Annotated in this window: 199 protein-coding genes and 4 pseudogenes (2 of these 203 only partly in view); 117 read left to right on the top strand and 86 right to left on the bottom strand. The window is 53.6% G+C overall.

The window, feature by feature from the left end:
• Positions 1 to 578, top strand: partial view of a creatininase family protein gene (locus tag AC07WB_RS21100; RefSeq protein ID WP_400457771.1) — the 3' portion only. The gene continues 250 nt to the left of window position 1, outside the view; the window shows 578 of its 828 coding nt (coding positions 251–828); its start codon lies off the left edge, out of view; its stop codon occupies positions 576 to 578.
• A 48-nt stretch (positions 579 to 626) separates the two neighbouring features.
• On the opposite strand, the gene AC07WB_RS21095 is transcribed toward AC07WB_RS21100, so the two are convergent.
• Entirely contained in the window at positions 627 to 1,526 is a 900-nt protein-coding gene (locus AC07WB_RS21095) for a LysR family transcriptional regulator (RefSeq protein WP_097097874.1), read from the bottom strand.
• A 106-nt stretch (positions 1,527 to 1,632) separates the two neighbouring features.
• Between AC07WB_RS21095 and AC07WB_RS21090 the strand changes: the two genes are divergently transcribed.
• The 8 genes from AC07WB_RS21090 (at position 1,633) to AC07WB_RS21055 (ending at position 10,106) form a co-directional block, all read left to right on the top strand.
• Positions 1,633 to 2,643: a BMP family protein gene (locus tag AC07WB_RS21090; RefSeq protein WP_345830756.1), complete on the top strand. Its 1,011-nt coding sequence runs from the start codon at positions 1,633 to 1,635 to the stop codon at positions 2,641 to 2,643.
• 16 nt (positions 2,644 to 2,659) lie between these two features.
• The gene (locus AC07WB_RS21085; RefSeq protein ID WP_494941250.1) at positions 2,660 to 4,213 is read left to right on the top strand and encodes an ABC transporter ATP-binding protein; all 1,554 of its coding nucleotides are present in this window, start codon (positions 2,660 to 2,662) and stop codon (positions 4,211 to 4,213) included.
• A complete protein-coding gene (locus tag AC07WB_RS21080) occupies positions 4,197 to 5,312 on the top strand; it encodes an ABC transporter permease (RefSeq protein ID WP_494941249.1) in 1,116 nt (371 codons plus the stop codon). Before AC07WB_RS21085 ends, AC07WB_RS21080 begins: the two co-directional genes overlap by 17 nt.
• Positions 5,309 to 6,247 (top strand): ABC transporter permease, encoded by a 939-nt coding sequence (locus AC07WB_RS21075; protein WP_494941248.1) that lies wholly within the window; start codon positions 5,309 to 5,311, stop codon positions 6,245 to 6,247. Before AC07WB_RS21080 ends, AC07WB_RS21075 begins: the two co-directional genes overlap by 4 nt.
• 3 nt (positions 6,248 to 6,250) lie before the next feature.
• Positions 6,251 to 6,673 (top strand): cupin domain-containing protein, encoded by a 423-nt coding sequence (locus AC07WB_RS21070; protein WP_345830764.1) that lies wholly within the window; start codon positions 6,251 to 6,253, stop codon positions 6,671 to 6,673.
• A gap of 1 nt (position 6,674) precedes the next feature.
• Positions 6,675 to 7,448 carry a cysteine hydrolase family protein gene (locus AC07WB_RS21065; RefSeq protein ID WP_097097868.1) on the top strand — a complete coding sequence of 258 codons (774 nt, stop codon included), beginning with the start codon at positions 6,675 to 6,677 and terminating at the stop codon, positions 7,446 to 7,448.
• Positions 7,445 to 8,830, top strand: coding sequence for an amidohydrolase family protein (locus tag AC07WB_RS21060; protein WP_494941247.1), 1,386 nt, complete (start codon positions 7,445 to 7,447; stop codon positions 8,828 to 8,830). The genes AC07WB_RS21065 and AC07WB_RS21060 overlap by 4 nt, the downstream gene beginning before the upstream one ends.
• Before the next feature lie 172 nt (positions 8,831 to 9,002).
• A complete protein-coding gene (locus AC07WB_RS21055) occupies positions 9,003 to 10,106 on the top strand; it encodes an NADH:flavin oxidoreductase/NADH oxidase (RefSeq protein WP_494941246.1) in 1,104 nt (367 codons plus the stop codon).
• 54 nt (positions 10,107 to 10,160) lie between these two features.
• Here AC07WB_RS21055 and AC07WB_RS21050 read toward each other — a convergent pair whose 3' ends face one another.
• Entirely contained in the window at positions 10,161 to 11,381 is a 1,221-nt protein-coding gene (locus AC07WB_RS21050; protein WP_494941245.1) for an aromatic amino acid transporter, read from the bottom strand.
• A 285-nt stretch (positions 11,382 to 11,666) separates the two neighbouring features.
• Between AC07WB_RS21050 and AC07WB_RS21045 the strand changes: the two genes are divergently transcribed.
• Positions 11,667 to 13,010 (top strand): MFS transporter, encoded by a 1,344-nt coding sequence (locus tag AC07WB_RS21045; RefSeq protein WP_097097864.1) that lies wholly within the window; start codon positions 11,667 to 11,669, stop codon positions 13,008 to 13,010.
• A gap of 58 nt (positions 13,011 to 13,068) precedes the next feature.
• Here AC07WB_RS21045 and arnF read toward each other — a convergent pair whose 3' ends face one another.
• The 7 genes from arnF to arnB are packed head-to-tail and all read right to left on the bottom strand — an operon-like array spanning position 13,069 to position 20,421.
• Positions 13,069 to 13,434, bottom strand: coding sequence for a 4-amino-4-deoxy-L-arabinose-phosphoundecaprenol flippase subunit ArnF (arnF, locus tag AC07WB_RS21040; protein ID WP_097097863.1), 366 nt, complete (start codon positions 13,432 to 13,434; stop codon positions 13,069 to 13,071).
• On the bottom strand, positions 13,431 to 13,763 hold the full coding sequence (gene arnE, locus AC07WB_RS21035; RefSeq protein WP_097097862.1) for a 4-amino-4-deoxy-L-arabinose-phosphoundecaprenol flippase subunit ArnE: 333 nt from the start codon (positions 13,761 to 13,763) through the stop codon (positions 13,431 to 13,433). The genes arnF and arnE overlap by 4 nt, the downstream gene beginning before the upstream one ends.
• Positions 13,760 to 15,421, bottom strand: coding sequence for a lipid IV(A) 4-amino-4-deoxy-L-arabinosyltransferase (gene arnT, locus AC07WB_RS21030; protein ID WP_494941244.1), 1,662 nt, complete (start codon positions 15,419 to 15,421; stop codon positions 13,760 to 13,762). Before arnT ends, arnE begins: the two co-directional genes overlap by 4 nt.
• 18 nt (positions 15,422 to 15,439) lie before the next feature.
• Positions 15,440 to 16,324 carry a 4-deoxy-4-formamido-L-arabinose-phosphoundecaprenol deformylase gene (gene arnD / locus AC07WB_RS21025; RefSeq protein WP_494941243.1) on the bottom strand — a complete coding sequence of 295 codons (885 nt, stop codon included), beginning with the start codon at positions 16,322 to 16,324 and terminating at the stop codon, positions 15,440 to 15,442.
• Positions 16,321 to 18,300 carry a bifunctional UDP-4-amino-4-deoxy-L-arabinose formyltransferase/UDP-glucuronic acid oxidase ArnA gene (arnA, locus tag AC07WB_RS21020; RefSeq protein WP_494941242.1) on the bottom strand — a complete coding sequence of 660 codons (1,980 nt, stop codon included), beginning with the start codon at positions 18,298 to 18,300 and terminating at the stop codon, positions 16,321 to 16,323. The genes arnD and arnA overlap by 4 nt, the downstream gene beginning before the upstream one ends.
• Complete coding sequence (gene arnC / locus AC07WB_RS21015) at positions 18,297 to 19,283, bottom strand: undecaprenyl-phosphate 4-deoxy-4-formamido-L-arabinose transferase (protein ID WP_345830782.1); 987 nt, start codon at positions 19,281 to 19,283, stop codon at positions 18,297 to 18,299. The genes arnA and arnC overlap by 4 nt, the downstream gene beginning before the upstream one ends.
• 1 nt (position 19,284) lies before the next feature.
• The gene (gene arnB / locus AC07WB_RS21010) at positions 19,285 to 20,421 is read right to left on the bottom strand and encodes a UDP-4-amino-4-deoxy-L-arabinose aminotransferase (protein ID WP_494941241.1); all 1,137 of its coding nucleotides are present in this window, start codon (positions 20,419 to 20,421) and stop codon (positions 19,285 to 19,287) included.
• 492 nt (positions 20,422 to 20,913) lie between these two features.
• On the opposite strand from arnB, the gene AC07WB_RS21005 reads away from it, so the two are divergent.
• The 21 genes from AC07WB_RS21005 to AC07WB_RS20905 all read left to right on the top strand — a co-directional run bounded on the left by AC07WB_RS21005 (position 20,914) and on the right by AC07WB_RS20905 (position 46,559).
• Positions 20,914 to 21,123 carry a hypothetical protein gene (locus AC07WB_RS21005; RefSeq protein ID WP_494941240.1) on the top strand — a complete coding sequence of 70 codons (210 nt, stop codon included), beginning with the start codon at positions 20,914 to 20,916 and terminating at the stop codon, positions 21,121 to 21,123.
• A gap of 150 nt (positions 21,124 to 21,273) precedes the next feature.
• Positions 21,274 to 22,047 carry a prepilin peptidase gene (locus AC07WB_RS21000; protein ID WP_176519234.1) on the top strand — a complete coding sequence of 258 codons (774 nt, stop codon included), beginning with the start codon at positions 21,274 to 21,276 and terminating at the stop codon, positions 22,045 to 22,047.
• A 209-nt stretch (positions 22,048 to 22,256) separates the two neighbouring features.
• The gene (locus AC07WB_RS20995) at positions 22,257 to 23,642 is read left to right on the top strand and encodes a diaminobutyrate--2-oxoglutarate transaminase (protein WP_097097854.1); all 1,386 of its coding nucleotides are present in this window, start codon (positions 22,257 to 22,259) and stop codon (positions 23,640 to 23,642) included.
• Between the two features lie 12 nt (positions 23,643 to 23,654).
• Positions 23,655 to 25,121 (top strand): pyridoxal phosphate-dependent decarboxylase family protein, encoded by a 1,467-nt coding sequence (locus AC07WB_RS20990; RefSeq protein ID WP_494941239.1) that lies wholly within the window; start codon positions 23,655 to 23,657, stop codon positions 25,119 to 25,121.
• 888 nt (positions 25,122 to 26,009) lie between these two features.
• Positions 26,010 to 26,948 carry a type VI secretion system protein TssA gene (locus AC07WB_RS20985; protein ID WP_494941238.1) on the top strand — a complete coding sequence of 313 codons (939 nt, stop codon included), beginning with the start codon at positions 26,010 to 26,012 and terminating at the stop codon, positions 26,946 to 26,948.
• Positions 26,949 to 26,969: 21 nt separating this feature from the next.
• On the top strand, positions 26,970 to 27,518 hold the full coding sequence (gene tssB, locus AC07WB_RS20980) for a type VI secretion system contractile sheath small subunit (RefSeq protein WP_494941237.1): 549 nt from the start codon (positions 26,970 to 26,972) through the stop codon (positions 27,516 to 27,518).
• Positions 27,519 to 27,577: 59 nt separating this feature from the next.
• On the top strand, positions 27,578 to 29,038 hold the full coding sequence (gene tssC, locus AC07WB_RS20975; RefSeq protein ID WP_494941448.1) for a type VI secretion system contractile sheath large subunit: 1,461 nt from the start codon (positions 27,578 to 27,580) through the stop codon (positions 29,036 to 29,038).
• Positions 29,039 to 29,135: 97 nt separating this feature from the next.
• On the top strand, positions 29,136 to 29,654 hold the full coding sequence (locus AC07WB_RS20970) for an Hcp family type VI secretion system effector (protein ID WP_097097850.1): 519 nt from the start codon (positions 29,136 to 29,138) through the stop codon (positions 29,652 to 29,654).
• 67 nt (positions 29,655 to 29,721) lie between these two features.
• Positions 29,722 to 30,156, top strand: coding sequence for a type VI secretion system baseplate subunit TssE (locus AC07WB_RS20965; protein WP_097098332.1), 435 nt, complete (start codon positions 29,722 to 29,724; stop codon positions 30,154 to 30,156).
• A 13-nt stretch (positions 30,157 to 30,169) separates the two neighbouring features.
• Positions 30,170 to 32,008 carry a type VI secretion system baseplate subunit TssF gene (gene tssF / locus AC07WB_RS20960; RefSeq protein ID WP_494941236.1) on the top strand — a complete coding sequence of 613 codons (1,839 nt, stop codon included), beginning with the start codon at positions 30,170 to 30,172 and terminating at the stop codon, positions 32,006 to 32,008.
• Complete coding sequence (tssG, locus tag AC07WB_RS20955; protein WP_494941235.1) at positions 32,001 to 32,939, top strand: type VI secretion system baseplate subunit TssG; 939 nt, start codon at positions 32,001 to 32,003, stop codon at positions 32,937 to 32,939. Before tssF ends, tssG begins: the two co-directional genes overlap by 8 nt.
• Before the next feature lie 105 nt (positions 32,940 to 33,044).
• Positions 33,045 to 35,201: a type VI secretion system Vgr family protein gene (locus AC07WB_RS20950; RefSeq protein WP_494941234.1), complete on the top strand. Its 2,157-nt coding sequence runs from the start codon at positions 33,045 to 33,047 to the stop codon at positions 35,199 to 35,201.
• Positions 35,202 to 35,210: 9 nt separating this feature from the next.
• Positions 35,211 to 37,367 (top strand): DUF2169 family type VI secretion system accessory protein, encoded by a 2,157-nt coding sequence (locus AC07WB_RS20945; RefSeq protein WP_494941233.1) that lies wholly within the window; start codon positions 35,211 to 35,213, stop codon positions 37,365 to 37,367.
• Positions 37,364 to 38,461, top strand: a complete 1,098-nt coding sequence (locus AC07WB_RS20940) for a pentapeptide repeat-containing protein (RefSeq protein ID WP_494941232.1) — start codon at positions 37,364 to 37,366, stop codon at positions 38,459 to 38,461. The genes AC07WB_RS20945 and AC07WB_RS20940 overlap by 4 nt, the downstream gene beginning before the upstream one ends.
• Positions 38,454 to 39,023: a DUF3540 domain-containing protein gene (locus AC07WB_RS20935; RefSeq protein WP_494941231.1), complete on the top strand. Its 570-nt coding sequence runs from the start codon at positions 38,454 to 38,456 to the stop codon at positions 39,021 to 39,023. The genes AC07WB_RS20940 and AC07WB_RS20935 overlap by 8 nt, the downstream gene beginning before the upstream one ends.
• 3 nt (positions 39,024 to 39,026) lie before the next feature.
• Entirely contained in the window at positions 39,027 to 39,392 is a 366-nt protein-coding gene (locus AC07WB_RS20930; protein WP_097097842.1) for a PAAR-like domain-containing protein, read from the top strand.
• A gap of 16 nt (positions 39,393 to 39,408) precedes the next feature.
• Positions 39,409 to 39,885 carry a hypothetical protein gene (locus tag AC07WB_RS20925; protein WP_494941230.1) on the top strand — a complete coding sequence of 159 codons (477 nt, stop codon included), beginning with the start codon at positions 39,409 to 39,411 and terminating at the stop codon, positions 39,883 to 39,885.
• Positions 39,886 to 39,889: 4 nt separating this feature from the next.
• The gene (gene tssK, locus AC07WB_RS20920; RefSeq protein ID WP_494941229.1) at positions 39,890 to 41,245 is read left to right on the top strand and encodes a type VI secretion system baseplate subunit TssK; all 1,356 of its coding nucleotides are present in this window, start codon (positions 39,890 to 39,892) and stop codon (positions 41,243 to 41,245) included.
• Positions 41,242 to 42,735, top strand: coding sequence for a type IVB secretion system protein IcmH/DotU (gene icmH / locus AC07WB_RS20915; protein ID WP_400457813.1), 1,494 nt, complete (start codon positions 41,242 to 41,244; stop codon positions 42,733 to 42,735). Before tssK ends, icmH begins: the two co-directional genes overlap by 4 nt.
• Positions 42,736 to 42,748: 13 nt before the next feature.
• Positions 42,749 to 46,183: a type VI secretion system membrane subunit TssM gene (tssM, locus tag AC07WB_RS20910; RefSeq protein WP_494941228.1), complete on the top strand. Its 3,435-nt coding sequence runs from the start codon at positions 42,749 to 42,751 to the stop codon at positions 46,181 to 46,183.
• A 25-nt stretch (positions 46,184 to 46,208) separates the two neighbouring features.
• On the top strand, positions 46,209 to 46,559 hold the full coding sequence (locus tag AC07WB_RS20905) for a DUF6277 family protein (RefSeq protein WP_494941227.1): 351 nt from the start codon (positions 46,209 to 46,211) through the stop codon (positions 46,557 to 46,559).
• A gap of 59 nt (positions 46,560 to 46,618) precedes the next feature.
• Here the strand turns inward: AC07WB_RS20905 and AC07WB_RS20900 are convergent, their stop codons facing one another.
• Positions 46,619 to 47,524 carry a LysR substrate-binding domain-containing protein gene (locus tag AC07WB_RS20900; RefSeq protein WP_494941226.1) on the bottom strand — a complete coding sequence of 302 codons (906 nt, stop codon included), beginning with the start codon at positions 47,522 to 47,524 and terminating at the stop codon, positions 46,619 to 46,621.
• A 97-nt stretch (positions 47,525 to 47,621) separates the two neighbouring features.
• Between AC07WB_RS20900 and AC07WB_RS20895 the strand changes: the two genes are divergently transcribed.
• Complete coding sequence (locus AC07WB_RS20895; RefSeq protein ID WP_345829993.1) at positions 47,622 to 48,479, top strand: aldo/keto reductase family oxidoreductase; 858 nt, start codon at positions 47,622 to 47,624, stop codon at positions 48,477 to 48,479.
• Between the two features lie 88 nt (positions 48,480 to 48,567).
• On the opposite strand, the gene pdxR is transcribed toward AC07WB_RS20895, so the two are convergent.
• Positions 48,568 to 50,052 (bottom strand): MocR-like pyridoxine biosynthesis transcription factor PdxR, encoded by a 1,485-nt coding sequence (gene pdxR / locus AC07WB_RS20890; RefSeq protein WP_176519231.1) that lies wholly within the window; start codon positions 50,050 to 50,052, stop codon positions 48,568 to 48,570.
• 110 nt (positions 50,053 to 50,162) lie between these two features.
• Here pdxR and gabT point away from each other — a divergent pair, with 110 nt between their 5' ends.
• Both gabT and gabP read left to right on the top strand, forming a co-directional pair.
• Positions 50,163 to 51,425, top strand: a complete 1,263-nt coding sequence (gene gabT, locus AC07WB_RS20885) for a 4-aminobutyrate--2-oxoglutarate transaminase (protein ID WP_097097834.1) — start codon at positions 50,163 to 50,165, stop codon at positions 51,423 to 51,425.
• A 102-nt stretch (positions 51,426 to 51,527) separates the two neighbouring features.
• Positions 51,528 to 52,922 (top strand): GABA permease, encoded by a 1,395-nt coding sequence (gene gabP, locus AC07WB_RS20880; RefSeq protein ID WP_494941225.1) that lies wholly within the window; start codon positions 51,528 to 51,530, stop codon positions 52,920 to 52,922.
• A gap of 32 nt (positions 52,923 to 52,954) precedes the next feature.
• On the opposite strand, the gene AC07WB_RS20875 is transcribed toward gabP, so the two are convergent.
• A complete protein-coding gene (locus AC07WB_RS20875) occupies positions 52,955 to 53,281 on the bottom strand; it encodes a hypothetical protein (protein WP_494941224.1) in 327 nt (108 codons plus the stop codon).
• A 333-nt stretch (positions 53,282 to 53,614) separates the two neighbouring features.
• Here AC07WB_RS20875 and AC07WB_RS20870 point away from each other — a divergent pair, with 333 nt between their 5' ends.
• Positions 53,615 to 54,805: a glycoside hydrolase family 10-like protein gene (locus AC07WB_RS20870; RefSeq protein WP_370659822.1), complete on the top strand. Its 1,191-nt coding sequence runs from the start codon at positions 53,615 to 53,617 to the stop codon at positions 54,803 to 54,805.
• 65 nt (positions 54,806 to 54,870) lie between these two features.
• Here AC07WB_RS20870 and AC07WB_RS20865 read toward each other — a convergent pair whose 3' ends face one another.
• A complete protein-coding gene (locus AC07WB_RS20865; protein WP_097097830.1) occupies positions 54,871 to 55,791 on the bottom strand; it encodes a LysR family transcriptional regulator in 921 nt (306 codons plus the stop codon).
• 145 nt (positions 55,792 to 55,936) lie between these two features.
• On the opposite strand from AC07WB_RS20865, the gene AC07WB_RS20860 reads away from it, so the two are divergent.
• The 9 genes from AC07WB_RS20860 (at position 55,937) to AC07WB_RS20820 (ending at position 64,813) form a co-directional block, all read left to right on the top strand.
• Positions 55,937 to 56,890, top strand: a complete 954-nt coding sequence (locus AC07WB_RS20860) for a PDR/VanB family oxidoreductase (RefSeq protein ID WP_494941223.1) — start codon at positions 55,937 to 55,939, stop codon at positions 56,888 to 56,890.
• Entirely contained in the window at positions 56,887 to 58,086 is a 1,200-nt protein-coding gene (locus AC07WB_RS20855) for an amidohydrolase family protein (protein ID WP_494941222.1), read from the top strand. The genes AC07WB_RS20860 and AC07WB_RS20855 overlap by 4 nt, the downstream gene beginning before the upstream one ends.
• Complete coding sequence (locus tag AC07WB_RS20850; protein ID WP_097097827.1) at positions 58,076 to 58,531, top strand: RidA family protein; 456 nt, start codon at positions 58,076 to 58,078, stop codon at positions 58,529 to 58,531. The genes AC07WB_RS20855 and AC07WB_RS20850 overlap by 11 nt, the downstream gene beginning before the upstream one ends.
• Positions 58,532 to 58,545: 14 nt before the next feature.
• Positions 58,546 to 59,424 (top strand): creatininase family protein, encoded by an 879-nt coding sequence (locus tag AC07WB_RS20845; RefSeq protein ID WP_345830004.1) that lies wholly within the window; start codon positions 58,546 to 58,548, stop codon positions 59,422 to 59,424.
• Between the two features lie 9 nt (positions 59,425 to 59,433).
• The gene (locus AC07WB_RS20840; protein ID WP_400457836.1) at positions 59,434 to 60,405 is read left to right on the top strand and encodes an ABC transporter substrate-binding protein; all 972 of its coding nucleotides are present in this window, start codon (positions 59,434 to 59,436) and stop codon (positions 60,403 to 60,405) included.
• Positions 60,402 to 61,235, top strand: a complete 834-nt coding sequence (locus AC07WB_RS20835) for an ABC transporter ATP-binding protein (protein ID WP_097097824.1) — start codon at positions 60,402 to 60,404, stop codon at positions 61,233 to 61,235. Before AC07WB_RS20840 ends, AC07WB_RS20835 begins: the two co-directional genes overlap by 4 nt.
• Entirely contained in the window at positions 61,232 to 62,032 is an 801-nt protein-coding gene (locus AC07WB_RS20830) for an ABC transporter permease (RefSeq protein WP_097097823.1), read from the top strand. The genes AC07WB_RS20835 and AC07WB_RS20830 overlap by 4 nt, the downstream gene beginning before the upstream one ends.
• Before the next feature lie 89 nt (positions 62,033 to 62,121).
• Positions 62,122 to 63,510 carry an FAD-binding oxidoreductase gene (locus AC07WB_RS20825; RefSeq protein ID WP_097097822.1) on the top strand — a complete coding sequence of 463 codons (1,389 nt, stop codon included), beginning with the start codon at positions 62,122 to 62,124 and terminating at the stop codon, positions 63,508 to 63,510.
• A 31-nt stretch (positions 63,511 to 63,541) separates the two neighbouring features.
• Positions 63,542 to 64,813 carry a TonB-dependent receptor gene (locus AC07WB_RS20820; protein ID WP_494941221.1) on the top strand — a complete coding sequence of 424 codons (1,272 nt, stop codon included), beginning with the start codon at positions 63,542 to 63,544 and terminating at the stop codon, positions 64,811 to 64,813.
• A 42-nt stretch (positions 64,814 to 64,855) separates the two neighbouring features.
• On the opposite strand, the gene AC07WB_RS20815 is transcribed toward AC07WB_RS20820, so the two are convergent.
• Together AC07WB_RS20815 and AC07WB_RS20810 are read right to left on the bottom strand one after the other, a co-directional pair.
• Positions 64,856 to 66,709, bottom strand: coding sequence for a putative phage tail protein (locus tag AC07WB_RS20815; RefSeq protein WP_494941220.1), 1,854 nt, complete (start codon positions 66,707 to 66,709; stop codon positions 64,856 to 64,858).
• A gap of 342 nt (positions 66,710 to 67,051) precedes the next feature.
• Positions 67,052 to 69,031 carry an autotransporter outer membrane beta-barrel domain-containing protein gene (locus AC07WB_RS20810; RefSeq protein WP_494941219.1) on the bottom strand — a complete coding sequence of 660 codons (1,980 nt, stop codon included), beginning with the start codon at positions 69,029 to 69,031 and terminating at the stop codon, positions 67,052 to 67,054.
• A 416-nt stretch (positions 69,032 to 69,447) separates the two neighbouring features.
• Between AC07WB_RS20810 and AC07WB_RS20805 the strand changes: the two genes are divergently transcribed.
• The 5 genes and pseudogenes from AC07WB_RS20805 to AC07WB_RS20785 all read left to right on the top strand — a co-directional run bounded on the left by AC07WB_RS20805 (position 69,448) and on the right by AC07WB_RS20785 (position 74,438).
• The gene (locus AC07WB_RS20805; RefSeq protein ID WP_097097819.1) at positions 69,448 to 70,734 is read left to right on the top strand and encodes a methyl-accepting chemotaxis protein; all 1,287 of its coding nucleotides are present in this window, start codon (positions 69,448 to 69,450) and stop codon (positions 70,732 to 70,734) included.
• Between the two features lie 298 nt (positions 70,735 to 71,032).
• Positions 71,033 to 71,944: pseudogene (locus AC07WB_RS20800) on the top strand (metal ABC transporter substrate-binding protein).
• Between the two features lie 11 nt (positions 71,945 to 71,955).
• Positions 71,956 to 72,762, top strand: coding sequence for a manganese/iron ABC transporter ATP-binding protein (locus tag AC07WB_RS20795; RefSeq protein WP_494941447.1), 807 nt, complete (start codon positions 71,956 to 71,958; stop codon positions 72,760 to 72,762).
• On the top strand, positions 72,746 to 73,609 hold the full coding sequence (gene sitC, locus AC07WB_RS20790) for an iron/manganese ABC transporter permease subunit SitC (RefSeq protein WP_494941218.1): 864 nt from the start codon (positions 72,746 to 72,748) through the stop codon (positions 73,607 to 73,609). The genes AC07WB_RS20795 and sitC overlap by 17 nt, the downstream gene beginning before the upstream one ends.
• Entirely contained in the window at positions 73,599 to 74,438 is an 840-nt protein-coding gene (locus AC07WB_RS20785; protein WP_494941217.1) for a metal ABC transporter permease, read from the top strand. The genes sitC and AC07WB_RS20785 overlap by 11 nt, the downstream gene beginning before the upstream one ends.
• A gap of 63 nt (positions 74,439 to 74,501) precedes the next feature.
• Here the strand turns inward: AC07WB_RS20785 and AC07WB_RS20780 are convergent, their stop codons facing one another.
• Together AC07WB_RS20780 and AC07WB_RS20775 are read right to left on the bottom strand one after the other, a co-directional pair.
• Entirely contained in the window at positions 74,502 to 80,450 is a 5,949-nt protein-coding gene (locus tag AC07WB_RS20780; protein ID WP_494941216.1) for an autotransporter outer membrane beta-barrel domain-containing protein, read from the bottom strand.
• A 337-nt stretch (positions 80,451 to 80,787) separates the two neighbouring features.
• Positions 80,788 to 81,693, bottom strand: a complete 906-nt coding sequence (locus tag AC07WB_RS20775; RefSeq protein ID WP_494941215.1) for an AraC family transcriptional regulator — start codon at positions 81,691 to 81,693, stop codon at positions 80,788 to 80,790.
• Positions 81,694 to 81,792: 99 nt separating this feature from the next.
• Between AC07WB_RS20775 and AC07WB_RS20770 the strand changes: the two genes are divergently transcribed.
• Complete coding sequence (locus tag AC07WB_RS20770) at positions 81,793 to 82,539, top strand: SDR family oxidoreductase (RefSeq protein ID WP_345830023.1); 747 nt, start codon at positions 81,793 to 81,795, stop codon at positions 82,537 to 82,539.
• Here the strand turns inward: AC07WB_RS20770 and AC07WB_RS20765 are convergent.
• The gene (locus AC07WB_RS20765) at positions 82,536 to 83,138 is read right to left on the bottom strand and encodes a helix-turn-helix domain-containing protein (protein ID WP_494941214.1); all 603 of its coding nucleotides are present in this window, start codon (positions 83,136 to 83,138) and stop codon (positions 82,536 to 82,538) included. The genes AC07WB_RS20770 and AC07WB_RS20765 overlap by 4 nt on opposite strands.
• A 43-nt stretch (positions 83,139 to 83,181) precedes the next feature.
• Here AC07WB_RS20765 and AC07WB_RS20760 point away from each other — a divergent pair, with 43 nt between their 5' ends.
• Together AC07WB_RS20760 and AC07WB_RS20755 are read left to right on the top strand one after the other, a co-directional pair.
• Positions 83,182 to 83,877, top strand: coding sequence for a B3/B4 domain-containing protein (locus tag AC07WB_RS20760; protein ID WP_400457854.1), 696 nt, complete (start codon positions 83,182 to 83,184; stop codon positions 83,875 to 83,877).
• A gap of 51 nt (positions 83,878 to 83,928) precedes the next feature.
• Positions 83,929 to 84,300, top strand: coding sequence for a RidA family protein (locus AC07WB_RS20755; protein ID WP_494941213.1), 372 nt, complete (start codon positions 83,929 to 83,931; stop codon positions 84,298 to 84,300).
• Here the strand turns inward: AC07WB_RS20755 and AC07WB_RS20750 are convergent.
• The 3 genes and pseudogenes from AC07WB_RS20750 to AC07WB_RS20740 form a co-directional block, all read right to left on the bottom strand.
• Entirely contained in the window at positions 84,287 to 84,715 is a 429-nt protein-coding gene (locus tag AC07WB_RS20750) for a nucleotide triphosphate diphosphatase NUDT15 (RefSeq protein WP_494941212.1), read from the bottom strand. The genes AC07WB_RS20755 and AC07WB_RS20750 overlap by 14 nt on opposite strands.
• Before the next feature lie 193 nt (positions 84,716 to 84,908).
• Positions 84,909 to 85,151 (bottom strand): annotated as a pseudogene (locus AC07WB_RS20745) (DUF1543 domain-containing protein); the annotation flags it as partial.
• 111 nt (positions 85,152 to 85,262) lie between these two features.
• The gene (locus tag AC07WB_RS20740; RefSeq protein WP_097097809.1) at positions 85,263 to 86,411 is read right to left on the bottom strand and encodes an MFS transporter; all 1,149 of its coding nucleotides are present in this window, start codon (positions 86,409 to 86,411) and stop codon (positions 85,263 to 85,265) included.
• Positions 86,412 to 86,658: 247 nt separating this feature from the next.
• On the opposite strand from AC07WB_RS20740, the gene AC07WB_RS20735 reads away from it, so the two are divergent.
• Both AC07WB_RS20735 and cybB read left to right on the top strand, forming a co-directional pair.
• A complete protein-coding gene (locus AC07WB_RS20735) occupies positions 86,659 to 87,147 on the top strand; it encodes a MarR family winged helix-turn-helix transcriptional regulator (RefSeq protein WP_494941211.1) in 489 nt (162 codons plus the stop codon).
• Between the two features lie 91 nt (positions 87,148 to 87,238).
• Positions 87,239 to 87,778, top strand: coding sequence for a cytochrome b561 (gene cybB / locus AC07WB_RS20730; protein WP_345830031.1), 540 nt, complete (start codon positions 87,239 to 87,241; stop codon positions 87,776 to 87,778).
• Positions 87,779 to 87,801: 23 nt separating this feature from the next.
• Here cybB and AC07WB_RS20725 read toward each other — a convergent pair whose 3' ends face one another.
• The gene (locus AC07WB_RS20725) at positions 87,802 to 88,155 is read right to left on the bottom strand and encodes an MmcQ/YjbR family DNA-binding protein (RefSeq protein WP_097097805.1); all 354 of its coding nucleotides are present in this window, start codon (positions 88,153 to 88,155) and stop codon (positions 87,802 to 87,804) included.
• 126 nt (positions 88,156 to 88,281) lie between these two features.
• On the opposite strand from AC07WB_RS20725, the gene AC07WB_RS20720 reads away from it, so the two are divergent.
• Positions 88,282 to 89,397 carry a metallophosphoesterase gene (locus AC07WB_RS20720; protein WP_494941210.1) on the top strand — a complete coding sequence of 372 codons (1,116 nt, stop codon included), beginning with the start codon at positions 88,282 to 88,284 and terminating at the stop codon, positions 89,395 to 89,397.
• 35 nt (positions 89,398 to 89,432) lie between these two features.
• On the opposite strand, the gene AC07WB_RS20715 is transcribed toward AC07WB_RS20720, so the two are convergent.
• Positions 89,433 to 90,044, bottom strand: coding sequence for a TetR/AcrR family transcriptional regulator (locus AC07WB_RS20715; protein WP_494941209.1), 612 nt, complete (start codon positions 90,042 to 90,044; stop codon positions 89,433 to 89,435).
• A 137-nt stretch (positions 90,045 to 90,181) separates the two neighbouring features.
• Between AC07WB_RS20715 and AC07WB_RS20710 the strand changes: the two genes are divergently transcribed.
• Entirely contained in the window at positions 90,182 to 91,402 is a 1,221-nt protein-coding gene (locus AC07WB_RS20710; protein WP_494941208.1) for an MFS transporter, read from the top strand.
• Here AC07WB_RS20710 and AC07WB_RS20705 read toward each other — a convergent pair.
• Positions 91,374 to 92,015, bottom strand: coding sequence for an HD domain-containing protein (locus AC07WB_RS20705; protein ID WP_494941207.1), 642 nt, complete (start codon positions 92,013 to 92,015; stop codon positions 91,374 to 91,376). The two genes, AC07WB_RS20710 and AC07WB_RS20705, sit on opposite strands and share 29 nt — an antisense overlap.
• A 116-nt stretch (positions 92,016 to 92,131) precedes the next feature.
• On the opposite strand from AC07WB_RS20705, the gene AC07WB_RS20700 reads away from it, so the two are divergent.
• Positions 92,132 to 93,094, top strand: coding sequence for a GlxA family transcriptional regulator (locus AC07WB_RS20700; RefSeq protein WP_494941206.1), 963 nt, complete (start codon positions 92,132 to 92,134; stop codon positions 93,092 to 93,094).
• Between the two features lie 34 nt (positions 93,095 to 93,128).
• On the opposite strand, the gene AC07WB_RS20695 is transcribed toward AC07WB_RS20700, so the two are convergent.
• A complete protein-coding gene (locus tag AC07WB_RS20695) occupies positions 93,129 to 93,965 on the bottom strand; it encodes an alpha/beta fold hydrolase (protein WP_400457868.1) in 837 nt (278 codons plus the stop codon).
• 266 nt (positions 93,966 to 94,231) lie between these two features.
• Here AC07WB_RS20695 and AC07WB_RS20690 point away from each other — a divergent pair, with 266 nt between their 5' ends.
• Positions 94,232 to 95,218, top strand: coding sequence for a GlxA family transcriptional regulator (locus AC07WB_RS20690; RefSeq protein ID WP_494941205.1), 987 nt, complete (start codon positions 94,232 to 94,234; stop codon positions 95,216 to 95,218).
• Between the two features lie 30 nt (positions 95,219 to 95,248).
• On the opposite strand, the gene AC07WB_RS20685 is transcribed toward AC07WB_RS20690, so the two are convergent.
• Positions 95,249 to 97,189 (bottom strand): methyl-accepting chemotaxis protein, encoded by a 1,941-nt coding sequence (locus AC07WB_RS20685; RefSeq protein ID WP_494941204.1) that lies wholly within the window; start codon positions 97,187 to 97,189, stop codon positions 95,249 to 95,251.
• A 265-nt stretch (positions 97,190 to 97,454) separates the two neighbouring features.
• Complete coding sequence (locus AC07WB_RS20680; protein ID WP_320204518.1) at positions 97,455 to 99,923, bottom strand: membrane-bound PQQ-dependent dehydrogenase, glucose/quinate/shikimate family; 2,469 nt, start codon at positions 99,921 to 99,923, stop codon at positions 97,455 to 97,457.
• Positions 99,924 to 100,263: 340 nt separating this feature from the next.
• Here AC07WB_RS20680 and AC07WB_RS20675 point away from each other — a divergent pair, with 340 nt between their 5' ends.
• Entirely contained in the window at positions 100,264 to 101,370 is a 1,107-nt protein-coding gene (locus AC07WB_RS20675) for a Fic family protein (RefSeq protein ID WP_494941446.1), read from the top strand.
• Positions 101,371 to 101,472: 102 nt separating this feature from the next.
• On the opposite strand, the gene AC07WB_RS20670 is transcribed toward AC07WB_RS20675, so the two are convergent.
• The 11 genes from AC07WB_RS20670 to AC07WB_RS20620 form a co-directional block, all read right to left on the bottom strand.
• A complete protein-coding gene (locus tag AC07WB_RS20670) occupies positions 101,473 to 101,835 on the bottom strand; it encodes a YebG family protein (protein ID WP_494941203.1) in 363 nt (120 codons plus the stop codon).
• Positions 101,836 to 101,908: 73 nt separating this feature from the next.
• The gene (locus AC07WB_RS20665) at positions 101,909 to 102,703 is read right to left on the bottom strand and encodes an SIR2 family protein (RefSeq protein ID WP_008108794.1); all 795 of its coding nucleotides are present in this window, start codon (positions 102,701 to 102,703) and stop codon (positions 101,909 to 101,911) included.
• The gene (locus AC07WB_RS20660) at positions 102,700 to 103,260 is read right to left on the bottom strand and encodes a non-canonical purine NTP pyrophosphatase (RefSeq protein ID WP_009128449.1); all 561 of its coding nucleotides are present in this window, start codon (positions 103,258 to 103,260) and stop codon (positions 102,700 to 102,702) included. The genes AC07WB_RS20665 and AC07WB_RS20660 overlap by 4 nt, the downstream gene beginning before the upstream one ends.
• Before the next feature lie 543 nt (positions 103,261 to 103,803).
• Entirely contained in the window at positions 103,804 to 104,709 is a 906-nt protein-coding gene (locus AC07WB_RS20655) for an ABC transporter substrate-binding protein (protein WP_494941202.1), read from the bottom strand.
• Positions 104,709 to 105,506, bottom strand: a complete 798-nt coding sequence (locus AC07WB_RS20650) for an amino acid ABC transporter ATP-binding protein (protein WP_097097794.1) — start codon at positions 105,504 to 105,506, stop codon at positions 104,709 to 104,711. The genes AC07WB_RS20655 and AC07WB_RS20650 overlap by 1 nt, the downstream gene beginning before the upstream one ends.
• Positions 105,490 to 106,413, bottom strand: coding sequence for an amino acid ABC transporter permease (locus AC07WB_RS20645; RefSeq protein WP_097097793.1), 924 nt, complete (start codon positions 106,411 to 106,413; stop codon positions 105,490 to 105,492). The genes AC07WB_RS20650 and AC07WB_RS20645 overlap by 17 nt, the downstream gene beginning before the upstream one ends.
• A 9-nt stretch (positions 106,414 to 106,422) precedes the next feature.
• Positions 106,423 to 106,935, bottom strand: coding sequence for a GNAT family N-acetyltransferase (locus AC07WB_RS20640; protein ID WP_400457883.1), 513 nt, complete (start codon positions 106,933 to 106,935; stop codon positions 106,423 to 106,425).
• A gap of 9 nt (positions 106,936 to 106,944) precedes the next feature.
• A complete protein-coding gene (locus AC07WB_RS20635) occupies positions 106,945 to 107,877 on the bottom strand; it encodes an ABC transporter substrate-binding protein (RefSeq protein WP_097097791.1) in 933 nt (310 codons plus the stop codon).
• A 16-nt stretch (positions 107,878 to 107,893) separates the two neighbouring features.
• Complete coding sequence (locus tag AC07WB_RS20630) at positions 107,894 to 109,207, bottom strand: LLM class flavin-dependent oxidoreductase (protein WP_494941201.1); 1,314 nt, start codon at positions 109,205 to 109,207, stop codon at positions 107,894 to 107,896.
• Between the two features lie 82 nt (positions 109,208 to 109,289).
• Complete coding sequence (locus tag AC07WB_RS20625; RefSeq protein WP_494941200.1) at positions 109,290 to 110,447, bottom strand: amidohydrolase; 1,158 nt, start codon at positions 110,445 to 110,447, stop codon at positions 109,290 to 109,292.
• Between the two features lie 22 nt (positions 110,448 to 110,469).
• Positions 110,470 to 111,465: an MsnO8 family LLM class oxidoreductase gene (locus AC07WB_RS20620; protein WP_494941199.1), complete on the bottom strand. Its 996-nt coding sequence runs from the start codon at positions 111,463 to 111,465 to the stop codon at positions 110,470 to 110,472.
• A gap of 582 nt (positions 111,466 to 112,047) precedes the next feature.
• Between AC07WB_RS20620 and AC07WB_RS20615 the strand changes: the two genes are divergently transcribed.
• Both AC07WB_RS20615 and AC07WB_RS20610 read left to right on the top strand, forming a co-directional pair.
• Entirely contained in the window at positions 112,048 to 112,362 is a 315-nt protein-coding gene (locus AC07WB_RS20615) for a hypothetical protein (RefSeq protein ID WP_494941198.1), read from the top strand.
• 265 nt (positions 112,363 to 112,627) lie between these two features.
• Entirely contained in the window at positions 112,628 to 112,942 is a 315-nt protein-coding gene (locus AC07WB_RS20610; protein ID WP_097097786.1) for a hypothetical protein, read from the top strand.
• On the opposite strand, the gene AC07WB_RS20605 is transcribed toward AC07WB_RS20610, so the two are convergent.
• On the bottom strand, positions 112,939 to 113,757 hold the full coding sequence (locus tag AC07WB_RS20605) for a DUF4225 domain-containing protein (RefSeq protein ID WP_494941197.1): 819 nt from the start codon (positions 113,755 to 113,757) through the stop codon (positions 112,939 to 112,941). The genes AC07WB_RS20610 and AC07WB_RS20605 overlap by 4 nt on opposite strands.
• 499 nt (positions 113,758 to 114,256) lie before the next feature.
• Here AC07WB_RS20605 and AC07WB_RS20600 point away from each other — a divergent pair, with 499 nt between their 5' ends.
• The 9 genes from AC07WB_RS20600 to AC07WB_RS20560 all read left to right on the top strand — a co-directional run bounded on the left by AC07WB_RS20600 (position 114,257) and on the right by AC07WB_RS20560 (position 124,145).
• On the top strand, positions 114,257 to 115,879 hold the full coding sequence (locus tag AC07WB_RS20600; protein ID WP_494941196.1) for a TIGR04028 family ABC transporter substrate-binding protein: 1,623 nt from the start codon (positions 114,257 to 114,259) through the stop codon (positions 115,877 to 115,879).
• Between the two features lie 12 nt (positions 115,880 to 115,891).
• The gene (locus AC07WB_RS20595; protein ID WP_494941445.1) at positions 115,892 to 116,836 is read left to right on the top strand and encodes an ABC transporter permease; all 945 of its coding nucleotides are present in this window, start codon (positions 115,892 to 115,894) and stop codon (positions 116,834 to 116,836) included.
• On the top strand, positions 116,833 to 117,690 hold the full coding sequence (locus AC07WB_RS20590; RefSeq protein WP_494941195.1) for an ABC transporter permease: 858 nt from the start codon (positions 116,833 to 116,835) through the stop codon (positions 117,688 to 117,690). The genes AC07WB_RS20595 and AC07WB_RS20590 overlap by 4 nt, the downstream gene beginning before the upstream one ends.
• Positions 117,687 to 119,297, top strand: coding sequence for a dipeptide ABC transporter ATP-binding protein (locus AC07WB_RS20585; protein ID WP_494941194.1), 1,611 nt, complete (start codon positions 117,687 to 117,689; stop codon positions 119,295 to 119,297). Before AC07WB_RS20590 ends, AC07WB_RS20585 begins: the two co-directional genes overlap by 4 nt.
• A complete protein-coding gene (locus AC07WB_RS20580; protein WP_494941193.1) occupies positions 119,294 to 120,283 on the top strand; it encodes a putative FMN-dependent luciferase-like monooxygenase in 990 nt (329 codons plus the stop codon). The genes AC07WB_RS20585 and AC07WB_RS20580 overlap by 4 nt, the downstream gene beginning before the upstream one ends.
• Before the next feature lie 93 nt (positions 120,284 to 120,376).
• Positions 120,377 to 121,480, top strand: coding sequence for an alkylhydroperoxidase domain protein (locus AC07WB_RS20575; protein ID WP_097097780.1), 1,104 nt, complete (start codon positions 120,377 to 120,379; stop codon positions 121,478 to 121,480).
• A 2-nt stretch (positions 121,481 to 121,482) separates the two neighbouring features.
• Positions 121,483 to 122,634 (top strand): amidohydrolase, encoded by a 1,152-nt coding sequence (locus AC07WB_RS20570; protein WP_494941192.1) that lies wholly within the window; start codon positions 121,483 to 121,485, stop codon positions 122,632 to 122,634.
• Positions 122,635 to 122,657: 23 nt separating this feature from the next.
• Positions 122,658 to 123,506, top strand: a complete 849-nt coding sequence (locus tag AC07WB_RS20565) for a VOC family protein (RefSeq protein WP_494941191.1) — start codon at positions 122,658 to 122,660, stop codon at positions 123,504 to 123,506.
• Positions 123,507 to 123,611: 105 nt separating this feature from the next.
• Positions 123,612 to 124,145, top strand: coding sequence for a GNAT family N-acetyltransferase (locus tag AC07WB_RS20560; RefSeq protein ID WP_494941190.1), 534 nt, complete (start codon positions 123,612 to 123,614; stop codon positions 124,143 to 124,145).
• 73 nt (positions 124,146 to 124,218) lie between these two features.
• Here AC07WB_RS20560 and fetB read toward each other — a convergent pair whose 3' ends face one another.
• Positions 124,219 to 124,980, bottom strand: a complete 762-nt coding sequence (gene fetB, locus AC07WB_RS20555) for an iron efflux ABC transporter permease subunit FetB (RefSeq protein ID WP_494941189.1) — start codon at positions 124,978 to 124,980, stop codon at positions 124,219 to 124,221.
• Positions 124,967 to 125,635 (bottom strand): iron efflux ABC transporter ATP-binding subunit FetA, encoded by a 669-nt coding sequence (gene fetA / locus AC07WB_RS20550; RefSeq protein WP_494941188.1) that lies wholly within the window; start codon positions 125,633 to 125,635, stop codon positions 124,967 to 124,969. The genes fetB and fetA overlap by 14 nt, the downstream gene beginning before the upstream one ends.
• 321 nt (positions 125,636 to 125,956) lie before the next feature.
• Here fetA and eptA point away from each other — a divergent pair, with 321 nt between their 5' ends.
• Entirely contained in the window at positions 125,957 to 127,600 is a 1,644-nt protein-coding gene (gene eptA, locus AC07WB_RS20545) for a phosphoethanolamine transferase EptA (RefSeq protein ID WP_494941187.1), read from the top strand.
• Between the two features lie 163 nt (positions 127,601 to 127,763).
• Here the strand turns inward: eptA and AC07WB_RS20540 are convergent, their stop codons facing one another.
• Positions 127,764 to 128,540, bottom strand: a complete 777-nt coding sequence (locus AC07WB_RS20540) for an ABC transporter ATP-binding protein (RefSeq protein WP_097097773.1) — start codon at positions 128,538 to 128,540, stop codon at positions 127,764 to 127,766.
• Positions 128,541 to 128,733: 193 nt separating this feature from the next.
• On the opposite strand from AC07WB_RS20540, the gene AC07WB_RS20535 reads away from it, so the two are divergent.
• The 3 genes from AC07WB_RS20535 (at position 128,734) to AC07WB_RS20525 (ending at position 131,985) form a co-directional block, all read left to right on the top strand.
• On the top strand, positions 128,734 to 129,807 hold the full coding sequence (locus tag AC07WB_RS20535) for an ABC transporter substrate-binding protein (protein WP_345830093.1): 1,074 nt from the start codon (positions 128,734 to 128,736) through the stop codon (positions 129,805 to 129,807).
• A 10-nt stretch (positions 129,808 to 129,817) separates the two neighbouring features.
• A complete protein-coding gene (locus AC07WB_RS20530) occupies positions 129,818 to 130,825 on the top strand; it encodes an ABC transporter permease (RefSeq protein ID WP_494941186.1) in 1,008 nt (335 codons plus the stop codon).
• A 110-nt stretch (positions 130,826 to 130,935) separates the two neighbouring features.
• Positions 130,936 to 131,985 carry a PLP-dependent cysteine synthase family protein gene (locus AC07WB_RS20525; protein WP_494941185.1) on the top strand — a complete coding sequence of 350 codons (1,050 nt, stop codon included), beginning with the start codon at positions 130,936 to 130,938 and terminating at the stop codon, positions 131,983 to 131,985.
• A gap of 147 nt (positions 131,986 to 132,132) precedes the next feature.
• Here AC07WB_RS20525 and AC07WB_RS20520 read toward each other — a convergent pair whose 3' ends face one another.
• The 7 genes from AC07WB_RS20520 to AC07WB_RS20490 are packed head-to-tail and all read right to left on the bottom strand — an operon-like array spanning position 132,133 to position 138,622.
• Positions 132,133 to 133,455, bottom strand: a complete 1,323-nt coding sequence (locus AC07WB_RS20520) for a M20 family metallopeptidase (protein WP_097097769.1) — start codon at positions 133,453 to 133,455, stop codon at positions 132,133 to 132,135.
• 3 nt (positions 133,456 to 133,458) lie between these two features.
• On the bottom strand, positions 133,459 to 134,403 hold the full coding sequence (locus AC07WB_RS20515; protein WP_494941184.1) for an ABC transporter permease: 945 nt from the start codon (positions 134,401 to 134,403) through the stop codon (positions 133,459 to 133,461).
• Positions 134,400 to 135,341 (bottom strand): ABC transporter permease, encoded by a 942-nt coding sequence (locus tag AC07WB_RS20510; RefSeq protein WP_345830101.1) that lies wholly within the window; start codon positions 135,339 to 135,341, stop codon positions 134,400 to 134,402. Before AC07WB_RS20510 ends, AC07WB_RS20515 begins: the two co-directional genes overlap by 4 nt.
• 11 nt (positions 135,342 to 135,352) lie before the next feature.
• Positions 135,353 to 136,324, bottom strand: a complete 972-nt coding sequence (locus AC07WB_RS20505) for an autoinducer 2 ABC transporter substrate-binding protein (RefSeq protein ID WP_494941183.1) — start codon at positions 136,322 to 136,324, stop codon at positions 135,353 to 135,355.
• A gap of 29 nt (positions 136,325 to 136,353) precedes the next feature.
• Positions 136,354 to 137,121, bottom strand: coding sequence for an ATP-binding cassette domain-containing protein (locus AC07WB_RS20500; RefSeq protein WP_097097765.1), 768 nt, complete (start codon positions 137,119 to 137,121; stop codon positions 136,354 to 136,356).
• The gene (locus tag AC07WB_RS20495) at positions 137,118 to 137,777 is read right to left on the bottom strand and encodes a TenA family protein (protein ID WP_097097764.1); all 660 of its coding nucleotides are present in this window, start codon (positions 137,775 to 137,777) and stop codon (positions 137,118 to 137,120) included. Before AC07WB_RS20495 ends, AC07WB_RS20500 begins: the two co-directional genes overlap by 4 nt.
• Positions 137,777 to 138,622 (bottom strand): BtpA/SgcQ family protein, encoded by an 846-nt coding sequence (locus AC07WB_RS20490; RefSeq protein ID WP_494941182.1) that lies wholly within the window; start codon positions 138,620 to 138,622, stop codon positions 137,777 to 137,779. Before AC07WB_RS20490 ends, AC07WB_RS20495 begins: the two co-directional genes overlap by 1 nt.
• Before the next feature lie 28 nt (positions 138,623 to 138,650).
• On the opposite strand from AC07WB_RS20490, the gene AC07WB_RS20485 reads away from it, so the two are divergent.
• Complete coding sequence (locus AC07WB_RS20485) at positions 138,651 to 139,520, top strand: PfkB family carbohydrate kinase (RefSeq protein WP_494941181.1); 870 nt, start codon at positions 138,651 to 138,653, stop codon at positions 139,518 to 139,520.
• Between the two features lie 4 nt (positions 139,521 to 139,524).
• Here AC07WB_RS20485 and AC07WB_RS20480 read toward each other — a convergent pair whose 3' ends face one another.
• A complete protein-coding gene (locus tag AC07WB_RS20480) occupies positions 139,525 to 140,475 on the bottom strand; it encodes an ABC transporter substrate-binding protein (RefSeq protein ID WP_097097761.1) in 951 nt (316 codons plus the stop codon).
• Between the two features lie 571 nt (positions 140,476 to 141,046).
• On the opposite strand from AC07WB_RS20480, the gene AC07WB_RS20475 reads away from it, so the two are divergent.
• From AC07WB_RS20475 to AC07WB_RS20450, 6 genes are all read left to right on the top strand, one after another.
• On the top strand, positions 141,047 to 142,075 hold the full coding sequence (locus tag AC07WB_RS20475) for a LacI family DNA-binding transcriptional regulator (RefSeq protein ID WP_494941180.1): 1,029 nt from the start codon (positions 141,047 to 141,049) through the stop codon (positions 142,073 to 142,075).
• A gap of 369 nt (positions 142,076 to 142,444) precedes the next feature.
• Complete coding sequence (locus tag AC07WB_RS20470) at positions 142,445 to 143,191, top strand: ATP-binding cassette domain-containing protein (RefSeq protein WP_176519248.1); 747 nt, start codon at positions 142,445 to 142,447, stop codon at positions 143,189 to 143,191.
• An 18-nt stretch (positions 143,192 to 143,209) separates the two neighbouring features.
• Positions 143,210 to 144,211 (top strand): ABC transporter permease, encoded by a 1,002-nt coding sequence (locus AC07WB_RS20465; protein WP_494941179.1) that lies wholly within the window; start codon positions 143,210 to 143,212, stop codon positions 144,209 to 144,211.
• A gap of 3 nt (positions 144,212 to 144,214) precedes the next feature.
• On the top strand, positions 144,215 to 145,294 hold the full coding sequence (locus AC07WB_RS20460) for a phosphotriesterase family protein (protein ID WP_494941178.1): 1,080 nt from the start codon (positions 144,215 to 144,217) through the stop codon (positions 145,292 to 145,294).
• Positions 145,295 to 145,308: 14 nt separating this feature from the next.
• Entirely contained in the window at positions 145,309 to 146,064 is a 756-nt protein-coding gene (locus AC07WB_RS20455; RefSeq protein ID WP_097097756.1) for a glutamine amidotransferase, read from the top strand.
• The gene (locus tag AC07WB_RS20450) at positions 146,064 to 147,182 is read left to right on the top strand and encodes a M20 family metallopeptidase (protein WP_494941177.1); all 1,119 of its coding nucleotides are present in this window, start codon (positions 146,064 to 146,066) and stop codon (positions 147,180 to 147,182) included. Before AC07WB_RS20455 ends, AC07WB_RS20450 begins: the two co-directional genes overlap by 1 nt.
• 162 nt (positions 147,183 to 147,344) lie before the next feature.
• On the opposite strand, the gene fhuE is transcribed toward AC07WB_RS20450, so the two are convergent.
• Positions 147,345 to 149,549 (bottom strand): ferric-rhodotorulic acid/ferric-coprogen receptor FhuE, encoded by a 2,205-nt coding sequence (gene fhuE / locus AC07WB_RS20445; protein ID WP_494941176.1) that lies wholly within the window; start codon positions 149,547 to 149,549, stop codon positions 147,345 to 147,347.
• Positions 149,550 to 150,140: 591 nt separating this feature from the next.
• Between fhuE and AC07WB_RS20440 the strand changes: the two genes are divergently transcribed.
• Entirely contained in the window at positions 150,141 to 150,542 is a 402-nt protein-coding gene (locus tag AC07WB_RS20440) for an H-NS family histone-like protein (protein WP_494941175.1), read from the top strand.
• A 110-nt stretch (positions 150,543 to 150,652) separates the two neighbouring features.
• Here the strand turns inward: AC07WB_RS20440 and AC07WB_RS20435 are convergent, their stop codons facing one another.
• Genes AC07WB_RS20435 through AC07WB_RS20425 form a run of 3 tightly spaced genes read right to left on the bottom strand, consistent with a single transcriptional unit; the run spans position 150,653 to position 154,273 of the window.
• Positions 150,653 to 151,852, bottom strand: coding sequence for an aminotransferase class I/II-fold pyridoxal phosphate-dependent enzyme (locus AC07WB_RS20435; protein ID WP_494941174.1), 1,200 nt, complete (start codon positions 151,850 to 151,852; stop codon positions 150,653 to 150,655).
• Positions 151,853 to 151,869: 17 nt separating this feature from the next.
• Complete coding sequence (locus AC07WB_RS20430; protein ID WP_345830118.1) at positions 151,870 to 153,171, bottom strand: LLM class flavin-dependent oxidoreductase; 1,302 nt, start codon at positions 153,169 to 153,171, stop codon at positions 151,870 to 151,872.
• 31 nt (positions 153,172 to 153,202) lie between these two features.
• The gene (locus AC07WB_RS20425; protein ID WP_097097750.1) at positions 153,203 to 154,273 is read right to left on the bottom strand and encodes an iron-containing alcohol dehydrogenase family protein; all 1,071 of its coding nucleotides are present in this window, start codon (positions 154,271 to 154,273) and stop codon (positions 153,203 to 153,205) included.
• 476 nt (positions 154,274 to 154,749) lie between these two features.
• On the opposite strand from AC07WB_RS20425, the gene AC07WB_RS20420 reads away from it, so the two are divergent.
• Genes AC07WB_RS20420 through AC07WB_RS20410 form a run of 3 tightly spaced genes read left to right on the top strand, consistent with a single transcriptional unit; the run spans position 154,750 to position 157,756 of the window.
• The gene (locus AC07WB_RS20420) at positions 154,750 to 155,295 is read left to right on the top strand and encodes a GNAT family N-acetyltransferase (RefSeq protein ID WP_097097749.1); all 546 of its coding nucleotides are present in this window, start codon (positions 154,750 to 154,752) and stop codon (positions 155,293 to 155,295) included.
• On the top strand, positions 155,292 to 156,443 hold the full coding sequence (locus tag AC07WB_RS20415) for an amidohydrolase (RefSeq protein ID WP_345830123.1): 1,152 nt from the start codon (positions 155,292 to 155,294) through the stop codon (positions 156,441 to 156,443). Before AC07WB_RS20420 ends, AC07WB_RS20415 begins: the two co-directional genes overlap by 4 nt.
• Positions 156,443 to 157,756: an MmgE/PrpD family protein gene (locus AC07WB_RS20410; protein WP_494941173.1), complete on the top strand. Its 1,314-nt coding sequence runs from the start codon at positions 156,443 to 156,445 to the stop codon at positions 157,754 to 157,756. Before AC07WB_RS20415 ends, AC07WB_RS20410 begins: the two co-directional genes overlap by 1 nt.
• Here AC07WB_RS20410 and AC07WB_RS20405 read toward each other — a convergent pair.
• The gene (locus AC07WB_RS20405; RefSeq protein ID WP_345830126.1) at positions 157,753 to 157,977 is read right to left on the bottom strand and encodes a hypothetical protein; all 225 of its coding nucleotides are present in this window, start codon (positions 157,975 to 157,977) and stop codon (positions 157,753 to 157,755) included. The genes AC07WB_RS20410 and AC07WB_RS20405 overlap by 4 nt on opposite strands.
• A 113-nt stretch (positions 157,978 to 158,090) precedes the next feature.
• Complete coding sequence (locus AC07WB_RS20400; protein ID WP_255438391.1) at positions 158,091 to 158,213, bottom strand: hypothetical protein; 123 nt, start codon at positions 158,211 to 158,213, stop codon at positions 158,091 to 158,093.
• Positions 158,214 to 158,670: 457 nt separating this feature from the next.
• Between AC07WB_RS20400 and AC07WB_RS20395 the strand changes: the two genes are divergently transcribed.
• Positions 158,671 to 162,384 (top strand): FAD-dependent oxidoreductase, encoded by a 3,714-nt coding sequence (locus AC07WB_RS20395; protein ID WP_494941172.1) that lies wholly within the window; start codon positions 158,671 to 158,673, stop codon positions 162,382 to 162,384.
• A 198-nt stretch (positions 162,385 to 162,582) separates the two neighbouring features.
• Here AC07WB_RS20395 and AC07WB_RS20390 read toward each other — a convergent pair whose 3' ends face one another.
• From AC07WB_RS20390 to AC07WB_RS20365, 6 genes are all read right to left on the bottom strand, one after another.
• Positions 162,583 to 162,948 (bottom strand): type II toxin-antitoxin system PemK/MazF family toxin, encoded by a 366-nt coding sequence (locus AC07WB_RS20390; RefSeq protein WP_097097744.1) that lies wholly within the window; start codon positions 162,946 to 162,948, stop codon positions 162,583 to 162,585.
• Positions 162,948 to 163,220, bottom strand: a complete 273-nt coding sequence (locus AC07WB_RS20385; protein ID WP_097097743.1) for an AbrB/MazE/SpoVT family DNA-binding domain-containing protein — start codon at positions 163,218 to 163,220, stop codon at positions 162,948 to 162,950. The genes AC07WB_RS20390 and AC07WB_RS20385 overlap by 1 nt, the downstream gene beginning before the upstream one ends.
• A gap of 87 nt (positions 163,221 to 163,307) precedes the next feature.
• Entirely contained in the window at positions 163,308 to 165,593 is a 2,286-nt protein-coding gene (locus AC07WB_RS20380) for a molybdopterin-dependent oxidoreductase (RefSeq protein WP_494941171.1), read from the bottom strand.
• Between the two features lie 161 nt (positions 165,594 to 165,754).
• Complete coding sequence (locus AC07WB_RS20375; RefSeq protein WP_400457936.1) at positions 165,755 to 166,516, bottom strand: amino acid ABC transporter ATP-binding protein; 762 nt, start codon at positions 166,514 to 166,516, stop codon at positions 165,755 to 165,757.
• Positions 166,509 to 167,432: an amino acid ABC transporter permease gene (locus AC07WB_RS20370; RefSeq protein ID WP_097097740.1), complete on the bottom strand. Its 924-nt coding sequence runs from the start codon at positions 167,430 to 167,432 to the stop codon at positions 166,509 to 166,511. The genes AC07WB_RS20375 and AC07WB_RS20370 overlap by 8 nt, the downstream gene beginning before the upstream one ends.
• Complete coding sequence (locus AC07WB_RS20365) at positions 167,429 to 168,325, bottom strand: ABC transporter substrate-binding protein (RefSeq protein WP_345830140.1); 897 nt, start codon at positions 168,323 to 168,325, stop codon at positions 167,429 to 167,431. The genes AC07WB_RS20370 and AC07WB_RS20365 overlap by 4 nt, the downstream gene beginning before the upstream one ends.
• 501 nt (positions 168,326 to 168,826) lie before the next feature.
• Between AC07WB_RS20365 and AC07WB_RS20360 the strand changes: the two genes are divergently transcribed.
• Positions 168,827 to 170,998, top strand: coding sequence for a TonB-dependent siderophore receptor (locus AC07WB_RS20360; protein WP_494941444.1), 2,172 nt, complete (start codon positions 168,827 to 168,829; stop codon positions 170,996 to 170,998).
• 137 nt (positions 170,999 to 171,135) lie between these two features.
• On the opposite strand, the gene AC07WB_RS20355 is transcribed toward AC07WB_RS20360, so the two are convergent.
• The gene (locus tag AC07WB_RS20355) at positions 171,136 to 172,050 is read right to left on the bottom strand and encodes an alpha/beta fold hydrolase (protein WP_494941170.1); all 915 of its coding nucleotides are present in this window, start codon (positions 172,048 to 172,050) and stop codon (positions 171,136 to 171,138) included.
• Positions 172,051 to 172,267: 217 nt separating this feature from the next.
• On the opposite strand from AC07WB_RS20355, the gene AC07WB_RS20350 reads away from it, so the two are divergent.
• Positions 172,268 to 173,185, top strand: coding sequence for a DMT family transporter (locus tag AC07WB_RS20350; protein ID WP_494941169.1), 918 nt, complete (start codon positions 172,268 to 172,270; stop codon positions 173,183 to 173,185).
• Here AC07WB_RS20350 and AC07WB_RS20345 read toward each other — a convergent pair whose 3' ends face one another.
• A complete protein-coding gene (locus tag AC07WB_RS20345) occupies positions 173,186 to 174,076 on the bottom strand; it encodes a MurR/RpiR family transcriptional regulator (RefSeq protein WP_494941168.1) in 891 nt (296 codons plus the stop codon).
• 369 nt (positions 174,077 to 174,445) lie between these two features.
• On the opposite strand from AC07WB_RS20345, the gene AC07WB_RS20340 reads away from it, so the two are divergent.
• The 4 genes from AC07WB_RS20340 to AC07WB_RS20325 all read left to right on the top strand — a co-directional run bounded on the left by AC07WB_RS20340 (position 174,446) and on the right by AC07WB_RS20325 (position 179,136).
• Positions 174,446 to 176,575 (top strand): TonB-dependent siderophore receptor, encoded by a 2,130-nt coding sequence (locus tag AC07WB_RS20340; protein WP_494941167.1) that lies wholly within the window; start codon positions 174,446 to 174,448, stop codon positions 176,573 to 176,575.
• 58 nt (positions 176,576 to 176,633) lie between these two features.
• Complete coding sequence (locus AC07WB_RS20335; protein WP_494941443.1) at positions 176,634 to 177,719, top strand: ABC transporter substrate-binding protein; 1,086 nt, start codon at positions 176,634 to 176,636, stop codon at positions 177,717 to 177,719.
• A gap of 117 nt (positions 177,720 to 177,836) precedes the next feature.
• Positions 177,837 to 177,989: a KGG domain-containing protein gene (locus AC07WB_RS20330; RefSeq protein WP_008110189.1), complete on the top strand. Its 153-nt coding sequence runs from the start codon at positions 177,837 to 177,839 to the stop codon at positions 177,987 to 177,989.
• 250 nt (positions 177,990 to 178,239) lie between these two features.
• Entirely contained in the window at positions 178,240 to 179,136 is an 897-nt protein-coding gene (locus AC07WB_RS20325) for an SDR family oxidoreductase (RefSeq protein WP_097097732.1), read from the top strand.
• 45 nt (positions 179,137 to 179,181) lie between these two features.
• Here the strand turns inward: AC07WB_RS20325 and AC07WB_RS20320 are convergent, their stop codons facing one another.
• On the bottom strand, positions 179,182 to 180,102 hold the full coding sequence (locus AC07WB_RS20320) for a LysR family transcriptional regulator (RefSeq protein WP_345830147.1): 921 nt from the start codon (positions 180,100 to 180,102) through the stop codon (positions 179,182 to 179,184).
• A 146-nt stretch (positions 180,103 to 180,248) separates the two neighbouring features.
• Here AC07WB_RS20320 and AC07WB_RS20315 point away from each other — a divergent pair, with 146 nt between their 5' ends.
• Positions 180,249 to 180,995 carry an SDR family NAD(P)-dependent oxidoreductase gene (locus AC07WB_RS20315; protein ID WP_097097730.1) on the top strand — a complete coding sequence of 249 codons (747 nt, stop codon included), beginning with the start codon at positions 180,249 to 180,251 and terminating at the stop codon, positions 180,993 to 180,995.
• Positions 180,996 to 181,103: 108 nt separating this feature from the next.
• Here AC07WB_RS20315 and AC07WB_RS20310 read toward each other — a convergent pair whose 3' ends face one another.
• Positions 181,104 to 182,276: an ROK family protein gene (locus tag AC07WB_RS20310; RefSeq protein ID WP_494941166.1), complete on the bottom strand. Its 1,173-nt coding sequence runs from the start codon at positions 182,274 to 182,276 to the stop codon at positions 181,104 to 181,106.
• A gap of 153 nt (positions 182,277 to 182,429) precedes the next feature.
• On the opposite strand from AC07WB_RS20310, the gene AC07WB_RS20305 reads away from it, so the two are divergent.
• From AC07WB_RS20305 to AC07WB_RS20285, 5 genes are all read left to right on the top strand, one after another.
• Entirely contained in the window at positions 182,430 to 183,749 is a 1,320-nt protein-coding gene (locus AC07WB_RS20305; RefSeq protein WP_494941165.1) for an MFS transporter, read from the top strand.
• A 10-nt stretch (positions 183,750 to 183,759) separates the two neighbouring features.
• A complete protein-coding gene (locus AC07WB_RS20300; RefSeq protein WP_494941164.1) occupies positions 183,760 to 185,403 on the top strand; it encodes a GMC family oxidoreductase in 1,644 nt (547 codons plus the stop codon).
• On the top strand, positions 185,396 to 186,475 hold the full coding sequence (locus tag AC07WB_RS20295; protein ID WP_494941163.1) for a M24 family metallopeptidase: 1,080 nt from the start codon (positions 185,396 to 185,398) through the stop codon (positions 186,473 to 186,475). The genes AC07WB_RS20300 and AC07WB_RS20295 overlap by 8 nt, the downstream gene beginning before the upstream one ends.
• Before the next feature lie 10 nt (positions 186,476 to 186,485).
• Positions 186,486 to 187,265, top strand: coding sequence for an SDR family oxidoreductase (locus tag AC07WB_RS20290; RefSeq protein ID WP_494941162.1), 780 nt, complete (start codon positions 186,486 to 186,488; stop codon positions 187,263 to 187,265).
• Positions 187,266 to 187,443: 178 nt separating this feature from the next.
• Positions 187,444 to 188,334, top strand: coding sequence for an oxidoreductase (locus AC07WB_RS20285; protein WP_494941161.1), 891 nt, complete (start codon positions 187,444 to 187,446; stop codon positions 188,332 to 188,334).
• Between the two features lie 199 nt (positions 188,335 to 188,533).
• Here AC07WB_RS20285 and AC07WB_RS20280 read toward each other — a convergent pair whose 3' ends face one another.
• The 3 genes from AC07WB_RS20280 to AC07WB_RS20270 all read right to left on the bottom strand — a co-directional run bounded on the left by AC07WB_RS20280 (position 188,534) and on the right by AC07WB_RS20270 (position 191,368).
• Positions 188,534 to 189,313, bottom strand: coding sequence for a MipA/OmpV family protein (locus AC07WB_RS20280; RefSeq protein ID WP_494941160.1), 780 nt, complete (start codon positions 189,311 to 189,313; stop codon positions 188,534 to 188,536).
• Positions 189,314 to 189,401: 88 nt separating this feature from the next.
• Positions 189,402 to 190,670, bottom strand: coding sequence for a HAMP domain-containing sensor histidine kinase (locus AC07WB_RS20275; protein WP_494941159.1), 1,269 nt, complete (start codon positions 190,668 to 190,670; stop codon positions 189,402 to 189,404).
• Positions 190,667 to 191,368, bottom strand: coding sequence for a winged helix-turn-helix domain-containing protein (locus tag AC07WB_RS20270; RefSeq protein WP_345830162.1), 702 nt, complete (start codon positions 191,366 to 191,368; stop codon positions 190,667 to 190,669). Before AC07WB_RS20270 ends, AC07WB_RS20275 begins: the two co-directional genes overlap by 4 nt.
• Before the next feature lie 324 nt (positions 191,369 to 191,692).
• Between AC07WB_RS20270 and proP the strand changes: the two genes are divergently transcribed.
• From proP to AC07WB_RS20240, 6 genes are all read left to right on the top strand, one after another.
• A complete protein-coding gene (gene proP, locus AC07WB_RS20265) occupies positions 191,693 to 193,132 on the top strand; it encodes a glycine betaine/L-proline transporter ProP (RefSeq protein ID WP_494941158.1) in 1,440 nt (479 codons plus the stop codon).
• 259 nt (positions 193,133 to 193,391) lie between these two features.
• Positions 193,392 to 195,176, top strand: coding sequence for a malto-oligosyltrehalose trehalohydrolase (gene treZ, locus AC07WB_RS20260; protein WP_494941157.1), 1,785 nt, complete (start codon positions 193,392 to 193,394; stop codon positions 195,174 to 195,176).
• Positions 195,173 to 197,659, top strand: a complete 2,487-nt coding sequence (gene treY, locus AC07WB_RS20255) for a malto-oligosyltrehalose synthase (protein ID WP_494941156.1) — start codon at positions 195,173 to 195,175, stop codon at positions 197,657 to 197,659. The genes treZ and treY overlap by 4 nt, the downstream gene beginning before the upstream one ends.
• A gap of 35 nt (positions 197,660 to 197,694) precedes the next feature.
• Complete coding sequence (glgX, locus tag AC07WB_RS20250) at positions 197,695 to 199,770, top strand: glycogen debranching protein GlgX (RefSeq protein WP_097098321.1); 2,076 nt, start codon at positions 197,695 to 197,697, stop codon at positions 199,768 to 199,770.
• 19 nt (positions 199,771 to 199,789) lie between these two features.
• Positions 199,790 to 200,005, top strand: coding sequence for a hypothetical protein (locus tag AC07WB_RS20245; protein ID WP_494941155.1), 216 nt, complete (start codon positions 199,790 to 199,792; stop codon positions 200,003 to 200,005).
• Positions 200,006 to 200,015: 10 nt separating this feature from the next.
• Complete coding sequence (locus AC07WB_RS20240) at positions 200,016 to 201,659, top strand: methyl-accepting chemotaxis protein (RefSeq protein ID WP_494941154.1); 1,644 nt, start codon at positions 200,016 to 200,018, stop codon at positions 201,657 to 201,659.
• Positions 201,660 to 201,729: 70 nt separating this feature from the next.
• Here the strand turns inward: AC07WB_RS20240 and AC07WB_RS20235 are convergent, their stop codons facing one another.
• Entirely contained in the window at positions 201,730 to 202,206 is a 477-nt protein-coding gene (locus AC07WB_RS20235; RefSeq protein WP_097098319.1) for a cold-shock protein, read from the bottom strand.
• Between the two features lie 192 nt (positions 202,207 to 202,398).
• On the opposite strand from AC07WB_RS20235, the gene AC07WB_RS20230 reads away from it, so the two are divergent.
• Positions 202,399 to 203,097 carry an RluA family pseudouridine synthase gene (locus AC07WB_RS20230; RefSeq protein WP_494941153.1) on the top strand — a complete coding sequence of 233 codons (699 nt, stop codon included), beginning with the start codon at positions 202,399 to 202,401 and terminating at the stop codon, positions 203,095 to 203,097.
• 25 nt (positions 203,098 to 203,122) lie between these two features.
• Here AC07WB_RS20230 and AC07WB_RS20225 read toward each other — a convergent pair whose 3' ends face one another.
• Both AC07WB_RS20225 and eptB read right to left on the bottom strand, forming a co-directional pair.
• A complete protein-coding gene (locus AC07WB_RS20225; RefSeq protein ID WP_494941442.1) occupies positions 203,123 to 203,662 on the bottom strand; it encodes a DUF2058 domain-containing protein in 540 nt (179 codons plus the stop codon).
• A 139-nt stretch (positions 203,663 to 203,801) separates the two neighbouring features.
• Positions 203,802 to 205,460, bottom strand: a complete 1,659-nt coding sequence (gene eptB, locus AC07WB_RS20220) for a kdo(2)-lipid A phosphoethanolamine 7''-transferase (RefSeq protein WP_494941152.1) — start codon at positions 205,458 to 205,460, stop codon at positions 203,802 to 203,804.
• A gap of 290 nt (positions 205,461 to 205,750) precedes the next feature.
• On the opposite strand from eptB, the gene AC07WB_RS20215 reads away from it, so the two are divergent.
• The 4 genes from AC07WB_RS20215 to AC07WB_RS20200 all read left to right on the top strand — a co-directional run bounded on the left by AC07WB_RS20215 (position 205,751) and on the right by AC07WB_RS20200 (position 208,974).
• Positions 205,751 to 206,077 carry a gamma-glutamylcyclotransferase family protein gene (locus AC07WB_RS20215; RefSeq protein ID WP_097098315.1) on the top strand — a complete coding sequence of 109 codons (327 nt, stop codon included), beginning with the start codon at positions 205,751 to 205,753 and terminating at the stop codon, positions 206,075 to 206,077.
• Positions 206,078 to 206,485: 408 nt separating this feature from the next.
• Complete coding sequence (locus AC07WB_RS20210; RefSeq protein ID WP_345830172.1) at positions 206,486 to 207,469, top strand: DUF1852 domain-containing protein; 984 nt, start codon at positions 206,486 to 206,488, stop codon at positions 207,467 to 207,469.
• A gap of 25 nt (positions 207,470 to 207,494) precedes the next feature.
• Positions 207,495 to 208,526, top strand: a complete 1,032-nt coding sequence (locus AC07WB_RS20205; protein WP_494941151.1) for a methionine synthase — start codon at positions 207,495 to 207,497, stop codon at positions 208,524 to 208,526.
• Positions 208,527 to 208,698: 172 nt separating this feature from the next.
• Positions 208,699 to 208,974 (top strand): putative quinol monooxygenase, encoded by a 276-nt coding sequence (locus AC07WB_RS20200; RefSeq protein WP_494941150.1) that lies wholly within the window; start codon positions 208,699 to 208,701, stop codon positions 208,972 to 208,974.
• A gap of 102 nt (positions 208,975 to 209,076) precedes the next feature.
• On the opposite strand, the gene AC07WB_RS20195 is transcribed toward AC07WB_RS20200, so the two are convergent.
• Positions 209,077 to 209,472 carry a VOC family protein gene (locus AC07WB_RS20195; RefSeq protein WP_494941149.1) on the bottom strand — a complete coding sequence of 132 codons (396 nt, stop codon included), beginning with the start codon at positions 209,470 to 209,472 and terminating at the stop codon, positions 209,077 to 209,079.
• Between the two features lie 241 nt (positions 209,473 to 209,713).
• Positions 209,714 to 210,070: a nuclear transport factor 2 family protein gene (locus AC07WB_RS20190; RefSeq protein WP_494941148.1), complete on the bottom strand. Its 357-nt coding sequence runs from the start codon at positions 210,068 to 210,070 to the stop codon at positions 209,714 to 209,716.
• Between the two features lie 194 nt (positions 210,071 to 210,264).
• On the opposite strand from AC07WB_RS20190, the pseudogene AC07WB_RS20185 reads away from it, so the two are divergent.
• A pseudogene (locus tag AC07WB_RS20185) lies at positions 210,265 to 210,468 on the top strand (transposase); the annotation flags it as partial.
• A 143-nt stretch (positions 210,469 to 210,611) separates the two neighbouring features.
• Positions 210,612 to 211,103 (top strand): hypothetical protein, encoded by a 492-nt coding sequence (locus tag AC07WB_RS20180; RefSeq protein ID WP_494941147.1) that lies wholly within the window; start codon positions 210,612 to 210,614, stop codon positions 211,101 to 211,103.
• Positions 211,104 to 211,303: 200 nt separating this feature from the next.
• Here the strand turns inward: AC07WB_RS20180 and fliD are convergent, their stop codons facing one another.
• Positions 211,304 to 212,716, bottom strand: coding sequence for a flagellar filament capping protein FliD (gene fliD / locus AC07WB_RS20175; protein WP_494941146.1), 1,413 nt, complete (start codon positions 212,714 to 212,716; stop codon positions 211,304 to 211,306).
• Positions 212,717 to 213,010: 294 nt separating this feature from the next.
• Between fliD and licT the strand changes: the two genes are divergently transcribed.
• Positions 213,011 to 213,874 carry a BglG family transcription antiterminator LicT gene (gene licT, locus AC07WB_RS20170; protein WP_494941145.1) on the top strand — a complete coding sequence of 288 codons (864 nt, stop codon included), beginning with the start codon at positions 213,011 to 213,013 and terminating at the stop codon, positions 213,872 to 213,874.
• A 79-nt stretch (positions 213,875 to 213,953) separates the two neighbouring features.
• Here licT and AC07WB_RS20165 read toward each other — a convergent pair whose 3' ends face one another.
• From AC07WB_RS20165 to AC07WB_RS20150, 4 genes are all read right to left on the bottom strand, one after another.
• The gene (locus AC07WB_RS20165; RefSeq protein ID WP_494941144.1) at positions 213,954 to 215,348 is read right to left on the bottom strand and encodes a glycoside hydrolase family 1 protein; all 1,395 of its coding nucleotides are present in this window, start codon (positions 215,346 to 215,348) and stop codon (positions 213,954 to 213,956) included.
• 15 nt (positions 215,349 to 215,363) lie between these two features.
• Complete coding sequence (bglF, locus tag AC07WB_RS20160) at positions 215,364 to 217,226, bottom strand: PTS beta-glucoside transporter subunit IIABC (protein WP_494941143.1); 1,863 nt, start codon at positions 217,224 to 217,226, stop codon at positions 215,364 to 215,366.
• A 206-nt stretch (positions 217,227 to 217,432) separates the two neighbouring features.
• On the bottom strand, positions 217,433 to 218,155 hold the full coding sequence (locus AC07WB_RS20155; RefSeq protein ID WP_097098307.1) for a YoaK family protein: 723 nt from the start codon (positions 218,153 to 218,155) through the stop codon (positions 217,433 to 217,435).
• A gap of 64 nt (positions 218,156 to 218,219) precedes the next feature.
• Positions 218,220 to 219,674 (bottom strand): sugar porter family MFS transporter, encoded by a 1,455-nt coding sequence (locus AC07WB_RS20150; RefSeq protein ID WP_097098306.1) that lies wholly within the window; start codon positions 219,672 to 219,674, stop codon positions 218,220 to 218,222.
• A gap of 232 nt (positions 219,675 to 219,906) precedes the next feature.
• Between AC07WB_RS20150 and AC07WB_RS20145 the strand changes: the two genes are divergently transcribed.
• Both AC07WB_RS20145 and map read left to right on the top strand, forming a co-directional pair.
• On the top strand, positions 219,907 to 220,152 hold the full coding sequence (locus tag AC07WB_RS20145; RefSeq protein ID WP_097098305.1) for a ParD-like family protein: 246 nt from the start codon (positions 219,907 to 219,909) through the stop codon (positions 220,150 to 220,152).
• Positions 220,149 to 220,931 (top strand): type I methionyl aminopeptidase, encoded by a 783-nt coding sequence (gene map, locus AC07WB_RS20140; protein ID WP_097098304.1) that lies wholly within the window; start codon positions 220,149 to 220,151, stop codon positions 220,929 to 220,931. Before AC07WB_RS20145 ends, map begins: the two co-directional genes overlap by 4 nt.
• Positions 220,932 to 220,937: 6 nt before the next feature.
• Here map and AC07WB_RS20135 read toward each other — a convergent pair.
• Both AC07WB_RS20135 and AC07WB_RS20130 read right to left on the bottom strand, forming a co-directional pair.
• Positions 220,938 to 221,120, bottom strand: a pseudogene (locus AC07WB_RS20135) (LysR family transcriptional regulator); the annotation flags it as partial.
• 203 nt (positions 221,121 to 221,323) lie between these two features.
• Positions 221,324 to 221,830, bottom strand: a complete 507-nt coding sequence (locus AC07WB_RS20130) for a DUF892 family protein (RefSeq protein ID WP_400457186.1) — start codon at positions 221,828 to 221,830, stop codon at positions 221,324 to 221,326.
• Between the two features lie 456 nt (positions 221,831 to 222,286).
• Here AC07WB_RS20130 and AC07WB_RS20125 point away from each other — a divergent pair, with 456 nt between their 5' ends.
• Entirely contained in the window at positions 222,287 to 222,490 is a 204-nt protein-coding gene (locus AC07WB_RS20125; protein ID WP_064740224.1) for a con-10 family general stress protein, read from the top strand.
• Positions 222,491 to 222,807: 317 nt separating this feature from the next.
• Here AC07WB_RS20125 and AC07WB_RS20120 read toward each other — a convergent pair whose 3' ends face one another.
• Positions 222,808 to 223,893, bottom strand: a complete 1,086-nt coding sequence (locus AC07WB_RS20120; protein ID WP_400457188.1) for an aldo/keto reductase — start codon at positions 223,891 to 223,893, stop codon at positions 222,808 to 222,810.
• A gap of 335 nt (positions 223,894 to 224,228) precedes the next feature.
• Here AC07WB_RS20120 and AC07WB_RS20115 point away from each other — a divergent pair, with 335 nt between their 5' ends.
• The gene (locus tag AC07WB_RS20115; protein ID WP_494941142.1) at positions 224,229 to 225,035 is read left to right on the top strand and encodes an OBAP family protein; all 807 of its coding nucleotides are present in this window, start codon (positions 224,229 to 224,231) and stop codon (positions 225,033 to 225,035) included.
• A 127-nt stretch (positions 225,036 to 225,162) separates the two neighbouring features.
• Here AC07WB_RS20115 and AC07WB_RS20110 read toward each other — a convergent pair whose 3' ends face one another.
• On the bottom strand, positions 225,163 to 225,735 hold the full coding sequence (locus tag AC07WB_RS20110; protein ID WP_494941141.1) for a pyridoxamine 5'-phosphate oxidase family protein: 573 nt from the start codon (positions 225,733 to 225,735) through the stop codon (positions 225,163 to 225,165).
• A 591-nt stretch (positions 225,736 to 226,326) separates the two neighbouring features.
• Positions 226,327 to 226,581 carry a hypothetical protein gene (locus tag AC07WB_RS20105; protein ID WP_097098299.1) on the bottom strand — a complete coding sequence of 85 codons (255 nt, stop codon included), beginning with the start codon at positions 226,579 to 226,581 and terminating at the stop codon, positions 226,327 to 226,329.
• 213 nt (positions 226,582 to 226,794) lie between these two features.
• On the opposite strand from AC07WB_RS20105, the gene AC07WB_RS20100 reads away from it, so the two are divergent.
• Positions 226,795 to 226,881, top strand: coding sequence for a SymE family type I addiction module toxin (locus tag AC07WB_RS20100; protein WP_370659834.1), 87 nt, complete (start codon positions 226,795 to 226,797; stop codon positions 226,879 to 226,881).
• A gap of 50 nt (positions 226,882 to 226,931) precedes the next feature.
• Here the strand turns inward: AC07WB_RS20100 and AC07WB_RS20095 are convergent, their stop codons facing one another.
• Positions 226,932 to 227,228 carry an immunity protein CdiI family protein gene (locus AC07WB_RS20095; protein WP_345830194.1) on the bottom strand — a complete coding sequence of 99 codons (297 nt, stop codon included), beginning with the start codon at positions 227,226 to 227,228 and terminating at the stop codon, positions 226,932 to 226,934.
• Positions 227,225 to 230,686, bottom strand: partial view of a hemagglutinin repeat-containing protein gene (locus tag AC07WB_RS20090; protein WP_494941140.1) — the end only. 7,422 nt of this gene lie beyond the right edge of the window; only the last 3,462 of its 10,884 coding nucleotides appear in the window; its start codon lies off the right edge, out of view — the gene reads right to left on this strand; it ends in the stop codon at positions 227,225 to 227,227. The genes AC07WB_RS20095 and AC07WB_RS20090 overlap by 4 nt, the downstream gene beginning before the upstream one ends.

Below are 230,686 nucleotides of genomic sequence, written 5' to 3'. Positions count from 1 at the left end.
ACCCCGGCACGCTTTCATTGCCCTACGAAGTGTTAGGTAAGGTGTGGTTTGAAGTGGCAAAAAGCGCGTGGCGTGCTGGCATTCGTAAACTGATTTTCTGGAATTCACACGGCGGCCAGCCACAGCTGATGGAGATCGTCTGCCGTCAGTTACGCATTGAACTGGGCATGTTTGCCGTCGGCGCCAGCTGGTTTCACACCTTTGATGCTTCCGACTTGTATAGCGCACATGAACTCAATCACGGGATTCACGGCGGAGAGTCCGAGACCAGCATGATGCTGCATCTCCATCCACAATTGGTGCAGATGCAGCACGCAGATAATTTTGTGTCCACGTCGGTGGCGCTCGAAGCCCGCGGCGGTATTTTGACGCCAGAAGGCGGTATTGGTTTTGGCTGGATGGCACAGGACCTGCATCTTTCCGGCACCACCGGCAACGCAGCGGCCGCCGATGCCGAACGCGGAAAGATCGCCACCGATCGCGCCGCACATGCGCTGCTGAAACTGGCGCGCGAGGTGCAGAGTTTCGATCTTGGTTTTCTTACTGAGCGAACCGCATACCAGCCGCTGAACCTGTAGGGTTGCCATTCATGGCGACCAGGTGCGCATTAATGCGCACCTTACAGGCTACACAAGTCCTGACATCATGCCTTTGATGGTTTCAGCAAACACGCTGCCAATCGCGCTGGTGCCGCGATCGTGACCGATCAGCATCAGCGTTTGCGTATGCTGGGCCAGTTCTCGTACCGGAATATAGATCAAGCGGCCGCTGCGCTGGTCAGATTCAATATCGATTGGCGTGAGAAACGTCAGCGTTTGATCCATCATCGCCGACTGGCGCATCACCTCGATCGAGTTAGTTTCGATGACCGCTTGTAAAGTGATCGAGGCGCGTGCAAACACTTCATTCAGATAAGGGCGAATGACCATTGATTTATCGGCAATCACCACCGGATAAGGCAGGCAATCACTCAGGCGTAAACTGGATTTCTCCGCCAGCGGATGTCCCGATCCTACTACCGCACCTAACCGCACCGGTACGCTAGCAATATTGCGGTGGACCGGCTGCAGTTCAAAATCAAAGCCAATACCCAAATCCGCCTCACCGCTTGCCACCGCGTTAGTGATATTTTCACCGGTGGTGAGCTGTTGTAGCAGCAATTTTACCCGCGGATTGGCGCGTCGGAACTCTGCCGCCACGCGCGGAATCAGGTTTGCCGCCAATCCACTCATCATTGCCACGGTGACTTCGCCACGCCGCAGTCCTTTCAGCTCTTCGATTTTCATCTGCGCAATTTCAATCTCTTTGAAACTCTGCCGTACGTGGTGAATCAGCGCTTCACCGGCGGCCGTGAGGATCATTTTACGGGGTAAACGTTGAAACAAAGGCGTACCCAACTCCTCTTCCAGCGCAATCAATTGGCGGTTTATGGCCGATGCGGAGATATGCAGACGCTCGGCAGCTTTGCGGATTGAACCGCTGCGCGCGATCTGGTCGATATAAACAAACAAACGGTGCTGAAGCATATTCCATCCTGCGTTGCCTTTTAGGCATCGGTAAGTGCTAAAAATGATGCTTTTAAGATAATGCTCTTCCGGTGATTAATACATCAAAACCACACCAGGAGAACACATGATGGCAGACGTATCCCGCAGAAAATTTGCGAAGTTAGTGGCTGGCGCGCTGTTGTTACCCGCGCTGGCACCCATGTTGTCGCGCAAAGCCATGGCAGCGAATAACAATATAAAAATCGCCCTGCTGCTGCCCGGTTCGGTTGCCGATGGCGGCTGGAGTTCGCTGGCGTATGTTGGCTTGCAAAGCCTGCAAAAAGCCGGTTTTACCGTCGCCCATAGCGAAAGCATCACCCAGGCGCAGATGGATCAAACCATTCGCGGCTACGCCGATGATGGTTACACCTTGATCATTGGGCACAGTTTTGAATACGGCTCAGCCTTCGCTGAAATCGCCCCCGAATATCCGGATACCTATTTCTTCGCTTCCACCTTTAAGCCCGATGAAAAAGCGCCGGGTAACGTGGAGTACATCGATCTCGCCTATGTGCAAGGTGCTTATGCTGCAGGTGCGCTAGCCGCGCTGATCTCTGATAACGGTAAAGCAGTAGGATTTGTCGGCGGCGGCGATAACCCCACACAGCAGGCGATGATGCGAGCCTTCATCCAGGCGGCAGAGAAAACCCGCCCGGGTATGAAAGGCTTGGGCGTGGTAACCGGCGATTATGATAACGCCGCGAAAGGTCGCGAGGCCGCAACCACCATGATCGGCAACGGTGCGGATGTGATCTGGCATGCGGCAGACGTCACGGGGCTTGGAGCCATACAAGGCGCGGCGGCGGCGAAAGTCAAAGTCCTTGGTTGTTATGTGGATCAGCGTAGTGTCGCGCCGGATTACGTTGCCTGCAGTTTCCGCCAGAATCTCGATTGGATGGTGGAGCAAGTGGGTGAATCGGTGGCCAATAAAACCTTTAAAGGTGGCCAGGAGTGGCAGCCTACGGTGGGCAAAGCCTGGTCAATAGTTAACGGCAGCGAGCGTTATAACGCCAAACTGGTGAGCACCAGCGCCTGGGATAAATTCCAGCAGATCTGGCAACAGCTGGACAACGGCACACTGAAGCCAGTGGTTTGATAAGCGGAATCGACTCATGACAGTAACGGCAAACATACGCGTCGCGCTTAACAACATCACCAAACGCTTCGCACGCGTGGTGGCAAATGACGATGTGTCACTCAGCATTAAAGCCGGAGAAATTCACGCGCTGCTGGGCGAGAACGGCGCAGGCAAAAGCACGCTGATGCAGATCCTGTACGGTTTGTATCAGGCCGATGAAGGCAGCATTGTGGTGGATGGCAAAGCGCAGCGCTTTCGCGATCCCAGCGATGCTATCGCCTGCGGCATCGGCATGGTGCACCAGGAATTTATGCTGGTACAGCCTATGAGCGTGGTAGAGAACGTGATACTGGGGCTGAAAGAGAGCGTCAGCGGCGTACTCAATTTGCATGCTGCGGCAGCGCGTTTGCAGGCGCTATCAGATAAACACGGTCTGGCGATTGATCCCTGGGCAAAAGTACAACATCTGCCCATTGGCGTGCAGCAGCGCGTGGAGATCCTCAAGCTGCTTTATCGCGATGCGCAGGTGCTGATTCTGGATGAACCGACTGCGGTGCTCACGCCGCAAGAGAAAGCAGGTTTGTTTGCCACGCTGAAATCGCTGTGTGCTGAAGGCCGTTCGGTGGTGATCGTCACGCACAAACTGTACGAAATCATGGCCATTGCCCATCACGTTTCGGTGATGCGCGGCGGAAAAATGGTGGATTCAGTCGATATTAAAGACACCTCTGAACGCGACCTGGCACGCCGTATGGTGGGCCGCGATGTGGTGCTGCGTATGGAAAAAACGCCGTGCCAGCCGGGTAAAACCGTGCTGCAAGTTGATAACATCGCGGTGCGCGACGCCAGCGGACAGCAGAAAATCTGGCGCGTTTCGCTGAGCGTGGTCGCGGGAGAAATCCTCGGCATTGCCGGCGTGGAAGGCAATGGGCAATCCGAGCTGGCAGAAACGCTGCTCAATCTACGCGAGCTGGAAGCCGGCCGTATTCTGCTCAACGGTGAAGATATCAGCGATGATTCCCCTGCTACACGCCGCAGTAAAGGTATCGGTTTTATTCCGGCGGATCGGCGCGGCGTTGGATCAGTTACCGATCTTTCGATCACCGATAATGCCCTGCTTGGTCGCCAGCGCAGTTTTACCCGCGCGCGAGGATGGCTGTTGGATCGCCAACGTATTCGCCAGCACGCACGGGATATCATCGCGCGCTTTGCAGTGCGTACGCCAGATGCCGATTTTGAAGCCGGAAAACTCTCCGGCGGTAATTTGCAAAAGCTGATTCTGGGCCGTGAAGTCGCCAGCAATCCCTGCCTGCTGATTGTGGAGCAACCGACGCGCGGGCTGGATGTGGGTGCGATTGAGAGCGTATGGCAAGGATTAATGGACGCGCGCGATCGCGGCTGCGCCATTCTGATGATCTCCGCCGAGCTGGAAGAGATTATGAATCTTTCCGATCGCATCGCAGTGATGTACAGCGGCCAGATCGCCGGGGAAATGAACGCCGTCGATGCTTCTCCAGAACGCCTCGGCGAGCTGATGGCGGGCGCACATCTCAAAAAAGGGGCAGGCAACCATGAAGAAGCTGCTTGAGCGGCGTCTGGCTCCCGCTGAATCCACCAGCGCACTGATGTTAACCAGCTGCTGCGGGATCGTAACGGCGTTTGTGATTGCTGGGCTGCTGTTTATCCCTTTCGGCGGTAATCCATTGTCAGCGTATGGCTTCCTGTTTGACGCCGCGTTTGGCTCATTGAGTAGCGTAGGCCTTAGCATCGTGCAATCCACACCGTTAATGTTGATTGCGTTGGCAACCATCGTGGTGTGGCGTGCTGGATTGGGCTACATCGGCTTTGAAGGTTGCTTTCTGCTGGGTGCCGCGGCGGCCAGCTGGATTGCGCTCTCCGGGACGCCTCAGGGTTTTCCGTGGGCCGTTCCAGCGCTGCTTTATTGGCCACTGGTGCTGATCGCCGCTTTCCTCGCCGGGGCGATTTGGGCCGGCTGGGTTGGCGCGTTACGCGTCAGGTTTGGCGGCAATGATGTACTGATTTCCCTGATGGCCAACTACGTGGCGCTGTTCATAGTGCAATATTTGGTTTCTGGTCCAATGCGCGCGCCCGGCGACCTGCCACAAACGCCACGCTTACCGGTGGATAGCTGGTTGCCGTTTGTCATGACTGGCATGCGCGCACACTGGGGCATCGCCATTGCGCTGGTTGCGACCGTCTTTGTCTTCTGGCTAATGCGCGCCACACCCGCCGGCTTCGAAATCAAAATCGCCGGGCTTAATGCGCGCGCCGCACGCTACAGCGGCGTTGATGTCAATCGTCGGCAAATGGGCGCAGTGCTGCTCGGCGGTGGATTGGCGGCGCTGGCAGGATTGTGCGCGGTACTTGGCGTGCAGCATCGGCTGATGGAAGGCATCTCTGGCGGCGTCGGGTTTATTGGCGTGGTCGTCGCCTTGCTGGCACGCCTCAATCCTCTGCTGGTGATCCCTACCGCAATTCTCTATGGCGGTTTAGAAGTCGGCGGCAGTGCGATGCAGCGTCAAACCGGTTTGCCGACGTCAGTAGTGCTGATTCTGCAAAGTTTAGTGGTGTTACTCATTCTGGCAGGTGATTTGCTGCGCTATTACCGTATCAACCTGCCCATTCTGCGTAAAACCCGCAGCCCAATGGTGGAGGAGCAATCATGAGTTTGTGGGCTAATCTCGATACCGCGTTCTTTGTCAGCTGGCTGGCTGCAGCGGTGCGGCTTGCCGGTCCCGTGTTGTTAGCCGCACTGGGCGAAATCTATGGCGAACGTTCTGGCGTGTTAAATATTGGCATCGAAGGCACCATTCTGCTGGGTGCGCTCTCCAGCTACATGGTAGCGGTAGCAAGCGGCTCAACGGCACTCGGCTTCATCGCCGGTGGCGTAGGAGGATTACTGGTCGGCTGCGTGCTGGCGGCGCTCTATCTGCGTGCCCACGCCAGCCAAATTGTGGTCGGCATCGTTTTCAATATTCTTGCCGCTGGCCTTGCCACCTGGATTTATGCGCTGGTGATGGGCAACGAATCATCGCCAACCATTCCCATGCTGGAACCCTGGCATGTGCCGCTGCTCTCCTCATTACCCTTCATCGGTCCGATTCTGTTCCAGCAGCCACTGCCGCTCTATTTAACTTTACTACTGGCGGCACTGGCGCATTTTGGCCTGTTCCATACCCGCTTCGGCCTCTCTTTGCGCGCGGTGGGTGAAAATCCGCGCGCGGCCCATGCAGCCGGGCTTAACGTAGTAAAGATCCGCACGTGGGGAGTAATGTTCTCCTGCTTAGGAGCGGGTTTAGCCGGCAGCTATCTGGTGACCGCCCAGATTGGCTTGTTCCGCGACAACATCGTCAGCGGGCAAGGTTTTATCGCACTGGCCATCGTTATCTTTGGCCGCTGGAGTCCGCTCAAGGCGGTGGTGGCTGCCTTTATTTTTGGCGCAGCCGATGCATTACAGCTGTCGCTACAGCTGTTTGAAAACACGCTTCCTCCGCAGGTGCTGCTGGCCCTGCCTTATCTTCTCACCATCCTGGCAATGTCCGGCGTAGTAGGACGCACATTGCAACCCGGCGCGCTAACGCAGCCTTATCGAAAGGAATAACTGATGAAATCGTTTCGTTTCAACCCTCTTGCGGATGTGAAGGCGTTCCGTATTAGTCCCGATAGCAGTAACTATTTCGCCATTTTGTTCGACAAACCGCTCGATGGCATTGAGAACATCTTTGTGGTGGAAATCTTCAACGTGGGCGGTGCTACGCCGCCCAATGAACACGCCACCGCGCATGAGTTTTTCTATGTGCTGCATGGTGAAGGCGTCGCCCGCTGCAACGATGAGGAGTTAGTGATTAAGAAAGGCGATTCCCTGCTGTTGCACCCGGGTAATGATCATGCAATCCGCAACACCGGCAGGTGCAAGCTCTATACGCTGACGGTCATGACGCCCAATGAGGGATTCTCCGAACTGATTCGCAGCGGTGACCCTGTCACGCTGGATGAGGAAGATTTGCGCATCTTAACGGGAGCCTGATATGGGAGAAAACGTTTTAGGCAGCAGTCGGCAAAATCAGTGGCGTGTCTCCGCGCAGGTCATTGATATGCGACGCCCGGAGCAACCCGTGCGCGCAGTAAAGCTCGGCACGCGCGACCGATCGGTGATCTTTGATTTACAGAGTACTGCAATCATCGTAGTGGATATGCAGAACGATTTTTGCCATCCCGACGGCTGGCTCGGACACATTGGTGTGGATGTCACGCCCGCGCGCGCACCGATTGCGCCGCTACAAGCGTTATTGCCAGCATTGCGTGCCGCCGAGGTGCCCGTTATTTGGCTCAACTGGGGCAATCGCGCTGACAAACTCAATCTCAGTCCGGCTTTGCTGCACGTTTATAATCCGTATGGCACCGGTGTGGGTTTAGGCGATCCGTTACCGGTTTCCGGCGCGCCGGTATTGCAGGCGGGTAGCTGGGCGGCCGAGGTAGTGGATGAACTCATGCCGAACGATACGGATATTCGCGTCAACAAATACCGAATGTCCGGGTTTCATGACAGCGAGCTTGATAGCATCCTGCGCAATCTCAACGTCACCACGCTGTTGTTTGCCGGCGTCAATGTCGATCAATGCGTGCTCTGCACTTTGCAAGAGGCCAACTTCCGCGGTTATGACTGCCTGCTGCTGGAAGATTGTAGCGCGACGACCTCGCCCGACTATTGTCGCGATGCCACGCTGTATAACGTACAGCAGTGCTTTGGTTTTGTGGTGAATGCCGCAGAGTTACAACAGCAGCTGGAGAGCAACATATGAGTTACTTGCTGGCTGACGGCTGGATCATCACCATGAATCCGCAGCGCGAGATTCTGGAACAGGCCAGTTTACTGATTGAAGACAACCTTATCGCCGCCATCGGCACGCGTGATGCCTTGCAGCAGCGCTATCCGGAAGCGGAAATCATCAACTGCCGCGAGCGTATTATCATGCCGGGAATGGTGAATACGCATACGCATCTGTTTCAGACGCTGCTAAAAGGTCTCGGTGACGACATGGTGCTGAAGAAGTGGTTCACCTGCATGACCGGTCCAAGCGCCGTGGCGCTGACGGAGGAAGACGTCTACGCCGCTGCGCTGCATGGCTGCGTGGAATCGCTGCGTTCTGGCGTCACCTCGCTGGTTGATTTTATGTACGCCCACCCGCGTCCAGGCTTGACGGCTAAAGTGATTGACGCTTTTGAAGTCAGCGGCATTCGCGGCCATGTCTGCCGCGGTTTCCTCACCAGCGGCATTGAGCACGGCATTCCCGCTGAACTGATTGAAACGCCGGAGCAGGCGCTAGCCGATGCACGTAATGTGATTCAGCGCTATCACAAGGCGGATGGACGGGTAAAAGTTGGTCTCGCGCCAAGCATGATTTGGGCGCTGGATGAAAAAGTACTGCGTGGCACACGGGCGCTGGCGAATGAAACCGGCACACTGATCACGACCCACGTCGCAGAAACCGATTTTGAAATCGAGCAGGCTAAGCTGCGCTTTCAGGCGACCGATACGGAGTTCCTTAGCGATATCGGTTTCCTCGGCCCGGATGTGCTGGCGGTACACTGCGTGCAGTGCAGCTCCCGTGATATCCGTGCGCTGAAGCATCACGACACACGCGTCTCACACAATCCGTGCAGCAATCTCTACCTTGCCTCGGGTGTGGCGCCTATTCCCGAAATGCTTGCCGCCGGATTAACCGTAGGGTTAGGCTCCGACGGCCCCGCCAGCAGCAATAACCACAATCTGTTTCAGGCCATGAAAGTGGCAGCGCTGCTGCCAAAAGGCGTGCATCGCGATCCCACAATAATGACCGCTGAAAAAGTGCTGGAGATGGCGACCATCGACGGCGCGCGCGCCATTGGTCTTGAGCATCTGGTCGGCTCGCTGGAAGTGGGTAAACGAGCGGATGTCGTGATTGTGGATACCTCGCATCCTGCGATGACGCCGATCCACCATCCTGTCTCATCTTTGGTCTACTCCGCTTTGGGTCACGAAGTCAGTGATGTATTTGTGGATGGTGCTTATCTGTTGCGGGCGGGAGAATTTACCCAACTTAACCAGCGGGAAGTGATGGCGCGTTCACAACGAGCGGCGCAGTCACTGGCGGTACGCACCGGCAATGATAAAACACGCGGTTGGCGTTCAGCCGCGTTTTGATGGGGCACAGTGGCGAGTTAGGCTTTTCACCGCGCGAACGATGCTGTTCGGTTAACAGCGGCACATTCCGCTTAACTTACTTTTTGCTACAACATTCAAACTCATACCACTCTGCAAAATGCGCTTTTAGCCCTAAGCTTTAAGGCATCTGGCCACTGTTAATGAGGTTACAATGAGTTTACTTTTTAGCGCAACGCAACTGGGTAAGTTAACGCTCGACAACCGCATCGTGATCGCCCCGATGTGTCAATACTCCGCGCAGGATGGCAAAGCCAGCGCCTGGCATCGCATCCATCTTGGCCAGCTCGCACTTTCGGGAGCGGGTTTGCTGATTATCGAAGCAACGGCGGTTGAAGCCGCAGGGCGGATTTCGCCGGGCGATCTGGGGTTGTGGGATGATGCAACCGAAGCCGCGCTGGCTAGCGTGCTGGAGGATATTCGCCACTATTCTGATATCCCTATCGGCATTCAGCTCGGTCACGCCGGGCGTAAAGCCTCATGCGCAGCACCGTGGCTGGGTGGTCACCAGCTGGCACTGAATGACGGTGGCTGGCAAACGGTAGCCCCCTCTGCACACGCTTTTAACCCAGAAGACCGTGCACCGGTGGCACTGGAAAAACAGGATTTGGAGCGACTAAAATCCGCTTTCGTCGACAGCGCGCAGCGCGCCGCGCGTCTTGGCATCCAATTGATTGAGCTTCATGCCGCCCACGGCTATTTGCTGCATCAGTTCCTGTCGCCATTGAGCAACCAGCGTCAGGATGAATACGGCGGTTCACTGAAAAATCGTCTGCGTTTCCCGCTTGAAGTTTTCCACGCGGTACGCAGCGCATTGCCCGATTCAGTTACAGTTGGGGTTCGCCTTTCAGCTACAGATTGGGTTGAGGGCGGCTGGGATGTTGAGCAATCCATCACCTTCAGCCAGCAACTGGAAACTGCAGGTAGCGATTATGTGCATATCTCCAGTGGGGGACTTTCACCGCAGCAGCAGATTACAGTGGGGCCCGGCTATCAGCTGCCGTTCGCGCATGATATCCGTAAGCAGGTGAAGATTCCGGTGATTGGCGTGGGCTTGATTACCGACCCGCAGCAGGCTGAAAATGCATTACAGAAAGACGATGCCGACCTGATCGCACTCGCCCGCGCGGTACTCTATGACCCACGCTGGCCGTGGCATGCCGCTGCAGCACTGGGCGCACAAGCGAAGGCTCCCCCGCAGTATTTGCGCTCCGAACCCCATGGGTTGAAAGGGACGCTGGTCGCGAATAAGGGCTGAAAATCATATCCAGGTGCGCATCCAAACGCACCTGGATATCCCTAACGGCGACCGTTACTCCGCTACAAACTCTGGCAGCAGCTTAAACCAGCTCAGCATCCATGCCAGAATATTCAGTAGACCAAATGCAAAGAGTAAAACGACCGCGATCGAACAGCGCTGCTGCGATCGCCAGGCGAGCATCGCCGGAACGATCACCGCCCACAGGGTGGCAAATAAACCGGCAAAGCCAATCGCTGCCACAAATCCACTCGGCCAGCAAATCGAGGCCATTAACGGCGGCAGAAACGTCAGACAAGCGGTTTTAAAACGCGCAGTCGGTGAATGTCCTAAGCCCAGACGATCGGCAATGAAATCAAACAAGCCGGCCGTGACGCCAAGAAATGAGGCAATCACCGCGAAATGCGAAAATATCGACATCATTAATGACAACGCATTGACGTGCAGTTGCGCACGCAGCGCGGCCATCAGCGCCGCAATATCGCCGCCCTGTTGCACAATTTCAGGGAACGCGCTGCGCGGCAGGTTGCCCATGGTGCTGGTAAGCCAAAATACATACAACGCCAGTGACAATAGCGTGCCCAGAACCAACGCTTGTGTAATGTGCTTTTTGTTACCCGCATAATAGCTCACCAGCCCGGTGATATTGCCATGATAGCCAAACGAGGCCAGACAAAATGGCAATACCCCGAGTGCGTAGGGCCAGTAACGCTCCCCTGCGCCTGGCGCCTGAAGCAGCGACGGTACATTGACCTGCGTGAGCAATCCCCCAAACAACAGGATCAAAAGCAGAATCTTGGCCAGCACGCAAAAGGTCATCAGCCGACTCACGCCGGTTGTGCCGAGCCACACCACTGCTGCCACGCCGATTGTTAACAGCACTTTTGCTTCTGCGGTGGAAATCGGCACACCCGCCTGATTAAGAGAGTGCTGATACACCGGGCCGCTAGCCGAGATATAGGCGTAGGTAAGAATGCCAAGCACAAATAAGATACTGAGCCCATTCAATATCGCCCAACCGCGCCCCAGCAGATCTTTCGTTAAGGTGTCATAGCCCGCGCCTGGCGGATAGCTGAGGCTGACGCGCATAAAAAGTAAGCCTGAAAGCAGCATGCCGCCCCAGCTGACCAGTAGCATGATCATCGCCCAACCAAACCACGCGCCCGCCATCACCACCGGCAGCGTAAACATCCCTGCACCCACTACGGTGCCGCAAATAATCATCGCGCCCCACCACACGGAAGGCTGGCGGCGGGACAATGTCATCTCCGTCATCATTTATTCCCTACAAAACCGCTTAAAGGCGGCGATGATACACGGGATAACGCTAAGAAGAGAGTTACAAGCAACAGAAAGTGCGACGGTAGATGGCTGGGGTGACAATGCAAAGATGCATTACCACAGGTTTCGCCGTCACGGCAGCGGGTTGTCGCGCAGTTAAAGCCAGATTGATTAACCTGCGCCGTACTGTTTACCCCCTTCAATATGTGATCATTTTCGCAACAACCTTTTAAACATCCTTGTATGGTAGTAGAACATTAACCCTCAGGGACTTTTGCTATGGCCTCTTCCACCCTTACCCAAACGCCAGCGATCGAGAAAGATCATGCTTCACTCATCAAACGAGTAGCAAGCGCATCCGCCATTGGCACCGCGGCAGAGTATTACGACTTCTTTGCTTATGGCACCGCTGCCGTCTTGTTCTTTGGCCATCTGTTCTTTCCCAGCCACGATCCGCTCATCAGCACCCTCGCCGCTTTTGCCACTTATGCGGTGGGCTTTCTCGCTCGTCCTATCGGCGGCATCGTTTTCGGACACATTGGCGACAAAGTTGGACGTAAAAAAGCCCTGGTGGCCACCATCCTGATTGTTGGCCTTGGCACGTTTTGCATCGGATTGCTGCCGACTTACGAAAAAATCGGCATCTGGGCTCCCGTGCTGTTGATTTTGATTCGCTTGTTGCAAGGCTTTGGTGTGGGCGGCGAGCAAGCGGGTGCGGTATTGATGACCGCAGAATATGCACAACCCGCACGTCGTGGTTTCTTCGCCAGCTGGGTACAAATTGGCGCGCCGGTGGGTTTCCTGCTGCCGCTGGCGCTGTTTGCCGTTCTTAATGCCACGCTCTCCCCGGTTCAAATGATGGATTGGGGCTGGCGCGTTCCGTTTTTACTCAGCGCATTACTGGTGATTGTTGGGCTGTTTATTCGCCTGCGCATTGATGAGTCGCCGGTGTTCGCCGCTATTCGCGAAACCAAAGCAGCAGAATCACGCCCGTTAAAAGAGGTGATGCGCGGGAATCCACGCCTGGTCATTAACGGTGTCGCCGCCAAACTGATTGAAGCCTGTGCCTTTGCCCTGTTCACGGTGATTATTCTGGCGTGGGGCAAAGCTAACAATCTCGATTCTGGCATTCTGATGAATAGTATGATCGTGGCGGTGATTCTCGAGGTGTTTGCTATTCCACTCATGGGCGCGTTGTCAGACAAAATTGGCCGCAAGCCGGTATATATGATGGGTACGTTGCTGATTGTCATTGCCATCGTGCCGTTCTTCCTTGCCCTGCAGCAAAACAGCTATTGGCTGACGCAAATTGCGATGATTGTCGCCCTGACACTGGGTCACAGCATGTGTTACGCGCCGCAGGCATCGTGGTTTCCGGAGCTGTTTCCCACTCACATTCGCTGCAGCGGTATTGCGGTGATTTGGCAGGTGGGCTCGCTGATTGGCAGCGGCGTGCTCGGTTTGGTCGCCGTAAAAATCCTGCAAATGACCGGCGGTCACTGGTACGGCCTGGCGCTGTATGTTGCGGTATTAGGGGTGATTTCCGTTATCGGTCTCATAAGGCTGCCTGAAACTGCACCGCGCCGTCGCAACGGCGAATATCATCAATGGCAGCAACATTAATTTGTTGAGCAGAGCGGCAGAATGCCGCTCTGTCGCGTGGTCATGTGATATCAGAGAATCATTTCCGTCTCGGCAGCGAAACCATGAGCAAGCCAATGACAATTAACACCACGCCAGCAAAGCTGCTCCAGCGGAACGACTCCCCCATAATCGGCAATGAAATCGCTGCCAGCCAAACCAGCACATAGCTCAAACTCAGCAGTGGATAGAGCCGATTGAGCGGCAAATGGCGCAGCGCCAGCATCCAGCACACCATTGAGAGCGCATATGCGCCTAGTCCGATGGCTAACAGCAGCAGTGGCTTGAGGTGCTGTAAATTGATCAACTCGCGCAGCGGCGGAAAATCCAGCATCGCCGTGCGCAGCACCAACTGTGCCAGCGACACCAGCAGTACGCTGCACAAGGCCAGCATTAGTCCTTTCATAGATGACTGCCCATCAGCGCCACGCCCGCCATTATCACCAGCGTGCCGATCCACTGTTGCAAGGTGAAGGTTTCGCGCCAGATCAGCCGCGCGGCTAATGCGACCAGCACAAAGTTAAGACTCATCATCGGATAAGCAATGCCGACAGGCACCATGCGCAATACCATCAGCCACAGCAACATCGCCACGCCGAGCAGCAGCACGCTCAGCGCAATCCATAATATCAGCCGCTTTTTACCCTGACGGCTGCCAAGATACGCCGCCTGCTTTTGACACAGTTGGGCGGCGCAGCTCAGCACACTTACCAGTAAGATCAGCACAAGATTCATGGTGTGGCATCATAGCCGTAATAGACTAAACGGCCCTGACGATAAACATCATCGGGTTCTGGCAAGTTTTTATCCGGCGTGTTGTCACCTGAATTCAACATCAGCACCAGCGAAACTTTCCCCTGGCGACGATGCACGCGCAGCCAGTCAGCAAATCCGTCCGCATCAATAAAGTGAGATTGTGCATCCGGATAGCTCAGGCCGTATTGCAACTCCCCTTTGGCATCGTAGAAGTTGATATCGCTACGCTGCAACGCCCAGGCAACCGTTGACGCCACGCCGGGATTGTTGGCTAACAGATAACGACTATCCGCCAGCTGGTCGTGCACTGCGCTAATAAAACTCTGCGGCTGCTTGGAATCGCGTACCTTTTGGGGGATGGCAAAACCGACCAGCAGCGCCAGCACCAGTGGGCAAAGGGCGGCTAACTGCCAGCGGCCATTTTCCGGTTTGCGACTCATCCAACCCAATATGCCCCAGCCAGCAAAAGCCAGTGCTGCACACAATACGCGCTGCAGTTCATCGCTGGCGTACAGCGGACGGTGCGCTACGCCCCACGGAGCCAGAACAATGAGAACAACCAGCGTCGTCACGGCGCCGAACAGTAAGTTGATCCAGCCATTCACTTTAAACGCCTTAACGACAGAGGCAGAACCGCTGTGGGCATAATGCGCCATCAGCAGCGCCAGCGGGGCGAAGCAAGGCAATATATAGGTTGGTAGTTTGCCCTTGGCGATACTGAAAAACAGCAGCGGTAGCAGTACCCAACTCAATAAATAAACCGCACCAGCATTTTGACCGCGTTGACGCCATGCACCCGCCAGCGATCCCGGCAGTAGTGCCAGCCACGGTAAACATCCGCCTAGCAGCACCGGTATGTAATACCAGAAAGGTGCTTTGTGCTGGGCATCTGCCTCGGCAAAACGCTGAATATGTTCAACCCAGAAGAAGTAGTGCCAGAAGTCCCCTTCCTGCCGATTAATGGCCAGCGCCCATGGCAAACTGAGTAGTGCAGCAATCACCATGGTCAATGGTCCCCAGCGCAGCAACTCGGTGAAACGCCGCTGCCAGATGGCCCAGGGCAAAATCGCCAATACCGGGACCGCCAGAGCAAGGAAACCTTTGGTCATAAAACCCATGGCGCACGCGGCCCCGAGCAGCACATACCCGCACGCGCGCTGTTGCGTAGATGTTGCCTGCGCCGCCAGCCAAAAGCTGCACATCGCCGCAACCAGCCACAGCATTAAGATGGGATCGAGCACGGCGTAAGTACCAATGCCATAGACCAACAGCGAGGTGAGGAAGATGACGCTGCTGCTTAACGCAACTTTTTGACTGGCGAACATTTTTTTAGCCAGCCAGTAGATAAGTAACGCACTTAATGTGGTACTGATAATCGCGCCAGCGCGCACGCCAAAGTTGGTATGGCCAAACAGTAACTGGCCGATGTTATTCACCCAATACCCGGCAATTGGCTTCTCGAAATAGCGCAAATCAAAGAAGTGCGGTACTACCCAATTACCGCTGAACAGCATTTCGCGGCTGATTTCAGCGTAACGGGCTTCGTCCGGCTGCCATAAGGCGCGGAATTCAATGGGGATCAGATAATAAAGCGCAAAGAGTGCTATGAGCAGCGCGGTTTTGGTGCCTGTTCGCATCCGTGAGTCCTGTAAAAATTAACGTTGGCAGCCTAACCAGCCTTCGCGCCCGGCAATATGTCCGCGCACCACGTTACCCTGCGGCAGCGTGCTGAGATCGTCTGGCAATAAGGCACTCAACGGGCAGAATTGAATGTTGTGTTGTTCAGCGCGCTTCAACAGATCGGCGAACGCCTTTAACCCAACGATTCCTTCCACTTCGGCATGAATGGTGTAAACCGGCGAACCGGTTGCAGCGAGCATTTTTTCCAGAATGTAGTCATTAAAGTCGGCAGCGCTGACCGCTTGTCCTACCACTTCATCCCAGGTTGGCAAGGTGACTGGAATTTGTACGGTGCCTACGCTGCCATTACTTAAAAGCGGCAGGAATGGCCCGGAGCCGCGACAATCGCTGTTATAGCGAAAGCCAAATTCCTCTTTGGCAGCCACCACGCGGCCATCTGCGCGCCAGCCTGCCACGGCAGAACAGGTGACGTTGTCACCAATAATCGCTTCCAGCGTACTCTTACCTTTTGCTATCTGCTCAACCAGCTTTTCCTGCGGCCAGACCCCCGCCCAGGTTTGCCATGCAAAGTGGTCCCAGGCATGTAAACCGACTTCATGGTGATCGGCGGTGGCACTGATGATCTCCTCAAGGCCACGACCAATTTCACGTCCTGGCCAGGCGGTGCCGGCCAGTAAAATATCCCAACCGTAAAGTGATGCTGCGCGGGAACGCAGCATTTTCCACAAGAAGCGCGGCTTCATCAGGCGCCATAAGTGGCGCCCCATGTTGTCGGGCCCTACGCTAAAGAAGAAACTCGCCTGCATTTGATGCAAACTGAATTGCTCCAGCAACGCCGGGACACCCAGTTTGGTGCCACGCCAGGTATCGACATCGACGCGCAAACCTATTTTCTTCATGGCTTATCCTGCAGCTCAACGGTGCGCAGGAAGAAGTCCAGCGTGTTATCGATGGTGGTTTCCATCTCAACTGTTGGCGTCCAATCCAGCAAGCGACGGGCGTTTTTAATCGATGGCTTACGATGTTCAACGTCCTGATAACCTTTGCCGTAATAGCTGCTGCTTTCCACTTCGCGGAAGCCCGCAAACGGTGGGAAATTGCTACGCAGCGGATGGCGCTCAAAACTGGCCAGCAGGCGCTCAGCCAGCTCTTTAATGCTGGCTTCGTTTTCCGGGTTGCCGATATTGACGATTTGACCATCACAGTTATTCTGCTTGTTCTCGATAATGCGGAACAGCGCTTCAATACCGTCGCGAATATCGGTGAAGCAGCGCTTCTGCGCGCCGCCGTCAATCAGCTTGATCGGGGAACCTTCCACCAGATTAAGGATCAACTGCGTGATAGCGCGTGAACTGCCGATACGCGCGGCGTTGAGGTTATCGAGGCGCGGCCCCATCCAGTTAAACGGACGGAACAGCGTAAAGCGCAGGCCCTCTTTCTCACCGTATGCCCAGATTACGCGGTCAAGCAGCTGTTTGGAGACCGAGTAGATCCAGCGCTGCTTGTTGATGGGGCCAACAACCAGATTGGAGTGATCCTCATCGAAATGCTGATCGGTGCACATGCCGTACACTTCGGACGTCGAGGGGAAAATAATGCGCTTTTTGTACTTCACGCAGTCGCGAATGATTTTGAGGTTCTCTTCGAAATCGAGTTCAAACACGCGTAGCGGATTACGGGTGTACTCAATCGGCGTGGCAATTGCCACCAGCGGCAGCACCACATCACACTTCTTGATGTGATACTCGATCCACTCGGAGTGAATACTGATATCGCCTTCGACAAAGTGGAAGCGCGGCTGCTCGAGAAAACGGCTGATGGCATCAGAACCAATATCTAAACCGTAAACTTCGAAGTTATCATCCTGTAGTAAACGCTCAGTTAAATGGTTACCGATAAAGCCATTCACGCCGAGGATCAGCACGCGCGTACGGCGCTTCACCGCCGCCACCGGCTGAGAATAAAGCAATGCCCCTTTCACCATGCCAAGGCTCTGCGCCAGCTGGCTGCCGTTCATATAGACACCGTTATCGACTTGCCCGGTAACCACTTCCAGCGCGCCTTCTCCACAGGCGATCATAAACGGCTCAACGGATAAGACGGTGCCCGGCTTTGCCTGATGCTCAGCGCTATGAACGCGCCCTTTCCACACCACAAATTTAACCGTACCGGCAAAGGCAAACGCGCCCGGCCACGGATCGGTTACCGCCCGCACCAGGTTGTTGATCGATTTCGCAGATTGCTCCCACTTGATGCGGCCATCCTCCGGCGTACGGCGTCCTACCATCGTAGCCTGGCTATGATCCTGTGGCGTTGTGACAATGTCACCTTGCAGCAACGCTGGCAGCGCCTGCTCCAGCAACTGGGTAGCGCAGGCCACCAGTTTTCGATGTAACGTTAAAGCGTTGTCCTGCTCGTCAATGGCCACGCGCTGCTGCGCCACAATGTCACCCGCATCGGCGCGTTTCACCATGCGGTGTAGCGTGACGCCCGTTTCTGTTTCACCGTTGACCAGCACCCAGTTAAGAGGCGCACGACCGCGATATTTCGGCAGTAGCGAACCGTGCAGGTTAAAAGACCCCACGCGTGCGCAATTGAGGATGTTGTCGCTTAATAACTTGCGATAGTAAAACGAAAAGATGAAGTCGGGCTCCATCGATTTGATGCGGTCAACCCACAGTGGATGATCGGCATCTTCCGGTGCATACACGGCAATGCCATGTTCAGCGGCCAATCGTGCCACCGAAGGGAAAGCGTGGCTCTCAGGCGAGGTGTCCGCATGGGTGAAAATAGCGTCGATCTCAAAACCAGCGTTCAGTAAGGCAGAAATACCAGCACAGCCCATTTCGGCGTAGGCGAAGACGATTGTTTTCATTGCTCAATTTCCTGTACAGAAGAGGCATCTTTCTGTGAATTAATAACACGTTGTATGAAGTAGCGCGGACGGGCACGAACATCGTTATAAATACGCCCGATGTATTCGCCGAGTAAGCCCATACCGATAAACTGGGCGCCAACAAAAATAAACAGCACCGCGAACAGCAGGAATACGCCATCACCCGCCCAGGCTGCGCCAAGGAACAAACGCAGTACAATCAGCACCAGAGAGAAGGCAAAACCGAGAAGCGCGATCAAGCTCCCTACAATACTCAGCAGACGCAATGGCGTGGTGGTTAAACAGGTGACGAGGTCATACATCAGGTTAATCAGCCGCATAAAGCTGTACTTTGAGTCACCAAACTCGCGCTCGGCGTGAGCTACGGGTAATTCAATGGTGCGGCGGGCAAAGGTGTTCGCCAGAATGGGAATAAACGTGCTGCGCTCATGGCAGTTCAGCATCGCATCGACGATATGACGGCGATAAGCGCGCAGCATACAGCCATAATCGCCCATCGCTTTGCCGGTTACGCGCTGAATCAATTGATTGATGGTGCGCGAGGCGCGGCGACGGAACCAGCTATCCTGACGGTTCTGTCGCACAGTTCCTACCACGTCATAGCCTTGCAGCGCCGCGTTGACCAGATTGGGGATTTCTTCTGGCGGATTTTGCAAATCGGCATCCAGCGTAATAATCAAATCGCCGCTCACGTGGCTAAATCCCGCCATGATCGCCGAGTGCTGGCCATAGTTACGATTGAGTAATACGCCCACCACATGGCTGCCCGGCACAGTGGCAGCGTCAGAGATCATCTCGCCTGAGCGATCGCTGCTGCCGTCATCCACCAGCAAAATCTCATAATCGAGCCCAACACTTGCACAGGCAGCATCGGTTCGACGCACCAGTTCGGGCAGGCTCTCCTCTTCGTTGTACACCGGGATTACCACGGAGACTTTACGAATGGTTTTTTCTTCCAGCATGTCAAACTCCAGCGATCTGTCGCAAAGCACTTATCACGCGATCAACGTCCTCATCGCGCATATCAGGGAACAACGGTATTGAGCAGATGCGATCGCTATTCCATTCCGTATTGGGCAGGGAAAGATGCGGATAGCGCTCGCGATAATATTTATGGGTATGCGCAGCGCGGAAATGCAGACCAGTGCCAATATCCTGTGCTTTCAAGGCTTCCATTAATGCATCGCGGCTTAGGCCACAGGTGGCTTCATCAACACGAATAATGAAGAGATGCCAGGCATGCTGATGCGGCCAGTGCGGTTGAACTAACGGCATATAAGGCGTATCGGCTAACCCGACGAGATAGCGTTGCGCAATGGCGGCGCGGCGTTCATTGATGGCAGGAAGTTTCTTCAACTGGACCAGCGCAATAGCGGCACTGATATCAGGCAGATTGTATTTAAAGCCCGGCATGATCACTTCCGCCTGCGGCTTGCGCCCGTGCGTATGACGATCGTAAGCATCAACACCTAAACCGTGGAATTTCAGGCTGCGCATACGATCGGCCAGCTCATCATCATCCGTGACAATCAGGCCGCCTTCGGCACAGGTCATATTTTTGATGGCATGGAATGAGAAAATCGCCGTGCCCTGGTTGCCAACATGCTGCCCCTGGTAATAACACCCTGCCGCATGGGCGGCATCCTCTATTACCGGAATGCCATGACGCTCGCCAATGGCGCGTATGGCAGCAAGATCGGCTGGCGCACCGGCGTAATGCACGGGAATGATGGCGCGCGTTCGAGGCGTAATTGCCGCTTCGATTTGTTCAGGCGTAACCATCAGGGTATCGCGATCAATATCAATCATGACCGGCGTGGCGCCCAGCAAGGTAATGATGTTGATGGTAGAGACCCAGGTAAGGGATGGCGTAATCACTTCGTCGCCCGGCTGAATATTCAGTGCCAGCAACGTGACATGCATTCCTGCAGTAGCAGAGCTAACCGCAATTGCATGCTTATTACCCGTTAGCTGGCAAAAAGCCGCTTCAAGAGCTGCGTTTTGTGGCCCGGTAGTGATCCAGCCGGATTCAAACACTGCTTTAACGGCTGCTAACTCTTCGTCGCCCAATGATGGACGCGAAAATGGGAGGAAATTCATAAACTCACCTTAACGTTTAACGCCTTGAACTACCTGTATTAGGGCCAGCTGCAATATGCGGCTAAGTGTTTCCATCACTAACATTAAGTAACCTGCTGTTTAAACGTAGGTTAAACCACGCAAATTGCGTAGCACGAATTGTTAATAATCGATTCAGTAGGAAAAACATAAATTTTGTTGCTTTATCGCCCTGTGTAACAAAATACGGATGAATACTTAACGGAACATTAAATGGGTCGTTAACTTAGTGGCTTTTTTCTGAGATGTTGAAGATTGGTAGAGGAAGGAGGGAATGTGGCCTTATTTAAGCAATAGCCAGGTTGCATCTGTGTGACGGGGAGCAGAACGCACTGCATGAACATGAGTCGATACTAATAAAACGCTTTGAAACAATAAGTTAACTTATAAACTATACTCTTCTTAAGGTTATGTTAAGGTTGTGACCTCACACTATGTCAGGATATGCCGACTAATCTTTTGGAGGAGAGTGCGATGAGAACAGCGACAGACAGACTTTCTCAGGCTGCGTTGCGCCGCCATCACATTGGCGTTAAAACCAAAGGACTGCGCTATCGCGGCGATCTGTACGTTTTTCGCTACAATGCCGGTCAATATGATGTGTACCTCAATAATAACTGTGTTATGTCACTTGCCACCAGTAACGTACAGGAGGCGATTCAACTGTTTAAACAGCAGTCGTGACACGTTGACCTTGCCCTGTTTTTTACCAAATTCTGGATCCCGATCGGCAATTTTGCTGTAACTCCCTGTAATCTCGTCTTTCCGCTCGCCGCTATGCACGCTTCGGCGTAATGTCTCTCGCCATCAACAAGCCTGGACGGCATAAGAGGAATGACAATGGAAGTGGCGTATTGGTTGATAGGCGGTTTAATGGCTTTGGCCATCGGCAGTTTTCTCAACGTGGTGATCTCTCGCCTGCCGTTACAATTGCAGCAAGATGAAGTAGCGGCCACCCTGTTTTATCCCGCCTCACACTGCCCACAGTGCAAAACGCCTCTGCGCTGGCGCGATAATATCCCGGTACTGAGCTGGCTGTGGTTGCGAGGTCAATGCCGTTACTGTGGGTGCGTGGTGAGCATGCGTTATCCACTGGTGGAAATACTCACCTCACTCTCTGCGCTGTCGCTTACCTGCTATTTACCCTTCGATAAACATTTAGTGCCAGCACTCTTGTTTATCTGGTCGTTACTGGTGCTGGCGTGGATCGACATCGAGCATTTTCTGTTGCCAGATGTTATTACTCTGCCGTTGCTATGGGCTGGACTGCTATTTAAAACAATGGGCTGGCTAGCGGGACCGTTAAACGAAGCCGTTATAGGTGCTGTGGCGGGATACCTCTCTTTATGGCTATTGGCTAAAATTCATCAAAGGCTAAGAGGGTTTGAAGCCCTGGGCATGGGAGATGCCAAATTGCTCGCCGCGATGGGCGCGTGGCTGGGCTGGCCTCTTTTACCCTCTGTGCTTTTGTTCGCTTCTAGTGGCGCTATTTTATGTGTTTTGATTTCCAGAATGGCCTGGCAGCGAGAGGTTAATCACGTCATTGCTTTTGGCCCGTGGATTGCTCTTTCAGCGATAAGTCTCTTTATTCATTCGATTATTTTTTAACCAGTTCATTTTGTGGTAGCAAAACAGGCGGCCAATTATTGGCCAACGCCCTGATTCATATATGGAAAGAGTAAACAATTCTAAACAAAATTAATCATTGTGATGTAGGTCAAAAGGCTCTATATTGGCCGCGTTTTTTTCACGGTTGTTACTTTTTTATTCAATTAGTCAATCGGCAAGCCAATGCGAGCCCCGGTTGAAGGAGAGATATGATGACGGATAAAGTCCGTATTGATAGTTTTGGTGCCAACTCATTCAACGGAAACAACGACGCATTCCTGGCCCGTCAGGCCGAGTTTGAATCAAACGTCAGGAGTTACCCGCGCAAATTGCCTTTAGCGATCGCTAAAGCCCATGGCGTGTGGATCACAGATGTTGAGAATAAACAATATCTTGACTGTCTGGCTGGCGCAGGGACGCTGGCACTGGGTCACAACCATCCTGATGTTCTGCAGAGCATACAAAATGTCATTACCAGCGGCTTGCCGTTACATACTCTAGATCTGACTACGCCTCTGAAAGATCAGTTCTCTGAATCCTTGCTGTCGCTGCTGCCAGGCCAGGGCAAAGAATACTGCCTGCAGTTCACCGGCCCTTCTGGCGCCGACGCCGTTGAAGCCGCGCTGAAACTGGCGAAAAAAGCCACTGGCCGTAGCGGTGTCATCAGCTTCTCTGGCGGCTACCACGGTATGACGCACGGTGCCTTGTCCGTCACCGGTAACCTGTCACCGAAAGAAGCGGTAGACGGCATGATGCCAGAAGTCCAGTTCATGCCTTATCCGCATCAATATCGCTGCCCGCTGGGCATCGGTGGTGAAGCTGGCGTAAAAGCGCTGACCTACTACTTTGATAACCTGATCAATGACGTGGAAAGCGGCGTACGCAAGCCTGCCGCGGTGATCCTCGAAGCCGTTCAGGGTGAAGGCGGTGTTAACCCGGCGCCGGCTGAGTGGCTGCAGCGCATCCGCAAAGTCACCCAGGAACACGGCATCCTGCTGATCCTTGATGAAGTTCAGGCTGGATTTGCCCGTACCGGTAAATTCTTCGCCTTCGAACATGCGGGCATTGAGCCAGACATCATCGTCATGTCTAAAGCGGTTGGTGGTGGTCTTCCACTGGCAGTATTAGGCATCAAAAAGCAGTTTGACGTTTGGTCACCTGGCCATCACACCGGCACTTTCCGCGGCAACCAGCTGGCGATGGCAACCGGTTTGACCACGCTGAAAATTCTGCAAGAGCAGAATATCGCCGATAAAGTTGCGGCGCAGGGTGAGTGGCTGAAAGCGCAGCTGATCGCGATGCAGAAACGCTTCCCGGTTATTGGTCACGTGCGTGGTCTCGGCATGATGATTGGTATCGAGATCGTTAAACCGAACGAAGCAGCCGATCACATGGGCAGCTTCCCAGCTGACGGCGAGCTCTCTGCTCTGCTGCAGAAGAAGTGCTTCGAAGCAGGTCTGATTCTGGAGCGCGGTGGCCGTCATGGCGCAGTGTTGCGTCTGCTGCCTTCACTGCTGATCACCAACGATGAGTTGGCGATTTTCCTGGATAAATTTGAGCAAGCGCTGATTGGTGCTGGCGTCAATCCTGTTTGATTGGAAGCGTAAATGTCTGAAGTAAACCCGATTCTGGCCGCCTCTGCACAGAGCATTGAGGCGTACCAGCAGGCGATTGCGCAAAGCAGCGCCGCGGTTGTGCAGTGGCTGCAACAGCCTGAGATGTATCAAGGCAAAACCGTTGCCGAACTGCGCGAGCGTATCACGCTCGACTTCAATCCAAACGGCCTGGGTAACCAGGCCGCGATTGAACGTGCGATTGAATATTTCCTGAAAGACAGTCTTTCAGTACATCACCCACAATGTGTGGCACACCTGCACTGCCCTAGTCTGGTGGTGAGCCAGGCAGCAGAAGTGCTGATTAATGCCACCAACCAGAGTATGGATTCGTGGGACCAGAGCCCTTCTGCCACCATCATTGAGATCAAACTGATCGAATGGTTGCGTGCGCAGGTCGGCTATCCGGCTGGCGACGCGGGTGTTTTCACCAGCGGCGGCACCCAAAGTAACCTGATGGGTCTGATGCTGGCGCGTGATGCGTTCTATCAGCGCCAGGGGCACTCAGTTCAGCAGCACGGTATCACCGGCGATCTGCGGAAGATCAAAGTGCTGTGCTCTGAAAATGCGCACTTCTCAGTGCAGAAAAACATGGCGCTGCTCGGCCACGGCTATCAGTCTGTGGTGCAGGTGAAGTCAGACCCATTCGCCCGTATGGATGTGTCAGACCTGAAAGCGAAACTGGCACAGGCCGAGGCCAACGGTGAGCAGATCCTGGCTATCGTCGCAACCGCCGGTACTACCGATGCGGGCGCTATCGATCCATTGCGTGAAATTGCCGGCATCGCGGCAGAGCACAATATCTGGGTACACGTTGATGCAGCCTGGGGCGGCGCGCTGCTGCTGTCCGAGAAGTATCGCGACTACCTTGATGGCCTGGAACTTGTGGATTCCGTTACGCTGGACTTCCACAAACAGTATTTCCAGACCATTAGCTGTGGTGCATTCCTGCTGAAAGATGAGCGTCATTACGAGCTGATGCGCTATCAGGCGGCTTACCTGAACTCTGAGTTTGATGAAGAGGCAGGCGTGCCAAACCTGGTCTCCAAGTCTCTGCAAACAACGCGTCGCTTTGATGCGCTGAAACTGTGGATGGGCCTCGAAGCGCTGGGTCAGAAACAGTATGCGGCGATCATCGATCACGGCGTGACTCTGGCGCAGGAAGTGGCGAAGTTTGTCGCCTCTGAACCGCGTCTGGAACTGGTAATGCAGCCACAGCTGGCCAGCGTACTGTTCCGCTACCGTCCAGAGCAGCTGTCCGACGTCGCACAGATTGCGCTGTTCAACCAACGAATCGGCGATGCGCTGCTGGATTCAGGCCGCGCTAACGTCGGCGTGACCGAGAATCAAGGCGTAACCTGCCTGAAGTTGACGCTGCTGAACCCAACCGTAACGCTGGAAGATGTCAAAGTCCTGCTGGCCTTGGTTGAGAAAACCGCGAATCAGTTGCTGAACGCATAATCTTGCGCGATGTGATAAAGCCGATAACTGGCAACGGTTATCGGCTTTTTTATTGGCTGCATCGCTCACTGATGCTTGTCAGTTGAGAGATGAAACTGACATTACAAAACGCAGGCATCATGGCGGCACACTTTATTGCGTGATAAATTGCGCCGCTACGCAATGTAAGCAGATTGGCTACAGCACATCGGCATTAAAGTAAAAATTCCTGCCTGAAAACCTCTCGCTTTTACCATACCGCTAGATTACTGACAGACTAATAATACCGCTTCAAAATAGTAAACCTTCTTTATTATCAGAATAAGCAGTTGACTCAGCGTACAATAAAGCATCAATTCGCTAGAGAATTGATAAGTTATTTTGATCATTCACCCGCTCAAATTAAAGCAAATATACAGAGAGTTATCTAATGCTTGCAGGCAGCAAAAAATAATAGATTAAAGTAATAAAATCGCCTTCAAATAATAGATTATTCACTCACTTTTATCATTCAAAAAAACAACATTTCATTAACACAAGTAAAGTAAAAAACGGACTCTAAATAACTCATTGAATAATAAGAAGTAACAATGAAAATCAAACTTCCCGGAAATGTCTGGTAAAGGTATTTTTTACTGCTAATTTAATTAACGTTAAAAGAAATGATGGCACGATATATTTCCTCACCATGAAATAAAATCCCAGATAATAACCTTATCCGTAAGAAATTTCTTGATTGGTAAAATCGACTAATAGGTTTGCTCGATCATGATTCCTGATTTCAATAGGTAAAATCTATCGTTTGAAACTTATTAATATTCACAATCATTTAGCTATTTTATTTGCCTTGGATTTAAATTGTTCGAATAGAGGTTCATTTAATGTTTTCGCTTAATAGGTAACAAAAGTATGAGCTCTAACTTTTTTCTCTATTCTGATCTTGAGTTTGACCCGCTCTACAGTGAAATAGATTTCGCTATATCACGGCTGGATTCCAATAACGATCCATTAGAGGAGATTTCTTCAGATATTATTTCATGGTCTCTTATCAATGATCAGTGCGAGAAATTACTTGAAAAGGGATTTAACTGGCGGGTTCTACTCTGGCAACTTCGTGCAAAATTAATGCTGCAGGGAATTTCTGCGTTGTGGATAACGCTACAGATTTTAGAACAAGCGTTAGAACAATTGCCTGCCGATAGTGAGGTTAGAAGAGATGCCGCAACCGGGCTAATTTGGCTCGCGGGAAATCAATGTCTTACGTTATTTAAAAATGCTCAGCTGACACCTGGAATGACCTTGAGCCTCGAACGTTGCCAGGTTCGAGAGTCAAATGAGGATCGATCTTCCTTACCCTACCCGGAAATTATTTCTGCTGTTGAGACGGCCGACCGGTGGTACAGGGAACAGCATATTCCAGCACTGCATAGTCAGTTGATTGATTGTCAGCGAATGCTGAATTACATCAGTGAAAACGTCAATTTTTCGTCTGATGACTATCAGTTTAATGCCACAAATCTGAGCAGCTATTTACTCTCTGCGCAGAAAAACTTGTCTGGATTGTCGGCTAATCCAGCCTCTAACAGTGATGAAGAGCTTAATACACATGTAGAGCCTTACTTACCAGCATCAGAACAACAGATACCAGATATCCCGCAAAATAGGCGCGAGGTAATTATTATGCTCGATCATATCCTGACCTATTTTGAACAGTATGAACCCAGTCATCCCGCGCCCGTTTTTATTCGACGTTCAAAGAAAATGATTGGCATGGATTTCATGGCGATTGTCGAAGAAATGCTACCCGATGCGCTTAGTACGTTACAGCAATTTGCAGGAAAGTCTTAACCTCTTACTCAGGAGAATCTCATGGCCAAAGATTCAAGCTCGCAAAAGTTTATTGGGAAGAATAATGCTCCGCGCGTACAGATTGAATATGACGTTGAGCTATATGGTTCACATAAGAAAATTGAATTACCTTTTGTGACAGGCGTGATGTCCGATCTTTCTGGCGATCGAAAAAAAGCGTTGCTTCCCGTGGAAGAACGAAAATTTTTAACCTTCGATCAGGATAACTTTAATGACCGGATGCGGGCAATCCGCCCTCACCTGCAATACTACGTCAAAAATACGCTGACTGACGGTAACGAACTCCTTGATGTGGATCTGGAATTTGAGTCAATGGATGACTTTTCCCCAGCGCAAATCGCCCGACGCATTCCACAAATGGCCGCACTGCTGGAAGCACGTGAACATTTGACGCAGCTCATCACCTATATGGATGGAAAAAGTAGCGCTGAAGAAGTGGTCAAAAATCTACTTGAACAACCTGATTTTCTGCAGCGACTGGTCAATGACGCAAAACAAGCCGTGCAGTCTTTCAATGAAGATAGCGCATCAGAGAATAAGGAGGTTTGAGCATGCCACTGACGCAACAACACACGAATGCCCACACGACGGAATATGCTAATCAACCCATGCTGGGCGAAAATGACGAATTAGGTCGGTTGCTCAAAAAAGGGTTTCGTCCCATGACGCAGGAAGCGTCGAGCGCGGTTCGCCAGGCGATTGGCACACTGGCAAGTCAAATCAATAGTAGCCAGGTGAAAGTGAATCAGGATGTATTATTTACTATCCAATCGTTGATTACGGAAATAGATGAGAAATTATCTTCTCAACTCAATGCTGTTATTCACAACAAGAAATTTCAGGACCTGGAAGCTTCCTGGCGCGGCCTGAGCTATCTGGTTGATAATACTAACGTCAATGAAACGTTAAAAATCCGCGTCCTGAACATTACACAAAGCGAATTAATGAATAGCCTGCGGCGTTTCCGTGGAAGTGCGTGGGATCAAAGCCCCATATTCAAACAAATATATGAAACTGAATATGGCCAGTTTGGCGGTGAACCTTTTGGCTGTCTGATTGGCGATTACCAGTTCGATCACAGTCCAACGAGCGTCATGCTGTTGACTGAAATATCCCGGATATCCGCTGCTGCCCACTGCCCGTTTATTGCCTCCGCCTCACCTGCTCTACTGCAGATGAAGAGCTGGTCTGAGCTTGGCAATCCACGTGATATCGGCAAGATCTTTAGTACGCCCGAATATGCGTCCTGGCGCAGACTGCGGGAAAGTAATGATGCTCGCTATCTGGTAATGACGATGCCGCGCTTTATGGCTCGTCTCCCCTATGGCGCCAAAACTTCGCCGGTCGATGAGTTTGCCTTTGAAGAAGAGGTCAATCCGCTCAATGATAATGATTTTGTCTGGGCGAACTCAGCTTATGCCATGGGTGTTAATATTAACCGCGCATTCCATGAATATGGCTGGTGCTCACGTATTCGCGGCATTGAGTCCGGTGGTTCGGTTGAAGAATTGCCAGCCTATGCATTTCCTTCTGAGGAAGGCGGTTATGAAATAACCTGTCCAACCGAGGTCGCTATATCTGACAGACGAGAGCAAGAGTTGTCAGATGCAGGTTTTTTACCGCTGGTTTATCGCAAGCATTCTGACTTCGCCGCCTTTATTGGGTCGTGCACGCTGCACACACCCAAGCTCTATGAAGATCCTGATGCTACGGCTAATGCCCGTCTATCCGCACGCTTGCCTTATATTTTTGCCACCTGTCGTTTTGCGCATTATTTAAAATGCATTGTACGCGACAAAATTGGTTCATTCCGCTCTCGTAATGATATGCAGGTTTGGTTAAATGACTGGCTAATGAACTATGTCGACGGCGATCCTTCGGTATCAACGGAGGCTACCAAAGCACGACGTCCATTAGCTGCCGCCGAAGTGAATGTTGAAGAGGTGGCTGATGATCCCGGTTATTACCGCGCCCATTTTTATTTACGCCCTCACTATCAGCTAGAGGGAATGACAGTTTCACTTCGCTTAGTTTCTAAACTTCCATCCGCAAAAAAAGGTGGAGAATAAACAGCGCCACGATTTTGCACTGCAATTGACCTTTGTAAATATGGCGTTTAAAACACCCTGCGACAGTAGTCGCATCCTCACTCAAGGAGTATGAAATATGGCGGCATTAGTTGACTATTTCTTAAAAATCGATGGAGTAGATGGAGAATCCCCTGACCAGAATTATCCGGGATGGATTCAGTTAGATGCGTGGCAGTGGGCAGAGGAAAATGCGGGGCATTTCTCAGCAGGTAGCGGTGGCGGATCGGGAAAAGTCGAAATGAAAGATTTCGAATTTCGTATGCGCACCAATAAAGCCTCGCCGAAATTATTTTTAATGTGCGCAATGGGTGAGCATATTACCCAGGCTACGCTGGTGTGCCGCAAATCAGGACAAGGTCAAAAAGACTTCCTGACCATTACCTTCAGCAACTGCTTAGTGTCTCGTTTCCAAACGGTGGGTAATATGCCGCTGAATAATATGGGGATCGAAGCCTCTGAAACGGTGCTGCCTACGGATGTCATCAAATTGAACTTTGCCCGTATTGAAGTTGAATATCGAGAGCAAAATAATGATGGCTCAATGGGTGCGGCAATTAAAACAGGCTACGATCTGAAAAGAAACGCCAGAGTGTAATCATATCGCTTAATAATATAATGGCTACTCAGTAGCTACGGGTAGCTATTTCCTTAACGAGCATCATATGAAAGTTTCACAACCCTTTTTATTTGATAAGTTAAGTAGTAAAACGAGCCGTTCTTTCTGGCGAGGCGCATTAGTTCGCGATGTAGAGTTATTGCTAAATGATGCGGCACGCAGTGGACAATTACATTTAGATAACTATCCATGGTGTAAAAATTCAGTTTTAAACTTTGGCTTACCCTCGTTAAGCCGACAGTTACCGGTCAATGCTGATGCATTAACCATTGCGCATCACATTCATTCAATTATTGTGCTGTTTGAACCGCGCATCGACCCGCGCTCTATTAAAGTGACGCCGGTGGTAGAAAAAAGGCAGGCATTAGTTTTAGCACTGTTATTTGATATTAACGGCTGGAGCGTTATTCCCGAACTTCAGGCGCCCATTAGTTTACGCATCGCGCTGGATTATTCCTGTGGCGCAGTCAGCATAATTTAATAGAGATATTGCCATGACACCCGATTTTCTCACGCTCTATAACGAAGAATTACGCTATCTCCGTGAAGCGGGTGATGCTTTTGCAAAACAACATCCGCAAGTTGCCAGCCAATTGGGTATACATCGTAATGGCGTACAGGATCCCTTCGTAGAACGATTACTGGAAGGCACTGCTTTTCTTGCGAGTCGGGTTCATGAGCGCCTCAATAACGAGCAGGCAGAATTCGCGTTAAATATGCTGACTCATTTAGCACCGAACTGGCAAACGCCGGTGCCATCGATGATGACGGTGGCGCTACAACCCGATCTCACACACCCGCAGTGGAGCGCCAGAACCTGTTTACCGAAGGGCAGCAGAGTCATGCTGAATGATCCTTCACTCAAAGAGCGCCCTGCTGTTTTCGTTACCGGCAATGACGTACATGTTCAACCGGTTGAAATCGAGCGAGCTGAACTCAAGGTGCATCCACCACTTGAACTGCCGGAAAACGTACGCCAGCAATTTCAGGATTCGCAGAGCTATTTGCACCTCACCATAAGCACGCGCGGGATTACCCCGCTGTGCGAGCTGAGTTTTTCGCCGCTTCGTCTAACGATGAGCTGTGAAATTGTTCTGCTCAACCAACTTCTAACGTTATTACTGACCAACACGCTGCGTATAGTACTGCACGCCCACCAGCCGGAGGGGCCGATATACAATATTCTCGATGCTGACGCTATCTCTCTTGCCGGATTAACGCCGGAGGAGTCGTTATTACCGCAGGCGATTGGCGAATTACCGGGCTGTCGTCTGTTACGTGAATATTTTGCCGCGCCGGGACGTTTCTCTACGCTTTTGGTAACCGGTCTGCATGACTTTCTAGCACGCGGGACGCACAGCCATACGTTTGATCTCTTTTTCCTGTTTAACAAATCCAGCTTTGCACTGGCAGAGAGTATTCATGCCCGTCACTTTCATCTGTTTGCCACACCGGCCATAAACCTTTTTCCCCGAGTATGCAGCCCGGTGCTGATTAATCAGCAGCACACGGAATACCCGCTGATCGTCGATCGATTAAACGCCCGTCATTTTTGTATTCACAGCCTGACGGAGGTGAAAGCTATTTTGCAGGATGGCGAAAAACGCCCCTTTTCTGCACTGACCGGCGATGCGCATTACGAAACCGTCACTGACGCACCGGCACATTGGTCATTACGGCGTCGTAGCGATCCACGTACCACGCAAGCCAGTCACCATCGCCTGCCGCTTGAGCAACTCTTTTTGTCCTTTTCAACCGGCCCTGCTCAGCTTGAGCCCCAGGAGATAAAGGCTTTCGCCGTTGAAGCTTTGGTCTGCGAGCGACATTTGCGGCCTGAACATCTTCAACGTCCCCACGTTGAACTTGAGCGGTCAATGCCGATTAAAGGCGTCATTCTCACCCGGCATCCCAGCGCGCCGCAGGCTCCGCCGGCAAAAATTAAAAGTTGGCATGCGCTACAGATGCTCAATGTAAACCCTTTGCATTATGCCGAGAGTGAAGTTGAAAACTGCGCCGACTTGCTTCGTGAATGGCTGAGCCTGTTTGTGAATGAGCAAAATGCCGCGCAGACAAAACAGCTTTCCAGCATTCGCCGGGCGACCATTACCCATCATTTCGAACGCTGGCAGGGAGCGGGTCCGCTGAGCTGGACGCGCGGCACCCGACTTTCCCTCGACATCGCACCTCAGGATCATGCCGATCAGGGCGCCTTTATGTTTGCCTACATGGTTTTTCATGCCCTGACAGATTATTGCGAGCTCAATCAGCGGCTCAGCTTCACTCTCACGTTGGATGGCGAACGCTTTATGGAACAGGGGGCATCGGGTGGCTGATTTAACGTATTTGAGCAGCATGGATTACTTTGCGCTGCTACGTGAGATTGAGCGCCGCAATACCGCTGCTTCCCGGCTCGGTACGCTAAACGACAATAGCGATCGGCAGCTCAGAATTTTGCAAAAGGCAGACCTGGCATTTGCCTCGCGCGAAGTGGCGCATGTACTGCCAGCCGGTGAGCGTATCACCATTACGTTACGCCATTTTGGCCTGCTGGCGCCCTACGGTCCGATGCCTCTCAGCGTGACTGAACATACCCGTGCCGAAAAGCTGAATCATTCCAGCGATGCGTTTGGTGACTTTCTCTCACTGCTCAGCCAACGCCAGGCCATTTTCTGGTATCGCAGCTGGAGCCAATTGCAACCGATGGTGAGTCACGATCGCCCGGGTGAGGACAACCGTTTCCTGGCTCGCCTTGGTCAGATAGCCGGGATTCCTCCCGTGCGCGGTTATCCGCTGCTGCAAACGCAACTGCGGCAGGTCTGGCCTGCTGCCTGGCTGGCGGGCCGCGCTTCTTTACGCGATTTACAGCGGATGCTGAGTCATTTTTTTTCCATTCCCTGCCGCCTGGATACCACGAAGGGAGAGTGGATAAAACCGCAGGAAAAGCGTGCGCAGCACAAGATGGGACATCTTGGTGCCACGCGCCTGGGCAGCCGTATTTTTGACGCACAACATAGTCTGCACATCGAGATCGGCCCGCTCGGATTTCCGGATTATCAATCCTGGCAGCGCGGAGAGAAGAAATTGCAACTGCTGGCGTCGGTCTGTCAGACCTTTGTTCGCCATCAGATGCAGTTAACTATTGATTTATTGCTACTTTCCTCTCCTGAGCTGGCCCAGGCATTTCCCACAAAACTGGGAAGTAACAGTTGGCTTAAGCCGCGTCACGGCGTGGTCTCGCAACGCGTCTGGCAATCCCCAACCTGACAGATGGAATCGATCGCGTTAGCGGCAGAAAGAAGGCGCTGCGTCAGATTGAGGATGGTGCGCTTTTCTCAGCGTTGAATGACATTCACTCATAGGGAACTAAACATGCCTTTAATTCAATTAGTCAGTGAGGAATTGCCTGCACATCGCGCTTTTCCCTTAAGTTTTCAGACGCAGGAAGAGCTATCACGCACTCCGCTTTTCCAACTGGAGATCGCCTCTGCAGAGCCCGATCTGGACTATAGCGAGCTGTTAAGTAAACAGCTCACGGTATTAATTGAGCAAAAACAGGATCTTCCTCGCCCCTTCCATCTCTATATCGTTGGCGGGGAAGATGCCGGGCAACAGGGAACGAAATCGGTCTATCGTCTGACGCTGAGCTGTTGGCTGTGGTTTTTACAGCAGAACCGCAACTGTAAAATCTTTCAGAACAAAAATGTGCCGACCATCATTGAGGAGGTATTTGCGCGCTACGGCGTAGCTCGTTACCGCCTCGATCTCAGTGAAAGCTACCCAGGTCGCGAATACTGCGTTCAATTCGCCGAAAGCGATTTCAATTTCATCAGCCGGTTAATGGAAGATGAAGGCATCATCTGGTTTTTCGCGCAGGAAGATGAGCAGCACACGCTGGTGATTACCGATAATCAGACCTTCCAGCCGCTGTCGCTCACCTACGATCAACTGCTTTATAGCCCAGATGGTGAAGAGCAACGTGCCATCCGCGAAGGGATACAACGTATTCAGCGGGCGCGCCAGGTGCACTCAAGCGACGTGGTATTGCGCGATTATGATTATCTTAACCCGCGTAATAACCTGCAATCCCACGCGACAAACAGTAGCGAAAGCCTGCCTGATACGCCGCTTGAGTGGTACGACTATGCCAGCGGCTACAGCGACCGAACGCGCGGAGAAACTATCGCGCGCCTGCGTTTGCAGCAGTTCAGCGCTCAAGGGCAAATGCTCAGTGGCGAAAGCAATGCTACCGGCTTGAAAGTCGGTCATGCTTTTAGTCTCAGCTTGCATCCCGATCAAAACCGCAACCGCAGATTCAAACTCATCAGCTGCGCCTACCGCTATATCCAGGATGGTCCAGATAGCAGCGCGCAGGGACGTAACGTTACCTGTCGTTTTACCGCTATTAACGATGATGTGACCTGGCGTCCGGCCCGCATTACGCCCAAACCGCAGCTTCCCGGTATCCAAAGTGCCACCGTAGTCGGCGCGCCAGAGAGCGAAGTGCATACCGACAGTTATGGGCGTATTCGCGTTCACTTTCATTGGGATCGCTATAAAACCAGCGAAGAAGATAGCTCATGCTGGATCCGTGTGGTGCAGGCCTGGGCGGGCAAAGGCTGGGGTGTGATTGCCATGCCGCGTGTTGGGCAGGAAGTGCTGGTGAGTTATATCGATGGCGATCTCGATCGCCCGCTGGTTAGCGGCATCGTTTATAACGGCGACAACCCGCCGCCGTATCGCTTGCCAGAACAGATTAACTACACCGGGCTGGTGTCGCGCTCGCTTAAACAGGGTCAGCCCCAGCATGCCAGCCAGATCACCTTTGACGATAAACGCGGCAATGAACGCCTGATGCTGCACGCCGAGCGGGATATGCAGACATCTTCGGGACGAAATGACATCCGTGATGTGGGAAATGATGCCTATGAACGCATCAATCGCACCAAAATTGAAGATTACCAGGATCACATCGTTAACCGCGATAACTACTTCAGCACCACTAAAACCCAGGTAATGGAAACAGATACCAGCTTCACCAGCACTAAAACCAGCGTCACCTCTACAGAAGATGAAACCGCGACCAAAGGAACCAGCACGACCTTTACCGCGAAGAGCAGTTCCGTCACCGGGATCAGTCATTCAACTACCGGAATCTCGACCTCACGAACCGGTATCTCCACCAGCATGGTGGGTATCAGCACCGGCATGACAGGAATAAGCACCAGCATGACGGGGGTGAGCACCAGCATGACCGGCGTCAGCACGGGTATGACCGGCGTCAGTACCAGCTTTACCGGGATCGGTACCAGTTTCACTGGCGTCAGTACCGGTTTTACGGGCGTGGATACCAGCTTCACCGGGGTTGCCACCTCAACCACCGGCGTATCGACTTCGACAACGGGGGTCTCCACCTCAATGGTCGGATCCAGTAACAGCACAACCGGATTATCAATCAGCAATACCAGCGCAGCCTATTCGCAAGTGGGTGTTGACCTTAAAACCGCCGGCATGCAGAGCAAAAACTAAGGAAGCCAGATGCGCATTATCAAACCTCAACAACTTGCGGTGATTAAAAGTGGCTATCAACTTGGTCGCCAGAGTTATTTGGGTTTCAGTGTGGTGGCCGGATGTTGGCTACAGCGCAAGCCACAGTTCACGACTGAATCCCAAATCTGGCAGGCCTGGCAGCAGGCGCCACATCAGTTCCCATATCTGGATGATGCAACACCCAAACCTTTTGCCGAATTTCTGCTGGCGGGGCACGTTCATCGCCCTCACCCAGTGCAAACGGCTGAGGCTGCAGTAACGCTTAATCAGATAACCCGACGCTGGCACCTGAAAGCGGCAAGGGACGATAACGGTGAGTTCGTTGCCTTCAATAAAATGCCATTAAATCACTCCGTGGCCGCAAATACGTCTGCGAATCCCTGGGGAAGCCGTCAGCCCACGTTGTTCATGGCAGATCATGATGAAGATTTAATGGTCGCACCGGGTCCGATACCCGCTGATTTCCCGCTGAGAAATCGCTGGATCAAGGCGATTCACACCGCCATGCAGGATGAGGATTACCGCGAAAATATTTTCCCCGGCATGCCAGCCTCCTTTGACACGCGCTACTACCAGCTCGCGTCCGCTGCGCAGCAACTCGCCACGCCAGCCTGGCCAGCGCAGGCTACTGGTGTACTTCATGGCTTCAGTGACGAAGATAGCCACCTGAGCTTTACCCTGCCAAATGTCGAGGCGCGCGCGTGGATACAGCGTGACAAGTCGCAACCGGCTGCAGTAGATATGCCGTTGAAAACGATATGGTTACTGCCCGATCAAAACGTCATCCTTTTGGTATTCACCGGTTCGGTTGCGGTGCCCCATATGCTGGATAACAGCATTACTGCGCTTCTGGTCGGCCTTGAGGATCGTGCGGCTTTACGTCCCGATGCCCATTTTTTACAGGTGATGGAACGTCGTTGTGCCGCCAGCGCATCACCTTTCGAATTTATGTATGACCCTGATCTCATGCCAGAAAAGGGTGCCTTAGACGCCTTCGTTCCCGATGATGAAAAGCACGGCCATGCCTTTCCTTGTGATCCTGCTGTAACCCAGCAGCACTATGTTCAGCTGCGGGCGCTTATCGACAGCGAAAAAACCACGGCGCCTGAGCCGGCGATTTTCGACGTGAAGAAACTCGCAACGCTGTTCCCGCCGGAACCGCTAGTCGATCTTGACGCTGCAGATATCGTGACGGGTAAGCGCCTAAGCCAGCCAGTGATTGGCAATCTTACGGGGCGAACTTTCAGTAACTGTCAGTTCGTCAACTGCCGGTTTTCCGCAGGGACGTGGCAGCACATGCAGTTTGAAAACTGCACGTTTGAGTCCTGTCGCTGGCAAAACCTGACTATTCACGACAGTCGCTTCTCGCAGTGCCACTTTTATGATTGCCAGCAGAAAAACCTGCAGCTGACGCACGTTTCGGGCCACAACCTGCGGTTCAAAGCCTGTCAGCTGGACCATTGGCATTCACATAAAGGTAAGTGGGAGGCGTTGACCTTTGACGATTGCCGCCTGTGCGATGCGCATTTTTCTCAGGACGCGCTGAGCGCCGTGACATTACATCAATCAGCACTGATACACAGCCGCTTTGAAGACGTGATCATTCAGCAGGCAATGTTGGTTAAATCTACGCTTGAACAGTTGCAAGCCACCCACCTGGTGATGGAAAAAAGCTCTGCGCTGGCGTCCTCTTTCGTCGGCAGCCATTTTTCACATTCCACCTTCAACAGTGTCACCTTTGGTCAGCGCTGTGATTTTTCATCGGCAATCCTCGATCGGTGCCAATGGAAAAAGGTGGGTCTGGCTCAATCAAATTTGCGTTTCACCCAGTTCACGGCCTGCGCCATTGAGGAGAGCTCCTTCGAACGCAGCCAGTTGAATGGCACCGAGTTTGTGCGCTGCGATTTAACCGGCGTTCAGCTGCAACAGGCGCAATTAAATGAGAGCCAGTGGCAGATGAGCAGCCTGCAGCAAGCGTGCCTGTACGGCGCAACACTCAATGGCACAACCTTTCATCACTGTAATCTGAGCGGTGCTAATCTTGCGCGCGTTGAACGTGATGCTCAGACCGCATTTGCAGCGTGCTTGTTGCAGGATGTCTGCTGGTTGCCGCGCCGCGATACCTGTCAAAGAGAGGTGGCATGATGAGCAAAATTCATCCAGCTGCCGCACTCACCGCCGCGATACCCATGCCACGAAAGGTCTTCCGAGACACGGCATTTACCGAAAGTGCCGCGCTGCAAAACCTACAGGACTGCGAGTTTATCAATTGCCATTTCGGCTCAATCACGTTGCAGCAGGCGAACTGGTCAGGATTGAAATTTGAACGCTGCCGGTTTCAGTCGGTGAATTTTGCGGGCTGTGAACTCAACGATTGTCATTTTACTCAATGTGAACTGGTGGATTGCCATTGGCATGCAGGCCGTTGCCAACGCTGCACCAGCCAGCAGTCGGTATGGCGGCAATGCGAGTTTCATTATCTTCACAGTAAGGCAATGACATTCCAGGGAGGACAGTGGCAGTCAATTATCCTCAACACCTGCCTAAGCGAGCACTGGAATCTCATCCAGATTCCCATCACGCAGTTGCAATTACTGCATGGCAGCGCGCATGACTGGAATATATGCCAGTGTGAATTTCAAAATGGTTGCTGGCAAGATATTGAAATACAAAGACAAGTAGCCAGCGAATGCCAGTTCAAACATGTTGTGCTGGGCCATCGACATGGCCCCGGCCAGACGTGGTATCAGTGCCAGTGGCTGCAGTGCCAACTTAATGAGCTGACATTAGTAGGCGGAAGTTTTCACCGTAACCAATTTGATGCATGCAATTTCGCTACCTCCCATTTTCGTCACACGGTACTTGTGGAATCCCAGTTCAGCCAGTGCTGCCTGGCGGGTTTTTACGCCGAGGCGATTCAGGGTGAAAAACTACAGCTTAGCGACTGCTCCCTGGACGCCAGCCGCTGGTCTCACTGCGGGTTGCAGCAGTCTGAATTTCATCACTGCGTGGGTGAAAGTAGCGATTTCTCCTACAGCGATTTGCGCGCGGCTCAACTCAGCGGTTTACCCGACAATACCCTGTTCACTGATGCTCGCCGGTTTGGTGCAACGCCCGCTGCGAGCATGGAGAACGAGCCTGCGCTGAAGGCCATCGCCGATTGGCATCAAACATGTCGTCCGGGACCCGATCACCTGCACACCTCATTAGCCATCAAAGGAACCAGCAAATATGTCTAATCTCTTGCAACTCACCCCGGTCAGTTGTGCTCTGCCGCAGGGCGAAACCCGGCTAGTCACACTGGCTGCCACGCCTGATGGGCACTTATACATTGCTGAAGAGCCCACCGTTAGCCTGCATATTGCGGTGAGCTGCCTGGTACAGCCAGCAGCAGGCGATCGGGTTCGCGTCATTGCTGATGGGAATGCGTATTGGGTACTGGATCTGTTGTTGTGCGCTGATCCGGGGCGCGCATTGGCGATCCAGACCGCTCACGATTCCCTGCATATCGATGCCTCAACGTTAACGCTGCGTGCTCAACAGACAATGACGCTGGAAGCGCCGGCGCTGTCGCTCATCAGCCGTACGGGTAACTGGATCGCCGAGCGGCTGAATCAGATTGCGGAAAAAGTGCAGGTTCGCTGTAAATCCTCCGAACGTCTGGTCAGCGAGATCGAGTCGATCGAAGCCGGCCATATCAGCCACACCGCCAAAACCAGCTATCGCATTGACGGCGAGCTGACATCGTTAAATGGCAGAACGGTGTTGAAAATCGATGGCGGACAGGTGCATGTGGGGTGAGATATGACAGCAGCAAATAATAATCTGGGTGGAATGAGTTTTGTCGGAGCCGATCCCATGATCCCTTCTCCCGGCCCAAATACCGCGCCAAACATGATGGGCATTCCCAATGTGCCTAACTACTTTTGCTGCGGCAGTAATGAGCAAAACATGGCGACGATCCGCACGACTACCATCGACGCAGGCAACGAGGTAGGTGTGGTTTCCGGAACCCACTCGGCGCAAATGCTACCGATACAGGGATCGTCGAAGTACTTTATTCAGGGCATGCCCGCGACGCGATTAGGCGATATGAGCATGACCAACAATAACAACATGGTGACGACACAGACCGTGCCGAGCCAGATGAAGTATTTCATCAACGTTTAACGCCTCAGGAGCAGGGATGCATTTACCAGGATGTCTCGTCATCGGAGCGCTGCTGCTTTCAGGTTGTAGCCTGTTTGCCGCAGATTCCGCATCGGATCATGCCGTGCCGCAACCACCCGCGCTTTCTCTTACGGCTGCGTTGAACAGCAACCTGTCGCCAGGCGGCATCGCACAACCCACCAGAGTATGCGTCTGGCAACGCGCGCAGCCTGGTTTCATACCCGATGGCGTATTTAGTGGCGCAACTTGCCAGCTGCAATCGGACGCTAACGCGCCTTTGTTTAACGACATTATCGCGCCGGGCATGCAGCGCAGCCTGCATTTGCCTGACACGGTGACCACACCGTTTTGGTTGGTGATTGGTGCTGAGTTTCAACAATACGGCTCGTCACAGAGCCTGATTGAAATTCGCGTGGCTAATGCTGATACCGAAAAAATTATTGTTTCAATTAACGATCAGACACTTGCGTCCAAAATTTACAACAAGGATTAACCTCATGTTTCCTACCAGTCGTACCGCATGGATTGAAGGCATGCTGATGGAACCACAGCATTTTCAGCAGCAGGAGCGTTTTTTTGAACACCATATTGATGGTCGTCTCAGAGCCGTTCAGCGCTGGAATTGGGGCTTCAGCCAGATTGAAATCAATCGTTCTTTATTGGATCAAGGCAAGATCGCCCTCACTCAGGCGAAAGGTATTTTTCCCGATGGAACGCCCTTCAGCTTGCCTGGCGATGGCCCACTGCCGCTGCCCTTAGCATTAGAGGAGGCGATGGAGGGCCAGCAAGTTTGCCTCACGCTCACCCTCGATCTTCCGGATACCGAACTTGCCAGCGTGGCAAACGCACGCCAGGGCAGCCGACTGGCATTGGAAGATGCACAAATCAAGAATCGCTATGCGGGTATTTCCTCGCCCGGGAATCCGGACATGGTCACGCTGCAAATTGCACGTCTTAACTGTCGCCTGCAGCTCAAAAATAGCGTTACCGGCGCTGAAACTGCGCTGCCGTTGCTGACAATCCGTGAACGTAGTGCCAACGGTGCGCTGGTTATCGACAGCACGATGCTACCGCCTTTGTTGGACTATCGCGCCTGTGGCTGGCTCAAAGATGCCCTTAACGAATTGATGAGTTTGATTCGCTTACGGCTGGAGAGTGTGTTCCGTAATGATGTTCACTCGGCCGTCGGTGGACTTTCCGAGCTGCTTGAGCTGCTGCTGCTGCAAACGCTCAGCCACGCGCATCTGCATTTAGCGCATCTTAGCCAACAATATCCGGTCCATCCTGAGCAACTTTATCAGCAGCTACTTACTCTGCTTGGTCAGCTCAGCATCATTCCAGATGGGGAACGATTATGGGAACGGCAGGATTTGCAATATCAGCATGATGAGCCGCATATGGGGTTTTTCCCACTGTTTACCGCCATCCGCCGCGCGCTCTCGTTGGTTATCGAAGCTCCTGCGGTCGCGCTGCTGTTCAAACAACGCGAAGATGGCATCTGGATTTGCCCTACTGACGCGCAGCTCAGGCTGGAGAAAATTGTATTTGCCATCAGCTGCGATCTACCAGCCGACCAGCTGCGACTGGCGTTTCCGGCGCAGACTAAAATGGGCGCAGTGGAAAGAATCAGTCATCTCATCGATCTGCAGCTACCGGGCGCTCGTTTGCTGCCTATGGTTTCCGCCCCGCGTCACATCCCCTGGTATCCCAACAGCGTTTACTTCGAAGTTGATAACAATGACTCGCTTTGTCGTGAGATGTACAACGCCTCGGCGATGGCCGTCAGTATTGTCGGCGACTTCCCGGGGTTGAGATTTGATGTCTGGGGGCTGCGACAAGGGAGGATCGCATGAACGACTTCGAACGCAAAATACGTGAGGCGCTTAACCTGCAGCGTGAAAACGATGACGCGCGTCAGCAGAACAACGCGCTAAATCTGTCGCACCAGGCTTCCCTGCTGGCTACCACTTCGCTGGTGGGTGCCACGATGGCGGGTCTGAAAAAAACCGAAAGCAGCGGCAATGCGCATGCCCATACGCCAACGCACGCGCTTGCTGCAGAGCCCTCCCAGGGGAGCGCCAACGCCGATATCACCTCGCCGTTTCAAACGGAGAGTACGCTGCTAGCCGCGCGCAACACCTTATCGCGTCCTGGGCAAACTTACAGCGAATGGGCAAATCCGCTGATTAAAGCTGCCTTTCCGCTCATTCTGATGGTCGAGCAGTATAAAAAAAGCGGACAACGTCACGATGACATTCAACGCGCGCAGTGGGTACGTGAAGCCCAATATTTTCAACAGGTTTTACTCCAGCAAGGCTATACCAGTGAGATCATTAATCATCTTACTTACCTCCTCTTCACCTGGATTGATGAAACGCTAAACCGCAATAACACCAGCGCGCCGCTGTCGCTGCTGGTGGAGTATTACCAGGATGCATGGGGCGGCGAGAAATGTTTCGATCACCTCAATCAGTACTGGCAATCTCCGCAGACGCATCAGGATGTTCTGCAATTCTATGACCTGATTTTGTCGCTGGGCTTTTATGGTAAATACGCCATGATTGAGCGGGGTCCGCTGCTGTTGGCCGATCTGCGCCACCAGCTGGACGTACTGCTCTACTTAAACCATCCAACCCAAACGCTAGCGGATGCACAGTCCCACCGCGTGGTGCCGAAAAAGCGCGTGATTACGCCCCTGCGCCTGCTGATGTTCGGTGTGCTGGCGCTGAGCGCTATTTACGCTTACGCCAGCTGGCGACTGCATGACGATGCCCGCACATTACGTAATGCAATCCTTGCCTGGACGCCACCAGAACCGCGGCGGATTAACATCATGTCGACCTTGCCGCAGCCGCTGCCAGAAATTCTGCAGGAGGGCTGGCTTGAAGTGAGAAAAGATCCTCAGGGATGGCTGTTAATTTTTACTTCAGATGGTGCGTTCGCAACCGGAAAAGCAACCTTGCTGCCCGACTTCGTGAATAAGCGCAACATCGAGCGCCTGGGAGCGGCTCTTGCGCCATGGCCGGGCGATCTGGAAGTGATTGGCCATACCGATAGCGAACCGTTCCGCAAAAATCCGACGCAGTCCAACTTGATCCTGTCAAAAGAGCGCGCGGATACGGTGGCCAACAAGCTCCGTTCTGTCATGCAAACCAACAGTAAATATCAACGCAACATTGATGCCACGGGCAAAGGTGATACCGATCCGCTAGCGGAAAACACCACGGAAGCAGGACGTAAGCGCAACCGACGCGTTGATATTTTGTGGAAGATTGGCCAGCGCCAGGATGAAGCGACACAGCAAGCCGTTGAGGACGTTCGCGCGGCAGCCAGGAATCCGTAACTAAGGACAGTTCATGTTTCGTCATCTTTTTATACTTATATTTGCTCTTGTGGTCAGCGCAGTGATCTGGTGGATTGGTCCGCTGATTGCGATTGGTCGTTGGTTTCCCCTTGCAAGCCAGTGGCCTCGCGCCATCTTAGTCGGCCTGCTGCTGTTCTGGGCCGTGTGGCCGTGGATCGCGCGCGTCTTCAGCTGGATGTCTGGCAAACTCTTCACGCCGTTTGCCCGCCGGGCGCCCGTTTCTGCGGTGAGCAATCACCGCTTCTATGATGCAGTATCAACCCTGCGCTACGTCGGATTAAGTGAACAGCGGACATACTGGCGGCGCATGTGTTATCGGCTTTATCAGCCCTGGCTGCGCGATCGCCCGTGGTTTTTGGTCATGGGGCCGCAGGACAGCGGTAAGACTTCACTGCTGAGTGAAAGCCAACAAACGTTCCTGTTGGCCGAACAGTATGGATTACATGCGACAACCGGCACCGGGCCAACGCAAGAGTGCAACTGGTGGTTGACACGTGACGCCATCTGGATAGATACCCCCGGCAGCTGGGCACAGAGTGAAGACAGCGTCAGAGCCGATAAAGCCCGCACCTCATTACTTCGCCTGCTGCGACGCAAGCGCGGGTTTCCACCGATCGATGGCATCTTCCTCTGTCTGGATGCGCACTGGCTGCTTCAGGCTTCCTTATCCGAGCATAAAGCGCTGGCGGACACCCTGCGTGCTCGCCTGCTCGGCTGCGCCAATGATGCGCGCTGCGATCTTCCGGTTTATCTGATGCTTTCACACCTCGATCAACTGCCCGGAGGTGCCTCTTTGCTCGCCATGATGAGCGACAATTTACGCAGGCAGGGTATTGGATTCAGTATTGAGGCGGGCCAAAAACATGCCGAGCAGGCATTTGCAGCACTACTGGTGCGCATTAGCCAGTACGTACTGGAACTGATCCACGACGTGAATTCAGAAACCGAGCGACACCAGCTTCTGCAACTCATAGAGAGCCTTGGCACGCTGAGCAGGCCGCTGTTCAGCTTGATCAATCAGATCTTTCCCTCCTCGCCGGTAGGCTACGAAGTTCAGCTACGCCACATCTGGTTGGGCAGCGCTCGCCAGATAGCGCTGGATCCGCTCAACGTCGCAACATCATGGGGATCATCATCCACTACACATCCCACCGCGGAACTGTGGCAATCGGGATTCGACCATGCCATTACCGAGCGCCATATTCTCACCTCGGGGGGCCAGCGTTCCGCTGCCGTAGCCATTCGGCGATTGGTCGGCTCTGTATTGGTACTACTTTTTCTGAGTGGTGCAGGTTGGGGGCTGTTGCGTTATTACCAATGGGAGAAGGATTATATCGGCTACGTGAATGCCACCTTCGATGAAACCCGCCGCTTAGTGCGCGAGGTCCCGGCGACGCAGCGTCCGGGTGAAAATCTGATCGCCGCCTATGAGCAGCTTGGCTATATGAACGCCCAGCTGGAAAGCGTCGATACCCTGCCCCTGAATCCTTATGTCGAACATCTGGCGCTCAACGATGCCGCGACCGCTACCTGGCATCGTCATTTGCTCAAAATCTTCTGGCCGGCGGTGCAAGCCTATATTATCGATGCGCTCCAGCAGGACGCCAATACCCATAAAGATGATGTCTACGGCACGCTAAAAGTTTATATGATGCTGGTTGATCCGGCACATCGCGATCCGGTTGCCTTAAATAATTGGTTTATGGCGCGCTGGGATCGGTTCGCGCCACCGGGATACGCCAGCAATAATAAAACCTTGTTTGGTTATCATCTGAAGGCGTTGTTCTCATTAGCGGCAACGCCGGCGCTAAAACCTGATGTAAATCTGGTGCGGCTGGCGCGTGTGAGAGCGGCGGAAATCCCGCAGCAGATGCGGGTGATTAACCGTTTGAGGGAGAGTTCCCATGCTCTGGCGATGCCAGATGTAACGCTGGCGAATGCGGCAGGCAGTGACGTCATGCTAACACTGAGACGTAAAAGCGACGCCACGGTTAACGATGTTGCGGTACCCGGCTTCTACACCCGATCCAGCTATCGCGATGTGGTGTTGCCGGAAGTAGAAAACATGTCCAAAGCGGTACTCGAGGAGGAATCCTGGGTGATGGCGGACAAGGACAGCGCCTCGAACCTTGAAATGGTCACCGCAACCCAACGTCTGATGGATGAAACGCGCAAACTCTATCTGCTGGAATATGCCAATCACTGGGCCGACTTTATTAAAGATATCCGCGCCAGACCGGTGCAAAGCATTGATGATGCGGCATCACTCGCGCGCCAGTTAGCGGACCCCTCTTCATCGTTAGCCAATTTAATCCGCTTCATTACCCGTGAAACCAGCCTTACCGGACGCGATGATGCCGGTGCAACCAGTTGGTTTGACCGACAGCGTTACAGCTTGCAGAAGCAAAAGCGGGACATTGTCGATGAGATCTCCGGCGATCGTTCACGCTTTAAACTCACGCCAGAACAGGCCGTTGAGGATCGTTTTCAGCCACTGCGGCGGCTGGGACTTGAGTTAGCGAAAAGCAACGTTGGCAATGACAGCCTCCAGCGCACTTTTAACGAGCTTTATAATCTGCTGGCGGCGGCATCGGTTCGTCTTAATAGCAGCGAGAGTAATGCCCAGTCGCCGGATGATGGCTTAAAGCGCGCCCGCATTGATGCCGCGCGTTATCCCGATCCGGTCAGGAGCGTCATGATGGATCTGATTGAACGCGGCCAAAGCCAGACCCTGGCGCAGATTCGGCAGAAACTCTCAAGCAATACGGCGTCACTGACCACCGGTGAATGTAAAAATATCATCGCAAATCGTTATCCGTTTTCCACCACGGCCAAAAACGAAATTGGCATTAACGATTTCTCTCGCCTGTTTGCAAAAGATGGCAGCTTACAGCACTTTTTCGACCAAAACCTCGCATCGCTGGTTGATGTTAACCAGCGACCATGGCGCGCAAAGGATCCAAGCTTAATTTCTGCAGGTACCGTTCGATCTTTTGAAAGTGCGGCGAAAATTCGTGAAAGCTGGCTTAACAGCAGCGGAAATATGGCGTTAACCTTTTTCCTCACGCCAATGACGCTCAGCAGCAACATCTCTGAAGCCGTACTGGATATTGATGGACAGGTTATCCGTTATAGCCACGGTCAAAGTCAACCGGAGCGGGTGGAATGGCCAGGCCCAAAAGGTGGCACCTATATTCGCCTCACTTTCAAAGCCAATGACGGCAGCTTGCAGACCGCGATGTTCGAAGGTCCCTGGGCCCTATTCCGACTTTATGATCGCGCGACGGTCAGCAACATGAGTAGTGATACGCGAGAGCTGTTGATGATGCTGAACGGTATGCCAGGAAGCTTCGCGTTTACTATCCGCTCAGCGCAACAAAACTTCCCATTATGGTCCCGCGCGTTGCGCAATTTTAAATGTCCTTAATCCCAATAATGACAAGGAGTTATTCATGATTAATAAAGAAGATATTCTTGCAGCAGCGCAAAGCGGCAATTCAACTGCCGATAGCGTACACCGTTCTCTTCAGGAAAATTTTACGCAGTCATGCGCATCAATGAGTTTATCCGGTATGGATTCTTCCGCTGCGGTTGCTATGCAGAGTAATGGCGCATGTAAATCCATGATGGAACAAATGGGCAGCACCTTTGTTGGGTTACAACAGCAGTTACAGGCGCATAAACAGGCATTGATGAAAGATGCGCCTGAAATGTTTAACGTAACGAAGAATGATTTGCGCGATACGGTGGCTAAAGGTGTGCCTGCTGAAGAGGCACAGTACAACTCTAAGCGCGAGTTTTAATGTGAATAAGCGGATGAAAATCCGCTTTATTTATTAGGTTGCGTTAATTTATCAGCCAGTCACGCGGCATTAAGCTCACGCACATAATCCAGAAAGGCCTGCAGCGGCGCCGGGATTAAACGGCGATCGTTGTAATACAGCCACAGGCCGGTGAAGCTTTGCCACCATTCGGGCAGAATCGGTTGCAGACTACCGCTGTCAAGCGCCGGTTTCAGCCAATCCTCGAACAGATACGCCACGCCGGAACCGGCAATTGCGGCCTGAACCGTGAGATCCATGGCCGCGCCGATACTGCAAATCAGCGGGCCTTTTGGCTGCAGGCGCACGGTTTCCTCACCGCGCCTAAATTCCCATTCGGCTACCACGCCGGTCGCATAGCGTCCGTATAAACACCGATGCTGCATGAGATCCCGCGGATGCTGCGGCGTGCCGAACTGGGCCAGATAAGCGGGGGCCGCCGCTAACGCAAAGCGCTGGGTGCGAGGGCCAATCGGCAGCGCCACCATATCCTGTTCCAGATGATCGTCATAACGCACGCCAGCATCACAGCTGTCGCGGAACACATCCTGAACATTGCTCTCCGCCACCACTTCCAGCTGGATATCCGGGTAGCGCTGGAGAAAGCCCGGCACAATCGCGGGTAGCACAATGCGCGCGGCGCTGACCGGGACATTCAAACGCAACGTGCCGCCCGGAGTATCACGGAAGGTATTTAGCGCATCCAGTGCCGCATCCACTTCGTTCATCGCAGGCAGTAAGCGCGACATCAGCGCCCTGCCAGCTTCAGTTAACGCCACGGTGCGCGTGGTGCGATTAAACAAGCGCACGCCAAGCTGCTCTTCTGCCCGCCGTACTGCATCACTCAGGCGCGACGGATTACTCCCCGTCATGCGCGCCGCCTCGCGAAAGCCCCCGGCTTTTGCCACCGCGACTACCGCGTGCAGCAGTGCGATATCTACTGCCATTGTTCGCCACCTCGTACACTGTGTCCCGATTTGCACGGATAGTTGCACAGCGTTGGTGCGATTACAATCACTCTACACACTGACAAAGGAGCTTCCCATGTCTCATCCAGCATTAACTTATACCCTTGGCGATCGCCAGGTAGCGCGCCTTGGTTACGGCGCCATGCAGTTGGCAGGACCGGGCGTCTTTGGCCCGCCCAAAGACGAAGCGCGGGCTTTGCAGGTACTGCGTGAGGCTATCAGCGCGGGTGTTAACCATATTGATACCAGTGATTTTTATGGCCCGCATATTACCAACCAGCTGATTAAAAAAGCGTTGCATCCCTACGCGGACGATCTGGTTATCGTCACCAAAGTGGGCGCGCGTCGTGATGAGAAAGGCGGCTGGCTGCCGGCGTTCACCCCGGAGGCGCTGACACAGGCGGTTGAAGATAACCTGCGTCATCTTGGACTCGATGTGATTGAAGTGGTGAATCTGCGTTCGATGTTGGACGTGCATGGTCCAAAAGAAGGTTCACTGGAGCCGCAGGTTGAGGCGATGATCAAACTGAAAGAGCGCGGCCTGATTCGTCATATCGGCTTAAGCAATGTCACCGCCAAACAGGTGGCCGATGCACAAGCAATGACGCCGATTGCCTGCGTGCAGAACCTCTACAATCTGGCCAATCGTCAGGACGAGGCGCTACTCGATCAGCTGGCGGCGCAGGGCATTCCGTACGTGCCTTTCTTCCCACTGGGTGGCTTTTCTCCGCTGCAGTCCGATCGGCTAACCGACGTAGCGAACGAGCTGAACGCCACGCCGTTACAGGTGGCGCTGGCCTGGCTGCTGCAGCGTTCACCGAACATTCTGCTGATTCCAGGTACCTCATCGCCAGCGCACCTGAAGCAGAACCTGGCGAGTGCTGACGTGAAACTCACGCCTGAAATCGTCAGTCGTTTGGACAGCATCGCCTAACCATCGCTTTGCACACCGGGTCGTCATGAATGACGCCCCTACGAAGGTAATATGCGCTGTAGGGTCGTCATTCATGACGACCACTCCATCAAATAATTCCCATCTCCGCCAGGCACCCTTTCAACGTACCAAATGCATCCTGGCACTGCCGCTCATCGACACAGGCAAAACCCAGCAGTAGGCCGCGTCGCTCCTGCGGATGCATGTAATATTGCGACAGCGGACGTACCTTTACGCCGCGCCGCAGTGCCAGCGCGGCGACGGCGACATCGTCGCATCCCATCGGTAAGTTCATCACCAGATGTAAACCTGCTTCGTGATTCACCAGCGGTAAAAAGGCCGCGCCGAGATAGCGTTCAATCAGGCTGACCATAAAGCGTCGGCGCTGGCTGTAAAGCTTACGCATACGGCGGATGTGCGCCATGTAATGGCCTTTCTGAATAAATTCTGCCAGCGCGCGCTGTACCAGCAGATGACCGCCACGATAGAGCTCTGCCGCCGCTACCCGCAGCGGCTGCGCTAACGCTTTCGGCACCACCAGATAGCCGAGCCGCAGCGCGGGATAGAGCGTTTTGCTAAAGGTGCCCATATAAATCACGGGTGCATCTGGCTCGAACCCCTGCAGCGACGGAAACGGCTGGCCCGAAAAACGGAACTCACTGTCGTAATCATCCTCCACCAGCCAGGTCTTATGCTTGCGCGCCAGGTCCAGCAGCTGCTTACGGCGCTCAAGGCTCAGGTGCACGCCAAGCGGGTATTGATGTGACGGTGTCACAAAAATCATTTTTGGGGCACGGCTACGCGCCGGTAAATCGGGGATTAGTCCCTGCTCATCCACGGCAACGGCATGTATTTTCAGCCCATTGATGCGCAGCAAATTGCGCGTGCCCCAGTAACCTGGCTCTTCGATCCAAACCTGATCGCCAGGATCGCACAGTACGCGGGAGACCAAATCCACCGCCTGATGAATACCTTCGGTAATGATGATTTGATCGGCATTGGCATGCACCGATCGCGCAACGCTGAGGTATTCCGCCAATGCTTCACGCAGATGCATGCAGCCGCCCTGGCTGCTGTAAATGAGCCGTTCGACATCCGGCTCGCGGTTTAACCGCGCCTGGATCTGGCTGAATAATTTATGCGGGAACTGCGTAACATCCGGCGCTCCGGGCACGAACGCGCCCCACTGATAAGGTGAGGCATTGGCGTGACCCAGCAGCGAAGCCCCGCGTTTTGAGAGCGCCGCCGGTTTTGCCGTCATTGAGTCGATTACGGCAGCGTTGCGCGGCGTATGCAGCGATCCTTCCGGCAAGTTTTCCGCAATCCAGGTGCCGCTGCCCGTGCGCGCCGTGACATAACCTTGCGCCATCAGATTTTCATAGACGTTAAGCACGGTATTACGCGACACCGACAGTTCGCGCGCTAAATCACGCGTGGCGGGCAAACGCGTAGCCCGCGGGAAAATGCCCTCGGCGATAGCCAGTTGCATACAGCTCAGCAAACGCTGCTGCAGCGTCCCCTCCTGCATAAACTGCATGCGCTCCAATACATGATCTGCGTACAAACTCCGCAATTGGCTCCCTCCTTTTCTGTAAAAGTGGCTCTGGCATGATACCTCAGCGCAGGGATAAATAAGCGTGTTTGTTGATAATTTGTAAAGACGCATATCGCTAAGGAAATGTTATGGAAGGTAAAAACAGCCGGTTGCAGCAACGCAAAGATGATGCCCTGCCACGCGGCACCGGCAATCTTTGTCAGTGGTATGTCGAGCACGCAGAAAACGCCACGCTGCGCGACGGTGAGGGCAATAGCTGGATCGATTTCGCCGGCGGCATTGCGGTATTGAATACCGGTCATCGCCATCCCCGCATCGTGCAGGCGATTGCCGATCAGTTAGAGAAATTTACCCATACCGCGTTTCAGGTCACGCCCTATGAGAGTTATGTCGCGTTGGCCGAACGCCTAAACCGCGTGGTGCCAATTGCTGGCAAAGCGAAAACCGCCTTTTTCTCGACTGGCGCAGAAGCGGTCGAAAACGCGGTGAAAGTGGCGCGAGCGGCCACGCGTCGTCACGGCATCATCACCTTTGGTAACGCCTTCCATGGCCGCACCTTTATGACCATGGCAATGACCGGCAAAGTGGCGCCATACAAACGCGACTTTGGCCCAATGCCGGCTTCGGTATGGCACGCACGCTATCCCAACAGCGTAACCGGCATCAGCGTGGAGGATGCGTTAGCTAGCCTGCAGGACATTTTTACTCAGGACATCGCGCCGCAGGATGTTGCCGCCATCGTGCTGGAGCCCATTCAGGGTGAAGGCGGATTCCACGTCGCGCCGCCGGCGTTCTTCAACCGCTTGCGCACATTGGCGGATGAACACGGCATCCTGCTGATTGCGGATGAAGTGCAAAGCGGCTTTGCTCGCACTGGCAAGCTGTTTGCCATGGATCACTACGCCGTAAAACCGGATCTCATCACCATGGCGAAAAGCCTCGCGGGCGGGATGCCGCTTTCGGCAGTCAGCGGCCGTGCCGAGATTATGGATGCGCCGGGACCGGGTGGCTTAGGCGGCACCTACGCCGGTAATCCGCTGGCGATTGCTGCAGCCCACGCGGTACTTGACGTGATAGCCGACGAGAAACTGTGCGAACGTTCAGAACAACTCGGCGCTCAGTTGATTAATTTCTTGCACGGCGCGCGCAGCAGCTGTTCTTCCATCATTGATATCCGTGGCCTGGGCTCTATGGTGGCAGTGGAATTTGCCTCGGCACAAACGGCACAGACCCTTCAGCAACAGGCGATGGCACAAGGCCTGCTGCTGCTGACATGTGGTCCACAGGGTAATGTCATTCGTTTCCTCTATCCGCTCACCATCCCTGATGCGCAGTTCAGCCAGGCGCTGGACATCCTCGGCAGCGTGCTGAGTCAACATTACGATTCTTAGGCTTTCGCCGCTCTTCCCAGCTCGCACTGCGGGCTGGGCTTCTCACCTGTTGTAACCCGGCAGTGCTGCGTGCTGCCTGAGAGACGCTTTGGAGAAATATAGATGAGTTCACAGAATGCCGATGTACTGGCTCAAGGCCTGAAACCGCGTCACGTCCGCATGTTGTCAATTGGTGGCGTCATCGGTGCCGGACTGTTTGTCGGTTCAGGTCATGCCATTGCCGAAGCCGGTCCTGCGGTGCTGCTGGCCTATATAGCGGCGGGCGCGCTGGTGGTGCTGATTATGCGTATGCTGGCGGAAATGGCCGTGGCGTCCCCTGATTCGGGCTCCTTCTCAACCTATGCCGACAAGTCACTCGGTCGCTGGGCCGGGTTCACTATCGGCTGGCTTTACTGGTGGTTTTGGGTGCTGGTGATTCCGCTGGAGGCCAACGCGGCGGGCACCATTCTGCATTCGTGGTTTCCACAGGTTGCAGTATGGGAATACACGCTGGCGATCACCTCGTTCCTGACCATCAGCAACCTGTTTAGCGTGAAAAACTATGGCGAATTCGAATTCTGGTTTGCTCTGCTGAAAGTGGTGGCGATTGTCGCGTTCTTGTGCGCAGGAAGCCTGGCGGTATTTGGTTTGATGCCGGGTAGCAGCACGCAAGGCATCTCACATCTGTACGATACGCAAGGCTTTATGCCCAACGGTATTAGCGCGGTACTGGCAGCCATTCTCACTACCATGTTCTCGTTTATGGGAACAGAAATCGTCACTATTGCCGCTGCGGAATCACGCGAACCGAAGAAGCAGATCACCCAAGCCACCAATTCAGTGATCTGGCGTATCGCGTTGTTCTATTTAATGTCGATTTTTATTGTTGTCGCGCTGGTGCCGTGGAATACGCCGTCACTCATGAAAGCCGGCTCTTACCAGACGGCAATGCAGATGATGAACGTGCCGTACGCCAAACAGATCGTGGATGTGGTGGTCTTAATCGCGGTGTGTAGCTGTCTTAACTCGGCGCTGTATACCGCATCGCGCATGATCTACTCGCTGTCACGCCGTCAGGATGCACCGGCCATGGTGTCACGCACCACCCGCAGCGGTACGCCATGGGTTGCCGTGCTGTTCTCTACGGCAGCCGCCTTCCTCGCCGTCATCGCCAATTATCTGGCACCAAGCGCGGTGTTTGAATTTTTGCTGGCCAGCTCGGGGGCCATTGCGCTGCTGGTGTATCTGGTGATCGCCGCTTCACATCTGGTACTGCGTAAAAAGCGCGAAGCGCGCGGCGAAACGCTCAGCTATCGCATGTGGCTGTTCCCAGGTTTGACGTGGGCGACCATGGTGTTCATCGTCGGCGTGTTGGTTGCCATGCTGTTTAATCAACAGCATCGCCCAGAGATAATCGCCACTGGCCTGTTAACGCTGGCAGTGGTCGCCGCCAGCCGCATAGTGCAACGCAAACGTGTGGCGCGTAAAAGCGAAAAAATGGTCGCATTACGTTCCTAACGGGTTGATTCCGGGCAAGGATGCCGCGGAACTTAATCGTACTGCACGTCGATACTGATCGCCTCTTCCGGCACGTTAAGGTTTACCACGCACTTTCTCCATACCGGCAAACCATTGGTCATCTTGTTATCGACGAAGTACTGCTGAAATTCCTTCAGCGCCTCGGAGAGATCGCCAATCGCGCGCGCATCCGGTTCAAACCAATCCGGCTCACCGTTTTCATCGAGGTAATCGAACTGGAATTGCCCGCCATCATCGTCCGCAAAGAATTCGGCCTGGACGATCAATTCCCGCGCACCTTCGGGGCCACAGCTAAAGATGATCTGGCCGATACGGCGATAAAGGTCTTCGTATTGCATAGGTTTTGGGTTCCTCAATAAGTATGCTTGGCGGTCGCAATCAATGACGATGCTATGTAAATGCAGCGTTCGAATGTAGGGTCGCCATTCATGGTGACCAGTATTTGTGATGGTGCGATTATATTGACTTTAGTTCGCATGATAAGAGAATGAGGCTCTTCGAACAGAAAGTTGTAAGAAAGGGAGTTTATCATAGCCTGTTCACATCGTTTTCTTCGCGTCAGGAAATCCACCGCGCTAGCGGCCATTACCGTTGCCCTGCTCCTCGCCAGCTGCTCATCGCCGCCGCCGAAATCACTGGTCACCCCTTTGCCGTCGGTGCCCAAACCCCCGATGCCGAGCCAACCATTGCAGCATAACGAGCCGGTGCGCGGCGTGTGGCTGACGACGGTTTCACGCCTCGACTGGCCGCCGATGAATTCAGTTAATGCCAGTCCAGCCATCCGCATCAGCCAGCAGCAGCAAGCGCTAACCAGCAAACTGGATAAGCTGAAAAGCCTCGGCATCAATACCGTTTTCTTTCAGGTGAAACCGGATGGTACCGCGCTGTGGCGATCGCGCATTCTACCGTGGTCAGATATGCTGACCGGCAAAATTGGCGAAGATCCCGGCTACGATCCGCTGAAATTCATGCTGGATGAGGCGCATAAACGAGGCATGAAGGTGCACGCGTGGTTCAATCCCTATCGCGTCTCGACCAACGTCAAACCCTCTACTGTTAACGCACTGAATAATACCTTAGCGCTGCAGCCCGCCAGCGTATTTGTGCTGCATCGTGATTGGATCCGCACCGCCAGCGACCGCTTTGTGCTCGATCCCGGCATTCCTGAAGCCCGCGACTGGATCACCAGCATCGTTGCGGAAGTGGTATCGCACTACGCTATCGATGGCGTGCAGTTCGATGACTATTTCTATACCGAAACGCCGGGTTCCACCCTCAACGATAACGCCACCTTCCGTCAATATGGTCAGGGGTTTGCCTCAAAGGCCGACTGGCGCCGCAATAATACGTTACTGCTGATTGAGCAGGTATCGCGCACCATTAAGCAGCTCAAGCCGAATGTTGAATTTGGCGTCAGCCCGGCGGGCGTGTGGCGCAATGTGTCACATGATGCCGCCGGTTCCGACACGCGTGGTGCTGCAGCGTATGACGAAGCCTATGCCGACACGCGCCGCTGGGTACAAATGGGCCTGCTTGATTACATTGCACCGCAGCTTTACTGGCCGTTTGCGCGCCAGGCTGCCCGCTATGACGTATTGGCACACTGGTGGGCGGACGTGGTGAAACCGACGCACACGCGCCTATATATTGGCGTGGCGCTGTATAAAATCGGCGAGGCCTCGAAAAGCGAGCCAGACTGGACGGTAAATGGCGGTGTGCCTGAGCTGAAAAAACAGCTCGATCTCAATGAGTCGGTGCCGCAAATTAACGGTACGATTTTGTTCCGCGAGAATTACCTTAATCAACCGCAAACCCAGGATGCGGTGAATTATTTGCGCACCCGCTGGGGCCGGTCGCCATAAATGGCTCCCCTACACGTGGGGTGCGCATTGATGCGCACCTGGCCACAAACCGCGCGATATGCGGGTTAAGCCAGCAACTCCTCACTCTGCATCAACGCAAAAAATGACTCCAGTTCGCGCAGCATCATCGAAGCGGCAATCGAAAGTTGCCGCTGTGGCGCCACGCACAGCGACAGCGTAAATGGCTTCAGCACGCTATCAATCAGCGGAATAAACTTCAGTTCACCGCGTCGATATTCATCCACGATATCCAGCCAGCACATCAGGCTAATTCCCACGTCATCGCGTACCAGCGAACGCAGCATATGAATGTTGTTGGTGCGCGCCACTTCCTGAATTTTAATCCCTGAACTGTTTATCAGCGCCTCCAGCGGATCGGCTAGCATCAGCGGGGCTGCAGGTACGATAAACGGCCAGGATTCGCAGTGGCTAAAGCGGATCGACTCCCGGTTCGCCAGCGGATGCTGGCTACTCACCACAATCCCCAGGCGTAAATCCGCAAAGGATTTCACCAGCAGTTCGCGCGAGCTTTGTGGATTGAGCATGATGCCGAAATCCGCATCGCCAGAGGTTAACGCATTGGCGATATGGATATTGCTCATGGTGGTCAACGTAAACGAGATGCCGGGATATTCTCCTCGGATCCGTTGCAAGATCGAGGAAAAGAAGCCGCGGTTGATGGCGTCAATCGTGGCGATATGCACATGCCCATGACGTAGTCCGCGCAGATCGTCCAGCTGAGTGCAGACGCGGCCAAACTCACGCTGCCAGTTTTTCGCGGCATTCAGCAAAATTTCGCCCGCTGCGGTCATACGTAATCCTGATGGATGACGTTCAAACAGCGGCATATCCAGCTGTTCTTCCACGCGGAGTATCTGTCGATCAATTGACGAAGCGGAGACGTGCAATACCTCAGAAGCCTTGCGCAGTGAACCCTGGCGGGCTACTTCCGTGAAATAGAGCAGAAATCGGGAGAAGGCGAACATAGCGGGTGCTCTCTTTTTTGCAACGCATCATGCGAATTAAACAGATGGACGCTTACACATGGCAAAATAATAATCGCTGCCATGATAAAAACAAGGGTTTGCGCGGCTTTGCGGCTGATGACATCCCTGTTCAGGCAGACAAACTATGAAGCAGACAGATTCCCTAGCTGTCACCGTCATCGCAAAGCAGTCCAACGGTGCAGGCAATGTATTACTCACATTGGCGAGTGAAGACGGCCAGCCGCTGCCGCCTTTCGCGCCCGGCGCGCATATTGATGTGGAGATTCCCGGCTGCGGTAAACGCCAGTATTCGCTCTGCTCCACGGCAGCCAATCATTACCAAATCTGCGTGCGATTAGATGCGCGCTCAACCGGTGGATCGCACTGGCTGCATCAGCAGCTGGCAGCGGGCGATGGCTTGCAGATCTCTTCTCCGCGCAACCATTTCCCGCTGCCGCAGGCGCCGCGCACGCTGCTGTTTGCGGCCGGTATCGGTTTAACGCCGCTGCTGGTTATGGCCGAAGCATTAGCCGCACGCCAGGCGGATTTCACGTTGCATCTCTATCTGAAACGCGCCGATGAACTGGCCTTTTGTGAACGTCTGGCAACGTTGGGGCCGCACGCGGTCATTCACTACAGCAGCGAAAGCGACAGCCTGCGTCAGCGCATCCCGGACGATCTCAAACAGCCGCATAACAGCGCATTGATCTACTGCGGTCCCGCAGGTTTTATGGATCATCTACAGCAGCTGGCGCAGCAACAGGGCTGGAAACTCGACCAGCTACACAGCGAGCGCTTCAGGCCCAGCGACGCACCGCGGCTTGTTGCTGATAGCGCTTTTGAAATCGAAATTGCCTCTTCCGGTGCGCGCTTCGCCGTTAGCGCCGATCAAAGCATCGCCGAGGTGCTCGAGGACGCGGGCATTGCGATCGAACTCTCCTGCGAACAAGGCATGTGCGGCGCCTGCATCACCGGCGTATTAGCAGGCGAACCCGATCACCGCGATGATGTGCTGAGCCAGCACGAACGTGCTGCCAATAATTGCATCGTGCTGTGCTGTTCACGCGCCCATTCTCCTCTGCTGGTGCTGGATTTATGAGCCGCTTTTTAGGTGCAACAGGCGCACGTTTGCCGCGCTGGTTATTGCCAGAAAACTGGCCGTTAGTAAGCAACCAACCGCAGCTGGCGACCTTGCATTTCCACGCCTCAGGCCTGCAATTTGAACCGACCAACGCATCACAACCTGCGGGTTATCTGGCGCTCCACGGTGCGCTGGTGTTACCGGCCTTTGTCGAGCCGCATGCGCATCTGGATAAAACCTTCACCATCGAACGGAGCCCGGCGCAACAACCAGGGCTGCTGGCGGCGATTGCGGCGATGCATCAGGATCGCGTGCACTGGAACGCCGAAGATTTGCAGCAGCGCGCCACGCAGGCGCTGCACTGGGCGGCAGAAGCCGGCGTCGGTTTGCTGCGCACGCACATTGACTGGTTCTCGGTTGATGCACCATTAGCGTGGCAAGTGATGGGCGATCTGCACCATCCGCTGTGCAGCATCGAACGCGTAGCATTGGCTCCGTTGCCCTTCTTCACCGATGCCAGCGATGCGCAGCACATTGCCGCACAGGTGGCGACCAGCGGTCCAGGCGCGCTGTTGGGCGGCTTTATTCACAGCAGCAACTGGGATGCGCAGGCGTTTCAGCATCTGCTGGATGCTGCAGAGCGGTGGCAGCTGGATGTCGATCTGCATATTGATGAAGAACTTAACCCGCAAGCGCAGGGATTACGCTGGCTGGCGCACTATTTGCAGCAGCATCCGTTTAGCGGGCAGATCACCTGTAGCCACAGCTGTGCGCTGTCACAGCAGGATGACGCAGAGCAGATCCTTGCGGTGCTGGCACAACACAAGGTCAGGCTGATTGCGCTGCCGCTCACCAACCTGCTGTTACAGGACGCGGTGCCAGGCCGCACGCCACGTCAGCGCGGTTTGACGTTGGTGAAAGAGGCACAGGCGTTAGGCATTCCGCTGCTGCTCGGTGCCGACAACGTACAAGATGCGTTCTGCCCTTTCGGTAGTTATGACCCGCTCGATACGCTGTTTAGCGGCTTGCTCAGCCTGCAACTGGGCGCGGCGTTTGATGAAGCCTCGGCGCTGATTTGCCAGCGCCGCGCGCTACAGGGCAACGACTTGGTGATATTTCCTGATGCCGATGTGGCGAGCTGGCCGTTACGTCAACGCCAGCGCTATCGGCTAAAAAACGGTGTGCGTTATGGAGAAACAACAAATGGCGCTTGATGAAGGAGCGGGAAAACCGCTGGCGAAATATGCTGCGTGGCGACGCGCGGGCGACTTTATTTTCCTCTCCGGCATTATTCCGGTGAATCCGCAAACTGCCACTATCGTGCGCGGTTACGACGACATTCCACAAGCAGCGCAGCGCCTGCTGGGTCGTACGGGTGAATTCTCTACCGACATCAAAGAGGGGCCGATTCTGGCGCAGAGCTGGTACGTGCTGGAAAGCATTCGCGCCACCATCGAAAGCGCGGGCGGTCAGATGAGCGATGTCTTCAAGCTGGTGCAATATTTCCGCAATCTCGATCACTTCCCCCACTACAGCCGGGTACGGAAGCAATTTTTCCCCGATGCGCCGCCGGTTTCTACCGTGGTGCAGGTGAGTGAAATGCTGCCGAGTGCGGACGTTTTAATCGAAGTTGAAGCCACGGCGTGGTTGCCGCAATAACACGAGGAGTTCAAATGTTGCATGGTTATATTCCGGCAAACCGCTTTTTGCCGTATCTGAGCTGGACTGACATCGCCACGCTGGACGATAAAGCCAATACCGTTATCGTGTTGCCGACCGGCGCGATTGAGCAGCATGGTCCGCATCTGCCGTGCGCGGTGGATAGCGTGATCTCATCGGGGGTGGTCGGTCATGCATTGGCGCGTTTACCCGCTGACATTCCGGCTTACGCCATCCCGCCGATTACCTACGGCAAATCAGATGAGCATCTGCATTTTCCCGGTACGCTGACGCTGACCGGCGAAACCCTGCTGCACACCATTCTGGAGATTGGCGAATCGCTTTATCGCGCCGGTTTCCGCAAATTTCTGATGGTCAATGGTCACGGTGGCCAGCCGCAGCCGCTACAGATGGCGGCACGCGAGCTGCGCCTGCGCCACGGCGACATGATCATCATCATGCAAGACACTTTCAAAGTGCCGAACTGCGCTGAAAGCTTTATGGACGACAAAGAGCGGCAAATGGCGATGCACGCCGGTCACGCTGAAACCGCGCTGATGCTGGCGCTGGCACCGGATACCGTGCAGATGGATAAAGCGGTAGCCAACTATCCGCCGGCATTCCCCTGTCCGACGCTTTCAACCAACAAACCAATGGCGGCCTGGGCTTCCTATGATTTCGGCCCGAGCGGCGTGATTGGCGATCCCTTGCCCTCCACGCCTGAGCAGGGTGCGGCGATCCTCGAGTCGCTGGCGGAAAGCTGGGCGCAGGTCATTACCGAAGTGCATCAGATGACGTGGGTGACACGCGCCGAACCGGCGTGGGGCACCGGCCAGTGGCAAGGCAAAGTATTAGATCACAACGACGCAGCCGCCTTTTTACAACCGCGCTAGGGACTATTGATGAAAAAAACATTGAGCATTGTTGCCGCACTTGCGCTGGCCCTCTCGGCCCCGGGCATGGCGGCTGAAAAATTCACCTTTATGACCAACTGGTACGCGCAGGCCGAACACGGCGGCTTCTATCAGGCGCAGGCGCAGAATCTGTATCGTGATGCGGGTCTCGACGTCACCATCAAAATGGGCGGCCCGCAGGTGCACACCATGCAGTTGATGGCCGCAGGCCAGGCGGACTGCATCATCAGCGATAACATGCAGGCGCTGGAAATCTGGCAGCAAGGCGTGGAAGCGATGCCGGTGGCGACCACCTTCCAACACTCGGCGATTGCCTTTCTTACCCATCCGGATGTGAAAAACCAAGCCGATTTGCAGGGTAAAACCTTCCTGCTGGCCGCCGAAGCCTACACCTCGTACTGGCCCTGGGCGCAGAGCGCGCTGAAGCTGAAAAATGCTCGCGTACGGCCTTACACCTTCAGCATTCAGCCATTCCTTGCCGATAAAACGCTGGTGCAGCAAGGCTATATCACCTCGGAACCTTATGCGGTGCAGAAAGCTAACGCGCAGGCCAATGTGTATCCCATCAGCGATTGGGGTTATCCGCCGTACGGCAACAGCATCGTGTGCATGAAATCAACCATTGAGAAACGTCCGGCCGCGGTCGCGGCATTTGTCAAAGCATCAATGCAGGGCTGGAAAAACTATCTGCACGATCCCAGTGCCGGCAACGTGCTGATCAAAAAAGAGAACCCACAGATGAGCGATGAGCAGATTGCGTTCGGCATCGCGCAGATGAAGAAATACCAGATGCTGACCGGCGGCGATGCGCAAACCGGCGGCATCGGCATCATGACCGAAGCGCGTCTCAAACAAACCTGGCAACTGCTGGTCGATACCAAGCTGATCGATCCCGCCAAAGTGCCGTTTGACGGCAGCTACACGCTGAAATTCATCCAAGACGTTAAGGTACTGCCATGAATAGCGCCAGTCATCTAACGCTGCTCAACCAGGATGCGCAGGCGGTGCCGCGTTCGGCGGCGGCACCGGCGATTGAGGTGCTGTCGGCAGAGAAAATCTATCCCAACGGCACGCGCGCGCTGCTGCCGGTTGATCTCACCATTCGTCAGGGCGAATTTGTTTCGCTGCTGGGTCCGTCTGGCTGCGGCAAAAGCACCCTATTGAAGATGATCGCCGGGTTGATTGAACCGACGGATGGCAAGCTGATGCTGTTTCGCCGCGATCGACGTGAGAACCAGCGCGATCTACCACTGTCGTTCGTGTTTCAGGAAGCCACGCTGATGCCGTGGAGCAACGTGCACAAAAATGTGCGTCTGCCGCTCGATTTGGCCGGCGTACCGCGTGCTGAAGCAGATACCCGCGTACGCGAGATTCTCGAACTGGTCGGTCTCGGCCAGTTTGGTCACGTGCTGCCGCGCGAGCTTTCGGGCGGTATGCAGATGCGCGTATCCATTGCGCGGGGGCTGGTAACGCGGCCTAAAGTGTTGTTGATGGATGAGCCATTTGGCGCGCTGGACGAGATCACGCGCAACAAGCTGGATAGCGATCTGCTCGATTTGTGGCAGGAGCAGAAGCTGACGGTGGTATTTGTCACGCACTCGATTCAGGAAGCCGTTTTCCTGTCGCAGCGGGTGATCATGATGGCGGCGCGTCCCGGGCGCGTGGTGGATGATATCCGCATTGACGCCACCTCGCCGCGTGATGATGAATTCCGCGTCAGCCAGACCTTCACTCACTATGCCCAACTGCTGCAGCGCGGTCTGTTGGCAGCCAGCCAGGAGAGTCAATGATGAAACCGTTAGCGGCCCATCGTCAATTTCAGCAGTGGCTGTTCCCGGCCATCGTCGCCATCGCCATGCTGCTGCTGTGGCAGTTTCTGGTCACCACCTTTAAGGTGCCGGCATTTCTGGTGCCGTCACCGCTGGTGGTGGCGCAAAGCCTGGTGCAAAACTTTTCCACGCTGTTTATGTCGCTACTTTACACCCTGAAAATCACCGTGATCTCTTTTGCCCTGGCGATTGTGATCGGCTCGATTGTGGCGTTTTTGCTGGTGCAGAACCGCTTTATTGAAACCGCGCTGTTCCCTTACATCGTGTTTTTACAGGTGACGCCAATTGTCGCCATCGCCCCGCTGATCATCATTTGGGTGAAGGACACCACGCTGTCGCTGGTGGTGTGCGCCACGCTGATGGCGGTGTTCCCGATCATTTCCAACACCACCCAAGGTTTACGTAGCGTATCGCCAGGATTGCTGAGCTATTTCCGTCTCAATCACGCCTCGCGGATGCAGATTCTACTGCGTTTACGCATTCCTTCGGCGCTGCCGTACTTCTTCGGGGCGCTGCGCATCTCCAGCGGCTTGTCGCTGATTGGTGCGGTGGTAGCCGAGTTCGTTGCCGGCACCGGCGGCACCGATACCGGCCTGGCATACCAGATTCTCCAGGCCGGTTATCAGCTGAATATCCCGCTGATGTTTGCCGCGCTGTTGCTGATTTCACTGGCCGGCTTCCTGCTGTTCGCCCTGATGTCGTGGCTGACGCGCCGCGTGCTGGCGGCTTGGCATGAGAGTGAAATGAGCCCCAGTTAACATCGTAGGGTCGCCATTTATGGCGACCTTCTTACCAGGTCGCCATAAATGGCGACCCTACGGAAAACCTTTTTACACAGGAATAAAACATGTCTGATTCCGATCGCCAGTCTGCACTGGCGGCGCTGGTCGCGGCGTTGCCTGAACTTGACTGGATCAAAGAAGCGCCGAAGGTCAAGCGCCTGTCGCGTGATTTCCACTGGTTCAGCCCGGTGCTGAAACCCCAACTGGAAGAGAAATTTGCTGAACTGGCGGTGCGCCCACGTGATGAACGCGAACTCACGCATATCGTCGCAGCCTGCGCCAAAGGGCGTGTTCCGCTCAATCTGCGCGGCGGCGGCACCGGCAATTATGGTCAACTCATCCCGCTGAACGGTGGCGTCATGGTCGATATGACACGCCTCAACGCCGTTACCGCCATGGGGCACGGCACGGTGCGCGCGCAAGCGGGGATCCGTCTTGGCGAGCTTGAGGCACACACGCGTCCGCTCGGCTGGGAACTGCGCTGCATGCCTTCCACGTGGAAACTGGCCACGCTTGGCGGCCTGTTCGGCGGTGGCTTTGGCGGCGTGGGCTCGATCAATTACGGTCCGCTGGCCGCGCCAGGCAACGTGTTGTCAGTGCGGATGATGACCATGGAAGAGACGCCGCGCATTATTACGTTACAGGCGCCAGACGCGCTGCTGCTGCATCACGCCTACGGCAGTAACGGCATTGTGCTAGAGATCGAGTTGGCGCTGGCGCCCTGCCATGACTGGATAGAACGCCTCGATACCTTTGCCGATTTCCCAACAGCGATGGCATTTGCCGATGCGCTGGCACGCTCGCCGGGATTAGTAAAACGCCAGATTGCCGTATTTGCCGCTCCGGTGCTGGATTACTTCACCGATCTGGCCGCTGCTGATGTAGCGGGTAAGCATGGCGTGATTTCAGTGGTCGGCAGCGAAAGCGATGCACTGCTATCTTCGCAGGTAGCCCAACACGCTGGCCGCAATGCACTCCATTTCGCTGAAGGGGAAAACAGCGGCCATTCGCTGATCGAATATTGCTGGAACCACACCACGCTGCAGGCGCTGAAAATTGATAAAACGCTCACTTACCTGCAAACCGCCTATGAGGCGGAGAACTATCAGCAGCAAGCTGTAGCGCTGGAAGCGCAACTCTCCGATGAAGTGATGTCGCATATTGAATTCCTGCGCGACATGAACGGCAGTATCACCTGTAGCGGTTTGCCGCTGGTGCGCTATAGCGACGAAGATCGTCTTAACGCCATCATGGATATTTACCGCGCTAACGGCGTGAAAATAAACAATCCGCACGTTATTCATATTGAAGATGGCAAGCAAGGCACGGTGCGCGCTGATGTAGTGGCAATGAAACGGGCATGCGATCCGCATAATTTATTAAATCCCGGAAAATTACGCGGCTGGGAAGTCCGTGAAACTTTACCGGATGTCTCTATTCCGGGTGTGAATTAATCCTCTATTTTTCTCAATTAGGGATGTGCAAATGAAAACACTGAAAAGTGTCGGACTGGCTGCGCTGTTTTTCCCTCTGGCTCCGGCAGCGATGGCGGCCTCGCAGAGCAATATCAGTGATTGTCAGTACGACGCCAGCGGCGTAAAGAGTTTCACCGATATTTTCACCTGCGGTACGGTTAGTGGCAGTCTGCGTACGCTTTATTACTCCACGCACAATGCGTATTTTTCTAAAGGCTTTAATCAAGACACCACCAGCTACGGTGGTAGCCTGAAATATGAAACCGCCCCGGTATATGGTTTTCGCGCGGGCGTCAGTGCAATATTTTTACGCGGTATCGATCATCCCGATGAAGCACATACCATTAGTGATATTGGCACTAACCAAACCAATGTCGGCGAAGCCTATTTAAGCTGGCAACAGGATGACTTTAAAATTACCGCGGGCGATCAGCGTATCAATATTCCGTTCGTGGGCGACTACGACTGGCGTATTATCCCTATTTTGTTTCGTGGTGTCGATGCCAATTACGGTGACAGCACCAATTATCTACATGCCACCAAAGTCTGGCGCTATAAGCCGTGGGGTGACGATCAGTTCCTGAACACCACCGCTTATACGGATATTGATGAACGCACCAATGGTATGTGGGCCATTGGCGGTGGACGAGGATCGCAGTGGGACGATAAAAAACTAACCGGTCAGTTATGGTATGAAGAGTACGCCGACTATTCACGCCTGGTGTATGGCGAAAGCCACATCCAGTGGCAGCAGACGTTATTCCAGCCGGATGTCGGACTACAATTCATGCGCGGCACCAGCGACGGCAAAGCGTTAGCAGGTGAAGTGAACAGCACGTCCTACGGTGCTCAGCTGGCGCTCGCTTTCACGCCTGCGCTGAGCTGGAAGTTGGGTTACGATCACATTGCTGCCAGCGCTAACAGTTGGGGCAACGGATCGCTGGTGGTGCCGTATGCGCACAATAGCGCTTCGGGTCCATACTTCGCACAACCGTTCTTCACCAGTACTCAGGATTTGGGGAGCGGAAATGCCTATTCCACCAATCTCAATTATGTACTGAATGAAAACCTGTCGCTTGGTACGCAGTATTCGTTTATGGATCTCAAACCGTCAGCCTCTACAGACAGTATTAATCAGTCTGAATATCTGGTTTATTTTACCTGGGCCTTCAGCGGCGTGCTCAAAGGATTGAGTCTTACCGATTTTGCCGGTGTACAAACCTCGCCGCTGTATGATGCGAAATTCTGGCAGAACCGTTTAAGTTTGCAGTACGATTTCTAACGAATAATCACGCCAGCAACGTGATGTTGCTGGCTTTATTTGTTAATAAGGATCGGTGGCGCTCAGCAACTCTATACTGCGTTCAGTACCATTCACTCGGACCTTGAGAAAACGACGCGTGCGCCATTTGCCGTCCGCATCTTGTACGGCTTTTTCGAAGGTTGGGCCATGCAGCAGAAGTTCTTTATTATCGTTGTAACCAAAACCCACATTTTTATTTCCAATCCAGTGCTGCTCAAATGCCACCACCTTCTCGGCATCCAGGGTTTTACTCTCTTCCGCACTGCAGGCGGTATAACTTTTGCGAAAGATAAAGCACAAGCCAGCCTGATAACGATCTTTACCGTTAGTCTCCACCAGCGCAATTGAGAAACCGGTATAAGCCGCAATTTTAACGTACAGCTTAGTCCGCGTTCCCGGCCCGGAAATATGCACTTTCACCACCGGACTGGATCCTTCGCTGTGCCAACTGCCAATGGAATCGGCATTATCACGCGCCTGCAAATAAATATTGGCGGAGCCTTCTGGGGTTCGGTTACTAAAATCGGTTTGCGTTTCACTTTGCGAAAGATATTGCGCCGTACCGACAATGCGCACGTGGATCTGCGTTGATGAACCGGAGAAGTTGAATTCACCGACATAGAACCATTGATCGGCATCTTTACGGTTATCCATGTGGTGCTGTGAGGTAATCACATCGTAATTAAGCGATCCCTGAATCACCGCGCCCCAGTCGGAAATTTCCAGCACGCCGCGATCGCCCTCTGAAATTAACGTCCAGGGTTCAATTCCCTCGGTGCTGTAATCAAAACCAGCACTTTGATTATGAATACTTTTTTGAATGATTGTGGCGCGACAATAGCCCAGCTTCAGTGGATACTGCGTAGATTCAATCGCCAGACCTTCTATCACCCATTGCCCATTGGTGAGATCCCCCGCGTATTCTGCGTGCTCAATCCAGCCGTTACGAATAAAGGATTGCGTACAGCGCGGCAGATCCAGCGTGGGTTTAATTGTGCTGCCCTGCAAATTGAAATTTGATAGCTCAATGGCCGTTGAGTGATCCCATGCGCCCCGCTCTTGATCGGACCAGCGTGCGTAGACAATGCTGTCCTGACAGCCGCGTGAATAGAACTGATCGATTTTACAATCTAACGTGTCGATTAAATCCAGGGCGCGTCCACCAAGATAGCGAAACTCCATGCTGCTCACGCGCAGAAATTGGCCGCCAGTAATGATATTGGCAAAGAACCCCACTTTATTGAATGCGGACCCGCCATCTTCACCGCTGTTCGAACTCATCCCTTTGACGACGAATCCAGAGATTTCAACGTAACGCGCCTTAACTTTAAAGAAATGCAGTCCGCGCGGTTGAGTATTCCAGTTAAACAACAGTGTCGTCGTCGGGAAATAGCCAAAATTAACCGACGCGCCAGTGACCTTGAAGCGATTAATTTCAGTGTCTGAGATATCAAACGTCGACATGCTAAATACGCCAGCCGTAAAGCGAATACCCGCCGAAGGCAGCACGCGCTGTGACCAGGCGAACATCCGCTTTACCGCATCAATACAGTCGGTTTTGCCATCGGCTACGGCGCCAAAATCCAGCACGGTTACCGCGTTATAATCAAAAAGTACCCGTTTCCAGCGCTTATTGCCTGGCGTGACGAAAATCAAACCTCCATCGTCAATACTTTTGGTGTCGGTAGCATCGTAAATAAATACACCGCCGCCATTTTTGGTGCCGCGGGTATATTCAAGCACTGACGCAATTTCGCCAGGCGCTGAAGGTTCGGTGGCTTTTAATTCTGCAATGTCGCGTAGCTGTATAACGCTTGCGGCACCGGTGAGGGCATTTTGTGGATTGATATTGGTATTGCTGGACGTATTCGCCATGGTCTACCCCTGAAATAATAAGAGAAGTGACTGCACCATGGAGTATAAGTAATTGAAATTTAATATGTTACTGAGTTCCATGCTAATTAAAGTCTTTTAAAATATGCCCATTAATCTCTTGAGAGCAACGCTATGATTTTTGATAAAAAGCGCAGCGGCTCACTCGCTGCTTTACAGATTAATCGCAGGCGCCATGTTGTTATCATCGGTACGATAAACGCGGGCGAACATCACATTTAAAGCGTCATACCTTAATGACATGACTGTTTATTTCAGCAATCAATTAAAAAGCCTGTTGAACCGATGCAGGGTGGCCAGCGCTCCTCGCTGCTGGCCACATGATTAAAACGTGGCGTTTACGCCGACATTCCACGTCACCTGATGGTAGTCACTGTTACCGCCCACCGTAGAAACCCCCGCAAACGCATTGACAGTTTGCCCAAGCGGCACGTTGGCACCAACGGACATATCCAGCCAATTTTTATCGCCCGCCTCAATGCTGCGCGCGAAGGATGTGCTGGTTGACTTCAATCCGGCCCGTACCGTGGAATCAGTATCGCCAAATTGGTGGTTATAACTGACCTGCGCCCAGGGATTAATCAGCCACTGTTTGCTATCAATTCGCCATCCCACTGCGCCAATCTGAGAATGAGTGGTTTGATCGGAGTAACGCATTGAGGTACTGCTGTCACCGTTTTCGCTGTAGCCGCCAACCCGGCCATAATCCAGCGCGTAACTCGCTACGGGCCCGGTATTTAGGTGTTCGCCCAAAGGTAACGACCAGCCGGTTTGTACTCGCATACCCAGTAATTTACCGCTGCTGTTGCCCTGTTCGGTGCGCGTAGCCGGGCCGATATGAATGTCACGCTCTATGCTGTCGAAATCGAGATCGGCATAGTGCAAATCAGCGTTGATCCAGCCCTGATCGAACAGCGTAAGCTGGCTGTAAATGGCCACTAGATTACCGCGCAGCTTGTAATCAAAGTTTGATGAGGGTTCCTGACGCTGGTTTGCGTTGGAGAACAGCACGCCGGTTTGCCAGTTATCGGTAAGCTGATAGCCGATACCCAGCGTCAGATTGGTGGTGTTAGCATCGCCGTTGTTCCAGCTGTCACCCTGATAATCTCTGTGCTGCCCGGCATAACCGCCGAATACCGTGAATTGCCCGGCGCTGGCCGGTTGCTGGCGCTGCTGCTGCAAATGCCCATCCAGCGTATTGTGCATGTCACGCGCCATCATCAGGGGGGACTGCGACAGCGCTGCCACTTGCGCGGGTGCATCAAGAACTGATTGGATGTAATCCGCGATCATCGCATGCACGGCCGGGCTGGGATGCAGATGATCGGCAAATAGATACGCCTGTGCGCTGGAGAATCCTGGTGCGGCCGAGGAACATTCTGCCGCCGATGTGCCTAACGGACACGCCATGCCGATGGTATTGGATAAGCCATATTGCGTGGGATTAGCAATCACTTCATTGAACAAACTGGCGATATCAACACGCACAATGTTGCCATTCAGCTGCGCTAACCCCGCTTCTTCTTGCTGATTGTAGCCATCTGACAGTGCGGTAACCTGCTCACTCAGCGCCTGCCAGGCCGCATAAAGCTGTTTAGCCAGCGCATCACGCACCACCGGGATGGTTGAAATCTGCCCTGCCGCCTGGGTAAAAGCATCCTGCACCGCCTGCTGACGCGCCGCCGTATTGGGTGTTGCCACGTCATCCAGCGACTGAAATGCCGCCGCCAGTGCGGGCGTCGCGGCTGACCCCAGGACACTCAGCACCGCTTCCACCATATAGGGCGTTGATCCCAGCTGCGGCACGTTGGGGACAATCACCGCGCCCGCACCGGCATCAAGCAGCGTTTTTACCTGTGCCACCGCCGCCGTGGCGCTGGTGCTGATGGTTTCACGCGCGGTCAGCGGATTAGTGACGGCCGCAGCAATATCATTAGCGCCAACCCAATGAATATAGAGGCCGTTACCGTCAGCGTGCCCGCCGGTGGATTGCAGATAGCTCGCCAGCTGATCTTGCGTGTTCAAATCAGGGTTGATGGCGGGAATCGTTACGCCATTACCCTGGGCATAATTGCTGCCACCGCGTGAAGAAGCCTGCAGATTTTGCCCGAGATGGGCCGCGAGAATCTCATCGTACAGCGGATGTTGCGCGCCATCATAGGTAAAGCGGCCCACGTTGCCGCCATCGCTTAAGCTATCGCCAAATACCGTCAAACTATCCCATGCCAATGCGGAAGCAGGCGTCAGCAAGCTGCTGAGCGTCGCGATGGCGACGGCGGAAAGTGCCCATTTGTGGTTTTTCATCATCAACTCCAAAAAGGTAACGCCCACGCGTCATGCCGCAGCAACGTGGGCTAGCAAAGTCGCATCCAGGATGCGCAAAGTGATAACAAGGACGTTAAACATCTAGTCAGGAAGCGGATTTATTACCAGTTCGATACCGCAAAAATGCGGGCGGCATTTCTGGCGCTGTTATGACATGCATTCAAATTAAACCTTTAGTTCTTCGCGCCGATAACCAAAGGTGAACCGCCAATCGGTTCGTTTAAAACATCAGGTAGGTTACTTAATGACCCCATGCGGCGCTGATGCGCAGAGAGACACCTTTTGAAGTGTCCGGCGAAGGGGAATCTTGCGGAGCAGTCGAAGTTACGCATCGTAGTCGTGACCCAACTGAAGCTGCACGCATTTCGTTCAACAGCAATCGCCTGAGGCTTCCCATGTTTGGTGTGAAAAAGTCGAGTCTTACATTGCCGTTTTCAAAGAGCGGCGATGTGCTTAAAGATATCAATGCGATCAAACAGCATGTTGCATGGATTGAGTTTTCGCCCAATGGCGAAATCCTTACCGCCAACCCACTCTTCCTTGAAACCACCGGCTACCAGCTGGATGAAATTCAGGGTAAGCATCACCGCATCTTCTGTAGCGCACATTACAGCCAATCATCCCGCTATCTCTCGTTCTGGCAAACGCTGGCGGCCGGAGAATCGGTAACGGGAATTTTCGAGCGTTTTAACAAGCAGCGTCAGCGTTTCTATCTCAGCGCCACCTATTTTCCGGTTAGCGATGAGAAGGGCCATGTGTACAAAGTCATCAAGGTGGCGTCTGACATTACCGAACGTCACCAGGAGCTGGAGCATAAAGAAGCCGTGATCACGGCGCTCGACCTCTCCATGGCGGTGATTGAATTCTCCCCGGAAGGTCAGATCCTGAGTGCCAATAGCAACTTCCTGACGCATATGGGCTATGAACTGGCGGCAATTGTAGGCCAACATCATCGCCTGTTCTGCTTCGATGATTTCTATCGCGAAAACCCCGACTTCTGGCGCAAAATCGCTAAAGGCCAACACTTTGTCGGCCGCTTCGAGCGCAAAACAGCCAGCGGCGATCGCATCTGGCTTGAAGCCAGCTATAACCCGGTCTATGACGCCGATGGCAAGGTGTACAAGGTGATTAAAATCGCTTCTGACATCACCGCGCGCGTTGAGGCCGCCAAGCGTGTGGCGGACATTGCGCTCACCACCTCTGAAGAGACCTCGCAAATTACCGACAATGCCAATGAGGTGCTGGATGAAACTATCCGCAACTCCGGCCTGGTGGCGGTTCAGGTCAACGCGGCCACCGCGATTGGTGCTGAGCTTAACGCGTCGGCTAAAAGCATCAGCGAAGTGGTTGAGACCATCAACCTAATCGCCTCACAAACCAATATTCTGGCCTTGAATGCGGCGATTGAATCCGCGCGAGCCGGTGAAGCGGGACGAGGATTCAGCGTGGTGGCGGGCGAAGTGCGTCGCCTGGCAGCATCGACCTCCAGCGCCACCAAACAGATCACCCAAGTGGTGGAACACAACGCCAGTCTGATTGCGCAAATGCAACAGCAGTTGCATGAAGTGAAGCAGTTTGTGGTTACAGAGCAGGATAAAATCAGCGTCCTGTCACGTAGCCTGAGAGAAATAAACAGCGGCGTACATGAGTTTGTGAATGTGATTCATCGGTTGGATGTGTGATGCTGCGCCAGGTACGCAGCTTTGCGTCTTGGTCGCCATGAATGGCGACCCTGCGTGGATATAGCCGGATTTTTGTAGGGTGCGCATTCATGCGCACCTGCATATAACCGCAATATAGTCGGCATTGACGCATCGATGCGTACCGATTTCACTCGATATTCAGCATTCATCCCCGCAACCACCCACTTCACCTTTCGGTAAATTTTTGTCTTTGTACTGGCATTGTGAATAAAATTGCTTCATATAAATAGCACCTGCTATATTTTATAGCATTTGCTATATTACTGTGGAGACGACGATGTTCACCCAACGCTTTTTGCCCCTTGTTATCACGCTGCTCACGCTTAGTGCGCTGTTGCCTTGTCGCGCCGCGGCAGCAGAAAAACTGAAAGTTGTCACCACGTTTACGGTGATTGCAGATATGGCGAAGAATGTAGCGGGCGATGCGGCGGAGGTGACCTCAATTACCAAAACCGGTGCCGAAATTCATGAATATTAGCCCACGCCCGGTGACATTCGTCGCGCGCAGGGGGCGAATCTGATTCTGGTGAACGGCTTTAATCTTGAAATGTGGTTTAGCCGCTTTTATCAACGCTTAAACGATGTGCCGCAAGTCACCGTAACGGCGGGTATCGAACCCATGGGCATCACCGAAGGTCCCTATAACGGCAAACCCAATCCGCATGCCTGGATGTCGCCGGATAACGCGCTGATTTATGTCGATAACATTCGTAATGCTTTGCAAAAATACGATCCGCACAATGCTGCGATTTATCAGGCCAATGCCGAGCGTTACAAAGCACAGATTCAACAAACCATCGCACCTATGCGCGCCGCTATCGAAAAGCTGCCGGTGGATAAACGTTGGCTGGTCACCAGCGAAGGCGCGTTCTCCTATCTTGCGCGAGACTTCGGCCTGAAAGAACGCTATTTATGGCCAATCAACGCCGATCAGCAAGGTACGCCGCAGCAGGTGCGCAAAGTGATCGATGCGGTACGCACCCATAACATTCCGGTGATTTTCAGTGAAAGCACCATTTCGGCTAAACCGGCGCAGCAGGTGGCGCGTGAAGCCAAAATCCATTATGGCGGCGTGTTGTATGTGGATTCGCTGAGCAATAGCGCGGGCCCGGTTCCAACGTATCTTGATCTCCTGCGCGTCACCACCGAAACCGTGGTGAAAGGCATCACAGAAGGAAGCCAGAAATGAGCAAGGTCGAGATGAATGCCGCGGCGGGCTTAAGCGTAGAAAATGTCGGTGTCACCTATCGCAATGGCCACACCGCGCTGCGCAAGGCAAGCTTTAGCGTGCCGGCAGGCAGCATCACCGCACTGATTGGTGTGAATGGTTCCGGTAAATCCACGTTGTTTAAAGCCATCATGGGTTTTGTGCCGCTCTCTTCCGGCGCGGTTACGCTGGCAGGTTTACCAGCTAACAAGGCGTTGAAACACAATATCGTCTCTTATGTACCGCAATCGGAGGACGTTGACTGGAGCTTTCCGGTGCTGGTGGAAGATGTGGTGATGATGGGTCGCTACGGCTACATGGGCATGCTGCGGATTCCGCGCCCGGCCGATAAACAGAGCGTAGAGCAGGCGCTGGAGCGCGTGGGGATGAGCGCCTATCGCCACCGTCAGATTGGCGAACTCTCGGGCGGGCAGAAAAAACGCGTATTTCTGGCACGCGCGCTGGCGCAAAGTGGTCAACTCATCCTGCTGGATGAACCCTTCACCGGCGTAGATGTAAAAACGGAAGCGGCCATCATCGCCCTGCTCAGGGAGCTGCGCAATGAAGGGCGCACCATGCTGGTTTCCACCCACGATCTCAATGCCATTCCTGAGTTCTGCGACCGCTGCGTATTCGTCAAAAATACGGTTATCGCCAGCGGCTTACTGGAGGAGACCTTCACCGCCGAAAACCTGGCAAAGGCGTTCGATGGCGTACTGCTTCAGCGTAATACGGTATTGCTACAGCGAGTTTTGGCCAGGGATCACGACCGGGGAGCAAGCCATGTCGTGGATTATTGAGCCGTTTGGTTATCAATACATGCTGAATGCAATGTGGATTGCGGCGCTGGTCGGCGCGATTTGCGCCTTTCTGTCCTGCTTCCTGATGCTGAAAGGCTGGTCATTGATTGGTGATGCGCTGTCGCACTCGATTGTGCCCGGCGTGGCCGGTGCCTATATGCTGGGATTGCCCTTTGCGTTAGGCGCCTTTCTCTCCGGGGGTTTAGCGGCAGGCAGCATGCTGTTTCTCAATCAGCGCACGCGGCTGAAAGAAGATGCCATCATCGGCCTGATTTTTTCTTCGTTTTTCGGTATCGGTCTGTTTCTGGTGTCCCTCAATCCCACTGCGGTCAACATTCAGACCATCGTGCTGGGAAATATTCTTGCCGTTGCGCCCGCCGATATCTGGCAGCTCGGTGCGATTGGCGTTATTACGCTCACCATTTTGCTGTTGAAGTGGAAAGATTTGATGGTCACCTTCTTTGATGAAAGCCATGCCCGCTCGCTGGGTCTGAATACGCTGCGGCTGAAAATCTTATTCTTCACCCTGCTCTCCGCCTCGACGGTTGCCGCGCTGCAAACGGTTGGCGCATTCATGGTGATTTGCCTGGTGGTTACGCCGGGCGCAACCGCCTACCTGTTGACGGATCGCTTTCCGCGTCTGTTGCTGATCGCCGTAACCATTGGCAGCGTCACCAGCTTTCTCGGCGCGTGGAGCAGTTATTTTCTCGACGGTGCCACAGGCGGCGTCATTGTGGTGGCCCAGACGCTGGTGTTTTTGGTGGCTTTCGTGTTTGCGCCTAAACATGGGATGCTCGCCGCGCGCCGTCGTGCCCGTTTGACGAGGGAGAATGGCAATGATGAGTGAACTTTTGCTGAGCCCCTTCCAGTTTGCATTCATGAATATGGCGCTGATCACCACGCTGCTGCTGTCATTGCCGTACGCGATGCTGTCTGCTTTTTTGGTGCTAAAAGGTTGGTCGCTGTTGGGCGATGCCATGAGTCACGCGGTATTCCCCGGCGTAGTGATCGCCTGGCTGATTGGCCTGCCTTACGCCATCGGTGCGTTCATCGCCGGCATGCTGTGTGCCGTTGCTACCGGCTATATCACCGAAAATAGCCGCATAAAACCTGATACGGTAATGGGCATTGTTTTCTCCGGTATGTTTGGCGCAGGTTTGGTGCTGTACCTGAAACTTCAGCCTGAAGTCCATCTCGACCATATTTTGTTCGGCGATATGTTAGGCATCAGTCTCGCTGATATCATCCAGACCGCCGTTATCGCTATCATTGTCAGCGTGTTGATTGGCATTAAGTGGCGTGATTTGCTGCTGCATGCTTTCGATGCCAATCAGGCGCGCGCCTGCGGTATCAATGGCAAAGTGCTGCATTATGGCCTGCTGTGTTTGATCTCGTTAACCATCGTCGCCGCGCTGAAATCCGTGGGCGTGATTTTATCGATTTCCATGTTAATTGCGCCCGGCGCCATTGCTTTGCTGCTGGCGCGTCGTTTCGTGCAGGTGATGCTGCTGGCAGTAGGCATTGCGATGGTGACCGGTTTCAGCGGCGTTTATGCCTCATTCTTCCTCGATAGCGCACCGGGTCCAACCATTGTGGTGATTTACGCGCTGCTGTTCGTACTGGCATTTCTTTTTGCCACGCTAAGAGACCACCGCACCCAGCAGCGACACGTTTAACCGCCGTCCGGGAAATAAACCCGGACGGCCCGTTGGAGCCATCCGTTTACCTTACAATCCGGCTTAAAACGACCATCTGACGCCGGCATTATAACGCCAACCTTTCGCGCCGTTGCCGTCGATCTCTTTGCGATAATCCGCTTCGGCATACAGCGCTACGTCTTTTTTCAGCGTTGCGCTGCCGCCCAGGCCAACATCCCACATCTGGCCAAACTTCCCGCTTTCAAACGTTTGGCTGCCATCCGCATCGGCAGATCCAATGTTCGTTTTTGCAGTGCCGCCCCAGCCTTTGTAGTAATTGGCGCGGATATAGGGCGTATAGGCGTTCTGACGAGCATCTTGCCAGGTGCGATCAAGCCGCGCGCCGAGCCGACCGATAGTTTGATCATAATCGTCATAGGACACACGCGTGCGGTCGCGGTCGGTGAAACTATCCATCTTCATCTGCAGCCAGGTAATTTGCGCCTGCGGTTCTAGCCGGATGCCGTTGGCGAAAGCAAACGGATAACCCGATTCCACCGAGGCCGTCCAGCCATTGCCTTTCGGTGAGGCCACCTCTTTTTGCCGTGCGATGTCAGTTTCACCGCGATACCAGCCCCAGCTCAGCGAGCCATCAAGATAGAACCCGCTATCACGCAGCCAGGTTCCATAGAGCGAAATGCTGTCGCTATCGAAGCTGGTGGAACTGTAACCGTCTGCCGCGTGTGGCCGAATGCGCGTGTTACCGCGCGTGTAGGCCACGCCGCCGCGCAGACTGTCTTCAGCACCTTCCGCACGCAGCAGATTACCGCCCAACTGTACCGCGCTGTAATCGAGATCAAAGTCATAGCCGTAATCGGCCAAGCCGCGATTGCTTTGGTATTTCAGATTGGAGCCGAGATAGCGGATAAACATCTCGCCGCCCAGCGCATCGGCATCGCCTTGCTGCTGACGTAATTCACCCAAACGTTTATGCAGATCGTCGGTGACCGCCAGCGAGTAATAAGCCAGACCAACGGGTGCCGAGATATAGGATGGCACCTGTGGCGTTACGGCCAAACGCACGGCGCGCTGATTACTGCCGGTGCGCGGCTGACACAATGCGCCATCTTCGCAAACAAAGTTGTTGGCGAGACGATAATCCCACAAACCGCTTGCTGAGATATCCGGCGTAAAGCTGGCTAAACCATATTGCCACGGCCCGGATGCGACATAACCGCCCTTTAGCACAAAGCTTTCGGCATTGGCATTGCCAGAAACCTGCGCCAGCGAGACGCCTTCACTGGCGGCAATTGCGCCATCGCGATCGCGATCCATTAGGGGGCCGCCCACCAGCGTATCGTCGATCAGGGTAGTGCCGGTTGCGTTGCCGTTAACCCGCAACAAATCGCTTTGCATCGCCGTGGAATTGAGTTTTAGGCTGCCGCCCGCAGAGGCCAACTCGCCGTCGATGGTTAAGATGTTCGCCGCCGTGTTGCCGCCGTTGGTGAGATCCAGCGTACCGGCGTTATTCACCACCAGCGAATCGTTGCTCGCACCTTGTAACCGTGGGTTGACGTTATCCCCGGCGAACAGCGTACTGCCGGCATCGATATTGATGGTGCTGTGCGCCAACTTGATGTTGTCTGTTAATGTCCACTGGCTGCCGAAGAAGTTAAGCGTGCTCCAGCCTGCACCGAGGTTAGTCCCTTTACTCAGGTCATCGCTGGCAAAGGAACCACCGCGCGCCGTCAGTTCGCTGAGAGTGAGCGTGCTGCCAGCGCCATGATCGGTGGTGATGTGGCGAGTATCCGCCAAACTCACGTTTTGTACCGTCGCCTGATTCGCCGCGCCGCTGCCCATTGTCAAGCTACCGTTGAGCGTGCCGCCGCTGACGATCAGTTCATCGCTGCCGCTACCGCTGTTCACATCCCCCACCACACCGCCTTTAAGTAAGGCGATAACATCATTACCCGCACCGCCGGCCACAACCACCTGGTCCGGGAACGGTGCGTTGATAATGCCTTCGTTAATAAACACCGTTTGGCCGCCGCGCAGATCGATCAGCGGAGACACGCGGCTCAGAGAAGTAATGGAACCCTGGTTAATGACCTGACTTGCGGTACTGGTGACAATCGCCGAGCCGCCGTTGAAATCACGGATACCGATTGAACCCTGCGAGATGACTTTGCCGCTGGTATTGGCGCGAATGCCGGTGCCTGCGCCGGAAACGAGAATGGCATAATCCTTCCCGATCACCAGATCGTTGCGCGTGGTTGAACCATCGGCATTTTCAAAGCGATAACCGGTACCGCCGCCGCTGACGTTGATTAAGGCCCGGCCGTTCGGATCGAACGAGGTGGCTGAACGCACGCCGTTGCCGCCGCTCACATCCAGCATCACGTTATCCAGCGAGATGTTAGCGGTTTCAGCGCGGTTATTGATCACGCTGCCGCTGCCGTAAGATCCCAGGATGATGTCGTTGGCTTCAAAGCCTTGGGCGCCGGTGTCGAGTAATAAGCCATCCGCTTTACCCATCGCCTGCAGGGCGCTCGCTCCCTGGCCATCGCCATAGACTTTCAGCCAGCCGCCGTCGCCAACGCGCAGCGCCGCAATACCGTCATCGACGCGTAATGCGCTATCAACCGGCACGTATTGGCCGTAGCCGCTGCTGACATCCACACCCGTACCCGAAGCAATGTGGATGCTGCCCCGGTTGATGAAGTTACCGCCGTCATGCACGCGTGCGCCGGTACTGTTGGGCCCCTTAAGATCGACCACACCTTGATACTGATTGAATATGCGCGCCCCGTCGCTGACATCAAATGCAGTGGCATTACGACCATTGCCGGTGATGTAACCCGCCGCGTAAATTTCCGTATTGTTGGTGCTCGCTTGTCCGGCGATATTGTTGCGGCCATTCAACGTAATGGTGTTGCTCAGCACGCCGGAAGCGCTGCTGCTGGCGCGCATTACCGTCGCGCCTTTACCCGTGACCAGGTAATTATCGGTACCGGAGACATAGGATCCCGGCTGGGACACATCGATCCCGGTGCTATTTTTGCCGCTCAGCGTTACCGTACCCGCAACCAGGGAATAGAGCGCACCTTCAAAGGTCACCTCATACAGGGTGGAACCCTCAGTACTGACATTGATGTTGCTGCCATTCGCGATCAGCCCTGATCCATAATCCTGAACCTGATAGCCCACCTGATTCGGTGCGTGGAACACCACGCGGCTCTGTGGGCCAAGATTTGCCTGTCCCCCGGCAGTGACAATCCCACCGACGGTATAATCACCAAACAGATTCATGGTGCTGTTTTGATTGATGCGTGAGAGTCGGTCATAGGCAATAAAACCGTAGGCACCTGAGTAAATATTCAGCGTACCGGTGTTGTTGATGTCAGACGTCGTCACCTTATCGCCAACAAACTCATAACCATCGGCATACAGCGCCACACCGTTGTTGGCGACGCTAATCTCGCCACTATTGGTCACCTTTCCGCCGTTGGTCGCATAGATTGCCTGCGGCGCCAAACCACTCAAGTTAATGTTGCCGGTATTGATCACCTGGGCATGATTACGCGCAATCAACCCGCGCTGGAAGTTGTCGCTACCGCTAACCGCTGCGTGGTTAATCAACAAGGTATTGTTATTAAATTGCGTGTCTGGATTGACCAATGAGCCTTGCAGCAAATAGCGATAACCATCCGCTGCAGCCCAACCAGCATCCTCGCCGCTGAGGTGGACTTGGGTTGCCGCATCAACGGTGGCGTGTGCTCCGTCGGTAATCCACAGCCCGGATGCGTAGCGACTGTTCAGATTGAAGGTGGCACCGTGAGTAGCGATCTCGCTGCCGTCGCCAGCCGCATAGACCCCAAGCGCAAAGGGAGCATTCATTGCAAGCGTCATGCCTCGACCATCAAAATCAGCGCCCTGCTCAACGCGGAAAAGCGTGCCGCCGTTGCTTGATGTGGCGTAATGCCCATTTGCAGGCAAATTAATTTTGGCGTTCGGCCCGATGGTGTAAAAACTGATTTGCCGTTGACCGAGAAAGTCTCCATTTCCCACCGATGATGGCACGGCGTTGGCGCTGACGTTTACCGTCGCATTGCCTTCAGCGCGGATGCCAATGCCTGCGGTACCGCGCAAATTGATTTTCCCGGTGAGATTTGCCGTTGCGCTGCTGCCCGGCTCGCCAATCACCCAAACAGCGGTATTGTTGGTACCGCTGAAACGATCGGCATCACCGCGGACGTTAATGGTGCCGCTGGAGTACGCTCTAGCGCTGTTACCATCACGCGCAATAATTTTGAGGGCGGTGCTGTTATCACCATTAAGATTGATGCTTCCCGCATTTCCCACCTTGCCGCCGCTGCCGGAATCCAATACCAACATGCCGATATTCTCTGCCGGCTGATACTGCGCCTTACCGTTTACCTCAATGATGCCGTTGTTGCGCGCCAGGGCATTGGGCCCATATTCAACTTTCATGCCCACCGCATTCTGCACTTTCGAGCCAATGACGATGCGGCCATTGTTGATGGTGGTGGAATCCAGAAAACCTTCAACCGCAGTGACGCCGCCGCTGAGATTGACGGCAACGTCTTGGATTTTATCGTATTTACTGTTTTGCGGGGTGCGTCCAATGTAGATTGTGCCGTCTTTAGCGTTAGTAAAACCACCGGTACCGCTGGCAATCACACCAATGGCCGAACCGCTGCCTACGGTATCGGTTACCCCAATATTGATATTGCCATGGTTGATAGCGCTGGCATCACCGAGCCATATTCCCTGCGTGTTACCGCCGCCGGGTTGAAAATTGATGACGCCATAATTGCTAAATCGGCTGCCATTGGTGGCAAAAATCGCCATCCCGCCGCCGCCGAGGGTTGACCTATCAACGCCTTTACCGTTGGCGTTATTAAGAAAGCCGCTATTAATTACCCCGTTATTGAAGCCACGACTGTTATTAAGCAACTCTAAACCGGAACCGGTGCTGGCAAGCTTGCCATTGATAATGGCTTTCGCACCATTGCTGGCGCGCATCACTGCGCTATTGCTGTTCACCACTTCAAGGGTTTTACCGCGATTGATTTTAACAGACGCTTTCGGTCCGTCAGCGCTGAGTACCACCTGATCAAATATCGGTAATGCCACTTCATCATCAAAGTTGTTAGTACTCATGCGGTACACCACGCGGCCATCGCGCAGCGTATAGGCTTTATTAAATTCGCTGTTGTAACTGTCGGTGCTGAGATTGGCGTTAGAGAGTTGATCGATCAACCAGTCATTATAATTGCGTAATTCACTGAGGTTGGTGACGTTGAAAGTGCTGCTGCCGCCATCAAGGGTATTGACGGTAAACACACCGGCATATTCCACCACGTTACCCACATCATAAGCCAGCCGATCGCCGCCGTAAGGCGTGGTGCCCGCGGTGAAGGTAATGCGGTTATTGCCATTCCAGTTCAAATGCCCCTTATTACTGGCGGTAAATAACTGGCTTTGTTTAGCAGCCATCGACCAGCGATTGGTTGTGGAATTGGCCGCTGCGTTATGCTGGCCAATATCAATATTTAACGTGCCATTGCTAACAGAAGCGACGCGCGCATTGATATATTGTTTGTCGTTTACATCAAAATAATCTGGCACTACGGTATCCAGGCCTACTGACGGCAAATCCACAATGTCAGCATTATTAAACACCTGATAGGTTTTATAGGTATTTTCCTCATAGTTAGGGATGCCGATGGCATAATTCTGCGGCCCGATTTGCAATCGCGCTTCGCCAATCACATTGTCATTAATAATTCGGCCGATGGTGCGCAATTCACCTATCGTTACGCTTCCCGTTCCGTTTTCTCCCGGCGTGAATTGCGGCAATCCGCTTAGCGTTTGCGTGCTGCCATTACATAAGCAGTACGCGCCTACCTTATTGTCATTAATTTCGGGCGTATAAGGCTTTAATACCGCCGCCATGGTGGGCAAAGCAGGAAATATCATGCCTTGTGCTGCCACAAGGCTGAGTAACACCGGATTTAATTTAAACACATTGTTTTCCTCAATTGAGAAAAGACAAAACGCGCATAACCTTACGCCGTTACGCTTGAGGTTTATTTAAGTGATTGAATTATTTTGTTTCAGCTTTTTAACGTTTGAAATCGGGTGAAATGAGTATCTACGCTATGTATGGGAATCGTCTAGTTTGAGTTAAGTATTTGTGAGGTGGGAGAGAAGATTTAGGAAATTAGCTAAAAATAGAATAATTATCATCGGACCTAAAAGTTAATAAAAAGATTAAAAAAGGATGGCAATAATAGGTGGCGATGGGTTTAATTGGGCCGAAGAAAAAAATTACCCGTTTAAGCGGCAATTTGCAGCTTCATCGCTAAATATCCTCTTCAGCTGCCGCAAACCACGCGGGTGGCTGGCCAACGTAACGACTGAATGCCACGCTGAAAGCGCTTGCGGAACGATAACCGACGCGCTCCGCCACTTCGGCCACCGCCATGCTTTTGCCGCGCAGCAGGTTTTTCGCCAGCGCCATGCGCCACGTGAGCAAATAAACCATCGGCGCTACGCCAACTGCCTCCCGGAAACGTACAAAGAAAGCTGAACGCGATAGCGCAGCAGCTTTCGCCAGTTCGGCCACCGTCCAGCTGTGTGCCGGATTAGCGTGGATAGCCCGTATCGCCGCCGCCAGTCTTTCGTCGGCTAATCCGCTCATCACGCCCGGACAAGCGTTGCATAGTGGCATCGATCGCAGCGCTTCAATGAGCAGCAACTCCAGCAATCGCTCCAGCACCACATGGCGCGCCGGACGCTGCGCACGACATTCATCCATCACCAGTTGTACCAGCGTGGTCAAGCGCGATTCGCCGCGCACATGAATAAATTGCGGCAGCAGTGAGACGATCAAACCGGCATCCGGTGCGCCGAACTGGCAATAGCCAATTAACGTCTTTACCTCAACCAGTTGATGCGGATCGCCAATAAAGTATTCGCCCGGTGCAAGCATTTGCGGCAGCGTTGCCGGCACATCGTCTGCGGGTGGTTCGGCGCTGGTCATGCAGAATTCCCATGCGGCAGGGATTAACACAAAGTCGCCCTGCTCAAGGGTAATCGCTGGAAAGCCTTTCATCTTCAATTGGGAGCGGCCTTCCAGCACCACACAATAAAATGGCTGGCCGGTTTCGCTGCGATGTACGCGCCAGTGGCCATTGGCACATGCGCGTTTTGAAAACGCGGCTTGGGGTTGTAACAGCGAAACCATCTCGGACAGCGGATCGATCATTTGGACTCCTGCGAATGAAAACCGGACGTTGTGTTGTAGTGAGTCCAGAGCGTTAACTCTATAGTGGTTGCCTACCCTAATGCAATGCAGGAGTGAAAGATGAAAACGATTCTAATCACCGGTTGTTCTTCTGGCTTTGGTCACGCCACCGCACTCTATTTCCTTGAGCGCGGCTGGAAAGTAATTGCCACTATGCGCAATCCGCGCGCCGATCTGTTTCCCGCCTCAGAAAATCTGCGCCTGCTGCCATTGGATGTCAGCGACGCTGCCAGTATTAAACAAGCCATCGCCGACGCTGGCGAAATTGATGTGCTGGTGAATAACGCCGGGATCGGGGTATTGACCTCATTGGAGGGCACGCCGATGTCGACGGTGCGCGACGTGTTTGAGACTAACACGCTCGGCACCATCGCACTGACGCAGGCTGTGCTGCCACAGTTTCGTGCGAAGAAGAGCGGTACGGTAATCAATGTGACATCGACTGTTACGCTGAAATCCCTGCCGCTGCTGGCGGTTTACACCGGCAGTAAAGCCGCGGTGAATGCCTTTACAGAATCACTGGCACACGAGCTTGAGCCATTCAATATCAAGGTGCGGCTGGTGCTGCCCGGTCTGGCGCCAACCACCGACTTTGGCAAGAATGCGAGGCCGCGCATGGAAAACACTCAGCTCGAGGCCTATCAGCCGCTGCTTGATGGCGTATTTAACGCAATGCAACAACCGCAGCCAACCACGAAAGCCGACGATGTTGCTGAAGCGGTATGGCGTGCGGCAACCGATCCTAATGCGCCGATGCGCATTCCAGCGGGTGAAGATGCGGTAGCCTTAGCTAATCAAGTCGGTTAACTGTGAATCTCGGCGACGGCCATGGTGAAAACCAGCGGCTGCGTGCCGAGGTTAGCGTAGCTGTGTGGCGCAGCGGTTTTTGCTACTGCAGAACTGCCACACGGCACTGCCAATACCTGCTCATCAACCTTCAGTGTCAATTCCCCTTGTTCGACATGCAGTAATTCGTAGGTTCGCTGTGGATGGCCCGGCGACTCAAACGCTTCGCCGGGAAACATCTGCCAATGCCACAGCTCAATCATGTCCGGCCCCTGCGTGCCCGCTAGCAAACGTGCCGTGCCGCCTTTCTCGCCCTGCCATAACACTGGAATGTCCGCTTCTGCAACCAGATGCGCCAATGGATCGGCGCTGACGTTGACAATATCCGCCACCGATAAACCCAGCGCCGCGGCTATTTTGCACAGAATAGCAATGCTAGGATTAGCACTACCTTTCTCAATTTCCACGAGCATCCCTTTACTCACTCCTGCGCGGCGCGACAGCTCATCGAGGGATAATTTTTGCTGTTGGCGGTAAGTTTTAACGCTAGTGGACACTGCAGCGCTGACAAAGTCGATATCAGCACCCACTTCGGTCATTTTATTGACTTTATTCTTCATCGGTCACTATTATGGGATAAATTAGTCATTACAGGATTATGTTATGTTCGCCTTTAACCCGTCAATCGATCCTTCCGTCTCTGCACTGGCTCCCGAGTTCACCGCGCTCAGCATTCTGGTACAGGCGGCGCCGGTATTGCATCCGCAGGTGGGAGAAGAAACGCTGGCGCGCGCCTGTCGCGATATGCTGAAGCAGGATTTCCCCTGGGCCGAGCAACATCTGGCACAGTGGGCGGAAATGTTTAAACGCTTTGGTACCAAACCCAAGCGTACGCCCTGCTCGGCGGATGCACTACGCAAACGCGTGCAGCGTGACGGTACTATGGCCGCCATCGATCCCATTGTTGATCTTTATAATGCGGTGAGCCTTCGTTTTGCCATTCCGGTTGGTGGTGAGAACGTGGCGGCTTACGCGGGTAACCCACTTTTAACGCGCGCTACTGGCAACGAGCTCTTCGATGTCTATAAAGAAGGCGTGTTAAGTCATGAATCGCCAGAGCCAGGCGAAGTGATATGGCGCGATGATACTGGCGTGACTTGCCGACGTTGGAACTGGCGACAAGGTGTCCGCACGCGTCTCAGCATTGAACAAAAGCAGATGTGGTTTGTGCTAGAGCGCTTGCCGGCCATGCCTCTGGACGCCTTGCAGCAAGCGGGCGATATGCTGGAGCACGGTATTCAACAAATGATGCCGGGTGCCAGCGTGGTGCGCAATGTGCTTAGCGCAAGCCAAAGCTAAAAGCTATGTTTGTCAAAGTAATGGTTTTAAAAATCGTTTAAGGAGAAACAGATGATAACGCGTAAAAACTACCCGCAGCTAGGTGAAGTCAAAGCGCCGTATGTACACGCGGTAAAGCATGCCGATACTTTGTATGTATCTGGCTTGACGGCCTTTGGCACGCCGGCGCAGCAGGCTGATATCGCCGCGCAAGCAGAAGCCATTTTCCAGCAGCTGCATTGCATTGCAGCAGAAGAACAGAGTTCGCTAGAGAACCTCATCAAAGTGACCATTTTTATCACTTCATTTGATGAGATCAACGCATTACGCAGCGTGCTGTTTAGGCATTATGGCGACCATCTGCCTGCCAGTTCGCTGGTGCAAATTAGCCAACTGTTTTCGCCCGAGTTGAAGATTGAAATTGAGGCGATTATCGCGCTGTAACCTGCGCCAATTTCTGCAACGCAAGCAATCCATCACGTTCAAGCCAGCTGCGCAGCGGTGCAAATAGCGGTTCAGGTAATTCCTCAGGCGCAAACCACTGCCAGCCGCGGCACTTTTCAGGCTCCATCAGCTGCGGTTCACCGCTAGCATCCTGCGCTACCATCAACAGCGTGATGTAGTGCTTGTTGACCTCGGGAAAGACATCGCTAATGAAAGCCCCGTTTTGCAACGTCCCCAGTTGCAAGCCGGTTTCCTCCAGTACCTCACGACGTGCACAGTCTTCGGGTGATTCTCCAAACTCCAGATGCCCGCCCGGCGCAGACCAGTCTCCGGCGCCGTGGCTGCCTTTACGCTGGCCCAACAACAATTTGCCATCGCGGAAAATTAAAACGCCAATACCTACCTGTGGCGACATATATGCTCCTTGTTTTCAGGTCGTCATATATGACGTAATGCCGATCAGTTAAGCGCCGGATCAAATTACCGCAACTTCCGTAGCGGCGCGATTTATCGCGCAATAAATTGCGCCGCTACAAGGTGTGCTCTCGGTAATGAGGGTTTTTATGTCTTAACTGACAACCATTACGTCATATATGACGAGCCTATGATTACACCACACCAATCAGCTGATAACCCTGCCATTCTGGGCGGAAAGGTTCACCGTTAGCCTCCGGCATGAGGTGGATATAGAGATCGCCCACTTTTTCCAGCAGCAGGCAATCATCCACGTCTTTCAGATTGTCTTTGTGCTGATGATCTGCCCCGGGCAATAGATTAGCCAAACCCTTCGCCTTGGCCTCTTTCACACTCTCCGCCACAAACAAATCGAACGCGTGCAATTCCGCCAACGTAAAAGATAAACAGGTTCACGTGGTCATTTCCTTTTGCAATCTTAAAGCGTTGCAGGCGTTATAAAACATAATGCATAGCGAAACAACGCATTCATGCTGCAACCATACTGTCTAATGCTGCGGTTTAAAACGCAGTGCCATCACCATTAGCAGCACAATGCCGGCGCTCATTATCACCCACGCACTGTCAAGTGAGGCTGCACGATCGCGTACCATTCCGGCAATCAACGGCATTAATGCCGCCAGCAGATAGCCCCCACCCTGCACAAACGATAACAAGGCACCCGCTTCTTCAGGCGTGCGCGCATGATCCAGCGTGACGATTAATGAAAGCGGGAACAGTGCGCCGATGCCCAATCCCAGCAGCAAGGTCGGCAGCCACGCCTGCTCACCACCCAGCATCAGCAAACTGAGCAGGCCTGGCAAAATCATCCCCAATACCACCAGCAATGGTCGGCGACGATCGCGAAAGCGATGAATCACAGCCGCCAGGACAAACCCTGCGACAACTTCCGTCAACGTCAATGCGCCCAGCACGTAACCGCTCTGCTCCGGCTGCCAGCCGTGCTGAATATAGAAAGGCGGCAGCCACGCGAGCACTAACGTGTAGGCGCCGGTGCCAATACCGAAGAAAATCATCAACAGCCAGGGGCGTTGCTGACCTAACGCGCCTGAACGAGGGGTGTCTGGCACGGGCGTCGTGTGGTGTGACATCACCCGCCACAGTAAAAGGGCAATCACAGCCGGCAGTGCGGGGATTGCCAGCGTTAAGCCTAAGCCTTGTGCAGTCGCCAGCGGTGCTGCAGTGGCAGCAGCGATTGCCGCACCCGCCATAATGCCAGTGGTGAATAGCGCCATTAAGGTTCCCGCTTTCGCACCAAAACGACGCTTAATCTGCGCGGGCATGAGTGCCTGAATCAAGCCAATACCGCAGCCCGCCACCAATGCACTGGTTATTAACATTACGGCTGAATGATCCACGCCGCGCGCGAGGCTGGCCAGTGCTATTAGCACTAATCCGCAGGCGATACCGCGCACTTCGCCCAGCGTACGCAGGAGCAGCGGCCCCGTCAGCGCCGCCAACCCCATCATGATCACCGGCAACGTGGTTAACAAACTGAGTTGCGTAGCGCTTAACTGGGCGTCATGCTGCAGCAGCGGGAAAAGCGGCCCCATCGCCGCCATCACTGGCCGCAAATTCAGCGCGATAATAAAAACCAGTACGGCAAACAGCCCAACCGCAGGTAAAGTACGATTCACTTTGCATCTCCTTGCACGTTAAAAGTATCTTAACGTTAAGATACTTTACTCAGGAGAAACAGCCCCTGCGCACAAAGCAACAAATTGCACGTTGGCAGGGCAACGGTGAAAAACACCTACCACGCGTAGCGGCGCAATTTATTTCGCAGAGCCTGGATGGGCATTCAGCCGTCATTGAGATGCGCGATAAATTGCGCCGCTAAGGATGATGCCAAAACGTATGAAAAGTAATGAATGGAGAAGCAGATTGGCGGATCACGTTGATTTTGTAATGGAACAGTGGGCCAGCGCTATGCCGGAGTTGGATGCGTCATCGATGGCGGTGTTTGGTCGCATGCTACGTATCATGAAACATCTGGCGAAAACGCGGGCCGATGCGCTGGCACCGTTTGGCTTTCGCGAGGGTGAGTTTGATGTGCTGGCCACGCTGCGCCGTGCGGGCGCGCCCTATCGCTTGTCACCGACGCAGCTCTATACATCATTGCTGGTGACGTCGGGTGCTATGACCAATCGGCTTAATCGACTTGAGGAAGTGGGCTCGATCGTCCGCATCGCCGATCCGGAGGATAAGCGCAGCATGCTGGTTGCGCTAACTCCCGCCGGGCAGGAGAAGATTGAGCAGGCGCTGAAAGTGCATACGCAGACGCAAAATAGCCTGCTGGCCACGTTGGATGCTTCACAGCAGCAGCAACTTGAAGGGCTATTGAGCCAATTATTGGTGGCAAGCGAAAGGTAAAATTGAGGTTGCGGATGTGTCAAATTACGAATTAATTCAGCACGTTTTCCGTTAAAGTAAGCGTCTTGCCTGGCATTCTTACGGATCAAACATGAGCAACAAATACGCCCCGTCGCAGATATTTCTGCATTGGTTGACCTTCCTGTTAGTGGCCACCGCCTATTGCACCATGGAGTTTCGTGGGTTAGCGACGCGTGGTTCGTGGCAAGGGTTTGCGATGATCATTGGTCATTTCAGCGCCGGAAGCTGTGTGCTGGTGCTAATGCTGTCGCGCATTATGCTGCGTTTTCGTCATCGCAGCCCAGCGATTGTGCCTAAGCCACCGCACTGGCAAACCGGCTTAGCACATTTGATGCATCTGGCGATTTATCTGTTTTTCATCGTGCTGCCCACGCTGGGCATTCTGTCGCGCTTCTATATGGGCCGCACCTGGTGGATTTTTGGCATCCCAATGCCGGTAAGTGGCGATCCGGACCCGGATTTTGCCGATACGCTGGCGGGCTGGCATGAAACCCTCGCGCCCTATGGTTACTGGCTGATTGGTATACACGCCCTGGCCGCGCTGGCGCACCATTATCTGTTTAAAGATAATACGCTGGTGCGCATGATGCCGTCCCGACGCTCGCGCTGATTTAAGTGACAGCGTCACGCAGGCTAAAACGTTAAGCTAAAGCTGTCATCAAGCAGAGCAAGGATCTCACTGTCCGGCAGACCATTTTCCAGCGTGATGCTGAGCCAATGCTCTTTATTCATGTGGTAAGCCGGATAGACGCCGTGCTGCTGGCGCAGCGATCCATTAAGTTCGGGGCGGGTTTTGATGTTCATCACGTCAATCATCGGTCCATCCGGTAGCCCAAGTTTGTGGCTCTCCAGCGGGAATACCAGCGCAAACCATTTGCGATGACGCGGGTGACGCAGCACTGCGTATTCGCTGTGCTTTTTCCAGGGGTAATCAGGTTCCACCTGATAATGCTGGCTGATGTAGTCGAACAGCTGTTGACGTTGCATGCATGCTCCCTGATGAATGACGTGCAAAAAAAAGCACGCGCGAAGCCATAATATTAATCAGTAAAGACTACACTGCGAATTGATTTTTTTGCGCGTCCGCTGCGCCTTAAACCAGGGAAGTGAATGATGTTTCATCTGATTTTCAGCATACCGAGCTGGTATGTCATCGCGCGGTTTTTATTCCCGCTAGCGATGCCACTGCTATTAAAAATTGTTCTCTCTCTGCTGGTGTTACTGGCTTCACAGTATCTGCTGGTCAGCCGATTTACCTCCGGCAGCATGTTCTCGCCGGAAATGCCCCGCGCGATCGTCATCCTGTTCAACTGGAGCTTTAGCGCCGTTTTGTTTCTCGCGATCACCCAGTTTGTGATTGATGTGGTGGCCTTGATCTCGCTGCTGTTCCCTCATCCGCTGGAGATAGTTCCCGCCATTCGCTATGTGGCGGCGGCGTTTGCGCTGATTCTTGCCACGGTGGGCGTCTATCAGGCCATTCGCGTTCCCCCGCTTAAAGATGTGACCATTGAGATTGATAACCTGCCCCAGGAGTTTGAGGGCTATCAACTGCTGCAGCTGACCGATATGCACATCACCAAACTGTTCAATGAGAAATGGACCCGTGCGCTGGTGACAAAAGCCATGTCGTTGAAAGTGGATATTATTCTGGTTACCGGCGATGTCATTGATGGCACACTGAATAATCGCCGAGCGGACGTGGAACCGCTGCGCAATTTACACGCACCCGATGGGGTTTTCGCCATCACCGGCAACCACGAATATTTCTTTGAACAGGAGCGCTGGACGGCCCATCTGGCCTCACTCGGATTGGAACCCTTGCTAAACCGCCACACCGTGATTAACCGCAATGGTGCAGAGCTGGTGATTGCCGGTATGCCCGATACTTCCGCCTCACGCCGAGGCGCCGTTGGCCCGGATTTGGATGTGGCGCTGGCAGGTGCGCCGGAAAATGCGCCCGTGATTCTGCTCGATCACCAACCGCGCAATGCGCGACAAAACGCGGTGAAAAAAATTGATCTGCAGCTTTCCGGCCATACGCACGGCGGTCTGATTCTGGGCTTTGATCGGTTGTTTGCTAAACCTAATGCGGGCTTTGTATCCGGCTTATATCAGGTAGAAGGCATGCAGCTTTATGTGAATAACGGCACCGCGCTTTGGCCGGGCATGGCAGTGAGATTAGGGCGTCCATCGGAGTTAACCCGCATTACGCTGCAGCGGCGACGTTAACCCGATAAGACAGGTCCGTGGTTCACGGACCTTTTTTATGCCCTGGCAGCATCCCACAATCGCATCATCTGTGCGATGCCCCGCTCAACCTCAACGAGGGGAACATTATCCCGCGCCAACGTTGAGATCCCCAGCATGAAACTGCTAAAGCTGACCGCCAGTGATAGCGTTTCCTCATTATCTTTCAGTTCTCCGCTGTGGATGCCTCTCTCAATGCAGTGTCTAATCCCTGCGCGGGTGCGCTTGCGCGACGCTTCAAGGGGTTTCAGCACGTGGCGATTTTCTTCGCTGCAGGATGACATCACGCTGAGCGCAACCATGCATCCACGCGGATGCGAAGGATCGTACTGCATTCTGGCGGAGTTCAGCAGCGCCGTCTCCAATGCCTGACGGGCGGGTAAGTCGGGATCCCACAACGCTTCTGTTACCTGAGCATGCGTTTGCAAATAACAGCTCACGGCTTCAGCGAAAAGTGCTTCTTTCGATCCAAACGCAGCATAGAAGCTTGGCGCGGTGATCCCCTTGCCTATCGACGCTTTCAGCTGCGCAAGCGAGGTGGAATCGTAGCCATTCTCCCAAAAGAGGTGCATGGCTTTCACTACCGCGTCATCCCGGTCAAATTGTCTTGGTCTGCCTGTTCTCATCATCAACACCTCCACCATATATACTAATCGATACAGAATTCATTGACAACGTACAACGCCTTTACGCAATATAAATACCGATCGATACATATATCATTTCCATGCAATGACGTTGTTCTTAATCACCTAAAGGCTTAATGATGAAATTACATAAACATGGCGAGGCACAGCAACTGCCGGTATTGGCGCTGCTGGCGCTGGCGATGGCAGGCTTTATCTGTATTCTGACGGAAACCATTCCCGCCGGTTTGCTGCCACAAATCAGTCAGGGACTTGCTATTTCGCCTGCGCTGTCGGGTCAGCTGGTTACCGCCTATGCCGCCGGTTCACTCATCGCGGCGATTCCCCTGACGCTGCTAACGCGAAGCTGGTCACGCCGCAGAGTTCTGCTGAGCACCGTGTGCGGATTTCTGGTTTTTAACACGCTCACCGCCGTATCTTCTAACATCACCCTCATTTTAATCGTGAGATTTTTAGCGGGCGCGTCTGCCGGTCTGGCATGGAGTTTGATTGCGGGCTATGCACGCAGAATGGTGATTCCGTCGCTGCAGGGACGTGCGTTAGCACTCGCCATGGTGGGCACGCCAATCGCGCTTTCATTGGGTGTTCCTGCAGGAACCTGGATGGGATCATTACTCGGATGGCGTCTTACTTTTGCCGTCATGTCTGGACTCTCGCTCGTCCTGATTGGCTGGATACTGCTGGCCGTGCCGAACTATCCCGGTCATTCCGCGAAGCAAAAAATGCCGCTCGCTGCGGTATTACGTCTGCCAGGCGTTCGCTCCGTGCTCGGTGTGGTGCTGGCGTGGATGTTGGCGCATAACATTCTCTATACCTACATCGCCCCATTTATTGCCTCGGCGGGTTTGGCGGCGCGGGTGGATTTGGTACTGCTGATCTTTGGCATTGCCGCGCTGGGCGGCATTTTCATCACCGGCAGAATCATTGATACCCATCTGCGTAAAGCGGTGCTGTTATCCCTGTCGATTTTTGCGACGGTGTCGCTGGTGTTTGGTGTGGCTACGTTAACCGCTGGCGTGATATATGCGGGAGTCGCCGTCTGGGGATTGACGTTCGGCGGTGCGGCGACGCTGCTCCAGACGGCATTAGCCGATGCCGCCGGTGACTATGCCGACGTCGCACTCTCAATGAATGTCGTGACGTGGAACAGCGCCATCGCCCTCGGCGGTTTAACCGGCGGATTGCTGCTTAAGCATGCCGGTTCCCACGCTTTCCCGTGGGCGATCCTCATATTGCTATTGGTCGCTTTGGCGATTGCTCTGCGTGCACAGCGAGGTTTCCCAGCGATCGGCAGCAGAGCTAAAGCGTCACTCAGCCCTGCCAGCGAGACTGACGTATAACGCTGCAAAAATTGAGCGGAGAGAATTCAGGCTGTTTATCCTTGATCACATCGGCTTTCACATTGCCAAATGTGGTGTCCGGTTTATGCCGGATGCCATCGTAAAAGGCCTGAATGATCTCCTCTTTAAATGCCGCTGGACGCGGGTAGCGGCTTGTCACCGCGTCTATCTGCTCATCAGCAAAATGTTCATAGCCGATGCCTAACACATCCATCTCTACCCCAGCCGTCACCAGCGCGATCTCCGGTGCCATAAACTCGGGAATTCCCGGCGTGGTGTGCAACGCAATGGCAGTCCATACCTTATCAATATCATGGGTGGAAATGCCGTAGCCCTGCAGAAAGTCGCGCGCGGCATTGGCGCCATCCACTTCAAATCGTTTATCGCAGCTGCAGTGTTCGTGCGTCAGACCTATGTCATGAAACATGCAGCCAATATAGAGCAGCTCGTTGTCGACCTTGAGCCCACGCTGTTGACCCGCCAGCGCGCCCCAGTAGTACACGCGGCTGGAGTGATTAAACAACAAGTCTGATTCTGTATCGCGGATAAATTCGGTGGCTTCGTGCGCCATTTTGCTGTCTGGAATGCGGATACCGGTGACATTCACGCTCATTTTCTCTCTCCTGTTGGTTGTGTTTTTCCAGCATAGGGCGCAAAGTGCTAGTCTCAAAGTGTCCAATTCAGATGATTAAGGACATTATGATCGTTTGAGACATGGAGAAAAGATGAATGCGACACGACATCGCGATTCTGGCGGTACCCGGCGTACAGCTGCTTGACGTTTGTGGGCCGCTGGATGTCTTTGCTGAAGCCAACCGTATTCTAAAGCGGCAGATTTATACGCCAAAAATTATCGCCATTGACGGATCACCTATTCACGCCTCATCGGGGGTGCGGTTAACCGCCGATATGATGTTGGCGGATAGCGTGAGCTATGCCCCGCACACTTTTCTTATCGCTGGCGCGCCGGGAATTGAAAATTTTTCCCCGGATGATGAAGCGCTATTGGCAATAACGCGTTTATGCCAACGCAGTGAGCGTTTTGGATCGGTATGCAGCGGAGCGCTGCTGCTGGCCCGCACCGGACTGCTGGAGGGCAAGCACGTTACCACCCACTGGGAATGTGCCGGTTTGCTGGCGGCTCTTCATCCGGGGATTATCGTAGATGCCGATGCGTTGTGCATAACCGATGGGCGGGTGCGCACCGCGGCCGGTGTCACCTCCGGCCTGGATCTCGCCTTGCGGCTGGTTGAAGAGGATCTTGGCCGAGAGGCGGCGATTGAAATTGCTGCGCATCTGGTGATGTTTTTCCGTCGCCCGGTTAATCAGACGCATTTCATGCGCGGCAGCAGCATGTCGCTGGTCGGTCGCTCGGCACTACAGGAGCTACAACGCTGGGTTATCACGCATCTGCATGCAGTAAAATCGGTGGCAATGATGGCGGAACACATGGCTATCAGTGAGCGACATCTCACGCGTCTGTTTCGCAATGAACTGGGTATCACGCCGGGGCAATGGCTTGAACGGGAGCGCGTCGCTAAAGCGAAACAGCTGCTGGAGCAAAAATCGCTGCCGGCCAAAACGTTGGCAACCGAGTGCGGCTTTTCAGGTGCCGATGTGATGCGCCGCGTTTTCAGCCGGGTAACCGGCATGACACCCTCGGCGTACAGCAAGATGAATGCGAAAAGCTAAAAGCCGGACGCGATGCCCGGCTTATCAAGTTACGTTAGGCTTTGGCAAATGCCAGCAAATCAGGGTTAATCTGCTCGGGGTTAGTGGCAAACATACCGTGGGACAAGCCCGGATAGGTTTTCAGTGTGCCCTGTTTCAGCAGCTTGATAGCCTTATGGGCAGAATCATCAATTGGCACAACCTGATCGTCCTCACCATGCAGCACCAACACCGGAACGCTTATCGCCTTTAAATCCTCGGTAAAGTCGGTTTCTGAGAATGCGGCAATACAGTCATACTGTGCTTTTGCCCCTCCTGCCATGCCCTGACGCCACCAGTTATCAATCAATCCCTGGCTGATTTTTGCTCCCGGACGATTAAAACCGTAGAACGGTCCCGCTGGCACATCGATAAAGAATTGCGCACGGTTGGATGCCAGCGCCGAGCGGAAACCGTCAAAAACAGATTTTGGTAATCCTGCTGGGTTTGCCGCCGTTTGCAGCATGATCGGTGGCACCGCGCCCATCAGTACGGCCTTCGCCACCCGACCTTTTTCGGCATGCGCCACATATCGCGCCACCTCACCGCCACCGGTTGAGTGGCCAATATGAATGGCGTTGCGTAAATCCAATGCTTTGACCAGTTCAGCTACGTCGGCAGCGTAGGTGGTCATATCATTGCCGTTATCCGTTTGATCGGAACGCCCGTGTCCGCGGCGATCGTGGGCAATAACGCGATACCCTTCGGCTAAGAAGAATAACATTTGGTTATCCCAGTCATCGGCGCTTAAGGGCCAGCCGTGATGGAACACCACCGGTTGCGCATTTTTTGGACCCCAATCTTTATAAAAAATCCGGGTGCCGTCTTGGGTAGTGATGATGCCGTTGCTCATTTTAGAATCTCCAGACTGTGATGATAAAAGGGTTAAACCGTTGGCAAGGGCCGAATGAGAAAGCCCGATACTGGCTGAGAGCGTACCGCTCAGAATCAGTAACCCTCGCCGGGAAATAGCTAACTGTTCAATCGCTGCGCCTGACATAAATGTTCCTTTACGGTTTTCGTTAGTCACTGTTGCTGTTCGATGAGCGTATTGTCAGGCACAAGACGATTCGTTAACATTGTCATATATGACACATTAAGGGCCTTAAGTGACAAAGTATGAACACACCTGAAAACAACGTTGTGGCGGAAGTGGGCTTAGTGATTTATCCCGATAGCCAGCTCGCCGCTGTCTATGGTCTGACGGATATGTTCAGGATCGCCGCAGATTGGGCGGTGAATATTTCTGGTGAAGAGCGTAAACGCGCTATTCGGGTATCGCATTGGCAGAACGATACGACAGCTAGCAACATGTTATGCGTGTGGGATAGCCATCCCGATCTGCCACATCGATTGAGCCATGTGATTGCGCCGCCAAGCCTGGTGGTCCCTGAAAAAATGGTGCCGATGAAGGTGCCAGCCAACTGGATGAGCGAGAGATACAACGAGGGGGTAACGCTTTGCTCTGTGTGCGCCGGGGCGTTTGTGCTCGCAGAAACCGGGCTTATTGACCATCGCCGCGCGACTACGCACTGGGCGTTTGCGCAAACGCTGTCGGAGCGATTTCCGGCGGTTGATGTCGCGGCAGAAAATATGGTGATTGACGATGGTGATATTATTACCGCCGGCGGGATCCTGGCCTGGACCGACTTGGGCCTGACGCTAATTGAAAAAATATTGGGCACCGGTACCATGCTGGCCACCTCGCGGTTTCTGTTAGTCGATCCACCGCGCCGTGAACAAAGCACTTACTCCGCGTTCATTCCCAATTTTGATCACGGCGATAGCCCAATATTGCGCGCTCAGCATCACCTCCATGCCCATTTTGCCGATCAGCACAGCATTGATACGCTTTCCGTTCTGGCCAACATGACACCGCGCACTTTTCTGCGTCATTTCCAAAAGGCGACCGGCCTACGCCCAACGGATTACGTGCAGCAGGTACGTATTATGAAAGCGCGCGATGCGCTGGAACTCTCCAATCGCTCGGTCGAACAAATTGCATGGGAGGTCGGCTACACCGATCCTTCCGCTTTCCGCAAAATTTTTCGCAAACTCACCGGCGTAACGCCTGGCCAGTATCGGCAAAGATTTGGCACCCAATAGCGGGTGCCAAATAGTGTTGGTCACGGATAACTAACTGAGCTGGAAACGTCCGACGGTATGCGCCAGCTGCGATGCCTGATCTTCCAGCGAACTGGCAGCGGCTGACATCTCCTGCACTAGCGCGGCGTTCTGCTGCGTGGTGCTGTCCATCTCGTTCACCGCAATCGTTACCTGACTGATACCGCGCGCCTGCTCATCGGAGGCAATCACGATTTCGCCGATAATGGTGCGCACCGAGTTCACCGCCTGGGTCATCTCTTGCATGGTTCTGCCGGCGTCCTGCACCTGCTGCACGCCGCTGCCAACGCGCTGGGTGGATTCTTCAATCAGTACCGCAATATCCTTCACCGCATTGGCACTGCGCTGTGCCAGATTACGCACTTCCGACGCTACCACGGCAAAACCGCGCCCTTGTTCACCGGCGCGTGCGGCTTCTACCGCGGCGTTAAGCGCCAGGATATTGGTTTGGAACGCGATGCTGTTGATGATGGCGGTGATGTCGCCAATTTTTTTCGCGCTGTCGTCAATCTGCGCCATGGTTTGCACCACCTGACCTACCAGCGTTTCACCACGGCTGGCAATATGCGTTGCATTGTCGGTGAGCGTGGTAGCCTGATGCGCATTGGTGGCGTTGTGTTTCACCGTGGCGGTGATCTGCTCCATGCTGGCGGCGGTTTGTTCCAGCGCGGCCGCTTGCTGTTCAGTGCGTGATGCCAGATTGAGGTTGCCGCTGGCGATTTCACCTGCGCCCTGACGCACCGACGAACTGGCATCCTGAATCTGACCAACAATCTCACGCAGCTGGTTTTGCATAGTATGCAGTGCATAGAACAAGCTGCTGTTATCACGTGCTTTCAGCGTAATCACGTTATCCAGCCTGCCATCTGCCACGGCCAGCGCGATGGTTGCGGCTTCCAGCGGTTCGCCACCAATCGGTTTCAGCACTTTGCGACTGAACAGCACGCCAAGCAGCGAGCACACCACCAGAATGCTGATCACCATCAGAATTACCGCGTTGACCAGCTGATGATGGGCGGCCGCCATCACTTTGCTCACAGGCGCAACCACGCCGAGATACCATTTCTGATCGCTGTTACCAATCACCACCGGTTGCCAGGTCACCAGCGCATCTTCTCCCAGCAGCGCATCGTGCTGTTTCATTACGCTGTTGCTGAAGTTGTTGGTTACGCCTTTCCACGCCTTGCTGGTCTGGCTTTTATCGGGATATGAAACCACGTTGCCCGCGCTGGAGAGCAGCATCGCATAGCCGCTGCCTTCCCAAGGTTTGATTTTATTGACCTTCTCCTGCAGCGAGGCCAGCGAAATATCGGAGGTCACCACCCCCCATAATTTTCCCTGGCTAACGATGGGCGCAGCCACCGAGGTCAGCAACGTGGGTACGCCGTTATAAGCGTAGCTGTAGGGCTCAATCAGCATGTCCTTCTGGCTTTTTTGCGGCAGCAAATAGTAGTCGCCCTGGCCGGGCGTAAAGATCGAAGTCAGCGGATGCATGTTGAAATTGCCGGACTGATCGCGATCAACAAAGAAGGCGTAGCGCCCCTTTGGTGCTGCACCCGGCTGCGTGGCGAACTCAGCGTCGCGCCCATCAAAGGCGTTTTCTTCGAAAATCACCGAGATCGACAAATAATCGGGATTGTCACGTAGCGCCGATTCCATCACTTTATCGGCCACCTTGCGGTCCTGGATCCCCGCACCGGGTAAAGCAATCAGGCTATGACCGAGATTGTGGGCGACGTCACGTGCATAGCTGAGCTGTTGCTGAATTTGCAGCGCCTGGCTCTGCGCGATCTGCTGCAGGTAATTTTCCGCCAGCGACTGTTGCTCATTGCTGGATTGCCAGCTCAGGACGCCGATGGTGACGGCGAAGCCGAGCGTGATCGTTAAGGCGCCCGTCAGCAGCATCTGCGTGCGGGTGCTCATGGTTTTCTTATGTGATGCGTGTTTGGCCATTATGGCGCTCCTGGAGTTGACACTTTTCGGTAGAAAAAGAACCACTCCCTGTGCGCGTACATCCCTTTGAAGAGTCTATCGGCGGACGGCGCGGGAACTTGATGGTGAAGGAGGTCGGATCAGCGTGCTGCGAGGTGACTAATTACCGGGAAAACCCGGTGCGCATAAATGCGCACCCTACAAAATCAGGATAAATAACCGTAGGGTCGCCATTTATGGCGACCGGCATCAGGCCAGAGCCCAATGCCGGTTTTTTACTTAAGCGTTATTTCTTCTCTGGCAACGCGTAGGCCAGCACGTAATCGCCGACCGGCGTTTCCATAAAGTGGTGCCCTGCCGCGACAATCACCAGATATTCACGCCCGTTCTGGGTATAGATCATCGGATTCGCCTGGCCGCCTGCCGGCAGTTCGGTGCTCCACACCTGCTTGCCGGTTTGCATATCGATAGCGCGAATCAAATCGTCGGTGGCAGCCGCAACAAAGATCAAACCACTTGACGTCACAACTGAACCACCATTGTTTGGCGTACCAATATTAATCGGCAAGCCGGTGGGTAATCCGAACGGGCCATTGCGACGTGCGGTGCCGAGTGGACGGTCCCAAATCGTGCGACCATCACGCATATCGATTGCGCGAATGCCGCCGTAAGGTGGCTCTTTACACAGCATGCCGGTGAACGGTAAACGCCAGCCCGCATTCACGTTAACGGCGTAAGGCACGCCGATTTGAGGATCGCCCGCGCCTTCCGCATGGCCTTCATCGTGTGGATTATAAGGAACTTCATCGCGCGGTTTCCAGCCAAGCGCATCCGCTTTGGCACGCGGCACCAGAATGTTGTAGTTCGGCATATCGTTGTAGTTAGCAATGATAATGCCGCGCGTGGGATCAACGGCCACGCTGCCCCAGTCGGAACCGCCGTTGTAGCCCGGATATTCAATCGAATGGCGATCGGCTTCCGGCGGCGTATATTGTCCCCGGTAGCTCGCCTTCTGGAACTGAATGCGGCATACCAGCTGATCGATCGGCGTTAATCCCCACATATCCTGCGGCGTCAGATCCGGCTTGCTCAGATGGTGGAACAGTGAGTAAGGCTGCGTCGGCGAGCGCTGATCCGGCTCAATACCGCCGCCAGTGACTTTACGCTCTTCAACGCCAAACAGTGATTTACCGGTGCGGCGGTCCAGAACATAAATTTCACCCTGCTTGGTCGGCATAATGATCGCCGGGGTTTTGCCGCCGTTCTTATCCGGATAATCCACCAGCGTTGGCTGCGAACCAGGATCGTAATCCCACACGTCTTTGTGTGCGGTCTGGAATGACCACGCGGGTAAACCGGTGTCAATATTCAACGCGGTGAGTGAAACGGAGTACTTATTCTCGGCAGGCGTACGCGTGCCGCTCCAGTAGTCACCCGAGGCATTACCCACCGGCAAATACACCAAGCCAAGCTTGTCGTCACCGGTGAACGAGGTCCAGACATCAGGCGAACCGCGCTTATAGGCGTTAGGACCTTTTTTCGGTGTGGCGGTATCCGGTGAAGCAGGATCCCACGCCCATTTCAGCTGACCGGTGCGCACGTCATACGCTTTGATGACACCCGGAGGACCAAATGCGCGTTGCCCATCAATGGTCTGGTGCGCCACAACTAAGGTGTCACGAATGACCACCGGCGCGGAGTTAATCGCCACATAGCCATCGTAGGTCTCGCCCATATCTTCGGCGAGGTTCACCGTGCCCTGATTACCGAAGCTACGGCAAATCTCACCGGTTTTTGCATTGAGTTCGATAATGCGCGCATCCAGCGTACCGAGAATAATGCGCTGCTGGCAGTCGCTGTTATCACCCGCAGGCGAAGCGGCCACTGCGCTGTCTTGTCCCGTGGTGATATGGCTATTGGTTTGGCTGTCATACCACGTCAAACCACGACAGGCCGCAGTGTAAGGAATGGATTTGTCGCTGACTTTCGGATCAAAGTGCCACTTCTCTTTACCGGTGCTGGCATCCAACGCAAACACCATATTGCGCGCGGTACAGGTATACAGCGTATCGCCCACTTTGATAGGTGTGTTTTCGCCGCCCCAACGTGCTTTGGGCAGATCGCCGGTACGGAACTGCCATGCCAGCTTAAGATCTTTGACGTTATCTGGCGTTATCTGGCTGGCATTGACGAAGCGCTGTGACGCCAGCGAACCGCCGTAGGTATACCAATCTCCACTGTCCGGTGTAGAGGCTTTGCCGCTGCCGGTATCCGCCATAAAGTTGGCCGATCCCGCCGCCGGAACATCAGTTGCAGGCGTTTCGTTTAACGGCGCAAACGGCAGCGCTGCCGCCACGATAAAGGCAAGAATTAATACACTGGCCAGTACACGCGATGCGCCACGGCTTACGCGCGGCGCCAGGTTGGGTAACTGGAAGGCGAACCAGATGCCAAGTATCAGCATTAATGCAAAGCGCGGTACCCAGCGCCAATAGTCAAGCCCGGACTCATAGATGGTCCAGATCAAGGTGCCGACAAACACCAGCGCAAACCAGCCTGCGCCGCTGCTTCGCTTCATAAAAATCAGCACCGCAGAGATAATCAATCCTATCCCTGCCAACAGGTAATACCAACTGCCACCCAAGGCGACCAGCCAACCGCCGCCTCCCGCCAGTGCAATGCCCAACAGCAGCAAAACCACGGCGAATATTCTATTCCAGAGCGAAAGCCTGGCTATTCGATTTGCGATGTTCAAAATAAGTTTCCCTTTGCCATTAATAATTACCGGTATAAATTTTTTTAAACTCCGCTGTAAATTCTAGAATTCATTCGCCATTTCGCCGGATTTATTGGTAAATACGCGTGCGATTCGGCACTTTTTATCCGCTTAATTTCCCTATAGTTTCCGGGATAAATTTGAATAGCGCGTCACCGATATTACTTTTGCCGAAATTTTTGTAATTACTGATTCTCTCTCATCACCAACCCGCTCCTTTCCTTCTGGTTAATGAGCCGATTACAGGCTATTATTCAGCTCACTAACTGAGCCGAATAGCATCGCTATTCAACTCATGCGACTCCGGAGCAACTTCATGATGTGGATTTGGCAGCAGCCTGACTGGCCGCAGTTCCGCTGGCAGGATGAAAAATTATTGCCACGTTTGCGCCAGCTGCAGCAGCAGCGTGGCGTATTACTGGGGCGTGCCAGCGTGCAAGATAATAGCGATCAACAGACGCTGGATACGCTGCTGAGTAACATCCTGGCATCCTCAGCGATTGAAGATGAACGCGTCAATGCGCAGTCGGTAAGATCGTCTCTTGCGCGCCGTTTAGGCGTTTCGCTTAACCAACCTTATCCGGTTTCCGAACGTTCAGAAGGATTGGCAACCATGATGATGGACGCCATCAGCCAGCGCGATGAAGCGCTCACGCTGCCACGTTTGTGCCAGTGGCATCGCTGGTTGTTCCCCGCAAGTGAATGGACGTTCAAGCGATTGAATGTCGGAACGCTGCGCGGTGAAGAGCCGATGCAGGTGGTTTCGGGCCGTATCGATCGACCAACAGTGCATTTCGAAGCGCCACCGCGCGCCGGTTTGGAAGCGCAGCTCAAAGAATTTGTCCGCTGGTTTAATCATAGCCGCGAAGATCCCCTACTTGATCCGCTGCTACGCGCCGCGCTTTGCCACCTGTGGTTTGTCACGCTGCACCCGTTTGATGATGGCAACGGACGTATCACCCGCGCCTTGACCGACCTGGCACTGGCACAGGCCGATAGCCAAAGCATCCGTTTGTATGCCATGTCGGCATCGATTCTGGCGCGACGTGCAGATTATTACCGCATCCTGCAGGAGACGCAGCGTGGTGAACTGGACGTTACGGCCTGGCTGCTGTGGTTTTTCGATGTGCTGAATGACAGCCTGGAGCAAGCGCTGGAGGCCGTTACGCGCACACAAAATAAAGCACGCTTCTGGTTGATGCACAATGCGGCCGAGCTAAGTGCGGAACAAACCCGCGTATTGAATCGTTTGCTGGATGGCGGTGAACAGGGCTTTAGCGACGGCATCAGCGCCGGTCAGTATCAGAAGGTGGCGAAAGTGAGTAAAGCCACGGCGACGCGCCATTTAGCGGAATTAGTGATGAAAGGCTGTCTGGAGAAATTACCCGGCGGCGGGCGCAGCACCCGCTACCAGATCAAACGTTAAAACGCGCCGGTTGCAACATGGTGCGCATGAATGCGCACCCTACGAAGAACCGTGTGATGTCGTAGGGTCGCCATTCATGGCGACCAGCCGGCAGCGTCGTTATCAGGCTGCTTTAACCGCGCGGACTTTCTTTTCCGGCGCTGTCGCTGCTGTTTCAGCATCCGGTTCCACAGACGCGTCAGTAACTTCAGCCGGGTCCACAGCTTCCGCCGCATCACGCTTCACCACGTCCGGGAGCTTGCTGGTACGCAAGATATGCTGCACAGCGTCTTTCTGTTCAGCCAACAGAAGACCCAATGCTTCGGCCTGCGCTTCATCCAGCGCTGGCTGATGCTGCTGCAGCCAATCGGTGAAAGCGTCTGCCATATCCAGCATTTTGTCCCAGGCATCCGCGTCTTTTTTATTGGCAAACGTCATCTTCTCTTCACCCTTTCTGACTACAACATATTTGGTTTCGACTGCCATGATGCACCTCGATTGACTGTATTTATATACAGTATATTCTCATGAAACTTTGCAAGGCAATGACTTTCTGCCCTTAAGCCAGTAATTCTTCCAGAAATAGCGCCAGCGCTTTGCGCGGATCGTCCTCTTCAGAAACGATCATTTCAATGCCCCACTGCCCCAGCACCTCTTTCGCTACCGGATTATTACGGTTGGTAAAAAGATAAGACTTAGGACGTGCAGTGGCCAGGCCGGTGCGTCCCCACATTTTGGTCAGGCGGTAGAATAACAGACGGATGTTAAAATCACTGATGCTGTAGCCCACAAACAATACCGAGTTGCCCATCACGTCGTGCGTCAATTTGATATCGAGCGGAGAGTCGAAATAGAGGCGCTCAAAGTAGCTGCTCTCATCTAAAACTATCGACGTATCGTCATCGAAATCGCCATGCAGCTTAATGATATGGCGTTTATCTTCGGTCAATGACACCAGGTCTGCGGCATTGGCTACCTTGCTATAGGGCACGTTATGCGCTTCATGCGCCATCTCCAGCCAGCGGTCATAATTGGTGGTATAGATGCGTGAGAAATTGCCCTGAGTGATCATGGTGTGAATTTCAGAACTGCGTACGTCGATATCCGGACGATGCCATTCGCGATCCATCCAGCTGCGCAGCGGCCCAAGCGAACCTTTACGCTGCTTATAATATTCCGCTAGCGACAGATGCGTGCCGTAAGTATTGAAGATCTTCGGATCGTAACCCAGCTCTTTAGCCAGATGGGCAATCAACTCATGCCACTCCGGCAGGCCAAGATTGCGCGAGATACCTGCACCCGCAAACAGGATCAGTTTACCGGCGTCGTAGGCGCGTTTGAGCTCCGGTTTCATGCCAGTCCCCGCGATGTTTTCAAGAAGGTAGCGAAGCGATCCAGCGCCAGGCGGCGCATGGAGATCTCATTTTTCAATTCGCCCATTTCGGCAAAGGTTTGCGTGTGGCCTTCCGGGATAAATACGCAGTCCCACTGAAACTCTTGCGGACCGGCAGGCTTGGTGGCAATAGTGCCGCGCAGCTCACCTTCAAACTGATACATTTTTTGTCCGTCACAGTAGCCCAGTACGGTTTTTGCCGTGACGCAGGGACTGTCCAACCCATTCACCAGTTTGGTAAACCGCTCGGCATTGAGACGGCTCCAGAAGATGCGTGTCAGCCCGGCCGGTAAGCCATTTAAGCCGTCCAGATACAGTCCGGTATGCTCAACAAATAGCGGGCGACCAATAATCGAGAACGCCTTAGTGAGCTTATCGCGCACCAATTCAACTTCATTTTCCGTCTGGATCTCTTCAATACGGCGTGCGATAGGAAGAACCTCAACGCCCACCGGCTCAAGGATGGTACGCACCTCGGCCAGCTTTAGCTCATTTGCGGACAGGAATCGTATTTTCATTGCAATCAGTAAGTTAAGAGTGAATTTACGTTCTGAGACAGCCTATTGGTTATGCTTTCATTCTAACGCGTGCAGGGTTAACTGGGTAGAAACAATCTCTAATACAAATATCTCATTACGTAAACCGTGGGATCGGCGTTGATGTTACGTCAGCAATCATCCTGTTTAAGCAAGATCTCAGGTCGACAGCGATAAAAAGCCGATCGGTTTCGAAGTCCTATTGCGCTGGAAGCAGCCTGCTAAAGGATTTATTTCCCAGGTGCGCATAAATGCGCACCCTACGAACTCGTAGGGTCGCCATTAATGGCGACCGGTACAATGCATACTAATCAAAACAGCACTCGCCCAAAACCATCAGTATCGTGGCACAGCGATTCTTAAAAAAAATTAGCGTTTGCCATAAGAAGTGGAAATTAAAAAATACGACCAAGCGCAATCACTTATTAAATGCCGCCATTAAATTCGCAGCCACCTAAATAAAACAAAAAAGCCCACGACTTTTACATCGTGAGCTTTCTCGCAAAATGAGAGCGATTAAAACAATTACTGATAAACAATGCCCGGTGGATTGACTTGAGATGTTTCTACCGCTTCCTCCTGTTCACCCCAGCGCGCCAGCACCTGTTTGTACTGGCCGCTGGCAATCGCGCCGTTAATGGCTTGCTGCAACGCCTCATCTAAGCCATTGCCTTTCTTGGTGGTGACTGCCACCCACGCGCGGAACGGGCCGTGGCCGACGATTTTAGTTTGCCCACGAGAAGCCACTTTCCATGCCGCCATAGCCTGCGGACCAAACGACATATCGGCCCGCCCCGAAAGCAGCGCCAGCGTAGCAGCAGCATCATCGTTGAGATAAATCGGCTGCACCGGCGCTAAACCTTGTGCACGGTTCTTCTCATCCCAACTCAGTAAAATACGCTCCTGATTGGTACCGGAACCGACGATGATGCGTTTACCCGCCACATCTTCCCGTCCTTTAATGGCGCTGATTGGGCTATCCGTTTTAACTGCGAAAGCGTGGTTATCTGCGCGATAGGTAGCGAAATCGAACTTCTTCTTACGCTCCTCGGTCACCGCAATATTGAACATCGCCACATCATAACGACCAGCGGTAATGCCCAGCGGCCAATCTTCCCACGCCGCCGGCACCAGTTTTAGCTTCAGACCAAGGCTATCCGCCAGCAGACGCGCAATATCCGGGTCGCTGCCAATCAGCGTCTTATTATCCGTAGCCCACAAACCGATCGGCGGTGAATTATTGGCCGACGTCGCGACGGTTAAATAACCGGGATTGACGAAATGAAATCCCGCCGGAATTTTGGCAATCGCCTGCGGATTGGCAGCAATATTAATTGGCGCTTCGTTATTCTTTGCATCCAATGTCTCAGCGGCAATAACCGGCGTTGCCAACATCAGTGTCAGTAACGCTGTAATAATGACTCGTTCCATTAAAGTACCCGCGCCAGAAAACGTTTAGTGCGCTCATGACGCGGCTGATTCAGTACCTGATGGCTGCTGCCCTGCTCAACAATGCGGCCGTCGACCATAAACACCACGTTATCGGCCACTTCACGCGCAAAGCCAACTTCATGCGTCACAATCACCAGCGTGGTGCCGGAACGCGCCAGCTTCTTGATCACGTCCAGCACTTCGCCCACCAGCTCGGGGTCGAGCGCCGATGTCGGTTCATCAAATAGCATCACGCGCGGGTTGAGCATCAGCGCCCGCGCAATGGCGATACGCTGCTGCTGCCCGCCCGACAAATGGCGCGGCCAGGCATCGGCTTTGTGGCGCAGTCCCACCACATCCAGCAGATCGCCCGCCCGGTCGATAGCTTCACGCCGCGACAGCTGACGATGCGCAATTGGCGCTTCAATCAGATTTTCCAGCACCGTCAGATGCGGGAACAAGTTGAAGTTCTGGAACACGTAGCCAACGTTGATACGCTGGCGCAGAATCGCCTTTTCCTTCAGCTCATACAGCTTGTCGCCGCGCCGCTGATATCCGATGTAGTCGCCATCGATCTGAATATAGCCTTCATCGACACGCTCCAGATGGTTAATGGTGCGCAGCAGCGTCGATTTACCCGAACCAGATGGCCCGAGGATCACCGTGACCGATCCCGGTTCCAGCTCTAATGACACATCATCCAGCGCTTTTAGCTTGCCGAACGACTTGCTCACGCCGGTAATGCTAATCGCGCCTGCGGCATGCAGATTCTTGCGGTAATCAATGGCTTCGGACATGGGAGAGCTCCTCGGTTGCAGGTTTGGCGCTGCGGTTACGCCATTGACGCCAGCGCGACGGCTGCGGTTCACGCGTGACGCTGCGCGCCAGCCAGCGCTCAACGCTGTGCTGCAGCAGTGACAGCACGGTGGTGATAATCAGATACCAGGCGGCACCCACCATCAGCAGCGGAATCACCTGCTGCGTGCGGTTGTAAATCATCTGGATGGTGTAAAACAGCTCGGGCATCGCCAGCACGTACACCATTGAGGTGCCTTTGGCGAGGCTGATAATTTCGTTAAACGTGGTAGGAATGATCGCGCGCAGCGCCTGCGGCAGAATGATGCGAAACGTACGACGAGAGGATGATAAGCCCAGCGCCGAAGCCGCTTCAAACTGACCGTGGTCGACGCCCAAAAAGCCGCCGCGAATGATCTCGGCGCTGTAGGCGCTCTGCACCAGCGTCAACCCAATCACCGCCGCCGGAAACTGGCCGAGCACGTTGATGGTCTGGAAATGGCCCCACGACAGCGCGGTGAACGGAATCCCGAGCGACAGCGTGTCGTACAGATAGGAGAAGTTGTACAGGATGATCAGCACCACAATCAGCGGCAGCGAGCGAAACAGCCAGATATAGCCGAACGCCAGCGTGCTCAGCAGCCACGATGACGAAAGCCGCGCCAGCGCCAGCAGGCCGCCAAAGATCAGACTGAGAAGGGTGCCGAACAGCGTCAGCAGCAGGGTTTGCCCCAATCCGCTGAGAATCACCGGATCAAAAAACCATTTGGCGAACACGCCCCATTCCCAGCGCGGGTTAAAGGCAACGGAATCGATCACGCTTGCCAGAATAAACAGCGCGACAATCGCGCCGACGGTCCGTGCCGGATAACGCGCCGGCACCACGGTTAAACGTTGTTGATCGCTCATTGTTACTCCTTAGCTGGCCTGCGCCACGCTATGCACATCAATGACTTTCAGGAAGCGCAAGCGTCCATCGTGTGGCGGGCGGCTATAGACTTCCATATCCTCCAGCAGCGCAAACTGCGGCTGGTAACCGTGACCGATATACAATTTCACCGCCTCCGGCTGACGGAAGCCGGTAGTGAGAAACACGCGCTGATAACCGGCGCGCAGCGCACGCCGCTCAAGCTCCTGCAGAATCAGCAACGCCAATCCCTGACGACGCAGATCGCCGCGTGTCCAGATGCGCTTAAACTCGGCGGTGACCGCGTCGTAAGGTTTATACGCGCCCATGGCGATAATTTCGCCGTCGCGTTCCAGCACGATAAACAGCCCGCGCGGCGGCAGATACCATTCGGTTAACTCAACCTCTTTTTGGTTGGTGAAGAAATCGCCGTAGCGCGCGGCGTATTCGCCGAACAGTCCAGTGAGGATGGGCTGCAGTTCAGGCGCTTCTGGCGACACTTCACGGAAAAATTGCTCGCTCATGCGGCCTCCTTAATCGCCCAATCCAGCAGGATTGATTTCGGAACTGTCGATGCGTTCCACGCCTTCACCCCAACGCTTCAGCACCTTGTCGTAATCACCGTTCTTGATCACGCCGTTCAATGCGGTGTTGATCGGCTGTACCAGCCCGCCATCTTTCTTCACCGTCACCGCGATATGCGCCGCTTTTGGCCAACCGCCATCAACGCTACCCACCAAACGCGTCTGCTTAGTCAGCGCCGCTTTCCACGCACCGATCACGTTCGGACCGAAAAAGGCATCCGCACGACCCGACTGCAGCGCCAGCGTTTGTGCTGCATCATCTTTGGTATACACCGGCGTAAACGGCTTCAGCCCTTTGGCTTGATTCTCTTTATCCCAGGCCAACAGGATTGACTCCTGATTGGTGCCCGAGCCGACGATAATGCGCAGTCCGGCGATATCTTCTGCTTTGGTAATCGCCTTGATTGGGCTGGTGGATTTGACGTAAAAGCCGAGCGAATCTTTGCGGTAGGTGGCGAAATCGAAGCGCTCTTTACGCGCTTTGGTGACGGTCACGTTACTGATCGCCGCATCGTATTTGCCCGATGCCACACCCAGCGGCCAGTCTTCCCACGAGGTGGGCACCACGTTGAGTTTTAACCCCAGGCTATCGGCGACTAAGCGGGCGATATCCACTTCGCTGCCGAGCAGAGTTTTGTTGTCATCGCTGAATACCGTTAGCGGCGGCGAGTTGAGCGCGGCGACGGCCACAGTGAATGAACCTGGCACCGCGAAGCGATGTCCGGCCGGAATCTGCGCCACAGCGGCGTCATTCTTCGCGGTATTGATCGGCGTTTTGTTGGCTTCCACACTGACATTCTGACCGTTAACCGCCACATCCTCGGCAAACACGGCGCTGCTCATACCCAGCAGCAGCAGCGCGATAAGGGATTTCTTCTGCATAGCGTTTTCTCGACTCTTATTGTTGTGTGAACTGGTTAAGCGGATCTTTCAGGCCAAAGCTGGCGCGCAGCGTGGTGCCGGGATATTCCGTGCGGGTTAAGCCGCGCGCTTGCAGAATTGGTACCACGCGATCGACAAAGCGTTCGAAGGTGTCGGGCGTGCCGCCCTGAATGATGAAGCCATCGGTGGCTTCACTCTCAAACCACAGCTGCAAACCGTCGGCAACCTGCTCCGGCGTACCGTGAAACAGTGGACGCGGCGTCACGGCCTCTAACGCGGCCTGGCGCAGCGTATGACCGTGCTCGCGCGCTTTGCGTTTGATTTCGTCGGTGGTGCTGCGGAAGCTGTTCTGACCGATATCGCCGAGTTCCGGGAACGGTTCGTCTAGCGGATATTGCGAGAAGTCGTGGTGATCGAAGAAGCGGCCAAGATAGTTGAGCGCATCCTTGATGGAAACCAGCGCCGCGGTGGTTTGGTACTGCTGCTCCACATCTTCCGCGCTGTCGCCCACAATCACGCCCACGCCCTGGAAGATGTGCAAATCGCCCGGCTCGCGACCATTCGCCACCAGCTGCTTTTTCACATCGCGATAGAATGCCTGCGCTTCTTCGCGTGTCGGCTGATGAGTAAAAATGGCATCGGCATGACGCGCCGCCAGCTTTTTACCATCTTCCGATGCACCCGCCTGAAACACCACCGGACGACCTTGCGGCGTGCGTTCGATGTTCAGCGGCCCCTGTACCTGGAAGAAATCGCCGTGGTGATTCAAGGTGTGCAGTTTGCTGGCATCAAAGAACTGGCCGCTCTCCTTATTACGCACGAAGGCATCGCTTTCCCACGAATCCCACAGCCCTTTCACCACTTGCAGATACTCATCGGCAATGCGATAGCGCAGCGCATGTTCCGGATGCTGCTGACGTGAAAAGTTTTTCGCCGATCCTTCCAGCGGTGAAGTCACCACGTTCCAGCCAGCGCGACCGCCGCTCAGATGATCGAGGCTGGCAAACTGACGCGCCACGGTGAAAGGTTCGCTGTACGAAGTGGAAACGGTGCCAACCAACCCGAGATGCTCCGTGACACCCGCCAGCGCCGACAGCAGCGTCAGCGGCTCAAAGCGGTTAAGGAAATGCGGGATCGATTTTTCGTTAATAAACAGACCATCGGCGACAAACAGGAAATCCAGCTTGCCCGCTTCCGCCTTGCGCGCGATGTGTTTGGCATAGTCAAAATTGATACTGGCATCTGCCAGCGCCGCCGGATGACGCCACGCGGACATATTGCCAGATGCGCCATGCAGAATAGTGCCCAATCGCAGTTGTCTTGCAGTCATAATGTTCTCTCTTGTACCAAGGCGCAGCCTGACGGCGACATCGTGTCGCCGTGCAGAACCGGGATTAAATCAGTGAAGCGATCTAGTTCAGAATGGCGTCGCGACATCGCGCATTGAGGTGCTGCAACGCCTGTTGAGCCAGTTGCGTGAAGTAGTGTGCAGCGGGGGCGATCAGCGCTTCATCAGGGTTGAAGCCGCCATGATGCAGACCAAACTCGCTGGCGCTGCCAATGCTGACAAACGCGCCGGGGATCTGCTGTAAGTAGTAGGCAAAATCTTCACCGCCAAGATGCAGCTCGGCGGTTTGCACGCGGTAACCGACTTGCTGCGCCACGTGGCTGGCAAACTGCGCCCAGCGCGCATCGTTCTCCAGCACCGGTGGACCAGGATGCCAGCTAAAGGTGGCGCTGGCGCCGTTGGCTGCCGCGATGTTCTCCACCAGCGTGCGGGCGCGCTGCTCGAGCTCGGCGCGTACCTGTTTATCATGGGTGCGCACCGTGCCGCCAAATTCGGCCTCACCGGGCAACACATTCCAGGTTTTACCAGCGTCGATGCGCGTAACGCTCAGCACTAAGCTGTCCAGCGTATTGAAGCTGCGGCTGGTCAACGATTGCAGCGCCTGAATGATCTGGCTGGCGACCACAATGCTATCAACGCCCTCTTCCGGGTGCGCCGCATGCGCGCCTTTACCGGCCACGCGTACAATAAATTTATCCGCATTGGCATAAAACGCGCCGCCGCGCGTGGCGAAGGTGCCGGTCGGTAAACCGGGTTCGTTATGCATACCGAAAATCGCCTGTACGCCATCCAAAACGCCCGCGTTAATTAATTGGCGTGCACCGGTAGCGTTCTCTTCCGCCGGTTGAAACAGAATACGGATGCGGCCTGGCAACTGATCTTCAATCGCTTTCAGTTGTAATGCCGCACCTAGCATGACGGCGCTGTGCACGTCGTGGCCGCAGGCATGCATCACGCCGCTGTTGCGCGAACGGTAAGTAAGTCCGGTGGCTTCATGGATAGGTAATGCATCGATATCGGCACGCAGCGCAATCAGCGTGTCGCCGCGTCCCACTTCTACCACTACGCCGGTTTCCAGCGGGTAGTCCAGCAGACGCAAACCGGCGTCCTGTAACCAGCGGCGCAGGCGTGCAGTGGTTTCGACTTCGCGACCGGATAATTCCGGCCAGCTGTGCAGCTCGCGCCGCCAGTCGATCAGCTGATGTTCGCTAAATTGCGTCATACCTGCCTCCGGAATCGGCGAATCATGCCGTCACTAAACGGTGCGTGGCTAACAGTTCGAGTGATTTCATGCGCGCATGCTCTTCAGCCACCGGCGTATCAATCACGAACTCTTCAATGCCAAAGTTCTGATGGAGCGCATCCAGCTTGGCATGTACCTGCGCGGCGGTGCCTTTCAGCAGCGAAGGCGTACGTGGTTCAATCACGTAATCGCTGTAGCCGCCCTGACGCACATAGCGCTCCGCCTGCTCGACGCTGCCGACGTTAACGCTGGGGCCATCTTTCACGCTGACGTGATAGACGCGCAGGTTGTCCACCAGCAGATCGGCTTCCGCCGGCGAATCCGCCACCACCACCTGCACCGCCACCAATGCACGCTGGCCATTGCTGTGCTGACGATAGCTATTGAGGACTTTCTCCATCAGCTGTGGATCGCCGTTATGATGCGCAGCGAACACCAGCTGCCAGCCGAGTTCAGCTGCCAGTTTGGCGCTCTCTTCGCTTGCACCTAACAGAAAACGGTTCGCCGGACGCGGCGGCTGCGGCGTAGCGCGCAGAATCTCTTCATCTCCCACCGGTGGCACCTGCAGCCAGCTATCCAGCAGCGTCAGCTGCTCCGCGAAGCTGCCTTTCTCCTGCAGATGGACGCCGAGCTGCAGCGCCCGCGTGGAGAGCGGCAAGCCACCCGGCGCTTTACCGACGCCGATATCAATACGACCCGGAGCCAGCGAGGCTAATAAGTTGAAGTTTTCCGCCACTTTGTAGGGACTGTAATGCTGCAGCATCACGCCGCCGGAGCCGACGCGGATATGCTGGGTCTGGCCGATAATCCAGGCGATCAGCAGTTCCGGCGAAGGGCTCGCCAGACGATCGGTATTATGATGTTCCGCTAACCAAAAGCGGTGATAGCCCCAGGCTTCCGCCTGCTGCGCTAACTGTAAAGTGCGATGTAGCGCGTGACTGGCCGTCTCTCCATCGGCAATCGGCGATTTATCCAGCAAACTCAGTCGGTATGACATGCGCCTTATCCTTTTTGTAGTGAATATGACGAGTAGTTTGGTGTGGTAATCGCTATTTCGTAAAACAACAAATCCGAGATAGAGAATATGAAAAATAGAAATAGCGTTAATGACAAATAATAACTACCTAACATTTATAGCGGCGTAATTTATTGCGCGACAAATAGCATCGCTACAGCATGTGGGTTGCGTGATCCCGGCACTTCCTCGTTTAGCACGAGAACATAACGGCTTTCCTGCTATATCGTGTACCTGCGCAGGGCTTTGCTTTTTTTCGGCATAGCTAAGTGAATTTCCAGCAAACTCCCGCGCAGCGCATGGCTGAAAGCGAACATTACGCCAATGAAGAGCTCTGATAAAAGCCGCAGCAGATTGCGACAGTAAGGAAGCAATTAAAATCATAAAGCAAGAGGAATGTACTTATTTGATGATGATATAATACTTATTATTGTCTGAGAGGTAGCTTTAAGAACAGAGTCAAATTTTAATCGGTGATATTTTTCACAAAACCCTTTCATAATTATGTTGTTGTAAAATGAAAATGGTTATGATGTGAGGTCACTTGGCAGGAGCATGATAGAAATGGATGACTTATTAATTAAAAAGCGATTAATTAATGCTGGATTCACAACAAAAGAAATAAATTTCATTGCTTACTGGGCGGAAAAAGAGCAACTAACAATAATTGAAATTATTAAGGATTTGAGAGCAAGATTCATTGGAGGAATTTTTATAAGATTACTAGTCACTACTTTTTGTGCCTGGTGCTTTTTCAAGGGAGACTACAACATGGTTGTAATCGGCATCCCATTGATTTTTTTATTTATAATGGCTGAAGTGTTTTTTCCTTTAAAATTAGGCTTTAAAACCTTTTCAAAGTACAAGCATATAAAATAATAATCTTGAATAACTTCCATTTTTTAACATTTTTAGATCCTTTAAGAAAAATAATAGGTTACTGAGAATCCCCATATACTGAATTTACAGCAAGGCCATCACCAGCAATTAATGTTAACCGTTTGAGAAATTAGATTAGACATGCAGACATAACTAAGAGTAAAAACATCATTCAAAATATCTTTATTGATAAGACATTTTGTTTTTATACTGTATAATCTTATCGTGATGCAGTGTTTTTTTTAAAATTAAAGGCAATAATACTATGGGCGTGAGCGAAAAAAAACTATTAGAGTCAGGCTTTAGCCATTCAGACATGATAAAAATAAAAAACAACATTGATAGCTATGGCGGTTCAATTGATGAAGCCATCAGAGATCTTGCGAAACGTTTCTCTATATTTATCTTTGTTGTTTTTTGTTGCCTTACTGCTCTTATACTATTATTTATTTTCGGGTCGAAAGAAAGTATCTTTTCAGGTTCTATAGGAATATCCTGCGGTATAGTGGTGGCAGCGCTTTCTCAACCACCAATTTTAGCCTATAAATCCTGGCGTCATTTAAAAAAATCCCGAAACTAATCAACCGACCTCTCAGTGCTAATTAGGTCATATATTACTTTTGCTTTTATACCATAACCAACAATCTTCATCGTTAACTTTGGTTTACTCATGGTGTCTACTTTTCTATAATAATCACGAGGAAGCCATCTAAAAAGACGCCACGCTTCTGTTCTTCTTGTTAACCCAAAAATACTGTATGCACTAGCACCCAATGAGATAGCATTATAAAATGCCAAACCAGACTCAGGCTTAAACCCCATAAAACTGGCAGTATCCATAGCTGCATTTGCAACGATTCCTTCAGAGTCCGGATTTTCACTATAATAAAGATTATTAACTTCCTTTGTTATACCATTTATACCATCTACAAAAAGAATTGCCCCTGCAAGCACGCCGATTGGTGTCATTGTCGACATCATTATCATTCCACCAAATAGAGCAACTCCAGAAATAACAATATGAACTGCAGAAATGACATATCCAACCACTTTATTATTTTCACGAATAACTTCAACTTTAGCATAAATTTTTGCAGTCTCCATACGCAGCATACGCCCCTGCTCTTCAAGACTTACGTTCTCTTCTCTTAGTTTTTTTATGCATGCGAGACACTCTTCATCAGATTCTGCTCTGCTAGCTATTGAAAACTGCTCTTCGATTAAACTTTTTATTTCTTGAACAAAGTTCAAACGAGTCATAGCATCCTGAAGATGATTAGATGAAAGTGAATTAGCTGTCTGGATTAATATTCTGGCTTCCTGATTAAGCATTGTCTCAGCCCAAAGTCTGTTTCTTCCACCCGAGTGCATCATATTAATCAATAATGAGTCCATACTTACCCCTATACATTATAAAATCAACACAACATTTAAGACCTAGGCATTCAAAGCCATTAATTAAATAAACTTTATCGCTCACTAAATAATGATAGCTGCTAGTCGCTTTACTAAGGGATACTAACCTCAGCCACGACTCAAAGTTATGTTCAGCTAAGCTTATAAAAGATAACTACCGTCTCATTGAATATGAAAGTAATTTAACCGGGACATTACATCATAATTGAATTTTCCCTTATTACTTTCCCAGCCTTAATCACTATACATGTTCAAATTAACGCAAAATCAGTCTCTTCATACAAACCGATCAGAATATGCGCAGAGCTTCACTTATCACGTGTACTGAATCGTGTTGCTACATTACGCCTTACGATGTGACTTTCTATCTATTTATCATTTTCGGCAAAGCTTAGTGCAATTCATTGGTTCAACTCGCGGGTGCAGCATTTGATGATGAAAACCGCCCGTCGGGCTATTGATAAAAAAGGGAAACACCATGACTAAGCAATTTCACTTGCAGGCGCTAAGTTTAGCCCTGCTATCAGGGATTTTTAGCGCCCACGCGGCGGATACGCCGGTCAAAGGCGGCACACTGATTTATCTTGAACAGCAGGCGCATACCAATCTCTATCCGCCTGCCGGTGGTTTTTATCCTAATGGCGGTATTCTGAATCAAATCACCGATAAGCTGACGTGGCAAAATCCCAAAACCTTGCAGGTTGAGCCGTGGATTGCCGAAAGCTGGAGTAGCAACGCTGATAAAACCGAATACACCTTTAAAATTCGTCCCGGCGTGACGTTTTCTGATGGCACGCCATTAGATGCGAACGCGGTAGCGAAAAACTTTGATACCTACGGGCTGGGAAATAAAGCCCAGCGCTTGCCGGTTTCTGAAGTGATTAATAATTACGATCGCAGTGAGGTTATTGATCCGCTAACGGTGAAATTCTATTTCAAAAAACCGTCCCCAGGGTTTTTGCAGGGCACGGCGACCATTGGATCCGGTCTTGTTTCCCTCAGCACTCTGCAGCGTAGCTTCGATCAGCTAGGCGATGCGCGCCATATCATTGGCTCCGGGCCGTTTGTGGTCAGCGATGAAAAACTCGGGCGCGAAGTCGATTTAACCACTCGCAAAGATTACCAGTGGGGCCCGAAAAACCTCGCGCAGCAAGGGCCAGCGAATCTCGACGGCATCAAGTTCATCGTCACGCCGGAAGACAGCGTACGCATTGGCGCACTGCTGGCCGGTCAGGCCGACTTTATCCGTCAGGTACAAGCCTATGACGAGAAGCAGGCGCAGCAGCAAAACTTCCCGATTTATGCTGCGCCTACGCGCGGCGTCAACGACAGCATCAGCTTCCGCCCGGATAACCCGCTGGTCAGCGATGTGAAAGTGCGTCAGGCGCTATTGCACGCCACCAACGCGCAGCAGGTGGTGCAAACCCTGTTCTCGCCGAACTACCCGCAGGCCACCTCGGTGATCGCCACCTCGGCGGCCGGTTACGTCAATCTGTCCGACAAACTGAAATATGATCCTACGCTGGCGAAAAAGCTGCTGGATGAAGCGGGTTGGAAACCGGGCAGCGACGGCATTCGCGAGAAGGATGGCAAGAAGCTGGCGCTAGCGGTTTATGAATCCTTGCCGCAGCCGCAAAACAAAGAAGTGCTGCAGCTGGTGGCACAGCAGTGGCGTCAGGTGGGCGTAGCGCTGGCGGTTAAAGCCGGTGATGCCGGTAGCCGCGTGCTGGATAACCTCGATCCGCTGAAAACCCCGCTGGTGGTATCAGAAGTGGGCCGCGCCGATCCCGACGTGGTGAAAAGCCAGTTCTACCCGACTAACCGCGATGCGCTGCTGCAGAAAGGCGGCTCCAGCGACAAGGTGCAGAACTTCCGCGACGACAAGCTCAATACGCTATTGCTGAGCATCTCCTCTGAGGTCGATCCGGCCAAGCGTCTGGCGGTGACCGGCGATGCGCAGCGTTATCTGCTCGAACAGGCCTATGTCATTCCGATTTTTGAAGAGCCACAGGTCTTTGCCGGTGCGCCATGGCTAAAAGGCATCGATTTTGAGGCCGTAGGTCGACCGTCGTTCTACGGCGCGTGGCTGGAAAAACATTAAGGCAGGCTAATGATGCAACGTTCACTGCTGCGAAAAGTGGGTCAAAGCGTTTTGGTGCTGTGGGCCGCGTTTACCCTGTCGTTCTTTCTGCTGCAGGTGCTGCCCGGCGATGCGGTGCTGATCAAGTTTCAGAACCCGGATCTGGGCCTCAGCCCGGATCAAATCGCCGAAATGCGCCTGGCTTACGGCGCGGATAATCCGCTCTGGCAGCAGTACGTGCACACGCTGCTGGCGATGTTGCGCGGCGATTTCGGTTACTCGGTGCAGGCAGGCGTGCCGGTCAGCGAACAGCTGGTTAGCAACCTGCCTGCCACGCTGCAACTGGCGCTGCTCGGTTTTGCGCTCGCCACGCTGATTGCGTTTGCATTGGCGGCGCTGTCGCGTTTGCCCAGGCTGCGCTTCCTGCGTTCAGTGCTGCAATCGGTGCCCGCGCTGTTTATCTCGCTGCCCACCTTTTGGCTCGGCATCGCGCTGATTCAGCTGTTCTCCTTCCAGCTGCGCTGGATTCCGGTGATCAACCCTTCAGCGCTACAAGGCCTGATCCTGCCAGTCATTACCGTGGCGATTCCAATCTCCGCGCCGCTGGCGCAGATTCTGTTGCGCAGCATTGATCAGGTTTCCACCCAGCCGTTTGTGGCGGTGGCGCGTGCCAAAGGAGCCAGCGAAAGCCACGTATTGTGGCATCACGTGATGCGCAATGCGCTGCTGCCGGTACTTAACGTCGCCGGTTTACTGCTCGGCGAACTGATTGCCGGTGCGCTGATTACCGAAACCGTATTTGGCCTGAGCGGCATTGGCCAGCTGACGCAGCAGGCGGTAAATAATCAGGACGTCGCGGTGTTACAAGCGGTGGTGATGATCTCCGCGCTGGCCTTTGTGCTGATTAACCTGCTGGTCGATGCGCTGATGCCGCTGTTCGACCCGCGCCTGCAATCCATTGCCGGAGGCCACCGATGAGCCTGGTCGATTATTCAACTGCGCGTCACAGCAACGGCAACGCACGGGCGGCGCGCGCGCTACATATCCAGCCAGGTTTGTGGCTGGCGTGGGGCGTGATGCTACTGGCGCTGCTGGCGGCCTTTGCGCCCAGTTTGTTTACCCATTTCAGCCCAACCGAAGGCGTGCCCGGCGCGCAACGTCTGCCACCGCAGGCCGCGTACTGGCTCGGCACCGATCAGCTGGGTCGCGATCTCTATACGCGCATCATCTATGGGGCCTCACAATCATTGGCTGCAGCCGTTGCGGCGGTGGCGATGGGCCTGATTGGCGGCACCTCACTTGGCGTGCTGGCGGGCGCGATTGGCGGTCGCACCGAAAACGCCTTAATGCGTCTGGTGGATGTGCTGCTGTCAATTCCGTCGCTACTGCTGTCGCTCAGTATTCTGATTCTGCTCGGCTTCGGCACCGTGCATGCCGCGCTGGCGGTGGGCATTGCGTCAATTGCCAGCTTCGCCCGCCTGGCGCGTGGTGAAGTGGTGCGCGTGCGCCGCAGTGAGTTTGTTGAGGCGGCTTACGGCAGCGGCGGCAGCTTCTGGCGCGTGCTGTGGCGCCACATTTTACCCAACTCGTTGACGGCGGTAATCGCCTTTGCCGCCCTGCAGTTTGGCCAGGCAATTTTGGCACTCTCCACGCTGAGCTTCCTCGGCTATGGCACGCCGCCGCCAACGCCGGAATGGGGGTTGCTGATCGACGAAGGGCGTAACTATCTGGCAACCGCCTGGTGGCTCACCACCTTCCCCGGCATCGTGGTGGTTGCGGTGGTGCTGGCCGCCAATCGCATCAGCCGCCAGCTGGCAGGAGGTGACGCATGAGCGCGTTATTAGCCATTGAGAATTTAACCCTGAGCTATCGCCAGCGCGGCGAATGGCGCGCGGTGGTACATAACGTCAGCTTTGAATTGCAGCCTGGTGAAATGGTGGCGCTGGTCGGGGAATCCGGTTCCGGCAAAACCACCACCGCGCAGGCCATTATTGGCCTGATGGCGGAGAACGGTCGCCGTGACAGCGGCAAGATTGTGCTGAACGGCACCGATATCGCCGGTTGGTCGTCAAAACGGCTCGATAGCCTACGTGGCGTTAACATCAGCTTAGTGCCGCAGGATCCGGGCAACTCGCTCAATCCGGTGAAAACCATCGGCGATCAGGTGGGTGAAATGTTGCAGCTGCACCTGAAAATCAGCCAAGCCGAGCGCCAGCAGCGTGTGCTTGAGTTGCTGCAAAAAGTGGGTTTGAGCCATCCGGAGCAGCGCCTGAAGCAGTATCCGCATCAACTCTCCGGCGGCATGAAACAGCGGGTGCTGATTGCCATCGCCCTCGCCCTGCGTCCACAAATCATCATCGCCGATGAACCGACCAGCGCGCTGGATGTGACGGTGCAAAAGCGCATCCTCGATCTACTGGACGTGCTGCGCCGCGAATCGGGCACCGCGGTGCTGTTCGTTACGCACGATTTAGCGCTGGCAGCAGAACGCGCCGATCGTTTGCTGGTATTCCGTCACGGCGAGGTGCAGGAGCAAGGACCGGCGCAGCAGGTGATCAACGCGCCGCAGCATCCGTATACGCGTCAGCTGCTGCAGGATGCCGATCCCGGTGAAACCGCGCTGGCCGTTCCTGCCCGGGCCAACTTCTCATCGCCGGCGATTCAGCTCTCCGGCATCAATAAACTGTTTTCCCTCGGTCGCAATCATCAGTTGCAGGTGGCAAAAGCGGTGAGCGTTACCGTCGCGCGCGGCACCACGCACGCGCTGGTCGGCGAATCCGGTTCGGGTAAAACCACGCTGGCGCGCATTCTGCTGGGATTTGAGCAAGCCGATAGCGGACGCGTAGTCATTGACGGCATCGATGCCACCGCGTTGCGCGGTGAAGCGCAGCGCCAACTGCGCCGCAAGATTCAGTTTGTGTATCAGAACCCGTTTGCTTCGCTCGATCCGCGCCAGACGCTGTTCGCCATTATTGAAGAGCCACTGCTTAACTTCGAAAAACTCAGTCGCGAAGCGCGTCGTCAGCGCGTTGAAGCGGTGGCGCAACGTGTTGCCCTGCCGCTGGAGTTTTTGACACGTAAACCACGCGAGTTGTCTGGCGGCCAGCGTCAGCGTGTAGCGATTGCACGCGCCCTGATCCTGCAGCCGGCGATTTTGGTGTTGGATGAAGCCACCTCGGCGCTGGATGTCACGGTGCAGGCGCAAATTCTGCAGCTGCTGCAGCAGCTGCAGCGTGAACTCGGCCTCACTTACTTATTCATCACTCACGATCTCGCCACCGTGCGGCGTATTGCGCACAGCGTTACCGTGCTGCGTGCTGGTGAAGTGGTGGAGCAAGGTGACACCGTCACGCTCTTTACTGCGCCTCAGCATGCGTATACGCAAGCGCTGATTGACGCAATCCCCGCTTTCCGTCCGCTGATTAAGGAGTCTGCATGACGCGTAAACGTATTGGCTTTTTCACCCGCCTGTTGGATGACACCACGGCACAGCAGCGCTATCGCCTGGCCACCGAACAGATTCAACATGCCGAGCGCACCGGTTTTGACAGCGCGTGGATTGCCCAGCACCACTTTCACGAGAAGGAAGGCGGCCTGCCGTCGCCGCTGCTGTTTCTGGCGCACGTTGCCGCGCACACCCGCACCATTCGCCTCGGTACCGGCATCATCACGCTAGCGATGGAGAACGCGCTGCGCGTCGCCGAGGATACCGCGGTGTTGGATTTGCTGAGTAACGGGCGGCTGGAAGTGGGACTCGGTTCAGGCGGCACCGCCACCTCGTTTCTGCCGTTCGGCATCACTATCGACCAACGCGCCAACGTGTTTGCCGATCATCTGCATCAGCTACTCAGCGCATGGCGCGGCGATATGCTGGGACACCCGGATAATCATCTTTATCCCGCCGCGCCAACGTTGGCCCAACGCGTGTGGATCGCCACCTTCTCAGTGGAAGGTGCGGCACGCGCCGGCCAGGCCGGCCACGGTTTGATGCTGTCGCGCACCCAGCCGCGCCCGGCGGATCAACCTGATTTAACGCTCGATCAGATGCAGAACCCGATGATCGATGCCTATCTGGCGGCGTTACCGCCAGGCATCGCGCCACGCATTCTGGCATCGCGCACTGCCTTTGTGGCTGATTCTAACGATTATGCACGCCGTCTCGCCGAGCCGGGCCTGCAGCGCCAGGCCGACCATTTCCGCGCATCAGGACATGTGGTTGGCCACACGCTGGACGAACAGGCGCGCCAGCTGGATGCGCATTTTGGTGATGCCGATCGGGTGCGTCAATCGCTGCTGGCCGATACCGTGTTGCAACGCGTCACCGACATCAGTTTCCAGGTGCACTCCATCGATCCACCGCACGCCGACATTTTGCGTTCCATTGAACTGATTGCTGACCATATCGCGCCCGCGCTGCGGGGTTAAATCAGTAGCGGTCGCCATGAATGGCGACCCTACGGCAGGGTTTGTAGGGTCGCCATTTATGGCGACCTACTGATGCTTTAACTGGAGAATTGTATGTCCCAACCGTTTGATTTACTTAATGCGCTGGCCGATATCGATCCCGCTTCCGAACTGGCGCAAGCCCGTGCCGAACGCGCCGCCGCCACGCAGCATACGCAAGGCAGCTACGATGTCTTGTTTACGCAAGATGATGAGGATTTCCCGTTAGCCGAACGCTTTGCGCTCGCCGCACAGGCCGCGGCCTGGCACGGTGTAAGCGCGCTGCAGGCGCATTATCAGCAGCAGGCGCAATCGCAATCACATAACGCACGCTTTGAAGCGGGTTTAGCGTTTGCTGAACTGCTCAGTCGGCATCCAGTGGATGCCGCGCCGCAGCACATCGACACGCTGCAACATGCCGGCTGGTCGCCGCGCGGTATCGTCACCCTGGCGCAGCTGATTGCGTTTGTCAGCTTCCAGAGCCGTTTGCTGCTCGGTTTGCGTTTACTGAATGGCGAAGAGACGGCTGCGCAGCCGCATGCGGTAGCCGGAAAGTGGCACGATGCGCCGTTAACCCTGAGCGGCAAAACCGCCCTCACCGCCTTTACCCAGCAGGAACTCGGCTGGGAGCCGTGGCTGGCGGCGAAACCGCTCAATGAATTTAGCGCTGACGAGCAGGCCACGCTGGCGAAGTTCGGCCACAGCGATTCCGATTACTTCCGCCTGCTGGGACGCAACCAGCCGCTGCTGGAGCAGCGTACGCTCACCGATAAAGGCATCTTCTACACCGCTGGTGGACTTTCGCGCGCGGAACGCGAACTCGCCGCCACGGTGGTAAGCAAGGTCAACGGCTGCATTTACTGCGCCTCGGTTCACGCGCGCAAAGCCAGCCAGCTCTCGAAGGATGAACCGGCAGTACAGAAGCTGCTGAATGTCGCGCCGGGTGCCGAGCTGTCGCACGGACAATCGGCGCGCTGGGCGGCGCAGATCGATCTGGTTGCGACATTATCGATCACCCCGGCCGCCACCAGCCTGAAGCAGCTGCACGCGCTGCGCGATCAGGGATTCAGCACGCTGGAACTGCTGGATCTGATTCAATCCGCGGCCTTTTTCGCCTGGGCTAACCGCCTGATGCTGACGCTCGGCGAACCCTTCTTACCGGCACAAACCCAAGGATGACCATGACTGCGCTTTCCCCTCAACAGCTGGTGCGCTGGCGACGCGAGCTGCATCAGCATCCCGAACTGTCGGACCAGGAATTCGCCACCACCGAACGGCTCACGCGCTGGCTGCAACAACTCAACGTCAAGCTGCTGCCGCTGGCGCTGAAAACCGGTGTGGTCGCTGAAATCGGCCATGGCGAACCGCTGATCGCGCTGCGGGCCGATATTGATGCTTTGCCAATCGATGAACAAACCGACAACCCGTGGCGATCTCAGCAGCCGGGCGTGATGCACGCCTGCGGCCACGATCTGCACAGCAGCGTAATGCTCGGCGTGGCGCAGCAGTTGCAACGTATCGAAGCCCAGCTTCCCGGTCGCGTGCGCATTCTGTTCCAGCCCGCCGAAGAGATTTTCACCGGTGCGAAACAGCTACTGGCGGCAGGTGCGTTGAACGATGTGCAGGCGATTTTTGGCCTGCATAACGCGCCGGATCTGCCTACCGGAACGCTGCGCACGCGCGGTGGCGCTTATTATGCCAACGTTGATCGTTTCCAAATCAATATCACCGGTAAAGGTGCGCACGCCGCGCGACCGCATGAAGGTATCGATAGCATTGTGATTGGCAGCCACATCGTCACCGCGCTGCAAACGCTACCGAGCCGCGTGTTCAGCTCGCTGGAATCGGTGGTGGTTAGCGTAACGCGCTTCACGGCGGGCAATAGCTGGAATGTGTTGCCGCAGACGGTGGAGCTGGAAGGCACGGTGCGCACCCACAACGCGGAGATTCGGGCGCAGATTCCGCAGAAAATTGAAGCATTGATAAAGGGTATCGCCGCCGGATTTGGCGCGCAGGTTGAGCTGGTGTGGCAGGAAGGTCCGCCATCGCTGGTGAATACGCCAGAGTGGGCTGATTTCGCGCTGAGTCTGGCGAAAGAACAAGGCTATCAGACGCAAATCGGTACGCCGCAGATGGGTGGCGAAGATTTCGCCTTCTACCTACAGCAACTGCCAGGTGCGTTTGTCAGTATCGGCAGCGCCAGTGATTATGGTTTGCATCATGCCGGTTTCGATCCGGACGAAGCGATGCTGGAACCTGCGGTGCAATACTTCACTGAGCTGGCCCAACGCGCGCTGCTGACGCTGCGCCAACAACAGGCGCTGGCATCGTGACCCTAAGAGTAAGGAGAAAAGCGATGGCGATTTCGCTACCGGTTCCGCGTCTCGACCATGTGGTGATCAATGTTGCCGATCAGTTAGACGACGCCAGCGCGCTGTTTCGTCGCTTGGGTTTTCAGCTTACCGAGCGCGGCCATCATTCGCTCGGTTCCAGCAATCACCTGGCAATCTTCGGTGATAACTATCTGGAGTTATTAGGTTTTGAGGCCGGACGCGGCAATCTGCGCCAGGATTTATGGCAATCGCCGATTGGCCTGAGCGGCTTAGTGTGGAAAACCGAGGATGCCGATGCAGTGTGGCGCTATCTGGAGAGTCAGGATATCGACGGCGATCAGCCTGCGAGCTTTTTCCGTCCGGTGACCTTGCCGGATGGTAGCGAGCAGGAAGCGCGCTTTCGCACCGTGCGACTACGTCCGTCGCTGGTTGCCAATGGCCGCAGCTTCTTTTGTCAGCACGACACGCCAGATTCGGTGTGGCAGGACGCATGGCGCATCCATCCCAATGGCGTGAGCGATATCGTTGAGTTTGTGGTGGTGGCACAGGATCCTGCCGCCGCCGCACAGCCTTACAGCCGTTTGTTTGGCGCCGATAAGCTCACCGCCTGCCAGGAAGGTGCGTTTGTGTTGAAAGCGGGCGTGGCAACGGTGCGCTTTGCCGCCGCAGAATACGTCACCCAGCGTTTTGCCGGTTTACCACTCGATTACGACGGCAGCGCCCGCATGGCCGGGTTAAGTTTGCGCACCACGGATTTGCGCAAGGTAAAAGCCAGCCTGCTGCTCGGCGACATACCGTTCCGCGAAGAAGAGTCCGCGATCATTGTCGGTGCCGAGCAGGCGTTTGGCGTGGCGTTAAGGTTCCAGCAGTGAGTAATTGGTGCGCATGAATGCGCACCCTACGGTTTGTAGGGTCGCCATTCATGGCGACCAGGTTAAACTATCTTCATCTTCTTCTCCTGTTACCAAAGGTGAACATTGACCAGCCGATTGCAGCTTGAAACCCCCAGACTCACCTGCGCGCAGCTCGAGGAAGCCGACTGGGCTTTCTACCGCCAGCTACAGCTCTCGCCACAAGTCATGCACTACATCGCGGACCAAAAATCTGAAGAGAAAATTCACGCTGATTTCAATTCAAGATTGCCGCTCTGGTCGCCACGCAGCGCGCATTGGTTGTGTTTGGTGGTGCGGGACAAACAGTCGGGCAAACGCCTCGGGGTCAGCGGCTATATTCACCGCGATAGCGACTGCGCCGAAGTCGGCTTCCTGTTCGCGTCGGAAGCTCAGGGTAAGGGATATGCGTATGAGTCACTCAACGCACTTTGTGACTATGCGTTTAAGGACGGCGGCATCCGGCGGCTTATCGCGACCGTTACCGCAGGCAATACATCCTCACGCCGACTGCTGGAAAAAGTCGGCTTCGTATTAGAGGGTGAACTGCGGGAAAACTACTGGCTGAGAAATGCGTGGCATAACGATTGGCTGTTTGGGCTGCTGCAAAAGGATTATTAACCGCAGTCATTCCCAGGTGCGCATGAATGCGCACCCTACGATTTTGTAGGGTCGCCATTCATGGCGACCGGTTTTACATCTTTAGCTGTGCACGCTTGTTATACAGCCGCCAATAAGACAAGTAGGCGGCGATGATGGTCGATAAACTGGCGGTGCCGATCAGCATAAATGTCACCATAATCTGATACTTAATCGCTTTTACCGGATCAATACCGGCGAAAATGAGCCCAGACATCATGCCAGGTAAACTCACCAACCCGACCGTTTTGGCACCATCAACGGTGGGGATCATCGCGGCACGAATGCTGTCACGGATAAACTGCCCTGATGCCATTTTCACTGACGCGCCCAGGCTCAGCATCTCTTGAATCTTCTGACGATTATCGCTAACTCGCTGATTGAGATTGCTGAAGCACAAGCCAACCGCCACCATCGCGTTACCGGCAATCATTCCGGAGATCGGGATCACCTGCATAGGGATAAATTCAATCGCACCGCTTAGCACCAGAATGGTCAGAGTGAGCGTGGTGCCCGTGGTAATCGCGATAAAGGAGATGGTAAATCCCTTATCAATATTGCGGCTGCGTTTACGGGCATTGAGCGCCGCATTGACGCAGATAAACAGCACCATCAGCACGGTGAGCCAGTCATTGTTCAGGTCAAAGATCGACTTGAGCACATAGCCAACGATCACCAGCTGGATAATGGCGCGACATACGCTCCAGATGATGTCTTTGCTCATGCCGAGCTTCTCTTTCTGGCTGATCAGCAGCGCAATCAGCACCAGCATCAGTGAGAGCAACAGCGAGCTGTCGGTAATATTATGCTGGCTCATGGGCTTCTCCCTGTTGGGGCATATCGAGTTTCAGCACCTTTTTTGCCTGACTTATCTCCTGCACATCGTGACTGATCCACATCACGGCAAGAGTATTCTCACGTATTAACCCATCGATAAGGTGATTGATCGCGGCTTTGTTCTCTTCGTCCAGTGCACTGGTCACTTCGTCCAGCAAGAGCACCTGCGGCATAAACTGTAGGTTGCGCAGCAGTCCAACCCGTTGTTTTTCACCACCCGATAGTTGCTCAATTTTCTTGTCCAACATATCGGCTGTTAGATGCACGCTGGCGAGCGAAGCCACCAGCTGCTCGCGTTGCGGCTTTTGCTGACGAATCTGCCACGGCAACGCCAGGTTATCGTAAACCGTGTCGCCAAACAGCACGGGCGTCTGAAAACAATAGGAAACCTGTTGCCGATAACGTTCGGGCTTCAACGTGACAATGTCACGACTTTCAAAAAAAATCTGTCCTGCGGTCGGTGCAACTAATGAAGCCAATATCTTCAATAACGTGCTTTTGCCGCTCCCGGAAGGTCCAGTCAGCAACAGCAGCTCGCCGGGATGAAGTTGTAGTGAAATCGGCGCCAACAGCGTCTGGCCCTGCATGGCAAAACTTACTCCTTGCACATCCAGCAAGGGAGAATGGGTGGTCATGACATAGGTTCCCGGAAAAATAAACCGGAGGATTATAGTCTAAGTAGACGCGGTGCATCCTCGCGATTAACCGCTATCACGCTGTAATGCCCTCTATTCTGGCAGAGCTAAGGATCGCTTAATCTTCAACAGTGAAAATAGCCTCAACTTAAGAGGATATTTTTAATGAAAGCGATGAAATTTCGACCATTCAGTGAATATTTGGCTGTTGCGGTAAGCGTGTTCGCCGTGGTGAGTTTTCTTATCATCTGGTTGTAACCTAAGGTTCACTTAACCTTCATTTTTTAAGCTCTCTCCATCTTTACACCGATGGATGGATCAATGACGTTCTCGCTCGCAAAAAGACCGACGTTAAGTCGGCTTACGTTTATTACACTATTTTCAATTTATATTGCGGTTTTCCTGAACATTGCTTTTTATCGGCAGGTGATTGCCGCCATGCCGCTTGATAGCTTACGCACTATTCTGGTATTTGCTTCCATGCCAGTAGTGGCATTCAGCGTTATCAATATAATCGCTACACTCGCTTCGTTTTTATGGCTCGACAAGCTCATCCTGGCTCTCTTCGTGCTGGTTGCGGCTGCGGCACAATATTTTATCTGGAGCTTTGGGGTGGTGATCGACCGTTCGATGATCGTGAATATTATCGATACCACGCCTTCCGAATCTTTTGCCTTGTTATCACCCAAACTGATTATTACGCTGGGATGTAGCGGATTGCTTGCCGCTCTGCTGGTCTTTTGGCTGCGCGTTAATAATGGCAAGCCTTTCTGGAAAAGTGTCGCCAAACGCATGGCTTCAGTTGTGGTATCGATTATTTGCATCGCATTAGTAGCGATGTTCTTCTACAAAGATTACGCCTCACTGTTTCGTAACCAAAAAGAGCTGATTAAATCGCTCAGTCCTTCTAACTCAATTGTGGCGACGCTTTCCTGGTATAACCACAGCCGCACCGCCAACTTACCGCTGGTAAAAATTGGTCTGGATGCCAAACAGAAACCAGCGATGCTGGCCGGACCAAAGAGAAACCTGACTATTTTAGTGGTAGGTGAAACCACGCGTGCCGTTAATTTCCAGTTAAATGGCTATCAGCGGGAAACCACGCCACGCCTGGCAAAAGATGACGTCTCCTATTTCCCGAATACACAATCGTGCGGTACCGCCACCGCCGTCTCTCTGCCCTGCATGTTCTCCAATATGCCGCGAGCACATTATGACGATCAGCTGGTTGAGCATCAGGAAGGATTGCTGGATATTATTCAGCGCGCCGGTGTACAAGTGCTATGGAACGATAATGATGGCGGCTGTAAAGGCGCTTGCGATCGCGTACCGCATCAGGATATGACCAGCCTGAATTTGCCGGATATGTGTCACGACGGTGAATGTTATGACGAGGTGTTATTTCACGGTATTGAGGATTACATTAAAAATCTGAAGGGCAATGGCGTCATTGTGCTGCACACCATTGGCAGCCACGGACCGACATACTTTAACCGTTATCCGCCACAGTTTAGAAAATTTACGCCCACCTGTGATACCAGCCAGATTCAGGATTGTTCGCAAGAACAGCTGGTTAATACCTACGACAACACCATTCTGTATATCGATTACATTGTTGATAAAGCGATCAATGTGCTCAAAGCACATCAGGATGACTATACCACCAGCCTGGTCTACCTCTCCGATCACGGTGAATCATTGGGCGAAAACGGTGCCTATTTGCACGGCATGCCCTATGCGATTGCGCCAGATGTGCAGAAACATGTACCGATGCTGATCTGGCTATCGCCGGACTACCAACAGCGCTATGGCGTGAGCAAAGCCTGTGTTGATCAGCAAGCAGCACATAACGGTTATTCACAGGACAATCTGTTCTCAACCATGCTGGGATTAACCGGGGTTCAGACCAGTGAATATCAGGCTAAGGACGATATTCTTGCCGCTTGCCGGGCTAAGCAAAGTTAAACCGCTGGCTGCTGCTGGACGGTCACCATGAATGGCGACCCTACGAATCACGCAAGGTTAAGCCGCTAGCTGCTGCTGGACGGTCGCCATGAATGGCGACCCTACGAACCACGCAAGGTTAAACCGTTGGCTGTTGTAGGGGCGCCATTTATGGCGACCCATGTCAGGCTGCCACGCGATCCGCTCCTAATAAATCCAGAATCCGGCTGCGCAGCGCCACCAGTTGCGGATCGTCACGCCGGCGCGGCCACGGCAGATCAACCTCAATCACATCCACCACTTTTGCTGGACGCGGGCTGAACACCACGACGCGATTGGCCATCACCAGCGCCTCTTCCACATCGTGCGTTACCATCAGCGTGGTGAACTGCTGCTCCTGCCACAAATCAACGATCTCTTGCTGCATGCGCAAGCGAGTCAGCGAATCGAGCTTACCCAGCGGTTCATCGAGAATTAGCAAACGCGGGATGTTAACCAGCGCACGCGCCAGCGCCGCACGCTGCGCCATGCCGCCAGAGAGTTGATGCGGCCAGGCGCGGGCGAACTGCTTCAGTCCTACGCGATCTAACATAGCGTTGATGCGTTGTTCGCGCACCGGGCGGCTTTCACCGCGAATTTGCAACCCGAGACCGACATTGTCATATACCGTGCGCCACGGATAGAGCGTCGGATCCTGAAACACCACCACGCGCGACGGATCGGGCGCGGTAATCGCCTTGCCCTCCTCCGCCAGCACACCGCTGGCCGGCGGTTCGAGTCCGGCTAGCAGGCGCAGCAGCGTCGATTTACCACAGCCGGAAGGACCCAGCAGCGCGACAAATTCGCCGGCCTGCACCTGCAAATTAATATTCTCCAGCACCGGTAAATCTTCACCTTCTAACGTAAAGTGGTGATTCACCTTCTCAATCGTAATATTAACGCCTGCCGTGGTATCGGTCATATTGTCGCTCCTGCTTCCTGTGCAAATAAATAAAGCATAGGCCTCTCTTTCAACCCACCGAAATAGCCATTTCGGCAAACTAATACGCAAATTCTCATAATGAAAAACTGCATGACGACATGCGGGATTGTTATTTTGTCGCGGTTATCGCCTTTGCCATAGTGCGGTGAACTTTATCTACAAGGAAGACAAGATGGCATTTCAACAATTCTCTCTGAGCAGACGCGCGTTATTACGCGGGTTGGGTTTCCTGAGTGCTGGTGTGGCGGTGAATCCGTTGCTGAGTAGCGCGGTATTTGCCGACGATAAATCACTTAAAACCATTAAGCTGGCATGGGGACAAACGGCGGTGTGCCAATCACCGATTTCGGTGGCGCTGAAGCAAGGCTTCTTTAAAAAGTACGGCCTCAATGTTGAGCCGGTGAACTTTAGCGGTCCCACCGATGCGCTGTTACAGGCAATTGCTACCGGCCAGGCCGATGGCGGTATTGGTATGGCGCTGCGCTGGCTTAAACCCCTGGAGCAGGGCTTTGATGTTGACCTCACGGTGGGCACGCACGGCGGCTGCATGCGTTTACTCGCACCGCAAAACAGCGGTATCCGTGATGTGAAAGATTTGGTGGGTAAATCGGTGGCGGTCAGCGATCAGGCTAGCCCAATTCGCAACTTCTTTGCCATTCAGCTGGCGAAACAGGGTATCGATCCCGATAAGCAGGTGAACTGGTTGCAGTATCCGCCTGACCTGTTTGGCGAAGCGCTGCGCAAAGGCGAAGTGCAGGCGCTGGCCACCGACGATCCGCAGGGCTGGCTGCTGAAAAAGCAGCACAATTTAGTGGAAGTTGATAACAACCTGAAAGGCGAATACGCCAACCTCACCTGCTGCGTGCTGGGCCTGCGCGGCTCGCTGGTGCGTGACGATCCGGCCACCGCGCGCGCCATTACGCAAGCGATTGTCGATGCACAGCAGTGGACCGCCGAACATCCGGAGGAGACGGCGAAAATCTTCCAGCCGTTTGTGCCGGGCTCGGTAGCGGTTGAGGACATTGCCGCGATGCTGAAAGAGCATACGCATAGCCATCATTCAACTGGCGTGCAGCTGCGCAAAGAAGTGGCGGTCTATGTCGACGAGCTGAAGAAAATCAACGTGATCCGTCCAGATACCGATGCACAGCGTTTTGCTGAGCACTACGTGCCTGAGCTGCTGCCAGCTGAATCAGCCCATCAGCACGCCAGCAACATGGCGCATATGAGCAACATGTCGAGCTAAGGAGTCGAGGATGGCCAGTGATACTCTGACGATTGCCCGCAACCGTGACAGACCGCGTCGTATTCAACCTACGGTGTGGGTCGCGCTGCTGCTGTGGTGGGCGCTGGTCGCGCTCATGGTCGCGGTGCCGGATAAGCCGCAAGGTTTTGCCGCCCCGCGTTTTGTTAATGAAACGCATGAGCTGTTTGCCGCCTTTGCGCTTATTCTCAGCGGGCTGGCGGTTGCATCAAGCCTGTTCCCACGACTGACGCTACTCGCGCCGCTCAAGCGCAGCGGTCCGTGGCTGATTGTGCTGGCGCTGCTGATTGGCCTGTGGGAAATCGTCACTGGCAAACTGGCGCTGTTGCCGGCGCCGTTTTTTGCCCCACCGCGCGCGCTGGTAGAAGCCTATGCCACCGACTGGCCGCGTTTGCTGGATAGCGTGTTGAATTCACTGCGCCTGCTGGCCTTCGGCTTTATCTACGGCAGCGTGGTCGGTTTTATTACCGGCGTAGCGATTGGCTGGTCACGCGGGTTGGGATACTGGGTGCACCCGATTCTGCGTTTTCTCGGCCCGGTGCCCTCCACCGCGCTGCTGCCGCTGTCCCTCTACTTCTTCCCGTCGAGCTTCTCAGCGGCGGTATTCCTGATTGCGCTCGCCACCTGGTTCCCCGTGACGGTGCTGACCTGGTCCGGCGTCTCCAGCGTCGATACGCGTTATTACGATGTGGCGCGCACGCTGGGTGCCAATTCGCTGTTTCTGGTACTGCGAGTGGCGGTGCCTGCGGCGCTGCCGCACCTGTTTGTTGGGCTATTTATGGGGCTGGGCGCGTCGTTTTCGGTGCTGGTGGCAGCGGAAATGATGGGGGTGAAATCCGGGCTCGGCTGGTATCTGCAGTGGGCGCAAGGCTGGGCGGCCTACGCCAACATGTATGCCGCGCTGATTGTGATGGCGCTGCTGTTCTCCTCGCTGATCTCCCTGCTATTCGTGGTTCGCGACCGTCTGCTGTCGTGGCAGCGCAGCGCGGTGAAATGGTAACAACACACATTGCGCAATAAATTGCGCCGCTACGGTATGTGCATGCATTCGTAGCGGCGCGATTTATCGCGCAGATATTCGGTTCACATCATCCATTGCCGAGGTCGATTATGGCTACAAAAATTTCTGCTTCTATCACCGAACTGATCGGCAACACGCCGCTATTGCGTCTGTCACGTTATGCGCAGCAGCAGGAGATTCAGGCTGATTTAATCGCCAAGCTCGAGCTGTTTAACCCTAATCACAGCGTGAAAGATCGCATCGCCCTCAGCATGATTGAAGCCGCCGAACGCAACGGCACTATTAAGCCTGGCGATACGCTGGTTGAAACCACCAGCGGCAATACCGGCATTGGTTTAGCGGCGATTGCGGCGGCTAAGGGCTACAAATTCCGCGTTTATATCAATGATTTTGTCAGCATTGAGCGTAGCCAGATTATTCAGGCCTACGGCGCTGAAGTGGTGCCGTTCAGCACTATCGACGGTTTTAAAGCGTTTTATGACGCCAGCAACGGCGATTTCGTTGCCGCCACTAAGTGGCTGGCCGAGCAAGTCACGGCTGCGGAGCCGGAGGTGCATTTCCTGCTGCAGCTGGATAATCCCGCCAATCCGGCGGTACATGAGCGCACCACCGGACCGGAAATCTGGCGCGACAGCGGCGGCGAGTTGGATATCTTTATCGCCGCGGTAGGCACCGGCGGCACGCTGTCAGGTACCGGGCGCTATCTCAAACAGCAGCATCCGGGATTGCAGGTGATCGCGGTGGAACCGGGCATCGGATCGCAACCGAGCGAACTGCGACCGGAGCCGCTGGAGATCACCGGTGTGCATGCGTTTAGCAATCAGACGCCAGAACGCATCCCCGCCAATCTCGATCATCGCGTATACGATGAGGTGATCGCGGTGGAAACCTGGCAAGCCTATGCTGCCGCACGCCAGTTGGCGCTGAGTGAAGGCGTGCTGGTGGGTGATTCATCCGGTGCGGTGCTGTGGGCGGCGCAGCAGGTGGCGGCACGACCGGAAAATCACGGCAAGCGTATTGTGGTGTTACTGGCCGATGGCGGCAGCAGTTATTTAACCACGCAGCTGTTCGCGCATCAGGTCCCCGCCGAATCACTGAAGCTGGCAAGCGCGGTGCAGACATCGAGAAAAATCGCATGACGTCCCAATACGACCTTACAACCCCTGGTCGCCATACATGGCGTAATGCCGCTCAAAATGCCTGTTTTTGCAGGTGCGCATGAATGCGCACCCTACGAAAACCCGGCTATAGCAACGTGGGGAGCGCATTTATCCGCGCCTGGGCATCTACGAGGCGGTTCCGCACCAGCGCACTAACGTCAGCGCAATCGCTTTGGTGCAGGCCACCAGATCCGCAATCGGCACATGCTCGTTGGGCTGGTGCGACATCGCCGGATCGCCCGGACCGAAGTTCACCGTCGGCGTTTGCCCTAGCGTACTCGGCAGGCCAATATCACTATGCGCACCAAATCCAGCCAGCTGCGGATTCAGTGCGGCATCGGTAACACCCTGCTGGAAGGTGGTGACAAACGGATGATCCGCTTCGATTTCTGCGCAATCGGCATCCAGAATCCACTCGACCCTGGCCGGATGCCTGGCCAGATAAGGATCCAGCGCGCAAACCTTCGCGACGTGTGCCTCAATCTCTTTTTTAACGTTGCCACCCAGCCCCATCTCATCCTTCTCCGATGGCAGATACTGCACATCAATCACAATCTCTGCGCGACCGGCAATTGAGGCCGGGTGTTCACCCACTTTCAGCTGCGTCACGATAATCTGGTTGGGCAGTTCCATCAGCGGATGATTTTTGCTCGGCTGCGTCTGCCAGCGACGATTGAGCACATCGAGGCCATCCAGCATCTGACGACACAGCATCACCGCGTCCACCGGACCGCTGCTGTCCCAGCTGTTTGGCGTCAGCTCCGCATGCCCGCCGATGCCGTCGAGAATAATCCGTCCCCACAAAATACCGTGGCAGATGGGTGAAATGCGATTGGCGGTGGGTTCGGTCATAATGCCCGCATCCGCTTTAAATCCACGGTCGACCATCGCCAGCGATCCCATGCCGCCAATCTCCTCATCGACCACGGTGGTAAATACCACATCTCCCGCCAGGCGAATATTGAGGTCCTGCAACAGCTCTACCGCCATCAACATGCAGGCAACGCCGCCTTTCATATCGACCGCGCCTCGACCGTAAACGGCCGCGTTTTTGATTTCCGGTACAAAGGGATCGCTCAGCCAATGTTCCGGCGGGCCCGGCGGAACAACGTCAATATGGCCGGTGAGCATCAGCGATTTACCGCCGCCCGCCCCACTTAAGGTTCCCCCAAGATTTGGACGCCCCTCAAAGGTGCGGCCTTTATTGGCGCCCGGACGGCCCTGATATTTCGCGTAGAGTGCAGGACCATCGGGATCCCATAAATCGGTCTCCATGCCTAGCGACGCAAGGCGCTGCTGCAGATAAAGCTGGCAATCGCGCTCGCCAGGACCGGCTTCACGCGGATCGACTTTGACGATGGAGGGAAACGCCAGCAGATCGCACAGCGTCTGCGCGATGCGTTCTGCGCTAGCGTCGACGTGTGCGCTGATGAGTTCAGTCAGATTCATGAGTTATCTCCGATAAATAAAAAGTCGTTGTGCCATCAAGACGATAATCAACAACATACCCACCACGCCCAGCTGCCAGACGCTATTTAAACCCAGCTGCAACATGCAGGTTTTAATAGTTACCAGCATCAGCGCGGCGGCCAATACGCCGACCACGCTGCCGCGTCCGCCAAAAATGGCCACGCCGCCGAGCAGTGCTGCGGTAAGGGATTCGAGTTCAAGATTGACGCCAATTTCCGGGCGCGCGCTGCCTAACCAGGTAAGTGAGACGAACCCCGCGCAACCCGCCAGCAGGCCGCTCAGGCAATAGGCGAGCAAACGCAGGCGATCAACCGGAATGCCCACCAGCCGCGTGGCGTGTTCATTGAAGCCACAGGCGTAAATCCATTTCCCCCACGCGCTTTTGCTCAGAATCAGCCAGGCGATGAGGAAAGCCGGTATCACGCAGGTGAGAAACGGTAATGGAATGAAGAATTGTGCGCCGCGTCCCCACTGGGTTAACGCCGTGGGAACCCCGGCGATAGCGGCACCGCCGGTCAGCGCCAGTGCCAATCCAGAAAACAGGTAGAAGCTGCCCAGCGTGACGATGAGCGGCCAGAGCCGCAGCCGCGCAATCAGCCAACCGTTGATGGCGCCCGCCAGCGTGCCGGTGAGCAGACAGATCAGCGGTAGCCATGCCGGATTGATGCCCTGATCGAGCGCCAGCATGCCGATCACCGCCGAAAGCGAAACGTTGCCGCCCACCGAGAGATCGATGCCGCCGCCTCCGGTCATCACCACTAACGATTGTCCCAGCGCGACCAGCGACAGCAAGGTAGCGAATTGCAGGATCGAGGTGATTGACCAGGACGCCAGCATCTGTGGTAACAGCAATACAATACCGATGCCCAGCAGCAGCCATAGCGCGATCAGCAGCGTTAAGTCAGGAGATTTACGCCATAACGTCATGCAAGCCTCCTGAAGGTAAATACGCGACTGCTGGCCGCTTCGCTACTCAATACGATGAGCAATACCGCGCCGGTCACCACCGTTTGCCACAGCGATGGAATGCCCACCAGCAGTAAGCCATTTTGCAGAATACGCAGCAGTAACACCCCAAGCAGCGTCCCCAGCAAGCTGCACGATCCCCCGGTAATCCGCGTGCCGCCTAGCACCACGGCGGCGATGGCTTCCAGCGCCAGGCTACCGCCCACCGTCATCTCGACGTTGCGATAAGTCGCGATATAGCAGGTGGCGGCAATACCGCACAGCAAACCGCTGATCATAAAGGTGGCGATGCGTACCTGAGTGACCGGAATGCCCGCCAGCCGCGCTTTCTCCTCCGAGTTGCCCGCCGCCAGCAGCCACAAACCGTACGGCGTATGACGCAATACCAGCCACACGCTGGCCCACACCAGCCCAATGATCCAGGCCATCACCGGCACGCCCAACAGGGAATGCATTAACCCGCCGGTTAACGTGCCTGGCAAACCGGAAAGCCACTGTCCGCCGAGCAGCGCAAATAGCCCGGTGCGCCACACGCCGAACAAGCCGAGGGTGCCAACAATCGCTGGAATACGACCAATCACTACCACCAGCGCGGTCATCAAGCCCAGCAGTAATCCGAGCAACGGGCCCGCCAGCGCCGCCAGCCATGGCGAATTCGTCAGCAGCAGCTGGCCAACCCCCCAGGCCGCTACGCCCATCACCACGCCGACGGACACATCCACGCCGCCCATGGCGATCACTAGCGTCATCCCTAGCGCGATCAACAGCAGTTCACTGCTATTGCGCAGAATGGTGAGCAGGTTATCCACCGTCGCGAACCAGGGAGAAAACCAGGAGAAACCGGCAATGGCGAGCAAGGCGATCGCCAGTAAAGCGATCTCCCGTGAAGTCATGTGCATGCGCATCCCCATTAGAATTTGAACTGGTCGACATTCTCTTTGGTAAATACTGCCGGCGCTCCGAGCAGCAGTACGCCGATTTTGCTATCAAACTTCACCGGCTCGGCGAAACCTGGCACGCGGTTTTCGGCGCTAAAGGCTTTGCCATCAATCAGCTGCTTACCGGCCCACACCGTCAGATAGCCAAGCTTCTCGGGATCCCACAGCACCGTGTAACCAAAAGCACCGCTTTTCAGATAGGCGCGCGCGGTGTTCGGGCTACAAAAACCGCTGCCGATCACCTTGCCATTCTTACCGGCGGTTTCAATGGCCTGCGCGACGCCAGGGCAAGTGGTCGACGCCATGGCGATCAAGCCTTTAAGATCCGGATTGGCGGACATTAAATCGGTGGCGATCTGTGCCGCGCGGCTGGCGGAGCCACCGGCATATTGCGGTTTAAGCAAAGTAATGTGGGGATATTTGCTTTTCACCCGCTGCTGCATGAAGCCGATCCAGCTATTGAGATTAGATGCGGTGGCTTCACCGGAAACGATGCCGATTTTGCCGCGTTCGCCAACGCGTTTGACCATCTCGTCAATGATGGTTTCGCCCAATCCCTGATCGGTAGCCTGCGCGACATATACCGGACGCCCGCTGTCAGGGGCATCGCTGTCGCTGGTAAACAAATGCACATTATTCGCTTTCGCCTGCGCCAGTACCGGCGCAATGCTGGACGCATCCAGCACGCTGATGCCGATCGCGTTAACCTTCTGTGCAATCAGGTTCTGCACGATCTGCAGTTGATCCATTGGATTGGTGTCTACCGGACCGCTATAGACAAACTCGACGCCCAGATCGCTGGCCGCGCGTTTACCGCCCGCTTCCATCGCCTGGAAATAGGGAATGCCGATAATCTGTGGCACAAAGGCCACTTTTTCTGCGGCGAGGGAATAACCTGAAAACAGTAATGAGAGAGAACAGACTGCAGTAGCAATTCGACGCATTTTATTTCCCCTGGTTAATGGCAGAGCAATTACTGATTCTCAAACACGCGTGCATCGGGATGCGCGCCGGTAATGAGTGAAACGATTTCATCGGGTGAGGTTTCGGCGTGACGCCGCTCGGCAATTTTTCGTCCACGGCGGAACACCACCATGCGATCGGCCACCGCGAACACATCACTGATGTTGTGGCTGATCAGCACCACGGCGCAGCCGCGCGCCGCGAGTCGCCGCGTCAGCTGTAATACTTTTTGCGTTTCTGCAACGGCCAACGCGGCAGTTGGCTCATCCATAATCACCAGCTGCGCGTTGAGGTTGAGCGCGCGGCAGATCGCCACCGCCTGGCGCTGTCCGCCGGAGAGACTGCCGACCGACGCTTCGGCATCGGAGATATGCGCGTCAAGATCCTTTAACAGCTGATCGACCTGCTCACGCATCTCGCGTCGGCGTAGAAAAGGAATGCCCAGCACGCGGCGCTTGAGCTCACGGCCAAGGAAAACGTTCTCGGCAATGCTAAGGTTCTCCGCCAGCGCCAGCTCCTGATAAATGGTGGCGATGCCGTGTTCTGCAGCCTGGCGCGGCGAGGTGAATTTCACCGACTGGCCGTCAATCCACAGTTCGCCGTCGCTGGCGCTATAAGCACCCGACAGCACTTTGGTAAAGGTGGATTTCCCTGCGCCGTTATCGCCGAGCAGCGCCAGCACTTCGCCGCGATGAATGGTGAGATTGACCTGGTTAAGTGCCGTTAAGGCACCGAAGCGTTTGCAGATATTGCGCGCCTCAATAAAACACGTCGTCATCTTCTCTCCCCAGCGCTGAGATAGGCGGCGCTGTGGAAATCGATTTCCCACTGCAGCACCTGGCCGTAGAGAATGGATAAGCGGTTTTTTTCTGCCTCACTAAGATCCTGTGCACAGCGATCCAGCTCGGCTTTCAGCCACAGCGCCTGCTGATGAAACTCCTCTTCAGCATGCATATCGACCCAGCGACGGATGTCGTCATCCAGCAGCGGTTGGGCACTGACGCGTGCGCACCAGTGGTAATACATCCACTCGGCACCAAACATCAGCGTGATGATCTCGGCAAAACTGCCCTGCTTTGCGACGTTTAACATGCCATCGCGAAACGCCGTCACGCCCGGCAAATCATCCGGATAATCCGCCGTATTGATGTTGCGCCGCGCCAGCACCGCTTCAAACCAGGCAATTTGCGTATCTACCAGCGCATTTAACACGCCTATTAACCAGCGCTGCTGGCGAATATCCGGCGCTTTACTCACTGCCAGCGCAAAGATATTGATGGCAGTGGCGACAAAGTTGCCTTCAAACACCAGATAGCGATTAAACACGGCGTCAGGCAGCTGATTGCGCTCGATATCCTGCACAAACTGATGCTGTTGCATCGCCAGCCATAGTGTTTGATGCTGCTGCAAAAGCTCATCAGAGAAGCCTTTCATCACGCCTCCTCCAGCGCCGCTTGCGCCACGGACATGAAGTGTTTGACGCGTGCAAGCTCAACCTCATTCCACCACACGCCATCCACTTTCAGCGTGCTGGCGACGATTACGCCCTGCGTGCGTTCAAGGATCTGGCAGATGTTGGCGGGTGTTACGCCGGAACCAACCAGCAGCGGCAGCTCGGTAGCCGCACGGATTTCGTCGATTTCATCCAGCGTGGCGCTGTCGCCGGTGCGTTGCCCGGTGGCGATCACCGCATCCGCGTCAAAGAAATCCACGTCCCGCGTGAGCTCCTGAATGGAGCGGTCGGCAACAATCGCATGGCTGCCGTGTTTGACATGGCTATCGGCAAACACGCGGATATGTTCGGCCCGCAGCTGACTACGGTAACGCAGCGCTTTTGCCGCCGCGCCTTCAATAAATCCTTCATTGGCGATATAGGCATTAGCCCACTGATTCACACGAACAAAATCAGCGCCGCCCGCCAGAGCGGTAGCAAAAGCAGGAATGGCGGCGTTGGCCAGCACATTAATACCGAGTGGTACGCCAAAACGTTCGCGAATTTTTTCCGTAATGACCGCCATAAAGGCAGCGGTTTCCGGACCAATATCCTCTGGTTTGGCAAAAGGAATATCACCGTGATTTTCTACGATCAAACCATGTACACCACCCGATATATAATTTTCGGCATCACGCAGCGCACGCTCAATAATAGCGGGGAGCGGCTTACCTTGATATTTAGGCGCCCCCGGAAAAGCCTCGCAATGAATAACACCTATCACCGCTTTCTTCCTGGAAAAAATATCTTGTATTGCGCTACTTTTTCCTGCTGATATAGAAACCATCTTCTTCACCTTATTAATGAGAACCATTATGCGAATTTATGTTGCAGGTAATATTGTTGTTGATGAAACCTGGTCCATTAACGATTTGCCACAAAAGGGCGCGTCTATCCATGGCGTAAAAACATCGCAGGATATTGGCGGCAAAGGCGCTAATCAGGCGATTGTTATTTCACGCTGCGGTATCGATACACGTTTAATTGCCGCAATAGGCGACGACAGCAATGGACGCTGGATTCGTGAGAATATCGCTCATGAACCGGTGACACTTTTTCCCACTGAATATTCATCCCCTCACAGTGACGCCTCAATTATTTTAAACAGCAGCGATGGTGACAATGCCATTATTACCACCACCGCAGCGGCCGATGCCTTAACGGTGGAGATGATTCTGCCCTATTTAGCCGATGCCGCTCCGGGTGATATTTTGCTGCAGCAAGGCAATTTCTCCATAGAGAAAACCCGCGCGCTGTTCAGCTGGGCAAAAACCAGAGGGATGAAAACTGTGTTTAATCCCTCACCGGTCAATCCTGACTTCGCGCAACTTTGGCCGCTGGTCGATATTGCCGTTGTGAACCAGCTGGAAGCCGATTTATTGCAACCGGCTGGCGTCAGCACCCTCATCGTTACTCAGGGCGCTGCCGGTGCGCTGCTTTTCACCGCCACGCAACGCAGCTTTTGCCCCGCCTCACCGACGCAGGCGGTGGACAGCACCGGTGCGGGCGATACCTTCCTCGCCGTGCTGCTGGCGTCTGCGCTCCTGCGCGGCGTGGAACCCGATCGGCTTGCTTTACAACATGCCAGCCAGGCAGCCGCCATCACCGTGAGCCGTACCGGCACCGTGACGGCTTTCCCTACGCAACAGGAACTCGCCGCGCTGCTAGCTACGCGCAGCGAGTAACCGGTTACTTGAACAGCGGACGATAAGTATCGACGTTCGCTTTGGTCACCACGGTGGCTGGAACCAGAATGGTTTTACTCACCGTTTTCCCTGCCGACAGCGTGTTGAGGGCTTTCAGCGCCTCTTCGCCCATCTTTTTCGGATCCTGCTGCAGCACAGCAGTAACGTAACCGCCATCAATGCCGCTGATGGCTTTGGCCGTCAGATCCCAACCGAAGACTTTGATCGCTTTCTGCCGTCCCTGGTTTTCCACGGCGGCAATCGCGCCCAGCAGGGCCGGTTCTCCGGTGGCATAAATTGCCGTTAAATCAGGATTGCCGGTGATAAGGTTTTCCGCTGCCGTCATGGCGTTGTCCTGGATATTCTGACCATCCACCACATCGGCAACGGTGATGTTGCTGTTGCTCTTGATGGTCTCTTCAAAGCCTTTCTGACGCTGGTTCTGGATCGCCGAATTAAGGGCACCGACAATGCCCAGGCGTGCCTTGCCGCCCATCTCTTTCGCCACGTAATCGACAAAATATTTACCGAGTATTTTTCCGCCTTCCAGATTATCCACACCAACCTGTGACGCTTGTGGACCCGCTGGTAATACCGCATCAATGGCAATTACGGGAATGTTCGCGGCAGCGGCTTCTTTAATCGCCGGCATAATTCCGTTGACGTCAATAGCATCAACCAGAATGCCTTTCACACCTTGCTGAATATAGTTTTCAATTGCATCGTTCTGCGCAACCGGATTATCGGTGGCATTGAAAATAACCAGATCTTTACCACTGGCTTTAGCGGCTTCTTGCGCGCCCTGATTCATCAGATTAAAGAATAATGCCTGCTGATTAATTTGCACTAAGGCATAAGTTGGTGCGGCTTGCGCCAGGGAAAAAAGGGAACCCGCAGAAATTAAGCCTGTAGCCAAAACCAATGAACGCAGTTTTCCGGTGAAAGATAACATCATGGTGTTCCTCGTCGGGAATAAATAATAATCAGCGTTTCCCAGCGTTAAGACACTGAGATTATTTTTGGCGGGCAAATATCGATGGATATGCTGTTCACACTGCGCAGGTGCAGTGTTTTTAAAACACCCTGCTTACGTTTTTTCGGCAACCCATCCGCTAGGAATACCTGGTGAAATAACGAAAGTCAGTTTGGGAATGGATTCCCGGTACTGCGGTAAACTGTGCATACAATTCGCTGAGTGACTTTTTTTGTCAAGTGTTTATTTATGCATCAGTGGGCAAAGGAAAGCGCTGTATCAGCCGCGCTTAAGTGTGTTACAGATATTGGTGTGGATAAAAACGCATCCTATTGCGACTCCGCGCGTTATTGTGAGGTCGCCATAAATGGCGACCCTACGATTGATCGGCACGTTTTGTAGGGTCGCCATTCATGGCGACCGAGAAATGGCGACCCTACGATTAATCGGCACGTTTTGTAGGGTCGCCATTCATGGCGACCGAGAAATGGCGACCTTACGATTGATCGGCACGTTTTGTAGAGCCGCCATTCATGGCGACCGATAAATCACTATGGCGAGGAACATGAGTACAAAACGCGTGTTGTTATCTGACGTGGCGAAATTAGCAGGGCTCTCCAAGGCCACGGTCTCTCGCTATCTGAATCACAGCATTGTGTTGCCGCAGGAGACGATTGACCGCATTGAAGCTGCCATTCACCAGCTCGATTATCGCGGCAACAGCCTGGCGCGACGCCTGAGCAAAGGCGGCAGCGAAACCCTGGGTTTAGTGCTGCCCGATATCACCAACTCCTTCTTCGCTGAACTGGCCGACGCGGCAGAAGAGGCGGCGTCAGCGCGCGGTTACAGTTTGGTACTCTGCATCACCCGCAACAATCCCGACAAAGAGGCGCAGTTCATTCGCTGGCTGGACACACGCCAGGTCGATGGCCTGCTGTTTACCACCAACCGTCCAGATAACGGCTTGTTGCGTAAAGAGATGCAGCGTCATCAGCATATAGTATTACTCGATGAAGATATTCCCGGCAGCAGCGTACCAAAAGTATTTGCCGACAACGTGCAAGGCGGGCGTATCGCGACTGAACAGCTGATCGCTGCGGGACATCGTCATATCGCCTTTATTGGCGGTCCGGAACAGCTGATGAGCGTGCGCGAACGTTATCTCGGCTTCTGCACCGCGATGAAGCAGGCCGGTTTGTCGGTACCCGACGCATGGGTCATGTACGGTAACTACGAGCGTGAGTTTGGTCAGCAGGCTTTGCAGCAGCTGTTCAGCCAGTCTCAACGCCCCTCCGCCGTGTTTGCCGCCAGTGATTATCTGGTGCTGGGCTTGCTGGATGGCTTACGTGCCAGCGGCCTTCAGGCCCCCGCTGCACTTTCACTGGTTGGCTTTGATGACGCCAACTACACCGACCTGACGCAGCCGCGCATCTCCACCATTCGCCAACCCGCCCGGGAACTGGGTTATACCGCGGTAGATATCATGCTGCGCCTGCTCAACAACGAAGCCAATATTCCATTGGAAACTCGCTTGCCGGTCGAATGGGTTGGCCGCGATTCGATCCAACTCTGCTGCCCCTGAACCATAATGGCGCAAAATTGCACAGCTTTGGCGCAAAAGATGATCAAAAATCACCAGCGCATTGCCTTTTAGTAAACCGGTTTACCTCGCTACGCACATTTAACCTATTGAATTAAAGATATTTTTGCCCTCACAATACTGGCTAAATTATAACCTGGCACAGAAACTGCAATATTCCTCCCGGCAAACAAATATCGTTGTATCCAGAGCCAGCACGTATCAGGTTATGTTGTATCTGGCAGGTAAACCGGTTTACTAGCATGTGAGCCGCGCCAGATCCGACCTTTCCCGCTGACTAACAATTGTCCCGGTAACCGCAATGGGAGTGATCAGATGCAGCAGCCACACGCTACCCCGGCACGGGTAGAAATGATTAACATCACCAAAACTTACGGTTCGATACGATCCCTGCGCGGCGTGAATTTGCAGCTGGCGCCAGGGGAAGTGCTGGGATTGGTGGGCGATAACGGTGCGGGCAAATCAACCCTGACCAAAGTGCTCTCCGGCGCGGTGGTGCCCACCAGCGGTGCTATTCGCATCGACGGTGAGCAGCAGCACTTCACCAATCCGGCGGATTCGCGCCGTTGTCACATTGAGATGGTCTACCAGGATTTATCGCTGTGCGACACGGTGGATGTCGCCGGTAATCTGTTTATGGGCCGCGAGCCAATGAAATCGGTGCTCGGCATCCCTTTTCTCGATCAGGCCAAAATGCATGCCGAAGCACGCGATATGCTGAAAGGTTTGGGTATTTCGATTCCCGATACGCGTTTGCTGGTGCGCAATTTATCCGGCGGCCAACGGCAGGCGATTGCTATTGCCCGCGCCGCCGCCTTCGATCCGAAAGTGCTGATCATGGATGAGCCGACCGCTGCGTTAGCCGTAGCGGAAGTGGAAGCGGTGCTGGAGCTGATACGGCGCGTCTCTGCGCGCGGGGTTAGCGTCATACTCATCACCCATCGTCTGCAGGATCTGTTCCTGGTGTGCGACCGCATTATGGTGATGTACGAAGGCACCAACGTAGCGGATCGCCGCGTAGCGGATACCAGCCTGAGCGATATCGTTAATTTGATTGTGGGTGAGAAATTTACCGCTCATTCGGCGGCTGCACACTGAGGTAATGGGATGAGCATCATGAATTTAAGCAGTTCGCGCATGATTCAGCATTCGCTACCGCGTCGCCTGCTGCATAACCATTCGGGCGTGGTGAGCATTGCGCTGTTTTTCATCTTTTGCTGCGTGGTGTTTTCGCTGATCACCAGCAACTTTCTCACCAGCACTAACTGGCTGAATATCATTCGGCAAAGTGCTCCGCTGCTGATCGTAGCAACCGCAATGACGTTGGTGATCACTACCGGCGGCATTGATTTGTCGGTGGGTTCGACGCTGGCGCTGGTTGGCGCACTATCCGCTATCGCGCTTAACAACTGGGGCTTATCCTGGCCAGTGGTGCTGATCGGTGGATTGCTGCTGGGCGGATTAGTTGGCGCCATCAATGGCTTCTTTATTGCCTTTGAGGGAATTCCGGCGTTTATCGTCACTCTGGCCACGCTGGCGGTGGTGCGCGGAGTGGCATTGCTGGTCACGCAAGGTTATTCAATTCCGGTGCCGGCCGACAGCTTGTTTACCTTTATGGGGCGCGCCTGGGTGCTTGGCGTTCCGATGCCCGCGCTGATTGGCATCGTAGTCCTGTTTGCCGGGCATATTGTGCTGAACCATATGCGTTTTGGCCGCTACGTTACGGCGATTGGCGCCAATGCGGAAGGTGCACGTCGCAGCGGTATCAACACCAAAGTGGTGACCATGAAGGTCTATATCATTAGCGGCATGGCAGCGGCGCTGGCGGGGATGATCATTACCGCGCGTCTCGGCAGCGGCTCATCCAATCAGGGTGAAGGCTTTGAACTGCAGGTGATTGCTGCCGTGGTGCTGGGCAGCACCAGCCTGTTTGGCGGCTTTGGCACCATTATTGGCACACTGCTGGGCGCGCTGTCGATTGCCATCATCCAGAACGGACTGATTCTGTCGCACATCTCGCCGTTCTATACGCAAATCGCGACGGGCACCATCATTCTGCTCGCCATCTGGCTGAATACCCGCATTCTCAACCCCGCCCGCGCGCCGGCAAAAGGATAGCCCATGAAAGGATCGATTTTCCGTCATGCCGATCCGTTACCGCTTGGCGTTACAAGTGGCTACGTGATGACGGTTTTAGGACCGCTACCGCTGGCTGAGATGGGCGTGACCTTGATGCACGAACACATTCTGCTCGATGCGTCCGGTAAATGGGTGCCGCCCTGCTGTTGCAGCGATCGTCATATTGCCGAGATGCCAGTCAAGATTGAGAACCTCGGCGAACTGGCCATGAACCCGCTGATGAGCCGCGATAACTGCCAACTGTTTGACGTCGACCTGGCGATTGAAGAGTTGATGAAGTACCGCGCGTTGGGGGGTGAAACCATTATTGATCCAACCAATATCGGCATTGGCCGCGACCCGAAGGGCTTACAGCGTATCGCCCGCTTAACCGGTCTCAACATCGTGATGGGCACTGGACTTTACCTCGAGCCCTCGCATCCCGCATGGGTGAAAAGCATCAGCGTGGAGCAGCTTAGCGAAAAATTGATCTTTGATCTCGGTGGCGCAGCGGAAAAACCGGAGGTGATTGCCGGACTGATCGGTGAAATCGGTATCTCCAGCCGCTTTACCGCTGATGAAGAGAAATCGTTGCGCGCGGCGGGACGTGCCAGTGCGGCAACCGGCGTGCCGATTCAGGTGCATCTGCCGGGTTGGGAACGTTTAGGCCATAAGGTGCTGGATATCTTGCAGCAGGAAGGCGCCGATCTGCGTCACACCGTGCTGTGCCATATGAATCCTAGCTTTGCCGATAAACGCTATCAGCGTGAACTGGCCGATCGCGGGGTGTTCCTTGAATACGACATGATCGGCATGAGCTATTACTACGCCGATGAATCGGCGCAATCACCTTCCGATGAAGAGAACGCGCGCGCCATCTGCGAATTGATCGATGACGGCTACCTCCAGCAAATTTTGCTGTCGCAGGATGTGTTTCTGAAAACCATGCTGACGCGCTTTGGCGGCCACGGTTATGGCTACATCCTCAAACATTTTGTCCCGCGCCTGAAACGTCACGGCGTCAGCGGCGAACAACTCGAAACCTTATTGATTGCTAACCCGCAGCGCGTATTTGGCGGGTGAAAGGGAAAATTATCATGCAGAAACAAGTCTTGCTGGTGGGCGAATCCTGGACCAGCACCTCGAACCACATCAAAGGCTTTGACCAATTCTCCACCGCCACCTGGCATACCGGCGCCAGCGATTTTATCGCGGCGTTAAAGGAGAGCGATTACGCCGTCACGCACATGCCGGCACACGCTGCGGCCACCGATTTCCCACTCACGCTGGAAGGATTGCAGCAGTGGGATGTGATTATTCTTTCGGATATTGGTGCCAATACGCTGCTGCTGCATCCCGATACCTGGCTAAAAAGCCGTCGCACCGCCAACCGCTTATCGCTGATCCACGATTACGTGGCGGCGGGCGGCAGCCTGATGATGATTGGTGGTTACTTCAGTTTTCAGGGTATCAATGGCGGTGCGCGCTTCCGCCATACGCTGGTGGAAAAAGTCCTGCCGGTGCGCTGCCTCGCCTGGGATGATCGTGTTGAAACGCCCGAAGGATCGACCCTGGAGATGACGCAGCCGCATGCGGTATTCAACAATATTTCCGGCGAATGGCCGTGGATGCTGGGATACAACGAAGTGGAGATGCAGCCTGAAGGTACGCTGCTGGCGACCGTTGCTGGCACCGCGCATCCATTATTAGCGGTGCGTGAATATGAAAAAGGCCGATCGCTGGTGTGGACCAGCGATATGTCGGCACACTGGCTACCGCAAGAGTTTACGCAATGGCCCGGCTATCGCCAGCTGTGGATTAACTGCTTCGACTGGCTAACGGAGCGCGCCTGATGCCTCCCGCTTCGATCGCCCTTACCCAACATTTGCTCGGTTTCGATACGATCAATCCGCCCGGTAATGAAGCGGCGTGCATGCAGTTTTTGGCCGATTGGCTGAGCGAGCGAGGTTTTGCGGTTAACCTGTCGTCTTTTGGTGCTGGCCGCAGCAATCTGATTGCGCATCTTCACGGCGCATCGCCCGGAAAACCGCTGGCGTTTACCGGCCATCTGGATACTGTGCCGCTCGGCAATCAACCCTGGCAACACGATCCTTTTGGCTCGGATATCGTGGCCGATCGGCTTTATGGACGCGGTTCGAGTGATATGAAAGCGGCGATAGCGGCTTTTGCTTTCGCCTGCCTCCAGCAGCAAACGGCGATTCGTGCCGGGCGCGGCGTGGTTCTGCTGATCACCGGCGGTGAAGAAACGGGCTGTGAAGGCGCGCGGTCGCTAATTGATGCCGGCACGTTGCCGGAAATTGGGGCCCTAATCGTCGGCGAACCGACAGCCAATTATCCGGTGATTGGGCATAAAGGTGCACTGTGGCTTCGCTGCGAGACGCGCGGAAAAACCGCCCATGGCGCGATGCCGGAACTGGGAATTAACGCTATTTACCTCGCGGCTGATGCGTTAGGCAAAATCCGCCACTTTTCTCCCGGCGCACAGCATCCGTTGATGAAGCAGCCCACGCTGAATGTCGGACGGATTCAGGGCGGTTTAAACATTAACTCGGTGCCGGATCGCACGGCATTTGATGTTGATATTCGCAGCGCGCCGAATTTGCAACACGCAACAATTCGCCAGCGGTTAGCGGCTATGCTCGGAGAAGAAGTGCAGATCACCACCCTGGTCGATTTGCCTGCCGTATTGAGTTCCGAAGAGAATCAGTGGATCCAATCGGTCTATCGTCGCTGCCAGACGCTTTTCACGCAGCCGTTAGCCGCGCGCGTGGTGCCCTACTTTACCGATGCTTCGCTGCTGCTGCCCGCGCTGGGTAATCCGCCATGTATTATATTAGGCCCGGGCGAACCGACGATGGCGCACCAGACCGATGAGTATTGTTTGTTGAGTAAGCTGGGGGAAGCCGAGCAGTTATATGGGCAGATTATTGCGGATTGGATGAAGGTATAGAAGCGGTCGCCATGAATGGCGGAATGTCGCTCACTTAACCTATTTATACAGGTGCGCATCAATGCGCACCCTACGAAAGCCCCGCACTATTAACGTAGGGTCGCCATTGATGGCGACCTGCGGGATTGCTGGGTGCACAATCCTGCCCACCCAGCATTTTCCTCAGAAACGATAGGTCGCGGATACCGAGACGTTACGCGGCTCACCGTAAACAATCCCGCCGTTGCCGACGTTGTTGTCGTACTCTTTGTCGAACAGGTTGTTGATGTTCGCTTGCAGCGAAACGTTTTTGGTCACGTCGTAGCGCGCGAACAGATCCACCAGCGAATAGCTGCCCTGGCGTGCACGCCAGGTGCCGTTGCCTTCCGGACCGGCAAGATCGCTGTAAGTCTTCGATTGCCAGGTCACACCACCACCGACAGTCAGCGCCTCTAGCATCGGCAAGCGATAGCTGGTGAAGAGATTGAATGACGTGCGCGGCAGCTGCGAATTGTAATTTTCGCCCTCACGATCTTCCGCCACATAGCTGGTTCCGCCGAAGGTCATCTGCCAGTTATCCGTCACCGCGCCGTTCACCTCGAACTCAACGCCACGGCTCACAACGCCGCTTTTACCTACATAGATCGCATTACCGGTTTCAGGGTTGGTTTGTCCTGTGGCTTCACCGACGTTATCCAGTTCGGTGCGGAATACCGAAATTGAGGTGGTCAGGCGACTGTTAAACCAATCCGACTTCACCCCCGCTTCGTAGTTTTTACCAATCACTGGCGCCAGGAATCCGCCTGAAGAATCCTGGTAATCCTGCGGCTGGAACACCGAAGTGTAGCTGGCATACGCTGACCAATTATCGTAGAAGTCCCAAATCACGCCGCCATATGGCGTGATGTTGTTCTTCTCCATCTCTTCCGTCAGCGTCTGACGATTCCAGTTGGTATAACGCGCGCCCAGGATCACATGTAGCGGATCGGCCAGCGAAATGCGGGTTGCCAGATAAGCAGACTTCTGACGCACCAGCTGGGTATCCGAAGCGGGTTCGCGTGGATTCCAGTCAGACTCCGGGAAGTTACCGTTGTAATCGTAGAAATTACCCAGTTGCGCCGGTGAAATATTGGTCCAGGCACTGTAGTACTTATTATCCTGACGGCTGTAATTGATGCCCAGCATCAACTCATGCTGACGGCCAAACATCTCATACGGGCCGCTGGCAAAGGCATCCACCGCATCCACTTTACGTTTACCCGTGTTGTAGCCAGTACCGCCGACGGCGTCATAAGCATAAGAGGCAGGATACTGATTGACGGCAACGCCGGTGTCTTTATTGATATAGCTATCGATATACAGTTGCTTACTATCCAGAGTCATCTGGTTATGCGTGCCGTTAAGCGTGATGTTCCAGCCGTTATCAAAGTTTTGCTGCAGGTTAATAAAGACTTTATTGTTTTCTTTATTGTTATAAGCCCAATCCGGCGCGGTGTTATAACCACGGCGCAGTTTCACCTGCGAGCCGTCGGTATACCAGCGGGGTGAACCACCCCACATTGGCGAATCGGTATTCACCTGACTGAACTCATAGCCTACCGACAATTTCGTGGCATCGGTCAGATCGGCATCGACTACGCCATAGACGAACTTCTTGTCTGCGCCGTAGCGTTCGATATAGCTGTTTTTGTCTTCATAGCCCGTCACCAGGCGTCCACGCACGTTACCTTCTGGCGACAGCGGCGCAGAGAGGTCCGCAACGTAACGCTGCTTATTCCAGCTGCCGTAGCTGGCAGAAACACTGCCGGTGAACGCTTTGCTATCGGCGTGCTTGCGCACCATGTTGATTGAAGCGGAGGGATTGCCCGGTCCGGTCAGCAAACCTGTGGCGCCGCGAACCACTTCAACGCGTTCATACAGCGCCATATCGCTCTGCGCATCACCCAGATTCCAGCGCGAAGCGAAAGCGGTTGGGATGCCATCGACCATGTAGTTGTCGATCATAAAACCGCGCGAATAGTAGTTGGTGCGATCCATATCACCCGAGACGCCGTGAATGCCGGTGGTATTCGACAACACATCATTCAGCGATTGCAGCTGCTGATCGTCCATCCGCTGCTTGCTAACAATCGAAACCGATTGCGGAATATCGCGCGCGGTCAGCGCCATTTTGGTACCGGCACGCGTCACGGGAACGCTGTAATCTTTGGCGGCCTGCTCTTGCTGATCCGCGCTGGCGCTGGCATCAACGTTCAGAGTCTGTTCGGGAGGGGTGGATTCCGCTGCTTGCGCGATACCCGACGCAATCAACATAGCCAGTAAAGAGAGACGCAGCGCACGCTGAGGCACACTGCCGGGTTTCCTGACGCGCAAATCTTCGAAAGACATACGATTCCTCAATCAACTTATCGTTATTTTTTTCGGCATCGCAGCGTCTGCGGAACGAAGAACAGTAAGGATGCCGTTAAGAAAGCAAATGAGAAATATACGCATTAAGGTTTGCAATGCAAGAAATTGTTACCGGTTAACTGACACTTTTACACTTAGATAAAAGCCTTATGCGTCAACGAGTAATAATTGAGGTAGGTTACTTTCCGGAATCATTCCGTTAGCGTTATCAGCAACTCCGTGAAAAAGAACAGTTTCTGGATGCCCAACCGGCGGGAAGCACAGGAATGAATGGCCGTACCAGAACGGTTAGTGGCGTAGCAATAAACACAGCCGCCTTGGCTGACAAGCAACATGCTGTTCGTAGAGCGCCGTAAAATTCGAAGTAAACGCCCCTCTATTATTCTTAGGCTGATACATTTCGGCGATAATAAATACAATAACCTTGCTAAATAATGAAAAATATAAAGACATTTCTGATGCTATCTTATTTTCCGGACAATTCTGCCTGCATGAAATTATTTTAATTTGGTTTAAAGTCTCGTAGAATACCTGCTTCATACCTCTTAGACCAATAATAAGGATTTATTCATGAGCGATGCACTTATTGCGTTGAACAATATTCGTACGCTACGTGCCCAGGCGCGTGATATTGATATTGCCGTACTAGATGAAGTACTGGAAAAACTTTCCGTGGTAGTGGCAGAGCGCCGCGAAGAAGTCGCCGCAGAGAATGCCGCACAGCGCGAAAAAGAACAGAAACTGGCGCAGTATAAAGAGATGTTGCTAAAGGATGGCATCGATATTAATGACCTTGCGCAATTAACCCCGCAGGCAACGAAAGTGAAAGCTAAACGTGCGCCGCGTCCCGCGAAGTATAAATTTATCGACGAACAGGGTAAGGAAAAGCTGTGGACCGGCCAGGGCCGCACGCCATCGCCGATTAAAGCAGCCCTTGATGCGGGCGGTTCGCTGGATGATTTTCTAATCTGAATTAATTAGGTGGACGTCATTGTCCACCTATTGTTTCTCCGGAGCGGTGCGACTTTTTGCGCTCTTATAATAGAGCGCTGCTATTTAACACCCGCGCGATGAACATGGACCTATTTCAGAACGGCGCAAGCGTGCGCAATTCTCCGCCCCGCTTCACGCACCGTGTCAATATCGGTGGCAATCGACAAACGGAAATACGGTGATAAACCGTAAGCGCTGCCCGCTACGCCGGACACGCCGCTTTCCAGCAGATAATTCAGCACATCCTGCTCGCTCTCAATCTTCTGACCATTTGGACGTGTTTTGCCGAGCAAACCGGCGCAGCGACAGAAGATAAAGAACGCACCGTCCGGATTTAATACTTCAATCTCTGCCAGCGATTTGAGTAACGCCATTATCGCATCACGACGATCCTGATAAGCTTCACGTTGCGGCGTAAGGAAATCCAGCCCGCCATTGAATGCCGCCGCCGCAGCGGCCTGGCTGATGGCGCTCGCGCCAGAACTGTTTTGCGACTGAACGACCACCATGGCATCAATCAACGCTTTCGGGCCCGCGCCGAAGCCAATGCGCCAGCCGGTCATGGCGTAGGTTTTGGACGCACCGCCTACCAGCAGAATGCGATCAACTAAATCGGGCGCCACGTGCAGCAAACTAACATGTTCACGACCATCGAACAGAATATGCTCGTAAAGCTCATCCAGCATGATCAACACATCGGGATGATCGCGCAGTACCGTCGCCAACGCGGTCAATTCTTCGGCGCTGTAGGCCATGCCTGATGGATTGCCCGGATTGTTAAGTACCAGCCAGCGAGTTTTCGTCGTGATCGCCTGTGCCAGCTGCTGCGGCTGCAGTTTGTAATGCTGCTCGAGCGGGCAGGTTAAGAGAACCGCTTCGCCGCCGTTGAACCGCACGCTATCTGGAAAGGTCGGCCAATAGGGCACCGGCACAATTACCTCATCGCCTTCATTCAGCGTGGCGGCAAAAGCGTTGAAGATGATCTGCTTGGCGCCGTTGGCGATGCAAATCTGTCCCAGTTCATAATCGAGCCGATTTTCATTGTGTAATTTGGCCTGCACCGCCTTGCGCAGCGGTGCAGTGCCGTTGGTGGGCGTGTAGCGGGTTTCACCCGCTTCCATCGCCGCCACCGCCGCCTGACGAATGTGCGACGGCGTATCGAAATCGGGCTCACCGGTGGTGAGATCGAGAATATCCACGCCCTGCTCTTTCAGCTGGCGCGTCAGCTGCCGCGCCGCCGCATTAGCCGAGAGCGACACGGACTGCACACGCTTCGATAAGGTGACCATGTGGTGCTCCTGAAGGGTTAAGCCGCCGGCAAACCGAGGTTTTCGCGCAGCGTGGCGAACGCATAATCCTCGCGGAACAGACCGCGACGGCGCAGTTCCGGGATCACCAATTCGACGAACAGGTCGAGCTGCTCGGACATAATGGCCGGCATGATATTGAAGCCATCGGCACCGCCCTCTTTCAGCCACAGCTCGAAATCATCGGCGATGTCTTCTGCGGTACCGACAATTACACGATGTCCGCGTGATCCTGCTGCCACCGCTGCCAGCTCGCGCAGGGTCAGATTTTCACGCTTCGCCATGTCCGTCATCAATTTGACGCGACTCTGATTACCTTCACCCAGCGGCACTTCCGGCACCGGACCATCCAGCGGGAACTGGCTGAGATCCATGCTGAAACGCAGCGACAGCTGACGCAGACCATTTTCGATATCCACCAGCGTATTGAGTTCTTTCCACAGCGCTTTAGCTTCTTCTCGCGTGCGGCCAACAATCGGCATGACACCCGGCATGATCACTACGTGGTCGGGATTACGACCGGCTGCAATCACCTGATCCTTCTGCGAGCGATAGAAGGTTTGTGCCTCTTCCAGACTGGCGGACGCGGTGAAGATCACTTCTGCCGTTTCAGCAGCCAGTTTCTGACCATCCGCAGACGAACCCGCTTCAATGATCACCGGACGACCTTGCGGTGAACGGGTGATATTCAGCGGGCCTTGCACCTGGAAATGTTCTCCCTGGTGATTAATCGGCTGAATTTTCTCATCTACAAAGTAGCTCCCCGTCTCTTTATTGGGCTGCACTGCACCCTCTTCCCAGCCGGCCCACAGTTTTTCCGCCACTTCAAGGAATTCACGTGCGCGCGCATAGCGCTCAGCGTGGTTCGGCATATCGCTGCGGCTAAAGTTACGCGCCACATCGGTAGAGAACGAGGTGACCACGTTCCAGGCTGCGCGCCCGCGGCTGATATGGTCCAGCGAAGAGAAGCTGCGCGCCATGGTGAACGGATCGCTGAAGGTGGTGGACGCCGTCGCCGCCAGGCCAATGCGCTTGGTATTTACTGCCAGCGCCGAAAGCATGGTCAGAGGTTCCAGACGCGCCATGGTTGAAGGCAGGCGATACATGCTGGTTGCCAGCGCATCGCCGACGAAGAACAGATCGAATTTACCGGCTTCGGCCTTTTTCGCGAGGGTGATGAGCCAGTCAATGTCGGTAGGATCGCCGAGCTTTTCCGTCAAACGCCAGCCGCTGACGTGTTGTCCGACCGGTTGAACAAAAAGACCTAAGCGGATGTGGCGTTGTTGTTGTGAAGTAGCCATGAATTTGTCCTGGTAAATAAAAGTGAGGCGTTTAAAAGGCGTTCTCGGTCGCCAGCAGCGCCTGCTCCAGCGCATCGGCAGTGATGCGGAACGGCAGGCGTTCGGCGCTGGCCGCCGGGAATTTGATCTGTTCAGCGATAGTGCGGATGATGGCCGCGCGATCGCCGGTTAATGGCGCAAGCGTTAAAGGCATATCGTATTGACGCAGCAGCGTCAGCAGTTCGCTGTCCGGCACCCCGTCATGCTCAATTAACGATTGCACCAGCAGGCTGAAGCCCACTTTCTCCCCGTGCAGCCACGCGTGTAGGTCCGGTTGATGGGTCAGACGATTATGGATTGCGTGAGCGAATCCCGGCGTTGGCAACACGTCACGCACGCTGTTCGCCAGCCCCGCCAGAACGATATTGGCGTCGATGATTTGCACCAGCTCAGGCGTCACCTGCTGCTGCGCATTTGCTGCCACCGCTGCGGCACCCAGCTCACGGTAGCGATCCAGTGCGCGCCGCGCGGTCATCACTTTGAGATCCAGTGCCAGATCGTGGGGATTGTTACGCTGATAAGGGTAAAACTCGTAGTACTTCGCCAGCGCATCAACGATACCCGCTTTCAGATAACGCACATCGCTACGAGCAATCACTTCGCTATCCACCAGCACCAGATCCGGCATTTTGCCCAGCGGCTGGCTGCGCACATGTCCGCCTTGCTCATTGTAAATAATCGCTACCGGCGACCACGCGGCGCAGGTGGCGGCCACGGTAGCGAAATTGATCAATTTTAGGTCGGGCAGTTGGCTACCAACGGCCTTGGCCGCATCCAGTACACGCCCGCCGCCGACTGCCAACAGCAGCTCAGCGCCCTGGCTTTCCACATTATGCTTCAGCGTTTCAATGGCGGCATCGGTGCATTCACCCGGCAGATACTCTATTTCCCAGCGAATACCTTCGGCTGCGAGACTTTGTGTTAATGCGGGATTGACCGCCTGCCAGGCGCGGGGAGAAGTAAAAATACGGATATGTGAGGCGTAAGGTTTTATAAATTCTCCGGTGCGCGCGCGCAAACCGGATTCATGTGCATAAGCACGCGGAGATTTGATTGCTAACACGGCTTCACCCTGATTAAGAATAAGGCTATAACGAATTAAAATTAAGATAATTCAGAGGGTTAATACAGAATAGTTATAGCGCTATGTATTTTCTGCATACTACGGTAAATAACGATTTAAGCAATGCAAAACGGGCGATTTCATTTTCACAAATTCGCATTAGCTTAGTTAGTTTTCACATATAGCGCAGCTTGGCTTTGCTGGTAATCTGATCGCTTTCCATTGGTTTGCAAAATAGCCGCCTGTAAGGTCGCCATTTATGGCGTAATGCTCGTCAGTTAAGCGTGAATCGGTCACCATGAATGGTGACCCTACGTGAATATCGCCGGGTTTTCGTAGGGTGCGCATTCATGCGCACCTGCATAAACAGGCATTTTTTTGCTTAAGTGAGCGGCATTACGCCATTCATGGCGACCCAATAAAAACGCGCATTCTTTGCTTTTCTCCGCCAGCTGGCGGTTTATCCGGGGATATCTATGTCACTTATATTTCGTCAGGTTAGAGAAGACGAGGTGGAAACTTATCAGGCCCTGATGCATGCCGCTTATGCGCCGACGCTGGCGCTGGGCATCAAATTTGATGCCGCCACCGCCGATCGCGCTAAAACGCTGCGTCACCTGCAAAGCCACGGCGTTTATGCGCTGTATGCTGATGATGTCATGGTCTCGTCGGTCACCGTGCGCTATCCGTGGGGCCCGCTTCCCGGCCCGTTTGGCCTGCCGCACATTGGCTGGTTTGGCGCGCATCCCGATTATCCCGGCCTGCAATATGGGCGACAGGTACAAGATCGTCTCGAGCAAGAGATCCTGCGCGGCAAATTACGCGCCCCTGCCGTTTCGCTCGGCACCGCAACCAGCCATCCGTGGCTGATCGACATGTACCAAAAGCGCGGTTTTCAGCTGATGCACACCACCGATCTCGGCAAAGGTCACATTACTCAATATATGAAAAAAGTACTGGATGAAGCCGCCCATGATGCGTGGTTAACGCGTCTGGCCGCTCAACAAGGAATGAAACCATGAGCCAACAACTCGACACATTAGGCGAACAGCTGATCGCTTTCCGCCATGAACTGCACCGTTTTCCCGAACTTTCTAATGAAGAGTTTGAAACCACCGCACGCATTCGGCAGCAGCTGGAAAAGCACCGTATTCGCGTACTGGATCTGCCGCTCAAAACCGGCTTAGTGGCCGAGATTGGCCCCGAACAAGGCCCGCTGATGGTGTTACGTTCCGATATCGATGCATTGCCGATTGAGGAGCAATCTGATGTGACATTTCGCTCTGAGCGTCCCGGCGTGATGCACGCCTGTGGCCACGATTTCCATAGCTCGGCGGCGCTTGGGGCGGCTATCTTACTGAAACAACAGGAAGATACCTTGCCGGGCCGCGTGCGAATTTTATTCCAGGCCGCCGAAGAGACCGGCCAGGGCGCGCCCGATGTGATTGCCACCGGTGCGCTGAACGACGCGGTGGCTATTTTCGGCATCCATAACGATCCTTCACTGCCACCGGGCGTGATCGGCAGTAAAGCCGGTCCGTTGACCGCAGCAGTCGACCGTTTTGATATCAGCATTACCGGCATCGGTAGCCACGCGGCTAAACCCCATCAAGGTAACGATCCGATTGTTATCGCAGCACAAATCGTTTCAGCGGCGCAAACGCTTATCAGCCGCAATGCGCCATCGGGTGATAACGCAGTGGTGTCGATAACGCAGATTCACAGCGGCAGCACCTGGAATGTTATTCCTGATAGCGCCTGGCTGGAAGGCACGGTGCGCTCCTTCTCACAGGAGACACGCGAACGCCTGGAGCAGCGCTTCCGGGAAATTGTGCTGGGTATCGGCGCGGCCTTTGCTGCTGATGTGACCTTCAACTGGCATGCGGGTCCGCCATCGGTGGTGAATGATGCACATTGGGCCGACTTCGCCCTGCAGCAGGCCAGCGCAAGCGGATTTGAGGCGCGCGTGGTGGAAGCCAGCCCGATCGGCGAAGACTTTGCTTTTTACCAGCAGCAGCTGCCCGGCGCCTTCATGATGATTGGCACCGGTGAGCCTTATGCCCTGCATCACCCGGCGTTTCGTATTAATGATGATGTGCTGCTGCCCACTGCACGCTATCTCGCTAACCTTGCCGTCGCGGCATTGCGTAGCCTGGAGCGTGCCAGCTGATGAATCTGACTGCCGCGCTGGCTGAGCGCATTGTTAACAGCCAACCGGATGATGCTGCACGCGATGCGGCGCGCCACGGCGTGCGTGATTTCCTCGCCGTCAGCTGGCCGGTATTGCAAGGTCAGGTACCTGATAGCGGTTTACCGGCGCTGCGCCGCGTTTACGGCGACGGCGGCACGCGCTCCCACGCGCTGCTACTCGGTTATGCCAGCCATGCACTGGATTACGATGATTTCCATGCCGATTTTCGTGGGCATCCCAGCGTGGTAATTCTGCCCGCGCTCTTCGCCTGGCAACAGCAACAGCCTGCTGAACTGAACGATTTTCTTGATGCCTACGCGATAGGCGTGGAAGTTGCGGGTCGTCTAGGCGTTGCCGTAAGCCAACAGCATTATGCATTGGGCCATCACAACACTGCGACGCTGGGCACTCTTGCCGCCGCCGCCGCGCTCGCCCGGCTACTGCATTTGGATACGTCGGCAACCGCAACGCTGCTTGGCATTGCGGCTACGCAGGCTAGCGGCTTACGTGCGCAGTTTGGATCGGCGGTAAAACCATTGCATGCAGGTTTCGCCGCTGAACGCGCAGTGACTACCGCACAGCTGACGCTGGCTGGGTTTGATGGCAGACAAGGCGGCGTAATCGAAGCCTTTATTACCGCCACCAGCAATGGTCAGGCGCGGCCAGAAAAATTAATTGAAAACTGGGCGCAACCGTGGCGCATCGTGACGCCGGGGCTGGAGTTCAAGCCTTTTCCCACCTGCGCCGGTACGCACAGCGCCGCCGAAGCCACGCGCATCCTACGCCAGGCGTGGCTGGCAAGCGGAAAATCACTGGATTCACTGCTGGAAAATATCAGTGATATCAGCGTCGCTTTTCCGCCGGGTGGCGATATTGCCGCCTCGGTACGTGTGCCAACCAACGGCATTGAAGCACGGTTCAGCCTGGAATATGTGATTGCGGCGATGCTGATGTACAATGATTTGCGTTTGGAGGATTTCGCCGAAGGCGATCTGAATCACGCCGTGATGCCACTGGCGTCCAAAGTGCGGCGTACGCCGGATGAAAGCGCGCCGCCGGATGCGATTAATCCGGCGCTGCGTTTTCATGTGGTGACGTTGACGTTGCGCGATGGCACGCAGTTGCAGCATCGCCGCACACGCCAGCAATCGCTAGCTGATACGGTAGATGTCGCCGGGAAGCTGCGTGCGGCGCTGCTGAAGGAAACGCCGCAGCGCCAGCAGCGGTTGTTAGAGAGCAGCAACTTGCGCAGCACGGCGGAACTCACCGCCTTAACACAGCTACTACTTTAGAGCGTTTCAACAGGCTCTAACGCATCCTGAATGGCATCAGCAAGATTAGCGATTTCGTTCGCTACGGCTTGCAAATCCCATGATGCCTTTGAACCACTGGCCGCAGTAGACGCGCTCACCGACTCTTTAGCCACGGCTAACGCTGCCGCAACTGCCACGGTGCGCTTATGCTGTTCTACCGTGACGCCCAGCGCTGGCTGTGTGAAATAGTCGTTGACCATAATACCTCTCCCTTACCTGTTAAAAATAAAATGAAATCCTGGAGAGGTATTATGAGGTAATTGCCGCAGAGTGCTATCGAAATAGTGAGCCGCCAGCGGCGGCTCACACTGTTTCAGATTTTAGGCTGCTGATCTTCGGGAAATTCTGTGTCGCGAGGTAAATCATCATCTTCATCGGGTAAGGGTTCATCATCACCGGGTAAAGGAATGACATCATCATCTGGACGCTCTGACATAAGTACCTCCATAAGCCCGAATTGGGTGAGTTAAGTGTAGTAATGCCGCCAAATAGGCCGAAGGCGTTCTTTTCAATATGTGAGCTAAGCGTAAGAAATATTTAAATAACACTATTCTTAATTTCGACTACCGCTTCACTTAAATAAATTTAATTAGCGCTGTGCTTATTTTATTTTTAGCTCAGTAATTTGCGTTAAGCTAAACCGTGGTTATAATTTAAAATAAGTTTCATAATTAAACCCCTGACGTTTCACTAATAGAAGAATGGTCCAAACAATTACCGCACATACGGTAGCGGCGCGATTCATCGTGCAATAAATTGCGCCGCTACCGAATGTGTGTTCGTTCAAATCGGCATTTATATCTTACTGTTAAGTATTAATACTCATCACGCTGTTAATAATTAACTCATTATTATTTATCTCTATTTCCTGAATATTATTCCGGGGGAACACCATGCCGCCATTTTCCAGCTTTTGGCAAGCCGGCTATGAGGGAGCAGATCATATCAATCCTTTCGGCGAAAAACTTTCCATGAATGCGATTAATGATCATTTATCTCAATACCATAATGATTATGCCGCTTTGCAGCAGTTCGGCATTACGTCGGTACGTGAAAGTATTGGCTGGCGGCTGGCCGAAACGGCGCCCGAAGCTACGCTGGCGAGCTTAAAAAAAAGAATGAATTCGGCGCGCTCCTTTGGCGTGCAAGTTAACTGGACGCTGTGCCATTACGGCTGGCCCGACGATCTCACCCTTTTTTCCCCCGAATTTGTGCCGCGCTTTGCCGCCTATTGTCAGCGCATGGCGGCCTGGCTGGTGGAGTATTACGACGACGCCCCTATTTACTCGCCGATGAATGAAATCTCATTTATGTCCTGGGGTATTTCCGTCGGGTTGTTTGGTCATGATACGCAGGCCGATCCAGACGCGATTAAGCGGCAACTGATCCGCGCCACGCTGGCGGGCTGTGCCGCCATCCTTATTTCCGATCCTCGCGCCCGCTTTCTGCACTGCGATCCGGTGATTCACGTGGTGTCCGATGAGGAGAACGAAGCCTGTCATCGGCGAACAGCCGAGATTAATGCATCGCAGTATCAGGCGTGGGACATGATCGCCGGTCTGCGTGAACCGGAGTTGGGCGGCAAACCGCAATATCTCGATGTGGTAGGCGCTAACTATTACCACAGTAATCAGTGGCTCACCTATTCCGGCGGCCTGCTGGACTGGCATTTAGGTGACGCACGACGTATCCCGCTGCATCAGATTTTGCAGCAGCTTTCACAGCGCTATCAGCGTCCGATTTTGCTGGCAGAAACCAGCCATGTGGGCAGCGGACGTGCCGCATGGTTATCACAGGTTAGTGCCGACGTAGCTCAGGCACAGCTGGCGGGATGCGATATCCACGGCATCTGTCTCTATCCCATTATCGACCGTCCACTTTGGGAAGATCCCACACACTGGCCTCGCAGCGGGCTATGGGATGTCGATCCGCATCACCAGCGCGTTCTTAGTTCGGTTTATGCCGCCTCACTACGGCAATCACAGCGTTTAGTCGCCCGCTTTCAGGGTTTCGTCACCGCGGCCAATCGGTCGGAGGAATGCTTTATGAAACAGTCGGTATTAGTGGTATTCAGTCATCTTCGCTGGGGCTTTGTGTTTCAGCGCCCCCAGCATTTGTTGTCACGTCTTGCTCAGTTTCACCGCATCGTATTTATTGAAGAGCCGATTTTCCACCCCGCTGAGGCGACGTTACGACAGTATCAACCGGCCCCGAATGTCACGGTCATTGAACCGCACACTAATGTCGCGGCGCCTGGCTTTCATGATAGCCAAATCGCCGTATTGCAGCCGCTGCTGGCCGATCTGCTCGATGAAGATGAAACACCACTGGTATGGTTTTACACCCCGATGGCGCTGCCGCTGTTGGCCTGCTTTAAACCCAGCGCCATAATTTACGACTGCATGGACGAACTTTCGGCTTTTAATCAGGCACCGCGTCAGTTACGACAGCGTGAATCTGCCCTGTTGAGCCGTGCCGATCTGGTGTTTACCGGCGGCACCAGCCTGTTCGAAGCGAAAAGAAATCGCCACGCGCACGTGTATTGCTGTCCTAGCAGCGTCGATGCGGCGCATTTCGAGCAGGCGCTGGACCGCAGTAACAGCCACCCATTACAGGATAATATGCCCAAGCCGCGTCTTGGCTATTATGGCGTGATTGATGAACGTCTGGATTTAGCGCTTATCGCCGCGTTAGCCGATGCGCATCGCGACTGGCAAATTGTGATGGTCGGCCCGGTCGTAAAAATTGACCCTGCTACGTTGCCGCAGCGTAATAATCTGCACTGGTTCGGTCAGCAGCCTTACGCGGCATTACCGCATTTCCTCGCCGGTTGGGATATCTGCCTGATGCCGTTCGCATTGAATCCCTCAACTCGCTTCATCAGTCCCACCAAAGTGCTGGAGTATATGGCGGCGCAGTTGCCCATCGTCAGCACCGCGATTGCCGATGTCGCGCGTCATTACGCTGATGTCGTGGCTATTGCCGATTCACATCAAACCTTCATTCAGGCTTGTGAAGTTGCGTTGACGTTGCCCGTTGAGACACGTTATCTGCTGGCGAAAAAAATGGCGGCGTTAGTGGCGGAAACCTCGTGGGATCGCACCGCCGAAGAGATGCAGGCGCATATTGCCGCGCTGCCCAAGCGAGAGATTACGCAGCCCGATGCCAACAGCGAACGTTCGCAACCGCTGGCGCCGCATGCCATTGAATGCCTGATTCTCGGCGCTGGGCCAACTGGGCTGAGTGCCGGTTATCACTATGGCGCAGGTGCAGTAGTACTGGAGAAAAACGCCACGGTGGGCGGGTGGTGTCGCTCTATCGAAGATCAGGGTTTCACTTTCGATCATGCCGGGCACATCATGTTCTCCAACGATCCCTATGTGTTGCGTTTATACGACATTTTGCTCGGCGAGAATCAGCATTGGCAAACCCGCGAGGCCTGGGTTTACAGCCATGATGTTTATACCCGCTACCCGTTCCAGTCAGCATTACATGGTTTACCCGCCGACGTGATTAGCGAATGCGTGCTGGGTGCCATTGAGGCACGCTACGGTGCACCGCCAGCCACACTGCAAGCGGTTACGACCGAGCCGCGGCGCGACTGTTGCGCGGATGGAGCCATCCCCGATGGGGAGAGCTTTGCGGCAAAAGAGGAGAGCGAAGATTTCGAAAGCTTTATCTTCCGTACCTGGGGCAAAGGGATCGCGCGTCATTTTGCCTTGCCCTATAACCAGAAGCTGTGGAAAACGCCGCTGGCCAATATGGAAACCTCCTGGCTCGGCGGACGCGTGCCGCTGCCCGATTTGCAGCAAATTATTACCGGTGCGCTGGCACCGCTTGAGAAACCCGTCGGCCCCAATGCACGTTTTGGCTATCCGCTGCGCGGTGGATTCCAGGCGTTGATGGAAGGTTTCGTGCCCCATCTGACCTGCACGCTGGAGCTGGGGGCGCAGGTTGCCGAAATTCAGCCACAGCTGAGACGCGTGCTATTGAGCGATGGCCGACAGTTCCATTACGATCAGATGGTCAGTACGTTGCCTCTGCCGGAGCTGGTACGATTAATGGGGAGTCTGGCACCAGAAGCGGTGCAGAAAGCCGCCAGGCAGCTGCGTCATATTTCCGTGCGCTGCGTCAATCTCGGTATTGGCCGCAGCGCGCTAAGTGATAAACACTGGATTTATTATCCCGGCGATACCCTATTCCATCGCATCTTTTTACAGGGTAACGCCAGCCCGCACTGTAATCCGCCGGGCGGTTTTGGTCTGACCTGCGAAATGACCTATCGTGACGACCAGCCATTACCTTACGCAGGCGACGCACTGATTGAACGCTGCATTGCGGATTGTATTCGTGTCGGCATTATTAACGCCGATGATGAGATTCTCACCGCCAGCGTTGTGGATATGCCCTATGCCTATGTAGTGTACGACCATCAGCGCACGGCAAACGTTATGCTGATTCGTAGCTGGCTAGCAACGCAGGGAATACAGCTCTCAGGGCGGTACAGCGAATGGGAATATTATAATTCCGATCACGCCTTTCTTGCGGGAAAACGCGCAGCGGAAACAGTTAAAGATATTACGCACAACCGTAAAACCACGGCTTAATTAAAAAACGCAGTAATGATGATAACCGCGCCGCAAAGGCGTAATGCCGCTCACTTAAGCAAAAAAATGCCTGTTTATGCAGGTGCGCATGAATGCGCACCCTACGAAAACCCGGCGATATCCAGATAGGGTCACCATTCATGGTGACCGACTCACGCTTAACTGACGAGCATTACGCCGCAAAGGCGCGTTTATATTTCATCGCGGATCAATCAAGTCCACCACCATTGACAAGATTTCGTCCATGATGTGCGGTTCAACATTAGCGGCAAAACTCGCTTTACGCGCCATGAGATCCAGAGAGCGAAGCTGGTAGCACAATGCAACACCGGTAATATTACCGCTGTCCGTGCTATTGCCATCCAGATAGACCGTAACTGCCTGTGAGCGTGAGGCGGCTCCGCCACTGGTTACCGGAACGCAAACGGCTGTCCCTAGCGCGGCGACGAGTTCCCGCCGGGAAATCACCAGATAATAATGCGGCCCTTTAAACTCCCTGCCTTCAACGGGATCGCCGTTGACGTGCCAGATTTCACCCAACTGCGGAACTCTACGCGATATCATCAAATAGCCTCCTTGCCTTGTGGTTTATCCTGCAAATCATCACTTACTGCTTCGTTAAACTGGCGAATCTCATCCTGATCAATACCAGCTAACAGTTGATCCAAGGTTTTTCTGCCGCGCGCGACTCGGTTTACAGGCTTAATATTGATCGACTCATCCGTTGCAGTGACATCCAGCTCCATTCCCACATGCCATCCTGCTCTAGCCGCAATATCACTGGGAATTGTCAGCACGACGGCTCCGCCTTGCTGACGCAATTTGGTTAACGCCATATATCCTCCAAAGTGTAACTTTGTCACACAGAGCTTATCACTGAGTGAGATAAAGTCACACTTTGTTTTTTGAGATTAGTTTCCTTTTTACCGCGGCGGAATAAACGCCTGCACCGGCGTCAATTCGCCACGGTATTTCCGCACCTGCACCACGGTGATTTGTCCGCTGCAGCCTTGTGTCAAAGACGATGTGCCGATATCCAGCGTGAGCACATTGGGATTACCATGGCGGCACAGCGGACGCAGCGCGGTGGGATCAACCGGATCGTACCAGGCGCCGGTAGGCAATTGTACTACGCCGCGCAGGATGGTTTCAGTCAGGCGCGCGCTCGCCAGCACGTGACCTCGCTCGTTGTAGAGCTCAATAATCTCGCCATCGCGAATACCTAATGACGCCGCATCGGCCGGATGCAAACTGCACACCTCACGTCCATCGCGCTTACTACTCAAGCTGTAATCCCCAAAATCCAACTGGCTGTGCAAACGCGTCGCCGGCTGATTGGCGATAAGCCAGAACGGATGATCGGGATTCGGTTGTTGCTGCGGTTCGCGCCACACCGGATGACCAGGGCAGTTTTCATAGTTAAAGCTGGCGATAGTGGCTGAGAAGATCTCAATTTTACCGCTCGGGGTGGGCAGCGGCGCGGCATCAGGATCGGCGCGGAACGCCTTGATCATGCGGCCACCGTCTTTCAGCTGCGGTAATTCCAGCACGCCTTGCTGCCAGAACTGATCAAAGCCAGGAATCTCGACCTGATGCGCCGCCAGTTTTTGCTGCAGCTGGGCATAATGATGCTTAAGCCAGCCGCGCGTATCACGTCCTTCAGTAAAGACCTCTTCACGGCCTAAACGGCGTGCCAGTTCGGTGAAAATCGCATAATCGTCTTTCGCTTCGCCAAAGGGTTCTGCCACCGGCTGCATCGCAAACAGATGACGATCAGTAGGCGCGCCGCCAATATCTTCGCGCTCAAGCGTCATGGTGGCCGGCAGCACGATGTCTGCATGACGTGCGCTAGCAGTCCAGGCAATTTCATGCACGATTAGCGTATCCAGCTGGCAAAAGGCCTGACGCAGCCGTGCCAAATCCTGATGATGATGGAACGGATTGCCGCCCGCCCAATACGCCAGACGAATATGCGGATAGGTTAAGCGACGGCCGTTGTAATCAAACTTTTTGCCGGGATTGAGCAGCATATCAGCGATACGCGCCACCGGAATCAGGCGATCGATGCCATTTTTACCCTGCGGCAGCGCGGGAAAACTCACCAGATTATGATGCTTACCATAATGTCCTAGCGCGCCAAGCGCATAGGTATAACCGCCGCCTGGCAGGCCCGGCTGACCGAGTGCTGCCGCTAATACTAATCCCAGCCACACCGGCTGTTCGCCATGTTCGGCGCGCTGTAACGCGTGCGCCACCGTCACCAACACGCGTTTGCCGTAAAGCTGGCGCGCAAAATCACCTATGAATGCGGCGCTGACACCGCAAATCTCTGCTGCCCATGCGGCGTCACGCGGCGTGCCATCTTCTTCACCGCGAATATAGGCCGCCATTTCTGGCCAACCCACGGTATAACGAGCGAGGAAAGCTTCATCCGTCAGCTTTTCGGCGATCAATACCGATAACACGCCGAGGATAAAGGCGGCGTCGGTGCCCGGTCGCAGCGCCAGCCATTCGCCCTTCGCCTCATCCGGTAGATCGCTTTTCAGCGGGCTTATCGAAATGAAACGCGTGCCGCGCCGCGCCGCCTGTTGCATAAAACCACGTTCGGTATGTTCGCTTAAGCCGCCGCTGGCAACCTGCGAGTTCTTCAGCGCCAGGCCGCCAAACGCCAGCACGATTTCGCTATGCTGAGCAATCTCTTCCCAACTAACGCCGCGACGTGCAATTTCATTCATGTCGCCGACGATATGCGGCAACAATACTGACGCGGAACCGGAGCTGTAGCTGTTCACCGAACGCACGTAACCGCCAAGCGTGGTGTTCAGGAAGCGGTGCACCTGGCTTTGCGCATGGTGAAAACGCCCGGCGCTCGACCAGCCGTACGAGCCGCCGAAGATGCCTTCAGGACCGTAATTGTCGCCGACGCGTTGCAGTTCACGCGCCACTAATGCATAAGCTTCGTCCCAGCTCACCGCCACATAGTCGTCGTTACCGCGCCGATCGTCCGGGCCCGGGCCGTTCTCCAGCCAGCCGCGCCGTATCATTGGCCGGGAAACGCGCGCCGGGTGGTTTAAGGCCGTACGGAAATTTTGCAGTAGCGGGCTGGGATCGGGATCGCCCTTGAAAGGTTGAATTGTGAGCTGGTCGCCCTGCTGCTGGGCATGAAAAGCGCCCCAGTGGGCGCTGTGCATTACCGGTTTTTGCGTCATTTTTTTTCCTTAATGCTCTTCAGCTCAACGCATACTGGTCGCCATAAATGGCGCCCCTACCACAAACCGGTGCGGATGTTGTAGGGTGCGCATTAATGCGCACCTGGGCGTGGCTGAGCGGCATTAAATCTCGTCCTGGCATTAAAAAAGAAAAACGGTGCCTAAAGCACCGTTGCAATAAAGTTTCTTACGCGCCCGTTTTCCGGGTCATCGAGCACTTGCTGGGTTGGCCCCGCCGCCACAATGTTGCCGCTTTCCATAAAGACAATGTTGTCGGCGACCTCGCGGGCAAAGCCTATTTCATGCGTGACGACCACCATGGTGATGCCCGAGTGTGCCAGCTGTTTAATCACCTGCAAGACTTCGCCAACCAGTTCCGGATCGAGTGCCGAAGTGGGCTCATCAAACAGCATGACGCCAGGGTCCATCGCCAGCGCACGCGCAATCGCTACGCGTTGCTGCTGCCCACCAGAAAGATTCTGCGGCCACTCATCTTCGCGTCCAGACAGCCCCACCTGCTTCAACAGCGCCAGCGCTTTGCTGGTTGCCTGCTGACGGCTCTGCTTTTTCACTCGCATCGGCGCGTCAATGATGTTTTGCAACACGGTGCGGTGCGGAAACAGGTTGAACTGCTGGAACACCATGCCGATTTCGGCACGCTGACGCGCGACCTCACCGCTACTTAACTCGTGCAGCGCCTGGCCTTTCTGCTTATAGCCAATGATCTCGCCACCAATGCGAATGGTGCCACCATCGAGTTTTTCCAGATGGTTGATGCAGCGTAATAGCGTAGATTTCCCCGACCCGGAAGGCCCGAGAATCACCGTTACCGAACCGGCAGGAATATCCAGGTTCACGGCATCAAGAATAGTGACGCCAGAGAAGCGCTTAGTGACTTTCCGTAAGGCGATCGCTTCACCCATTGCTGACGCTCCTTTCTGCTTTCGCCGCCGAGAAACCTGGCAGTGATTTCAACAGGCTGCGTTTTTCCCGACGCGTGACGCCACGTCCAAAATAGCGCTCTACATAGAACTGCCCCACTGACAACACTGAGGTCATCAGTAAATACCACAGCGTTGCCACCAGCAGCAGCGGGATCACTTCATACGTACGCTGATAGATGATCTGCGCCGAAAATAGCACGTCCTGCAGTGAGATCACCGAGACCACCGCGGTGGTTTTCAGCTGGCCAATAATTTCGTTACCGGCAGGCGGCATGATGGCGCGCATCGCCTGCGGCAGAATCGTGTGACGGAAAATTTGCGACGGGCGATAACCCAGCGCACGCGCGGCTTCCAGCTGGCCGTTGCCGACACTCTGAATACCAGCACGCACAATCTCTGCGGCATAAGCGGATTGGTGCATCACCAGCGCGATCACCGCAGCGCTAAACGGGCTTACCAGCGCGTTAGATTGGGTACTCCAGATTTCACCAAGGCCGGGAATGGATAGTGCGATGGTGGGATAGAGCGCGGCGATGTTGTACCACAGGAACAGCTGCACCAGCATCGGCACGCCGCGGAAGAACCAGGTATAAAACCAGCTCACGCCCACCAGCACCGGATTAGAGGAGAGGCGCATCAGCGCCAGCACCGTACCAAAGGCAAAACCCAGCACCACGGAAATCGCGGTGAGCTGCAGCGTCATTAGGACGCCTTGCAGGATCGATTCGCCGGTAAAGTTCTCCGCAATCACGCTCCACTCGAAGCGTGGATTGTTGATCATCGAGTGCGCCATCGCCACCACGCACAACAGCACCACCAGCGCACTCAGCCAGCGTCCGTAGTAACGTTTGCCGACGATTTTCAGATCGTCGGTGTGGTGGTGAATATCACTCATTGAAAGATTTCCTGATTACGTTTGGCTTGTTTAACCGCACCAAATCCAATGCCCCAGGTATCGAGGATCTTGTTGTAGCTGCCATCTTTGATCAGCGAGTTCAGTGCCGCCTGTACGGCAGGCTCCAGCGGAGAATCTTTCTGGAAGGCGACAGAAACTGGCGCATCGTGGACGGTGATTTCACCGCTCATGGTCAATGGTTTAATGACTTTAACCTGCCACAGCAGACCTTCGTACGGACCGAGGAACATCGGTACACGACCACTCACCACCGCTTGTACGCCCGCAGGACGATCCGGGAACACCGAAACTTTAATGGGTTTTTTACCCGCGGCTTCACAGGCTTTGCTGGCATCTTCAAGGCGCGTGACCTGGGTGGTGCCGGAACCCGCACCGACTTCTTTACCGCAAACATCGGAAAGGTCTTTGAACGGCGCAACGTTGGCATCTTTACGCGAGATAATGCCCAGGCGGCTGGCATCGTAATAACCGACAAAGTCGATAATTTTGGCGCGCGCCGGCGTGGCGTTGATGTTGGAAAGAGCCACATCATAACGACCGGTTTTCAAACCTGGGATAATGTTGTCGAAACCGCCGGTGTCGCGCCACTGAACCTGGATTCCCAGACGCTCGCCCACGGCATTCATGATATCAATTTCACGCCCGGCCAGCGTTTTGTTGTCTTCTTTATAGAAGGTGGTTGGCGGGGTATTGGGGTTGGTTCCTGCCACAATATAGCCGCGCTTAACCACATCCGCCGGTAGCAGGCTTTTCAGCGCAGGATCGGCCTGCACATGGATTGAGCTATCGGTTGGGACGGATTGATCGGCGGCGAACGCGGTGTGTGCACTCAGAGCGAGCGCAAAAAGAGTCATGCCTTTTGCGAGTTTCACTGGAACCTTTCTCCTGATTTATAAAATGTTTCCCCACAGGGAAAAGGCGTTGAGGTAGCGATGGTTTTTTCTTCTGATTCACCTTGCGTCAAGGCGCACAGTGGTTCGAATTGTCATCCTCATTACGTCCCAAGGACATTCTCATTGAAGATATGCAGCGATCACAAATGCGAAAAAAACATATCTATTGCCGAATTGTGGCAATAGCAGGGTGCGCGGTTTTACAAGGCTATTTCCGTGCCCTTAACGGCGCGGCTTAACATGCAAAATTCAGATTCTGCCACCGAATCAAAGGCCTGCTAATGCCGCATCGTTTGACCATTTTCGTCTTAGACATAACGGATTTATCTAACGCATAGCTCGCCTGCCCGCCACTCGCCGTGTTGTCAGTCTTATGTAAAGGTTTGTCATGCCGGATTGCAATGCGAACCATTATCATTATCATGCGCATTTGCTTACAATTGTTAATGAAACAGGGAGAAGATCTAAGTGAATGTAACCATGCGTGGCAAAAAGCCTCCGGTGGCGCTTTTTTTAGCGGGAGTGCTAACGTCGCCTGCAATCGCAGCAGAATCCACGGAGAAGCTTGCAGACGACGAATCGATGATTGTCACTGCTGAACAGGAGCTTAAACAACAGCCAGGCGTCTCCACCATCACGGCAGAAGACATCAAGAAAAATCCCCCGGTTAACGATCTATCCGACATCATTCGCAAAATGCCAGGTGTGAATCTCACCGGTAACGGTGCCAGCGGCAGCCGCGGTAATAACCGCCAGATCGATATTCGCGGCATGGGCCCGGAAAACACCTTGATTCTTATTGATGGCGTGCCCGTCTCTTCACGCAATTCTGTGCGTTATAGCTGGCGCGGTGAGCGTGATTCACGCGGTGACACCAACTGGGTGCCCGCAGATATGGTGGAGCGTATTGAAGTTATCCGCGGCCCTGCCGCTGCGCGCTACGGTTCGGGCGCGGCGGGCGGCGTGGTGAATATCATCACCAAGCGCCCCACCAACGACTGGCATGGCTCACTGTCGCTGTACACCAACCAGCCTGAAAATAGCAAAGAAGGCGACACGCGCCGCGCCAACTTCAATCTTAGCGGCCCGCTGGCGGGTGAAGCGTTGACGATGCGGCTGTACGGCAATATCAACCGCACCGACGCCGACGCGTTTGATATCAATACCGCTGAAAATGGTTCTTACGCGGCGGGACGTGAAGGTGTGCGCAATAAAGACATCAATACCGTGCTCTCCTGGAAAATGACGCCGCTGCAAATCATCGATTTCACTTACGGCTACAGCCGTCAGGGCAATATTTACGCCGGCGATACGCAAAACAGTAATAGTAACGCCAGCACCGATGGCCTGGTTGAATCCCTGTACGGTGATGAAACCAACCGCATGTATCGTCAGAGTTACGGCATTGCGCATAACGGAATCTGGGATTGGGGAACCTCAAAACTCAATTTTAACTACGAGAAGACCAATAACACGCGTCTGCAGGAAGGCACCGCTGGCCGTACTGAAGGGATGATCAATAGCAACACTTACGCCACCAGTCGTTTGGAAAGCTATCGCGCCGGCGGTGAAATCAACTTCCCGGTGCAGCTGTTGGTGGATCAAACCGTGACCTTAGGCGCAGAGTGGAACCGCGATGAGCTCAACGATCCGGCTTCGATGTTATCGGCCAGCGCACCGGGCGTGAACCTGCCGGGCAGTTCAGGCGATCCGTCGCAGCGCAGCAGTAAAAACAGCGCCACCATTAGTTCGCTCTATTTCGAGGACAACATTGCCGCAACCGATACCACCGAGGTGATCCCAGGGCTGCGCTTTGATTATCACGATCAGTTTGGTGCCAACTGGAGTCCGAGCCTGAACGTCTCGCAAGGACTGGGTGATTACTTCACGTTGAAAGCCGGTATTGCGCGCGTGTTTAAAGCGCCAAACCTTTATCAATCTACCCCCGGATACTTGCTCTCGACCCGTGGCAACGGCTGCCCAATTGGGCTTACCCAATGTTATCTGATGGGCAATAAAGACCTTGATGCGGAAACCAGCGTCAATAAAGAGATTGGCCTCGAGTTCAGTCATGAAGGCTATGTAGCGGGCATCACCTGGTTCCGCAACGACTACAAGAACAAGATTATCTCTGGCACCGAGCCGATCTACTCCAGTTCTAACCCGACCTATAACGTGCTGCGCTGGGAGAATGGTGGCAAAGCGATTGTGGAAGGACTGGAAGGTAATCTGACCATTCCTTTAATTGCCGACACGTTAGAATGGCGCTCGAACGCGACTTATATGTTCCGTTCGGAAAGTAAGAAAACCGGCAATCCGCTATCGGTGATCCCTGAGTTCACCATTAACTCGCAGCTGGAGTGGCAGGCGACCGACGATCTCAGCGCCAATATTAACTGGACGCAGTATGGGCGTCAGAAACCGCGTCAACATGCTGAGACAGTGATTGATGTCAGCAATATGACGTCGAAAGAGATCAGCCCTTATTCGGTGGTGGGTCTGAATCTCAATTACGACGTCACGAAAAACCTGCGGGCAAATGCCGGTATCAATAACCTGTTTGATAAGCGCATTTACCGTGAGAACTCAGGAGCTTCGACTTACAACGAACCGGGCCGGGCGTATTATGCAGGCGTGACCCTGTCGTTTTGATTCAGCGGGTTTAGGTCGCCATCAATCGCGTAATGCTGGTCAGTTAAGCGTGAATCGGTCACCATGAATGGTGGCCCTACGTGGATATAGCCAGGTTTTCGTAGGGTGCGCATTGATGCGCACCGGGACGATTCACATCAGCGAAAGAAATCCCGCAACGCCTCCGCCAGCGCCTGCGGTTGCTCATCCGGGATGAAGTGACCACAGTGCTCAATCTTGATTCCCGAAACGTTTGCCGCGAATTCCCCTAACGGCAACGCCATATCGGGAATCGATCCCTGATCGGCACTGACCGCCAGCAACGGCAGCGCTAATTTGCCCTTATCCCGCAGCAGATGGCGATTTTGCGTCGCCGATACTGTCACTTCACGATACGCCGCCATACCTGCCCGAATTGCCCCAGTTTGTTGTAACAGCCGCGTATATTCCGCCATATCTTCCTCACCAAACACCATTGGACTGGCCGCTTTGCGCTTGAGGAACCATTCAAGATAAATCTCTTCTCGTCCTTCGATAAGGGCTTCAGGGAGATCGGGCAGCAGATGAAAAGCGAAGTGCCAGGTTTTCCATGCTTTGTCCGGTGTGGCAGGTAGCGCCTCTGGCAAGGTCACACCTGGAATGCCGGCATCCAGCAGCGCCATTTTGATCACCTGCGCGCCAAATAGCGAGGCGTAGGGCCAGGCAACCCAGGCACCCACATCATGCGCGGCAAGATAATAACGCTCATGATTCAGCTGCTGCATTAAGCCCTGGACTTTCTCCGCCAGCGAAGTGGTATCGTAGCCGTTGATTGGCTTATCGGAATCACCCTGACCGGGGAGATCGGGAGCGACAATAAAGAAGCGATCGCCCAGTAGCGCCATCACGTGACGCCAGGCGAACCAGCTTTGTGGGAAACCTGCCAACAGCAATAACGTATCACCCTCGACATTACCGCCACTCACATAGTGCAGCCGCACGCCGTCAACGGTGGCGTAATGATGGGAAAATCCGTCGAGTTGCGCAAAGGGCTGCGCCCAACCTGGCGCTGGTTTCATGATGGATGCTGACATTTTCTTCTCCAAATTTAGGAAGCATTCATTTCCAATTTAAACGAAATTAGGAAATGATCGATTTCTAAATACTACCTGACGAACGCCGCGATGGGTAATCCTAAAATGATCCGCGCTTTTTTTACCTAATTGTCAGCGGGTCGACATAACGGGTACCGCTTCATCACAGGTTATTTGCTACTCTGTGCGCGACTATTTCATAACAATTGTGAAACCTATGCGAACATCGGATTTGTTGCGACTGCTGCTGCTGGCGGCAATTTGGGGTGCCAGTTTCCTTTTTATGCGCATTGCCGTACCGGCACTCGGCGCGGTAAATACGGCCTTTTTGCGGGTATTTTGCGGCATGTTGGGGTTGTTAATCATCATGGCCATCATGCGTATTCCAAAACGCTTTGAAGGAAAATTGGGATGGGCGATGCTGCTGGGCGTTATCAACTCTGCCATTCCTTTTCTGATGTATTGCATGGCGGCGCGCGTCTTACCTGCCGGTTACTCAGCAATACTCAACGCCACCACGCCGTTAATGGGCGTGGTGATCGGCGCCGCCTTCTTTGACGAAAAATTCACCCTGAGCAAAATTCTCGGCATGATTGCTGGGTTTGCCGGCATTATCCTTATCAGTACTACCGGGGAATCTCATCTCACGAGTGCACTCGTGCTGGGGATAGTGGCCTGTCTGGTGGCAACCGCGTGCTATGGGTTTGCTGGTTTTCTAACCAAACGCTGGATTGGCGCTCGCGGCGGGCTTGATGCCACCAAAGTGGCATTTGGCAGCCAGCTGGGCGCATCGCTTTTCTTGCTGCCTTTCTTCGCCTTTAGCGCCCCGCAGACACCTGCCGCGAGCTGGCAGCTCCCAGAAGTATGGGCCTGTGTGCTGGCTATCGGTTTCCTCTGCACCGCCCTTGCTTACATTATCTATTTCCGTCTGTTAGCCGATATCGGCCCTCTGCGCACGCTGACGGTCACCTTCATGATTCCGCCTTTTGGCATATTGTGGGGATGGCTGGTGCTGGGCGAGCAGATTAATCAGGGCTTTATCGGCGGCTCGTTGCTGATTATCTGCGCGGTATGGTTGGTGACGAGCAACGGATTCGGCAAGCGCCCTGCTGTTAACACCATGGTAAATAAGTAATCACGCCTTTTTTCCGCCGGGCTTCAGCGATCGATTGAGATCCTGAATGCGTTTCATGGTTTTGACCGTGCGCGCTGAGGTCGCTGAAGCCACCGAAAGAATCAGCATTTCCAGACATACCAACACCGTGCCGTGCAGCGGCATGCGGCCATTCTCACCGCCGCGCGGCACGTTAATCATCACATCCGCCTCTTTGGCAAACGCCGAATCAATAGCGTTGGTGAGCAAAATGACCGGCATGCCAAGCCGCTTTGCCTCTTTAAGCGCGGTGATGCCTTCCCGGTGCGCCGATTTCTGCGCCATCATGATCAGCACATCGCCGCGTTGCAGCGTAATTAACTGTTCTGCTAATGCAATTCCGGATCGGTTGAGGGTAACGGCAGGAATGCCAATGCGGGTGAATAAGCGCGCGCTGTAATCCGCCAGAATCCCCGATGCATTAATACCAAAGAGCGCTACCTGACGTGCTTCAATCAGCAGCGTCACCGCTTGTGCCACCGCCTGGCGATTGTGCGGTTCGGAAAGTGCATCACACGCACGCTTATGGCCGCCCAACACAAAATCGATGCCGGAGTTGATATCACACGACAATTCGCTCACGGTCGCGCTCATCTTCTCTTCGGAGTTCATTGCTGGACCAAACCAGGCTTTGAGGGTGGTTTTGAGATCGCGCAATCCGGCAAAGCCCAGCGCCTGAACGGCACGCACCACCGTTGCATCAGAAGTCTGCGTCGCATCGGCAATTTCCATCGCTGTAGCATCTACTATTGCCTCACGATTATCGTGGATATATTGCGCCACGGTTTGCAGACTTAATGATAAGGTTGGCGACCGAAGGCGATAACGTTCCCCTAATACATCCACACGGTTTTTAATTTTATTCGTACTCATCTATTTAAACTCACCATCCTGCGATTCATTTGTTGCACGCCTGTAGTAAATGAGTGGTTTTAAACTGGCCATTTTGACCTTATCGGTCTGCCAAAACCTCAGCAACAACGCCTGATTTTAAAAAAACAACACTCTGTAAAATAACACCTTTATTATGAAAATGGTGCTATTAACAGTCAGGAAACCCGGCCTCGACCTGCTGTAGTATCCGCACTTTTATTTCCGTTTACTACTACATTTTTTCATGTTTGAATGATTCTCAATTGCATTACATTGGCTATTTAACGCCGCACGACATTACGCAAAATTAACCACTCGCTTCGATTCACGGATGAATATTAATCCCGTAATAACACCAGGTTTAATTACATGAATAATAATCTGCCATGCGCTTTTAAATCAAAACGCCATCCCGCGATCCTTGCGGCGATTTATGGTGCCACCCTTTGGGGTTCGGCCAGCAGTTTTGCGGCCGAGGAAAACACTACGCTGACGGTATCGGCCGATGAAACCGCTGCGCAAGGCTATAACGCCACTAGCAGCTCGGTAGGGAGTAAAACGCCAACGCCTCGCATAAACCAGGCGCAGTCGGTGAGCGTGGTGACGCAGCAACAGCTTGAAGATTATCAAGCATCCAGCCTTGCCGATGCGATGCGCTTCGTCAGCGGCGTGACCGAAGGCAACACGCTGGCGGGTACCGAAGATGGTTTTGTACGGCGTGGTTTTGGCAGTAATTCAGATGGCTCGATCTACCGCGACGGCGTTCGCAGCAGCCAGGGCCTGAATTTTGATGCCACGACCGAGCGCGTAGAAGTATTGAAAGGCTCAGCCTCGCTGCTGTATGGCATTCAGAATCCGGGCGGCGTCATCAATGTTATCAGCAAGAAGCCGCAATATGAGTGGCACACCAAAGTGAGCGGTAAGACCTCCAGTGAAGGCGGCGGCGCAGGCACCGTCGATGTCACCGGACCGCTTGGCAACGGCTTCGCCTTCCGTCTGATTGCGGAAAAACAAAATCAGGATTACTGGCGTAATTTTGGCAGTGACAAGCACACGCTCATTGCGCCCTCACTTCAATGGTTTGGCGAACAAGCCAGTTTCCTCATCAGCTATGAGGATTATCAATATGACATCCCCTACGACCGTGGCACGGCGTTTATTAACGGCAAACCTGTTGATATCGGTTACAAGGATCGTCTTGATGACAAAGCCAACCACGCGTGGGGCCACAACAAAACGCTCAACGCCCATTACGACTGGCAATTTAATGATGAGTGGAGTACCCGCGTTACGCTCGGTTGGAACCAGCGCCAGTACGACAACAACGAGGTGCGCGTTACCGCAATCAATCCCACCACCGGCGTGGTGACGCGTCGCGCCGATGCTAACCGCGGCTTTAACCATAAAACCAAATACCTATCGTGGGATCTGATCGGGTCACAACACGTGTTCGGCATGACGCACGATATCGTGCTGGGCACCGATTACGAGATGATCCAAACCTACCGCGCACATCAGTTCCAGGGCAAAGCCAACAGCGCATTTAACCTGAACGATCCGCAGTACGATATTTTATCACCCATCACCAATAGCACGACGGAAAACAGCGCCAATGCCAATAACCTGAACCGCACGCATAGCCGCTCGCTGTATGCCAAAGACAGTATCAGCCTGACGGAGAACTGGATTGCGGTGCTTGGCGGACGCTACCAGCATTATGAACAACGCGCCTCGAAAGGCTTCGATCCGGTGGTGCAAACCCTGGATAGCGAAGGCAATAAATTCCTGCCGCAGGTCGGTTTGATATACAAAATAACCCCAGACGTTTCACTCTACTCCAGCGTCAGCAAATCCTTTACGCCCTCCACCGATGTGGATGATGATGGCAATGTGGGCAAACCGGAACAGGGCACAACCTGGGAAGTGGGCAGCAAATGGCAGATTTCACCGAAGCTTTTTGCCAGCGTGGCGCTGTATCGCATCAACGAGCGAGACATGTCGCTCTCCATAAATGGCACCACACGCGCCATTAATAAAGCCCGCTCCAGCGGGGCGGAATTTGAGTTAAATGGCGAAGTATTACCGGGCTGGGATCTCAGCGCCAATTACAGTTACGACAAAGCAGAAATCGTTGATGACGGCGTAAACGCAGCCAACAACGGCAATCGGCTGCAGAATGCACCCCGCCATTCTGGCGCGCTCTATCTGAGCCATAATCTGGCCATCTCCGGCATTCCGGGCGACTTCCGCGTTGGCGGCGGCGCGCGTTACGTTGGCAGCCGTGCAGGCGATCCGGAAAATAGTTTCACCATGCCGGATTACGTCGTCGCGGACAGCTTTATCGCCTGGAATAACTCACTATTTGGCGAAAAAACGCAGTTGAAACTGAATCTGAATAATCTGTTTAACAAGCACTATTACACCTCCAGCGGCGGTAACTTACGCGTGCGTGAAGGCGAAACCCGCAACCTGATGCTCGAGGCCAGCGTTGAATTCTGATTCCGTACGTCTATCAGGCGCATTGCGTGCGCCTTCCCTCCTCGGCGCGATCCTGTTGATGCTAGCGCTTAGCAGCGCTGCATGGGCGAAAAGCATCACCGACATTGACGGTAATCGCGTTGAAATTCCCGATCATCCACAACGCATTGTGTTAGGCGAAAGCCGCATGCTGTATACGCTGGCGCTACTGGAGCCGGGCGATCCTTTTCAGCATATCGTGGCGTGGCCGCAGGATCTGAAGAAATACGACAGCCAGACCTGGAACAGTTTTGCGCGCCAGTTTCCACAGATGCTGAAGATCCCGTCACTGGGTTCTGGCGGCCCGAATGCAATGAATCCCGAGCAAATTCTGGCGCTGCAGCCCGACGTGGTGATATTGCCAAGCCTGGCGCGCTACGATGATGCCGATCTGCGTTTGGTGAGCATGCTAAAAGCAGCGCATATTCCGGTGGTGAAAATCGATCTGCGCGTGCATCTGCTGAAAAATACGCGCCGCAGCGTGGAGATCTTCGGTGAAGTACTGAATCAACAAGCGCGAGCGCAGGCATTTAACCGCTTCTACGACGCACATATGCAGGTTATCCGCCAGCGCTTAGCCCGCTATCAGGGCGCAAAACCCTCGGTACTATTGCAACTGCATCTCGGCCGACGCAACGAATGCTGCGTAACCGCCATTAACGGCAGCCTGGGCGAATTACTGAATGCGGCGGGCGGCGCTAACATTGCCAGCAAAACCCAGCATGGGGTTTTCGGACGTCTTAGTGAAGAAAGTGTGATTGCCGCTCAGCCTGATTTCTACTTCGCCACGGGCTTCGGCGATAACGCATCGCAGGGTTTGCTCAAGCTCGGCCCTGAAGTAGCGCCAGCCGCGGTGCTCACCAGTTTTAAACAGCTCACCGCGCAGCAAAACGGTTTACGCGAGTTGCATGCGCTGCGCAATGGACACGCCGCAGCGATCTGGATGAACTTCTATCTAAGTCCCTGGCACATTGCCGCCACGGAGTTTATGGCAAAAACCCTCTATCCCCAGTTATTTACTGACGTTGATCCGGAGAAAACGCTGCAGCAGATATTTCATGATTTTCTGCCCATCCCTTATAGCGGCACCTATTTTAAGGTCATCAGTGCCACGGAGACTAAATAATCGCTGTCGCTGCGCTTGTGATTAATCGGAACATCGCTAATCTTAAATTTGCAGCACGGGCATGGTGTCGAAGAAGTTATTTCCGCCATGCAACAACAACTCATGAGAGGATGTTTTATGGCTGAGCATAGAGGCGGTTCCGGTAATTTCGCTGACGATAAAAAGAAAGCGTCTGATGCCGGTAAAAAAGGCGGAGAGAAAAGCGGCGGTAGTTTCAAAGACGACCCTGCAAAAGCCTCCGAAGCTGGTAAGAAAGGCGGTAAGAAGTAGCTATTACAGCTGCAAGTAGTATGCAGCTTGCTGGAACCTCGCCCGGGCATGGACGCCCGTTGTCGTCCCCTCTCAAGCATTAAACTTCCCCCGACAAATATGGTTAATAACCTGACTTAACTGCTAACAATTTGCAGCGCGCCCTAATGCCGATTCGTCTTAATAAATTTGATTGTTCATTTTTTAACGTGACAAATATCACATTTATGCCAGGCTTAATTTATTCACATCATGCGACATGGAGATATATATGACTGTGCAAACCACTAATAAGACCTTAATTACTGAAGAGTATCCGGTTCCGCCATTTAAAAAACAGCAGCAACCGATGCCTGGTTTAGCAAGCAAAATGGATCCCCGTCCAGATCATGGTGAAACCAGTTATCGCGGCAGCGGTAAACTTACCGGACGTAAGGCGCTGATCACCGGCGGTGATTCCGGTATTGGCCGTGCCGTCGCTATCGCTTATGCCCGAGAAGGGGCTGATGTGGCGATCAACTATCTGCCCGAAGAGGAATCCGATGCCGCTGAAGTTGTGCAACTGATTGAAGCTGAAGGCCGTAAAGCGGTGGCGATTCCGGGCGATATTCGTTCTGAAAAATTTTGTCAGGAGCTGGTAAAACAGGCTGCTGAACAGCTTGGCGGCCTGGATATTCTGGTTAACAACGCGGGTCGCCAACAGTTTAATGAGTCAATCCGTACCCTTTCCACCGAAGATTTTGATGCGACGTTCAAAACCAACGTCTACGCGATGTTCTGGATCACCAAAGCGGCGCTGGAATATTTGCCTGCAGGATCTTCCATCATCAATACGTCCTCGGTTCAGGCTTACCAACCGAGCGCGATTTTGCTGGATTATGCCCAGACCAAAGCCTCAATCGTTGCCTTTACTAAAGCGCTGGCGCAACAGCTGGGCAAAGATAAAATCCGCGTCAACGCGGTCGCCCCGGGTCCATACTGGACTGCGCTGCAGGTTTGCGGCGGCCAGCCGCAAGAGAAAGTTGAGAAATTTGGTGAGTCGGCACCGCTGGGTCGTCCTGGACAACCGGCTGAAATCGCCCCGCTGTATGTGACCTTTGCGCAGGTGAATAACAGCTTCACCTCCGGACAAGTGTGGTGCTCGGATGGTGGTACCGGTACGCTGTAACGTCTGCAGCGTTGATACGCCCTACGACATCAATGACGGTCGCCTTTATGGCGACCGTTTTGTTGCTAATAGCCGTGCGGGAAACACGTCGCGTAACCATTCAATAAACACCCGCAGGCGCTGCGTAAGATGCCGATTTTGCGGATAAACCACGTGAAATGGGTATCTTGCCGGCTGCCATGCGGCAAGTATCTCGACTAAGCGTCCCGCTTCAAGATCGGCTGCTGCCGCATAGCGGAAGGTCTGAATAATCCCCAATCCCGCCACCGCCGTTGCCAGATGTGCATTGCTTTCATTCACACCAATGCGATGTGCAGCCTTGATTTCCAACACGTCCTCATCACGCGCAAAGCGAAACGGAAACGCCCGGCCACTTTGTGGCGATAAATAGCTAACCAGCCGATGACCGTTGCGTAGCTCCTGCGGATAAGCCGGCACGCCATACGTTTTCAGATACGCGGGCGCGGCGCAGGTGATGAGCTCAGCATCGCCCAAATGTCGCGCCACCAGCGAAGAATCACTCAGCGGACCGCCACGAATGACGCAATCGACATTGCCACTGATTAAATCTACTGCACGGTCTGAGACGCCAAGATCCAGGCGGATTTCCGGATAGCGTGCGATAAAATCCGGCAACAAAGGAATTAATACATCGCGCGCGGTGGATCCGCCAATATCGATACGCAAATAGCCGCTGGGTTTAACGCTTTCCGCGTTGAAAGAGTGGTCGATATCTTCCAAATCACGCACGATGCGCAGCGCCTTTTCGTAATAGTCGCGCCCTTCGGGCGTCACCGTAACGCGTCGCGTGGTGCGCTGCAGCAGACGAATGCCAAGATGCGCTTCCAGCTCCTGCACCAGCTTGCTGAGCGTGGCGTTGGGCATATCCAGTGAATCTGCCGCACGGGTAAAATTGCCTGCTTCTACTACGCGTGCAAACGCGCGTATTGCCATTAACTGATCCACGCCGTTTTCCTCAAGCCCGCATTATCCACCTACAGAAATAGTCCTTTCGATTTTACACCATTTATCACCAAACTCAGCAGGAATAGAGTGCTTCTCATGCACTGCAACGCAGTCATCTCAACCCCATTACATTTGGAGAAGTACACATGAATACGCTTAACGGTAAAATCGCACTGGTAACCGGCGGCACCACGGGTATCGGTTTAGCATCAGCGCAAGAGTTAGCGGCACAAGGCGCCCGCGTATTTATCACCGGACGTCGTCAGGCGGAGCTTGATGCGGCGGTGGCCCGCATCGGTGCCAGCGCCACCGGCATTCGCGCTGATGCTTCACTGCTGAGCGACCTCGATAATGTGTATGCAGAAATCGCCCAACAGGCGGGGCGGCTGGATATACTTTTTGCCAACGCGGGCGGCGGCGATATGTTGCCGCTCGGTGCCATCACCGAAGAGCATTTTGACCGCATTTTTGGCACCAACGTTCGCGGCGTACTGTTCACGGTGCAAAAGGCGCTGCCGCTGCTCAGCGACCACGCCTCGGTGATCCTCACCTCCTCCACCACTTCGGTTCAGGGCACTGCCGGTTTCAGCGTCTACAGCGCCAGTAAAGCGGCAGTACGCAACTTTGCCCGCTCGTGGGCGCTGGACGTGAAAGACCGTGGCATTCGCGTTAACGTTGTCAGCCCAGGACCGGTGCGCACGCCAGGCTTAGGTGGCTTGGTGAGCGAAGATCAGCGTCAGGGATTGTTTGATGCGCTAGCGGCGCAGGTGCCGTTGGGTCGCCTGGGGGAAGCGGAAGAGATCGGTAAAGTGGTGGCGTTTTTGGCGTCTGATGCATCCAGCTTTATCAATGCCGCCGAACTGTTTGTCGATGGCGGTATGGCGCAGGTGTGATAGCGCAAGGTAGGTATGACTGGGCTAATGCCGATCGTTGATATCGCCGGTTTTTCGTAGGGTGCGCATTCATGCGCACCTGCATAAACTGGCCTTGCTTTGCAGCCTTCAGGCCGCACTGGGATCGGCTTCCACGTACAAATAACCGATACCCAGCACCTGACGCGCGCGATCTAACTGGCCAAAATGCACATTTGTGCCTTTGCTTTTCAGCGCATCGCGCGGATCGAAAGGATTGAAATCAATCTGCTGCACGATGCTGTGCAGCCAATTTTCACCGAAAGTACAGCTGCGCCCATATAACCAAATCTGGTTAATATTCAGCGTATTGAGAAAATTATACAAGCTCATGCCGATCGCCTCTGCTGCACGCTGCGCCCACGCCACGATCCACGGCTCGCCCGCTTGCCACGCGGCCAGCAACTGCTTGCTCGAGGGCTGCGCTGCCTGCGGTGCTCGCTGATGAGCAGCCTGTTTTAACGCGCTAAGGGACGCTACCGTTTCCAGACAACCCTGGCGTCCGCAGCTGCAGCGTAAGCCGTCGGGCGCAATAATGGTGTGGCCGATCTGGCCACTGCCATAAAGATTGCCGCGAAAGATTTCACCGTTAATCACGAAGGACGATCCAATACCGTAATCGACGTTGATGACGCAGAACTCACTCAACGCGTTGCGATTGAGCCACTTTTCAGCCAGCGCCAGCATCACGCAGTCGTTATCGACGCGGACTTCAACGCCAAGCTTCTCCTCCAGCAGAAATTTCATCTGCAGCGGCGTCTTCCACGCAGCCTGCGGCATATGCTGTGATACGCCAGTCACCGGATCGACCTGGCCATGTACCGCCAACGCCAGATTAATGCGCCGCTTCGGCCACTGTTTGCAGGTTTGCCGCCATACCGCTTCAATCTCATTGAGCAGTGCTTCCGGCGTCTCAGCGTTGATCGTGGTTTGCTGATAGTCGCCTTGCGGCACGAGCTGCGCATCAGCCAGCTGCCGTTCAATACTGGTTGGCTTCACGCACAAACACAGCGTCCACGGCCCTTCGGAAGGCAGTTGAAAACTGCCGTTGCTGTTGCCACGGGTGCTCATCACAGCATGGGAATGCTGAAGTTTTCCCTCATCCAGCAGCGCCTGCAAAATTTTACTGGCAGCGGGGATCGTCAATCCACTGAGCTGGGCCAGCTGCGATTTGCTGAGCTGTTTATGGCGCCACATCAGGTCAATAAACACGGCTTTATTGTGTTTGCGTACGTGAAAATTGTTCAGTCCAACCGGCTTCATTTTCTCTCCCTGCTTCCACAGCAGACGCGTTTACTAAACAGCGTTTACTATCTTTTGTGATGGTCTCACCATCCTGCTTGCACCCATTGCTCTAGAGTTCGTGCTCATCCCAATAACAAAAAATCATCATGACCTCTCAAGAGAAAAATTAAAATGACAACATCACCTGCAAACCATCCGTGGCTGATCCGCCTCGGCATTCCACCCGCGCTGGCATGGGGCTACGTCGCTGTGCTGCTGTTTATGATTGGCGACGGCGTCGAATCGAACTATCTGGCTCCTTACCTGCATGAAAATGGCTTTTCGCTCAACATCGCGGCGGCGGTGATCGCGTTCTACGGCGTGACCGTTACCCTGGGTTCATGGCTGGCCGGTTCACTCTCCACGTTAATTGGTCCGCGCAAAGTGATGCTGGCGGGCGGTTTGATTTGGATTGTGTTCGAAGTCCTGTTTCTGGCCATTGCGCTCCCTTCACACAGCGTACTGCTGCTGGCGCTAACTTACGGCCTGCGCGGCGTGGCTTATCCGATGTTTGCCTATGCTTTTCTGGTGTGGATTCAGGCCGCCGCCCCCGCGGAGATGCGCGGCTCAGCAACCGGTTGGTTCTGGCTGGCGTTTACCGGCGGCTTGCCGACGCTGGGTTCGCTGGTGGCAATCTTCTCGATCAGATGGGTTGGCGAATATGCCACCTTCTGGCTGTCGCTGGGGCTGGTGGCGCTGGGTATGTTGGTGATGCTCGTCGCGCTAAAAGAGCGCAGCGGATATCAATCGCTGCTGGATGAAAAGCATCGTCAGCAGGGCACCGCCCGAACGCTGATGGGCGGCATTGATATTCTGTGGCGTGAACCACGCATTGCCGCCGCCGCCGTGGTCCGCATCATTAACACCACGCCCTACTTTGGTTTCTTTATTTTCCTGCCGGGCTTTTTCACCGAGCAAATCGGTTTTACACAAACCGAATACCTCAGCCTGATCACGATCATGGGCCTGGTTGGCATGAGTTTTAACCCGATCGTCGGCAAAATCAGCGATCGCATCGGCTGGCGCAAGGTATTGACGGTATTTGGCGGACTCGGCTCCGGTATTTCAATGCTGCTCATGTACTTCGTGCCGCAATGGAGCCATGGCAGCTTTGTGCTCAGCGTGATTTGCGCCTGTTTATATGGCATCACCTTATGTGGCTATGTCCCTGCCGCAGCACTGTTTTCTTCACTGTGTCAGCCAAAAGATAAAGGCAATGCGATGGCGATCTACTGCTTCGCCGCCGGGCTTTCGACCTTCTTTGGCCCGGCACTCTATGGCGCCTTCAACGCACTCTTCGGCACCTCGGGCGTGGTTTGGGGATATGCCGCGCTGTACCTGGTGAGCGCGATGCTTTCGTGGTGCTTCCTGCTTAGCCCGCTCGATCCCGGCGAGCAGCACAATCCCGAGGCGCAGCGCCTGCGTCGTTTTGATTCTGTCGCTTCAGAGTAAAGAGAAAAACATGAATGAGTTTGATTACATTGTGGTGGGCGGCGGCAGCGCTGGCTGTATCGTCGCCGCCAGATTGGTCAGGGAGGGCAACGCGCGCGTGCTGCTGCTGGAAGCCGGGCGCGATGAATATCATCCGGTATTAAAAATGCCGGCGGGTTACATGAAGTTCCTCGCCAGCGACAAGTTCCTAACGATGCATCAAACCGAGCCGCAAGCCCAGCTGAACGGACGCGGTGTGATTGTGCCGCAGGCGAAGGTGCTGGGCGGAGGATCGACGGTGAATGCCATGGTGTATATGCGCGGTCATCGTCAGGATTATGCCGACTGGAATCACGCGCTGGGCAATCAGGGGATTGACTGGTCGTGGGAGGCGCTGCTGCCCCACTTCACCGCTATCGAAGATAACGATCATCTTGGCGCTCCCAATCATGGCGTTGGCGGCCCAATGAAAGTGTCACATCTGGGTCACTTCAGCCCGCTCAGCCGCGCGTACGTCAAAACCATGCAGGGCCTGGGCATCCCTTACACGCCGGATTTCAACACCGGCAATCCGTTTGGCGTCGGGTTCATGCAGCACACCATCAATGGACAAACGCGACAGCGTTGCAGCGTGGTAGATGCCTTTATCAACCCGCTGCGCCAGGACACACGCTTAACGATTGCCACCGGCGCGCAGGTGGAGGAGATCCTGTTTGAGGGCGCGAATGCCACTGGCGTCCGCTACACGCTGGAGGGGCATCCGCAGCGTGCCAGCGCCTGCAAAGAGGTCATACTCGCCGCTGGCGCCTACCAAACGCCGAAACTCCTGATGCTCTCCGGGATTGGCCCACAGGATCAGCTGAAAAAGCACGGCATCACGCTACGTCATCATCTGCCCGGCGTTGGCAAGAACTTGCAGGATCACTATGAAGTACCGGTGGTCGCCAGCACCAAAGGTGCGTTTGGCTATTACGGTCAGGATCGCGGCTGGCCAATGATCAAAGCGGGTTTGCAGTACATGCTGTTTAAAACCGGCCCGGTCATCACCACCGGCGTCGAAACCTGTGCCTTCTTTGATCCGCTCGATTTTAGCGCCACGCCCACCATCCAGATGTTCTGCGTGCCCACGGTATATCTCGATCGCGATGTGATGGGCGCCGACCCTGGCCACGGCGTCACCGTTAATTCGCTGCTGCTGCGCCCCAAAGCCACCGGCGAAGTCACGCTGCGCGACGGTAGCGCCAGCAGCTTGCCGATCATTGATACGCAAATATTTGGTCACCCGGATGATTTGGCTCGCACCATTGCCGGCTTCCGCTTCGCGCGGCAGGTGATTGCCGCAACGCCCATCAGCGAGATGGTGCAGCAGGAAATTTTCCCCGGTGCAGAAATCACCTCCGATGCAACTATCGTCGAGCACTGTAAACGCATGGTGAAAACCGGCTATCACCCGGTGGGCACCTGCCGCATGGGGCACGCGAACGATCCGCTAGCGGTGCTAAGCGACGATCTGCGGGTGCGCGGGGTCAATCGCCTGCGCGTGGTGGATGCCTCAATGATGCCTAACATCGTTAGCGGCAATACCAATGCCATCGTGATGGCTGTCGCGCACCGCGCCGCAGAATTGCTGATGCAAACACAGGATTTCGTACAGAAGGAGACAGCCGATGAGTGAAAAGTTGACGCGGCTGCAGCGGGCGCTGGCCGATTGGCAGCTGGATGCAGTGCTGCTCACCCGGCGCGATAACATCGCCTGGCTGACGGAAGGTGCCAGCTATTACGTTGTTGAACGCGCCGAAACCGGCGTCGCCAGCCTGCTGGTAACCCCGCATAAAGTGCTGCTGCTCGCCCCCGAAAATGAGATGCCGCGCATTCTCGCCGAAGAGCCGCTGCCGTTTGCCTGCGAAACGCAAAGCTATCCCTGGTTTCAGTCGCTACATAGCGTGCTGCCGCCCGGTAAACTTGGCAGCGATACGCCGCTTGCCGAGACAATCGATATTCAGCAGCAGATGATCGTGCTGCGTCAGGGGCTGAACAGCAGCGAACAGCAAAGATTTCGCACGCTCGGACGCGAAGCCGCGCAGATTGTTGAGGATGTGGCGCGCCAGCTGCGTGCCGGCGTAACGGAGTGGCAGGTGGAAGCGCAGATCGTTGCGGCTTGCCTGGCGCGTGGCATTCGCCCGATGTGCACCTTAGTGGCGGCCGATGAGCGTATCGCCGCATTTAAACATCCGGTGCCCACTGCGAAAATAGTGCGGCACCAGCTGCTGATTACGCTGGGCGCTGAGCGCCATGGCCTGCACGTTAGCCTGACGCGCCTGGTGCATATCGGTGAACCAGCGCCCGCGCTGCGCCAGCGCCTTCAAACCTTGAGCCAGATCCATGCCGATATTCTCTGTGCAACCCAGCCTGGCCGCAGTTGGTCTGCGGTGTTCAACGCCATACAAAATGCTTATCAGCAGCAGGGTCAGGGCGGTGCCTGGCGCGATCATCATCAGGGCGGCCCGGCCGGTTATGGCTGTCGCGACGAGATCGTAACGTCCGAGTCGCAAGGCGAAGTACGGCTCAATACAGCGCTCGCGTGGAATCCCACGCTCAGCGGCGTGAAAAGTGAAGACACCTTTTTATTGACCTCCGAGGGCTGCGAGGCACTGACGCGTACCGCAAACTGGCCGCTGATTAGCGTGCGACGTGACGCCAGCCTACTGCACTTCGCCGACTGGCTGGTGTTACCGGCATCTTCATAAGGAAGCGACCATGTCACAACGTTTAACCAACAAAACCGCGATTATCACTGGCGCGGGCAGCGGAATTGGCAGCGCGATTGCCAGGCTGTTTGCGCGTGAAGGTGCCCGCATAGCCCTGTTTGATCTCAACACTGAGACCACCGCAGCACTGGCCGCCCAGCTGCAGGAAGAATATGGACAACAATGCGTGGCCTGCATGGCGGACGTGACGCAACCGCAGCAGGTACAACGTGCGGTAGTGCAGGCACAGGACGCGCTCGGGCCTATCGATATTCTGATCAACTGCGCAGGCGTGAATGTATTTCGCGATCCGCTGGGGCTGGAAGACGACGACTGGCAGCGCTGCATGGAGGTCAATCTGAAAGGGCCTTACAACCTGATCCGCAGCGTGTTGCCGGGGATGCTGGCGCGGCATTATGGCAACATTGTCAACGTCGCCTCGGTACACGGACATAAAATCATTCCAGGCGCTTTCCCCTATCCGGTGGCAAAGCACGGATTGATTGGCATGACGCGGTCGCTGGGGGTGGAATACGCCAGCCGGGGCATACGTGTTAACAGCGTGTCGCCGGGTTTGATCATGACGCCTGCCGCAGAAGCCTGGCTGGCAAGCTGCCTTGATCCTCAGGCAGAACGTGAACGCCAGGCGGCATTACTGCCCTGCAAGCGCATCGGTGAACCAGATGAAGTCGCTTATACCGCGCTGTTTCTCGCTTCAGATGAGGCGCGCTTTATCAACGCAACCGATATTCTGGTGGATGGCGGCCGCAGCCAAGTTTATCACGATTAATCATTCCGTTTGCTGTCTGCCTGTTGCGCATCACTGCGCACCTGACTAAATCCTCCGCATTGATGCGTTAAAACAGGTGGCAGCAACCGCGCAAAAAATAACATTAGCGCGCCATAACCCGCTATTCTTCGGTGCTGAAGCGACCCTCTGTCATTTGATAATCAGGAGCCTGGAAAAGATGTCTGAGAATCCCAGCATTGCCCTCATTGGACCGGGTGCAATTGGCACCACCATCGCCGCCGCTCTGCATGAAGTTGGCCGCACGCCGACCCTCTGTGGCCGCACCGCGCATCCGCAGCTCGAACTGCGTCACGACAGTGGCAAAATTATTGTCCCTGGCCCGGTGCTCACCCATCCGGCTGACATTGCGCAGCCGGTTGATCTGGTGTTTGTGGCCGTAAAAACCACGCAGGTGGCAGACATCGTCGCATGGCTGGCGGCGCTGTGTGATGAAAATACCGTGGTGTGCGCCCTGCAGAACGGCGTAGAGCAGAAAACGCAACTTGCACCCTATGTCAACGGCGCAGCGGTACTGCCTTCGGTGGTGTGGTTCCCTGCCCAGCGAGAACCGGATGCTTCGGTGTGGCTACGAGAAAAACCGCGCCTGACACTGCCTGAAACGCCACAGGCTGAACGGGTCGTTGCGGCGCTGCGTGACACGCGCTGTAGCGTCGATCTCTCGGCCGATTTTCTCACCATCGCCTGGCGCAAACTGCTGCAAAACGCCGTTGCTGGCCTGATGGTGCTTTCGAATCGTCGCGCCGGGATGTTCCAGCGTGAGGATGTTACCGCGCTGGCATTGGCCTATTTACAGGAGTGTTTAACGGTGGCGCGCGCTGCCGGGGCAGCGCTGAGCGACAGTGTGCCGCAGGAAATTGTTGACCGTTTCCACCAGGCACCTGCTGACCTGGGCACGTCCATTCTCGCCGACCGCCAGGCCAATCGCCCGCTGGAGTGGGATATCCGCAACGGCGTGGTGCAGCGCTATGGCCGAACCTATGGCATCGCCACCCCGATAAGCGATGTGATCGTGCCCCTGCTGGCGGCAGGAAGCGAAGGCCCAGGCTGAAGATCTGGGGTTACCTGGTCGCCATGAATGGCGTAATGCCGCTCACTTAAGCAAAAAAATGCCTGTTTATGCAGGTGCGCATGAATGCGCACCCTACGAAAACCCGGCGATATCCGCGTAGGGTCGCCATTCATGGTGACCGATTCACGCTTAACTGACGAGCATTACGCCATGAATGGCGGCCTTACGGTATTGGCGATTAAAATCGCCACGCCGCAAATAGTGCACCGCTGACCTGGCCTGATTTCTCGACGATCGGGCTGTCGGCTGCCTGGTTTTCCAGATGCTGCGCCGTAACGCGGGCACCGATCAGCCAGGCAGGCGTTAACGCATACTCCATGCCCATTTCCCAGCCCACCTTCTCCAGACCTGAACCGGCATGGTAACGATTCAGTCCGCTGCGTGCCGCTTGCACTGCCGTCACGCCATATTGGGTCTGCATGTAATCGCTATCCGCCCAGCTCAGGCTCGGGCCGGTGTAAAAACGCAGGCTCGCCGTTGGTCGCCACTGCAGATGCGCATAGGACGCGAGTTTGAATCCCTGCTGATTGCCGCCTACATCCTGGGTTAAGATCACGCCGCCTTTAAAATATTCATTCTCATACACCGCCGAGGTGAAAGCGCGTGGCGTAATATCAATATCCCCCAGCCCTTTAAGATGCGCATCATCAGACTCCTGACGCGGTGAAATATTCGTGCCTACCCCCAGCGAGAACGTCCATCGATCGGTGTTGGCAACGTTCCATCCGAGAGCAATTAGATCGTCCACGCCACCAACAAAGAAGGGGCCATATTTCAACTTCAGCGCCGGCACGAAGTCGGTTTTATGCTCTTTGGCGCCAGAATAGTTCGGTTTCACACCGACGCCGCCGCCGATAAAGCCCGAAAATTCATTTTGGCTGGATTCAGCGCAGGCCGCAGAGGTGGCAACCGTTAGCAGGCAAAATAGCGTGAAAGGTTGAGCCAGGGTGAAACGCATCAACATTATCCTTACCGTTACAGAAGTTAATCAGGAGGAAACCTATTGCAGCAGCCTCTTGTAACGCCCGTTTTTACCTTCGGTAAAGTTATGTAACAGCTAGCGGCAGACACACGCAAAAACGGGCTCCGCCCCCTGCGCGATTGTGTACGCTAATGCTGCCAGCGTGATATTCGGTGATCGAACGCACTAACGCTAAGCCAAGGCCATAACCGCTGCTGCTGTGGGCAAGGCGATAAAACGGCTGAAAAATACTCTCGCGCTCAGCGCACGGAATGCCGGGCCCGCGGTCGAGCACCTCAAGTAAAAAACAGCGCTCTTCTGTATGTTTAAGCACCACGCAAATTCCGCTGCCGGCATAGCGCTGCGCATTTTCGATGAGGTTACGTAGAAGACGGCGAATTAAACGCGCATCGACTTCGGCCACCACATGCTCCGCCTGAAGTTCAACTTGCGCGGCGGCACACTCTTCCGCAGCAATCGCCGTGATATCGGCGGGATGAAAGTCCGCGTTAATCGCGCGGGTTGCCATCTCTAAACGACTGAGGGTCAAGATCTCCTCCACCAGCGCGTCCAGTTCGCCCACGCTGCGTTGCAGTTCGCGGCGCGTGGGTGAATCCTCTGGCGCCAGCAGCGCGGCCGCCATCTGAATACGCATCAATGGCGATCGCAGTTCGTGTGAGGCGTTCGCCAATATCGATTTTTGCGCCTGGATCAATTGCTCTATTTGCATGGCCGAGCGGTTAAAACTGGCCGCCAGCCGTCCCACCTCGTCGCGACCCGAAACCGCTACTCGCGCCGTCAGATTTCCCTGACCGAGTGATTCCACGCTCTGCTGCAGTGATTCCAGCCGCGCCGTTAAACGCCGTATCACCGGGAAGGAGATCAGCGCTACGCAGCTGGCTAATCCCAGCAGCAGCAAAATAAACAGCCACGGCCGTTTCTGGCGGTCGCTACTGAACTGCGTAACCAACACGCGCTTATCTTTTAGCGGCCAGACAAAACGCATGCCGTACCAATCATCATCTAATTGGCCGTAAACCGCGCGCGAAGGAAATGCAATGGGCGGATCGAGTGGACGACTGAGCCGTTCGCCATTGGCGGCAAACAGGGTAAAACGCGTGTGGGCGCGCGCCATCCAGCGATCGATGGCTGCCGCTTGCACCGACTGTGGCGCGTCCGCCGGCGGTAGATTCTGCTCCACCAGCTCGGAAAAGGTGGCGAAGGCGTTGAGATGGCGATTGTCATCATCGTTCCAAAGCCACAACACGATAGTACAGATCACCACTATCAACAGAGCACAGCTGAAGGCGAAAAAGATTTGCAGATGCAGCGGAAAATCCGTGAGGCGCTTCATGCGTGCGGCATTGCCGAGAAAACATAGCCGACACCGCGCACGGTGATGATACGTTTCGGCGTGCGCGGATCATCTTCAATCAGCTGGCGAATGCGGCCGATATGCACATCAATTGCGCGATCAAAGCTGTCGTAACTTTCACCGCGCACCGATTGCCAGATTTGTTCCCGATTAAGCACCCGCCCAGCATGACGCGCCAGCGCCACCAGCAGATCGAACTGCAACGAGGTGAGCGCACAAGGTTGTTGATGCAGCAGCACGCTGCGCGCGGCGGTATCGATCTCTAGCGCTCCGGAGCGAATAACATGCTCTGCGTTAAGCAAGCGCCCAGGCTTGATTCGTCGTAGCACCGCCCGCATCCGAGCCAGAAGTTCGCGCGGTTCATAAGGCTTTGGCAGATAATCATCCGCCCCCACTTCCAAGCCGATAATGCGATCCGCCGGATCGCCGCGTCCTGTCACCATAATAATGGCGGGTTCATTATGACACTGGCTGCGAATCTGCCGGCAGAGCGCCAAACCGTCGGCATCACCGAGCATCAGATCCAGTAGCACAACGTCGAATTCACACTGCCGCAGGCGCAGCTGTGCGTCTGGTGCGCTGGCGCTGTGCATCACATTAAATTCGTGCTGCGCAAGGTAAGGCACAATCATCCCTGCCAGCCGATGATCGTCCTCAATTAACAAAACGGAGGTCATGTCTTATTTTCCCGGCGGAATCGCTTTATCGATGTGTTACAGACAGCGGTGCAGGTAAATAAGTTTCTCCGGGATAGCGTGGAGAAGGTAATCGGGCGCGGACATGCAAAATTTCAGCACAACGAATATGTTGCACTTTATAATTTATTCAGCGAATTACAGAATTAAATACATTTTCCGCAAAGCAAAATGCCACTAACTTGCGCTTCGTTAAAATCTTTACTAGGGTTTGCACTTCTTTAGCCTCTTATAGCTTTCTTTTCCTTCAATGAAATAACGGCTGCGAAAGCTATAAGATCGCGCCACTTTTTCTCAGGGGATATTATGAGCACAGGATCGATTTCAGATAAGCCGGCGACCTCCAGCGGGTTAACGGTTGATGATATCACCGTCATCGACAACAAATTGCTGAAGCGCGCCGTGGGTGCCGCTGCACTCGGTAACGCCATGGAGTGGTTTGATTTCGGCGTTTACAGCTATCTCGCCGTCATTATCGGCCAGGTCTTCTTCGCCGATGCCAGCGCAACCGCTCAGCTCATTGCCTCATTCGGTACTTTCGCTGCGGCATTTTTAGTGCGTCCCATTGGCGGCATGGTCTTTGGCCCGCTCGGCGATCGCATTGGACGCCAGAAAGTATTGGCGTTAACCATGATCATGATGTCGATTGGCACCTTCTGCATCGGCTTAATTCCCAACTACGCCAGCATTGGTATTACCGCGCCAATTCTGCTGTTTGCCGCGCGCCTGCTGCAGGGCTTCTCAACCGGTGGCGAATATGGCGGTGCCGCGACCTTTATTGCGGAATATTCCACCGATAAGCGTCGCGGCTTTATGGGCAGCTTCCTCGAGTTTGGTACGCTAGCTGGCTACCTATTAGGCGCGAGCTTAGTGACGGCGATGATCGCCTTCTTGCCTCATCAAACGATGATGGATTGGGGCTGGCGCGTGCCGTTCTTCCTCGCGGCGCCGTTAGGGCTGTTCGGCCTGTATATCCGTCTCAAACTGGAAGAAACCCCCGCGTTTAAAGATCACATGGATAAGCGCGAAGAGCTGGAGCACAACAAACCGCGTGTCAGCGTGTGGCAGATGCTGCGCGATCAGCATAAACCGCTGCTGAAATGTATTGGCCTGGTGCTGTTGTTTAACGTCTCAAATTATATGCTGACCGCCTACATGCCGAGCTATTTAACCGGCGTGTTAGGGATGAGCGAATTATCCGGCCTGATGCTGGTGATGGTAATTATGTTTATCATGATGCCCCTGACACTAATGTGGGGATATTTCACCGACCGCATTGGCCGTCGTCCGGTCATTGGTTTAGGAGCGCTAGGCTTAATTTTGCTGGCGATTCCCAGTTTTATGCTCATTGGTACCGGCAATATGCTGCTGGTCTTTGCTGGATTGGCGGTTTTGGGGCTATTGCATACCTGCTTCAGCGGCACCATGCCCGCCACGTTACCCGCGCTATTTGTCACCGATATTCGTTACAGTGCGTTAGCGATTGGCTTTAACTTGTCGGTATCACTGTTTGGCGGCACCACGCCATTAATTACCGCCTGGCTGGTAGATACCACGCACAACACGATGATGCCCGCTTATTACATGATGGGTGCCGGCGTGATTGGATTGATCACCGTGTTAACCCTGAGTGAAACCGCACGTAAGCCACTGAAAGGATCATCGCCTGCGGTCGCCACTGAGGCCGAAGCGCACCGATTGATTGATAAGCTGCGTAAACGCAAGGCTAAGCATAAACCGGCCTGACCCACAGCGAGCGAAATCAATGAGGTTGCCACGGCTGGCAGCCTCATCTCATTCTAAACGAAGCGTTAAAATCCCCCTCTGATTCGATAATTTCCCAAAGTGGCCTGAAATCCGTTGGTACGCGCCAGAAAAGGCCAAAATATCGACTATGATTTGTTGTCCGACCTAACTTTTATCTCGATTTTTATATCTTTATCAGCCAGTAGCGAATCGCTTGATGTCGTCCATTGCCCCTGCGTGGGCTAAACGAGGCAATTGAATGGAATTCAGATCATTTGAAAAATCCTGGGGCGCTGAAATTCTTGCGGATGGCAGCGTTCGTTTTCGTGTTTGGGCACCGGGCCAGCAGCAGATCACCTTAAGCGTTGCCGACAACAACCGCACCATGACGCAGGTGGGAGACGGTTGGTTTGAGTTGAACGTCAACAACGTGGCGCCGGGCGCAGAATACAACTTTGTGCTGGCCGATGGCACAGTGGTGCCGGATCCTGCCGCACGTGCGCAGAAGGCTGAGGTTAACGGCGCCTCTTTGGTGATCGATCCCAAACACTACCGCTGGCAACACACCCACTGGCAAGGGCGTCCATGGCATGAAACGGTGGTATACGAACTGCACATTGGCACTTTTACGCCTGAAGGAACGTTTCAGGCGGCGATCGCCAAATTACCGTGGCTGGCCGAACTAGGTATCACCCAGCTAGAAGTGCTGCCCGTTGCGCAGTTTGGCGGTAATCGCGGCTGGGGTTATGACGGCGTCCTGCTCTATGCGCCCCACGCGACTTACGGATCGCCTGATGATTTCAAAGCGTTTATCGATGCCGCGCACGCGCACGGTTTATCGGTGGTGCTGGATATCGTGCTCAACCATTTTGGCCCCGAAGGCAACTACCTGCCGCTGCTGGCGCCCGCGTTTTTCCATCAGGAACGCATGACGCCCTGGGGCGCAGGCATTGCTTATGATGTGGATGCGGCACGGCGTTATATCGTGGAAGCGCCGCTTTACTGGCTGCAGGAGTTCAATCTTGATGGTTTGCGTTTCGATGCCATCGATCAAATTGAAGACAGTTCCAGCAAACATGTGCTGATCGACATTGCCGAGCGCATTCGCCAGGCCATTCCCGAACGCCCTATCCACCTCACGACCGAAGATAGCCGCAATGTCATCTTCCTGCATCCGCGCGATCGGCAAGGTCAGGCGCCCTTGTTCAGCGGCGAGTGGAACGATGACTTCCACAATGCGGTACACGTGTTTGCAACCGGTGAAACGCACGCCTATTACCAGGATTTTGCCGACGTACCAGAAAAATTGGTGGCACGCGTGCTCACCGAAGGTTTTGCCTATCAGGGCGAGCTTTCGCCGCAGAGTGGTCAGCGGCGCGGTGTGCCCAGCGCCAGCCAGCCGCCGGTGGCGTTTGTGGATTTTATCCAGAATCACGACCAGGTGGGGAACCGCGCGCAGGGCGATCGCTTGATTAACCTTGCAGGCAGCGATCGCACCAAAGTGCTGCTCGCCACACTGCTGCTTTCACCACATATCCCTCTGATGTTTATGGGTGAAGAGTATGGCGAAACCAATCCGTTCCTGTTCTTCACCGATTTCCACGGCGATTTGGCCAAAGCAGTGCGTGAGGGTCGTGCGAAAGAGTTTACCGGCCACGCCGGACATGACGAAGAAGTACCCGACCCCAACGATGAGCAGACATTTACCCGTTCGAAGCTCGACTGGAACAAGCTGGAAACGCCAGAGGGCCAGGCGTGGCTGGCGTTTACCCGCGAGTTGTTGGCGCTACGTCAGCAGCATATTGTGCCGCTTCTGGCTGATGCCGGTGGTCATAGCGGCAAAGTGCTGGCTACCGCCGAGGGCTTTATTGCCGTCAGCTGGCATTTCCCACAGGGCGAGCTCTCGCTGGCGTTGAATATTGGAAAACATCACCAACCGTTGCCGGATATGCCGGGCAGGACGATTTTCGCCTGGCCGCAACAGGCTGAAGCATTGCCACAACACGCCATCGTGGTGCGTTTGGATCAGGGAGCAACAAAATGAGTATTCCAACTGCGACGTACCGCATTCAGTTCCGTAATGGCATGACCTTTGATCGCGCCGCTGCGCTGGTGCCCTATCTGCAACGTCTTGGCATCAGCCATCTTTACGCATCACCCATTTTCAGCGCCACTGCCGAATCAACTCACGGCTACGATGTCATCGATGCCAATGAAATCGAACCGGCGATTGGCGGGCGTGAAGGTTTTGATCGCCTGGTCCTGGCGCTTAAACAGGCGGGCATGGAGTTAATTCTCGATATTGTGCCCAATCATATGGCGGCCTCGCTGGAGAACAGCTGGTGGCGAGATGTGATTGAGCATGGCGAAGCCAGCCGTTACGCGCGCCATTTCGATATTGACTGGTCGCGCCGCCTGACGCTGCCGTTTCTCGGCGACAGCTTCGATAACGTGCTGGAAAACGGTGAGCTGAGCATTAAGCCGCACCCGCAAACCGGCAACCCCGCGCTAGCCTATTACGACAGTTATTATCCGCTCACGCCGGCCAGCTGGCAGGATCGCGCCGACGCGGTGCTGGCCATCACCGATGCAAAGGCCATTACCGAGCTGCATGATCAGCAGCCGTGGCGACTAATGAACTGGCGCGATGCGCGCAGCGAGCTCTCCTATCGCCGCTTCTTTGAGATCACCGGTCTGGTGGGCGTCCGCGTTGAGGATGATGCGGTGTTTGCCGATTCTCATCGGCTGATTCTCGAGCTGGTAAGCTCTGGCGCGGTCAGCGGCTTGCGCGTCGATCACGTCGATGGCTTGGCCGATCCGCAGGGCTATTTGCAGCAGCTGCGTCAGGCCACCGGCCCGGATTGCTACATTACGGTGGAAAAAATCCTTGCAGAAGGCGAGCACATTCCAGCCGACTGGCCGATTGCGGGGACCACGGGTTACGAATTTATTGCCGCACTCTCCCACGCGCTGATCGACGATACGCAGATTGATACGCTGCATTTGGCGTATGAGTCCACGACTGGCGAACGCAACGACGTTGCAGCCGGATTACGAGTAGCGCGTGAACTGATGGTGGATCGCAATTTCGCTGGGGAGTTTGCTCGGTTGCTTAAGTTGGCGACCGACATCGCAGGCTCAGAGCATCGCAACCTTGGCGAGGCGGAACTACACGTTGCGCTGCGCGAAATCCTCATCGCCTTCCCGGTGTATCGCACCTACGGTCAGCAGGACGGCATGCCGCTGGAGGGTGAGGAAATGCTGCAACAGGTGCTGGAGATCGTGAAAAATAGCGCCTCGCCAACCGTGCTGAGTTTGCTGCAGGCGATTCTGTTGGGCGCGGTGTCTGAAGAGAGTGAAAAGGAAGCACATGAGTTCCGGGTACGCTTCCAGCAGCTGACCGGCCCGCTGATGGCGAAATCGGTGGAGGATACGCTGTTCTTTCGTAATCACGTGGCGCTGGCGATCAATGAAGTGGGCGCAGAGCCGCTACCGCACACCTTCTCGCTGGCGCATTTTCACCGCGAGATGCAAAACCGCCAACGTCAGCAGCCTAACGGTATCTCCTCCACCTCAACGCACGATACGAAGCGCGGCGAAGATGCACGCGCGCGCCTTTATACGCTGAGCGAAGCGCCTTCGCCGTGGGCGGAAAATGTCACGCGCTGGCGCCAGATTAATCATGCGCAGGTGGTTGAGCTGGAGGATGGACCCGCGCCAGAGCCAGCGGTGGAATGGATGCTGTATCAAGCCCTGGCTGGCGTCTGGCCCACTACGCTGCAACCGCAAGATGCCAGCGAACTGGAAGCGCGCTTTTTACCGTTTGTCGAAAAAGCGCTGCGTGAAGCCAAGCTGCGTACCGATTGGGCCGAGAGTAACGCAGCGTATGAAAAAGCGGTGCTGGAGTATGCCCGACATCTACTCTCGCCCGCCAATCAGCTGTTCCTCAGCGATTTCAGCCACGCGCTTCAGCCGTTTATCCAGGCCGGGTTGATCAATAGTCTGACGCAAACGGTGATTAAACTCACCGCGCCGGGCGTACCGGATATCTATCAGGGCAGCGAAGCGCTGGACTTTAGCCTGGTCGATCCCGATAACCGCCGGACGCCAGATTTTGATCTGCTGCAACAGCAGTTTGATGAATTGGCCTCTCCCGACTTTAACGATGCACAACACTGGCTAAGCGGCAAACTTAAACAGCAGGTGATTGCACGGCTGTTGCATCTGCGGCGTGATGTGCCGCAGCTATTCCGCTATGGCGACTATCAGCCGCTGAACGCCAGCGGTGAACATCAAAACAAAGTCATCGCGTTTGCCCGCCAGGACAGCAATAACGCGCTGCTGGTGATCCTGCCGCGTTTGAGTCTCAACAACGCGCAGTGGGGGCAAACGGAAGTGGTCCTGACCGAATCGCTCGCACATCGTCACTACCGCAATCTGTGGACCGGCGAAACGGTGGCGATTGGCGATTACATTCCGCTGGATGAGGCGGCCTCTAGCGCGCCGTTAGTGCTGCTTAGCAGCTAATGCATTGCCTGTTAACGCTGTTTGAGGGAATAAAGATGGAAAATGGTAAGCCTACAGAAATTACAGCAGGTTCGGGACAAGTGCTTGGCGCTAACTTTGATGGCGAGGGGGTGAATTTTGCCCTCTTTTCGGCCTGCGCAGAGCGCGTGGAACTCTGCTTGTACGATGAAAGCGGCGAGAATGAAATTGCCCGCTTCGATCTCCCTGAATACACCCATGAAGTGTGGCATGGCTATATTCCCGGCTTGCAGCCGGGTGCGCTGTACGGTTATCGCGTGCATGGCCCGTACGAGCCGGAAAATGGCCATCGCTTTAATCCCAACAAACTGCTGCTCGATCCCTATGCGCGCGAACTGGCGGGAGAACTGCAGTGGGATGAATCACACTTCGCCTATGATTTGCTGCATGAAGACAAAGATTTAAGTTTTGATACGCGTGATAGCGCGCCGTTCACGCCGAAATGTCGCGTGATCGATCCCAACGAATTTGACTGGCAGGACGCCAACCGACCGAACATTCCGTGGTCGAAAACGGTCATCTACGAAGCGCACGTTAAAGGGTTTAGCCAGCTTAATCCTGCGGTTCCCGCCGAGATGCGCGGTACCTATGACGGCTTAAGCAATCAGGCATCGGTGGATTACATCAAAAGCCTGGGCGTGACCACGGTTGAACTGCTGCCGGTGCACGGTTTCCCGGACGATCAGCATTTGCTGGATCGCGGCCTGAAAAACTTCTGGGGCTATAACACGCTGGCCTTTTTTGCTCCCGCCACGCGTTACTTTGGTCCGCGCGGTATTCAGGGCTTCCGTGACATGGTACGCGCCTTCCACGATGCCGGTATCGAAGTGATTCTGGACGTGGTGTACAACCACACGGCTGAAGGGAATGAACTGGGGCCAACCCTGTCGTTTAAAGGCATCGATAACTACTCCTACTACCGCACGCTGCCGGACCAGCATCGCTACTACATCAATGACACCGGCACCGGCAATACCGTCAATACTTCGCATCCGCGCGTGCTGCAAATGATTCTGGATTCGCTGCGCTACTGGGCCGAATCCATGCACGTTGACGGTTTCCGCTTCGATCTTGGTACCGTGCTGGGACGTGAACCCGAAGGTTTTGATCAGCGCGGCGGCTTTTTCGACGCCATTATGCAAGACCCGGTGCTTTCCAAATTGAAACTGATTGGCGAGCCGTGGGATATCGGCCCGGGTGGTTATCAGGTTGGCGGCTTCCCGCCGGGTTGGGCTGAGTGGAACGATAAGTATCGCGATACGGTGCGTGAATACTGGAAAGGTGACATGGTCACCAATGATTTTGCTGCCCGCCTGCTGGGTTCCGGCGATCTCTACGATCAGCGCGGTCGCCGTCCGTGGGCCAGCATTAACTTCCTCACCGCTCACGATGGCTTCACGCTGAACGACCTGGTTTCATACAACGAGAAGCACAATGAAGCCAACGGCGAAGATAATAACGACGGTCACAACGAGAACCGTTCGTACAATTATGGCGCTGAAGGCCCAACCGATGATGAAGGTATCAACGCGGTGCGTGAGCGGCAGAAGCGCAACTTCCTGGCGACGCTGCTGTTTTCACACGGTACGCCCATGCTGCTGGCGGGCGATGAGTTTGGCCGCAGTCAGCTCGGCAACAACAATGGCTATTGTCAGGACAGCGAAATCTCCTGGCTTCATTGGGAGAATCTGCCGCCTTCCGCCGATGCGCTGCGCGATTTCACGCGTCAGGTGCTGGCGCTCCGCGCCAAACAGCCGCTGCTGCGTCGCGAAAGCTGGCGCGACGGGATGGATATCAAATGGTTTAACGCCGGCGGCGGGTTCCAGCAGGCCGACCAATGGGATGATGGCACCACGCTCGGGGTTTATCTTGGCCGACCGGATCTGCAACCAGAAGAAGGCATTTGGCACGACGTGCTGATGCTGTTTAACCCTTACGAAGGCAACGTGCCGTTCCGCATTCCCCAGTTCGGCGAAGGCGGCTGGGTGCTGGAACTCAGCACGTCCGACAACGTTGAAAAGGGCCTGGTGATTACCAAAGAGAAGGATTTCGAACTGGAAGGACGCAGTATGGCGCTATTCCGCAGACCATAATCGCGCAGGGTCGCCATTTATGGCGATCTCTTCCCTGGTGCGCATAAATGCGCACCCTACAACATCGCGTAAGGTCGCCATTTATGGTGACCTCTTTCCAGAAGCGCATAAATGCGCCCTCGACGAAAATTCACCCGCTGATAAAAATAAATTAACTAAATTCCTTAATCTGCCGATGGTTATTAATCTGCCCCCTCTTCCCTGCGCGGCATCCACAGGGATGCTTTTAGATTAAGGATAATAAGATGAACATCTCTCAACGCTTGTTTCTGACCTTTTCCATGCTATTTGGCGCCATTATCCTGCAGGCTGTGCTGGCCATCACCCTGCTTTCTGGCTTCCAGGACCGTTTCGAATATGTGCAAACCAACGCCATTCCCTCGATTAAAGATCTCGGCAAGCTGATTGACGGCAGTAATCAACTGGCGCTCACGCTTTACAAACACAAAAGCCAGACCGAGGACAACAAAATGCCTGCCGTTGAGGGTGATATCCAAAAACAGCTGGCAGAACTGAAATCACTCACTGATTACTATCTGGCAAATGATATTTCCAACGACGAAGATCGGCACTTAACCGAGCTGGCTTATAGCAATATCCAACAGGTTACCGCCACGTTGCCGGCATTTCTCGCCGCTTCGCGCGCTCACCAAAATGAAATAAGCCTCGATCTGATTGAGGGGCAAAACGGCATCGGTGCTGCGATCCATCAACTGATTGCGGATTACCAAAAGCAGCTGGCGTTGAATATCGCCATCGGCGATGAGCTGCGTGCTACCAACCGCAGCACCTTCCACTTCGTGCTGTGGACTACCATTGCGGGTGTCGCCGCTACCGTATTGATATTTGGTTTACTGTCCCTGTTTACCGTATTACGCATCCGTCGCAGCTTGTCTGCCGCGGGTAAGGTGATGATGACCGCCAGCGAGAACCTCGATCTCACCTTGAAAGCCGACGAAAGCCGCCGCGATGAAGTGGGCAACATGGCGCACTCCTTCAACATCCTGATGGATCGCGTTTCGAATGCGCTGTCATCGGTGCGTGAAGCGTCGCAGTCAGTCAGCAGTGCGTCGGTGCAGATATCTGCGGGCAATGAAGATCTCTCTTCACGTACCGAGCAGCAAGCCGCATCACTGGAGCAAACTGCCGCCAGCATGACCGAGCTGAGTGAAACCGTGCGTCAGACCGCCGATAACACGCATCAGGCCAGCCAGCTTGCCGCTAATGCCAGTGGTTTGTCTGAGAAAAGCAGCGAATCGCTCACCACCATGCTTTCAACCATGGACAATATTCGCGGCAGCTCACGTAAGGTGACGGAGATCGTTTCCATTATTGAAGGCATCGCTTTCCAGACCAACATTCTGGCGTTGAACGCGGCGGTAGAAGCCGCGCGTGCGGGTGAACATGGGAAAGGTTTTGCCGTTGTAGCCGGTGAAGTGCGTAATTTATCGCAGCGATCCACCACGGCTGCCCGCGAAATTAAAAGCTTGATTGAAGAGTCACATCGCCTGACCGAAGCGGGTGCCGCGCAGGCCAGCGACGTCGGCCGCAATATGAGCGTGATGAATGATGCCATTCATCAGGTAAGCCAGCTGGTGGGAGAGATTGCCGCAGCCGCCGTTGAGCAGAGCCAGGGCATTTTGCAGGTGCAGCAAGCGGTGAATCAGATGGATGATGTGACGCAGCAGAACGCCGCGCTGGTGGAAGAGGCATCTGCCGCTTCGCAATCACTGCAGGAACAAGCGGGCAATCTTAATCAGCTGGTGGGTAAATTCCACGTCGCGGAAGTGGCAGACGTCCGTCAACCGCCGGCGGCCTCGCGCGCGCCATCGCGGGTTAAACCCTCACGCGTGGCGCTAGTGAACGATGCTGACTGGCAGAGTTTTTAAGCAAACGCGCGAATACATTGGATTTTGTAGGGTGCGCACTTGTGCGCACCTGGCATAAAAACCGGCTAAATCAGAACTTAAGCATTTTCACCGTGGCATCTACGTCAATCTCATCTTCTGAGAAAATTAACGTAGTTCCCTGGAAAGTGGTGATCGCCAGTTTTTTCAGCGAGCGCATTTCACCACTTTTATCCTCTGCTTTCGGCCTGATGCTATTCATCAGAATACCCACCGACAGCACGGGATTTTCTTTATCAATGCCGGTATCAGCGGGCACTTCTTCGCTATACACCAGGAAGGATTTTATCGACGTGAGTTTCAGGCGCTCGCCGGCAATAAAGATATATTTGCTATCCGGTACGACTTTCACCGCATAAGCCGATAAGCCCTTGTTATTGGTTGTGGGTTCGAAGGTTACCGACGCATCTTTTTTAATCAGATCAGGATTAGCGACCTTAATCACATGGAAATAGCGGTTATCACCATTTTCATCTTTGAGAAATCCAAAACCTTTATCCTGAAACCAAGTTGTGATCGTTCCTTTCATCGCCGTTACCGCCTACTTAATCGTTTATCTACGCAATTTTTTCAGCGCGCAGTGTAATGCACAACGCCTGCACAAACTATCTCTTCGCTTTAAGTGTGGACGATAAATTTCGCGTGTGCGAGGCGCGACCAGATTCGCGCGTCGGCTGAAAATTGGTTATCATCCGCTCCCACTTTCGCTCCGGGCAGCATGATGTCGACGATTTTTGATAGCTTTATTGCCCCGCCGTGCCATCAGCAAATTGAGATCCTTTATCAGGATGAGCATCTGGTCCTGATCGATAAACCCGCCGGTTTGCTTAGCCTCTCGGGAAAAAATCCGCAAAATCTCGATTCAGTGCATCATCGGCTGGTACAGCTTTTCCCTGGCTGCACCTTGGTTCACCGCCTGGATTTCGGTACTTCCGGCTTAATGGTGGTTGCCCGCAATAAAGCCATTAACGCGGCACTCTGCCAGCAGTTTAGCCAGCGCAACGTAACCAAGGTATACCGCGCGCTGCTGTGTGGGCATCTGCAACAAAATGACGGCGTGATAGACGCGGCGATTGCCAAAGATCCCGCGTTGTTTCCACTGATGTCGATTTGCCCCATCCACGGTAAGCCCGCTCGTTCGCGCTATCGCGTGATTGAGCGTTTTCAGCATGCGTTGGAAGATGGCGCGTTACTGCCGTTATCGCGCGTAGCGTTAACGCCCGAAACAGGTCGCACTCATCAGCTGCGCATTCACTGTCAGCAGTTGGGCCATCCTATTTTAGGCTGTGACCTGTATGGCGGTCTGCTGCTGCCTGGCAAAGAACGGACGCCGCGGCTGATGCTGCATGCTAGCGAGCTGCATTTTGTTCATCCCGTCAGTGAAGAGTGGATAAAAGCATGCAGCCCCTGCCCGTTCTGAACGGCCAAACGCTCAATAGCGTGGATTACCACATCAGATCATCAGGCACTTTAAAATCAGCGTAGGGATCGTCTTCATCCTGCTCTTCCTGACTCAGGGCGCTGTTTAAGACAATACTATTGGCATCGCGCTGGGCAATTTTATCGGCCACGCTCGCGGGAATAATCGCGTATTCACTCTCACCATTATTATCGGTGGCCAAACGCGCAATGGCGAGGCGACCGTTGATCAGCTGGGATTGTGTCAGCTTATCCACGTCTATTTTTTTAATTACATTATTATCAGTGAAGTTAAAGCCAATATTTCCTTTAGAAATATCGATTTTATTCATTTCAATCAGCTGCTTTACCTGAGCTTTGTACTCTTTCGATAACGTTGCCTGTTTCTGCTGCTCACTGAGCTGCTTGTCACGTTCAAGCTGGGCTTTTTTATTCTCTTCCACCGCGGCTCTTGCCTCACGCGCCTGAACGCGTGACTTTTTAGCCGTTCTTTGCACTTTATCCATCTTTTTGCTGGTTACTAATCCAGCTTTGAGCATCTGCTCTTGTAAGGTGAGTTTTGCCATTGTTATGTCTGAACCGGTTGAAGAATTTGGGGGATTATAGCTGGATTGTCCGCGGCTGTGCCAGCCTGGTGACGATAGGAGGGGAAGCGATGAGATCCACTCTCCCCCCTCAATCATTCACGCTATATACTAATAGCCATTATTCCGTATGGGCGCACCAGTTTCTCGCCGGGTTAATGCCGCCATCGGGAGAAGTAAAGCCAGAGCATCCTAAAATAGTGTCGAACAGCTTCTCGTGAAACACCGGCGTTTTATTATTTTGCAGCTGCTCTAATTGTTCGAATGAGGCTTTATTGTCCTTGTTACTCAGGAATTTATCCGAGGCCCAGACCATAATGGGAATGGTTCGCTGCGCCATAGGTGCATGGTCACGCGGCGTGCCATGGAAATGCAGATTCTCGGAAATCGATTCACCATGATCGGAGGCATAAAATACAATGGCATTTTTATTTTTCAGGCTATCAAACGTCTGCTTAAGAAAGTAATCAGTATACAAAAGACTATTGTCATACGAATTAATCATCTCCTGCGTACTGCATGCATCATCAATACCCTGGCACTCCGGTTGATAACGCGCAAATGCCCGGGGATAACGTTCCGTATAAAGATAGTGCGATCCTTTAGTATGCAGAATAATGATGTGCTTGCCTTGAGGATGGCGCTGAATAGAATCCTGAAGCTCCGTGACTAAAGCCATATCATCAACTGGTTGCCCCACATGGCGTTTTTCCGCCTGAATTGATTCCCGTAATGCATAGCTATCTGCCATGACTTTGTTATAGAACCAGGCTTCACTCTGCATAGAATAGAGCTCTTCAGAAAAGCCCTGTTTCTTCATTACCGTGAATACGTTCATCTCTTTCAGTGTACGCTGCGGTGCTTCAGACGCTCCGCCTTCGCGCACAAACATGCAGCGCAGTGAAAGTTTAGTTGAGGTGTCACAGGAATAGCCCTGCAGGTGAACCAGATTTTTTTCATGGTCGAGATAAGGCGTGTTGTCACGCTCATAACCGTAAAGGCCCATATGATCGCGGCGTGCGCTCTCACCAATGACGAATACGATATAGAGGTTGTCAGCATCCTTAGGCGGGTTATAGCGGTAATGATCCGTTGGATCGTAAAGATTCCGATTATCTTCCGCCTGGCTGTATGAACTGTAAGCCAGTAATCCCACGCCTGATAACCAATTGGAAGGAGAATAGGTCCCGGCCACGATACCGCCATAGCTGGCCATCATGCGATTGTTGTGTTTGTCTTGCTCATTTTGCATTTTACCCATCAGGTTGAGCGGTAACCAACAACCCATTGCAGCAACCAGGATGGCAACGGTTTTATAAGACCAGTACTGTTTTTTATTAATCCTGCTAACTGACCTGGTGCGTAATCCACGCCAAATCAGCCATAACGGAATAATATTGACCACCACCAGCCACAGCATGACATGCCAGCCAATGGATTCCTTTGAGAGATCAATTGAATCCGTCGCCAGCACTGCAGCAATAATCCCATAGCCAATATCAATATTAAAAAAGATCATGTAATAGCTGGCTGCACTAGAAAATATCACCAGCAGCGTCATTAATAGACGAGAGATTATCTTGCCGGTTAATGACATTAATAAGGTTAAAAATACCACTAAACAAAATGCTGCGACAATCTCAATGATGACCGACAGAATATTATCAAATTGCAGTTGATGATATCGACGAATGAAAATAGGAATATTAAGTATAATGCCGACATACAACGATACCCATCCCGGTACGTAAAATTGCTCAAGCCAACCCCGTTTAAACATCTTTGCCTCATTATTAGTGTAACTAGATTAATTCGTTCCCTGTAAAAAGCGTGCCACTGCTGAGACGACGAGGTTGAGAATGGGTTCAATCTAGCAAGAAGAATGAGCATGTTATAATGTAACAATATGTTGTGAGTGTGGTATGGCGTGTAGGCCAGAAACCTTTCAGCTACCTTTCGATATTAGCAGTCGCTCCGCTGTGGTTGTTAACCTTGTTTCATTTATGTTAAAAATACTGAGTAATCATAGATTAACAAACCCTATTGTGAGCCTTTTGGCATGGAGGAAAAATGGAAAGTCTGTTTGTTTACGGCACATTAGGACCGGGCCGACCGAATGCTCATATCCTGGAAAATATCGGTGGCAGCTGGCAGGAAGGACATGTGAGCGGTTCTCTTCAGGAGAAAGGATGGGGTGCCGAAATGGGCTATCCGGGTATCATTCTGGATAATTCAGGTAATCGTGTTGACGGATTTTTATTCACCTCTGAAAATCTGGCGAACCATTGGCAGATACTTGATGAATTTGAAGGGCATGAATATGCGCGCGTTAAAGTAGACGTGGTGACTAACGATGGTTTAACTGTCAAATCATATATTTACATGATCAAAGACTAGCTTTTGAATCCATAGCTTCCAGATCTGTGAGCGTCGATTATGCCTGATGATGAAAGTTCTGCAGTGTTGAAAACGAGCATAGCTCAAACCGGCAGCCTTCATCTTCGCTAGCGGAAACTGATAACAACCCCTTAAAATATCTAAAGAATTTTTCTATCGGCAAGCTGTGACTGAGGCATATTCTGCCTCTTCTCTCCTCACCCAACACATCATCATGAAAATCGTTCATGTTCGTTGAAATTAAATCACTTTTCCTCATTCAGCTACTCAGGCATAAAATGTGACGTATCATTGATTTTTATCAATGTGAAGAATACTAAGTGGGAAAACCAGTAAAGAACATTGGACGTTCCTGTTAAGCAAGCACCAAATCCAGTTTTTAGGCCAGAAGTTAGGAAGCAAACGAAAATGAATAATAAATTTACCTTCAAAATTAAAAGCTTACGCTTTGACGAGAACTATAACCCCTCTCAAAGCACGCGCATTACCACTAATTTTGCCAATTTGGCCCGTGGTGAAAAACGCCAGGAGAACCTGCGCAACGCCTTAGTGATGATTGATAACCGTTTCAATTCTCTGGCACATTGGGACAACCCGAAAAGCGATCGTTATGCGGTCGAGCTGGACATTATTTCCGTTGAATTGAACATTGAAAATGAAGGCAGTGGCAATGCCTTCCCAGTGATCGAAATATTAAAAACAAATATCATTGATAAAAAAACCAATGAGCGCATTGAAGGTATTGTAGGCAATAACTTCTCCTCTTACGTGCGGGATTATGATTTTAGCGTATTACTGTCACTGCACAATAAAGATAAAAACCAGTTTACTATCCCCGATAATTTTGGTGATCTACACGGCAACATATTCAAGCAGTTTGTCAACTCAGACATCTATAAAGACAACTTCAAGAAATCGCCTGTTATCTGCCTCAGTGTTTCAAGTAAAAATGTTTATCATCGCACTGGCAATGAGCATCCAGTATTGGGTATCGAGTATAAGCAAGATGAAGCTTCATTGACCGATCACTATTTCAATAAGATGGGATTAGAGGCGCGTTACTTCATGCCTGCCAATAGCGTTGCGCCTTTGGCTTTCTACTTCACGGGTGATTTGCTCAGCGATTACACGAATCTTGAACTGATTAGTACCATCAGTACCATGGAAACCTTCCAGAAAATTTACCGTCCTGAGATTTACAATGCGAATTCGGCAGCAGGAAAATGCTATCAACCTAGCTTGAATCAGCAGGATTATTCTTTAACTCGAATTGTTTACGATCGCGAAGAACGTAGCCAATTAGCCATTGAGCAGGGAAAGTTTACTGAAGAGAAATTCATTAAACCTTTCCAAACTATTCTTGAGCAATGGTCTGCTAATTCCGTTCTTTGATTAACCAAAAATAAGGTCACCTGCGATGAAAAAATTATTACCGACTTCTACTGCCGGCAGTTTACCGAAACCCTCCTGGCTTGCTCAACCGGAGGTACTTTGGTCACCATGGAAATTGCAAGATCAGGAATTAACCGACGGCAAACAAGATGCGCTGCGTTTATGCCTGGAAGATCAACAGCAGGCCGGTATTGATATTGTCAGTGATGGCGAGCAGACGCGCCAACATTTTGTCACGACCTTTATCGAACACCTCAACGGCGTTGATTTCGAAAAACGTGAAATCGTTAAAATTCGCGATCGCTATGATGCAAGCGTACCGACCGTGGTGGGCCCAGTCAGTCGCCAAAAGTCTGTGTTTGTTGAAGATGCGAAATTTTTGCGTCAGCAAACTGACCGTCCGATTAAATGGGCCTTGCCGGGGCCGATGACGATGATCGATACGCTTTATGACAACCACTATAAAAGCCGCGAAAAACTCGCCTGGGAATTCGCCAAAATTCTTAATGAAGAAGCTAAAGAGTTGGAAGCGGTGGGTGTTGATATTATCCAGTTTGATGAGCCTGCATTTAACGTCTTCTTTGACGAAGTAAATGATTGGGGCATTGCCACACTCGAAAGAGCTATTGAAGGGCTAAAATGCGAAACGGCTGTGCATATTTGCTACGGTTATGGCATTAAAGCTAATACAGATTGGAAAAAAACACTCGGCAACGAGTGGCGTCAATACGAAGAGATTTTCCCAAAACTGCAAAAGTCTAATATCGATATCATTTCACTGGAATGTCATAATTCTCACGTTCCAATGGAGCTTATGGAGCTTATTCGCGGGAAAAAGGTAATGGTCGGCGCGATTGACGTGGCAAGCAATACCATTGAGACCCCCGAAGAAGTGGCCGCCACGCTTCGCAAAGCACTGCAGTTTGTTGATGCCGATAAGCTCTATCCTTGCACCAACTGCGGCATGATTCCATTGCCTCGCGGCGTTGCAAAAGGCAAGTTAGATGCATTAAGTGCCGGTGCAGAAATCGTCCGTAAAGAGCTCCTGGCTAAATAACTGCAAAAAGTAAGTTATTCTAAGTAAAGCAGTCTGGGTTGTGTGTATTATTCAATCGCCAACCCAGACTTAGCATTAAAACTGACGTCTACATTCCGAATCAGATGCCTTTCCACTCTTCTCAACTTTTCGCCATAAATACGTATAAAGCACTCATAAAATAGGGATGAAAATGATCAAACTGACGGGTCGTTTAGTATGCAAGCAGATTGAGGAGGCGGAACTTGTTCGCCAGTTTCTCCCAGAACACAAAAGACTCACCCGAGAGGAAGCGGGATGTCTCTCTTTTGAAGTAACAGAGACTGCAGATCCGCTTATTTGGCAAGTTGAAGAGCTCTTCACAAATAAGAATACATTTACTATTCATCAGGAAAGAACTAAAGCATCAGCCTGGGGAAAAGAAACCCGCGCCATCGCCCGCGAGTATAAAATTTATGAGATCGAATAAGTATATTAGTAATGTTGCTATAAAATTAATGCAGCACTTCACTGCATTACATTCATAACATCTTTAAGCTGTGAATAAATTAATCGGCGATCGGCTGCAAGATTAAGCGTTCTGGTAGAGATCCCAGCGATTGCCATAAAGATCCTCAAATACCACGACCGTCCCATACTCTTCTACTCGCGGTTCCTGACAGAAATTCACTCCCTTTGCCTTCATAGCATGGTAGTCACGCCAGAAATCATCGCTCTGTAGAAACAAAAACACTCTTCCGCCGCACTGATTGCCGATAAATGCTTCCTGCTTTTCGTTGGAGGCTTGCGCCAGAAGAATATTGCAGTCGCTTTCTGGGTTAGGTGTGACCACCACCCAGCGTTTTCCTGGCTGCGGAGTGTCTTCAACAAGCGTAAAACCTAGCTTGTCCGTGTAATATTCAATCGCACGATCATAGTCGTCTACCACCACGGCCACATATCCCATGCATCGCTTCTGTGTTCTCATTTTCTGCTCCTTCAGATGATAGGGAAAACAACCCGATACACTTTCTTAACATAGAATCAGGATGTAAGTGTAGTTGCAATGAGTGAAGTGTGTCGTCGCTAGCAAAGGCTGTGGATTTTCGTATTTTGGATTAAATTGCCATGCTAAAGAGGCGATAGGCCTGCTTTGAGCAATTTGGGGACGTCAAAAACATGATCACAGGGTAGTACTACCACAGTAAATATATCCCTCATCCGGGAACCTATGCAGTGCTTGCTGCCGGCGTTCCCTGGTGAAAAAGCAGAGTCCACTGACCTTTATCTGAATAAAGCCAGTAAGAAGAACGCAATGCAGGACGGCTGCCATCAGCGTAAGACGTCTGATAATAAAGTATCGCGCAGCCACACCCCATTTCGGTGAGCCGGAAATCGCTACTGAGAATATACGACGCAGTCTTCTCACTTAACAGCGATGAAATGGTCTCTGTACGGTCAACCAACACCCCTGACATGGTGATTTCACGGAATTCAGGATGAAGAATCAACTCAAGCCACTCCCGATCGTTGCGCTTGTCGCCATGAAGGCTGCACTCAAGCAATCTGAGTTTTTCCAGAAGCATCCTGCTTATCCTCAAGTGAGCATGCCAGACCTTCAAACTTACCATAACAGTGCATATGCTACTTCTGCTTCTGGCGCGAAGGGGCCAAGCCCGAGGAATAAGAAGTCTGCTATGAGCGAACAGCAGACTTTTGTCATTGAGTATCTATGGTTCTTGCTAGCAATTCCGTGAGTCAAACAATTGGGAGCATGTCACCTCAATCTCCCTGGCAACACGGCTCAAATGAAAATACGAACAAATTGCTTAGACAGTATTTTCCAAAAGGAACTGACTTACCGGTTCACAGCCAGCAAAGACTAAACATTGTTGTCAGACAGCTCAACGAGAGGCCGAGAAAAACACCAGACTATGAATCACCCGCAGAATGCTTCAATCAGTGTGTTGCATCCATCAGTTGAACTCACAGCGAATAGCGGACAGATTGCTATTGATTGCACCACAAGGTGATTTAAGCGTCTAATGTGGTTGAAAATTACAGGTCATTAAAGTTAGGTATTTTTTTGCCGATGTAACATGGACATCCATTCACGAAGGAAGGCTCATGAGAAGTTTGGTTTTATCAGCGTTGCTTCTGTTAACTATAGTTCCAGTTTCGTATGGTCAAGAAAATATTCAGCACAAACAAATTCAGCCATATGTTATTAACTTTCTTAAAAAAGTAGCGAGTTCATCGGCAAATTGTGATTTATTCAAAGGTTTTTTAGCAAAAGATCCTTCTAATGAAAATAATAAGAAAATGATGTTAGGTTTTTGCGATAGCGATATTGATTTTTCGAAGCCAATATCATTCTCCGAAATGAGCACTCATCACTTTGAGGGGGCGAGTTATGTGTGCGGAATCATTTCTGGCCGAACAAAAATCAATCAAAAAATAGGCGCTAGGTTTATCTCTGCAGAGCCACATCACTTGATATTGAATGTTAAATACTCACGCCGTCCCATTGCATACACGATTGATGATAAATACTTAGCTTATGAGTATTACTTGCAGGTGAAGTCATTTAATGAGCTTAACAAAAAATATTGCCAATGAATGATAATTCAGGCTGATGTTCTAATAAACTATCGGGTGCTTGTGTCCACGCATAGCTCATACAGTTTTCAGCAAGTGAAGTATACTTCCGCTCCTGGCACCAAGCAGACAATCACTCTAAGTCACCTCCCGCACCACCCGAAAACCAAAAAGTCGCCATAAATGGCGACTCTCCGCAAACCTTACCCACTCCGCTCACATCACTTGTTATTCTTCGACGTGGTGCTGAACTGCTCGGTGAGATAATTGCTGGTGTTATTCAACACGCTAACCATCTTATCCAGGTTGGTGAACTGCTTTTTATAGCGCGCAATCGTGTCATCAATGCGTTTACTGGCGGTGTTGTATTGCTCGGTTAACGTGTTGAGTTTTTTGCTGATGGTATCCGTCGCGCCCTGCAGTACGCCTTTACTGCTGAGGAATGCCGTGAACGTGGTATTCAGCACCGTTGAAACGCCGGTTTTCTTGCCATCGCCCGTGAACATGTCACGCACCGCATCCGGTTTCACTTGCAGGCTACTGGTGAGTTTATTGGCATCCAGTTTCAGTTTACCGTCCGTTGGATCGGTGGTGATGCCCGCCTGCGATAAGGTCTTGTACACATTCGAGCCAGACGTATTCGCCAAAATGCTTTTCATCTGCACCTGAATATTGCGCAGCGTGCCATCACCCAGCAGCGCACCGTTTTTGCTGTCTGGATCTTTACCTGCATCCACTGCGGTATATTTCGTCAGGCCTGCCATCGTATCCTGCAGCGAGTTATAAGCATTCACCCACTCGGTAATGGCCGTTTTGGCTTTATTGGTATCGCTGCTCACCGTCAGGGTTTGATTACCCGTGGTTTCATCATTCAACCGCAGCGTAATCCCTTCCACCGCATCAGTGATGGTATTGCTGCTGCTCTCAATCGCCACATTATTTACGGTCAGGCTGGCATTCTGCGCGGCAACGCTCTGCGTCATTCCGCTGTTTGCCGTATCAGCTGCATCGAAACCGATAAAGCCGTGCAAAGTGTCATCACCGGTGACGCTCAGCGATTTCACAGCATTCGCCGTGCCCGATGCCGTTGAGCTCAGAGACAAACGGTATTCGGTCGCCGATACCTTAATCAGGCTGGCGGCGACGCCTACGTTAGATTTGTTAATGGTGTCACGAATAGATGAGAGCGACGTCTGATCTTTGCTCAGCGTGATGCTCTTCTCTTTGCCATCGGCGGTGACAAACTTCATGGTTCTTGAGGCTGCATCGCTGCCAATCGCCGCTTTAATATCGGTTTGCGCGGCGCTGGTTAGCGTCTGCGATTGCGCCAGATGCTGCACGCTAATGGTGTATTTGCCCGGCAGCGCATTGCCGTTGGTATCAGCACTGAATGCGGTGGAGCTGGAGGTGGTCGTTGTAGCGGTGTAGAGCGCGGCATCGTTTAACTTACTGTTCGCCGTCTGGAAAGTTTGAATCGCGGTTTTCAGCGTGCCGTAAGCGGATAATTTTGCGGTCGCGGCGGATTGTTGTTTTGAAATGGGTGCCAGCGATTGTTTTTCTGCTGCAGTCAATTTGTCGAGGATGGTGCTCAAACCCAATCCTGAACCGACGCCTAAAGTTGAAATCCCAGTCATGTACGCAACTCCTGTTAATTTAACGTTACGGTACTATCGGCAGCCTTAACGCAAACTTTAAATAAAGCTGATCAAATCCTTACAATATCCTTACGGTTGTAAAATCAATACGATCGCCGGATAACGCCATCACTGAGAAAACATGATGTAACTCACATTTAGTTGTCGCTGTGCTTGTCGCTAAACCCAGGCCGATTATGATCTCGCGGGATTGTTACTACGCTTAGCGCAGGCAAAACCTGACACGCCGTCCTCCCGGTGGGTCGGGTTTTTTATTTTTCAGGGCTGATGACAATGAAAATCGCGAAAATCCTCAATAACAACGTTGCGGTGGTGCTGGGCGACCACGGTAAAGAGCAGGTGGTGATGGGACGCGGTTTGGCGTTTCAGAAACGCGTAGGTGATGAGTTAGATGCGGAGCAGATTGAGAAAGTGTTCGCTTTGCAAAGCGACGCCTTAACGGGCAGGCTCAGCGAGCTGCTTTCAGACATCCCGCTTGAGGTGATCACCACCAGCGAGCTGATCATCGCTAATGCGCGTCAACAGCTTGGCCAGCCGCTGCATGAAAGTATCTCCATCGCACTCTGCGATCACTGCCACTTTGCAATTGAGCGTCATCAGCAAGGCATTGCCATTCGCAACGTGCTGAAGTGGGAAATTAAAACCCTTTATCCAAAGGAATTTTCCCTTGGCGTAGCGGCGCTGGCGCTGATTCAACAGCGGCTGGGTGTGGAATTGCCAGAGGATGAAGCCGGGTTTATTGCCCTGCATCTGGTGAATGCGCAACTCGGCAGCGACTTCACCGATGTGTCGCACGTGACGCAATTTATGCAGGAGATCCTGCATATTGTAAAATATCGACTGCAGCTTGATTACCGCACCGACAGCCTCAGCTATAACCGTTTCGTCAACCATTTGAAATTCTTCGCCCAGCGCATGCTGGGCAAGCGCGGCGTGTGTAGTGAAGATGAATCACTGCATGATGTGGTGCGCGACAAATACCCACTCGCCTATCAATGTGCGGTGAAGATCGATAAGCATATTCAGCAGAAATATCTGTATGCGCTCTCCAGCGAAGAACGCATGTTTCTGACAATTCATGTTGAACGAGTGCGTAAAGAGACGCTGGCGTTGCAGGAAGATGCCGACGAAGCTTAAGTGGCGACCCTACTATTGTGAGGCGAGGTTTTCGTAGGGTGCGCATTCATGCGCACCGGGTTTATGGCGACTACCCACTTTATTTCAGCGCTTCACCGTGGCTACGAATCACATCCTGATACCAGAAGAAGCTTTTCTTGCGCGAGCGCGCCAGGCTACCGTTGCCCGCATCATCACGATCAACATAAATAAAGCCGTAGCGTTTTGAAAACTCCGCTTTAGACGCGCTAACCAGGTCAATTGGTCCCCAGCAGGTATAACCCAGCACGTCAACACCATCTTCAATGGCTTCCCGCACCTGCACCAGATGATCGTTGAGATACTGAATGCGGTAATCATCCTCAATGCTGCCATCCGCCGCTACCACATCTTTGGCGCCCAACCCGTTTTCCACGATAAACAACGGCTTCTGATAACGGTCATACAGCATATTCAGCAAAATGCGCAGCCCTTCTGGATCGATCTGCCAACCCCATTCGGAACTCGGCAAATGCGGGTTTGGCACCATCGAGAGAATATTGCCGCGCGCTTTCTGGTTATCCTCTTCATTGGTGGTGACGCAGCCGGTCATGTAATAACTGAAGGAGATGTAATCGACGGTATGTTGCAGGTCACGCTTGTCTGCTTCAGTTATGGTGATTGAAATACCGCGGTCGGCAAAGAAACGCTTCATATAAGCGGGATACGCGCCGCGCACCTGTACATCGCCAAAGAACAGCCACTCGCGGTTTTGCTGCAGGGTTTCCAGCACGTCCGCTGGACGGCAACTCAGCGGATAAAGCAGCGCGCCAAGCAGCATGTTGCCGATTTTGCCGTCCTTAACAATCTCATGACAAGCTTTCACCGCGCGGCCACTCGCCACCAGCTGATGATGGATGGCCTGATAAATCGCCTGCCGATCGCTCTCTTCAGGCAGACCCACGCCGGTAAACGGCGCGTGTAGCGACATATTGATCTCATTAAAGGTCAGCCACAGTTTCACCTTGTGCTGGAAGCGGGTGAACACCGCACGCGCATAGCGCTCAAAACAATCGATAGTAATGCGGTTCCCCCAGCCACCATACTGCTTCACCAGGCCGTACGGCATTTCATAATGTGACAACGTCACTAGTGGGGTGATGTTATATTTCGCCATCTCATCAAACAGGCGATCGTAATAGGCCAGGCCCGCTTCATTCGGCTCTGCTTCATCGCCCTGTGGGAAAATGCGCGTCCAGGCAATGGAAGTGCGCAATACGGTAAAGCCCATTTCCGCGAACAATTTGATATCTTCCGGGAAGCGGTGGTAGAAATCGATGGCGGTATCTTTAATGCCAAAGTCATCACCGCTGCGCTCAACGCGCGCACCAAAAATGCCTTTAGGCTGCAGATCGGAAGTTGATAAGCCTTTGCCACCTTCACGATAAGCGCCTTCAACCTGATTGGCGGCAACGGCGCCACCCCATAAAAATCCATCCGGAAAACGTTTAGTCATCTGCTTGCTCCTTCGTTATTTCAACACCGCCAGCAGCGGAGCGCCTTCGCTCACCGCCGCGCGGCTCAGGGTTAATACGTCGATAAACTCATCGCTGTTACTCACCAGCACCGGCGTCGTGAGGTCATAACCTGCGGCTTTGATGGCCTCGAGGTCGAATTCCAGCAGCACATCCCCCACTTTTACCGGCCGATCGTTTTGCACCTGCGGGCGAAAATAGCGCCCCTCAAGCTTCACGGTATCGAGACCGACGTGAATCAGTACTTCCGTGCCTAGCGCTGACGTTAACCCTATCGCATGGCCGGTACGGAACATCGACGACACCACGCCATTAACTGGAGAAACCACGCGTCCCTGCTGTGGAAGAATCGCGGCGCCTTTGCCCAGCAAACCGCTGGCGAAGGTCTCATCGTTGACATGCTCCAACGGAATCACATCGCCAGCCATGGGACTCACCACGCTTTCACGTTGCGTCAGGGTTGTAGGCGTTGCAGCCGGTTCGGCAGGTGCTTCAGGAAGCGGCTCGCTCAGGCCAAACAGATAGGTCATGACGCAGGCAAACAGCAGTGCCAGCGCCGCTCCAGCAAACGCCGCCAGTACGCTGGCATCAATGCCGCTGTTTGGCACCACCTGAATGAAGGTGAACACACTTGGGAAGCCAAAGGAGTAAATAGTGGTATGCCAGTAACCGAGAATAGCCGCGCCCACTGCACCGCCAATGCAGCCAAAGATAAAGGGGCGACGGCGCGGCAGCGTCACGCCGTATACCGCCGGTTCGGTGATACCAAAAATGCTGGCGGTAAATGCCGAGCCCGCCACCGCTTTGAGTTTCGCTTCGCGGGTACGCAGGAAAATCCCCAGCGTTGCGCCCGCCTGCCCCAGCACGGCAGGCAGTAACAGCGGCAGCAGCGTATCGTGGCCAAAGTTAGCGAGATTATTCAGCATGATGGGCACTAATCCCCAGTGCAGACCGAAAATCACGCACACTTGCCAAATCGCACCCATCACCGCACCGGCAATCATTGGACTCAGGCTGTAGATGGCCAAATAACCTTCCGCCAGCATCCGGCTGAGCCAGGTCGCCGCCGGTCCTATGGCAAGAAAGGTGAGCGGCACGGTGATGTTCAGGCAGCACAGCGGCGTAGTGAAGTTACGCACTGCGCTGGGCGAGCGTGGATGGATCCAGCGCTCGAGTAAACTGGAAACCCAGGCTGCGAAGATGATGGGAATCACCGATGCGCTGTAGTTAAGCACGTCGAGAGGCACGCCTAAAAACGTCAGTGATTTACCTTGCTGCTGCTGTTGCAGCACCTCGAGAATCACCGGATGTACCAGCGCGGCGGCAATCGCCATGCTGACAAACGGATTGCCGCCGAATTTTTTCCCCGCGCTGTAGCCCAGCAAAATCGGCAGGAAGTAGAACAAGCCATCGCTGGCGACAAACAGTACCTTGTAGCTGCCGCTATTGGCATCCATCACGCCGACGACTAATGCCAGCGCCAGTAAGCCTTTAATGATACCGGTAGCAATCATTACGCCGATAAACGGCGTAAAGATCCCGGAAACCAGATCGATAAAGCGGCCGAACAGGCCCAGTGCCGCAGCGTTATCGGCGAGGTCGCTTGGATTATCCAGCGCGTGGCGTGATGTCAGCGCCCGATAAACTTCCGCAACCTGATTGCCGATCACCACCTGATATTGCCCGCCACTCTCCACCACCATAATCACGCCGGGATTATTTTTTAACGCGGTGGTATGCGCGATTTGGCTATTTTTTAGTTTGAAACGCAAACGCGTGGCACAGTGCATTACGCTGATAATATTGTCTTTGCCGCCGACGCCCGCCACAATCTCATCCGCCAGTTCCTGATATTGCATCACCCTTTCTCCTGAACCATGCCCCGAATTTCGCGTAAAAAAAAACCTGAGGCGCGCCCTCTTCAGATGAAAAAGGGCGCGCCTCAGGTTTTGCCTGCCGAACAGTAACAATCCTTAACGCGGGCTATCTTGCTTACAGCGCAGCCACGGTGGCAAGCGGATTCAGCAAGGGCAGCGGAGAAGTGTGAAGTACATCACCGATTAACTCAAAGATGAATCATCGAACCAGAGCGTTTGAGCGCCGTTAACGCAAGTACGGTGAGCAGCGCGCCAATCACGATCAGCAGTAAATAACTCATCAGCTGTAGCAACCAGATCCCCAATACACCACCGCCCAGAAAGGCCAGCACGGTGTAAAAGTGCAGTTTTAAACGCTCGATATAGAGTGGTGCATCTTTCGGCGACTCTTTACGGCGCAGCACATCGAACAACATTGCCAGTTCAATGCCGATATCGGTGGCGGTGCCAGAGACGTGCGTGGTGCGAACGCGCGCGTTGGAAATGCGCGTCACCACCGCATTCTGCAAGCCCATCAGGAAGCTCAGGCTCAGCACCAACAGCACGCCAGAGCCGCTGAACCGGAACCCGATTTCAACCGTTCCCAGCAGCAGCAAAGCGAGCCCTTCAATCAGGATATTAATGGCGTAAATACCGCGAATCTGGCGTCTTCTGCCGGAATTGATAATCAACGTGGAGATGGAAGAGCCGGCGATAAACAACAGTACGATAAGCAGAAAAAACAGGCCAACGTGCAGGTTGGCTTTTGCCAGGTGATCGGAGAGAGAAGAGACATTGCCGGTCATATTCGCTGAGAAAAAGCCGACCGTTTCAAACGCTGCGGTGTTGAGGGCACCGGCAACCGCGGCCAGGGTGCAGGCCAGGCGAATGTCGGTATTGAAAGTGCGCGTGTTTTCGGCGGTGATCAGCATGGGAGTTCCTGGCCCGGGCAAAGATGCGTATCTTCCTCCCAGCGCCAGGAATTCTCAAGTGCTGCTATGCTACGCCGTCGGCGGCTTCCTGATCCTGTTCGCTAAAACGCTCACGCATCTCTTTCTCAATCTGCTCAAGCGATTTGCCTTTGGTTTCCGGCAGCATGGTGATGACGAAGATCAGTGAACCCACATTGATCGCCGCAAAAATGAAGAACGCGCCATTGCCGGTGGCCGCCAGCAGCGGCGGAAACGCAAACGCGACGGCCGCATTACAGATCCACTGGAACGAAACGGCTGCGCCCGTCAATACTCCGCGCAATTTCATCGGGAACAGTTCCGACATCAGCAACCAGTAAACCGGCGAAATGCACATCTGCATAAAGAACAGGAACACCAGAATTGCCGCTAATGCGAACATACTTTGCGTCATATCTTGTGGCATCAGCAACAGTACGCAGCCCAGTGCCAGCTGCATGGCGATCACCACTGTCAAACCGGTCATCAGCATGGTGCGACGACCAAATCGCCCCACCGCTTTAATACCGACGATGGTAGCAATCACCGATACCACGCCGTTGCCGATGGTGGCGGCAATCGAGGCGTTGGTGCCCATGCCGGTGGTCTTCAAAATCACCGGGGTGTAATACATGAATGCATTCACGCCGGTGAACTGGATAACAATGCCCAGTCCAGCGCCCACCAGCAGCAGCCTCAGCACCCACTTCTGCTGTAACAGCTCGCGAGCTGATGGCCCCTGCCGTGACGCTTTAGCGTGCTGGCGCATCTCCGCCATCTCCTTTTTCACTTCCCGCGGTGTTTCACGCAGCTTGTGCAGGATACGGCTCGCTTCTTTGATGCGCCCTTCCGCCACCATCCAGTGCGGCGAGGCCGGGACAAAGAAGGTGCCGATAAATAGCAGCGCGCCCGGAATCATCGCCAGCGCCAGCATATAGCGCCACATATGCGAATCATTAAGCAGATAGCTCATCAAGGCGCTCACCACATAGGCCAGCAGCTGGCCGGAAACGATCATCAGCTCGTTACGGCTCACCAGCGGTGCGCGGCGTTTAGGCCCAGCAATTTCTGCAATGAATACCGGTACCGTTGATGAACCACCACCAACTGCAATCCCAAGCAAGAAACGCATTGCCACCATAACGTGCAGATTAGGTGCCAGCGCGGTGCCGATTGCGCCGGCGACAAAGATCAACGCCAGGCTGCGCAACGTGATACGACGGCCAAAGCGGTCTGAGAAATAGCCGCTGAGAAAAGCGCCGAGTGCAGCACCAAAAATCAGCGACGACGTCACTAATCCTTCGGTAAACGGCGTGAGATCGAGACCACCCTGATCGGGTGGCAAGGTCATATACGGCAAGGCACCGGAGATGATGCCGGTGTCATAACCAAACGCCAGCGCGCCCATGGTCGCCACCAACACCACAAAGAATAAGCGTTGTTTGACAGTAAGATTGCTTAGTGCTGAATCATCTTCATTGTTTTGCTGCGATGTTTCCATTCCAAATCCCTGCATATTGAACGCGCCCGATAAGCGCAAAGGCGAAATACCCAAAAGGCAGAAGTATAGACAGGATTTTCAAAATGTGACGAAGGTCACTGTTAAATAGATGGTAATTGCTAACAGGAAGTAAATACCTCTGATTGATAAGGTCAGCAATGGACTTGCTATAACGACGCGACTCAGCGTAAGCTATATACATAATGCATACGTTTCATATACAGGCTACATCATGGGCATCGTCAAAATCTCCGATTTAATGCATGAAAATCTGCGCATTGGCAGTACCGCACTCAGCCGTTCTATCAACGCACAGGCAGAACACTGGATGAAAATCGGCATGCTCGCCGAGATTTATCCGGCACTCAATCATCAGGAACTGACGCGCTTACTGATGCGCGTTGAACGCGACAGCGGTGCTGATTTAGCGCAGCTGCTCGAGCAACCTTCATTTACTCCGCAGGGAATCGCGCAATGAGTATCAAACTGCATACTGCTGAAGAGATCGAACTGGCGCGCGCCGCCGGGCATGCTGCCGCTAAAGTGCTGGAAATCATCACGCCTTTTGTCAAACCAGGCGTCACCACCGATGAACTGGATGCCATCTGCCACGAATACATCGTGAATGAGCTGAACGTGGTGCCGGCAAATATCGGCTATCACGGCTACACGCGCACCACCTGTACCTCGGTAAATCACGTGGTCTGTCACGGCATTCCCGGTGAGAAAAAGCTCAAGGATGGCGATATCGTTAATATTGATGTCGGTATCATTAAGGATGGCTGGTACGGCGACACCAGCCGCATGTATTACGTGGGACAGCCTTCGGTTCGCGCTAAGCGCTTGGTGGATATCACCTATGAATCAATGGTGGCAGGCATCAAGGTAGTGAAACCGGGCGCGACGCTGGGCGATATTGGCGCAGCGATTCAGCAGGTAGCGGAAAAGGCCGGCTTTTCCGTGGTGCGTGAATATTGTGGGCACGGCGTTGGCGAGGTTTACCACGGCGATCCGCAGATCCTGCACTACGGCACGCCGGGTGCAGGGCTGGCGCTGCAGGCCGGTATGATCTTCACCATCGAACCGATGATTAACGCCGGTAAAGCTGGCACCAGCGTGTTATCGGATGGCTGGACCGTGGTCACCAAAGACCGTTCGCTGTCGGCGCAGTGGGAACATACCATCGCCGTCACCGAAACCGGCTTTGATCTGCTGACGCCGTGGCCGGAAGGCACCGGTGAATACCCTGCGATCTAATTTGCATCAGGCTAACGGCGTCATCGCCTCAATCACCTGCGTAATGCGCTGAATCACTCTCTGCGCCGCACGCGATAACTGGCGTGACGGCGCAGTACAAAGCGCTAAGGTGAGTGGGCGCATCACGCTATTTTTTAGCGGCACAAAGCTCAGCTGCTGCTCCTGAACTTCGGTTATCACATCCAGCAATCATTGAGCAAAGGAGATAGCGGTGCCTTTGAAAATGAAAGATGCTGTGACCGTTAATCAGCAATATCTGAGCAGTTATCGATTGCCGCTTCACTGATATGCGAGTTGATAGTGATTAAAGGTTTTATTTGAGTTTATCGAGGGATGCAGATAACTAAAAACAGCCTGGTCAGCGACGCACCGTCACTGACCAGGCTGTGGAGCTAAATCGCACTTGATATGTCTGCTTCGGTGCGATGCATGATCGCCTCATTCGCCACATCCGGCAGCTGGGTGAGCAGCCAATCGGCCATCTGCGTCTCCTGTTGCAGGATACGCAGAAAGGTTTTGACGCCTTTACTGTCTTCCGCCTGCTGCGCAGCGGCCAACAGCGCAGTATAGGTTGCCACTTTATAATTGCAGAACACGTAGCTGCTCACCGCAATGCGCACGCCCTCTTCGTCCCGCAACATATCACTGGCCGCCTGTCCAACCGCCGACATGCGTCCTAACGCATCTTTCAGTGCCGACCAGTTCGTATCGTAACGCTTGAGAACGTCTTTGACCTGCTGGTGCTGCTGTTGCGTCTGGTGTCGATACTGCTCAATACGCGCCTTGAGCAGGGGAAAATCGTCCAGACGCAGAGCGGCTCCTTGTAACATCGCTTCAGCATGCTTTTCCATCGCATGCGCATCGCGCAGCCAATCCAGATACACAAAATCCTTAGTCATCAATTTGCTCCAGAAATGAGATGTCTGGCTAAAAAACAGCGTTGAGGAAAGATTGCTGCTCGTTAGCGACCTGATAGGTTAAACATCGGCTCATTTAGGCTAATAAACTTAAAATAAGCGAAGCGTCAATTAAGGCTGAATAAGCAGATTAATTAAACGTAGCAAGCAAGTGCCACTGCGCAAGTATTGAGCCAAAGATTTGCGATCCCGGGTTAAATGTAACAACCCTTACCGTCTCGCTTATTATTTCCAAGAGAAAGCTTCCCTCTTTCCGTTAAAAAAACAATAATCATAGTTCATGGAAGTTTCATGATGACATGAATAAAAAATTGACTGATAGTTAGGTCATCGAGCTTTACGAAATTAAGGCTTAAGATTAATCCAGGCTTGAATCTGGTAAAAAAGGCACTACTTTTATTTTGCATGACATTGGTATTAATACAGAGAGGAGAACCAATGACGGACGCTAAGAAGCTACCCGATGAGGAAGAAAAAAAGCCGCAACGTCGTGGTGGCGCAGGTAACTTCGCAGAGAATAAGGAACGCGCAGCTGAGGCTGGGCGCAAGGGCGGCCAGGCTAGCAGCGGCAACTTCAAAAACGATCCGGAGCGTGCCATTGAAGCGGGAAGAAAAGGAGGAAAGATCAGCCGACGCAAATAACATTAGCCTAACGACAATACACGTTTAACTTCGTTTTACTTCTGTACAACACTCTCCTGACCCTGTGTTTACGCTTCGCTTAAATACAGAATCAACGACGTCAGGAGAGTTATTTTCTAAGATAAACCCCGCTAATTGTTTGTTTCTTGATCAATCCAACTCTATTTACCGCTTCGCTTATCCTGGTTTTACCCTTCGCTTATTAACGATAAAATTACATTTGCAGGCTAATAATAAATCATGGGCTGATAGATATATTCTGGCACTGCTTTTGACCATAAACGTTTGGGGTTCGCTTATATTAGATAACTAACAGGTTATTTAATTGCCTGATCTTTTCTGCCATCTAACGTTTGCTGATGTTCATCAATAAATGGCTGTTCAGCAGGGTCAATACGGTCCATGCCGCTGGTGAAACGGTGCCAATAGGGATAGTTAGGAGCGGGACGCGTTACCTGCTCTATACGCTTACGCTGCGCTTCACTCAGTTTTAACTCGAAGGCCTGTAAATTTTCGCGTAGATGCGTCTCGGTTCTATTGCCAACGATCAACGATGTAATCCCGGGCCGATTGGCTAACCATGCCAGGCAAGTCTGCGCTATCGAAGCGTTCAATTCTGTTCCCACTTCCTCCAGCACCTCGATTACGCGATATGCATGCTCCATATCATGCACATACGGCTCAGGCCATCCGCTGCCCTGGCGAGTTGAGGCCGGCGCCTTTTTATTGCGACCAACGGCACCGGTTAATAAACCTTCGCCCAGGGGGCCCCAAACCAGCGTACCGATATCCTGGTCCCGCGCCATCGGCAATAATTCATATTCGGCTTCACGCGATTCGGGCGTGTAATAGATTTGCTGGCTGACGGGTTTCAATAGCCGCTGTGCTTCCGCATGGCCCAAGGTTTTCATCATCTGCCATGCGGTGTAGTTTGATGTGCCAAAATAGCGAATCTTGCCGCTTTTAACCAAATCTTCCAGGGCACGCAAAGTCTCATCTACCGAGGCTACGCCATCCCAATTATGAATTTGGTACAGATCGATATGATCGGTTTTTAAGCGCTTTAAACTTGCTTCACAGGCTTTGATTAAATGAAAACGACTTGCTCCACTGGCATTAGGATCCTGCCCCAGAGGACTTCTGGCTTTGCTGGCCAGAATGATTTGGTCGCGTTTTTCTCGCAGCGCCTCACCTAAAACCTCTTCAGCGCCCCCCATTGAGTAGAGGTCGGCCGTGTCGATCATATTTACGCCATGATCTAACGCGATATCGATAAATCTGCGCGCTTCTGCAGCATTCACGTTGCCCGTTTTTTCAAAACCCGCTTTACCCGCAAATGGAACTGTGCCCAACACACATTGAGACACCAGTAGACCCGAATGGCCCAGTTTTTTATATTGCATTTACTTTCCTCCTCTACAACTTTAAAAAGGCGATCGTAATCGCAATCGTTTCACGCTTTAAAAATCATTTTGCCAAAAGCATAGAAGTCGTTTGCACGATACGCAAATCGCTGCAGGAGAATAATCACTTAACAACAAGCATTGATGATAATTAATACATTTCTGGTGCCATTACCGCCCTATAATAGCTATGAACATGCTGGCTCACCATTTTCATCCGCGACAATCATTTGTGCCACACATTAATAATAAACTTTGGTTCTAAAAGCGTTTATTTCAGTTCCTACTTCATAATTGGTCTATCTTATAAATACAATTTATTAAGTGGACATTATATGAAATATTTTCCTCTGATGATGCTTAGCGTTCCGCTATTAGTCGCTTGCGGTGGCGCTAATACGCCACCACACACCCCGCTGCCCGGAAATCAAACCTCTGCCAAAATGCAAACGCTTGAAACAGGTGCCCAGGTGATGCAATCTCGGCCGCCGGTGGAAGCCATCAGCGCCTATCTTGATGGGTTTCATTTTTACAATGGCGACAAAAATGGTCAGATGGAAGCACATCATTATGTAACAGTACTTAATGACGATGTGATGCAGGCTATTATTTATGATAGCAATACCAAAGATGCGAGGCTAATGGGTGTCGAATACATTATTAGTGAACGTCTATTTAAAACGTTGCCGCCCGAAGAAAAAAAACTCTGGCATAGCCATCAATATGAAGTTAAGTCTGGCAGTTTAATTGCGCCTGGCCTGCCTGCGGTGGCTGAGAAAGCGTTAATGAGTAAAATAGTAAATACCTACGGCAAAACCTGGCATACATGGCACACCGATAGAAACAAAACGTTGCCTCTGGGTATTCCAGCGCTAATGATGGGCTTTACCGGTGAAGGCCAGCTTGATCCGGCTCTGCTGAAAGATCGCGATCGTCGCTTTAAAACTGATACCCAAGCGATTAAATCTCAGCGGCAAGATATTGTAGCGCGTCCCGTTGCAGCCGGGGCCGATGCCTGGCAACAAGGCGATGTCGTACAACTTAAGCTGGTGGAAGGGGCCGCTGAACACGGGCATAATGACACTACCCATTTCGGCACCTCAGAGCAAAATCAACGTAAAATTGCTTCCGGGAAGCAGTGAAATTCGTCGGCATGGTCGCGGTATGAAAGTATCGCGGCTCATGCCAATTAGTGCGTTAAATTGAGCGATTACCTGAAAATAATGAGCTATCTCCAAAAGAAATTAATAATAGCCTGCACATGGGATATTACGGATTAACCCATTTACAGTTTTTGAGTTTACCAGCCGCACTGTAATGTAATAACGCTCTTTGATTGTTATCCCTCGCTAATAGACACCAGTCCAGCAGGTTGATGTGCAGCACTATTACGCCAAAATTAACTTTGCCACTGCCGTCAGTATTACAGCCATGATAGTTATTACTAACAACATCACTGCCTGGCGTGGGCCCAGCATAGGTTTTTCTGGTGTTGTCCGATAATTGTTCCCACGCTAACTCGGCACATTCGCTCCCTTGTGCATGCAGTTCTACCGTTCCGCAAAGTCTGAGCTGTATTCGTGTTTCATTACAGTAGCCAAGGGCTGTGGCTTTAGGATGAGCCGAAAGCGCCAGCCATTTAGGGCTGCGCACATCAGTATGAAACTCCAGAACACACTTCATACGATCAACACGACGTAATACCAGCGTTCTCGCCTGTGGATGACCTTGTTCATCTATAGAACCGAGCGTAATGAAGTGAAATCCTGAGTCAGCGGCAGCGGCTCCCGCCTCCAGTTTATTCCAGGCGTCGTTATCGATGTCTTCAAGATACAGTGGCATAACATATTCCTGCTAATATTAGTTTCGCTTACTCAACATAAATCATTTTTTATCTCATTAAAGCAAGCGGTACCGTTGATGACGCTGTAAACTTCCACGCGATTAATTTGCGGTAATTAAGGCTCTTTCTTACGCTCATCTATTTTTTTCATAATCCAGGAGGCTATGCTTCCGCCAATGCCTGCCACGCAACTCATTAAAAATGTTTTTGTAAATATCACCCGAACTGACATATAACTCATTAGTATAGAGATAAGTTAATACATAGCGAAAAACAACAGCTAAAACAAAGAAGCAGATTACACAATAAAGTCCACTTAGAAAGGCTGAGATACTGTTACTTTTTTCATTGATGTCTTTAAACTGATTATTCATGGGTCCGGCACGATTCTAAATCAGAAGTGTGTATTTCCAAAGCGTTACCGTGGCTGAAGGTTAAATATATTAGCATTCTTCACGAATAAAATCATGACGTGACGGACACGTATTACTGTTGCTACGCCGGGTGTGATCCGGTTGCAACAGCGGGAAGTGGATTTGACGGTCAAGTGACATATTAAAAATCCGGCGGCTTAGCCGGGTTCTTTCTATTTAAATTAGTCCTAATGAATCAGGTAATTCCTTCACGAATTTGCTTTTATCTTCAGTATATTCTGACGATATGACTAAGAAGCCCCTGACAATATCTTTTCTATACTCCGCGCCTAATAGCTGTAATTCTGCTGCCATGTGCTCCATCATTTCTACAGAAATATCCGAAGCCAGCTGTTTCTCGCTTGTAAAATCAAGGAATATAGCAAGATCAGCTATGATTTTTTTTAGTTTAATGTTGCTATTCTTTGACAACTTTTACCTCTATATTCTTGGTTACTAACTCATCAAACATTTTCTAAGCACGATTTTCTTGTGTTTGGGTTGTAACTTCCCGACGCCCCGTCATTCCATAATTTTCAAAGCGTCTAGCACTATACGGCTCAACTACAAAGCGCGGCGCTATACCGTGGGCTATAATCGTGATCACATCTGCCATCGCCATCCATCACCCTGAAAGGGCACTGGATGGCGGATTTTGGCTTTGAGACTGGCCAGAAGATCGAAGTAATCCCGGAGGCAGGGCAACTAATCATCCGGCTGGCTGAGGAATGATAACTAACCGGGTTTAAAACGTAAAATCCCGGCGCGGTGGCCGGGATTTATTAATATTCAGAGTGGTAAATAATATTATATTTATCTCCAAGCTCTTCCTGAAGGTGATGTGCCAGTTTATAACCATCATCAATAAACTGTTTTTTTTCCTCTTCACTTTTAAAACCAGATGATACCGGATCATTGATATTGAGTATGGCATCGTATCGTTCAGCCCACTCTCTAAGCCTATCTTTTAATTTCGAAGATATTGGTAATTCTTCAGGGGAGATGTCCCCATAATTTTCTGGAGATATATCCCATAATGGATGGCACTGATAATCAGCCATTAATTTTATTTCTTTCATTTTACTGAGCCTCGTAAGTTAGCCCCTACGATATATCCGTTATTTCCCACGGTAACAGCAATATTGTATTTCTTGCCATTTATCATGGTTTCATAGATTGGTCGACCTGTGCCAGTCCCTTGATAACCTACTACTTTACCATCAGTTACGGCCTTCATCACTACATCAGGAATACGTGCTTCTGATACTCCTATTTGTGCAAATTGGCTACCATGTCCTTCCACAATATGTTGTAAACCTGCTTTAGAATTACCTTTCTCAAGGAAGATGATTCTTCCACTATTATCCTTTGCAACACCAACGACATTTTCAGGTGTAAATTTAATGCCTTGATTTGTCATTTCTTTAAATAAAGATTTTGTCGTAAAGCTGTTTTTTGCTATCAGGACAAGATCTTTACCCAAAGTTCCCAGCGATGCCAATGCCGCCTGATTTTCTGGATCAGATACGAAAGCTGCATACTTCATCCATTCAGGACTGTTTACATCGATATTTGCCAGATCCTGACCGTTCCACTGCTGGACGTAGGCTTTGGCTTCCTCGCTGGTCATCACGTCCACGCCGGGAAGATTGCCCAGCCAGCCGGGGCGCTCTGTCATATCGACGCCACCCTGAGCCAGTTCCTTATCAACCACCACCGCTTCCAGCGGGTTATCCTTTAGTTTCTGGTCGGTTTCAGCGCTCTGCTGGTCGCTGACCTGTTTCCATTTATCAATAACCGACTGGCAGTCACCCCCTGATTTCCGGCAGTCCGACAGCTCTTTATCGAACGTCAGCGCCTGATCCGCATGGAGGTGATTATTCTCAACAGCGTTTTTCCCTAACTGAGCAGCATTAACCGCTTCAGCTGTATTACCTCCGACAGTGGCACCGACAAGTCCCGACGCAAGTGTGCTTAATGCACTAACAGTCTGCTTCTCCGTTTCTGTAAGGTTGTCGGCAGTTTTGCCGGGGTATAGCTGCCCCATCACAAATTTTGCCATCAGCTCACCGCTGACGGCACCCGCTGCACCTGCCAGCGCGTCATGCCCGGAGGCATAAGAGGCAATGGCACCGACTACGGCATGCGCCATCGCCTGCGCTTCAGGGTTGCCACTGGTATATTTGTGAATCTGCTCTGCCAGATAGGGGGTGGCTGCGCCACTGATTGCCTGGCCGATGTTATTACCGGCCAGCCCCTGCACTGCAGCCGTTACCGCCTGGATGCCTTGCTGTACAGCACTGCCCGTTCCCAGCTTTGTTGCACTGAACGCGGCATCATAATTGTTCTGCCAGGCCTGCTTAGCGATTTCATCGTCACCCGCAGTTTTACCCGGATTGGCTTTTTCCCAGTCAGACTTTGCTTTAGCCAGATCTGATTCGCTCAGAGAGGACATCTTCTCATTGGCTTCCCGCGTGGCGATAATAGCGCCCTGAGTCCGTGCTATATCCCCTACCTGCACACCAATCTCGCCTATCATCTGCGCGGTCTGGAGACGCTTTTGCTCTTTCTCTTTGTTAAAGATCGGACTGATGCTGTCGTTAGCATGCTCAGTGTCGCGGCTTAGGCTTGTTAAATTCTGCTGCTGATTAGCCTTGTCGCGAATGACTATCGTACCGTCAGCCACGGCAGATTGTGTAGTGCCATCTGCATGCCCGTTACTGCCGGCTCCGGCAAGGAGAGTATTAGCCATATTACCGGCAAACTGCCCACCCATGCTCGCGCCGGAACTGATGCCAATTCCCTGATGTTCGGTTTTGTAATCCGCCTCGTTATGGATATCAGTAAAGCCCAGCGTGCCGGTATCCAGCCGGTTTTTATCGGCATCTGCCTGGCTGGCAATGACCGCACCGTTGAGCTGCGTGTGGTTGCCAACCGTGATGTCGAAACCGCCTTTACCGGCGTAGATACCGCTCTGCTCCAGCACACTGTCGTAATTACTGTGCATCTTATCCTGACTGGCGTTGATGTAACCCGAGCCCGTCATCGAGCCGAAGGTAAAGCTGCCGCCCGCGCCAAAACTCGTCTGCTTCGAGTCGTAGTTATCGCTGTCCTGCAGGCTGGTTATCGTCAGGTCACGTCCAATATCCGCTTTGACGCTGTTGCCATTAACCTGCGCACCGCTGAGTGTGGTATCGCGACCGCTGGTGATAGACACATCTCCTCCACTGTCCAGCGTGGTTTCACTCCAAACGGTGCCGTTGCCTTTTTCATGTCCTTTAGCGCCATTGACGCTGGCAAAGATACTGAGGCCAGCACTGCCCGACCCCACGCCAAAGCTGATGCCAATGCCGCCACCGCTGCTGCTGTTCTTCCCGGTGGTCTGTTGTGTGTTAGCAGCCGCAGCCAGTGTGATGTCATTTGCAGCATGCAGAGAGGTATCGCCGCCGGCTTTCAGCTGACTGCCTGCGATCAGCAGGTCTCCGCTGTTGATGCCGTTTCCTTTGGCGGTAGCATCGATACTTAGATTTTTACCGGCGTTGATTGTTGAGCCGCTGACCGTGTCAGATGCCTGGTGTTGCTGTGATTTGGATTTTTGTGTCGTCAGCGACAGACTGATGCCAACGCCGTTGTTGGGATCACCATTCGCCTGAGCGAGCTGACTTGCCTGATTCGCCTGTACGCCGGAAAGTACCGCTTTGGTCGCCTGTAATGCGGCTAATCGACCGTCACTCTCCTGCTTTGCAGACTGCGCTGCGGCAATGGCACTGTTGACGGCTTCCGCCACTGCGCCGGATAGCGCCAGCGTCAGGCCACTGGTACGTTGCTCAAATCGCTCGTCACGCGTCCGCACATCATGACCCGGAGTGATTGCGACGCTATCGCCCTGCAAAGCCATGTTGCCACCGGCAATAAGATCGGCCCCGTTGACCTGAAGCTGCTTACCGGCCGTAATTGAAACATCACCGGCGGTGCTGCCCACCGTGCTAATGCTCTGGCTCTGAGTGGTGCCTTTATCCTTCACGTCATGCAGCGTTTTACTGCTGCCAATGCTGATGCCGATCCCGCCCGTGCCCATCAGCCCGCTTTTACGGGTTTCTGAGAATCGCCAGGTTGAATCCGTGTTGGTTGCGGCAGTGATTTCGACATTATTGCCCGCGTTCAGCGCAACTTTGCCATCACCCACTACCTGTGAACCGGTAACCAGCACATCATTTCCGGCAGAAACCGAGACGTTATTCCCGCTCAGCAGTGTGCCTTTTTCATTGGTTGTGCTGTCTTCCTGAATGGTGTGCGTCGTCTTTTTGCTGAGCAGACCTTTTTTGGTTTTAGTTTCTTCTTTGTAGTAATAATCGCTCTCTGTTGCAGTGCCCAGATCCACGTTATTCCCGGCATGTAACGTAATGTCCTGTTGAGCCGTTACGTCACTCGCCCGGCTGGTAATGTCGTGGCCTGCTATTAGCGTTGTACTTCCACCACTGGCTATTTCAGTTCCCTGCTGGCGCACGGTTTCGTTAATCACCGTTTTCTTGCTGCC

The sequence above is a fragment of the Pantoea sp. GW821-FHT03E06 genome (genome assembly GCF_059420725.1).
The sequence above is the reverse complement of the archived record's forward strand: the minus strand, read 5'-3'. Positions and strand labels throughout refer to the sequence as shown.

Excerpts from the sequence above, each read along its gene's own strand:
- AC07WB_RS21095 (WP_097097874.1), bottom strand. The coding sequence starts at position 1,526 with ATGCTTCAGCACCGTTTGTTTGTTTATATCGACCAGATCGCGCGCAGC.
- AC07WB_RS21090 (WP_345830756.1), top strand. The coding sequence starts at position 1,633 with ATGATGGCAGACGTATCCCGCAGAAAATTTGCGAAGTTAGTGGCTGGC.
- AC07WB_RS21085 (WP_494941250.1), top strand. The coding sequence starts at position 2,660 with ATGACAGTAACGGCAAACATACGCGTCGCGCTTAACAACATCACCAAA.
- AC07WB_RS21080 (WP_494941249.1), top strand. The coding sequence starts at position 4,197 with ATGAAGAAGCTGCTTGAGCGGCGTCTGGCTCCCGCTGAATCCACCAGC.
- AC07WB_RS21075 (WP_494941248.1), top strand. The coding sequence starts at position 5,309 with ATGAGTTTGTGGGCTAATCTCGATACCGCGTTCTTTGTCAGCTGGCTG.
- AC07WB_RS21070 (WP_345830764.1), top strand. The coding sequence starts at position 6,251 with ATGAAATCGTTTCGTTTCAACCCTCTTGCGGATGTGAAGGCGTTCCGT.
- AC07WB_RS21065 (WP_097097868.1), top strand. The coding sequence starts at position 6,675 with ATGGGAGAAAACGTTTTAGGCAGCAGTCGGCAAAATCAGTGGCGTGTC.
- AC07WB_RS21060 (WP_494941247.1), top strand. The coding sequence starts at position 7,445 with ATGAGTTACTTGCTGGCTGACGGCTGGATCATCACCATGAATCCGCAG.
- AC07WB_RS21055 (WP_494941246.1), top strand. The coding sequence starts at position 9,003 with ATGAGTTTACTTTTTAGCGCAACGCAACTGGGTAAGTTAACGCTCGAC.
- AC07WB_RS21050 (WP_494941245.1), bottom strand. The coding sequence starts at position 11,381 with ATGACGGAGATGACATTGTCCCGCCGCCAGCCTTCCGTGTGGTGGGGC.
- AC07WB_RS21045 (WP_097097864.1), top strand. The coding sequence starts at position 11,667 with ATGGCCTCTTCCACCCTTACCCAAACGCCAGCGATCGAGAAAGATCAT.
- arnF (WP_097097863.1), bottom strand. The coding sequence starts at position 13,434 with ATGAAAGGACTAATGCTGGCCTTGTGCAGCGTACTGCTGGTGTCGCTG.
- arnE (WP_097097862.1), bottom strand. The coding sequence starts at position 13,763 with ATGAATCTTGTGCTGATCTTACTGGTAAGTGTGCTGAGCTGCGCCGCC.
- arnT (WP_494941244.1), bottom strand. The coding sequence starts at position 15,421 with ATGCGAACAGGCACCAAAACCGCGCTGCTCATAGCACTCTTTGCGCTT.
- arnD (WP_494941243.1), bottom strand. The coding sequence starts at position 16,324 with ATGAAGAAAATAGGTTTGCGCGTCGATGTCGATACCTGGCGTGGCACC.
- arnA (WP_494941242.1), bottom strand. The coding sequence starts at position 18,300 with ATGAAAACAATCGTCTTCGCCTACGCCGAAATGGGCTGTGCTGGTATT.
- arnC (WP_345830782.1), bottom strand. The coding sequence starts at position 19,283 with ATGCTGGAAGAAAAAACCATTCGTAAAGTCTCCGTGGTAATCCCGGTG.
- arnB (WP_494941241.1), bottom strand. The coding sequence starts at position 20,421 with ATGAATTTCCTCCCATTTTCGCGTCCATCATTGGGCGACGAAGAGTTA.
- AC07WB_RS21005 (WP_494941240.1), top strand. The coding sequence starts at position 20,914 with ATGAGAACAGCGACAGACAGACTTTCTCAGGCTGCGTTGCGCCGCCAT.
- AC07WB_RS21000 (WP_176519234.1), top strand. The coding sequence starts at position 21,274 with ATGACAATGGAAGTGGCGTATTGGTTGATAGGCGGTTTAATGGCTTTG.
- AC07WB_RS20995 (WP_097097854.1), top strand. The coding sequence starts at position 22,257 with ATGATGACGGATAAAGTCCGTATTGATAGTTTTGGTGCCAACTCATTC.
- AC07WB_RS20990 (WP_494941239.1), top strand. The coding sequence starts at position 23,655 with ATGTCTGAAGTAAACCCGATTCTGGCCGCCTCTGCACAGAGCATTGAG.
- AC07WB_RS20985 (WP_494941238.1), top strand. The coding sequence starts at position 26,010 with ATGAGCTCTAACTTTTTTCTCTATTCTGATCTTGAGTTTGACCCGCTC.
- tssB (WP_494941237.1), top strand. The coding sequence starts at position 26,970 with ATGGCCAAAGATTCAAGCTCGCAAAAGTTTATTGGGAAGAATAATGCT.
- tssC (WP_494941448.1), top strand. The coding sequence starts at position 27,578 with ATGCTGGGCGAAAATGACGAATTAGGTCGGTTGCTCAAAAAAGGGTTT.
- AC07WB_RS20970 (WP_097097850.1), top strand. The coding sequence starts at position 29,136 with ATGGCGGCATTAGTTGACTATTTCTTAAAAATCGATGGAGTAGATGGA.
- AC07WB_RS20965 (WP_097098332.1), top strand. The coding sequence starts at position 29,722 with ATGAAAGTTTCACAACCCTTTTTATTTGATAAGTTAAGTAGTAAAACG.
- tssF (WP_494941236.1), top strand. The coding sequence starts at position 30,170 with ATGACACCCGATTTTCTCACGCTCTATAACGAAGAATTACGCTATCTC.
- AC07WB_RS20950 (WP_494941234.1), top strand. The coding sequence starts at position 33,045 with ATGCCTTTAATTCAATTAGTCAGTGAGGAATTGCCTGCACATCGCGCT.
- AC07WB_RS20945 (WP_494941233.1), top strand. The coding sequence starts at position 35,211 with ATGCGCATTATCAAACCTCAACAACTTGCGGTGATTAAAAGTGGCTAT.
- AC07WB_RS20940 (WP_494941232.1), top strand. The coding sequence starts at position 37,364 with ATGATGAGCAAAATTCATCCAGCTGCCGCACTCACCGCCGCGATACCC.
- AC07WB_RS20935 (WP_494941231.1), top strand. The coding sequence starts at position 38,454 with ATGTCTAATCTCTTGCAACTCACCCCGGTCAGTTGTGCTCTGCCGCAG.
- AC07WB_RS20930 (WP_097097842.1), top strand. The coding sequence starts at position 39,027 with ATGACAGCAGCAAATAATAATCTGGGTGGAATGAGTTTTGTCGGAGCC.
- AC07WB_RS20925 (WP_494941230.1), top strand. The coding sequence starts at position 39,409 with ATGCATTTACCAGGATGTCTCGTCATCGGAGCGCTGCTGCTTTCAGGT.
- tssK (WP_494941229.1), top strand. The coding sequence starts at position 39,890 with ATGTTTCCTACCAGTCGTACCGCATGGATTGAAGGCATGCTGATGGAA.
- icmH (WP_400457813.1), top strand. The coding sequence starts at position 41,242 with ATGAACGACTTCGAACGCAAAATACGTGAGGCGCTTAACCTGCAGCGT.
- tssM (WP_494941228.1), top strand. The coding sequence starts at position 42,749 with ATGTTTCGTCATCTTTTTATACTTATATTTGCTCTTGTGGTCAGCGCA.
- AC07WB_RS20905 (WP_494941227.1), top strand. The coding sequence starts at position 46,209 with ATGATTAATAAAGAAGATATTCTTGCAGCAGCGCAAAGCGGCAATTCA.
- AC07WB_RS20900 (WP_494941226.1), bottom strand. The coding sequence starts at position 47,524 with ATGGCAGTAGATATCGCACTGCTGCACGCGGTAGTCGCGGTGGCAAAA.
- AC07WB_RS20895 (WP_345829993.1), top strand. The coding sequence starts at position 47,622 with ATGTCTCATCCAGCATTAACTTATACCCTTGGCGATCGCCAGGTAGCG.
- gabT (WP_097097834.1), top strand. The coding sequence starts at position 50,163 with ATGGAAGGTAAAAACAGCCGGTTGCAGCAACGCAAAGATGATGCCCTG.
- gabP (WP_494941225.1), top strand. The coding sequence starts at position 51,528 with ATGAGTTCACAGAATGCCGATGTACTGGCTCAAGGCCTGAAACCGCGT.
- AC07WB_RS20875 (WP_494941224.1), bottom strand. The coding sequence starts at position 53,281 with ATGCAATACGAAGACCTTTATCGCCGTATCGGCCAGATCATCTTTAGC.
- AC07WB_RS20870 (WP_370659822.1), top strand. The coding sequence starts at position 53,615 with ATGCCGAGCCAACCATTGCAGCATAACGAGCCGGTGCGCGGCGTGTGG.
- AC07WB_RS20865 (WP_097097830.1), bottom strand. The coding sequence starts at position 55,791 with ATGTTCGCCTTCTCCCGATTTCTGCTCTATTTCACGGAAGTAGCCCGC.
- AC07WB_RS20860 (WP_494941223.1), top strand. The coding sequence starts at position 55,937 with ATGAAGCAGACAGATTCCCTAGCTGTCACCGTCATCGCAAAGCAGTCC.
- AC07WB_RS20855 (WP_494941222.1), top strand. The coding sequence starts at position 56,887 with ATGAGCCGCTTTTTAGGTGCAACAGGCGCACGTTTGCCGCGCTGGTTA.
- AC07WB_RS20850 (WP_097097827.1), top strand. The coding sequence starts at position 58,076 with ATGGCGCTTGATGAAGGAGCGGGAAAACCGCTGGCGAAATATGCTGCG.
- AC07WB_RS20845 (WP_345830004.1), top strand. The coding sequence starts at position 58,546 with ATGTTGCATGGTTATATTCCGGCAAACCGCTTTTTGCCGTATCTGAGC.
- AC07WB_RS20840 (WP_400457836.1), top strand. The coding sequence starts at position 59,434 with ATGAAAAAAACATTGAGCATTGTTGCCGCACTTGCGCTGGCCCTCTCG.
- AC07WB_RS20835 (WP_097097824.1), top strand. The coding sequence starts at position 60,402 with ATGAATAGCGCCAGTCATCTAACGCTGCTCAACCAGGATGCGCAGGCG.
- AC07WB_RS20830 (WP_097097823.1), top strand. The coding sequence starts at position 61,232 with ATGATGAAACCGTTAGCGGCCCATCGTCAATTTCAGCAGTGGCTGTTC.
- AC07WB_RS20825 (WP_097097822.1), top strand. The coding sequence starts at position 62,122 with ATGTCTGATTCCGATCGCCAGTCTGCACTGGCGGCGCTGGTCGCGGCG.
- AC07WB_RS20820 (WP_494941221.1), top strand. The coding sequence starts at position 63,542 with ATGAAAACACTGAAAAGTGTCGGACTGGCTGCGCTGTTTTTCCCTCTG.
- AC07WB_RS20815 (WP_494941220.1), bottom strand. The coding sequence starts at position 66,709 with ATGGCGAATACGTCCAGCAATACCAATATCAATCCACAAAATGCCCTC.
- AC07WB_RS20810 (WP_494941219.1), bottom strand. The coding sequence starts at position 69,031 with ATGAAAAACCACAAATGGGCACTTTCCGCCGTCGCCATCGCGACGCTC.
- AC07WB_RS20805 (WP_097097819.1), top strand. The coding sequence starts at position 69,448 with ATGTTTGGTGTGAAAAAGTCGAGTCTTACATTGCCGTTTTCAAAGAGC.
- AC07WB_RS20795 (WP_494941447.1), top strand. The coding sequence starts at position 71,956 with ATGAATGCCGCGGCGGGCTTAAGCGTAGAAAATGTCGGTGTCACCTAT.
- sitC (WP_494941218.1), top strand. The coding sequence starts at position 72,746 with ATGTCGTGGATTATTGAGCCGTTTGGTTATCAATACATGCTGAATGCA.
- AC07WB_RS20785 (WP_494941217.1), top strand. The coding sequence starts at position 73,599 with ATGATGAGTGAACTTTTGCTGAGCCCCTTCCAGTTTGCATTCATGAAT.
- AC07WB_RS20775 (WP_494941215.1), bottom strand. The coding sequence starts at position 81,693 with ATGATCGATCCGCTGTCCGAGATGGTTTCGCTGTTACAACCCCAAGCC.
- AC07WB_RS20770 (WP_345830023.1), top strand. The coding sequence starts at position 81,793 with ATGAAAACGATTCTAATCACCGGTTGTTCTTCTGGCTTTGGTCACGCC.
- AC07WB_RS20765 (WP_494941214.1), bottom strand. The coding sequence starts at position 83,138 with ATGAAGAATAAAGTCAATAAAATGACCGAAGTGGGTGCTGATATCGAC.
- AC07WB_RS20760 (WP_400457854.1), top strand. The coding sequence starts at position 83,182 with ATGTTCGCCTTTAACCCGTCAATCGATCCTTCCGTCTCTGCACTGGCT.
- AC07WB_RS20755 (WP_494941213.1), top strand. The coding sequence starts at position 83,929 with ATGATAACGCGTAAAAACTACCCGCAGCTAGGTGAAGTCAAAGCGCCG.
- AC07WB_RS20750 (WP_494941212.1), bottom strand. The coding sequence starts at position 84,715 with ATGTCGCCACAGGTAGGTATTGGCGTTTTAATTTTCCGCGATGGCAAA.
- cybB (WP_345830031.1), top strand. The coding sequence starts at position 87,239 with ATGAGCAACAAATACGCCCCGTCGCAGATATTTCTGCATTGGTTGACC.
- AC07WB_RS20725 (WP_097097805.1), bottom strand. The coding sequence starts at position 88,155 with ATGCAACGTCAACAGCTGTTCGACTACATCAGCCAGCATTATCAGGTG.
- AC07WB_RS20720 (WP_494941210.1), top strand. The coding sequence starts at position 88,282 with ATGTTTCATCTGATTTTCAGCATACCGAGCTGGTATGTCATCGCGCGG.
- AC07WB_RS20715 (WP_494941209.1), bottom strand. The coding sequence starts at position 90,044 with ATGATGAGAACAGGCAGACCAAGACAATTTGACCGGGATGACGCGGTA.
- AC07WB_RS20710 (WP_494941208.1), top strand. The coding sequence starts at position 90,182 with ATGAAATTACATAAACATGGCGAGGCACAGCAACTGCCGGTATTGGCG.
- AC07WB_RS20705 (WP_494941207.1), bottom strand. The coding sequence starts at position 92,015 with ATGAGCGTGAATGTCACCGGTATCCGCATTCCAGACAGCAAAATGGCG.
- AC07WB_RS20700 (WP_494941206.1), top strand. The coding sequence starts at position 92,132 with ATGCGACACGACATCGCGATTCTGGCGGTACCCGGCGTACAGCTGCTT.
- AC07WB_RS20695 (WP_400457868.1), bottom strand. The coding sequence starts at position 93,965 with ATGAGCAACGGCATCATCACTACCCAAGACGGCACCCGGATTTTTTAT.
- AC07WB_RS20690 (WP_494941205.1), top strand. The coding sequence starts at position 94,232 with ATGAACACACCTGAAAACAACGTTGTGGCGGAAGTGGGCTTAGTGATT.
- AC07WB_RS20685 (WP_494941204.1), bottom strand. The coding sequence starts at position 97,189 with ATGGCCAAACACGCATCACATAAGAAAACCATGAGCACCCGCACGCAG.
- AC07WB_RS20675 (WP_494941446.1), top strand. The coding sequence starts at position 100,264 with ATGTGGATTTGGCAGCAGCCTGACTGGCCGCAGTTCCGCTGGCAGGAT.
- AC07WB_RS20670 (WP_494941203.1), bottom strand. The coding sequence starts at position 101,835 with ATGGCAGTCGAAACCAAATATGTTGTAGTCAGAAAGGGTGAAGAGAAG.
- AC07WB_RS20665 (WP_008108794.1), bottom strand. The coding sequence starts at position 102,703 with ATGAAACCGGAGCTCAAACGCGCCTACGACGCCGGTAAACTGATCCTG.
- AC07WB_RS20660 (WP_009128449.1), bottom strand. The coding sequence starts at position 103,260 with ATGAAAATACGATTCCTGTCCGCAAATGAGCTAAAGCTGGCCGAGGTG.
- AC07WB_RS20655 (WP_494941202.1), bottom strand. The coding sequence starts at position 104,709 with ATGGAACGAGTCATTATTACAGCGTTACTGACACTGATGTTGGCAACG.
- AC07WB_RS20650 (WP_097097794.1), bottom strand. The coding sequence starts at position 105,506 with ATGTCCGAAGCCATTGATTACCGCAAGAATCTGCATGCCGCAGGCGCG.
- AC07WB_RS20645 (WP_097097793.1), bottom strand. The coding sequence starts at position 106,413 with ATGAGCGATCAACAACGTTTAACCGTGGTGCCGGCGCGTTATCCGGCA.
- AC07WB_RS20640 (WP_400457883.1), bottom strand. The coding sequence starts at position 106,935 with ATGAGCGAGCAATTTTTCCGTGAAGTGTCGCCAGAAGCGCCTGAACTG.
- AC07WB_RS20635 (WP_097097791.1), bottom strand. The coding sequence starts at position 107,877 with ATGCAGAAGAAATCCCTTATCGCGCTGCTGCTGCTGGGTATGAGCAGC.
- AC07WB_RS20630 (WP_494941201.1), bottom strand. The coding sequence starts at position 109,207 with ATGACTGCAAGACAACTGCGATTGGGCACTATTCTGCATGGCGCATCT.
- AC07WB_RS20625 (WP_494941200.1), bottom strand. The coding sequence starts at position 110,447 with ATGACGCAATTTAGCGAACATCAGCTGATCGACTGGCGGCGCGAGCTG.
- AC07WB_RS20620 (WP_494941199.1), bottom strand. The coding sequence starts at position 111,465 with ATGTCATACCGACTGAGTTTGCTGGATAAATCGCCGATTGCCGATGGA.
- AC07WB_RS20615 (WP_494941198.1), top strand. The coding sequence starts at position 112,048 with ATGGATGACTTATTAATTAAAAAGCGATTAATTAATGCTGGATTCACA.
- AC07WB_RS20610 (WP_097097786.1), top strand. The coding sequence starts at position 112,628 with ATGGGCGTGAGCGAAAAAAAACTATTAGAGTCAGGCTTTAGCCATTCA.
- AC07WB_RS20605 (WP_494941197.1), bottom strand. The coding sequence starts at position 113,757 with ATGGACTCATTATTGATTAATATGATGCACTCGGGTGGAAGAAACAGA.
- AC07WB_RS20600 (WP_494941196.1), top strand. The coding sequence starts at position 114,257 with ATGACTAAGCAATTTCACTTGCAGGCGCTAAGTTTAGCCCTGCTATCA.
- AC07WB_RS20595 (WP_494941445.1), top strand. The coding sequence starts at position 115,892 with ATGCAACGTTCACTGCTGCGAAAAGTGGGTCAAAGCGTTTTGGTGCTG.
- AC07WB_RS20590 (WP_494941195.1), top strand. The coding sequence starts at position 116,833 with ATGAGCCTGGTCGATTATTCAACTGCGCGTCACAGCAACGGCAACGCA.
- AC07WB_RS20585 (WP_494941194.1), top strand. The coding sequence starts at position 117,687 with ATGAGCGCGTTATTAGCCATTGAGAATTTAACCCTGAGCTATCGCCAG.
- AC07WB_RS20580 (WP_494941193.1), top strand. The coding sequence starts at position 119,294 with ATGACGCGTAAACGTATTGGCTTTTTCACCCGCCTGTTGGATGACACC.
- AC07WB_RS20575 (WP_097097780.1), top strand. The coding sequence starts at position 120,377 with ATGTCCCAACCGTTTGATTTACTTAATGCGCTGGCCGATATCGATCCC.
- AC07WB_RS20570 (WP_494941192.1), top strand. The coding sequence starts at position 121,483 with ATGACTGCGCTTTCCCCTCAACAGCTGGTGCGCTGGCGACGCGAGCTG.
- AC07WB_RS20565 (WP_494941191.1), top strand. The coding sequence starts at position 122,658 with ATGGCGATTTCGCTACCGGTTCCGCGTCTCGACCATGTGGTGATCAAT.
- fetB (WP_494941189.1), bottom strand. The coding sequence starts at position 124,980 with ATGAGCCAGCATAATATTACCGACAGCTCGCTGTTGCTCTCACTGATG.
- fetA (WP_494941188.1), bottom strand. The coding sequence starts at position 125,635 with ATGACCACCCATTCTCCCTTGCTGGATGTGCAAGGAGTAAGTTTTGCC.
- eptA (WP_494941187.1), top strand. The coding sequence starts at position 125,957 with ATGACGTTCTCGCTCGCAAAAAGACCGACGTTAAGTCGGCTTACGTTT.
- AC07WB_RS20540 (WP_097097773.1), bottom strand. The coding sequence starts at position 128,540 with ATGACCGATACCACGGCAGGCGTTAATATTACGATTGAGAAGGTGAAT.
- AC07WB_RS20535 (WP_345830093.1), top strand. The coding sequence starts at position 128,734 with ATGGCATTTCAACAATTCTCTCTGAGCAGACGCGCGTTATTACGCGGG.
- AC07WB_RS20530 (WP_494941186.1), top strand. The coding sequence starts at position 129,818 with ATGGCCAGTGATACTCTGACGATTGCCCGCAACCGTGACAGACCGCGT.
- AC07WB_RS20525 (WP_494941185.1), top strand. The coding sequence starts at position 130,936 with ATGGCTACAAAAATTTCTGCTTCTATCACCGAACTGATCGGCAACACG.
- AC07WB_RS20520 (WP_097097769.1), bottom strand. The coding sequence starts at position 133,455 with ATGAATCTGACTGAACTCATCAGCGCACACGTCGACGCTAGCGCAGAA.
- AC07WB_RS20515 (WP_494941184.1), bottom strand. The coding sequence starts at position 134,403 with ATGACGTTATGGCGTAAATCTCCTGACTTAACGCTGCTGATCGCGCTA.
- AC07WB_RS20510 (WP_345830101.1), bottom strand. The coding sequence starts at position 135,341 with ATGCACATGACTTCACGGGAGATCGCTTTACTGGCGATCGCCTTGCTC.
- AC07WB_RS20505 (WP_494941183.1), bottom strand. The coding sequence starts at position 136,324 with ATGCGTCGAATTGCTACTGCAGTCTGTTCTCTCTCATTACTGTTTTCA.
- AC07WB_RS20500 (WP_097097765.1), bottom strand. The coding sequence starts at position 137,121 with ATGACGACGTGTTTTATTGAGGCGCGCAATATCTGCAAACGCTTCGGT.
- AC07WB_RS20495 (WP_097097764.1), bottom strand. The coding sequence starts at position 137,777 with ATGAAAGGCTTCTCTGATGAGCTTTTGCAGCAGCATCAAACACTATGG.
- AC07WB_RS20490 (WP_494941182.1), bottom strand. The coding sequence starts at position 138,622 with ATGGTTTCTATATCAGCAGGAAAAAGTAGCGCAATACAAGATATTTTT.
- AC07WB_RS20485 (WP_494941181.1), top strand. The coding sequence starts at position 138,651 with ATGCGAATTTATGTTGCAGGTAATATTGTTGTTGATGAAACCTGGTCC.
- AC07WB_RS20480 (WP_097097761.1), bottom strand. The coding sequence starts at position 140,475 with ATGATGTTATCTTTCACCGGAAAACTGCGTTCATTGGTTTTGGCTACA.
- AC07WB_RS20475 (WP_494941180.1), top strand. The coding sequence starts at position 141,047 with ATGGCGAGGAACATGAGTACAAAACGCGTGTTGTTATCTGACGTGGCG.
- AC07WB_RS20470 (WP_176519248.1), top strand. The coding sequence starts at position 142,445 with ATGATTAACATCACCAAAACTTACGGTTCGATACGATCCCTGCGCGGC.
- AC07WB_RS20465 (WP_494941179.1), top strand. The coding sequence starts at position 143,210 with ATGAATTTAAGCAGTTCGCGCATGATTCAGCATTCGCTACCGCGTCGC.
- AC07WB_RS20460 (WP_494941178.1), top strand. The coding sequence starts at position 144,215 with ATGAAAGGATCGATTTTCCGTCATGCCGATCCGTTACCGCTTGGCGTT.
- AC07WB_RS20455 (WP_097097756.1), top strand. The coding sequence starts at position 145,309 with ATGCAGAAACAAGTCTTGCTGGTGGGCGAATCCTGGACCAGCACCTCG.
- AC07WB_RS20450 (WP_494941177.1), top strand. The coding sequence starts at position 146,064 with ATGCCTCCCGCTTCGATCGCCCTTACCCAACATTTGCTCGGTTTCGAT.
- fhuE (WP_494941176.1), bottom strand. The coding sequence starts at position 149,549 with ATGTCTTTCGAAGATTTGCGCGTCAGGAAACCCGGCAGTGTGCCTCAG.
- AC07WB_RS20440 (WP_494941175.1), top strand. The coding sequence starts at position 150,141 with ATGAGCGATGCACTTATTGCGTTGAACAATATTCGTACGCTACGTGCC.
- AC07WB_RS20435 (WP_494941174.1), bottom strand. The coding sequence starts at position 151,852 with ATGGTCACCTTATCGAAGCGTGTGCAGTCCGTGTCGCTCTCGGCTAAT.
- AC07WB_RS20430 (WP_345830118.1), bottom strand. The coding sequence starts at position 153,171 with ATGGCTACTTCACAACAACAACGCCACATCCGCTTAGGTCTTTTTGTT.
- AC07WB_RS20420 (WP_097097749.1), top strand. The coding sequence starts at position 154,750 with ATGTCACTTATATTTCGTCAGGTTAGAGAAGACGAGGTGGAAACTTAT.
- AC07WB_RS20415 (WP_345830123.1), top strand. The coding sequence starts at position 155,292 with ATGAGCCAACAACTCGACACATTAGGCGAACAGCTGATCGCTTTCCGC.
- AC07WB_RS20410 (WP_494941173.1), top strand. The coding sequence starts at position 156,443 with ATGAATCTGACTGCCGCGCTGGCTGAGCGCATTGTTAACAGCCAACCG.
- AC07WB_RS20405 (WP_345830126.1), bottom strand. The coding sequence starts at position 157,977 with ATGGTCAACGACTATTTCACACAGCCAGCGCTGGGCGTCACGGTAGAA.
- AC07WB_RS20400 (WP_255438391.1), bottom strand. The coding sequence starts at position 158,213 with ATGTCAGAGCGTCCAGATGATGATGTCATTCCTTTACCCGGTGATGAT.
- AC07WB_RS20395 (WP_494941172.1), top strand. The coding sequence starts at position 158,671 with ATGCCGCCATTTTCCAGCTTTTGGCAAGCCGGCTATGAGGGAGCAGAT.
- AC07WB_RS20390 (WP_097097744.1), bottom strand. The coding sequence starts at position 162,948 with ATGATATCGCGTAGAGTTCCGCAGTTGGGTGAAATCTGGCACGTCAAC.
- AC07WB_RS20385 (WP_097097743.1), bottom strand. The coding sequence starts at position 163,220 with ATGGCGTTAACCAAATTGCGTCAGCAAGGCGGAGCCGTCGTGCTGACA.
- AC07WB_RS20380 (WP_494941171.1), bottom strand. The coding sequence starts at position 165,593 with ATGACGCAAAAACCGGTAATGCACAGCGCCCACTGGGGCGCTTTTCAT.
- AC07WB_RS20375 (WP_400457936.1), bottom strand. The coding sequence starts at position 166,516 with ATGGGTGAAGCGATCGCCTTACGGAAAGTCACTAAGCGCTTCTCTGGC.
- AC07WB_RS20370 (WP_097097740.1), bottom strand. The coding sequence starts at position 167,432 with ATGAGTGATATTCACCACCACACCGACGATCTGAAAATCGTCGGCAAA.
- AC07WB_RS20360 (WP_494941444.1), top strand. The coding sequence starts at position 168,827 with ATGCGTGGCAAAAAGCCTCCGGTGGCGCTTTTTTTAGCGGGAGTGCTA.
- AC07WB_RS20355 (WP_494941170.1), bottom strand. The coding sequence starts at position 172,050 with ATGTCAGCATCCATCATGAAACCAGCGCCAGGTTGGGCGCAGCCCTTT.
- AC07WB_RS20350 (WP_494941169.1), top strand. The coding sequence starts at position 172,268 with ATGCGAACATCGGATTTGTTGCGACTGCTGCTGCTGGCGGCAATTTGG.
- AC07WB_RS20345 (WP_494941168.1), bottom strand. The coding sequence starts at position 174,076 with ATGAGTACGAATAAAATTAAAAACCGTGTGGATGTATTAGGGGAACGT.
- AC07WB_RS20340 (WP_494941167.1), top strand. The coding sequence starts at position 174,446 with ATGAATAATAATCTGCCATGCGCTTTTAAATCAAAACGCCATCCCGCG.
- AC07WB_RS20335 (WP_494941443.1), top strand. The coding sequence starts at position 176,634 with ATGCTAGCGCTTAGCAGCGCTGCATGGGCGAAAAGCATCACCGACATT.
- AC07WB_RS20330 (WP_008110189.1), top strand. The coding sequence starts at position 177,837 with ATGGCTGAGCATAGAGGCGGTTCCGGTAATTTCGCTGACGATAAAAAG.
- AC07WB_RS20325 (WP_097097732.1), top strand. The coding sequence starts at position 178,240 with ATGACTGTGCAAACCACTAATAAGACCTTAATTACTGAAGAGTATCCG.
- AC07WB_RS20315 (WP_097097730.1), top strand. The coding sequence starts at position 180,249 with ATGAATACGCTTAACGGTAAAATCGCACTGGTAACCGGCGGCACCACG.
- AC07WB_RS20310 (WP_494941166.1), bottom strand. The coding sequence starts at position 182,276 with ATGAAGCCGGTTGGACTGAACAATTTTCACGTACGCAAACACAATAAA.
- AC07WB_RS20305 (WP_494941165.1), top strand. The coding sequence starts at position 182,430 with ATGACAACATCACCTGCAAACCATCCGTGGCTGATCCGCCTCGGCATT.
- AC07WB_RS20300 (WP_494941164.1), top strand. The coding sequence starts at position 183,760 with ATGAATGAGTTTGATTACATTGTGGTGGGCGGCGGCAGCGCTGGCTGT.
- AC07WB_RS20295 (WP_494941163.1), top strand. The coding sequence starts at position 185,396 with ATGAGTGAAAAGTTGACGCGGCTGCAGCGGGCGCTGGCCGATTGGCAG.
- AC07WB_RS20290 (WP_494941162.1), top strand. The coding sequence starts at position 186,486 with ATGTCACAACGTTTAACCAACAAAACCGCGATTATCACTGGCGCGGGC.
- AC07WB_RS20285 (WP_494941161.1), top strand. The coding sequence starts at position 187,444 with ATGTCTGAGAATCCCAGCATTGCCCTCATTGGACCGGGTGCAATTGGC.
- AC07WB_RS20280 (WP_494941160.1), bottom strand. The coding sequence starts at position 189,313 with ATGCGTTTCACCCTGGCTCAACCTTTCACGCTATTTTGCCTGCTAACG.
- AC07WB_RS20275 (WP_494941159.1), bottom strand. The coding sequence starts at position 190,670 with ATGAAGCGCCTCACGGATTTTCCGCTGCATCTGCAAATCTTTTTCGCC.
- AC07WB_RS20270 (WP_345830162.1), bottom strand. The coding sequence starts at position 191,368 with ATGACCTCCGTTTTGTTAATTGAGGACGATCATCGGCTGGCAGGGATG.
- proP (WP_494941158.1), top strand. The coding sequence starts at position 191,693 with ATGAGCACAGGATCGATTTCAGATAAGCCGGCGACCTCCAGCGGGTTA.
- treZ (WP_494941157.1), top strand. The coding sequence starts at position 193,392 with ATGGAATTCAGATCATTTGAAAAATCCTGGGGCGCTGAAATTCTTGCG.
- treY (WP_494941156.1), top strand. The coding sequence starts at position 195,173 with ATGAGTATTCCAACTGCGACGTACCGCATTCAGTTCCGTAATGGCATG.
- glgX (WP_097098321.1), top strand. The coding sequence starts at position 197,695 with ATGGAAAATGGTAAGCCTACAGAAATTACAGCAGGTTCGGGACAAGTG.
- AC07WB_RS20245 (WP_494941155.1), top strand. The coding sequence starts at position 199,790 with ATGGCGATCTCTTCCCTGGTGCGCATAAATGCGCACCCTACAACATCG.
- AC07WB_RS20240 (WP_494941154.1), top strand. The coding sequence starts at position 200,016 with ATGAACATCTCTCAACGCTTGTTTCTGACCTTTTCCATGCTATTTGGC.
- AC07WB_RS20235 (WP_097098319.1), bottom strand. The coding sequence starts at position 202,206 with ATGAAAGGAACGATCACAACTTGGTTTCAGGATAAAGGTTTTGGATTT.
- AC07WB_RS20230 (WP_494941153.1), top strand. The coding sequence starts at position 202,399 with ATGTCGACGATTTTTGATAGCTTTATTGCCCCGCCGTGCCATCAGCAA.
- AC07WB_RS20225 (WP_494941442.1), bottom strand. The coding sequence starts at position 203,662 with ATGGCAAAACTCACCTTACAAGAGCAGATGCTCAAAGCTGGATTAGTA.
- eptB (WP_494941152.1), bottom strand. The coding sequence starts at position 205,460 with ATGTTTAAACGGGGTTGGCTTGAGCAATTTTACGTACCGGGATGGGTA.
- AC07WB_RS20215 (WP_097098315.1), top strand. The coding sequence starts at position 205,751 with ATGGAAAGTCTGTTTGTTTACGGCACATTAGGACCGGGCCGACCGAAT.
- AC07WB_RS20210 (WP_345830172.1), top strand. The coding sequence starts at position 206,486 with ATGAATAATAAATTTACCTTCAAAATTAAAAGCTTACGCTTTGACGAG.
- AC07WB_RS20205 (WP_494941151.1), top strand. The coding sequence starts at position 207,495 with ATGAAAAAATTATTACCGACTTCTACTGCCGGCAGTTTACCGAAACCC.
- AC07WB_RS20200 (WP_494941150.1), top strand. The coding sequence starts at position 208,699 with ATGATCAAACTGACGGGTCGTTTAGTATGCAAGCAGATTGAGGAGGCG.
- AC07WB_RS20195 (WP_494941149.1), bottom strand. The coding sequence starts at position 209,472 with ATGAGAACACAGAAGCGATGCATGGGATATGTGGCCGTGGTGGTAGAC.
- AC07WB_RS20190 (WP_494941148.1), bottom strand. The coding sequence starts at position 210,070 with ATGCTTCTGGAAAAACTCAGATTGCTTGAGTGCAGCCTTCATGGCGAC.
- AC07WB_RS20180 (WP_494941147.1), top strand. The coding sequence starts at position 210,612 with ATGAGAAGTTTGGTTTTATCAGCGTTGCTTCTGTTAACTATAGTTCCA.
- fliD (WP_494941146.1), bottom strand. The coding sequence starts at position 212,716 with ATGACTGGGATTTCAACTTTAGGCGTCGGTTCAGGATTGGGTTTGAGC.
- licT (WP_494941145.1), top strand. The coding sequence starts at position 213,011 with ATGAAAATCGCGAAAATCCTCAATAACAACGTTGCGGTGGTGCTGGGC.
- AC07WB_RS20165 (WP_494941144.1), bottom strand. The coding sequence starts at position 215,348 with ATGACTAAACGTTTTCCGGATGGATTTTTATGGGGTGGCGCCGTTGCC.
- bglF (WP_494941143.1), bottom strand. The coding sequence starts at position 217,226 with ATGCAATATCAGGAACTGGCGGATGAGATTGTGGCGGGCGTCGGCGGC.
- AC07WB_RS20155 (WP_097098307.1), bottom strand. The coding sequence starts at position 218,155 with ATGCTGATCACCGCCGAAAACACGCGCACTTTCAATACCGACATTCGC.
- AC07WB_RS20150 (WP_097098306.1), bottom strand. The coding sequence starts at position 219,674 with ATGGAAACATCGCAGCAAAACAATGAAGATGATTCAGCACTAAGCAAT.
- AC07WB_RS20145 (WP_097098305.1), top strand. The coding sequence starts at position 219,907 with ATGGGCATCGTCAAAATCTCCGATTTAATGCATGAAAATCTGCGCATT.
- map (WP_097098304.1), top strand. The coding sequence starts at position 220,149 with ATGAGTATCAAACTGCATACTGCTGAAGAGATCGAACTGGCGCGCGCC.
- AC07WB_RS20130 (WP_400457186.1), bottom strand. The coding sequence starts at position 221,830 with ATGACTAAGGATTTTGTGTATCTGGATTGGCTGCGCGATGCGCATGCG.
- AC07WB_RS20125 (WP_064740224.1), top strand. The coding sequence starts at position 222,287 with ATGACGGACGCTAAGAAGCTACCCGATGAGGAAGAAAAAAAGCCGCAA.
- AC07WB_RS20120 (WP_400457188.1), bottom strand. The coding sequence starts at position 223,893 with ATGCAATATAAAAAACTGGGCCATTCGGGTCTACTGGTGTCTCAATGT.
- AC07WB_RS20115 (WP_494941142.1), top strand. The coding sequence starts at position 224,229 with ATGAAATATTTTCCTCTGATGATGCTTAGCGTTCCGCTATTAGTCGCT.
- AC07WB_RS20110 (WP_494941141.1), bottom strand. The coding sequence starts at position 225,735 with ATGCCACTGTATCTTGAAGACATCGATAACGACGCCTGGAATAAACTG.
- AC07WB_RS20100 (WP_370659834.1), top strand. The coding sequence starts at position 226,795 with ATGGCGGATTTTGGCTTTGAGACTGGCCAGAAGATCGAAGTAATCCCG.
- AC07WB_RS20095 (WP_345830194.1), bottom strand. The coding sequence starts at position 227,228 with ATGAAAGAAATAAAATTAATGGCTGATTATCAGTGCCATCCATTATGG.